We start from the raw sequence: 227,286 nt of genomic DNA, 5'->3' as shown, positions 1-227,286 counted from the left end.
TTGCACCTTGAGATTCGGTGCCCCGATCTCGCCCACGATCTGGTGCGCCTCGTCCTGCCGGCTCAGCAGGTAGCCGGGCATGTCGCGCTGGTTGATCGGCTCGATCAGCACGTCGACACCGCGACCCGCGGCCTGATCGACGGCCCAGGTGAGGTTGCCGCGGTACACCGCCAGCCGCTCCTCACGGTGGGCACCCGGCGGAACGAGGCCGGCCATCACGTGTACCCGCGCGCAATTCAGCACTTCGGCGTATCCGAGTGCGCGGGCGAACCCGTCGCGGAACTCGGCCTCGCGGCCGGGCAGCGAGGCAATACCGCGTTCCCCTGCCTCGAAATCACCGGGAGGAGCGTTGAACAAGGCCTGACGCAGGCCGCCGGCATCGAGGCGACCGCGCAGTTGCTCGGCCGGGTACTCGTACGGGAAGAGGAATTCCACCGCGGTGAACTCATCGGTCGCCGCGGCGGCAAACCGGTCGAGAAAGGCGTGTTCGGTGTACATCATGGAGAGATTGGCCGCAAAGCGTGGCACGGCAGACTCCTTCCGGCTGAGCCGATCAGCGGTTGACGACATCTTTGCGCGTGCGGTCGACGGCGTTGGCACCGGCCGACAGAACGCGGGTACATTCGCGCCCATGACGGGAACCCCAGGCAAGGTGAGCGGCAGCGCGCTCACCGGTGTCTCCGAGACGGCACTGCTGACCCTGCAGGTGCGTGCGCACGAGGCGCGGCGCCCGGACGGCCTGATCGACGATCCGATGGCAGTGCAACTGGTGGATTCGATCGATTTCGATTTCGCCAAGTTCGGCTACACCCGCCGCCAGGACATGGCGCTCCGGTCGCTGCTGTTCGACCGGACCACCGGCGACTACCTTCGTGAACATCCGCAGGCCACCGTGGTGGCGCTCGCCGAGGGGCTGCAGACCAGCTTCTACCGCTTGGACGCCGCCGGCCTGGGCCATGATTTTCGTTGGTTGTCAGTCGATTTGGAGCCCATGATCGAGCTCCGCAACAAGCTGCTGCCAAAGCCGGACCGCGTCACGCAGTGCGCCCAGTCGGCACTGGACTTCAGCTGGATGGACCACGTCGACACCAGCCACGGAGTGTTCATCACCGCCGAAGGCCTGCTGATGTACCTGCAGCCCGAGGAATCCATGTCGCTGATCCGTGCCTGCGCGCAACGCTTTCCAGGTGGCCAGATGATGTTCGACCTGCCGCCGGCGTTCTTCGCCTTCCTCACCCGCAAGGGGTTGCCGACCTCGATGCGCTACCGCGTGCCCCCGATGCCGTTCAGCTTGACGCCCACAGAGTTCGCCGACCTGGCCAACACCGTCCCCGGGGTGCGGACGGTACGCGATCTGCCGATGCCGTCCGGCCGCGGCGTGATTCTCAACGCCATACTGCAGACACAACACCTGCCGATCTTCGACCCCGTCCGCCCGGTGATGGGTCTGTTGGAATTCGGCTGACGCCTACTGCGCCCACACGTCCTCGACGTAACGATCTGAACTGACCAGATCGGCCAGCCAGCGCACCGCGGCGTCTTCGTCAGCGCCGCTGTTACGGCGGTAGATATCGCGGAATGCCCCGCGCACCGCGGGAGCCATCCGGGCACCGTCGCCACAGACGTACACGTGGGCGTCCATATCCGGGTCTCCCAGCATCGTCCAGACTTCGTCGGCGTCGGCGATGATCCGGTCCTGCACGTACCGGACCTCGTCTTCGGGCCGCCGCGAGAACGCCGGGCGCATCCGCAACACGCCGGCCTGTTCGGCCGACTCGATCTCGTCGCGGAACAGATAGTCGACATCCGGGTGACGTACCCCGAAGAAACACAATGCCGACGTGAACGGTTCGCCCGCGGCCTGCGCCGCCAGCCGGTCCCCGATGAATCCCCGGAACGGGGCGACCCCGGTTCCGGCGGCGACCAGGATGACGTTCTTCGCGGGCTCGGCGCCGGCCCGAAATGCTCGGCGCGCGCTGTCCACTCGCATCCGGATCTGTTGTCCCGGTACGGCTTCGGCGAGGTAACTCGACGACACGCCACGGAACACACCGTAGCCGGAACGGGCCGGTCCCTCGAGCACGCTGACCACCAGTTCGACCTCACGCGGCACCCGGCGGGCGGAGGAAGCGATCGAGTAGTGCCGGGGCGCCATCGGCTCGAACAGCTCCAGCAGTTGGGCCCGCGACAGTTCGGTCGCCGGGAATTCAGCCAGACATTCGGTGACGCACATGGCACGGGTCTCGTGATGCTCGGCGAGTTCGGTCAAGGCCGACCGTTCCGGCGGGCACGGATTGGCTGCCGCCAGGCGCAGCAGCTGACTGCGGCTGGCCGGCTTGCGGAGTTCGACGAAATGGGTGAGCAGCTCACGCACGCTGACTTCACGGTCGACGGCGATGGCACGGCGGGTGCTGCGCCGCGGATTGATCGAGATCCGGCGGTCGAGCCGCAATTCCAGCAATGCGGCGACCTCGTCCACGGCCTCGGGGCTGTTGTCGGGCAGGACCGTGAGGTGATCGCCGGTCTGGTATTCGAGTTCGTCGGGAAGCGCTATCCGGATCAGCCGCTTGGCATTTCCCATGTCGCGGTCGTCGACCAATGCCACGTTCTCGAGCACGGTGGCCGGCTGCACCTCGAAACGCGCATCGATCGCCGACGTCACCGGCCCGTCGATGGCACGCAGTGCGTACAGGGGCTCACCATCGGTGCCCTCGGCGGCCACCGCCGCGCCGCCGGTGGGAGCGAGGGCTTCCCACAGCGTTGCGGAGAAGTCTTCGACGGTCCCGGCGAAATCGCCCGAAGTGTCCGCCTCGCCACGCGGAATGAGCGGTGGGCCAACCAGTTCCGACAGCCGCTGATCGATATGCTTCGGAATGGTCTGGTACGTTTCGGCCCAGTTCCGGTCGCCGACCCCGAGGATCGCATACGGAATCACCGGCTGCGGTTTGGTCTCGGGATCGTCCAGCCATTCGACGAATTGCCGTGCGTCGTCCGTAGGTTGCCCGTTGTACGATGCGGCGACCACCACCAGCGCCCCCTCGCCGGGCAGTGCTCCCGCCGCTGTGTCAAGGGCGGCCACGGTGGTCTGATAACCCAGATCGGTGGCCTCGTCCGCCAGCTGCTGCGCCAGCGATCGGCAGTTGCCGAGGTTGGAGCCGTGCAGCACGGTCACTTTCGCACCGGGCGCGGCGACTGCGCGCGGCCTCGGCGTCGACGATTCCGCAACGGGACCGGCGACGTGCCGGCGGTCCTGCGGTGTCCGCCGCACCAATTGCAGGTGGAATCCGACCGGCTTGCGCAGGAGATCGCTGTGAGTGCGCAACTGGTAGTGGTCGACGTCCAGGAAGCGATACCGGTGCACCAGGGTGGCCAGCGCCATGGTCGCCTCGTGCAAGGCGAACTGACGGCCGATACAGGACCGGGCACCGGTGCCGAAAGGCTTGAACAGGTTGACCGGACGCCCGGCGGCCCGCTCGGCGCCGAACCGGTCCGGGTCGAACAACTCGACGTTGTCCCCCCACTCGGGCTGCCGGTGCAGCGCCGAGGTCATCACCGTGACGACCTCACCCTTGCGCACCGGATACCGGCCGCCGATGACGGTGTCCGCCAATGCCATCCGGTCGAATTCCCGGACCGGCGGGGACAGCCGCAACGTCTCGTCGACGATCTGACGGATGTAGGTGAGCTTGCCGATCTCGTCGAACGCGGGCACATGATCGTCGTCCGTCCCGAACAATCCATCCACCTCGAGGCAGGCCCGGTGCAGCACCGCGGGATCCTTGACGATGCTGTACAAAGCCGTCGGCATCAGGGTCGAGGTGGTGTCCTGCCCGGCGATCAGGAATGTCAGGATCTGGTTGCGGGCGCTGTCGTGATCGAGGCGCGGTGCACCGTCGGCGCCCGGTTCGAGCATCAGAGCGAGCAGATCGTCCAGATCGACCGCGCCCGCGCGATGCCCGGCGATCAACTCGTCGATGAAGGCGAACAGCTTGTCGCGTTCGACGGCGAAGACCGCCCGGTCGCCACCGCCCGGGGTGATGATCTGTGCCAGCGCAGACGCGAAGCTGGACGGGATGTCGGCCAGCCCGTCCTGGTGATAAGAGTCGAACCGCGCCCCGAATCCGGCCAGACCCACGGTGTCCATGGCCAGCTTCGCCAGATCGCCCGCGACATCAACCAACCGCGGCCCGACCGCTCCGGCGGTTTCATCCCACAGCGCGATGAGCTGACGGTTGATATCGAGCATGGCCGGGTGGTAGCTGCGCAGACCGCTGAAGCTGAAACCGGGCATCAGGACGTCATGTGCCTGCTGCCAACCATTTTCACCGGGATACGAGGTGAACAGACCGTTGCCGACCAAGGTCCGGAAGCGGTCCAGCCGGTCGGTGATGCCCTTTTCGAACCGTGTCTCGTCACAGAGTTCGTCGATCAACGCCAGCGAGCACGCATACAGCCGCCGGCTGCCGGTGAAGTCCGCGTAGAACAGGGGCCCGTACTGTTCGGCCAGCACGTCTGCCGGGAGCGCGTAGGGCCGACCGGGAACGGGCCCGGGTGGCAGTTCCGCGCCGACGGCGGAGGACACGCCGGCGATGTCCGGTGGCAGCGCCGGTGAGAACGTATCCATGGGCGTGAGCTTAGCCACGGGACGTGAGCTGTCCCTGAGAATCAGCCTCAGGGAACGAGTTGGGCTGCCGGGTCGGCAAGGGCCGTACGCCGGGATCCGAACCGCAGCGCGGAGTCTACGACGGGCCCGTTACGCAGGGTCTCGGCGTCCACGGTGTAGTTCATCGTCATCTGCCACGGTCCGTCGACGCCCTGGCGGGGAATCTCGTCGATCGCACGCTGGACGTACCCGGCACCGAATTCCAGGAGCGGTCGGGTCTGACCGCCGGTGAACTCCGGTTGCACGGCGTCAAAACCGTTGGCGTCCATGTGCTTCAACAGTCGGCAGAAATGCTCGCAGAGCAACCCGACTTTGAGCGTCCACGACGAGTTGGTGTAACCGAAGGCGAAGGCGAAGTTCGGCACGCCCGAGAGCATGATGCCCTTGTAGGCGACGGTGTCGGCGAGGTCTACCGGTTGGCCATCTATGGTCAGCGACATTCCGCCGAACAGCTGAATGTTGAGACCCGTTGCGGTGACGATGATGTCGGCATCGAGTTCCCGCCCCGATTCCAACAGGATTCCGGTCTCGGTGAACGTGGCGATGCGGTCGGTGACCACCGAGGCGCTGCCATTGCTGATGGCCTTGAACAGGTCGCCGTCGGGCACCGCGCACAGTCGCTGGTCCCACGGGTTGTAGCGGGGCGCGAAGTGCTCGTCGACGGGGTATCCGTCGGGCAACTTGCTGGCGTTGATCTTCTGGATCACCCAGCGAGCGGCGGTCGGGTACTTCTGGCACAGCGTGTAGACGGAGCGCTGCTTGATGACGTTCTTGCGCCGGGCCGCCGCATAGCCCAGGCGATCGCCCAGCAACCGCCTGGCGGTGTTGGCGAAGGCGTCCTTGGCCGGGACGGGGAGCACGTAGGTGGGTGAGCGTTGCAGCATGGTCACGTGCTCGGCGGTCGGCGCCATCGACGGCACCAGCGTCACCGCGGTGGCACCACTACCGATGACGACGACCTTCTTGCCGGTGTAGTCGAGGTCCTCGGGCCAGTGCTGGGGGTGCACGATCCGCCCGGTGAACCGGTCCTGACCTTCGAAGTGCGGGGTGTAGCCCTGGTCGTAGCGGTAGTAGCCACCACCGCAGAACAGCCAGTTCGCCGAGATCTGCACGAGTTCTGGATCCGCGCCGTCGCTGTCGGTCCGCTCGATGTCAACGGTCCAGGTGGCCGTCGCGGAATTCCAGGCCGCGCCGAGCACCTTGTGGTGGAACCGGATGTGGCTGCCGATGCCGTTTTCGGAGACGGTCTCGTGCAGGTAGGCCAGGATCTTGTCGGCCGTGGCGATGGCATGCTCGTCGCGCCACGGCTTGAACTCGTAGCCGAAGGTATGCAGGTCGGAGTCCGACCGGATTCCGGGGTAGCGGAACAGGTCCCAGGTGCCACCTGCGGCGCCGCGGGCCTCCAGGATCGTGTAGCTGCGCTCCGGGTGCTCGCGCTGCAGGTAGTAGGCGGCACCGATGCCGGAAATACCGGCGCCGATGATGAGTACGTCGACGTGATCGGTGTGGGTCATGTCTCAATGGTGGCGGTCAGACCACCGTCACCCAAGGTCGGAAGTGCCAATTATCGCGCTTGTGGTGGTGCACTTTGCACCACCGCTCTACCCTGGGGTGATGGTGTGGCAGCCTCCTTCACCGCGGGTGCAGGACCTGATCCGGCAATGCGCGCAGACTGTCCTCAACCCCCGCCCGGAATGGCTCGACGAATTCGACGCCGCAGTACTTGCCGCCAGTCCGACGATCGCGTCCGACCCCGAGCTCGCCGCCGCAGTCGTGCGCAGCAACCATGCCAACCTGTTCTTCTGGGGCACGGCGAATGTGCGCGATCCGGGCGCGCCGGTACCGCCGAACACCGGACCGGAGCCGCTGAGCATCGCGCGAGAGCTGGTGCGGCGCGGCGTCAGCGGGTTTCCACTCGATGCCTACCGGGTCGGCGAGGGCGTGGCGTGGCGTCGCCTCATGGAGATCGCCTTCGAGCTCACGTCCGACCCGGCCGAACTGCACGAGATGTTGGACGTGTGCTCACAGTCCATCAGCGCGTTCGTCGACGCCACGCTGGCCGGGATCGCCACCCAGATCGACCTGGAACGCGACGACCTGACCCGCGGCACCCACGCCGAGCGGCGCGAGACCGTCGCACTACTGCTCGAGGGCGCACCGATCCCCCGGCAGCGTGCAGAGGCGCGCCTGGGCCATGCGCTGACCGGGACCCATACCGCGGCGGTGATCTGGAGCGAAGACTCCGCGGGCGACCTGTCCGGGTTGGACCGGGCCGCCGAGGCGTTCGGCGGCGACTGCGGTGATCCGCGGCCGTTGAGCGTGCTGGCCAGCACCGCCACCCGCTGGGTGTGGGCGGCGGGTAGCGCCGACATCCGGGACGGCTACCAGGCGCTGATCCGCGCCGCCGGGGACCTGGACGGTGTCCGGATCGCCATCGGTCCGACAGCCGACGGTCTGGATGGGTTCCGGCGCAGCCACTTCGATGCGATCACCACACAGCAGATGATGGCCCGGCTGCACTCCACACAGCAGATCGCGCGGTTCGCCGACGTCGAGCTGGTCGCCCTGACCACCGCTGACCCCGATCGCGCCGCCGAGTTCGTCAACCGCAACCTTGGCGGCCTAGAGACCGCCGACCCTGAATTGCAGGAAACCGTACGGGTATTCGTCAACGAACAGTGCAACGCCTCGCGCGCCGCGGCGCGGCTGTATCTGCATCGCAATACGCTGCTGCGCCGACTGGCCCGCGCCGACGAACTCCTGCCGCGCCCGCTTGCCGAAAACAGCGTCGCGGTGGCTGTCGCACTCGATGTGCTCCGCTGGCACGGCAACCGGACCGGGTGATCCGGCGCCCGATCAATCGAATGCATCGGCCGAGCCGATCAATCGAATGCGGTGTCCAGATAACGCAGCGCATCGGCTTTGCCGATCCCCAACGCATGGGCGGCCTCGGCGAACGAATGCGCGGCGGCGGCCATCGCGGCATCGGCCGGATCGGCCCGTGCGACGAATGTGCCGTACCGCCCCCGGGTCTCCAACACCCCCGCCGACTCCAACTCCCGATACGCCCTGGCCACGGTGTTCACTGCAAGCCCCACCTTGCCTGCCAGTTCACGCACCGTAGGCAGCCGGGTACCCGGCGTCAGGTGCCCCTGGCGAATGCCCTCGATAATCTGGATCCTGAGTTGATCGAACAACGGTTTATCCCCGCTCGAATCAATCAGAACCCAATCCCCCAACTCGACCACATCCTCAGTATCACCCAAACCGACTACGTTGGTGATGTGCAAGTGACTGTCCTCAGTGGTGCCGGGATCTCGGCAGAAAGCGGTGTCCCCACGTTCCGTGACGTCGAGACGGGCCTGTGGGCAAAAGTAGATCCGTACGAGATTTCCAGCATCGAAGGCTGGCAGCGGCATCCGGAGAAAGTCTGGGCCTGGTATCTGTGGCGCCACTACATGATGTCCCACGTGCAGCCCAACGACGGGCATCGGGCCGTGGCCGCCTGGCAGGACTTCGCCGACGTGCACGTCATCACCCAGAACGTCGACAACCTGCACGAGCGCGCCGGAAGCACCAACGTCTATCACCTGCACGGCAATTTGTTCGAGTTCCGTTGCGATGCATGCGGTTCGAGGTTCGAGGGCAACCTGCCCGAGATGCCGGAGCCGGTCGAGACGATCGAACCCCCGGTCTGCCCGTGCGGCGGCCTGATCCGCCCGAGCGTGGTGTGGTTCGGTGAGCCGCTGCCCGACGACGCCTGGCAACGGTCAGTACTGGCGGTCGGCAACGCCGATGTGGTGATCGTGGTGGGCACCAGCTCGGTCGTCTATCCGGCCGCGGGCCTGGCCGAGGCGGCCGTGGCCGCGGGCACCGTGGTGATCGAGGTCAATCCGGAACGCACACCGCTGTCCGACAGTGCCACGGTTTCCCTGCGTGAGACCGCGGCCGGCACTCTGCCGAACCTGCTGCAGCGGTTGCCTACGCTCCTCGGTAGTCGCGACGCCGGCTAGGCAGGCCGGACTGCGCGCCCGATCGCGAACTCCGTCACCGGCAGCGGCACCCAGGCCGGCATCGCAAGTTCACGGTGCGCAACCTCAACCTGGAATCCGCTACCAGCGATGGATTGCTCGGTGTGCCGATGGGTGTGGCAATTGCCGAACAACCGCGGCCAGACGGTGGCATCTGCCACGCGCTGCATCCCGGCCCGCCAGCCACTGCCGGCGACATGCTCCAGGTACCGCAACTCCCCGCCCGGCCGGACAATCGAAAACAGCTGACGTAGAACCGCATCCGGCTGATCGATCGAGCACAGCACCAGTGAACAGACCACGGCATCGAACGGCTCTGCACTGCTGAATTTCTCGGCGGTGTCACTGGTGACGGTCACCGGCACCGGGGCCAGTGCCGCCGCGCCGCGGGCCACTTCGGCAAGATGACGTTCTGGCTCGATGGCGACCACCTCGGTGACCGTCGACGGATACAAGGCGAAGTTCGTCCCGGTGCCCGCGCCGATCTCCAACACCCGCCCACTGAGGCCGGCGAGGTTGTCACTGCGCAGTCGACGCAGCGCCGCCGGCTCCGAACTGGACAGGGTCTTCCACACCCGGGCAAAGAACGGGTTGTCCACGGTCCGGTCAGTCACGGTGCTCCTCCGTCGGCGTATTCACTGGCAAATCCCTTCAACCTTGCGATGGTCTCCAACGGCTCGAGATCAGTCCCGATCATCCCCGAGACGATCTGACCGGTACAGACCGCCCGCAGCACGCGATCGGTGAACTCCTCGGCGTCGCCCCACGGCAGATAGGGTTTGGAGATCAGCAGCGCGGCCACCCCGTGCGCTGCAGTCCACAGTTCGAGGGCCATCGTCGTGGCGTCCCCGGGCGGGTAGATCCCCTCGGTGATCAGTGCGTCGATGGCCGCCCGCATGTGCTGGAACGCCGAGCTGTTCAGCGCGGTGTCGACGTCGCTGCCGGGCCGGCCCTCACCCATCGTGGCCAATCGGTACAACTCGGGTGTGCGCCTGGCGAAGTTCACGTAGGCGTGGCCCTGAGCACGCAGCACCTCGATCATTGAGGAGCGATCGGCTCCGGCCTTTTGGGAAGCCCGCTGCATCTCCTCGTCGAGTTTCTCGAAGTACCGCGAGCACACCGCGTCCAGCAGCGTGTCCTTGTCGGCGAAGTGCAGGTAGATCGACGGCGGGGTGACCCCGACGAGCTGGGCCACCGACCGGATCGACACGGCCTTGGCATGGCCGGTCTCCAGCAGTAATTCGGTTGTGGCGTCAAGGATCTGATCACGCAGAAGCTCACCGGAACCGCGCGGGGCGCGGCGTCGTTTACAGGGTTGGATCGCCACTAGCCGACGTCCGTAACACCGGCCCCGGCAGGTTGGCGTTTTTTCCCGCCTCCGGGAGCATCACCCGGCCCGTTAGGGTCCAGCTCGCCAGGACCTGACTCACTGATCCCGATTCGCTTGTGTAACCGGGCCAACGGTGCCGGCGCCCACCAGTTCCACTGCCCCATCAGGTGCATGAATGCCGGTACCAACAGCATGCGCACCAAGGTGGCGTCGACGAGGACCGCAATGGTCAGGCCCAGGCCGAACATCCGCATGAAGGCCACCTGCGCAGCGATCAGCGCCGCGAACGAGATCGACATCAGCAGCGCGGCGGCCGTCACCACCCGGCCGGTGCGGGCCAGTCCGAGCGCAACGCTCTCGTCATTCCGTTCCCGCTGGGACATCTCGCTGTCGCTGCCGGGCTGCAACCAGTACTCGCGGATCCGCGAGACCAGGAACACCTCGTAGTCCATCGACAGCCCGAATGCGATGCAGAACAACAACACCGGCAGGTTGGCCACCAAGGTGCCCGTCGACGTGGTGCCCAGCGCACCCAGGTGACCGTCCTGGAAGATCCACACCAGCGCACCGAACGCCGCCGACAGGGACAACACGTTGAGCACCAACGCTTTCAGCGGAAGCACGACGCTGCCGGTGAGCAGGAACAGCAGGATGAAAGTGATCGCGGCGATGATGCCGAGCACCAGCGGCAACCGCGACGTAATCGCATCTGAGCTGTCCCGGTTGACCTGCGCGATGCCGGTGAACTGCACCCCGGCCGGCGCGGGCACGGCGTGCAGCGCGTCGAGTTGTGCCTCAGAGGCGTCACTGAACAACGGCACATGGCTACCGACGGTGAGATAGGCACTGCCGTCGGTCATTCCAGTTCCAGAGGTCGGCGGTCCGACCCGGCTACCGTCGACGAACGTGCCGCCGGGTGACGACACCGAGGCACCACCGGCGGCCCGTGACAGATCACTTGCGTAGCGGTCGATCTCGGCGGGCGGCAGCCCCGTCACGTCGGGAAGCACCACGGTGACGGCGGTCGAGGAGTCGACGGCGAAGTCGTTGCGCAACTCGTCGCCGACCTGACGGGCCGACGCCGAAGACGGCAGCACCCGGTCGTCGGGGAAACCCCACTTGATGCCGAGGAACGGTGCGCCCAACATCAGTAGCAGTGCGATGACGGCGAGTCCGACCGGAACCGAGCGCCGCATGACGCGCTTGGTCGTCCGGTACCAGAAGGTCTGCTCGACGGGCTTGGCCACGGGTTCGGGCCGCCCGAGGAGCCGACGGATGAACCGGCGCACGTCGTAGGCGTCCAGTCGATCACCCAGCAGCGCGATGGCCGCCGGGGCCACCACGATGGCCGCGAATGCCGCCAACGCCACCACCGCGATCCCCGCGTAGGCGAACGACTTGAGGAAGTACATCGGAAACAGCACCATCGCCACCATCGACAGCGCCACCGTCATCGCCGAGAACAGCACCGTGCGCCCGGCCGTGACCATGGTGCGTACCAATGCGCGGTCCGGATCGACACCGTCGGCAAGTTCGTCGCGGTACCGGCTGACGATCAACAGGGTGTAGTCGATGGCCAGCGCGAGCCCCATGGCGACGGTGAGGTTGAGCGCGAAGATCGAGACGTCGGTGACCATCGTGAACCCGCGCAGCACCGCCAACGATCCGAGGATCGCGAATCCGCCGACCGCCAGCGGCAGCGCGGCGGCGAGGAGTCCGCCGAACACCCACACCAGCACGAGGAAGCTCAGCGGAATCGCGATGGATTCCATCATCAGGAGGTCTTTTTCGCTCTGGCCGTTGATCTGGACGTAGATCATCGCCTCGCCACCGGCCCGCACGGTCACACCTTTGCGGTCGTGCACCAGTTGATCGGTGAGTTCCTTGGCGTGTTTCTGGGCGCCGCTCTCCCCGCCGGTGATTCCGGCCAGGATGAGCCCGGTCTTGCCGTCCTTACTGATCAATGTGGCTGCCGCGGGCGGCGGCAAGGTCCAGGCCGAGCTGACCTCGGTCACGTACGGCGATGCCTTGAGCCGGCCGGCGATCTCGGTTCCCGCAGCCAGGGCGGCCGTGCCGTTCGCCCCAGCGTTGTCATCGGTGACGCTGATGACCAACTGCATGTCGCCGCGGGCGAACTTGTCCGACAGCAGCTGGGTGGCCCGTGCCGACTCCGACGTCGGGTCCTGGAAACCGCCGGCCGACAGGTTGTTCGCCACCGGGATGCCGAAGATGCCCGCAGCCACCATGACCAACGCCGCCACCACGAGCACACGTCGCGGGGCTGCGATGGCAAGACGAGCGATTCGATGCAGCACGTGGTGTCCTTCCCCAATGGGTATCGCCGTTAAGTTAACAACGGTAAGTTTCCAGCGTCAACGTAGGCCTCGCTCTACACACGACGACCGGCACCGAAGGGTTCACCCCGACGTGCCGCGATGAATTCGGGGGCGTCTGTGCGTCTAATTAGGCATGACGATCACCACCGACGCCGATACCGCGACCACCCGTATGACCGATACCGGATTGCTCATCATGCGCATCGCCACCGGCGCAACCATGCTCCAAGCCGGCCTGATCAAGGCATTCGATTTCGGCACCGCGGTGGAATTCATGGAGTCCAGCGGGTGGCGACTCCCCGCATTCGGGGCGTTCATGGTGACCGCGGCCGAAACCCTGGGCGGCATCGGCCTGCTGCTCGGGATCCTCACCCCGCTCGCAGCCTGCGCGGTGATCGGCGCGATGGTCGACGCCTGGGCCGTGAATGTCGCGACTGACGCCTTCTGGTCCCAGCCCTTCAACGTTCCGTTCCTGGCCGCATTCGCCGCCGCAGCGCTGTTGTTCACCGGTGCCGGTGCGTTCTCGATCGATCACCGGGTATTCGGCCGCTCCAAGGTGTCGCCCAAGGCGGCGGTCGGGCTATTGGTGATCGGCGTCGCAGCCGCCGTGGTGACCTGGATCGCGCTGTACCCCAGCAACCCCATCCACGTCACAAGCCCTACTGGCTAGAAACCTACCGAAAAGTAGGATTGCCACCATTTTCCGAACCGTAACTCAAAGATTCCTTAATAGTGACCCATACGCTCAGTGTCATGTGGATCGACGACACCAGTGCAGATGTCATCAAGGTCGACTTCGAGGCTCTCTACCACGGCGATTTCCTCGTCGAGGGCGACACCTCGGAGCAGTTTGACGACTACCAAGAACTGCCCACCGCAGTATGAGAAAACGCGCGCCCTCAGGGCGCGCGTTTCCCATCTAGAGTTTGCCGTGACTTTGCCCGCTTCGGGCCGCAGTCCTCGCTTCAGGCGAGGACTGTTTCTTTCTCCGACTCGGCCTCGTCCGCGCCGATCATGTTCATCAGGCGCCCGCTGATCAGCAGCTCGGCCTCCGACACCATCCGCGAGACGAGTTCGCCGCAGGTGGGGATGTCGTTGATCAGACCCATCGAAGTTCCGACCGACCAGATGCCTGCGTCGAGATCACCGATCTCATAGACCTTCACGCCGCGTTTGCCGGCCACCAGATCCTTCACGTCCTCGAACTGGCCGCCGTCCTTGAGGATCTGCACCACCTCACGCGAGACTGTGTTGCTCGCGACCCGTGCGGTATTGCCCAGGCTGCGGAAGATCAGCTCAGTGTCCAACTCGGTGCCCGCCACGATCGCTTGCTTGACGTTCTGATGAATCGCCGATTCGGCCGTGCACATGAACCGCGAGCCCATGTTGACACCGTCGGCACCCAGCGCAAGCGCGGCCACCAGGCCACGCGCGTCGGCGAAACCACCCGAGGCGATCATCGGGATGTCGATCTTCTCCGACGCGGCCGGGATGAGCACCAGGCCCGGGATGTCGTCCTCGCCCGGGTGACCGGCGCACTCGAACCCGTCGATGCTGATGCCGTCCACACCGAGGCTCTGCGCCTTGACCCCGTGGCGCACCGAGGTGCACTTGTGCAGCACCTTGATGCCGTTGTCGTGGAACATCGGCAGGTGCGGCGCCGGATTGGAGCCGGCGGTTTCGACGATCTTGATGCCGGAGTCGACGATCACCTGGCGGTACTCGTCATACGGCGGCGGGTTGATCGTCGGCAGAATCGTCAGGTTCACCCCGAACGGCTTGTCGGTGAGCTCACGGGTCTTGGCGATCTCATTGGCCAGATCCGCAGGCGTCGGCTGGGTCAACGCGGTGAGAAACCCCAGCGCCCCCGCATTCGCCACAGCCGCAACGAGTTCGGCGCGGCCGACCCACTGCATGCCACCCTGCACGATGGGGTGCTCGATCCCGAATGTCTCGGTGAACTTCGTCTTCAATGCCATTAGGACTCTCTCCTGTGTTTTCTGCTCTTCGCGCAAGCGCTCATCTGTTCACTCGGCTCTTCGCGCAAGCGCTCATCGCGGAGCCATGCGGATAGCGCCGTCGAGGCGGATGACCTCGCCGTTGAGCATCGGGTTCTCGACGATGTGCACGGCCAGGGCGCCGTACTCATCGGGATCGCCCAACCGGGCCGGATGCGGCACCTGCTGGCCCAGCGACTTCTGTGCCTCTTCGGGCAGCGAGCCCAACAGCGGGGTCTTGAACAGACCCGGCGCGATGGTGCAAACCCGGATCAGCTCACGCGAGAGGTCGCGCGCGATGGGCAGGGTCATGCCGACCACACCACCCTTGGACGCCGAGTAGGCCGCCTGGCCGATCTGCCCGTCGAACGCCGCCACGGAGGCGGTGTTGATGATGACGCCGCGCTCTTCTCCCTTGAGTGGTTCGGTCTTGGCGATGCGCTCAGCGCTCAGCCGGATCACGTTGAACGTGCCGATCAAGTTGACCTCGACCACCTTGCGGAAGCCGTCGAGCGGGAACGCCCCGTTCTTGGACAGAGTCTTGATCGCATTGCCGATGCCGGCGCAGTTGACGTTGATGCGCACCGGGCCGAGCGATTCCGCGACGTCCAGCGCCTCGGTCACCCCCGCCTCGTCGGTGACATCGGTGGCGACGAACTTGGCCCGATCACCCAGTTCGGCCACCACCTCTTCGCCCTTGAGGTCGATCACGACCACCTGCGCGCCTGCGTCCAGCAGCCGCTTGGTGGTGGCCAGGCCCAGGCCGGAGGCACCGCCGGTGACGACGGCTACCGCATCTTTGATCTCCACTTACCGCATTCCTTTCCGGCCGGCGTCGCGCCGACCCACTGATGTGGTTGAACTAAACCCAGTCCCGCAGAACCGATTCGGTGTCGGCGCCGCGCGGGCTCGGCGGGGTCGGCACCGCCGGGGTGCTGCGCGAGAACCGCGGTGCCGGCATCGGCTGCAGGTTCCCCTCGTCATCGAAGAATGTGTCGCGCTCGGCGATGTGCGGCTCGGTGAGCACCTCGGCGAAAGACAGCACCGGCGTCGCACACGCATCGGTACCGGCGAACACCTTGGCCCAGTGGTCGCGGTCGTGCGCGGCGAATGCCTTGGTGAAGGCTTCACGCAGCTCGGGCCAGCGGGCCATGTCGTTCTGCGCCGGGAGGTCGGCGCCGTCGAGGCCCAGACCCTTGAGCAGTTCGGCGTAGAACTGCGGCTCGATCGCACCGATGGCCATGTATTTGCCGTCGGCGGTCTCATAGGTGTCGTAGTAGGGGGCGCCGGTGTCGAGCATGTTGGTGCCGCGCTCATCGGACCACAGGCCGTTGGCGCGGAAACCCCACATCATCTGCATCAGCACGGACGAGCCGTCGACCATGGCCGCGTCGATCACCTGTCCCTTGCCGGAGGTCTGCCGCTCGAACAGCGCAGAGAGGATGCCGACGAGCAGGAACATCGAGCCGCCACCGAAGTCACCGGCGAGGTTCAGCGGTGGGACCGGCCGCTCACCCTTGCGGCCGACCGCGTGCAGCAGGCCGTTGAGGGAGATGTAGTTGATGTCGTGGCCGGCCTGCAGGGCCCGCGGCCCGTCCTGACCCCACCCCGTCATCCGGGCATAGATCAGGCGGTCGTTGACCTTGGCGCAATCTTCTGGTCCCAGCCCCAGGCGTTCGGTGACGCCGGGCCGGTAGCCCTCGATCAGCACGTCGGCCTTCGAGATCAGGTTGAGCACCAGCTCGCGACCCTCGTCGCTCTTGAGATCTGCCGCCACCGAACGGCGGTTGCGCAGCATCGAGTCCCGATCACCGGCGGGCACTCCCCCGCTGCGACCGGGCCGCTCGATGCGCACGACGTCGGCGCCAAGATCGCCGAGAATCATCGCCGCATGCGGGCCCGGGCCGATACCGGCCAACTCCACAACGCGCAAACCTTGCAGTGGTCCTGCCATGCTCTTCCGCCCTTCGCGTGTTAGGCCTTGGTTGACCGGTGACATAGCTTACTTGTATAACCTTCTCGACCGGCATGGCCATAGCCGGCCCCCGCCCGGACCGGCTCTCGGCCCGTCAGACTTAAGGTGCATAGATGACCGTGACCCGCGAATACCCCGACGTCAAAGACCTGACCGTGTCCCTCGAGGGCGGTGTGCTGTCGGTAACGCTGAACCGGCCCGACAGCCTGAACTCCCTGACCCAGGACATGCTCGTGGCGATCGCCGATGCCATGGATCTCGCCGGCGCCGACCCGGAAGTGCGCGTGGTCCGCCTCGGCGGCGCGGGCCGCGGGTTCAGCTCCGGCGCGGGCATCAGCGAGGAAGACCAGAACGCCAAGAGTCACGACGCCGAAGGCGTGCTCGACGCGGCCAACCGCGCCGTCGCCTCCATCGTGGCGCTGCCGAAGCCGGTCGTGGCCGTCGTCCAGGGACCCGCCGCAGGCGTCGGGGTGTCACTGGCCCTGGCATGCGACGTCGTGCTGGCCTCAGAGGCAGCCTTCTTCCTGTTGGCGTTCACCAAGATCGGGTTGATGCCCGACGGCGGCGCCTCGGCTCTGGTCGCCGCGAACATCGGCCGGATCCGGGCCATGCGACTCGCGCTGCTGGCGGATCGCCTCACCGCTGCCGACGCCTACGACTGGGGTTTGATCAGCGCTGTGTACCCGGCCGAGGAATTCGACGCCGCGGTGGACAAGGTCATCGCAAAGCTGCGCTCGGGTCCGGCGGTGGCGCTGCGCGAGACCAAGCAGGCTGTCAATGCGGCCACGCTCACCGAGCTCGAAGGCGCCTTCGCCCGCGAGCGCAAGGGCCAGCTGCAGCTGCTGGTGTCCGACGACTTCCGCGAGGGCACCAAGGCCTTCCAGCAGAACCGGCGCCCGGAGTTCACCCAGTCCTGACTCCGCCGAGCAGACGCAAAACTGCCCTTTCTCGCGTCGAAATGGGCAGCTTTACGTCTGCTCGCGGGCGAAAATCGTTGGACGCAACCCGCTCCGGGTAGGCACCATCGAATGTTGTGAGCATGCAACGCGACATCCAGGCGCCGGTTGATCAGACCGGCGGCTGGCGCGTGCTCGCCCCCTTCCGCATCCGCGAATACCGGCTGCTGATCGCCGCGGTCACGCTGTCGATCTTCGCCGAGGGCATGTGGTCGGTGGTGATGGCCTTGCAGGTCATCGCAATCGACAACGATCCGGCCTCACTGTCGCTGGTGGCCACCTGCCTCGGCGCCGGGCTGGTGGCGTTCGTTCTCGTCGGCGGCATCACCGCCGACCGGATCAACCAGCGCACGATCATCATCGCGGTCGAGACCGTCAATCTGGTAGCGGTCACGACCATCGCGGTGCTGGGCCTGCTCGACGTGCTCAAGATCTGGCATCTGGCCGTCGCGTCGGGCATTCTCGGCATCGCCGCGGCGTTCTTCTTCCCCGCCTACAGCGCGCTACTGCCGCGCATCCTGCCGCCCGAACAACTGTTGGCGGCCAATGGTGTTGAGGGTGTGGTGCGTCCGGTTTTCCAGCGTTCTGTCGGGCCCGCGGTGGCGGGCATGGTGATCGCCGCGACCTTCCCTTCACTGGGCGCCGTGGTGGTGGCGGTGCTGTTCGGCCTGGGCCTGGCCCTGCTGGTCGCGACCCGCCCGGCAGTGGATTCGATTGCAGCACCCGATGATCGAGATCAGCCGCACGTACTGCGTGATCTGCGTGATGGTTTCGCGTTCATGGTCCGCACCCCGTGGCTGCTGTGGACGCTGTTGTTCGCCAGCATGTTCGTGCTCGTCGTCCTCGGGCCGATCGAGGTACTGCTGCCGTTCATCGCCCAGGACCGGTTCGCCGACGGCGCCCGCGCCTACGGATTCATATTGGCGTTCTTCGGATTCGGCAGCGCGCTGGGGGCATTGACGGTGTCCTCGCGCCGGATGCCACGGCGCTACCTGACCACGATGATGCTGATGTGGGGCCTGGGATCGGTGCCGCTGGTGATCGTCGGCGTCACGTCGTCGTTCCCGTTGATGGCCGCGGCCACATTCTGCGTCGGCGTCACCGACGGCGCCGGAATGGTGATCTGGGGAACGCTACTGCAGCGCCGGGTGCCGACGGAGATGCTGGGCCGGGTCTCGAGCCTCGACTTCTTCGTGTCGCTGGCGTTCATGCCGCTGTCGTTCGCGATCGTCGGCCCGCTGTCGAAGGTGGTCTCGATGGAGTCCATCTTCCTGGTGGCCGGGCTGCTGCCTGCCGTGCTGGCCGCGGTGGCGGTGGGGGCTGCGCGGATGCCGCGCGACGAGCTGGCGCACCCGCTGCGCTAGGCGAACACCCCCGCAACGACGGCCGCGATCGCGGCGTCGACCGCACGATGCGCGTCGGCAACCGTGAGAGTTCGCGTGCTGGTGAGGAATTGGTAGTAGAGCGGGGCGGAGACCTGCCGGATGACCGCAGCGGCATCGGTTCCGGCCGGCGCTTCGCCCCGCTCCATCGCATCGGTCACACATCCGGCCCACTCCGCGATTCGCCGGTCGTAGAACAGCTGCAACGCGTCGGCGGTGTGTCGGTCGCAGGTCGCCGCCGCGACAGCGGCCTTGAACAACCTGCCTTGGCGCGCATCGTTGAGGGTGCGACGCACCAGGGTCGCGTTGGCCCGGAGATCACCGCGCAGCGATCCGGTGTCGGCCCGGCGCACCGACTGTTCGGCCATGTCGGCCAGGAGGTCTGCCACCAAGGCCGGAACCGAACCCCACCGTCGGTACACCGTCGACTTGCCGACACCGGCCCGTTCGGCCACAGCAGTCAGTTCCAGACCAGCCAACCCCTCCTCGATGAGTAGGTCGGCCGTCGCGCGCAACACCGCTTCGCGCACCGCCGCGGTGCGCCCGCCCGGTCGTTCAGCTGCCATGCGACTCATCTTAATAGGAATATTATCCCGTTAGCGCCGCGTTCCTTATCAGGAAGACAATCCCGTTAAGGAGTGGTAATGGAATATCGCAGAGTGGGCGACTCTGACCTCATGGTCTCCGAGCTGAGCTTCGGCGCAGCGACTTTCGGTGGCTCGGGCGAGTTCTTCGGCGCCTGGGGCGACACCGGGGTCGACCAGGCACGGGCGATGGTCGATCTGGCCCTGGAGGCCGGCATCAATCTGTTCGACACCGCGGACGTGTACTCCGACGGCGCCTCGGAGGAGGTGCTCGGCGCAGCTCTGCGCGGACGCCGCGACCGCGTGCTGATCTCCACGAAGGCCGCGCTGCCGACCGGCCCCGACGACTGGGGTACCTCACGGGCGCGCCTGTTGCGGGCCGTCGATTCCGCGCTGACACGTCTGCAGACCGACCGGATCGACCTGTTCCAGTTGCATGCCTACGACGCGTTCACGCCGATCGAGGAGGTACTGCAAGCACTCGACACGCTCGTCGAGCAAGGCAAGGTGCGCTACACCGGAGTGTCGAACTTCTCCGGATGGCAGCTGATGAAATCCCTGAGCCTCGCCGAAAAACACGATCGCCCAAGGTATATCGCACACCAGGTGTACTACTCACTGCTCGGACGCGATTACGAATGGGAACTCATGCCGCTGGCGATGGCCGAAGACATCGGCGCGCTGGTGTGGAGTCCTCTGGGCTGGGGCCGGCTCACCGGGAAGATCCGCCGCGGCCGCCCGCTGCCGCAGCGCAGCCGGCTGCACGCCACCGCGGACGCCGGGCCGCCGGTCGACGACGACTTCCTCTACGGTGTCGTCGACGCGCTCGATGCAATCGCCGCAGAAACCGGCAGAACCGTGCCACAGGTCGCACTCAACTGGCTGCTGCGCAGGCCGACGGTCTCGTCGGTCATCATCGGGGCCCGTGACGAGCGGCAGTTACGCGACAACCTCGGCGCGGTCGGGTGGGCACTGGATGCCGAGCAGATCGCGCGACTGGATGCCGCAAGCACCCGCGAGGCGCCGTATCCCTACTTCCCGTACTTCCGGCAAGACGGATTCGCGCGACTCAATCCGCCTCTCGGTGCAAACCGGTGAGATGCGTGTAGGCCGCCGCGTTGAGCTGGTTGTGGCCGACCTCGTCATCACTGAGTTCCCGGCGCACCTTGGCGGGCACACCAGCCACCAGCGAACGCGGCGGCACCACCATGCCCTGGGGCACCACCGCACCGGCGGCGACCAGTGACCCGGCCCCGATCACCGCTCCGTTGAGCACCACCGCGCCCATCCCGACCAGGCTGTCCTGCTCGACGGTGCAGCCGTGCAGCACCACGTTGTGCCCCACCGTCACGCCCGTGGCGATCCGGCACGGAAAACCCGGGTCGACGTGGACGGTCACCCCGTCCTGGATGTTGCTGCCCTCACCGACCTCGATTGGCTCGACCTCGGCGCGCAACGTGGCGCCGTACCAGACGCTGGTACCTGGGGCCAGCGAAACCTGGCCGATCACACTGGCATTGGGGGCAACCCAGGCATCCGGGTCGATCTGCGGGGTATGACCGGCGACGGACACGATCAGCGGCTCTGGCATGCCGGTCATGGTAGACAGCAGCCCGCCGGCTCTCACGGGTGGCATGTTTTTGATGGTGGCTGTCGTTTACCCCTCTGGCCTGGACCGCCATCCTCGGCAACAGTGGTCGGGTGACTCGAAACCTCGGCCGGGCCGCGGTCCCCCAGCGCGTCCGCATCCATTGGGCCTGGGTGGTCGCCGCGGTGAGCTTCGTGGCAATCCTGGGCGCGGCCGGGTTCCGGTCCATTCCGGGCGTGATGATGAATCCGCTGCACCACGAGTTCGGCTGGTCGCACGGCACGGTCGGGCTGGCGATGTCGGTCAACATGATGCTGTACGGGCTCACCGCGCCGTTCGCCGCCGCACTCATGGACCGCTTCGGGGTCCGGCCGGTGCTGACCGTGTCACTGCTGCTGATCGCGACGGGTTCGGCCTGCAGCATCGCCATGACGGCCACTTGGCAGTTGGTGCTGCTGTGGGGCGTCCTGGTCGGGATCGGCACCGGGTCGATTTCGATGGGATTCGTCGCGACCATCGCCACCCGCTGGTTCGAGCAGCGCCGCGGACTGGTCACCGGTGTTCTCACCGCCGCCAGCGCCACCGGACAACTGCTGTTCCTGCCGGTCGTCGCGGCCGTCACCACACAACACGGCTGGCGCTGGGCATCGTTGATCGTCGCGGCCGCCTCACTGGCCGTCGTCCCGCTCGTCGCGGTCTTCATGCGCAACCGCCCCGCCGACCTGGGTCTGGCCCCGTACGGAGCAACTGAGCTTGCCCCGTCCGCCCCGCCGGCGGGCGGCTTCAAGACCGCATTCGACGGTCTCCGCATCGGCGCGCGGACGCGCGTGTTCTGGCTGCTGGCCGGGAGCTTCGCGATCTGCGGAATGACAACCAACGGTCTGATCGGCACGCACTTCATTCCGGCGGCCAACGACCACGGCATGCCCACGACGGTCGCCGCCGGCCTCCTCGCCACCATCGGAATTCTCGACGTCGCCGGCACGGTGTTCTCCGGCTGGCTCACCGACCGCGTGGACCCCCGGCTGCTGTTGTTGGTCTACTACGTGGGCCGCGGCCTGTCACTGATGCTGCTGCCGTCACTGCTCTCGCCGCACGCCGAACCGAGCACCTGGGTCTTCGTCATCTTCTACGGCCTGGACTGGGTGGCCACCGTGCCGCCGACGATCGTGCTGTGCCGCGACTACTTCGGGGATCGTTCGCCAGTGGTGTTCGGCTGGGTCTTCGCCTCCCACCAGATCGGCGCGGCCATCGCAGCGGCTGGTGCAGGGTGGCTGCGGGATCTCAACGGCGATTACGACCTGGCCTTCCAATTGGCCGCCGGCCTGTGCTTCGTCGCCGCGGGACTTTGTCTCAGCATCAGAAAAGCCCAGGTCACAGACACTGAGACGGTCAAAGTGGACAGCTCGGCTTTGCCGTAACCGCAACGTAGCGCTTACCATCCGATGCGGCGCCGCGGGGAACGCTGAGCCGGTGGTGCTCGCGGTCGCTCGCCATAGTCGCGCGGCGAACCGCGTAACGCGGCACCGGCAGCCGACGAATAAAGGCTAGGCCTGAGCGGGAGGAAAACCCACCAAATGAAGACTCGCACCAAGACACTGGGCGTTGCTGCGGCAGTCGCCGCCATCACGGCGTCGCTACCGCTGGCCGTCACCGCCTACGCCGACCCGGCGCCGACGACGACCGCAGCTCCGGTGGTGGAGATCCCCGACCCGCAGGGCTCGGGCTGCGACAACTTCAAGAAGGCCATGCCGGATTGGAAGAGCCTCGCGGATCTGCCGGCCGGCAAGGTTCTGGCCAGCATCCCGGACATCAGCACCTTCAACGCGGCGCTGTCGGGCGGGCTGAACCCTGACGTCAACATCGTGCCGGTGCTCGACAACGGCCCGTACGTGATCTTCGCGCCGACCAATGACGCGTTCGCCGCCATGGAGCCCGGCAAGCTCGACGCGCTCAAGGCCGATCCGGCCGCGCTCACCAGCCTGGACTACTACCACGCGTTCCTCGGCCTGCTCGGCCCCGATGACGTCAAGGGCCAGCGGCCGACCCAGCAGGGCGCCGAGGTCAAGGTGAGCGGCAAGGGCGGCGACATCAAGGTCAACGACACCGCCAAGCTGGTTTGCGGCCCCATCCAGGCGCAGAACGCCCGGATCTACCTGATCGACGCCGTGCTCGATCCCAACACCCCGCCGGAGGCCCTGGTGCCGACCGTCTCGGGCACCAGCACCACGACCACGACGAAGGCCCCGGAAGCCACCCCGGCCGCCGACGCCCCGATCGGCTGATCTCTTTCTCTGCGCGACTCAGCGCGAGCAGACGCAAATGTCCCCGACACGCCGATGTGTCGGGGACATTTGCGTCTGCTCGCGAGAGAACTAGACGCCGAGCTCGCGGCCGATGATCTCCTTCATGATCTCGGTGGTGCCACCGAAGATCGTCTGGATACGTCCGTCCACGTAGGCACGTGCGACGCGGTACTCCATCATGTAGCCGTAGCCGCCGTGCAACTGCACGCAATTGTCGACGACCTTCTTGGCGACCTCGGTCGCCCACCACTTGGCCTTGGCGGCTTCGACCGCCGTCAGCTCACCGTCGACCACGCCCTGCAGGCAGCGGTCGATGTAGGTCTCGGTGACCTCCAGCTCGGTCTCCATCTCGGCGAGCAGGAACCGGTTGTGCTGGAAGCTACCGATCGGCTGACCAAATGCCTTGCGGTCCTTGGCATATTGCAGCGTCTCCTGGAAGACCGCACGGGCACCATAGATCGCCGAGATGGCGATCGAGAGCCGCTCCGACGGCAGGTTGGTCATCAGGTGGTAGAAACCGCGACCTTCCTTGCCCAGCAGGTTGGCGCCCGGCACGCGTACGTTCTCGAAGTTCAGCTCAGAGGTGTCCTGACTGTGCAGGCCCATCTTGTCGAGCTTGCGGCCACGGGTGAAGCCCTCCATGCCCCGCTCCACCACGAACAGCGTGAAGCCCTTGTGGCCGGCCTCGGGGTCGGTGCGGGCCACCACGACGCACAGGTCGCAGTTGATGCCTGACGAGATGAATGTCTTGGACCCGTTGATGATCCAGTCGTCACCGTCGCGCACCGCCGACGTGCGGATACCGGCCAGATCGCTGCCCGCACCCGGTTCGGTCATCGCGACGGCGATGATGGTCTCGCCGCTGGCGATGCCGGGCAGCCAGCGCTTCTTCTGCTCGTCGTTGGTGAGGTCCTTGAAGTACGGACCGACGACATCGTTGTGCAGGCTCAGCGCCGGGCCGTGCACGCCGGCCTTGGCGACCTCCTCGTCGATGATGGCGTTGAACCGGAAGTCATCCGAGCCGCCGCCGCCGAACTCCTCGGGCATGTTGAAGCCGATGACGCCGTACTTGCCGGCGGCCGTGTATGCCGACCGGTCGACGATGCGCTCGGTCTCCCACTTCTCGGAGTTGGGGACGAGCTCACGCTCGATGTATTCCTTGACCGTCTCGCGGAATGCTTCGTGTTCCGCGCTGTAGATCTGCCGCTTCATGGCTTACCTTGCCTTCCAAACAGGTTCACGCTTCTGAGCGAAGGCCATCGGCCCTTCCTTGGCGTCCTCGGTCTGAAGCAGAGTGGTGAATTCGCGGTTGGTGCGCTTCCATCCGTCCTTGTCACCGGTGATGACGCCCTCGTCGACGCCGTAGGCGACGCGCTTGCTGGCCTGCACGGCCAGCGGTGCGTTGCCGGTGATCCGTTCGGCCAGCTTGAGCGCGGCGTCCACAACGGTGCCGTCTGGCACGACCTGGTTGATCAGTCCCCAGCGCAGTGCGTCGGCCGACGGCATCGGCTCACCGGTGAACAGCAGTTCGTTCGCCACCTTGCGGGGCAGCTGCTCGGCGATGCGGAACACGCCACCGGCGCCGGCGATCAGGCCCCGCTTCACCTCGGGCAGACCGAATTTGGCGCTTTCCTCGGCGACAATCAGGTCACTGGCCAGGGCCAGTTCGGTGCCGCCGCCCAGCGCGGTGCCGTTGACCGCGGCGATCGTCGGCTTGTCGATGAAATGGCTGACGTAGCCGGCGAATCCATATTCTGAATGCTCGGGGTGAAAGAGGTTCTCACCCCGCGAGATCGCCTTGAGATCGGCGCCCGCGCAGAACGACTTGTCACCCGATCCGGTGAGCACGACCGCGCGGATCTCGGGATCGTTCTGGGCCTGCTCCAGTGCGTCGCCGACGGCGATGCTGACCGAGGCGTTGATCGCGTTGCGCGCCTCGGGCCGGTTGATGGTGATCAGCAGTACGTTGCCGCGCTTCTCTACGAGCGCACCGGGCTGGTTGTCGGTCACAGGAGCTCCAGGATGGTCGCGTTGGCCTGGCCGCCACCCTCGCACATGGTCTGCAGGCCGTACTGAATGTTGTTGTCCCGCATGTGGTAAAGCAGGGTGGTCAGGATACGGGCACCGGAGCCGCCGAGCGGGTGGCCCAGAGCGATGGCACCGCCGTTGGGGTTCAGACGCTCCTCGTCTGCGCCGATGTCCTTGAGCCAGGCCATCGGCACCGGGGCGAACGCCTCGTTGACCTCGAACGCGCCGATCTGATCGACAGTCAGGCCTGACTTGGCCAGCGCCTTCTGGGTGGCCGGGATCGGCGCGGTCAGCATGATGACCGGATCGGCGCCGGCGAGCACTGCGGTGTGCACCTTGGCAAGTGGCTTGAGCCCCAGGTCTTTTGCCTTGTCGGCGGACATCACCAGCAGTGCGGCCGAGCCGTCGGAGATCTGGCTGGAGTTACCGGCGTGGATCACACCGTCCTCCTTGAAAGCCGGCTTGATGGCGGCCATGGACTCGACCGTGCCGCCGCGACGGATGCCGCCGTCCTCCAGAACTGCGTTGCCGTCCTGATCTGTGATCCCCACGATCTGATCCTTGAAGGCGCCCGCGTCCTGTGCGGCAGCGGCCTTTTCGTGTGACCGCAGCGAGAACTCGTCGAGCTGGGTGCGCGACAGCCCCCACTGCTCGGCGATCATCTCGGCGCCGACACCCTGGTTGGGGGTCTTGTTGTCGTAGCGCGCCCGGAAGGCGTCGGGGTACGGGTGCCCGCCGCTTGCCAGCGACGATCCCATGGGGGTGCGCGACATCGACTCGACGCCACCGGCGACGACGACGTCGTAGTGCCCGGCGACGACGCCTGCGACGGCGAAGTGGAGGGACTGCTGGCTGGAACCGCACTGGCGGTCGACGGTCACGCCGGGAACGGTCTCGGGCCAGCCGGCGGTCAGCAGGGCGGTGCGGGCGATGTCGAGGGCCTGCTCACCGGCCTGCATGACGCAGCCCCAGATGACGTCGTCGACGAGGGCGGGGTCGATGCCGGCGCGCTGCACCAGGCCGTTGAGCACCTGGGCCGACAGCTCCGACGGATGCACACCGGACAGGGCGCCGTTGCGCTTCCCGACAGGTGACCGGACGGCCTCGACGATGACGGCTTCAGCCATGACTTCTCCTTTGAAGGGTTGGGGCGCTACCCCGGTTGGACCCGATGGGGCACTCGAGGTGAAAATATCCCAGTAGGTTTACTAGGTCAACCTACTGGTTGGTAGGGCCTGACATACCGTTTCCTCGGTGTACAGATGGTTTACTGAGTTGTACAGCTGGCCATCCGGCCGGCGCAAAGTTGTCTCACCTGGGAGTGTCTGGTGGCTCGAACCACACCGCTGGCGCCGATGATCGGCCCTGACGCGATCGCACCGCAGGCACCGGTCCGTTCCCCCAAGACCGCCGAGCTCGTCGCAGGCACGTTACGGCGCATGGTCGTCGACGGCCAGCTCAAAGAGGGCGACTTCCTGCCCAACGAAGCCGAACTCATGGAGCACTTCGGGGTCAGCAGGCCGACGCTGCGCGAGGCCGTGCGGGTGCTGGAATCCGAGCGTCTGGTCGAGGTACGACGTGGCTCCCGCACCGGAGCGCGGGTTCGTGTTCCCGGCCCCGAGATCGTCGCCCGTCCGGCCGGGCTGCTGCTCGAACTCTCCGGCGCCGACATCGCCGACCTCCTGGTGGGCCGCGCGGCGATCGAGCCGATGGCCGCCCGCCTGCTCGCCGAGAAGGGTGACGAGGCCGCATTCGCCGAACTTGAGCGCATGCTCGACGAGCACATCCCGAAAGACCATCAGTCAGACCAACTGGCCGCGACCACCGGCGACTTTCACCGCCGGGTCGTCGAGCTGTCGGGCAACGCGACACTCGGCATCATCGCCGGCATGCTGCACGAGATCACCGTGCGCCACCATGCCTTCCTGTTCAAGGAGCGCAGGCCGGTGTCCAAGTCCGACTACGACAAGCTGATGCGGTCCTACCGCAAGCTGATCCAGATCATCCGCTCCGGTGACGGTGACGCGGCCGAGGCGCACTGGCGCAAGCACCTCGACACCGCGCGCATCCTCATGCTGCGGGACATCGAGAGCGTCAAGGTGCGCGACGTCATGCGCTAGTTGTTGTCCGCCGATTCCACGGTGTAGACCGGCAGCTCGTCATCCCAGGGCTGGCGCGTCACCATGTCGGCGACCTTGACGTATCCCCGCTCGAATTCTCCGGTGGCCGCGTCGACGAGCCGGTACTGCTGGGTCTGATGCTGGATCGGCTGAGCGTCGAGCATGACGATGCGCACCTCCCCCGGCTCGAAGTGGCACCGCTTCTGCAGGGCTGCCACCAGTTGCTCGTTGCTCATGTGCCCGTCGCCGAAGTTCCAGCCGATGGCGGTCGAGACGATGCGCTCCCCGTCGGTGAGCGTGTAGTCGTCCTCGTTGTGTCCGGCCATCGCCCGGTGCGCCAGGGTAAATAGGGCCCGGCCGTGAGAGTTGAAGCCGCGGAACGCATATCCCATGTACAGATACATCTGGGCGGTCTCCGGGCTGCCGTAGTACCGCTCCATCTGCGCGGCGGGCATGCTGGCGATCGCGACGATGTGCTTCTCGATCTTCTCCGCTGCCGAGGGCTTGACGCACCACAGGGAGGTGTCCCAGTTACCCGCGTAGTAGCGCATACCCGGCAGGAACGAGACCTTGCGCGGGAACAGGTTTCCCAGCACCACCGTGCCCGCGACCACGGCGAACAACACGAGCGGCCACGGGCTGGTGAGATCCCCCAGCCCGATACCGGCGTGCCCGACGAACAGCGCCAGCACCGAGAACATCATGAAGACGTTCCACTCCAGCGGCACGCCCATCGGAATGGAGCTCAGGATGCCGAAGTGGAACACCAGCATGACAAACGCGGCAATGGCGGTCACCCAGCCACCGTGGGAGAAGAACAGCACCAACGGCACCAAACCCTCGATGGCAGTGGAGAAGTGGGCCAAAAACCGCGACGGCCGCCCCGGCCGGAGATCATCGGGGAAGTGCTCGAAGAATCTCCGCTTGATCCAGCGAGGCCGGAACACCGGATTGTTGCTCATCATCGTGGAGATGACGAACGGGAAGTGCTTGTTGAGCTTCGAGGTCGCCGCGCCCAGCCAGATCACCATGCAAACCAGCTTGGCCGCGATGATGATGTCCCCACCGCTGAAGAGAAAGCAGACCGCCAGCGAGCCGTACACCTCGCCGCGGGCGGCCAGGAAGATCACCTTGTCGCGCAGGCCGGCCACGGCCAGCAGACCGATGATCGTGGCGGTCTGCCACACCGGCAGCACGCCGATCTCGCTGCCGAGTTCCGGGATGGGCCCGGTGCCCTGCGAGAACAGGGCGATGACCAACACCACCAGCAGCGCCCCGTACAGCACGACGTCGGCGACGGTGCGGCTGTCCCCCTTGGTCAGTGGCACCCGGGTCGGCCACGGTGGCAGCCGAATCGTCTTGGGCCGCAACCAGTACAGGACCGATCCCATGGGCGGGAAGAACCGGTTGTTGAGTGGGCCGAAGCCGCAGCCGAGGCCGATGACCTCGAACAGCATCGTGTAGAACACAACCTTCTGGTAGACGATCGGCTCCGCATACCAGGCCGCGACGTTCGTGAATCCGTCGACGCCCTGAGTGCCCAAGGCGATCAGCCAGGCACCCAGGATGTACGCCAGGATCTTCACGACATAGAAGAGGTGCAACGCAATCGGAGTCCCGAAGCCGACCTCCGCCCAGTGCCGCGCCATCGGCCGGATCTTCTCCGCGCGGGTGCCCTTGCTCCACTGCTCGAAGTCGATCTCGGGAGATACCTGTTTGAGAAAACCCATGCCGGTCAGACTAGAACGTGTTCTATTCCGTCCTCACGTGAACAGACACATATGTACCCGACACGCCGGTGCACAAGGTGCATATGCGTCTGCTCGGCGGAGATCTAGTTGGTCTTCACCGGCGGGCGGAAGAAGATCACCAGCTGGCCGATGCCACCGGCCAGGCCGAGAACGATGGCGATCGCCAGGCCGCACCAGCCGTACAGAAGGTGGTAGAAGCTGCAGTTGGAGAACAGCAGGTGATCAAGGCTGTAGCGGCCGGCGCCGGTGCCGGCGATCGCCACCGCGGCCACCGCCAGGATCAAGTTGTACTCCCAGCCTTCCTTGACGATGAAGAAGCCGTTGTGCCGGTGCACGGTCCAGGCCGCCACCAGCATCAGCGCCACGAACCCGGCTGCGGGCACCGGGGTGAGCAGGCCCAAAGCCAGCCCGAGGCCGGCGGCGATCTCGGTGCTGGCCGCGACCCGGGCGTGGAACAGGCCCGGCTTCATACCGATGCTGTCGAACCATCCCGCAGTGCCGGGGATCCGCCCGCCACCGAAGAACTTGTTGTAGCCGTGTGCTGCCATGGTGAGGCCGAGAACCACGCGCAGGAGCAGGATCGCAGTGTCGTAAGCGGAGGAAGGCATGCAACAGAATGTAGGACATCTGTTAAGCCGCCGCCCAGCCCCCATCCACACTGAGGATCGCCCCGTGGATGTTGCCGGCGTCTTCACCGGCCAGGAACACGACCGCCGCAGCGACCTCCTCGGGCGTGCTCATCCGCCGCGACGGGATACGGGCGAGCACCGGTGCGACGTGATCGACAGCCTCCAGCGCCCGCTCCGTGGCGATGGGCCCCGGGGCCACGGCATTCACCCGCACCCCGCGCGGACCGTATTCGACCGCCCACGACTTGGTCAGCGAGTGCACGGCCGCCTTGGTCGACGAGTACAGCGCCGATTGATCTCCTCCGATCAACCCGGTGATCGACCCGACGTTGACGACTGCGCCGTGGCCACGCTCGGCCATCGCCGGCACCAGGGCGCCGGTCAGCAGGAAGGGTGCGATGACGTTGGTCTGATACGACTCGAGCAGTGCTTGCTCGGACACCACGCCGGTGGGTTCCGGCATCCCCCACACCCCCGCGTTGTTGACCAGGATGTCGATCTGACCGCCGGCGGCCTCGGTGGACTGTCGCGCGAGGCGCTGCACCTCGTCTGCCCCGGCCCCGAGATCGGCGGCGACAAACTCGGCCCGCCCTCCGGTTGAGCGGATCTCGGCGACGACGGCATCACCACGCTCCTTGCTGCGGCCGCTGACTATGACGAAGGCGCCCTGGGCCGCGAGAGCCTTGGCGATGGCGACGCCGAGGCCGCCGGTGGAACCCGTGACAAGTGCTGTACGGCCCTGCAGGCGCGTAGTGTTTGGACTCATGAGTCCAGGTATAGGCCGCTAAAAATGGACCTGCAAGTCCAAAAGTTGACGTCCAAGGGCGAGACCACCCGGCGCCGGATCATCGAGGGCGCCGCCGCGGTGATCCGCAGCCACGGTGTGGCCGCCACCACGCTCGACGACATCCGGGCCCACACCCAGACCTCCAAGAGTCAGCTGTTCCACTACTTCCCCGACGGCAAGGACCAATTGCTGCTCGCGGTCGCCGAACGCGAGGCCCAGATGGTGCTGGAGGATCAGCAGCCCTATCTCGGCGAGTTGACCTCATGGGCGGCCTGGCAACGCTGGCGTGACGCCGTGGTCGAGCGGTATCGACGCCAAGGGCAGAGTTGCCCGCTGAGCCTCCTGATGTCGGAGATCGGCCGTACCACTCCCGGCGCCCAGGCCGTCACCAAAGCCCTACTGCGGCAATGGCATGACGAGATCGCCGCCGGTATCCGGCATATGCAGTCGCAGGGGAAGATGGCCGCCGGTCTGGATGCTGACCAGGTGGGCGCGGCAGTCCTGGCAGGGATCCAGGGTGGCGTCAGCGTGATGTTGGCCTCCGGTGACCTCAGCTACCTGGAGTCCGCCCTGGATGTCAGCATCGCGATGCTGCGCCGCGGCTAGCCCGGAAGGCGGATCACAAGCTGGCTTCGAGCCGGTCGAGGTACCCGTCGACGTCCCCGATCGCCGACTCCGCCGCGAACACGCTGATCGAGATGGTGTCCCCCACACCCGTCACGCAGTGGGTGAGCCCCACCATCGGCGACAACCCGGGAAACGCGGCCGCCAACCGCACCGGCATGCCGCCGAAGCTGAAGTCCGCGGCACCGCAATTCACGCTCGACACCACGGTGTTTCCGGTGACGGTCGACGAACGCACGTCGGGATTGAATTGGCCGATCCCCCAACGCAACAGCGGAGCCGGGGTGGCGGCGAACGCACGCTCCGAGGCCCGCATCGCGGGGTGCCCGGCGCGCGCCCGGCGCGCCGCCAGCTCACCGGCGATAGCGTCGCGCCGCGGCGTCACCGGTAGCGACGGATGCAGGCCCACGCCGACCGTGCCGAAATGGTTGTACGCCTGGCGTGGACCGGATTTCGCCATGGTCACCTCGGCGCCAAGGGTGGCCGGATCCGTCCCGAGCTCATGGAGCTGACCGGCCAGGGCCTCGGAGATGCCGGCCAGGGCACACACTGTCACGGTGGCGCCGGACAGCTGCGCCCGATCGCGGACAACCGTCCGCATGCTGCGGATACCCGTCGGATGGTCGTTGGTCCGGAGCGGCGGACGGGGCGTCGCGGCCGGCGGCACCCGCCCGGCCTCGGTGTCAGCCACCAGCTGCCGGTACGCACGGGCCGCCTCGACGCTTCGCCACGGCAGCATCGCGGGATTTCCGTGCACCGGTGTCACCGGCGCAACCGGCCCCGGACGGCCGAACATCACCGCCGCCGGACCGCAGGTGCGGCCACCGCCGCCGAGGGCGTGGGTGATCTGCAGGACCGCAACGGTGCCGGCACCGGCCACGCCGGGTATCCCCTCGACTCCGGGGAATACGTGCACCCGCCACGGCGCCAGTTGCGCATCGAGCTGAGCGTCCACCAGCTCACTGACGGCGGCCAGGCAACCCAGCCAGGTCGGCTGATCGAGATCGTGCACCACGAACCGGGATTCGTCGACCCGGGCCGGCGTCCAGGCCGGGTAGTGCAGCCGCGAACTGTCATCGATCCGTTGCGACAGGTCCGGGCTGGTGCACGCATTGGCGACCAACTCGCCGAGTGCGCCCGGCAGGTCGGCAGGTACACCGTCGAATCCGTACAGCAGGAAGGTGTCGTTGGGCATTCTGGACGACATCCAGAACATCTGCGCATCGACCGCAGTGAGTCGGTTAGCCGGCACGTCCGACGAAGTCCAGGATGCGGGCGGCCGTGACGTCCGGCTGATCGAGCTGCAGGAAGTGGCCGCCGGATTCGACGAGGTGGGCATCGCTACCCGCTGGCAGCACCTCGCGCACCCACCGGATGTAATCCGATGTGGCACAGCCATCGTCAGTGCCATGCAGGTACAGCGACGGCAACACCGGAGGCAACAGCCAGTGCTTGTGCAGCTCGGCGTACTGCGCCGGCGGGTTGCTCATGCGGATCGTCGCCCGGTAGTAGCCCAGCGCGGCACGCCACCGGTCCGGCGCACCGATCGCGGCGTCGACATGGCGTAGGTCCTCGGCCGCGTCGTATCCCGGCGACCATGTCTTCCACAGCCGGGGCACCACCCAGGACGCGGAACGCTCAGGAAGCCAAGGCAATTGGAAGTACATCATGTACCAGCTGCGCAGCGCCTGACGCGGCAACCGGGCCAACAGCTTGCCGGCGTCGGGCACCCGGCCCAACGGCTGAAACGATGCCAACGGCGGCACCGACATGATCACGGCCTTCTTGAATGGGCTGTCCGGCAGCGCAGCCACACCCGAAGCGGCCATGGCGCCCCAGTCGTGGCCGATGATCACATCGCGTCCGGTCGGCCCGACCGCCTGCAGCAGGCGCAGCGCGTCGTCCATGAGCGCACCGACATGATAGCTCCCGTCGGCCGGGACCGACGAGGGAACGTAACCCCGCATGAACGGTGCCACCACTTTCCAGCCGGCCTCTGCCAGAACCGGCGCCACCTTGCGCCAGCCGTAGGCCGTGTCGGGAAAACCATGCAGGCACAACGCAACCGGACCATCGTCAGGGCCCCACGCCAGCGCCCGCAGTTGCACCGCGGGGGTGGCGACATCGATCCAACGCGGCTCGGTCACAGCGGCACCGGCTCATACTTGGACATCAGCCAGCTGCCACCGTCTTTGACCATCGTGGCCCGTGCCACCGACGGTGTCTTCTCCGGCATGTTGTCTCCCACCTGGACGCTCTGGTTGACGAACAGCACCACCTCGACGCTGTCCGGCTTCGCGGTGACCGTCCCGATCCGCAGCACATCGGCGACGGCAGCGATCCGCTGAGCGTGCGCGGCCGGGATCACCTCGTTGATCATCGCGGTGTAGGTACCGAGGAACTCCCCGGTCATCCGGTCTCGGGCCGCGGTGAGCTGCTGATCGACAGTTTCGGTCTCATACGACAGCATCTGGACGGTGATCTCTTTGGCCGCTTGAACCGATTCGACTCGGGCCGTGTCGCTTTCGTTTTGCACCACAGTCAGCCACCGGAACACCCCGGAGGCCACTGCCAACACCAACGCGATCGCCGCCAGCACGATCGGCACGCTGATCCGCGAGCGGCCGGGGGACGACTCGGGTTCGGCTGCCGCGACGGGCTCCTCGACGGGCTCGTCTGCGCCGGCGTCGACCGTTTCCTCGACTGCCGCCCCCTCGGGCGCGGTGTCCTCGGGCGCGGTGTCCTCGGGCTCAGGGCCCGCCTCCTCGAGGCTTACCTGTTCAGCGCTTTCCTGTTCAGTGCCTGCCGGCTCGGTGGTCTCCGCAGAATCCGCTCTCGCCTTACGCCGCCCCGCCGGCGGCATCTTGTGCCGGCCGCTCACTGGATGAACTCCACGTTGGAAACCTTCGCCTGGCCATCAATATCCTGCACCGTCAACACCATTCGCCACACCTGCGGAGCTTGCTCGGGCACACCCGCATTCGTAGACCGAACGGTCACGGACATGAGCACGTCGGCCTTGCCATCCGAGTAAGACTCCAAACCCGAGGCGGTCACCGTGCCTACAGACTTCGACTTGATCTGCTTGACCACGTCGAGGAACGACTTCGAACGTCTCTCGAAATCGTCGTAGAACCGTCCGGTCGATGAATCGAGGACCCGCTGGATGTCGTCTTCGGCGTGTTCCCAGTCGATGCTCGTCAGATTGGTCGCACCCTGCCGCGCGGTCTCCACGAACATGTCACGCCGCTGCTGTTCGTGGTGGACCTGGTAGAAGTCGTAGCCCAGCCAACCTGTCAGTGCCGCCAGCGCCACGACCAGCGCCACTCCGACAAGCCCTGTGTATGAGCGCACGAAGCCCCGCGGCTTGGTTGTCGCGTCCTCGGCGTGTTCACGCTCGTCGTCAGCAGCCTCGTCGTCAGCCTCTTCGACACCCTCGGTTTCAAGGGCGGACTGGCTCGACTTCTCGGTCTCGACCGGCTCGACGTCGACGCTGTCGTCTGCCATTCATCTGCTCCTCGGTGGCACTGCAGTGACGCGTGCGATGGCACGCGTGCGGTCCAACGTACGTGGCACCGGTCACATCGCAATAAGCGGTACCGGCAGTCCCGAATAGGCCGCGCGGGTGACTCTCCTAGGTGCTGCCGGGCTCCCTGCACGTGATGCGCGCCCCTACCGCGCGCAGCGCAAAGTCCACCACCGCGGCCTGCGTGACCTCGCACTCGCCGTCGGAGATGAGCCGGGACAGCACGTGGCTGACCACCGCGCCGATGGCGACCGCGTCCTGCTTCGGTTTGGCCAGCGGAAACGACCCGTCGTCGAGACCCCTGCGCAGGATGGCCGCCAGTGATCGTTCGCGGTCGTCGTGCCACTGCTCACGGGCCGAGCGATAGCCCTTGGCCGCACGCACCTCGTCCGAATCGAGCACCGTCATGTGCATTGACAGCCGCTCGTCCAGCAGCAGGCCGAAAAGTTGGTCGAGCCAGACCCGCAGCTGATCGGCGGGAGAGCCGTTGAATTGCGCGGCGATCCGGTCGAGCCGGCGGGCCAACGAGTCACCCTCACCCCGCATCATGGCCAGGAACAACGCATCCTTGGATTCGAAATGCCGATAGAAGGCTCGGGTGGACAATCCGGTCTTGGCCAGCATCACTGCCACCGGCACCGCTCCGCGATGGGGCTCGGAAAGGCAACTGAAGGCGGCCTCGATGATGACGTCACGCTCGCTGACGTCGCCCACCACCTCATCCGCCGCGGGGCCCGGCTCGATCTGCACGATTGACAATTCTAGAAACAGCGGGTCGCAGATGCGGCGAAAAACCTCCTGGGTAACGTGACTTCCCGGGGCCTGCCGAGAGGAATGTCCGTGAGTACCGGGAAAACCGAGCACAGCGAATCGCGCGTCGTCACGTTCCGCGGCGTCGATGACCTGAATCTGGTCGGCGACGAATGGAACCGGGACGCCGCGTCCGCTGCGGACCGACCAACCGTTCTGCTGCTACACGGCGGTGGGCAGAACCGGTTCTCCTGGAAGAACACCGGTCAGATCCTGGCCGACGACGGCCTGCACGTGATCGCCCTCGACGCGCGTGGTCACGGCGACAGCGACCGCTCACTGAGCGCGAACTATTCGGTGGAGGCGCTGAGCGCCGACGTGCAGCACGTGCTGTATCAGGTCGGCCGCCCGGTGGTGCTGATCGGGGCCAGCATGGGTGGGCTGACGAGCATCCTGGCCGCTCATGAGGCAGGCCCGGAACTGGTCACCAAGCTTCTGCTGGTCGATGTGGTGCCCCGGTTCGAGAAGAGCGGGAGCGCGCGTATCCGCGACTTCATGTTCACCAACGTGAACGGCTTCGACTCGCTGGAGGAGGCTGCCGAGGCCGTCGCGGCCTACCTGCCCTACCGCACCAAGCCGCGCAGCCCCGAGGGCCTGAAGAAGAATCTGCGCCTGCGCGACGGGCGCTGGTACTGGCACTGGGACCCAGCCTTCCTCACCAAACCCGAGGACGATCCGTTCGCCCGCGTCGACAAGCTGGAAACGGCCGCGATGAACCTGTCCATCCCGATCCTGCTGATCCGCGGCAAGCTCTCCGACGTGGTCAGCCCCGAAGGCGTGCAGGACTTTCTGAGGAAGGTGCCCGCCGCCGAATTCGTCGAGTTGTCCGATGCGGGGCACACCGCGGCCGGCGATGACAACGACGCGTTCTCCGAGGTCGTCGTGGAGTTCGTCGGGCGGTGAGCGCCGACCGCGAAACCGTAGGGTTCAACTTTCTGCGCGAGCTTGAGCTGCCCGCACCCCAGGTCGGTGAATCGTCCGCCCGCGACATCCTGGCCGCCCACTTCGGCCTGGTGGCAAGCGTGAAATCGCTGGGCAGCCAACAGGATAAGAATTTCCTGGTGCGTGACGGCGACGCGATCACCGGGGTGCTGAAGATCGCGAACCCCGCGTTCAACGAGATCGAGCTGACCGCTCAGGAATTGGCCGCGGATCTGATCGCAGCAGCCGAACCGGATTTGCGCGTGGCGCAGCCGTTGCCCAACCAGCGCGGCGAAAAGCTCACTGCGGTAACCGGTCTGGGCTTGAACCGGAACGACGACACCGCCTACGTGCGACTGCTGCGACACCTGCCCGGCGGAACCCTCATCGAGTCCGGCTACCTGCCGCCGGCCACGATCGCCGAACTGGGTGCACTGGCCGGGCGGGTCAGCCGAGCATTGGCCGCTTTCAGCCATCCCGGCCTCGACCGGATCCTTCAGTGGGACCTGCGTTACGGCGCCGAGGTGGTGTGTCGCCTGGCGGCCCACGTCGGTGACGACGCTGCGCGTTCCCGACTCGAGACCGCGGCCGATGAGGCGTGGACACGCATCGCACCACTGGCCGTCACGCTGCCCCGGCAGGCCGTGCACATGGACCTGACCGACGCCAATGTCGTGGTCTCCCGTGACATCGGCGGTGCCGTGCACCCCGACGGCATCATCGATCTCGGCGATCTGGCCGACAGTTGGGCCGTGAGCGAACTGGCCATCACACTGTCCTCGGTACTGCAACATCCCGGAGCCGACCCGGTGGCCGTGCTGCCCGGCATCCGAGCCTTCCACGCCATCCGGCCCCTGAGTGTTGCCGAGGCAGAAGCGTTGTGGCCGTTGCTGGTTCTGCGCACTGCGGTGCTGATCGTCAGCGGAGCACATCAGGTTGGTTTCGACCCGGACAACGACTACCTCACCGAGCAGTCCGACGGCGAGTGGCAGATGTTCGAGTGCGCCACCTCCGTGCCGATGGACGTGATGACGGCGCTGATCAAGGCCGACCTCGGACTGGCTGCACCGTCTGAGCCCATACAGGTTGACCGGCCGATGCTCGCCCTGCCGGGACCGGTGGTGACGCTGGATCTGGGCGCAACGTCCGATGATCTGAGCGACGCCTTCACGGCCGGCGGCTGGGTGAAACCCGACATCGAAGACCGCGCCCGCTGCTCGGATTACCGGCACTACCCGTCGAACATGCCGAGCACGATCTGATGGCCCGGCGCGACCGGGCGTTCGCCCCCGTACAGGAGCACTACTACCGCCGACCGCCGCGGATCGAACGGGGCTGGCGACACTTCCTGATGTCCACCAGCGGGCGTTGTTACCTGGACATGGTCAACAACGTCACGGTGTTGGGCCACGCGCACCCGCAAGTCGCGGCGGCAGCGACCCGGCAGCTGCGCAAGCTGAACACCAACTCGCGGTTCAACTATGCCTCCGTCGTCGAGTTCAGCGAACGACTCGCTGGGCTGCTACCGGACCCGCTGGACACGGTATTTCTGGTCAACTCCGGATCTGAGGCCAGTGACCTGGCGCTGCGGTTGGCGACCGCGGCGGCCGGGCGCCCCGATGTGGTGGCAATGCGCGAGGCGTATCACGGCTGGACGTATGGCACCGACGCCGTGTCGACCTCCACCGCGGACAACCCGAATGCGCTCACCACCCGGCCGGATTGGGTGCACACTGTCGAATCGCCCAACAGCTTCCGCGGTAAGTACCGCGGAAGCGAGGTCGGGCGATACGCGGTGGACGCGGTGGCCCAGATCGACCAGTTGATCGCCGAGGGGCGCGCACCGGCTGCATTCATCTGCGAGACGGTCTACGGCAACGCCGGCGGCATGGCCCTACCCGACGGATACCTGCCGCAGGTCTACGCGGCGGTGCGCAGGGCGGGCGGATACGCGGTCGCGGATGAAGTGCAGGTCGGCTACGGCCGTCTGGGCGAATGGTTTTGGGGCTTCGACCAGCAGGGTGTGGTCCCCGACATCGTGTCGATGGCCAAATCGGTCGGCAACGGCTACCCCCTGGGGGCGGTGGTCACCAGCCGAGCGATCGCCGACGCCTTCCGCAGCCAGGGCTACTTCTTCTCCTCCACCGGCGGCAGTCCACTGTCATGCGCGATCGGCATGACGGTGCTCGACGTGCTGAACGACGAAGACCTGCAGGGCAACGCGTCCCGCGTCGGCGCGCATCTGAAGTCGCGACTGGAGGAACTGGCCAGGCGGCATCCGATCATCGGCACCGTTCACGGTGTCGGCCTGTACCTGGGTGTCGAGATGATCCGCGATCCCGACACTCTCGAGCCAGCCACCGAGGAAACGGCCCTCATCTGTGACCGGATGCTCGAACTCGGAGTGATCATCCAGCCGACCGGCGACCACCAGAACATCCTGAAAACCAAGCCGCCATTGTGCATCGACATCGAAGCGGCCGATTTCTACGCCGACACCCTGGAGCGGGTACTTACCGAAGGCTGGTGAGCGAGGCTGTCCGACATGCCCCGAAGTTGCCGACGAGAGGTAACCGAGAGCTTGACGAACACTTTCCGCAGGTGCCACTCGACGGTGTGGGTGCTGATGAACAGCTGCTCTCCGATCGCAGCGTTGGTCAGTCCGGCTGCTGCGAGCCGCGCGATCTGTGCCTCCTGAGCCGTCAGAACATCGCCGCCGGCAACCGGCTGTCGGCCCGCCCGCTCCCCCTTCGCGATCAACTCGCGCCCGGCACGATCGGCGAAAGCCCGGGCACCAAAGGCACAGAACATGTCGTGCGCGATGGTGAGCTGCTCCTTGGCCGCCGACCGGCGCTTCCGACGGCGCAGCCATTCCCCGTAGCGCAGATGGGCCCGGGCCAGGTGGACCCTGATGCGGGTACGTCCCAACCGGTCGATCGCCTCACGGTAGTGAGCCTCGGCGTCTCCATCGCCGGCCACCAGAGCCCGTGCGCTCGCCAAAGTCCCTAGGGCCCAATCCGTGTCGCGAACCGATATACGCTCGGTGAGGCGCCCGCAGGCCTCCTGCGCAGCGTCGATGTTGCCGATGCGGGTCGCCGCCTCGATCAGTTCGACCAGATACCATCCGTACAGTCCGAGGTCCTCATACTCGGCAGCCTGCCGGGCCGCGGCGAACGCCTCCTCATAGCGGCCCAGACCATTGCAGAGCACGGCGGTCGCATATCGGGCCAGACCCAGCACCCGGCCTTCCCCAGAGGCAGATGCCGTCTCGGCACCAGCCTTGAGCGCATCGAGATGGTCCGGATCACCCTTCCACGCATCCAGCGCAAGAGAGTGATAGCGCAGCGGTGAGTAGTAGCGGGTCGACAGGGAGGTCGAATCAGCCTCCGTCAGAAGGTCTTCGGCGGCAACGAGCTCGCCGGCCAACATGTGCACGACGGCCCGGTAGGCCAGGGTCTCCGGAAGCAGTGCCAACGTGTCGGACGCCCGGACTCGTCGCACTGCCGCCGTGGAGAGCCGGTGCACCAACCCGTCATCCCATAGTTCATAGGCCGTGGACTGCTGGATGATAAGCAGCGCGGGCACCATCCACCGCGACGCCTGGGAATCGGCATCACGACGATGCGCACCCAGCTCCTCCACCGCCGCCGGCAATCCCTCCCCGGCATACGGAACACCGATGATCTGAGCCGTCATGCCCCGCAACACGGTGCCCACCGGCCCAGAACCGGTGGATAGGCTTTCGATACCGCACCGCGCGGTCTCGGCCGTCCGCGCCACGTCCGGGATATCTCCGAGCCGGCCTGCGTACATCGCCGCAGCGAGAGCTTCAAGATGCGTCTCAAGGCTCACCTCAGCGTCGAAGTGCTCGAATTCGACTGCAGCATCACTCATCCGGGATGCGATCTCACTCAACGAAGCCGCCCTGCCGTCGCCGCTGCGCCGCTTGGCGAACTCCATCTGCGCGGACAACCGCGCGGCTCGCGCCCGCTGCAGGCCGGTCATCGGTGCGAGGCCCGCCATGGCGAGCAACTCGTCGGCATCGGAAAAGGCGCCGGCATCGAGCTTGGCCCGCGCTGCGGCCAGCGCGCGGTCACAGCGAAGTTCCGGAACCGATGTCAGGACCGCGGCCCGCTCGAGAAATGTTGCGGCAACCGCCACACCGTTCCTCGCGTCCGCATGACCGGCAGCGACTTCCAGTTGCGCGGCCACCTCATCGTCGGGCCACGTCGCGGCGTTGGCGATATGCCAGATCCGGCGGTCCGGATCGATCTCGACATCGGTGACTTCGGCCAGTACACGGTGCATCTCGCGGCGTACGGACGGGGCGGCAGCGTGGTAAGCGGCCGACCGCGCGAGTGGGTGCAGAAACCGCACATCGGAGTCTATTTCGACCACTCGGGCGGCTACCGCCGGCGCCAGCACGTCGGCAGTGATCCCCAGGCTGTCCGCGACGCGACCCAACACAGCGGCATCGCCGACCGGCTCGGCCGCAGCGGCGAGGAGCAGCTGCCGAGTCGATCCGGGCAGCGCGCGGATCAACTCTACATAGTCGAGTTCGATTCTTTTGGCCCCCGAAGGGGTGTCGCCGCGGCGCAGCGCCCCGGCAAGTTCTGCGGCGGCACGATCACGCGGAAGTGAAACCAAAGCAAGCGGATTACCGTGGGTCTCGGCGATGATCCGATCGCTGACGCGCGGGTCGAGACGGGTCATCATCACCGTGCCCAGCAGGACTCGCGCGTGCTCATCCGACAACGGGCCGATCATCCGTTCGGGCAATCCGCTCAACACGTCTGCCCCGAGGTCACGAGTCGCGAACACCAACCCGGCCCGTTCGGTGGTCAATCGCCTCGCCACAGCAGCCAGAACCGCCAGCGTCACGGGGTCCAGCCAATGTGCGTCATCGACGACCCAGACCAGCGGCTCATCGCGGCAGGCAGCGGTCAGCAAATTCAAAACGGCTGAGTGCACCAATTTTTCGGTCGGCGGCGCACCGGATCCCAGTCCCAGAATCACCACCAGTGCGTCGCGTTGGGCAGTCGGCAGTTCGGCGAGGTGGCCGAGCAGCGGTCGGCACAACTGCTGTAGGCCGGCGAAGTCGAGATCCATGTCGAATGGCACTCCGGTCACCCGTACCGATCGGTAGTGCCCGACCCGCTCGAGAAGATGGTTCAGCAACTCGGTCTTCCCGACACCGACCTCCCCGCGCAGCACCAGAACCCTGCCCCCGCTCCGCACTCCCGTGACCAGATCCTCCAGAACCCGGCATTCGGTATCGCGTCCGATCAGCACGCGCGCACCGGCATCGTGAAAAGATTTCCGCCACATACACATATCGACCGCACGGCAGCCGATTCTGTGACAGCCTCTAGTTCCCCAGCTTCGACGCGATATGCCGACGGGAACGGATACCCAACTTGCCGAACACTTTTCGCAGGTGCCACTCGACGGTGTGAGCGCTGATGAACAGTTGCGCGCCGATCTCCGAATTGGTCAGTCCGTCGGCGGCGAGCCGGGCGATCTGCATCTCCTGCGCGGTGAGCGACGCGGCGTCGACCGCCCGCCGGCCCGTTGCCCTGGCCGACGTCGCTGCCCCTGCGGCGGCGAGTTCTCGGCGGGCCCGCTCAGCGAACCCGTCGGCGCCCAAGTCGCTCAGCAGGGCGTATGCCTGGCGGAGGCGTTGCCGGGCTTCGCCCCGTCGCTGTTGGCTCCGCAGCCACTCGCCGTACACCAAATAGGCTCGTGCGGTGAGCATTCGGACGTCCGCACGCTCAAGAAACTCGATCGCCTCCCGATAGCGTTGTTCGGCGACGGGACCGTCAGCCACCAGCGCGCCGACGTAGGCCGCCGTGCCGCGCACCCAGTCGGTCCCGCTCACCGCAGCCATGTTCTCGATATGTCGCACCGCCTCGGTCGCCTCGGCCGGCACCCCCGATCGTGCTGCCGCCTCGACCAATTCGACCATCGACCATGTCGACAGTCCAAGCTCCCGTGGATATGCCGATCCACGCCGAGCAGCCAGGAGCGCCTCGTCATACCGGCCGAGTCCGTTGTACAGTACCGCGGCCGCCCACTCCGTCGCCGTCAGTGCCTTGCCCTCGCCGCGCAACAACGGGTCGGAGGTGATCAGATCGATCGCTTGCATCGTGCGCGTCTCGTCGCCTCGCCACGGTTCGACGACCATGGCGCCGTAGTGCGCGAAGAAACTGCTTCCGGTGACCTCCCCCAACGTTGCGGCCTGAGCGACCAGCGCGTCGGACGCGGCCAGGTCGCCCGCATAAACGCGGTTCGACAACCGCAGCAGCAGCGCCGACGGCAGGACGGCAAGTGCGCCGGCGTCCACAGCAAGCTCGACCAACCTGGCCGACAGCGTGGACCAGGCGTCGAATTCCCAAGTGTTGTGCGCCAATCGGCACGCCAAGGGCAGCCAGCCCAACCCATCCGCTGGGGAGAACCCCCCTGTTCGATAGGCCGCGAGGGCACGGTGAACCAGCGGCGCCCCCTGCGCGTAACCCGCAACCGTGATCCGGGAAACGCCTTCCAGGAGCAGATCTGAGCAAGCCGGGTCCGCGGGCCGCCGCATCGCGAGGATCGCAGCCGCCACCTGCTCCACCCCGACCTCGTCAGGCAATCTGCCGGCGGTGAGGGCGGCGTAGAGGGCATCACGGTAGGTCTCGGTTGCCAACGCCGGGTCAAGTGGCTCAAGCTGTTTGGCCGCGCCGAGGAGTGAGGGCAGACCCGCGCTCGCGCTCCGGAACGAGAAGAGACTTCGCCCACGCACGAGTTCGGCGAGGGCATGCTCACGCTTGGTCAACGGCAGCGCCGCGAGGTCGTCGAGAAGTTCGAGAGCCTCACCGAACTCGCCTGCCTCGCTCTTGGCCTGCGCTGCGGCCAGCGACCGGGAGCCACGACGACGCGGATCAGGCGTGAGTTCGGCGGAACGGTCGAGAAATGCGGCCGCCGCGGCAGCACCACCGCGTGCGCGGGCGCGGGCAGCCGCCAGCTCGAGGCCTGCGGCCACACCTTCATCGGGCTGACGTGCCGCACTTGCCAAGTGCCACACACGTCGATCGGGGTCGTGTTCGGGGTCCGTCGCCTCAGCCAACGCCCGGTGCACCTGCCGGCGCTGCAGTGTCGTCGCCGATTTGTATACCGCCGAGCGCACCAGCGGATGCCGGAACCGGACCATCGTGCCGATGGTGAGTAGCTCGCCCGCCTGAGCTTCGGAGCCGGCGGCGACGGTGTCGATGTTCAACTCCACGGCCGCGCGGCGCAACAACGCAGCATCTCCCACCGGATCAGCCGCGGCGAGCAGCACCAGAAGCTGGGCCCCCGGTGACAACGAACGAAGGCGACGCAAGAAACCCTTCTCGATCTGGCCGGCCAGCGGTTGGTCGTCGATCCGGTCGGTCCACACGGCCACCTGCGCAGCCGTCACCTCACGTGGAAGTTCCAGGAGCGCAAGTGGATTCCCCCGAGATTCGGCCAGAATACGATCGAGCACCCGGTCGTCGACGCGGCCCGGGCAGCCCCGTGCCAGCAGAGTCCGGGCGTCGTGACCGCCCAGGCCCTCGATCCGCAGCGCAGGTAGATCCGCCAGGGCATCGCCCACTACGGGCTCGCGTACTGCGAAGAGCAGCACCACCCGCTCGGCCAGCAGCCGGCGACCGACAAACGACAAGGTCTGAGCGGAAATCCGGTCCAACCATTGCGCATCGTCGATCAAACACACCACGGGCTGCCGCGCCGCCGCTTCCGCCAACAGGCTCAGGACTGCCAGTCCGACGAGGAACCGGTCCGCGGGAGTGCCCGCGCTGAGCCCGAACGCCGTTTCGAGCGCCGACCGCTGTGGGACGGGTAGCCGGTCGAAATGTTTCCGGAAGGGCTCGCACAGCCGGTTCAACCCGCCGAAAGCCAGCTCTGCCTCCGCCTCGATCCCCGCGACGCGCACCACCTGGCATGCGGGCGCGTGGTCGCCCACGTAGTCGAGCAACGCGGTCTTGCCGATGCCGGCTTCTCCCCGCAGGACCAGTGCTGCACTGCGACCGCCCGCCACCGCCGTGACCATGTCGTCGAGGGCCGTGCGCTCCCATCGCCGGCCGACAAGCCGTCCCCGCGTTCCGTCGAGTCGCGCCATCTCCTCGACACGAGGCGTCTCGACGGTCCAGGCCAACCGGCCTGAGGTATCGGGACTCATGCGGCTCGGGAGGCGGCGTAGCCGCCGGCGAGGATGTGCTCCAGATCCCGCCGATCACCGGTGCGCGCGGCCTGCAGGAACGCGGTGGCAAGACGGCGGTGCGCGGCAATCCGGACTGCTGAGACGCGCTCACCGGTGTCGAGGCGGGTCTGGGCCCGGCGAACCAGTTGCCGCGCGTTGGCGACACTGGTCCGCAGCAACGCGGCGATGTCCACATACGCATAGTCGAACCCTCTGCGCAGCACGTAGGCGCCCAGCTCCCCTGGCGTCAACCTGGCCATCAGCAGCGCCAGCAGCTCCTCGACCAGAGCGGTCTGTTCGGTCCGCGACACGGGCTCGTCGTCGCCGGCGTCGACCAGGTAGTCCAATGGCGACGCGGTCGGTGCTTCGTAGCGGTGCCGGGCCGACTGGATGACGTTGATCGCGAGGTTCGTCGTGGTGGTGGTCAGAAATGCGGCCGGGTTCTCTACGATCGCGCGGTCCGTGCGCTGCCACCGCAGCCAGGCCTCCTGGACCAGGTCTTCGGCGCCACAGGTCTCTCCGGTAACTCCGTAGGCGATACCGAACAGCCGCGTGCGATGGGTGAGAAAGATGTCGAGAGCCAGGCCCAGTTCATCCGGTGTCGACATACCTCCACCCTGGATGCCACGGGGCCTCCGTCGCGCCACGGAACTGCGTGGTCGAGTCCGTGGGCTGTGCACCACGGGACTACGCGGGCCGGCTACGTAGCGGGGCTAGCCCGAAGGTGCCAGGGCACCCGGCAGCTCGCGGCGGGAGCTGATGCCGAGCTTCGTGTACACCTTGCGCAGGTGCCATTCCACGGTGTGTGGGCTGAGGAAGAGCTCCGCGCCGATCTTCGGGTTGGTCATTCCGGCGGCGGCCAACGCGGCGATCTGCGCCTCCTGCGGGGTCAGGCTGGTCGTCGGCCCGGCTTCCCGGCTTCGCACGTGCTCACCGGTGGCCAGCAGTTCGCGCCGCGCCCGTTCGGCGAACGCCGTGGCTCCCATGCCATCGAACATCTGGTGTGCGGTGCGGAGGTGTTCCCGCGCCAGTGCCCGCCGACGGTTCCGGCGCAACCACTCGCCGTAGAGCAGGTGGGTGCGTGCCACCTCGACGACCACGCGGTCGCGGGCAAGTTCCTCGATGGCCGTGCGGTACAGCGCGTCCGCCTCGTCATCGTCGGCGAGCAGGGCTCGGCTGCGCGCGCTGACGCCACGTGCCCAGCCGGAACCGGCCGCGCGCGTCAGTTCAACCAGACGATCGAGCGATGTCTGGGCCGCCCCGAGCTCGCCACACCGCACCGCGGCCTCGACATGCTCGACCAACGACAGCCCGGTGAAGTTGTAGCCGTCGTGCTCGATGCCCGCCCGGGCCACCGCGAGTGCCTCGTCGTACCGCGCCAGGCCGTTGTACAGCACTCCCTGGACATAGCCGGTGACCCCCAGGAGCGAGACCTCGCCGTGTTGGGCAGCACGGGCTTTGGCCTCCGCGATCGGGCCGGCAGCGGCATCCTCCTCACCGCGCCACGCGGCCAGCACCAGCGAGGCGTAGGCGTGTGGGGTTTGTCCGGTCGCGGTGGAGATCGCGTCGGCCTCGTCGATCATGCGGGCGGCCGTGGCGAAGTCGCCATGGTGGATGTAGACGCCACCCAGGTAGATCAGCGCCGGCGGCAACGCCCCGAGCGCACCGATGTCACGGGCGAGCCTCACCGCCCGGGTGGCGAAGGTGTCCCACGCGGGCAGATCCCACCCGTAGTGGATGAACGATTCCAGCGCGACCGGCACGAGCAGCAGCCATCGCATCGTCGCCTCACGGCTGTGCAGGTCCTCCTGCGCGAACGGTTCGAAGGCCCGGCGCAATGCCGGCACACCGGTCTCATAGCCGTCGGCCAGCAGGGTGGCGACGCCGTCCAACAGCAGGTCGGCGGCCTCGGAGTTCGACGGCGGAGCGCCGGAAGCCCGGGCGGCGACCGCCGCGGCCTTGGCGCCGGCGGCTCCGTGGACCCGGCCGGCGAAGACTGTCGCGCTGATCGCCTCCAGATAGGTCTCGCGGGCCAGTGGCGACCCGGCGGCCGCGAATTGCGCGGCGGCGTCGAGCAGCAATGGAGCCGCTTCGTCACTGCGACTGCGGCCGAACAGGATTCGGGCCCGCAGACGTGCCAGCCGGGCCTGGTCCAACGGGTCGAGCGGGCACAAGCTGGCCAGGGTGGCCAACTCGGTCGCGCGATCCGGGGAGGCGGCCGAGAAATGTGCTTCGGCCGCCGCGAGCGCCCGCCGCCCGCGCTGCCAGAGGTCCGGGGTCAGCTCGGTGGCGCGCTCCAGCAGGACCGCCTCGGCCGCCATCCCACCGCGCTGCCGCGCCCGGCCCGCCGCGTGGTCCAAGCCCGCCGCGACCTCCTCGTCGGGCCCATCGGCGGCCTCCGCCGCGTGCCAGGCGCAGCGGTCCGGATCGAGAACCGGGTCGGTGACGGCCGCCAGGGCCCGGTGGACTGCCCGGCGCTCCTCGGGATCGGCCTGCCGGTACACCGCCGAGCGCACCAGCGGGTGGCGGAACCGGACGGACTCGCCGAATTCGATCAGACCGGCCGCCTTGGCGGGCGCGGCATCGGGCGCGATGTCCATCGCCTCGGCCGCGCGCACCAACAGCCGGGCCTCCCCGATCGGCTCCGCCGCCGCGATCAAAAGCAGCGTTCGGGTCGGCGCCGGCAGCATCTGGATCCGGTCGGCGAAGCCCTGTTCTATGCGACTCGACACCGATTCGCGGGCCGTCGCAGTCCCCGCCTCCACGCCGTAGGCGAGCTCAGCGGCGCTGCTGCCGCGGTAGAGCTCCAGCAGCGCGAGCGGATTGCCGGAGGTCTCGGCGACCAGCCGATCGCGTACGCGCTCCTCGAGCCGCCCCTCCACCGCGGCCTCCAGCAGTTCACCGGCCGCTGCCGGCTCGAGACCTCCCAGCCGCAGTTCAGGCAGGTTCTTGAGGACCGCCTGGCCCTCTGGATCGCGCACGGAGTAGACCATCGCGACGGCCTCGGCCAACAGCCGGCGCGCCACGAACTCCAACGTCAGCACGGACACCTGATCCAGCCACTGGGCGTCGTCGACGATGACCAGTACGGGCTTTGTCTCTGAGGCCCGGGTGAGCAGGGTCAGAACCGCCAGGCCGACCAGGAACCGATCCGGCGGATCACCGGCGGCCAACCCGAAGGCGACCCGCAGCGCATCCCGCTGCGGCTCGGGCAGCGCATCGACCGTGCCGAGGAACGGTGCGCACAGTTGGTGCAGGCCGGCATAGGCGAGTTCCATGTCCGCCTCGATCCCGCGGGCGGTGGTCACGGTCATCCCCGAGGCCTGGGCCGCCACGAACTCCAACAACACCGATTTCCCGATGCCGGCCTCGCCCCGGATCACCGCTACCGCCGATTCACCCCGGCGCAGCCCGCTGAGCAGGTCGGTCAACTGCGTGCACTCGCGTTGCCTGCCAACCAGGTTGGGCAACGGGCTGGCACTCATGCGTACGGCTCCTGGCAGGGCTGGGCGGCACGGATGTGCACGGCTGGCGAGAAATCTACCGGGATTGTCACAAACCGTGACGCCGCCCGGTCGGTACTTGTAACCAGTCGTCTGCCCCAGGAGATTCCATGTCACCCCGCGAACATCAGCTCGCCACGTCTGTCCTGGTGGTGGGGGTCGGGGGTGCCGGGTTGCGAGTGGCCATCGAACTCGCCGAGGCCGGCGTGGCGGTCACGGCAGTGGGCAAGCACACACCGGATGACGATCACACCGGTCTGACCCTCAGCGGGATCAACGCGGCGCTGGACACCGGCAACGGCTGGGAACAGCACGCGGCCGACACCCTGCTGGAAAGCCGCCTGCTGGCCGATCCACGCACCGTGCAGCGGGTCGCCCAGGGCGCCGCCCAAGGCATCCACGACCTGGAGCGCTTCGGCATGCGCTTCGAGCGTCACGACGCAGGACGGGCCACCGGGACCCATCCGTACCGGCGCAAGGCCGACGCCGGCGAAGTGCAACGCGTCCTGCGTGAACACGCGGTCCGGCTCGGGATCCCGATCCTCCCGACGGTTTATGTGACTCAGATCCTGGTGAACGACGGAGCGGTCTTCGGCGCCTACGGCTTCGATCTCGTCGACGGCGCACGGTATCTCGTGCATGCCGACGCGGTGGTCCTGGCGACAGGTGGCCACACCCGGATCTGGCGCCGGACATCGGCCCGCCGGGACGAGAACACCGGCGACTCGTTCCGCCTCGCCGCCGAGGCGGGCGCCGGATTGCGAGACGCCGAACTGGTGCAGTTCCGGCCATTCGGCTTACTCGGTCCCGAAAACGCGGCAGGGACACTGATCAGCGATTCGGTGTGCGAAGAGGGCGGTTTACTACTGAACACCGTCGGCGAACGGTTCATGACCCGATACGACCCCGAACGCATGGAGCGCACCAGTCGGGACCGGGCCGCGATGGCGTCCTACGCCGAGATCACGGCGGGGCGCGGTACCCGGACCGGCGGGGTCTGGCTGGACCTGTCGCATCTGCCTGCCGAGAAGGTCATGACCCGACTGCCGCAGGTGTACCAGACTGTGTTGGAGCTCCAGGGGCGCGACGTCACCCGGGACCCGATCGAGGTGGCCCCGACCGCGCACTACTCGTTGGGCGGGGTCGCGGTCCGGCCCCAGGACCACGGCACCGAGGTCGACGGGCTGTTCGTCACCGGCGAAGCCACCACCGGATTGCACGGCGCGGGCCTGCTGGACGGAAACTCCTTGATCGCGGTGATGGTCTACGGCCGGCTGACCGGGCAAGCCGCAGCCGACTACTCGGCGCGGCTCACCGCCCAGCGTCGCTCACTGGCGGCGGTCCGTGAAGCTGAGGCGCAAGTCGACCGACTGCTGGCCGCCGATGGCGGTGAGAACATCCGCGGGTTGCAGCGTGCGGTGCGCAACCTGATGACCGAGCACGCCGGAGTGGTCCGAGACGAGACCGGCCTGCTCTCCGGATTGGCAGCGCTCGGGGAGATCGAGGCGCGCATCGCCGGCGTGGGTGTGCACACCGACATCAGCGGCTTCGCGGACCTGGCGCACGCCTTCGACCTCCGGTCCGCAGTGCTTTCCGCCCGCGCCACGCTCGAGTGTGCGCTGGAACGACGTGAGACCCGGGGCTGCCACATCCGTTCCGACTACCCCGATCTCGACCCGGCGCTGCGGGTGAACCTGGTGTGGTCACCGCACCACGGCGTGCGCCGCGAGCCGGTCGCACCGATACCCACCGACATTGCCGAGTTGATGCAGTAGGAGTCAGCGCTTCGCTTCGCCGTGCTCGGCCTCGGCCAACCGCTGGTGGAGCCGCTCCCGGATGTCCTGCGGCGTGTAGGCCTTGCGACGGCGCTGATCCCGCGCCACCATGACCCCACCCGCCACGACGCCGGCGACACCGGCCATCCCGACCCACTTCCAGATGCTCCGCATGCTCAAAGTGTGCCTAAGCTGCGGTCGTGAAAGCGAATACGGTGTCACTGACCAAGGCACTGGAGGAGACCCGCACCGGCGATATCTGGCTGTTCCGCGGTGGGTCCGGGCCGGACCGGGCAATCCAGACCCTGACCAACAGCCCGGTCAACCACGTCGGGATGACCGTGGCGATCGACGACCTGCCGCCGCTGATCTGGCACGCCGAGCTCGGCGACAAGCTGCTCGACATGTGGACCGGCACCAACCATCGCGGAGTCCAACTCAACGATGCGCGCCAGGCCGTCGAACGCTGGGAGAATTCCTACGGGCAGCGCTGCTGGTTGCGTCAGCTCACCCCGTTCGCGTCCCGCGAGCAGGAGGATCAGCTCCTCAAAGTGATCGCCCGGATGAACGGCACCGCCTTCCCCACCACGGCACGGCTGACCGGGCGCTGGCTGCGTGGACGGGTACCGGTAGTCAGCGACTTCACCCGTGGAATTCCCTTCGTACACAGCAGGGTTCGCGAGTCGGCCGAGCGCAAGAAGGCCCGCACCCGCCAGGTTGGGTTGGAGACCGCCTACTGTGCAGAGACCGTGGCCATCACCTATGAGGAGATGGGCCTGCTCTCCACCGAAAAGCGCTACAACTGGTTCGATCCCGGCTCATTCTGGAGCGGCGACGAGTTGCCGCTGACCGCCGGCTACCGGTTGGGCGATGAGATTTCGGTGATCGCCGACTGAGGCGGATCATCTGGGCGTCACACTCCGAATTTGGCACGCGCCTCGTCGGTGACGGGAGTGAACAAATTGACGAGGTTTCCGTCGGGGTCCCGGAAAAGCAGCGCCCGGTTGCCCCACGGCATCGTGGTCGGCTCGGTGACAACGTCGGACAGGTGCGCTCGCAGCCGCTCGTACTCGGTATCCACGTCGTCGACGATGAACTCGACGATGGCGCTTCGATTCGCCGCCGGCTCGGCGGACCCGACGCCAAAGAGGGGCACCGTCTTATCGCTACCGATGGCCAGTGTGCCAACGGGCGTGGGAACCTCAGCGAACAGTTCGTTGGCCCAGACGGCCTCGGCTCCGGTGACTGTCTCGTAGAAAGCGACGAGACGCTTCACATCGGCAGTGATGATGCGGATCGATACAAGCTGCATGCCGCGCACGCTAGATGAGTGCACCGACATCCCCCAGGCCACGACCTTTGTAGCCTGGGGAGATGGGCGGGGCACTGGACGACGGACCGTTCTTTCACGGCACCAAGGCTGAACTGCGGGTGGGCGATCTCCTCACCGCCGGCTTCCGTTCCAACTACCGGCCCGAGGTCGTGATGAACCACATCTATTTCACCGCGTTGCGCGACGGCGCGGGGCTCGCCGCCGAACTCGCTGCCGGCGACGGAGTCCCGCGCGTCTATCTCGTGGAACCGACCGGGGATTTCGAGAACGACCCCAACGTCACCGACAAGAAATTCCCCGGCAATCCCACTCGGTCCTATCGCAGCGCGGCGCCGCTCCGGATCGTCGGTGAGGTGACAGATTGGACTCGACTGACACCCGAAGATCTCCAGATGTGGCGAGACCGGCTCGCCGCAATCCACGCCGACCACCGCGGCGAGATCATCAACTAGTTCGGACTACCTGTCACTCGATCGCCGCCCGGACGATCTCGGCGACACGCTGCTCGGTGACGTCGTCCAGGTCATCGAAGTACCAGGCAGCGGGAATCAATAGTCCGTCCCTGCCTCCCGCGGGGTTGAGCGTGGCTTTCTCGCTCACCCCAAGGCTCATCAGCTCGTCATTGCGGAAGAACACGAGGACGGGGCTGCTCGCAGACCTGGCATAACCGGGCATGCCGTACCAGATGCGGGGCTTGAGTTCGGGTGCGGCAGCGACGATCACGTCGTGCATCCGCTGCATGACGCCCCGCGCAGGCTCATCCATCCCCGCGATCTTGTCGAGGACCTGCTTGAGGTTCTTCTCGTCCTTGTTGGCCACTGTCATGTCCTTTCGTCAACCGGTATGGCCACCGGCGCAATGGAGTTGGCGCGCCGGAAGGCACCACACCCCATTCGGACATGTCCTGATCAGCTCAGGCCTCTCCGCAATGATTCAGGCGATCTTTCACCTGGAAGCGCAGAACGTGGCAGGCATCGCCGCCACGTCATTCACGCTAACACGGGGTCGCACGTCGAACTGAGGACTCATACCATCGAGACGATGGTCATCCGAAAGTCCACACCGACGCTGATCGCCCTATCGGGCCTCCCGGGAGTAGGCAAGACCACGCTCGCGCACCGTCTCAGCGCTGAGATTGCTGCCGTACATGTACGGATAGACACGATTGAGGCTGCGTTGACACGGCCGCGGGTATCGATCACGTAGTTCGGGCGATCATCTCCGATCTCGGATGACGGCGACACCGTGAGCGAAAGTGAAGAAGATGACGAGATTTCACGAAAATCTCGCACACTTCTTCACTTTCGGCGCCCGGCTGAGCCCTACATCAGTGCGCCAGTTGCGTCGACGGACCATGCGAATCCACGTCAGCGGCAGTGGATTTCCGGCATCATGACCGGATACCGCACGAATCGCGCTTCACTGAACGTCAGATCGCGCACGTGGTTGAAGTCCGACCAGAGCGCCCGTCCGCCTTTGGTCCATTGAGTGAGACGGACACGCCGGCGGACCGCGTCGAGTTCCTCGGCAGACGCCACGCGGCGAGGGCCAGCGGTTCCGTAGAGGCGGACGCCGATGGCTTTGCGAAACAGCCCGGCCAGCAAGGAGCGAAGCCAGAAGGCCAGGCCGTTGTCGACCGCCATCAGGCAGATGCGCGGGGTCCGATCGAGGTTCTCCGCAAGGCGTTCGGTGTACTGGTCGAAGTAGAAGCCGGTGCAGTCATCGCGCAGGAACACGGTGCCGATCGGGGTGACTGTCGGGCCGCCCTCTGCGTCGACCGACGCAATGGCGCAGGGACCGGTGGAGCGTTGCACGACATCACGGACCAGTTCCCATTGGCACGTAAGGCTTTCCGTCATTTGACTATGCCCTCGTCAGCGGAGTGATCGCGGCGACCTGGTCCCTCAGCGCGCGCCGCTCAGTCCGCAATTCGTAGTGCGACTGAAGGTTCATCCAGAACTCTTCGGAAGTTCCGAAGTATCGCGCGAGACGGATCGCCGTGTCGGCAGTAATACCGCGCTTACCGTGCACGATCTCGTTGATCCGACGCGGCGGAACCCCGATGGACACGGCCAGCTTGTTCTGCGTGATCCCGAAGCCCTCGATGAAGTCCTCCATCAGGATCTCCCCTGGATGGATCGGCTCGATCAGATCACTCTCAGTGGTAGTCGACGAGTTCGACATCCTCCGCACCTCCTTCTCTCCAGACGAAGCAGATACGCCATTGCGCGTTCACCCGGATGCTGTGCTGCCCACGACGGTCGCCGACGAGTCGCTCCAAGCGATTGCCCGGAGGGATTCGAAGATCCTCAACGACCTTCGCCGCATGGATCAGCTCCAGCTTCCTCAGTGCTGCGCGTTGGAGCGTCGGGTCCACGCCCTTGACGTACCGCTCGTGCCAGATCTGCTCGGTGTCCCTGTCACCAAACGATCTGATCACCAGAGCATTATATAACGCCTTACGTTATTGACGTTAAACGTTAAACCGGAACTCCACCACGTCCCCGTCGGCCATCACGTAGTCCTTGCCTTCCATGCGGACCTTGCCGGCGGCCTTGGCCGCGGCCATCGACCCGGCCTCGACGAGATCGTCGAACGAGACCACCTCGGCCTTGATGAAGCCCTTCTCGAAGTCGGTGTGGATAACGCCGGCCGCCTTGGGTGCGGTGTCGCCCTGGTGGATGGTCCAGGCGCGTGATTCCTTCGGCCCCGCCGTCAGATAGGTCTGCAGTCGCAGGGTGTGGAAACCGGCGCGGGCCAACGCGTCCAGGCCGCGCTCGGTCTGCCCGATCGACTCCAGCAGCTCTTGGGCGGACTCGTCGTCGAGCTCGATCAGCTCCGATTCGATCTTGGCGTCCAGGAACACCGCGTCGGCCGGGGCCACCAGTGCACGTAGCTCGGCCTGCTTCGCCTCATCGGTGAGCACCGACTCGTCGGCGTTGAACACATACAGGAACGGCTTGGTCGTCATCAGGTTCAGCTCGCGGAGGCTCGACCAGTCCTTGCCGGTCGAGAACAAAGTCTTGCCGTCGTCGAACACGGCCTGGGCGCCGACCGCGGCATCGAGCACCGGCTTACGTTCCTTGTTGTTGCGGGCTTCCTTCTCCAGCCGTGGCACCGCCTTCTCCAGCGTCTGCATGTCGGCCAGGATCAGCTCGGTCTCGATCACCTCGATGTCCGAGCGCGGATCCACGCGGCCGTCGACGTGGATCACGTCGTCGTCGGCGAACACCCTGACCACCTGACAGATGGCGTCGCATTCACGGATGTTGGCGAGGAACTTGTTGCCGAGGCCGGCGCCCTCGGATGCGCCTTTGACGATGCCGGCGATATCGACGAACGTCACCGGCGCCGGCACCGTCTTCTCCGAGCCGAAGATCTCGGCGAGCTTGTCGAGCCGGGGGTCGGGCAACGGCACCACGCCCTCATTGGGCTCGATGGTCGCAAACGGGTAGTTGGCCGCCAACACGTCGTTACGCGTCAGGGCATTGAACAGAGTCGACTTTCCGACGTTGGGCAAACCGACGATTCCCAGGTTCAGGCTCACAGAGAAGAGAGTCTAGGCCGGTGTGACCGGCACGCCAGCGCGAGCTGGCAGCACGCGGCCAGAGAGAGCCGGTACGGTCAACGTGTGTCAGGACAGCGCGCACAGTCGGCAGTGCCGGCTGACCATCGCTCTGTACACCCGCGATTCGCCGGTGTGCCGTGGTGGGGAGCTGTCCTTTTGGCGATCACGGCTACCGCGATCGGCTTTGCTTTCGACGCCGGTTCGGGTGATCGAGAGCTCAGTTCGGTGTTCGCGATCTGCTATTCCCTCGGTTGCATCCTGGCTGTTCTGGCCGTTCAACAGGCCGGGCTGTTCACCGCGGTGATCCAGCCCCCGTTGATCCTGTTCGTCGCGGTACCCGGGTCGTATTTCCTGTTCCACGGGGGCGAGCTGCAGGGTGCGAAAGACCTGGCCATCAATTGTGGATATCCCCTGATCGAGCGCTTCCCGCTGATGCTGTTCCTCTCGGCCACGGTGCTGCTGATCGGCCTGGGCCGGTGGTACGTCAGCCTGACATCGCGCACGGCGGAAACCGACGACGCGTCCGGGACGGCCACGGGGGCCGAAACGGCCAAGGCGACGGCTGTTGCGGGAATTGTGTCATCTGTCACAGAGAAACTTTCCGGGCTGGTGCTCCGCAAACCGGCCACGGCGTCGATGCGCCGCGGCCGGACCGCCGAGCACGATCCCGCCGCGGAAGCCCCGCCGCGCCGTCGCCCCTCCGAACGGCCGCCACGGCGACGTCCGGCCGGCGCAGAACCCGGCACCGCCGCAGCAGCGGCGGCCGGAGCAGCTGCCGGGCGGCCCCGGGGCGAGCGCAGACCGACCAAGCGCACCGCTCCGCCTCGGCCCCGTCCGAGCCGTGCGGCCGCCGGTGATCCCGGCAGCGAACTGGACGGCGCGATTCCCGAGCGACCACGGCGGCCCAGGCCCCCGCGCTCGGCCGAGCCCGGCGCCGGCGAGCCGCGCCGGCGGGTACGCACCCAGCCCCGCGAACCGCGCAAGCAACCTCCGCCCGAGCGACGTGAGGCCGGCGCGTTCGAAACCCCACGTGAGCGCCCGCAGCGCCAGCGTCGTCGATTCGACGACTATCAGCCGTTCGAGGAATCGTTCGATCCGCCCACCGGTTCCGGCCGGTCGACGCACCATCCGGTGTCGCGGGTGCGGTACCGCGGTTCTGACGACGAGGATCACCGAGTGGAGCACCGGACGCGACCGCGGTCAGCGGCCCGGGGACGGCACTCCTGGGAGTACGACGACTGAGGCCGTACGACGATTGAAGCCGGGCCGCAGCCCGGCTTCAATCAACGCGTCAACGCGGGATCAGGCGCGCGGCGGACGGATCTCTCGCGGCAGCGCGAACACCAATGTCTCGTTGGCGGTGGTCACCGGCTGCACTGTCCCGTAGCCGTAGTCGGCAAGTCGTTCGAGCACACCGCGCACCAGCACCTCGGGCACCGATGCCCCGGAGGTGACGCCCACCGTGGTGACGCCCTCCAGCCAGCCTGGATCGATGTCCTCGGCGTAGTCGACCAGGTGGGCAGCGTCGGATCCCGCACCGAGCGCCACCTCGACCAGCCGAACCGAGTTGGATGAGTTCTTCGAGCCGACCACGATCACCAGCTCACATTCGGGTGCCATCGCCTTGACCGCGACTTGGCGGTTCTGGGTGGCGTAGCAGATGTCGTCACTCGGCGGATCCTGCAGCGTCGGGAACTTCTCGCGCAGCCGCCGCACGGTCTCCATGGTTTCGTCGACACTCAGCGTGGTCTGCGACAGCCAGATCACCTTGTTCTCGTCGCGCACGGTGACGTTGTCGACCGCGTCCGGGTTGTCGACCACCTGGACGTGGTCAGGCGCCTCGCCGGCGGTGCCGACGACCTCCTCGTGCCCGGTGTGGCCGACCAGCAGGATGTCGTAGTCGTCGCGGGCGAACCGCTTGGCCTCGTTGTGGACCTTGGTGACCAGCGGGCAGGTGGCGTCGATCGTCCTCAGATTGCGTGCGGCGGCCTCGACGTGAACCGTCGGTGCGACGCCGTGCGCCGAGAACACCACGATGGCCCCTTCGGGCACCTCGCTGGTCTCTTCGACGAAGACGGCGCCGGCCTTGGCGAGCGTTTCGACGACGTGCACGTTGTGCACGATCTCGTGGCGCACATAGACCGGGGCGCCGTGCTTCTCGAGTGCGCGTTCCACGGTCTCGACAGCGCGGTCCACACCGGCGCAGTATCCGCGTGGCTCGGCCAGCAGGACCCGTTTGCCGGAGGCTTGCGAACCGCCGCCTGACCTCACCGAGCTGGTGGCACCCGGGATACCCATGTTGATTGTCGGCGGCATGTCTCCAGCGTACGGGGCGACAACGCAACGGAGCCAGCCGTGGCTGTGGCTAGTCTGGTGCTCATGGGAACTGCACCGTACGGGGTCCGGCTGCTGGTGGGCGCGGCGGCGACCGCGATCGAGGAAACCCGCAAGCTGCCCCAAACCATCCTGACCTATCCCATGACGGTGGCCAGCCAAGCGGCAAACCTCGTCATGCACGTCCAGCAGAACCTTGCCGAGTTGGTGGTCAAGGGCGACGAAACGCTCGAGCAGCTGTTTCCGCCCAAGGACGAGCAGCCCGAGTGGGCCACCTTCGACGAGGATCTCGACTCCGACCTCAACGGCGAGACGGCCGGGGAAACTCCGTCCACCGACGGCGACCGGCGCACCGAGGGACGGTTCGCGCTGTACAGCACCGGGGAGCCCGAGTCGGCCGGTTCGACCAACGGCAAGGCCGCACGTGGCTCCGGCTCGGGAGGGACGCCAGACATCGCTGGTGACCTCGGGTACGACGCGCTGACGCTGGCTCAGCTGCGCGCCCGGCTGGCGTCGCTGCGGGTGGCCGACCTTGAGGCACTGCTGGCCTACGAGGAGAACGGCCGGGCCCGGGCACCGTTCGTCACGTTGCTCGCCAACAGGATCACGCGCGCGACCGCGAAGTGACCGAACCGGGCCAGTCGCCGGAGAACCCCTGGCCGGTCCGCGCTGTGGCGACCCGCGTCGCCAAGTGGATCGACCGGCTCGGCACCGTGTGGGTCGAGGGCCAGCTGACCGAGCTCAAGATCCGCCCTGATTCCAAAACCGTCTTCATGGTGCTGCGGGATCCGGCGGCCGATATGTCCCTGACGCTGACCTGCCCGCGCGATCTCGTGCGCAACGCCCCGGTCAAGCTGTCCGAGGGCGCCCAGGTGATCATCTGTGGCAAGCCCAATTTCTACACGGGCCGCGGCACATTCTCGTTGCGGGTCAGTGAGATTCGCGCGGTCGGCATCGGTGAGCTGCTGGCCCGGATCGAGCGGCTGCGCCGGCTGCTGGAGGCCGAAGGACTATTCGACCCGCGCCTCAAACGGCCGATCCCGTTCCTGCCCAACACCATCGGCCTGATCACCGGCCGCGCCTCGGCCGCCGAACGGGACGTGACGACGGTCGCCACCACCCGCTGGCCCGCGGTGCGCTTCGCGATCCGCAACACGATCGTTCAGGGTCCCAACGCAGTGCCGCAGCTCGTAGAAGCTCTAGGGGCGCTTGACGCCATGCCCGACGTCGACGTCATCGTCCTGGCCCGCGGCGGCGGCAGCGTCGAGGACCTGCTGCCGTTCTCCGACGAGACGCTGTGCCGGGCCATCGTCGCCTGCCGCACTCCGGTGGTCAGTGCGATCGGCCACGAACCCGACACTCCCCTGTCCGATCTCGTCGCCGACCTGCGCGCGGCCACCCCGACCGACGCGGCCAAGCGGATCGTTCCCGACGCGGTTGCCGAACAGGCTCTGATCACCGATCTGCACCGGCGCAGCGCACGCGCGCTGCGCAACTGGGTGCACCGCGAGCAGCACCACCTGGAGCAGGTACGCAGCCGCCCGGTACTCGCGCAACCCCTGGCGGCGCTCACCGCACGCGCCGACGAGATCACGCGGGCCAGGACCACCGCCCAACGTGACATCACGCGACTGATCGCCGCGGAAGCCGACACCGTCGGCCACCTGTCGGCGCGGCTGACCGCGCTCGGCCCGGCGGCCACCCTGGCCCGCGGCTATGCGGTGGTCCAGGCGGTCCCGGCGTCAGGGGCGCCAACAGTTCTGCGTACGGTGGCCGACGCACCGAACGGCACCCGATTGCGGGTCCGGGTGTCCGACGGGGTGATCTCGGCTGTCAGCGACGGCAGCGAATAGGGGGATGTGAGTATGAAGCCTATTAGTGAACTGGGCTACGAAGAGGCCCGCGACGAACTGATCGCCGTAGTGCAGCAGTTGGAGCAGGGCGGGCTGGACCTCGATGCTTCGCTAACCCTCTGGGAGCGAGGCGAGAAGCTGGCACAACGATGCGAAGAGCACTTAGCCGGAGCACGGCAGCGGGTCGAGCAGGCACTGGCTGCGCGCGAGCCCGAAGAAGATTGATCCAGCAACTATTTTTCTCGATCACGCTCGAAACTGGAACCTGTTTCAGTTAAGCTGCCCGTCATGGGTGACCCATCTCTGACCACTGAACTCGGCCGCGTCCTGGTTACCGGCGGCTCCGGCTTCGTCGGCGCCAACCTGGTGACCGAACTGCTCGACCGCGGATACACGGTGCGCTCCTTCGACCGCGCGCCGTCACCACTGGGCGACCATGCCGGCCTTGAGGTCATCGAGGGCGACATCTGCGACAAGCAGACCGTGGCCACAGCCGTCAAGGACATCGACACGATCATCCACACCGCGGCCATCATCGACCTGATGGGCGGCGCCTCGGTCACCGAGGAGTACCGGCAGCGCAGCTTCGCCGTCAACGTCGAGGGCACCAAGAACCTCGTGCACGCGGCGCAGGAAGCGGGCGTCAAGCGTTTCGTCTACACCGCATCCAACAGCGTGGTGATGGGCGGGCAGGACATCGTCAACGGCGATGAGACCATGCCGTACACCGCCCGGTTCAACGACCTGTACACCGAGACCAAGGTCGTTGCCGAGAAGTTCGTGCTCGGCGAGAACGGCAAGCACGACATGCTCACGTGCGCGATCCGGCCCAGCGGTATCTGGGGCCGCGGCGATCAGACCATGTTCCGGAAGGTGTTCGAGAATGTGCTCGCCGGGCACGTCAAGGTGCTTGTCGGCAACAAGAACATCAAGCTGGACAACTCTTACGTGCACAACCTGATCCACGGTTTCATCCTGGCCGGCCAGCATCTGGTCCCCGGTGGCACCGCACCCGGCCAGGCCTACTTCATCAACGATGGCGAGCCCGTCAACATGTTCGAGTTCGCCCGGCCGGTGCTCGCCGCGTGCGGGCGTCCGCTGCCCACCTTCCGGGTGTCAGGGCGTCTGGTGCACAAGGCGATGATGGCCTGGCAGTGGCTGCACTTCAAGTTCGGTCTTCCTGAACCGTTGATCGAACCCCTTGCGGTGGAACGGCTTTACCTCAACAACTACTTCTCGGTGGCCAAGGCCAAGCGCGATCTGGGCTACGAGCCGTTGTTCACCACCGAGCGGGCGATGGCCGAGTGCATGCCGTACTACGTCGACCTGTTCCGTCAGATGGAAAGCCAGCCGGCCAAGCAACCCGCGAGCGTGTAGCTCAGCGGTACAGATGCACCGGATGGTGCGTCGACTGTTCGATTCGTGCCGATGCGGCATGCAGTAGATCACTACCCAGATTGATGAGGGCACGAGCCGCGGCGATCTCCTCACCGATCATCGGCGCGCCGGGGTCCCTGGGATTTCGGTAGGCATCTCCGGTGGTGGAGATCGTGTCGTCGCGCAGCTGTGCCCGGGCCGAGGCGTGGGTATGGATGTCGTCCTCGGAGAACTCGATCTCGACGATCCATTTGTTGGTCAGATCCTTGTCGTACATGTCGGATACCTCCACCTACAACTGTGCGCCGCGCACACCGAGGATGCCAGCACTTTGGCGGGTCAGTGACCGACCAGGGACAGCGCATACCCCCGACGAAGCTTGCCCGACGGTGTTTTCGGGATCGCTCCCGGCGGCAGGACGACGACGGTGCGTGGCCGTGCATCGACCTCTGTGACGACATGATGGGCGACGTCATGCTGGATACGGCGGACCTCGCCATGGTCATCGAACGCGTGCGATTCCACTGCGACGGCAAAGGACTCCGTCGAACGGCCGGAATGCAGTCGCACCGCAACGGCGCAACCCGGCCGCACGCCGTCGACGCGGCCGGCCGCACGCTCGATGTCGGTCGGATGGATATTGCGTCCGGCCATGATGATGACATCCTTGACGCGGCCACAGACCACGATGTGGCCGTTCTCCGTCAGGTAGCCCAGGTCGCCGGTGTCGTACCAGCCCCGCTCGTCCTGCGCCGGCACAAATCCCGCCGCCGTGGTGTAACCGCGGGTCAGTGATTCGCCGCGGACGTGGATCACTCCGACACCGCGGGCCGGAAGCACTTTCCCGTCCTCGTCGACAATGCGGGCTTCCAGCCCACTGAGCAACGGGCCCAGTGTCGCCAGCCGGCGACGATTACCGTTCTTCGCCGGCACCGCACGTCGCAACGTCGCCAGGATGTCAGCATCCACCTCGTCGACCACCAGGCCGGAGTTGCACTCCGAGAACGAAACCGCGACCGTGGTCTCGGCCATGCCGTACGCCGGCAGAATCGCTTCTGGTCGCAAGCCGAACTGCTTGCCGACAGCGCACAGATCCTCGACGTCGGTCGGCTCGACCTGCTCGGCACCCGACAGCGCCCATCGCAACGTCGACAGGTCGAGCTCGCCGGGTTTGGCCTGTCTACGCAAGCGCTTGGCCAACAGTGCATAGGCGAAGTTCGGCGCGGCGGTCATCGTGCCCTTGTACTTGTCGATGAGCCTCGCCCACAGCAACGCGTCCTGCAGGAAATCCATCGGCGTGATCTTGACCAGCTCCGCACCGAAGTACATCGGAACTGTCAGGAACCCGGTCATCCCCATGTCGTGGAACAGCGGCAGCCAGCTGATGATCACGTCGCTTTCCAGGTTGTACTCGGCGCCGACGAACATCGCCTCAGCATTGGCATACAGATTGCGGTGGGTGATTTGGACCGCTTTGGGAGGCCCTGTGGAGCCCGATGTCAGCTGCAACAGCGCCAGGTCGTCCTCGTCGACCTGCACCGGGTCGATCGGCTCCGCACCGAGCAGATCCTCGATGGTGACAACGGTCAGCCCGCGCTCGGCCAGCGCGGGCGCGGCACCCAGAAACGGCTCGGACAGCACAACGGTGTCGGTGTCGATGGCTTTCACCACCTCGGCTGTTTCCGCAGCCCATTTCACAAGGTCGGTGCGAGGGGTGGGTTGGTGCAGCATGGTCAGGCTGGCGCCACGCATCCAAACTGCCTGGGCAGTGGGGGCGACCTCGACCGGAAGCCCGGCCAGCATGGCGATCGCGTCGCCGCGGCCTACGTCTGCCGCAGCGAGGCCGCCCGCGACCCGACGCGCCCGCTGGTGTACCTGTTCCCAGGTACGCCGCACCGGCGCATGTGGTTCACCGGTCACCATCCCCCTGGTACTTGCGTGCGCGTTCGCGTACATCGCCTCGGTGAATCTGCTCATGGATCCCCCTGAACCCATTGCGTCACAGTTCCGCGAGCGACTCGTAGCCGAATGGCGCACCTAGCCATCGGCAGTGCTCCTGCGACAACCAGAGCAACCCAGACGTCGCCCGGACAGTCGGCACGGGTCGAACCCACGATCCCGACAGAATATCCAGCCTGCACCAGGATTCGAGGCCATCTGCCGGTCAACAGATGTTCGTGTCGGCGTTGCCGGACGATATTTGCTTGGACAACAAGGCAATACGTCCGACGAAAGTGAACGCCTCGGTAAATATCCGCTGAGAAGCGTGGTGAAGTCCACCGGCGGCCCACAAAACCACATACCGTCGGTCAGAGACCGAAAAGTCGGGGATGAACAGGAGGACCGCACCATGCCCAACGGCAAGCCGAACATCCTGGTGATCTGGGGCGACGACATCGGAATCAGCAATCTCAGTTGCTACAGCGACGGATTGATGGGCTACCGCACCCCGAACATCGACCGCCTCGCCAATGAGGGCATGCGATTCACCGATTCCTACGGCGAGCAAAGCTGCACCGCGGGCCGGGCCGCATTCATCAGTGGACAGAGCGTGTACCGCACCGGAATGAGCAAAGTCGGGATACCCGGAGCCGACATCGGTTGGGCCGCCGAGGATCCGACGATCGCAGAGTTACTCAAGCCGTTGGGCTACGCCACCGGACAGTTCGGCAAAAACCACTTCGGCGACCTGAACAAGTACCTGCCGACCGTGCACGGCTTCGACGAATTCTTCGGGAATCTCTACCACCTGAACGCCGAGGAGGAACCCGAAAGCTACGACTACCCGCACGAAGACCGGTATCCCAGGCTCTACAAGTTGGCCAAGCCAAGAGGTGTGCTGAAGTGCAAGGCCACCGACGAGGTATCAACCGAAGCCGATGACCCCAAATACGGGCCGGTCGGAAAGCAGACCATCGAGGACACCGGCCCGCTGAACACCAAGCGGATGGAGACCATCGACGAGGACATCGCCAACGCGACGGTCGACTACATCAAACGCCAGCATGCGGCGGACAACCCGTTCTTCGTCTGGTGCAACTTCACCCACATGCACCTGTACACCCACACCAAGCCGGAAAGCCGTGGGCAGGCCGGGCTGTGGCAGTCGCCATACCACGACACGATGATCGATCACGACCGCAACGTCGGCACCGTCCTCGACGCCCTCGACGAACTCGGCATCGCCGACGACACCATCGTCATCTACTCCACCGACAACGGCCCGCACCGCAACACCTGGCCTGACGCCGGCACCACGCCGTTCCGCAGTGAGAAGGACACCAACTGGGAAGGCGCCTTCCGCGTTCCGGAGCTGGTCCGCTGGCCCGGAAAGATCAAGGCGGGCACGGTCTCGAACGAGATCATCCAGCACCACGACTGGCTGCCCACTTTGTTGGCCGCCGCGGGTGATCCCGATATCGCGGAAAAGCTCAAGAAGGGCCACAAGGCCGGTGCCGATGGAAACACCGAGTACAAGGTCCATATCGACGGGTTCAACCTGCTGCCCTACCTGACCGGTGAGGAGGAGACCAGCCCGCGGCGCGGCTTCTTCTACTTCTCCGACGACGGAGATCTGGTCGCCATGCGATTCGAGAACTGGAAGATCGTGTTCGCCGAGCAGCGCTGCCAGGGCACGCTGCGAATCTGGGCCGAACCGTTCACTCCGCTGCGGGTACCGAAGCTGTTCAACCTGCGTACCGATCCGTACGAGTACGCCGACATCACGTCCAACACGTACTACGAGTGGCTCCTGCGGCACGACTTCTTCGTGTTCTACGCCACCGCGATGGCCACGAAGTTCCTTGAAACATTTGAAGAATTCAGGCCCCGGCACGCTCCGGCGAGCTTCAGCGTGGATCAAGCCGTCGAGAAGCTGCACGAATTTCTCGCCAAGGACTGACGGGGCTTTTCAGACTTGAATATTCCCTGAGAGGGCGCTCAAGTCCGTCCTCGGCTCTGCCATGGACGCATAACGTCGGGGCCAGGTCGGGAGAACTGGCAGCAGGCGCCACAAACAATCCGATACGAGAGCGAGGCCTGACACATGCCGAACAACCAACCCAACATCCTCGTCATCTGGGGCGATGACATCGGAATCTGGAACCTCAGTTGCTACAGCCGCGGCATGATGGGCTACCAGACGCCGAACATCGACCGCATCGCCAACGAAGGCATGCTGTTCACCGATTCCTATGGCGAACAGAGCTGCACCGCGGGCCGGGCGTCGTTCATCACCGGTCAGAGCGTGTATCGCACCGGCATGAGCAAGGTAGGCATGCCCGGCGTGGACGTGGGACTTCAGAAGGAGGACCCGACGATCGCCGAACTGCTCAAGCCTCTGGGCTATGCCACCGGGCAATTCGGCAAGAACCACCTCGGCGATCTGAACAAGTTCCTACCCACCGCGCACGGATTCGACGAGTTCTTCGGCAACCTGTACCACCTCAACGCCGAGGAGGAACCCGAGCACGAGGACTACCCCACCGCCGAGGAAGCCCCGAAGATGCGGGCCGCATTGCTGCCCCGAGGCGTCATTCACTCCTGGGCCACCGAAGAGGACTCCGGCGAGGTCGACCCGCGGTACGGCCCTGTCGGCAAACAGCGCATCGAGGACACCGGACCGCTGACCAAGAAGCGGATGGAGACCGTCGACGACGAAACAACCTCGGCGTGTGCAGATTTCATCAAACGTCAGCATGAGGCGGACACACCGTTCTTCGTGTGGATGAACCTGACCCACATGCACTTCCGGACCCACACCAAGCCGGAGAGCCGCGGACAGGCCGGCCGCTGGCAGTCGCCGTACCACGACACCATGATCGATCACGACCGCAACGTCGGCACCCTTCTCGATCTGGTCGACGAACTGGGTATCGCCGAGGACACCATCGTCATCTACTCGACGGACAACGGCCCGCACGCGAACTCCTGGCCGGACGGTGCGACCACCCCGTTCCGCAGTGAGAAGGCCACCAACTGGGAGGGCGCCTTCCGCATTCCGGAGATGGTTCGTTGGCCAGGGAAGATCAAGCCGGGAACGATCTCCAATGAGATTGTGCAGCACCATGACTGGCTGCCCACCTTCCTGGCCGCGGCGGGTGATGCCGACATCGTCGAGAAGCTGAAGAAGGGCCATACGGCCGGGGCCGACGGAAAGACCGAGTACAAGGTTCATATCGACGGGTACAACCTGCTGCCGTACCTGACCGGCGAGGTGGACAAGAGCCCGCGGCGCGGAATGATCTATTTCTCTGACGATGGCGACGTGCTGGGCATCCGAGCGGACAATTGGAAGATCGTGTTCATGGAGCAGCGTTGTCAGGGCACGCTGCAGGTATGGTTCGAACCGTTCACCAAGTTGCGTGCGCCGAAGCTGTTCAACCTGCGCACCGACCCGTTCGAGCGTGCGGACGTGACATCGAACACGTACTGGGACTGGATGATTGACCGTCTGTTCCTCATGTTCTACGGCTCCGCGATCGTGACCCAGTTCCTGGAGACGTTCAAGGAATTTCCACCACGTCAGGAGCCGGCCTCGTTCACCATCAATCACGCCGTGGAGGAGCTCAACAAGTTTCTCGCGACCGGAGGCGGCTAGAACGTGACGGAATTGCGTTCCTGGGCCGACGGCCCCACGAAGTCGGCCATCGTCGACTTCGTGGGCCGCGTCACCGAGCGGGTTGCTCCAGAAGAGCGCGTCGCCGTGTTCGACAACGACGGCACGTTGTGGTGTGAGAAGCCGGCCTACATCCAGTTGGATTTCCTGGTCCGACGGCTGGCTGAACAGGCGGCCGCCGACCCGGCACTGGCGGCCAAGCAGCCGTACACGGCTGCGGCTGCCGGGGATCTGGCCTGGTTCGGAGATGCCGTCACCAAGCACTACAACGGTGATGATTCGGCCCTCAAGATCCTTGCCGGAGGCATACTTTCGGCGTACGCGGGCCTGACTGTGGAGGACCACGCCGACCGGATCGCGGCGTTCTTCGCCGCAGCGCAGCACCCCACGCTGAAGCGGCCGTACACCGCGTGCGGCTATCAGCCGATGGTGGAACTGCTGCGTTACCTGGAGGCCAACGGGTTCACCAACTACATCGTGTCCGGCGGCGGGCGTGATTTCATGCGTCCGGTGACGACATCGATGTACGGTGTTCCGCCGGAGCGGGTGATCGGCAGTTCGGTGGGATTGGATTTCGTCGACGGGCAACTCAAGACGACCGCCACACCGGAGTTCCTGAACGACGGACCGGTCAAGGCCGTGCGCATCTGGGGCAGGATCGGCCGGCGGCCGATCTTCGCCGCGGGCAACTCGAACGGCGATATCCAGATGCTCGAGTACACCTGCGCCGGACCCGGTCCGTCGTTGAGCATGCTGGTGCGCCACGATGACGCGGATCGCGAATTCGATTACACCGCAGGGGCGGAGAAGGTACTGGGACTCGCCACCGACCGAGGCTGGACGGTGGCGAGCATGCGTGATGAATGGGCGACGATCTTTGACTGAGTGTGCACTGACGTCATCGTCTCTGCGCCCACGGCGCAAGCGTGCGGGAAATGCTCACCCTCACCGCAGAGTCGACGTATGACCGCAGCGGATATGGTGTGGATTCCGGCGCAGACGGCGATCCTCGGCTCTGACGCGCACTACCCGGAGGAGGCGCCGGCGCGTGAAGTTGCCACGGCGGGATTCTGGATCCAGCGTCACCAGGTGACAAACGCCGAGTACACCGAATTCGTCGATGCCACGGGCTATCTCACGATCGCCGAGCGTCCGGTGAACCCTGATGACTTCCCGGGGGCCCCGCCGGAGAACCTGGTGCCCGGCTCGATGGCGTTCCGCCGCACCGCCGGCCCGGTGGATCTACGGCACATCAACCAGTGGTGGGCATGGACGCCGGGTGCGTGTTGGAACCACCCACGCGGACCCCGCTCGTCACTGAAAGGTCGTGAGCAGCATCCCGTGGTGCACATCGCCTTCGACGATGCCGCCGCCTACGCGGAGTGGGCGGGGCTGGAACTGCCCACCGAAGCGGAGTGGGAGACCGCGGCGCGGGGCGGGCTGGCGGGTGCCGCGTACACCTGGGGCGACGAACCTGAGCAGCCCGGACAGCAGTTGGCCAACTACTGGCATGGCGAATTCCCCTATCTGCCCGAAACCGGCTACGGCACAACCAAACCTGTCGGCAGCTTCGAGCCCAACGGCTACGGCTTGTTCGACATGGCGGGCAACGCATGGGAGTGGACCACCGACTGGTACGGCGAGGACAGAGCCACCACACCGTGCTGCGCTGCAGACACCTATGACCCGAACCAGCCGCAGTTCCAGATCGGGCGCAGAGTCATCAAGGGCGGCTCGTTCCTGTGTGCCGACAGCTACTGCATGCGGTACCGCCCGGCCGCACGGCGGCCGCAGATGGTGGATACCGGTATGAGTCACATCGGCTTTCGATGTGTCCGCCGCGGCGATTAGGTCTGGGCCTCATCGAACGCCGGGGCGACGAACCGCGTCAGCATCTCCTGCTCGGCAGCCTCGTCGACACCCGGCCAGACCAACAGCGAGAGCACCAGTCGCACGACCCAGGCTGCAGCCGCTGGATCATCCTCGCCCAGTCCGGTGAGTTCGGAGGCGAATGCGGCAGGAACCGGCGACTGCGCCAGATCCGCCATCCCACCTCCACTGCGGAGTGAGCCGAGCAGCAGATTGAACATCGGGTCAGCCCGAATACGTTGCAGTGCAACAGTAATTGCGGTCAACATCCGTTGCGCTCCGGTCAGTCCCCCGACCGCTCGACGCACCTCGCCAACGATCGAAGCGGCCAACCGGGCCAGCACCGCATCGCGAATCTGCGCCTTGCCACCCGCATGCCGATAGACCGTCGCACGCGAGCAGTGCACCCGTGCTGCCAGCAGATCGATGTCCAGTGCGTCGAACCCGTCGTGGGCGGCCATCTCGGCCGCCGCGGCGTAGATGCGCTCAGCAGCCTCGACACGTCGGTCTCCCCCGACCAACCAGTCTTCGCGCCCGGGAGACATAGTTGCGAACTTATCGCATCATGAGACAAAACGGCGAATAATTCTCAGCCGCCTAGCAGGTCACCGGCCCGCACTGAGACACCCTCGGAGCGCGAGCCCCAGAGGCGAGTATCAACATCTGCCAGCTTCGTTGACTCGCCGAGAATCGCCAGCCAACCTGGCCAAATGCTCCTGGCACACGAACTGTTCGAGCCCGCCTGCCTGCAGGATCCGTATCCGCTCTACGACCGGTTGCGGGCACACGCACCGGTGGCACGCGTGGGCGACTCGGCGTTCTTCGTGGTGACGTCATTCGACGCGGTCGTCGAGGCCACCGCCCGCACGCACGATTTCTCGTCGAACCTCACCGCGACCATGTGGTCCCAGCCCGACGGCACCGTCTCGGCGTTCGGCATGGGCGAGCCCGGCGGCCCCATCCACGTGCTGGCCACCGCCGACGATCCCACCCACGCTGCCCATCGCAAACTGGTGCTGCCCCGAATGGCAGCCAAGCGCATCTCCGAACTCGAGCCCTTCATCACCGCCACGGCCGCAGACCTGCTCGCCGAGGCCGGCGGGGAGTTCGAGTGGATGTCGGCCCTGGCCGACCGGCTCCCCATGTTGGTGGTCGCGCGGCTGCTGGGCGTGCCGGCCGAGGACGTGGATCGGCTGGTGACGTGGGCCTATGCCAGCACCCAACTCTTGGACGGGCTGGTCGATGCCGACCAGCTGACCGCGTCGGGCATCGCGGCGGTCGAACTCGGCGGCTACCTGACCGAACGGTTCGTCGAAGCTTCGGCAAACCCGGGCGAGAATCTGCTGGGCGACCTGGCGACCTACTGCGCGGCAGAGCGCGTGTCCCGTGACTCGGCAGTGTTCATGCTGATCCAGCTGGTGGGCGCGGGAGGCGAATCGACTGCCTCGTTGATCGGCAGCGCCGCCTGGATTCTGAGCCGGCGCCCTGAGCTCGCCGAAATGCTGCGCCAGGATCCCGCAATGATCACGCCATTCCTGGAGGAGGTGTTGCGGTTCGAGTCCCCGTTCCGGGGCCACTATCGGCATGTACTGGCCGATGCCGAACTCGCAGGCGTCTCACTGCCCGCCGACAGCCACCTACTGCTGCTGTGGGGGGCGGCAAACCGGGATGAGGCAGTGTTCGCGGACCCAGACGAGTTCCGGCTGGACCGACCGAACATCAAGAATCACTTGGCGTTCGGCAAGGGCGGGCACTTCTGCCTCGGGGCCGCACTGGCCCGGCTCGAAGCACGGATCGTGATCTTGTCACTCTTGTCGGCCGGCGGCACCATCTGCCCGGCAGGCGATGCCGAATGGCAACCCAGCCTGTTGGTGCGCCGGTTACGTCAGCTTCCGCTGAGCGTGCGGTGAACTACCCGGAACTCAGGCAGCTTGCGTGTCGAGCGCAATGCTGTCGTCGTCGACGAACACCAGGCCGCCGTCGTCGAGGTTGACTGCCCACCGGCGCGCCGGCTCGACGATTCGCTCACCAGCGACCTCGACAGCGGTCCCGGCCAAGTCGGCGAAATCCTCGACGACCGTGCCGTGCAATTCGTCGTCAGTTCCCGGATACACGACCACCGAGGAACCCACAGCAACCTCTTCGGCAATTTCGCCGGAGTCGCTGTCGTTAACCCCCGTCACGACATCTTCGGACATCCCACACCTCCCCAATTACTGACGCGTGCAACCGAGTACATCACAAACGCCTGCGATTGGCTCACTTTCGCCGATACCTACAGCCACACCTTGCATAGGTCTCGGGCAAATTTCCAAATCCGGTAACGACGACCGTTCCGGCAAATGCGTCACACTCGACGTACAGCATGATTCCGGTCACACTTATCCGCCAACCGTGCCATTGACCAATGCTTTTGAGGCAACCGCAGCAACATTCGCCCTCTCCGGCGCTGCACCAGTACGAGGGCCGTGCCGCCGTTGCTGAGCAACCCCGGGCGAACGGCCCTCGGCGAGGACTCGAACCCTGTCCGGATCGCGGTGACACACACCACACCCCCGTTCGCTAGGGTTGCAACACGTTCTAGCGAGGAGGCCTATGTCCGACGCTGTTTTGGTTACCGGCGCGTTCGGTTTGGTGGGCTCGGCGGTGGTGAAAGCACTGGCCGCCGGCGGACGCACGGTGGTCGCGACCGATCTCGACGTTCCGGCGAACCGTAAGGCGGCTGCCACGCTGCCGGCTTCCGTACAGGTGCGCTGGGCCGATCTGACCGATTCCGCCGCCGTCGACGCACTGGTGGCAGCCGTCGCCCCGGCCGCGATCATCCACCTCGCCGCGATCATCCCGCCGTTCTGCTACATGCGCCGCGGGCTGGCCCGCAAGGTGAACGTCGAGGCCACGGGGTCGCTGCTGCGGGCCGCCGAAGCCCAGCCCACGCCACCCCGGTTCGTCCAGGCCTCAAGCATCGCGGTGTACGGCGCCCGCAATCCGCACCACATCGACGACGTGCTCACCCCCGATACCCCGACCAACGCATCCGACATCTACGGCGCGCACAAGGTCGAGGCTGAAGCCCTGGTCCGGGCCTCGAAGCTGGACTGGTTGATCCTGCGCCTCGGCGGGGTGATGAGCTCGCAGTTCAGCCTCGACATGGACGTCGACCTCATCTCGTTCGAGAGTGTCCTACCCACCGACGGCCGGCTGCAGACCGTCGATGTCCGCGATGTCGCGGCCGCCTTCGTCGCGGCCACCACGGTCCCGACCGACACCGCCAACCACGAGGTGCTGCTGATCGGCGGCGATGCCGAAACGCACCGGCACATCCAGTCCGCAGTCGGTTCGCAGGCGGCCGCGGCGATGGGCATCAAGGGAGGCCTGCCCATCGGCCGGCCCGGCAACCCCGACGATGACGCCGCCTGGTTCGCCACCGACTGGATGGACACCACCCGGGCACAGGAAGCACTCGGGTTCCAGCATCACAGTTGGCCCCAACTGCTGGCCGACACCAGGGCGAACGCCGGGCTGAAGCGCTTCCCGATCGGGCTGGCCGCGCCTCTGATCCGCGCGTTCCTACGGTCGAAGTCGGCCTACAAGGACTACCCCGGGCAGTTGGCCGATCCGTGGAACGCGATCGACAAGAAGTGGGGCGACCATCGACCGGACGGAAATAAGGAATGAGCACTCAACGCGTCGCAATCGTGATCGGCGGGGCCTCGGGGATCGGATGGGCCAGCGCCCAGGCCCTGGCGGCCGACGGCTGCCGCATCGTGGTGGCCGACCGTGACGCCGACGGCGCCGCCGCCCGGGCCGCCCAGCTCGGTGCACCGCACACCAGCTGCTACGTCGACGTCACTGACGAGGACGCGGTACAGAAGCTCTTCGAGGAAGTTGCCAGCGCCGGCTCTGTTGATGTCGTGCTCAACTGCGCGGGGTTCAGTAACGTCGGCCTGATCACCGACCTGGCGGTCGAGGACTTCCGCTCCGTCGTCGACGTCTGTCTCAACGGCGGGTTCATCGTCGCCAAGCACGCCGGCCGGGTCCTGCCCGAAGGCGGTGTCCTGGTATCGATTTCGTCGCTGAACGGGCGTCAGCCCGCCGCCGGTATGAGCGCATACTGTGCGGCCAAGGCCGGGTTGTCGATGCTGACGCAGGTGGCCGCGCTGGAAATGGGGCCGCGTGGCATCCGGGTCAATGCGATCGCGCCGGGATTTGTGAAGACTCCGCTGACCGATCCCGCAGCGATGATCCCCGGTGTGGTCGAGGACTACATCGAGAACACCGCACTGGGCCGCGGGGGAACGCCCGAGGATATCGCTGCCGCCGTGGTGTTCCTGTGTTCACCGCAGGCGTCATGGCTGACCGGCGAGGTACTCGATCTCAACGGCGGCGCGCACCTCAAGCGCTACCCGGACATCCTCGGCCATGTCATGAAGCTGGCCCAGGCTTGAACACCAGCGAGAAGCCGGAGGCGGATCGCGCATGAAGCCGCGCGTCTCCGGCAAGCAGGCGATCGTCACCGGCGCCGGATCCGGTATCGGCGCGGCACTGTGCCGCGCGCTGTCGGCCGCCGGCGCCGAGGTGCTCTGCACCGATATCGACGAGGACGCCGCAGCCCGCACTGCGGCCCCGCTCGGCGCACGGTCAGCACGTCTGGACGTCACCGATGCGGCCGCTGTACAGGCGGCAGTCGACGACGTCGTCGAGCGGACGGGTCGCCTCGACCTGATGTTCAACAACGCAGGCATCGTCTGGGGTGGGGACACCGAACTGCTGACGCTGGACCAGTGGAACGCGATCATCGACGTCAACGTGCGCGGTGTCGTCCACGGTGTCGCTGCGGCGTATCCGCAGATGATCCGGCAGGGCCACGGCCACATCATCAACACCGCCTCGATGGCGGGCCTGGCCGCCGCGGGCCAGCTCACCAGCTATGTGATGACCAAGCATGCCGTCGTCGGGCTCTCGCTGGCCCTGCGCTCGGAAGCGGCCGCCCATGGTGTGGGCGTGCTGGCGGTGTGCCCGGCCGCGGTCGAGACCCCGATCCTGGACAAGGGTGCGGTCGGCGGTTTCGTGGGGCGCGACTACTTCCTTCAGGGCCAAGGGGTCAAGACCGCCTACGACGCCGACCGGTTGGCCGCCGACACCCTGCGCGCCATCGCGCGCAACAAGGCCATCGTGGTCAAACCCCGTCGCGCCCATGCCTCCTGGCTGATCGCCCGCCTGGCGCCGGGCCTGATGCAGCGGCTCTCGATGCGCTTCGTCGCCTCACAGCGGGCCGGCCAGGCCGCCGGCCGCTCGGCGCTGGGCTCCAGCGTCACGCTGGACTGACGCTCAATGCCGACCGTCACGCCGGCGTGACGATAAGGTCAGCCCAACGGCGGGAAGGGTCGGAGATGAAAGACGAGTTCACCCTCACCCAGAAGCGGGCGCTGGCGGTCTTCACCGTGCTCGCCCTGTTGCTCGGGGTGTATTTCCTGCGCAGCTTCTTCGTCCTGATCGTGATGGCCGCCGTCGGCGCCTACCTGTTCACGCCCCTCTACCAACGTTTTCAGCGCCGCTTCGGCACCGGCCTGTCTGCCACACTGACGCTCTTGGTTGCCATCCTCATGGTGATCATCCCGGTGTCCCTCATCGTGTTCATGGCCATCGTCCAGGTCACCCAGCTGGTCAACACGGTCAGCTCCTGGATCGCCGACACCGACATCAGCACGCTCGGCGACCGGGCCCTGCAACTCGTCAACTCCCTGCTGGGACGGGTGCCTTTCCTGGACATCCACCTCACCGCGGATTCGTTGCGCGACACCGTGGTCAAGCTGTCTCAGCATCTCGGCGAATGGCTGCTCGGCATCCTGCAGGGCGCGGTCGGCGGCATGGTCGGCGCCATCACGTCGTCGATCATCTTTCTTTACGTGTTCATCTCGATGCTGGTGAACAACGCTGAGATGGCCACGCTGATCCGCCGGCTGAACCCGCTCGGCGAGGAGATCACCGACCTGTACCTGGCCAAGACCGGCGCCATGGTGAAGGGAACGGTCAAGGGCCAGTTCGTGATCGCGTTCTGCCAGGGCGTGGCGGGGGCCATCTCGATCTACATCGCCGGTTTCCACAACGGGTTCTTCGTCTTCGCGATCCTGCTGACCGCGCTGTCGGTCATCCCGCTCGGCGGCGGCATCGTGACCATTCCGTTCGGTATCGGAATGATGTTCTTCGGCAACATTATCGGCGGAATCTTCGTGGTGGTGTTCCACCTTTTGGTGGTCACCAACATCGACAACCTGCTGCGTCCGTGGCTGGTGCCCAAGGCCGCCCGGCTCGACCCCGCACTGATGCTGCTGGCCGTGTTCGCCGGCATCTCGATGTTCGGCTTCTTCGGTCTGGTGATCGGGCCGGTCCTGATGATCATCATCGTCACCACCGTCAGCGTGTACCTGGCCGTCTACAAGGGCGTCGAGCTCGAGACCGACGAGCCCGACGAACCGGGCCGGCGGCCATGGCGACGGGTGTGGGAGTGGATCCAGAAACGGCTCGGAGGCAAGGACGATGCACCCCGAGACGTGCCCGAAGCCAAGACGGAAACCGACGCTGAACCGTCAGCCGCACCTCCGCCTAATTCGCGCTCAGACGCGCAGTGAGAAACGCGACCACGCGCTTACGCGCCTCATAGGCCGGATGCCCGTCGACCTCGCGTACCTGGTCGGTCAGCACCGAGTGCGCCGCCGCCGACAGACCGTCGGGGTTGCCCTTCTTCGAGTTGATCTCGATGACCTCGAATGCGTCACCGAGGCGGGCCTTGAGAGTGGCGAACCGCTCCCCCGGAGCCAGCTTGTCCTGGCTGAACCGCAGCGCCAGCGCGCACAGGCCGTCATTGGCGACGCGCTGTTCGATGACCTTGAGCTCGGCCTCCGACATGCCCGGGTCACGTTTCTGCGCCGCGGTCAAGGCCACCGGCACCGACGGCTGGCTCAGCACGGGCGCCAGCACGCTGTCGTCCACCGCGGCGGCAAGCGCGAAACCGCCCGTGAAGCACTGTCCGATGACGCCGACACCCTTACCTGGGGTGTTGGCGTTGAGATCGCGGGCCAGTGCCCGCAGGTAGTGCGCGACGGGCCGGTCGGCGTTGGTGGCGAATGCTGAAAACTCCCGTGTCACACAAGCCTTCACCATGACTCCGATGGCGCCTGGGCGTACCGCGGCCGCGCCTGGGGTGCCGAACAGTGATGGTGCGGCCACCGTGAAGCCGTTGTCCACCAGGTGATTGCCAAGCGCGAGTACGCCGGGATGCAGGCCGGGAATCTCGGGAATCAGGACGACACCGGGGCCTTCGCCCTTGCGGTACACGTCGTACGTCTGATCGGCGGCGGTGAACGGGGTGGCGGTCCATCCGGTGAGATCTGCAACTGGCGACGACAACACGGGCTCCATCCGTTAGTGCGTCACGGCCTCTTGAGCGGCAGCGGCGACTGCTTCTGCGTCGCACTCGCCAGCGTACGGTACTCATCGGTACCAGCGGCGCCCGTAATGGCGACCTGTGCCGGTCCGCTCAGCTTCGTCGTCCACACCGGTTCCGGGTCGCTGCTCTCGTAGACCACCCAGGTCACCCCGTCGACGTCCTGGGTACCCGACGCGTATGCATCCGGTTTGATCGAGGCCACCAGCGCGGCTTCGTCGGCATTGCTCTGGGTCAGGCTCAGGTACTTGCCGTCCGGGGCCAGGTAGCCGATGCGTGAGGCCACCGCACGGCCGTGCTGGCCGTTGGGCAGCGTCGCACCGCCGTCGATGCCGTGGCGACTGCCGGAGTTCGGCTGCCAGCCCTCGGGCAGCTGGGGCATCCGGATGGGGATCTTCAGCGCGTCGGCGTCGGCCTGCAGCGCGGCCGGCGCATCGAATTCCGGGGCCGGGCCACGCCCGGGTCCACCGGCCTGAAACGAGCACATGCCCAGCATCCCGGCCAGTACGATGCAGGCCACGACCAGCGGGGCCATCGACCAGAACATGTCCCGGCCGTCCTGCAGTAACCGCGACTTCGCCGGTTTCGGGACCGGGGTCGGCTGGGAGGTCGGCTCGGAGGACATGCTCGCCAGTATCCCAGCTCCCAAACCCTGACCACGTTCTGGGACAATCTGGGCCATGAGTCCCACGCGGGGAGAAGCCCCGGATCGCAACCTTGCCCTCGAACTCGTCCGAGTGACCGAGGCCGGCGCCATGGCAGCAGGCCGCTGGGTCGGCCGCGGTGACAAGGAAGGCGGCGACGGGGCCGCTGTCGACGCCATGCGGGAGCTGGTCAACTCGGTGTCGATGCGCGGAGTCGTGGTGATCGGTGAGGGCGAGAAAGACGAAGCACCGATGCTCTTCAACGGTGAAGAGGTCGGCAACGGCGACGGGCCGGAGTGCGATTTCGCCGTCGACCCGGTGGACGGCACCACGCTGATGAGCAAGGGCATGCCGAACGCCATCTCGGTTCTGGCGGTTGCCGAGCGGGGCGCGATGTTCGACCCGTCGGCGGTGTTCTACATGAACAAGATCGCCGTTGGGCCGGACTGTGCCGACGCGATCGACATCACTGCCCCGATCGGCGAGAACATCCGGCGGGTGGCCAAGGTGCGTGGAGCCTCGGTGAGCGATCTGACCGTGTGCATCCTGGACCGGCCCCGCCATGCCCAGTTGATCGAGGATGCCCGCGCCGCAGGTGCCCGTATCCGGCTGATCACCGACGGCGACGTCGCCGGCGCCATCTCGGCCTGCCGCCCCAACTCCGGCACCGACATCCTGGCCGGCATCGGCGGCACCCCCGAGGGCATCATCGCCGCAGCCGCGATCCGCTGCATGGGCGGCGCGATCCAGGCCCAGCTGGCCCCGACCGACGACGCCGAACGTCAGAAGGCCGTCGACGCCGGCTATGACCTGGACCAGGTGCTGTCGACCGACGACCTGGTCTCGGGTGAGAACGTCTTCTTCTGCGCCACCGGCGTCACCGACGGCGACCTGCTCAAGGGCGTGCAGTACTACCCCGGCGGGTGTACTACCCAGTCCATCGTGATGCGGTCCAAGTCCGGCACCGTCCGCATGATCGAGGCCTACCACCGGCTGACGAAGCTCAACGAGTATTCCGCCATCGATTTCACCGGCGACAAGACCGCCGCCTACCCGCTCCCGTAATTCGCCAGAAAGGGCAACATGAGCACCGATACCGACGGAGCTGTCGAGTACCGCATCGAGCACGACACCATGGGCGAGGTCCGGGTGCCGGTCAACGCCCTGTGGCGGGCGCAGACCCAGCGCGCCGTGGAGAACTTCCCGATCTCCTTCCGCGGGCTGGAGCGCACCCAGATCCGGGCGCTGGGCCTGCTGAAGGCCGCCTGCGCGCAGGTCAACAAGGACCTGGGTCTGCTGGCCGGCGAGAAGGCCGACGCCATCATCGCCGCGGCCGGCGAGATCGCCGACGGACTGCACGACGACCAGTTCCCGATCGACGTGTTCCAGACCGGCTCGGGCACCAGCTCGAACATGAACACCAACGAGGTGATCGCCTCGATCGCCGCACGCAACGGCGTGACCGTGCATCCGAATGACGACGTGAACATGTCGCAGAGCTCCAACGACACGTTCCCGACGGCCACCCACATTGCGGCCACCGAAGCCGCTGTGCGCCACCTGATTCCGGCGCTCGAGGTGCTGCACGAGTCACTGGCCGCCAAGGCCAAACAGTGGAAGACCGTGGTCAAGTCCGGCCGCACCCACCTGATGGACGCGGTGCCGGTGACGCTGGGCCAGGAGTTCGGCGGCTACGCCCGTCAGATCGAGGCCGGTATCGAACGAGTCAAGGCCACGCTGCCCCGCCTCGGCGAGCTGGCCATCGGTGGTACCGCGGTGGGCACCGGACTCAACGCTCCCGACGGCTTCGGCGCCAAGGTGGTCGAGGTGCTGGTCAACCAGACCGGTCTGGCCGAATTGCGCACCGCCGCAGACTCGTTCGAGGCTCAGGCGGCCCGCGACGGGCTGGTCGAGGCATCGGGTGCGCTGAAGACCATCGCCGCATCGCTGACCAAGATCGCCAACGACGTGCGCTGGATGGGTTCAGGCCCGCTGACCGGCCTCGGTGAGATCCAGTTGCCGGACCTGCAGCCGGGCAGCTCGATCATGCCGGGCAAGGTCAATCCGGTTCTGCCCGAGGCGGTTACCCAGGTCGCCGCACAGGTCATCGGCAACGATGCCGCCGTCACCGTCGGCGGTCTGTCGGGTGCGTTCGAGCTCAACGTCTACATCCCGATGATGGCCCGCAACGTGCTGGAGTCGTTCACCCTGCTGAGCAATGTGTCCCGGTTGTTCGCCGAGAAGTGCATCGACGGCCTGGTGGCCAACGAGGATCACCTGCGCACGCTGGCCGAGTCGTCGCCGTCGATCGTGACGCCGCTGAACTCGGCGATCGGCTATGAGGAGGCCGCCAAGGTCGCCAAGCAGGCGCTCAAGGAGAAGAAGACCATCCGCCAGACCGTGATCGACCGCGGCCTGATCGGCGACAAACTGTCCGAGGCCGAGCTGGACAAGCGCCTCGACGTGCTCGCCATGGCGAAGGTCAAGGACGGCGAGTAACCCCTCACCTTCTCTGCGCGAGCAGACAGAAAACTGCCCATTTTCTTCGGAAGATGGGCAGTTTTCTGTCTGCTCGCCAGACAAACGCTACTCCGGAAGCGGTGCGGCCCAACGCAACACGGTCCCGCCACCGGGCCGGTCGGTCACGATGAACGTGCCGCCCGCACTCAACGCGCGGGCCCGCAGATTCCCCAGCCCGCTCTCGGTGACCTCGGCGGCGATCCCGCAGCCGTTGTCGGACACCTCGATCGACAGGTCGTCGGCCACCTCCACGACGACAGTGAGTTCACTTGCCCCCGAATGGCGGACCGCATTGCTGATCGCCTCGCGCAGCACCGCCTCGGCGTGATCGGCCAGGGTCGCCTCGACCACCGAGAGCGGACCGACGAACCGCGTCCCGATGTGTACCGGCGCGTCGGCGAACTGGGCGATCACCTCATCGAGCCGCTGCCGCAGGCGCGTCGTACCGGCCTGGGCACCGTGCAGGTCGAAGATCGCGGACCGGATTTCCTGGATCACCGCTTGCAGATCGTCGACGGTGTCGGTGAGCCGTCGCTGCACCTCAGGCGACTGCGTCCGCGGGATGGTGCCCTGTAGCGAAAGGCCCACGGCGAAGAGCCGCTGGATCACGTGGTCGTGCAGATCCCTGGCGATCCGGTCGCGATCGGCCAGGATCTCCAGCTCCCGCACGCTGCGCTGCGAGCTGGCCAACTGCCACGCCACCGCGGCCTGGTCGGCGAACGCGGCAGCCATGTCGAGCTGTTCGGCGGTGAAGCACTGGGCTCCGTCGGCGCGCACCGCCACCAGCACACCGGCCACGGTGTCGATGGTGCGCAGCGGCAGCACCAGAGCTGGGCCACCCGAGCCGTCCAGCTCGAGGCGGTCCAGCCGGTGCGGTGTGCCGTCGCGGAACGCCGCGCCTACTGCGTCGTCGGCCGCCTGGTCCAACGGAATCGAGTCGATCGTGGTCGCGCTGCCCGCGGTCGCGGCCACGACGAGAGTGTCGACGTCCCCCGCAGCGACATCGCTGCCGGGCACGGCGACCACGATGCGTTCGGCACCGGTCAGCTTGAGCGCCTCGTCGGCCACCATCCGGAACACCGTGGCCGGATCGGTGCCGCCGAGCAACTCGGTGCCGATGTCGCGGGTGGCCGCGATCCAGGCTTGCCGGTCACGCGACAGCTGGTAGAGCCTGGCGTTCTCCACCGCCACTCCCGCAGCTGCCGCCAGGGCCCCGACGAGCACCTCGTCGTCCTCGGTGAACGGCTGTCCGTTCGTCTTCTCGGTGAGGTAGAGATTGCCGAACACCTCGTCGCGGATGCGCACCGGGACACCGAGAAAGGTCCGCATCGGCGGATGGTTCGGCGGGAACCCGACCGACGCGGGGTGCTGGTGAATGTCCTCGAGCCGGATCGGTTCGGGATCGTCGATCAGCACGCCCAGCACACCGCGCCCCTCAGGCAGATGCCCGATCAGGGCTCGGGTTTCGTCGTCGATGCCTTGATAGACGAACTCCGTCAGCTCATGGTCGTCGCCACGGACACCCAGCGCGCCATAGCGGGCGTCGACCAGCTCGATCGCGGTTCGCACGATGGTGCTCAGTGTGACCTCGAGGTCCAGGCCCGAGGTCACCGCGAGCATGGCTTCGACGAGGCCGTCGATCCGGTCGCGGCCGGTGATGATCTGCTCGACACGGTCCTGGACCTCGGTGAGCAGTTCGCGTAACCGCAACTGCGACAGAGTGTTCCGCAACGACGTGTTGGGCGACTCGTCGTCGGACCCTGCGCCGTGTCCGGTCACCTCAGCCACGCCGGCATCATCGCTGACGATCGCGACGCTCGATGGTGGAAGCGAAGACCGCGGCCTGGGTGCGGCGTTCCATGCCCAGCTTGGCCAGCAACCGCGACACGTAGTTCTTGACGGTCTTCTCGGCGAGGAACATCCGGGCCGCGATCTGCCGGTTGGTCAGCCCCTCCGCCAGCAGGTCGAGCAGCACCCGCTCCTGCTGGGTCAGCCCGGCCAGCGGGTCGGACCGCTCGGCATCGCCGCGCAGTTTCGCCATCAGTGCGGTGGCGGCGCGGTTGTCCAGTAACGACTTCCCGGCCCCCACGTCCTTGATCGCCTGGGCCAGCTCCATCCCCTTGATGTCCTTGACCACATAGCCGCTGGCGCCGGCGAGGATCGCGTCCAGCATCGCCTCGTCAGAGGTGAAAGACGTCAGCATCAGGCAACGCAGATCGGGCATGCGCGACAGCAGTTCCCGGCACAGTTCGATGCCGTTGCCGTCGGGCAACCGGACGTCGAGCACCGCGACGTCCGGCTTCAGGGCCGGCACCCGGGCCAGCGCCTGGGCCACCGAATCGGCCTCGCCGATCACGTCCAGCTCCGGGTCGGCGCTGAGCAGGTCGATCAGCCCACGGCGAACCACCTCATGGTCATCGACCAGAAAGACCCTGATCATTCCCCGAGTCTCACAACCGGGGACGCCGGCCGCAAGTGACCACCGTGCAACCCGAGGAGGCCAACGCGGTCCCCAACTCGGGCGAATCGGACTGGTCGGCACCGAGCACGAGCATCTGGGCCGCCTCCGGGTGTGCCGTCAGGTATTCCGCAGCGCTGCCGTAGCCGTCGATGCTCTGCACATCGAGGTCCGGAAAGCGTTTCAGCGCACGGGCGAGCCGGCGCTCCAGCTGCGCCGCCGACAACCGGTCACGCTCGGCGACAGCGGTCGCGTCGTACATCGCGCGATGCCGGGCTCCCCAGGTCGTCAGCACCCGCAGCGGTGCGCCACGTCCCGCGGCCTCCTCGATCGCGGTGTGCAGCGCGTCGTTGCTGGCGGCGCGGCCGTCGGCTTCGACCACGACGGCCGCACCAGCGGCGGTAGCTGTGGCGGCGGGGGCGATCATGGTGTCGGTCATGGTCATCTCCTATTCGAAGGTCAGGATGGTGTCGACGGGGCGGCGCGCCGTGGGCGGCGGTGCGTCGGTGAGCGTCGGGGCGATGCCGATCCGTACCAGCAGTTGCGGGCAGGCGTCGCGGTCGATCAGGCCGGCGATGATGTCGCGGCTGGCGTGCAACTCGGTCACGTGGCTCACCGGGCAGGTGCTCAGACCCGAGAGCGTGCACTCCAGCAGCAGCGCCGAGAGGGCCTCGCCCGCGTCGAGGGCGTCTACGCGGCTGTACCCGTCAGTGGACAGTACGACCAGCGTGGCTGAATCATCGCGGACGGTGGGCCTCCGATCGCTGTGTGCGGTGACCGGGAAAGTGCGCGCCACTGCCACCCGCTCACTTTCGGCGGCCGAGACCAGGGAGCTCTGCGGGATGCCATCTTCGGTCGCGAACGGCGTTGTCCACCAAGCCAGTTCGGCGTGGTAGGCGGAATCGTAGAGACGCAGTGACTCGGTCAGCTCCGCCGCCTCGGCCACGATGCCACGCATGTCCTCGGCCACCACGTCCAGATGTACCGGGCTGTCGGACATCCGCGCCCGCAACAACGTTTCGAAGGAATCCCAGTCCACGTACGCGGCCATCGGCAGGCGATCGGTGCGCCGGGCCAGGATCGCATCGGCCCGCCTGCGGTGGGCATCGGTGACGAAGTCCATCGGCGAGAACTGAAGCGTCGCCAGATGGTCGAGGTCGTTCGGGTTGGGAAAACGATCGACGGCAGTCTCCCAACCGGCCGCGGCCATGGCGACCCGCAGATGGTCCAGCAGCACACCGCAGCTGATGATCGCTTCACGCGAGGACCGGTCGGTCGCGGTCACCACCCGGTTGGGATCGAGATGAAGATGCAGGCAATCACCTTGGGCCACCAGCCGCCACGGTTGGGTGTTGTGCAGGGAAGGTGCCCGCGATGCCAACTGCACCACACGGGTGAGGGTCGCTGTATCGAACATCGTGTGAGGCATGCTGCAAGCCTCGTCGTGCCCGGGCCCGCCGGTTAGGGTCTTTGGTCCTCAACCCGACGCGATGTGTGTCTCAGTTGTCAGGCACCGTTGTTGGGGCCACCCGAATTCGCCCCGGGGATGTCGGTGATCGGGAAGTTCGGCATCGGCGCAGGCGACGGTGTCGCGGGCAGCGCGGGGATCTCCTCCGGCGGGATGTCCTTGAGCGCCTCTGCCGGCGGCACGGGCGGGCCGTTGTCCCGGCTGCCGTAACTGGTCCCCGGCTCACGCTCACCGAGCATGTGGCTGACGGTCACCAGGTGATAACCGTTCGCCTTGAGTACCGGGATGAACTGCTGCACCAGGTCGACGGTGGACGAGTAGGTGTCATGAAAAAGTACGACATTGTTGGGCCTGATCTGCGTCATCAGCATGTAGCGGGTCGCGGCGATGTTGGCGTCGTTGGCCCAGTCGAACGGGATGACGTCCCAGTTGATGTCGGCCAACCCCTGCTTACGGGCCTCGGCGAGCACCTGGTCGTTGATCAAGCCGCCCGCTGTGCGCACGAGCTTCGGCCGGTGTCCCGTGGCCTTCTCGATGGCGTCGCTGGCCTTGCTGAACTGCGCCGGGATCTCCTCGGGCGGGATGGTCGTCATGTTGGGGTGTTCCCAGGTGTGGCTGCCCAGCTCCATCCCGGCCTCGACCACCCGCCTGGCACCCTCGGGATTGGCGGCGACCTTGTTGCCAATCTCGAAGAATGTGGCCTTGGCGTCGTTGTCCTTGAGGATCTGCAGGAGCCGGTCGGTGTACGGGCCGGGGCCGTCGTCGAAGGTCAGTGCGATGCACTTCTCCGTCGCGCAGTCCACGTGATCGGGGTCGTCCCGGCGTATGTGCCCGGTGAGCACCCCGACCACCAGGACCACGATGGCGGCGGTCACGCCGACTACGGTCCACCGCCACGCCTGACTATTGGGTAGCCTCGCCACCCCGGCAGCCTACCGGCCTGCGATTTGTGTGCGTTTACCGGCGGTGAGCGCCGGTAAACGCACACAAATCACTCAGGGCAGGGCGCCGGGACTGAACTCCTCCAGCATTTCGGTGACCAGCGCGGCGATCGGCGAGCGTTCGCTGCGCTGCAACGTGATGTGGGCGAACAAGGGGTGGCCCTTGAGCTTCTCGATCACCGCCGCGACGCCGTCGTGGCGGCCCACCCGCAGGTTGTCCCGTTGGGCCACATCATGAGTGAGCACCACTCGCGAGCCCGCTCCCAGCCGCGAGAGCACGGTCAGCAGCACGTTGCGCTCCAACGACTGCGCCTCGTCGACGATCACGAACGAGTCGTGCAGCGAACGGCCCCGAATGTGGGTCAGCGGAAGCACTTCCAGCATTCCGCGGGAAAGCACCTCTTCCAGCACCGCCGGGCTCGCCAGCCCCTCAAGAGTGTCGAAGACAGCTTGAGCCCAGGGGCCCATCTTCTCGCTCTCACTGCCCGGCAGGTAGCCGAGGTCCTGTCCACCGACGGCATACAGCGGACGGAACACCACGACCTTGCGCTGGGTCCGGCGTTCGAGTACCGCTTCCAGACCCGCACACAGAGCGAGTGCGGATTTGCCGGTGCCGGCCTTGCCGCCGAGCGAGACGATCCCGACGGATTCGTCGAGCAGCAGATCGAGGGCTACGCGCTGTTCGGCTGACCTTCCCCGGAGGCCGAACACTTCGCGATCACCACGCACCAACTGCACCCGCTTCTCGGCGTTGACCCGGCCGAGCGCCGAAGAGCTGCCACCGAGCAACCGAATTCCGGTGTGGCAGGGCAGATCCCGAGCTTCTGCGACATCGATCTCGCCGTCGGCGAACAAGGTGTCGATTTCCTCGGCCGCCACGTCCAACTCGGCCATGCCGGTCCAGCCGGACACCACGACATCCTGTGCGTGATACTCGTCGGCAGCCAGGCCAACCGCGCCGGCTTTGACCCGCAGCGGGATGTCCTTGCTCACCAACGTAACTCGCTTACCCTCTGCAGCGAGGTTGGCTGCGCAGGCCAGTATCCGGGTGTCGTTGGTGTCGGTGCGGAAGCCCGCGGGCAGGACTGACGGGTCGATGTGATTCAACTCGACCTGCAGCGAACCGCCTTCTGCCCCAACGGGAATCGGCTGATCCAGCCTCCCGTGCTCAAGCCGCAGATCGTCGAACATCCGCAGCGCCTGCCGGGCGAACCAGCCCAGCTCGTGGTGATGCCGTTTGGCCTCCAGCTCGCTGATCACGACCAGCGGGACCACCACTTCGTGCTCGGCGAACCGGTTGCATGCCCATGGATCGGACAGCAACACGGACGTGTCGAGCACATAGGTACGGACAGGCGAATCAGTCACGTGGCGCTCCTAGAACCCGCGCGGCCCCACACGAGTTGCTCGGTGGACACTGCGGCACCAGGACCGGAGCCGGTCCTCTCGTGATCTAACCGATCGGTACCGTCCGGACAGCAGAGCATGTCGCTAGCCATCGGATTTGACGCTACTCCCGCCGCGGCGGGGTTGCTGGCTGGCGCGCCGCGTGTATGACGCCCGGCGCGTTACGTGTTGATGAACTCCTGGAGTTGGGGTTCATCGGCCAGCCCCCAGGCGGTGATCCGGTCGGAGATGACCTTCGCCAGAGCTGCCTTGTCGAAGATGCCGGACTGGGCCACCAGGGCGACCTTGTCCTGGTAGGCGTCGATGTCAGCGCCGATCACATCGAGCTCACGGGCGCGGGCGGCAACGGCCGCGACAGTCTCGTCGCGGTGGGTGCCCAGCAGGTGCGACACGAGGTTGGCGAAGAACAGCTCGTGGCGCTCCTCGTCGCGGACGATGCGGTCGACCATCGCGCCCAGCACCGGCTCGGTGACCTGCGCCCGCAGGTTGCGGGTGAACACCGCGTGCGCGCGCTCGAAGAACGCCATGAACACCAGCGTCTCGATCTGGCTGTAGCTGTCGGCGCGGTAACCCTTCATCACGTGCTCGACGCGGACGTCCTCGTTTGCCGTCGGGTCGATCTCACGGGTGACGACGAGGTAGTTGCGCAGCGCGACGGCGTGCAGGTGCTCCTCGGCCGTCCAGCGGCCCAGGAACCGGCCCCACTTGTCCTCGAGAATGAAGTGCTCGACGAGCTCGCGGTGATATCCCGAGAGGTTGTCCTTGGTGATCAGCAGGATCTCCAGGGCGTCGGTGACGGTCTTGGGCAACGTCACCTGCGAGGGATCCCAGTCCTGGCCACCGAGGAAGGCGAAGTTCTCGCCCTGGTCGAACGGCACGTAATCGTGCGCGTACCAGAGATCCTCGGTATCCAGGTGGCGACGCAGCTCGGCCTCGACAACGGGCTCAAGCTCCAAGGTCAGCGCATTAGCGACAGGTTTCTGTGCCATGAGGTAACTGTAACCCGGGTTTACAGGTTTCTGAAACTCAGCCCACTGTGATTCCGACGGCCCCGCTCAGCCCCGATCAGAGGGTCAGGCCCGGATACAGCGGGTTGGCATCGAGCAGCTCGGCCGAGGCCGCGTGCACGCGCTCGGCGGTGCCGTCGGCCAGCTTGTACTTGGCTTTTGACGTCCCTTCGGGCTGAGTGTTGGACAGCACCTCGACGATCAGCTCGGCGACGCGATCGAAGTCGTCGGCGCCGAATCCGCGGCTCGTCAGCGCCGGGGTCCCCAGCCGGATGCCGCTGGTGTACCAGGCGCCGTTGGGGTCGGCCGGGACCGAGTTGCGATTGGTGACGACGCCGGCGTCCAGCAGCGCGGACTCGGCCTGCCGGCCGGTCAGCCCGAACGAGCGCACGTCCAGCAGCACGATGTGGTTGTCGGTGCCACCGGTGACCAGACCCGCGTCACGTTTGACGAAGCCGTCGGCCAGCGCCTGCGCGTTGTCGGCGACCTGCTGGGCGTAGGACTGGAACGCCGGCTGGCGCGCCTCGGCCAGGGCGACGGCCTTGGCCGCCATGACGTGGCTCAGCGGCCCGCCCAGCACCATCGGGCAGCCCTTGTCGACGGCCGGCGCGAACTCTTCGGTGGCCAGCACCATGCCGCCACGCGGACCGCGCAGCGACTTGTGGGTGGTGGTCGTGGTGACGTGGGCGTGCGGCACCGGGTTCTCGTCACCGGTGAACACCTTGCCCGCCACCAGGCCGGCGAAGTGTGCCATGTCGACCATGAGGGTGGCGCCGACCTCGTCGGCGATCTCACGCATCTTTGCGAAGTTCACCCGACGCGGGTAGGCCGAGTAACCGGCGACCAGGATCAGCGGCTTGAATTCGCGAGCCGCGGCGGCGACGGCGTCGTAGTCGAGGAACCCCGTCTCGGGATTGGTGCCGTAACTGCGCTGGTGGAACATCTTGCCGGAGATGTTCGGCCGGAACCCGTGGGTGAGGTGTCCCCCGGCGTCGAGCGACATGCCGAGCAGTCGCTGGTTGCCCAGCTTGTTGCGCAGCGTCTCCCAGTCGGCCTCGGACAGGTCGTTGACGTGCTTGGCGCCGAAATTGGCGAGCTCGGGTGCCTCGACTCGAGTGGCCAGAATCGCCCAGAAGGCAACCAGATTGGCGTCGATACCCGAGTGCGGCTGTACGTAGGCGTACGGGGCGCCGAACAGTTCGCGGGCATGCTCGGCGGCCAGGGCCTCGACGGTGTCGACGTTCTGGCAGCCTGCGTAGAAGCGGTGCCCGACGGTGCCCTCGGCGTACTTGTCGGAGAACCAGGTGCCCATGGTGAGCAGTACCGCCGGGGAGGCGTAATTCTCGCTGGCGATCAGCTTCAGCGAATCGCGTTGATCGGCAAGCTCTTTGCGGGTGGCTGCCGCGATCCGAGGCTCGACGGATTCGATGACCTGCAACGCAGCCTGGTAAGCGGCACTTGAGGTGTCGGCGTAATCAGCGCCGGAAGCCGCGGGCAAGGTGGAGGACGGGTCTGCTGCCATGCCTTTTAGCCTAGTCGGAGCGGTTGTGGCCGTTGACCGGACCCGGGCCGGGACAACCGTCGGTGGTCAGATCACTCGGCGGTGTGGTTCCAGGCGCCGCCGGCCTTGCCATTGGCATAGCCTCCGCCCGGCCATCCCTTGCTCCAGTCGTGACCGGCCCAGGCACCTCCGGGCCAACCCGTGCTCCAGTCATGGCCGGCCCACGCACCGCCGGGCCAGGGGCTCACCAGGCCAGGCGTGGGCGGGTCCACCGTCTCGCCATTCAGAATCACGACGGGGTCGGCATTGGCCGCCACCGCGGGTCCGACGAATGCGGCCAGCGACATCGAGCCCGCTGCTACGACCACACCGGCCAGGTACTTGGCCCGGTTCGATTGCGTGCTTGTTGCAGACATGTCGACTCCCTTGCTGCCGCCTGGTTCCGTCGCACGATGCTCAGCAAACACTCTACTCTTCGGCAACAAGCCCGATCAAGCTGTCGGGCGGGTAGGAATCCTTGACCGGCCGCCGCCCGCATCAAGGTCAGTATTTGCACATTCAACAGTACTTTTCAGCAGCGGATCGACTGCCCGGCCCAAACACTCAGATGGCACGAGCACCGAAAGGCGTGAGCTAGCTCAGCAAAGCAACTGAGCCACTCGCGAGCCTAAACCCCCAGCGTCGACGGGATCAGCGGCTCATCGAGGAGCCGACCGAAGCGCTGGGTCAGCGTGACGCCGGCGGGACGGTCGTCCAACCATCGGCGCAGCAGCCGGTACCCCTCGATGTAGGTGCTCGTATAGGCCCGCCACAACGGCGACGACAGGAACCGCAGCATCTGCCTGGCCCGTACGTCGTCGACCAGAAGCCACCGTTTGAGGAACTCCACCACCTCGTCGACGTCGCGATGCTCGTCGTGCAGCATCAGCGCCGCGTCCTGGCGCACGTCGGCCAGCCCGGCCACCGCCTCCGAGATCACCTCGGCACGCTCCCCGTCGAACCGAAGTCCCACGTCGGCGTAGATGTCGGCAGCCCACGTGCCCCAACCCGGCCCGACGATGGCATGCAACGCCAGGTCGGCCAGACCCTCGGCCATCAGGCACTGCGGGGTGTTGACGAGGAAGATCGTCTGTTCGAGCTGATTGTCGCGGGCGACCAGCCCGGCTTCCTTCCTGCAGTGCTCGGTGTGATGACCGGGATAGGACTCGTGCGCCACCAGCCGGGGCAGGTTGGCCATCTGCTGTTTGAGGTCGGCGTTGACCGCGACGGTGGACTTGTAGTCACCCAGGTAGTAGTTGAACCCCGACCACGGTTTGTCGGTGACCACCTCGTAGGTGATGGTCTCGGTCTCCGGCAGCGGGTACGCGGCGCGCACCTTGTCGCGCAAGGCCGAGGAGAACGCGTGCATGCACTCCTCCAGCCGGGCCGGTGGGATCTCGTCCCCGCTGCGGTGCGCCTGAATCCGCTCGGCCAGTGGCCCGGCGCCACCGAGTGCCTCATCGAGCTTGGCGTGGGCCTGGCGGTATTTCTCCGGATCGCCCTTGCTGATCCGGACATCGAAATAGGCCTGCACCTCGTCTACGAATCCGACCTGCTCACCGGCGAACTTGCGGCCCGCGCAGTTGAGCGCCCGCAGATGCGCGGCAATGTATTCGGCGCGGTCGCGGTCGAGGTCGTCGGGGATCTGGGCCAGTAGCCGATCCGCTTGCCGAGCAAGATCGGCCGGGTCCGGCGCAGGCTCGTTCTCGACCGCACGGCGTAGTTGTGGGTCACCGGTGAAGGAGTCGACGTAACCGTCCTCGACGCGGTCGAAGCGCAGGCCGAGGAGCAGATATTCGCGAATGAGCGTGGCCGCGTCCGTCACCGTGTCGGTTCCGGAGCCCGTCTTTTTCTCGATCCCGTTAGCCATGCCCCCAACCGTAGATGTAAGACTGATCGGATGCCGCGGCCGAGCGAGCCGAGCCCCTATGTGGAGTTCGACCGAAGTCAATGGCGTGCACTGCGCATGTCGACACCGCTGAAACTCACCGAGGACGAGCTGCTGCGCCTGCGGGGTATGGGCGAGAAACTCGACATTCTCGAGGTCGAAGAGGTCTATCTGCCCCTGGCCCGGTTGATCCACCTCCAGGTGGCCGCCCGGCAGCGTTTGTTCGCCGTAACTTCGGAGTTCCTCGGTGAGCCGCAGCAGAATCCGGACCGACCCGTGCCGTTCGTCATCGGCGTCGCGGGCAGCGTGGCAGTCGGGAAATCGACCACCGCCCGTGTGCTGCAGGCCCTGCTGGCCCGCTGGGGTCACCATCCCCGCGTGGATCTGGTGACCACCGACGGGTTCCTCTACCCCAACAACGAGCTCAACCGCCGGAACCTCATGCACCGCAAGGGGTTCCCGGAGAGCTACGACCGGCGCGGGTTGATGCGGTTCGTCACCGCGGTGAAATCGGGCGCCGACGAAGTCTGTGCGCCGGTGTATTCACACCTGCTCTACGACATCGTGCCGGGCGAGAAGCAGGTGGTGCGGCATCCGGACATTCTGATCCTGGAGGGCCTCAACGTCCTGCAGACCGGACCGGCGCTGATGGTCTCGGACCTGTTCGATTTCTCGGTGTACGTCGACGCACGTATCGAGGACATCGAACAGTGGTACATCTCGCGGTTCCTGACGATGCGCTCGACGGCGTTCGCCGATCCCGCCTCGCACTTCCACCACTACTCGACCCTGACCGATGAGCAGGCGGTGTTCGCAGCCCGTGACATCTGGCATTCGATCAACCGGCCCAACCTGATCGAGAACATCCTGCCGACCCGGCCGCGCGCCACCCTGGTGCTCCGCAAGGACGCCGACCATTCGATCAACCGGTTGCGACTGCGCAAGCTGTAGCGGCTCGGGCATCGGGTCACAGACAGCGCCCAGAGCCGGGGCCCTGGGCGCTGTACGGCGAAAGATCAGGCCGGGATGCGCTTGACCCCGACGTACTGCCACTCGGCCATCGCCAACGTGTAGATACCGGTGGCGATGATGAATACGACGCCCGCAGTCGTGGGCGCCATGGTGAAAACGGCGACCAGGGCGATCACCGTGCACGTCGCGTTGGCGATCACGGTGCCGATGCCGGCGGGACGCACCCGCTCGATCCCGGCCAGGGCGAACACCGCGATGCCGTAGACGACCGAGAAGATGCCGACGCCGTATTCGACGGATGCCGGCAGCCCGGTGAGATCTGCGAACCACCCGGCCGCGGCCAGCAGTGCGATCCCGCTGATGCCGACAAGGACTGCGTCCAGCCGCATTGCCAGGCGCAGCAGCGAATCGGTTCTCTTGGTGCCTGCGGATCCGGTGGCGGTGATGGCGGTCATGATTCTCCTTCTTTCCGGTGGTGTTCTCGTGTCGTGCAATCACTTCGGGTGGTGGAGCACGGTGCGGGGATACGCGTCGTAACCTCTTCCGCCGGCACCCCCGCACCGGCTCTCCGACGGAGTCACGCCAGGCGGCGCACTCCGCGGTATTGCAGCCAGGCCAGTACTGCGGTGGCACTGACGAATCCGAGTACCAACTCGTTCCCGGTCCCGGTCAACGCCAGCCGGCCGGTCGCGATGGCGACGACCGTGACGATCGCGAAGGCCACGTTGCCGACGAGGACGCCGACGCCGACGCGCCGGACCCGCGACACCGCGGCCAGGCCGTACAGCAGGACGCCGTAGGCGACGAGTGCGCCGCCGACGAGCCACCCGGCCGTGGCCGACAGACCGGCGATGCGGGCCAGCTGATCGGCGGCCATGGACGCCAGCAGGCCAACGCCGGCGCACACGGTGGCATCAGCGCGCAGAGCGAATCTCAGCAGGGAAGCTTCCGAAGCCGAGTCGGTGGTGGAGTCGGCCAAAGGTTGGTTCAGCGTGGCGGTCATGTCGGGCTCCTCGGGACGAGGGTGTCGATTGGTGGGACACCTCCGACCCTGCCCAGCGGGCGCTGCCAGATCGACGCCAAACACTGCCAAGCACTGCCAAACCCAGGTCAGGCGGTTTCTGGAGTGGGAACTCTCTATCGGCCCGTGGAGCCGACTGCCGGCGCCAGATCGCCGCGCAGGTCCGCGGCGATCACGCGCGCCGCCGCGTTCTGCCAGTTGTGCAGTGACCGCTGCGGCACCTCGGTGACGAACCACTGCCAGGCCTGCCGTGCCACCGGGTCCAGCCCCGCAGCGGTGGCGTTCTGCGCATAGGCGCGGACCCCGACGACGTACGGGAAGTACAGCGAGTTGTAGTGGCGCCACTGCTCGGTGGTGCCGAAGTCACCGCTGTCGCGAGGCTTGAGTGCGGCGATGCGGTCGGCCAGCAACGCCTTGAGTTCGTTCGCGCGCTCCAGTGGCTGGTCGGGCGCCCCGCGTTGGGTGAGCCGGGCGTCGATGGCGGGCAACGAGGTCAGCGGGCTGGCGACCAGCTTGGACAGATCGCCGTAATGGCCGAGGGCACGACGGGTGAGTCGGGCGAAGGCGTCGTCGTCGATGCCACCCAGCGGGTGATCCGATCGCAGCGGCAGCGCAGCCTCGGTCTGGCGCAACGCTTCACGATCAGCGCGCAGGTCCGGAGACCGCGCGAATGCCAGCCGGTCGAACAGCCCGGCCAGCGGATCGGCCAGCACTTCCACGGCGACCGCGACAGCCAGGCTGGTGAACAGCAGGATCGTCATGACGGTGCGGCCGGTCCCGGCGTCGAGCACATACATGCCGATCAGAGCCTGGGCAGCGAACGGAACAGCGATCACCAGCGTGCCGATGATCGAGCGGCGCATGTCCGCACGTAACGCCTGTCCTTCGTCGAACGCATCCCAGATCGCGACCGCCACGCCGAGCAGAGCGACGTCGAATCCGGTGGAGGCCAACGCCAACCAGCTGGGCACCAACCCGAGCGGGATCACCAGGATCGCGTTGCCCAGTGCGAAGAACAGCGTCGCGACGATGATGAAGCCCACGACAGATCCCGGTTTCGCGCCGCCGACCACCGCCTTGATCATGGCGCCCAGCGAGGACACCGAGATGACCGCGAACATCACCCAGTGACCGGTCCGCAACGGCCCGTCGACGCTGCCCGCCAGCGCCGCCCCGGCGAACGCCAGCACCGCCACGGCGAAGATCGCCGCGATCTCACCCACGCGGGACCGGAACGTATCGGCAGGGCGAGCAAGTTCGACCATCACTGCGAACCAGGCGATACCCGGCACCGCGACGAGATAGATCTCGACGCGACTGAGCGTTTCCGAGCCGGTGACGAGCCGGACCGCATCGAGCGCGACCACGAGCGCGAAACTGGTCAGCCCGATCGCCGCGAGGGCCAGGACGGGCTTACGCGGATCGCGGGCGAGAAGGTAGAGCCCCAGCCACCAGCTGAGGGTGAAAACCACTGCCGACAGCGCAGCCATGCCTCAAGTCTGGCACGCCTACTTTCCGAAGCGACGATGCCGGGCGGTGTAATCGCGCAATGCGCGCAGGAAGTCGACACGACGGAACGCCGGCCAGTACGCCTCGGTGAACCACATCTCCGAATATGCGCTCTGCCACAACAGGAATCCACTGAGCCGTTGCTCACCCGAGGTGCGGATGACAAGGTCCGGATCGGGTTGGCCCGAGGTGTAGAGGTTCTCCGAGATCCCCTCTACGGTGACGGATTCGACGAGTTGTTCGGCGGTGGCACCGTTGGCAAGTTGCTTCGACAGGAGTGAGCGCACGGCGTCGACGATCTCCTGACGTCCGCCGTAGGCGACGGCGACGTTCACGTGGAACTTCCCGCCCCTGCCGTTCGTCGATTCGACGGCCTCGCGCAATCGACGGGCCGGCTCCTCCCCCAACAACTCCAGGTCACCGACGGTGCGCACAGTCCAGGTGTTCGACGGGGCGCAGATCTCCTCGACCACGTCGGTGATGATCTCCAGCAGGGCGGACAGCTCATCGGGATCGCGCTGCAGGTTCTCGGTCGAGAGCAGATAGACCGTCGTCATCTCGATGCCGGCGGCCTGGCACCAGCGCAGCATCTCGGCGATCTTGGCGGCGCCCATCCGGTAACCGATGCTGACATCGTCGTAACCTGCGTCACGCGCCCAGCGGCGGTTGCCGTCACACAGCACGGCGATATGGCGAGGTAGCTCGGATTTGGACCGCGTCAGTTCCTGACGCAACCGCATCTCGTAGAGCCGATAGGCCGGTTCCTTGAGCCGCGGGGGAATGATGTCCACGAGAGTCCAGACTACTGTGAGCGTCGGGGTACACCATGGTTCTCAATGGAGGTGACATGACCGCGCCGACTGGTAGCACCAAGCCCTACCGTTCAGCAGCCGCGCTGAACCGGCCTGCAGAAGACCTGCCCGAGGCTGTCGCCGAAGGCGTCGCCCAGTTCCTGGGTCGGCCACGGGCACGCGGCTGGATCCACGTGTACTCGGCGTTCATCGCGTTCATCGCCGGTGCCGCGCTGGTGTCGGTCTCGTGGTCGCTGGAGTCCACCCGGGCCGGGCTGGCCACGCTGCTCTACACCTTCACGATCGTGGCGATGTTCGCCGTCAGCGGCACGTATCACCGGGTGACGTGGAAGTCACCCGGCGCCCGCAAATGGATGAAGCGCCTCGACCACTCGATGATCTTCATCTTCATCGCCGGCAGTTACACCCCGTTCGCGCTACTGGCGCTGCCCGAATCCAAAGGCATGGTGCTGTTCTGGATCGTCTGGGGTGGGGCGATCGCCGGTGTGTTGCTCAAGATGTTCTGGCCGTCGGCACCACGCTGGCTGGGCGTCCCGCTCTACATCCTGCTGGGCTGGGTCGCGGCCTGGTTCATCGGGCCGATCATGCACGGAGCCGGGGTGGCCGCGGTGGTGCTGCTGATCGTCGGCGGCGCGCTCTACAGCATCGGCGGCGTGCTCTACGCGCTCAAATGGCCCAACCCGTGGCCCACCACGTTCGGCCATCACGAGTTCTTCCACGCCTGCACCGCGGTGGCAGCGATCTGCCATTACATCGCCATGTGGTTCGCCGTCTTCTGATTCTCTTCGGCAAGAGGCCCCGCACCACGACCGAAGCGATGCGGGGCCGAAGACAACGCTTTTAGAGCGTGACGGCGTCGGCCTGCGACCAGTAGGCCTTCATCGCGGTGATCTTGCCCTCGCCGTTGAACACCATCACATCGATGGGCTCGATTCGCATGCTGCTGGTGCCGAAGTCCAGCGTGAGCCGGAAGTGGAAAGCGGCCTCGTGGCCGGCCACCCGCAGCGTCACCAACTCAGCCTTGCCTTTGACGTTCTCGACGTTGGCGTAGAAGCCGCGGATGGCAGCGCGTCCGATGTGGACCTCACCGCCGCCCACCGGATCCTCGACGGTCGCGTCGTCCGCGTACAGCTCGGCGATTTCGTCAGCAGTTCCGCTGGAGACCAATTCGAGGTAGCGATTGACGGTCTGGGTGATTTGCTCGGCGTTGGGCATGGCCGCGAGGCTACACGGCACCACTTCCGCCGTCTGGTGGTTGGCCACCCAGTGAGACTGCGAGATCCCCGACCGTCGTGACCGGCAGATCGCACACCGTCCCGCGGCACACGTAGGCGGCGTCGGCGCCGGCCACCCGGTCGCGTCCCCGAAGCAACGGCGAGGAGTCTGCGGCGCCCCCGATCACCAGCGCCCCACCGGGTGCCAACCGGCGCGCGGCGCCCAACAGCGGCGACGACGGATCGCCGGCCACCGCGATCTGGATGGGCCCGCGGACCTGCGCCTCGGCCACCGCCAGCCAGTGCCCACCGGAGCGCGCCGCGCGAGCCAGGATCGGCGAGGCCGACGACAAAGTCGCCTGTGCCGCATCCACATAGCGCTGCGAGCCGATCAGGTACCCCGCCGCCAGCAGGGCCTCGGCGATCAGCGACGCGCCCGACGGTGTCGCACCGTCGATCGCGTCGGAGGGACGCACCATCAGCTGCTCGGCGTCGTCAGCCGTATCGAACCAACGGCCCGGCTGATCGGGATCGGCAAAACGTTCGAGCGCGATATCCAACAGACCAACCGCCTCGTCCAACCCGAACCCGGTGAGCTGGTGCAGCGTCAGCAATGCGGTGGCCAATGCCGCGTGATCCTCGAGAATCGCCGCACTTTCCCCGACCCTGCCGCCCAGGCTGGCTCGGCGCAGCCGGCCGTCCACCATGTGGAGGTCCAACAGACGACGTGCGCATTCTACTGCCGCAGAAAGTAATTCGGGCCGCCCGAGGGCCACGGAGGCTTCGGCCAGCGCCGTGATGGCCAGGCCGTTCCAGGCGGTCACCACCTTGTCGTCTCGAGCCGGTTGGGGCCGCAGGGCGCGTGCCGCCGACAATCTGGCGCGCACCGACTCGAAGCGCGCATCGTCGTCCGGGTCGCGGTGCAGTTGCAGCACCGAAGCGCCATGCTCAAACGTGCCGCGCTCGGTCACCCCGAAAAGTGAAGCCGCCCAAGCCCCGTCGGCCTCACCCAATACGGAGCGCAGCTCAGCCGGAGTCCACACGTAGGTCAGCCCTTCGTGCCCACCGGCGTCGGCATCCAGCGAGGAGGTGAACATGGCACCCGTACCCAGATCTGATGTGATGAACGCGGCCGTCTCCGCAGTCACCCTGCGCGCCAACGGATCCCCGGTGCGCCGCGCCAGGTGGGCATAGGCGCGCAACAGCAACGCGTTGTCGTAGAGCATCTTCTCGAAGTGCGGCACCACCCACTGCGGATCGACGCTGTAGCGGGCGAATCCCCCGGCCAGCTGGTCGTAGACACCGCCACGGGCCATCGCGGCACATGTCCGCTCGACGGCCCCCAACGCCGCGCCCGAACCCGTGCGTTCGTGGTGGCGCAGCAGCCCCTCCAACAACGCCGAGGGTGGGAACTTGGGCGCACCGCCAAAGCCGCCGTGCGCCACGTCTTCGTCGTTCAGCACGGCGGCCACCGCGTGATTGCACAGCTCGGGCCCCACCGGCGCCCCGCCGCCGGGTAGCCCGGCCGACATCGAGCGCAGTTCGTCGGCGATCTGATCGGAGGCGCGCTCGACCTCGTCTCGCCGGTCCCGCCACGTTTCGGCGACCGCGTCCAAAAGTTGCAGGAACCCGAGCTTCGGGTAGTAGGTCCCGCAGAAGAACGGCCGGCCATCCGGGGTCAGGAAGCAGGTCATCGGCCAGCCGCCCTGCCCGGTGAGGGCGACGGTGGCGTTCATGTAGACCGCGTCCAGATCCGGACGCTCCTCGCGGTCGACCTTGATGCAGACGAATCCGTCATTGAGCACCGCGGCCACGTCGACATCTTCGAACGATTCATGCGCCATCACATGGCACCAGTGGCAGGCCGCATATCCGATGGACAACAGGATGGGGACGTCCCGCGAGGCGGCCTCAGCGAGCGCCTCGGGCGACCATTGCCGCCAGTGCACCGGGTTGTCGGCGTGCTGGCGCAGGTACGGGCTGGTGGACCCGCCGAGCGCGTTACCCGCTACCGGGCTCACGGGGCGGACCTTGATGGTCATCGGGTGCGCTGTTCACCGCGCCGTCGTCGTCGGTGTTCTCCACCGTGCCTTCGTCGGCAGCCTGGTCGGGCTCGGGGTGTTCCCGGTCGAAGGACTCGGGCAGCTTGCGCAGGTGGCGGTTCATCGACCACACCAGCGCGAAGGTGCCGATCAGCAGCGCCACCGTGACCAAGAGGCCGAGCGGTGTCGCCTTACCGAACTCCGGGCCGGTATTTCGTGGCTCGTCGGCGAGCAGTGTGATCACTGCGGTCAAAGTGTCGATCATTTCTCAATCCCGGTGAACAGGTCGTCTTCCGGCAGATTCACCGGAACACGCGACCGCGCCAACTCGAACTCCTCAGTCGGCCAGAGCCGCTGCTGCCATTCGATCGGCGCATGGAAGAAATCGCCTTTCGGGTCGATCTGGGTCGCGTGTGCGCGCAGCGCATCGTCACGCTGACTGAAGTACTCCGAGCATTCAACACGGGTGGTGACCCGGTTGGCGAACGGGTCATGGTCGGGGTCCCAGTGCTCCAGCCATTTGCCGAAGGGCCCCTGCCGACCGTCCTTGGCGAACTCGTCCTGCAGCAGTTGCATGCGCTCACGCAGGAAACCGTGGTTGTAATACAGCTTCGACACGTTCCATGGCGTCCCGGCATCGGGATACAGCCGGTAGTCGCCGGCCGCCTCGTAAGCCGCCACCGAGACCTCGTGGCAGCGGATGTGGTCGGGGTGGGGGTAACCACCGTTCTCGTCATAGGTGGTCAGCACGTGCGGCTGGAACTCCCGGATCACCCGGACCAGGCGGCCGACCGGCTCGGCGAGCGGCACACACGCGAAACAGCCGTCCGGCAGCGGGGGCATCGGATCACCCTCGGGTAGGCCCGAGTCGACAAATCCCAGCCAGTGATGCTCGACGCCGAGGATCTCCGCGGCCTTGGCCATCTCGTCCCGGCGCACCTCGCTGATCCGGCCGTGGACCTCGGGGAGGTCCATCGCCGGATTGAGTATGTCTCCGCGCTCGCCACCGGTGAGCGTCACGACCATGACGCGCACACCTTCGGCCGCATAGCGCGCGGTAGTTGCCGCACCCTTGCTGGACTCGTCGTCCGGGTGGGCATGTACCGCCATCAACCGCAGTTCACTCATTTCGCTTTCATCTAACTACGGCGCCCTCTTACCTATGCCCGATACCTGGCCCACGACCCCCGACCCGCTCCCTGGGCGTCGGTGGCCAACCTGTCTCGCCCTATAGTTCCAGTTCTGATGATCGAACGCCCTGCCGCCCGATACGGATCCCGCCAATTGTCCCGACGGACCCGGCGAACGATCACGTTTGCACTGGTCGGCCTGGTGGTGGCCGCGGGGGTCATCCTGGCGGTCGTGGCCTTCCAGCGGTTGGGCACCGGAGAGGTGAAAGGCGAGCTCTCGGCCTACGAACTGGTCGACAGCCAAACCGTGTCGGTGACGATCGGGGTGACCCGGCCCGACCCTTCGAGGCCGGTGGTGTGCATCGTTCGGGCCCGCTCGATGGACGGGAGCGAAACCGGGCGACGTGAAATCTTGGTGAGCCCCTCCGATCGGCGGGTGGTGCAGGTGACCGCCGAGGTGAAATCCAGCCGACCCCCCGTGATGGGCGATGTCTACGGTTGCGGGACGGATGTGCCGTCCTACCTGGTAGCGCCCTGAATTTGACGCTGGCAACAAACCACGAACAGCCATTACGTGAAGATTCGTTGGCCGCTCGGTGGTACGATTGTGCGATACACGGTTCCTCGCTGGGGCCGTGTATTGCTGCATTAGCGCTCAGTTAGGCGCTTCCGTCCGCGGCAATACACGCGCCTGCCCCTCGGCCTGGAAACGACGGACTTCGCATGCGAAGAGGGCGTGAGAGCGCCGCACGAGCAAGATAGACAGGAGCGCGAGAACATGACCGACACACAGGTCACCTGGCTCACTCAGGATGCATTCGACCGGTTGAAGGCGGAGCTGGATCAGCTGATCGCCAACCGGCCGGTGATCGCCGCCGAGATCAACGACCGTCGAGAAGAGGGCGACCTGCGCGAGAACGGTGGCTACCACGCCGCCCGCGAGGAGCAGGGCCAGCAGGAGGCCCGCATCCGCCAGCTGCAGGAACTCCTCAACAACGCGAAGGTCGGTGAGGCACCCAAGCAGTCCGGTGTCGCGCTGCCCGGTTCGGTCGTCAAGGTCTACTACGACGACGACAAGAAGGACACCGAGACGTTCCTGATCGCCACCCGCCAGGAGGGCATCAGCGTCGGCAAGCTCGAGGTGTACTCCCCCAACTCACCGCTGGGCAGTGCACTGATCGACGCCAAGGTCGGCGAGTCGCGCACCTACACGGTGCCCAACGGCAACACCGTCAAGGTCACCCTGGTCAGCGCCGAGCCCTATCACGCCTGACGGGTCGACACGGGGGAAGCACTACAGTCGGGGAAATGGCGCAAATCGCCGAAGACCTGTTCTTGCTGTTGCTGGACAACGCAGCTGCCCAACCCGCGCTTGACCGCCATCGCAGGGAGAAAGTACTCAGCGCCGCAGTACTACTGGACCTGGCTTACGCCTGCCGGATCCGCCCTGCCATGGCAGACGAGCCGATCGAGGCCGGCCGGTTGATCGCGTTGGCCGGCGATTGGCCCGCCGATCCGGTCGGCGACCCGGCGTTCCAGCTACTGCAACGTCGGCCGCTTTCGGCGGAGTCTGCGCTGGCCAAGCTGAGCAGGCACACCCAGACCACCCTGGAACAGCATCTCGAACACATCGGGCAGATCCGGCGGGTCCGCATGCCCGGCAAGGGTTTTCCGGGCAAGACCGTCTACTGCTGGCCACTGGCCAACCGGGAAAGGGTCAGCCAGGCGCGGGAGGCCCTGTTGGCCGCACTGTTCGAAGGCCACAACCCCGTACCGGCGATCGCCGCGATCATCTGCCTGCTGCACGCGGTCGACGGCTTGGGCGCGATATTGAGCCTCAATGACCGGGGCTGGCGCTGGGTGCATGCGCGGTCCACCGAAATCGCCACGGGCATCTGGGTGGACGAGACCGCGTCGGCACTGCCCGAGATGAATCTGGCAGTGACGACGTCGGCGTTACGTCCGGCCCTGATGGCCTAGCGCCCGGCGTTACTTCCCGAGCGCTTGCTCCAGGTCGGCCAGCAGGTCGGCAGCATGCTCGATACCCACCGACAGCCGCACCAGGTTGTCCGGTACCTCCAGCTGCGAGCCCGCCGTCGACGCATGCGTCATGGCCCCCGGGTACTCGATCAACGACTCCACCCCGCCGAGCGACTCGGCGAGAATGAAAAGCTCAGTGCGCGAACACAATTCACGTGCCGCTCGAGGTCCACCGCGTAGCTGCAGGCTCACCATGCCGCCGAAACCGGACATCTGTCGCGCCGCCACATCGTGGTTGGGGTGGCTCACCAGACCGGGATAGAGCACGGTCTCGACCGCCGGGTGCCCGTCGAGGAATTCGGCTATCAGCGCGGCGTTTTCGCTGTGCTGACGCATCCGCAGCACCAGCGTCTTGAGCCCGCGCATGGTGAGGTATGCGTCGAAGGGACCCGGCACCGCTCCAGCACCGTTCTGCAGGAATGCGAATGCCGCGTCGAGTTCCTCGTTGTTGGTCAGCAGCGCGCCGCCCACCACATCCGAGTGCCCACCGATGTACTTGGTGGTGGAATGCAGCACGATGTCGGCACCCAGCAGCAGCGGCTGCTGCAGTGCAGGCGAGGCAAACGTGTTGTCCACCAACACCTTGACGCCGGCGGACGACGCGATCTGGACGATTCCCGGGATGTCGGCAACGGTCAGCAGCGGGTTGGTGGGCGTCTCCACCCAGATCAGCCGGGTTCGCGGGGTGAGTGCCGAGCGCACCGCGTCCAGGTCGCTCAACGGAACCGGGGTGTGGGTGACCCCCCACTGCGAGAACACCTTGTCGATGAGCCGGAACGTACCGCCGTAGGCGTCATCGGGAATCACCACGTGGTCGCCGGGTCGCAACACCGCGCGCAGGGCACAGTCGGTGGCGGCCATACCCGAGCTGAAGGCGCGCCCATAGGCGGCTTCCTCGACCGCGGCCAGCGCCGATTCCAGTGCCTGCCGCGTGGGATTTCCGGTACGGGCGTACTCGAATCCACCGCGCAACCCGCCGACGCCATCCTGGGCGAAGGTCGAGCTGGCGTAGATCGGCGTGTTGACGGCTCCGGTGCCCGGATCGGGACGGTAACCGGCGTGGATGGCTTTTGTGGCCAGACCGTGCCACCTGCGCTGTTCACTCATAACGTGTCGAGCCTATCGCGGCCGTTCAGTTTCGCAGCTTTCGTCCGTACTGGTCGGGAACTGATCGGGTGAACATCATGATCGCATCCACCAGAGCCCAGATCCCGACGCCGACAATCACAAAGATCCCGACGATGAGAATCGATGTGAGGATGCCGAGGATGGTCAGCCCCAGTTGGATCGCGCCGATATTGGTGGAGCCTATGTAGAAACGCCCGACACCGAAGCCACCCAGAAACAGCTGCAACAGACCGGCGGTCACAGCCGATTTGTCAGACAGCGGCTCCCCGGTCTGCGGATCGCGACCGAACGGAGCCGACGGGTCGGCTGGATACGCGCCGTAAGGCTGCGGCTGCCCGGGGTACCCGGCCGGGAAGCCCTGCGGCGGATAGCCTGCGGGCGGGCCCTGAGGCGGATAACCGCCGAATTGCGGAACTCCCTGCGGAGGCGGGAATTGCGGAGGCATGGCCTGCGGCGGCACTCCGTACATGTCTCCGGGTTGATTTGGTGTCGACATAGCGGCCCCGACTTTCTCGAATGCACCGAGCTCCGATATGGATTCGGCTTCGGCAGGCTAGCTGAAATGATGTCACGGAACACAGCGCCCACGGCGCAGGCATTTCTGCCGTACGCGCCGTGGGCGCTGAGGTCGGTTGTTCTACCTACGGGGTCAGCGGTGCCACCGGGCCACCGCTGAGCCGACGCCAGGCGTACACCTGGATGAGCAGGATCAACGGGATGCCCACGATCAGACCGAGCAAGCACGGGATCGACCCGACGATCGCGATGGCAGCCATCACCAGCACAGTGAGAAACACCGTGCCGAAGTTGGCCTTCACGAGTTCGAAGCTTGCCTTGACCGCGTCGACTGCCTTGAGATTGCGGTCCACCGCGGCGACCGTCGTAAACAGGAACAAGACGGCGATGAGCACGCTGGCGATGAAGGCCAGCGGCATGGTCACCCACCAGAGCCCGGGCACCAAGGCCGTCGGGAGCGACAGCACGAAGTTGACCGCGAACGTGATCGCACCGACGATCACCGTCGCAAGGATCACGTTCATGACGTTGCGCGGCTTGAAGAACGATCCGATCGTCACCTGTTGCCCGTTGGCGATGTCGACCAGGCCCGCGGTGTAGGCCGCGGCGATCCACCCGCTGACGATCAACATCAAGATCGACCCGATGAACATCACGATGCTGCCGGCAACCCCGAGATCGTCCGATGATGCCGAGAAACTGAAGCCGTTTCCACCCGACTCGTAGCTGCTGGTGGAACCGGGCGACACCGCCGCTGCAATGAGCGTGACGACAACCCAGACGGCTGCCGATGCCGCGCCGAACACGAGCCCCGGCACGATCAGCTCGACCGGATGCTTGAGGAACTTGTTCCACGCCCACGAGAAGGCATCACCGACGTTGTAGGGCGCGCCGCCGAATCCGGGTCCGCCCGCGGGCGGGTAGCCGGGAGCCCCATAGCCGGCAGGCGGATACCCACCGGGCGGAGGGTAACCACCGGGCGGCGGATAGCCACCGGGAGGCGGATAGCCACCGGGAGGCGGATAACCGCCGGCGCCACCGGCGGGAGGCGGCGGCGGATAGCCGCCGCCCTGCGGTGGCTGCGGCGGCGGATAGCCCCCCTGCTGGGGCGGGGGCGGATAGCTGCCAGGGGGAGGCGGCGGGTAGCTGCCACCCGGCGGCGGGGGCGGCGGTGTGAAGCCCCCGTGCTGGGGCGGAGGTGGAGGCGGATAGCCACCCTCCGGCGGCGGCGGGTAATTCCCGGGCGGGGGCGGTTGATCGGTCACGTCGAAAGCTCTCCTCATCTTCCGATAGCGCTCCGCAGGCGGACGCTACTTTCTGCCAGCACCTAGACGGACAGACTGCTCCACACGCAGATTACGCATCGTCAACCCCGTTTGACAGGACAACACGAGCGTCTTCGCCGGGCGCAGCGGGCCGGTCGTCACCGCGGGCAGCGACGGTCTACGAGTTTGCTAGCCCTAGGCCAACTCACCCTAGCTGAGAAGTCGCTGGAGACAAGGTATTCCACGCGACTCAATACGCTGGATCGCGCTAGTGTCGCCCGCCGCCATCGGACAGGAAGCCGAGCAGGTCGTGGCGGGTGAGCACACCGACCGGTTTGCCCTCTTCGACGACCATCACCGCGTCGCATTCACGCAGCGTCTTCGCCGCGGTGGAAACCAACTCCCCCGCACCGATGAGCGGCAATGGCGGGCTCATGTGCTCGGCAACGGCGTCGGCCAGCTTCGCCCGCCCTTCGAACACCGCGGACAGCAGTTCCCGCTCGGAGACACTGCCTGCCACCTCGCCCGCCATCACCGGAGGCTCGGCGCCGACCACCGGCATCTGGGAGACGCCGTATTCGCGGAGGATGCCGATCGCGTCGCGCACCGTCTCCGACGGATGGGTGTGCACCAGGTCGGGCAGCGCACCGGACTTGCCGCGCAGCACATCGCCGACGGTCGACTGTTCGATCGAACCGTCGAGCCGGTTGCGCAGGAAACCGTAGGACGACATCCATGCGTCGTTGAAAATCTTTGAGAGATAACCGCGTCCGCCGTCGGGCAACAGCACCACGACGACCGAGTCGGGACCGGCCTTGCGAGCCACCTCGAGTGCGGCCACCACCGCCATGCCACAGGACCCACCGACCAGCAGTGCCTCTTCGCGGGCCAGCCGCCGGGTCATGTCGAACGAATCGGCGTCGGACACGGCGATGATCTCGTCGGGGACCGCAGGATCGTAGGCCGACGGCCAGAAATCCTCACCGACGCCTTCCACCAGGTAGGGACGGCCCGTGCCGCCGGAGTACACGGAGCCCTCGGGGTCGGCCCCCACCACCTTCACTGGGCCTTCTGCACGCTGTCGGGATATCTCCTTGAGATACCGGCCCGCACCGGTGATGGTGCCGCCGGTGCCGACGCCCGCCACGAAATGCGTGACCGTGCCGTCGGTGTCGGCCCAGATCTCCGGACCCGTCGTCTCGTAGTGACTCTCCGGTCCCATCGGGTTGGAGTACTGGTCGGGCTTCCAGGCGCCGTCGATCTCCTCGACGAGCCGGTTGGAGACGCTGTAGTAGCTGTCCGGGTGATCCGGTGGCACCGCCGTCGGGCACACCACAACCTCGGCACCGTAGGCGCGCAACACATTCTGCTTGTCCTCGCTGACCTTGTCCGGGCAGACGAAGATGCACTTGTAGCCGCGGGTCTGGGCCACCAGCGCCAGTCCGACCCCGGTGTTACCGGATGTCGGCTCGACGATGGTGCCGCCGGGCTTGAGCTCGCCGCTGGCCTCGGCGGCGTCGATCATCTTGGCGGCAATGCGGTCCTTGGAGCTGCCACCGGGGTTCAGGTACTCGATCTTGGCCAAGACCATTCCTGAGCCTTCTGGGACAACCGAGTTCAGCTGTACCAGCGGGGTATTGCCGATGAGCTCACTGATGTGCCTGGCGATGCGCATACGTCAATGGTCTCAGGCCCGCGAATCGCTTACCAGGTGGCCTCTCGAATGTATTCGCCGATCTGGCGCAATGAGCGCTGCGCTTCAGACACCAGCGGCGACGCAAGCTGGAAGACATGCATCTGACCGGGCCAGATCCGGAGCTCGACCGGAACCCCGGCGGCGGCCAGCATGTGCGCCCCTTTGCGCGCATCGCTGAGCAGAACCTCCGAGCCGGACGCATGGATCAGCGTGCGGGGCAGGCCGGGCTCGACGTGATCGAGGGGCTCGTAGACGTGCTCGCCCTTGCGTTTGGCCGCAGCCTCCACGAGTTCGACGAGTGCGTCGAACGCCTTGGCGGGGAACATCGCGTCAGAGTGGATGTTCGGGTGGTTGGCCCTCGACTCGTTGTCGATCTCGAACAGGGGCGACATCGTCACGATGGCGGCGGGGACCTCCCCCTCGTCGAGCAGGCGCTCGGCCAAGGCCAGCGACAGGTAACCACCTGCCGAGTCGCCCGCCAGCACGATCTGGTCCGGTTCGTAACCGGTCAGCCGCAGCCACTGGTAGGCGTCGTAACAGTCCTCGATCGCGGTGCCCACCGAGTGCTTGGGGACCATGCGGTAGTCGACGACGAACACCGGGCTGTCGGCATATCCCGACAGCGCGGTCACGATGCCGGAGTGCGTGTTGGCTCCGCAGGCCAGGAACGCGCCGCCGTGCAGGTAGAGGATGACGCTGCGCTTCCCGTCGGCGGGCAGTACGCCGTCGGCGCGGACCAGCTGCGCGGTGCAGTGAGGCAGCGCGATGGTGGCTTTGATGGTTCCGGGGACCGGGCGGATCAGCCTGGCAGCGAAATTGACCAGCCCGAAAGGCCACGGCAGATGCGGTACATGGCTACCAATTGCCAGGGTCGGCTTGATTGTCAGCATGGCCGCCAGCGAAGCCAATCGGCCGGCCAGACTCGGGCCGTCCTCGACCACCTCGACGGGCGCGCCGTCACTGACCGGGAACCTACGCCCGCGGTGGGCCCTAGCTGGGCTTATACCAGCCTGATGAGACCTGGATACCTTACTCGGTGCGGTCATCGTCACCACTTCCTACGTCTTTGTAGTGCTAGGTGCGCTTCGTCACTCAGACAACCCGGGTAACTTAGCTTGACATCCGTAAACAGTTCAACAGTCAAATAAACTGAATTGATACCGGACTTGATACAGCACCGTGATCGCCACGATGAGGCGCCACGCGGATTACCCGTCTGATCGACCTAGACTGATCGCGTGGGCACACCGCGTCGGTCGACCGTCGCCCTCGCCGCTGCGGCGACGTTGGCTTCTACGGGATCGGCCTATATCGGAGCACGCAACCTGTTGAGCGGGCAGGCCAACAAGGCCCGTCAGGTCATCCCAAAATCCTGGGACATCCCGCCCCGCGCCGATGGCGTGTATCTCCCGGGCGGCGGGCCCGTCGAGAAATGGGAACGCGGGGTCCCCTTCGACCTGCACCTGATGATCTTCGGCGACTCCACGGCCACCGGATACGGCTGCCGGGTGCCCGACGAAGTGCCCGGAGTTTTGATCGCGCGCGGCGTGGCCGAGCAGTTCGGCGAACGAGTCCGCTTGAGCACCAAGGCGATCGTCGGCGCCACCTCGAAAGGGCTGTCCGGCCAGATCGATGCCATGTTCGTGGCGGGCCCACCACCGGATGCTGCCGTGATCATGATCGGCGCCAACGACATCACCAAACCCAACGGCGTCGGGCCGTCGGCCCGCCGCGTCGGCGACGCGGTGCGGCGGCTGCGGGCGGCAGGAGCCGTCGTCGTGGTCGGCACGTGCCCCGATTTCGGGGTGATCACCGCCATCCCTCAACCGTTGCGCGCGTTCGCCCGCGCGCGTGGCCTGCGGCTGGCCCGCGCCCAGGCCGGCGCCGTGCGAGCGGCCGGGGGCATACCCATACCGTTCTCCGATCTCCTGGCCAGCGACTTCCACAAGGCCCCTGACCTGCTGTTCTCCGAGGACATGTTCCATCCGTCGGCAGCCGGCTACGCGCTCGCGGCCAAGCAGTTGCTGCCCGCGCTGTGCACCGTGCTCGGCGAGTGGGACGGTGACGCGGCGCTGGAATCCGGCGCCGCCGACACCAGGACGTTGCTGACCCGGCTCGGCGGTGTCAGCAGGCTGTGGCACCGCTCAACCGGGGTGCCCGCACCCATCGTGGTGACCGCGGGCTAGTTTCAATCTGAGTTTTCTAAGCCATTCGATCAGCAGGAGCCGTCATGCCTGAAGCCGTCATCGTTGCCACCGCCCGCTCACCGATCGGCCGCGCCGTCAAGGGATCGCTGGCCACCATGCGCCCCGACGACCTGGCCGGCCAGATGGTGCGCGCCGTGCTGGACAAGGTGCCGTCGCTGGATCCGCGCGACATCGACGACCTGATGATGGGCTGCGCCCAGCCCGCCGGTGAGGCCGGCTACAACATCGCGCGCGCGGTGGCCGTCGAGCTCGGCTACGACTTCCTGCCGGGCACCACTGTCAACCGGTACTGCTCCTCGTCACTGCAGACCACCCGGATGGCCTTCCACGCCATCAAGGCCGGTGAGGGTGACGTGTTCATCTCCGCGGGTGTAGAGACGGTGTCGCGCTTCGGCGTCGGCGCCGCCGATGGCGCCCCCAATTCCAAGAACTCGCTGTTCGAAGAGGCCCAGGCGCGCACGATCACGCAGGCCGAGGGCGACATCAAGTGGCATGACCCGCGCGAGGACGGCCTGATCCCGGACGTCTACATCGCCATGGGCCAGACCGCCGAGAACGTCGCCACCTACACCGGCATCAGCCGCGAAGACCAGGACCACTGGGGCGTGCGTTCACAGAACCGTGCTGAGGAAGCCATCAAGAACGGGTTCTTCGAGCGCGAGATCGTCCCGGTGACGCTGCCCGACGGCACGGTCGTCTCCACCGATGACGGGCCGCGTGCCGGCACCTCCTACGAAAAGATCAGCCAGCTCAAGCCGGTGTTCCGGCCCAACGGCACGATCACCGCAGGTAACGCGTGTCCGCTGAACGACGGTGCCGCCGCCGTCGTCATCATGAGCGACACCAAGGCCAAGGAGCTGGGCCTTACCCCGCTGGCCCGCATCGTCTCCACCGGGGTTTCCGGTCTCTCGCCGGAGATCATGGGCCTGGGCCCGATCGAGGCAATCAAGAAGGCGCTGGCCAAGGCCGGCAAGAAGATCTCCGACATCGACCTGGTCGAGATCAACGAGGCGTTCGCCGTGCAGGTGATCGGCTCGGCTCGTGAGCTCGGCATCGACGAGGACAAGCTGAACGTGTCCGGCGGCGCGATCGCGCTGGGCCACCCGTTCGGCATGACCGGCGCCCGCATCACCGCCACGCTGCTGAACAACCTCCAGACCTACGACAAGACGTTCGGCATCGAGTCGATGTGCGTCGGTGGCGGCCAGGGTATGGCGATGGTTCTGGAGCGTCTCTCCTAGTTTGCCTGCGTTGACTCTGCGTGCAGGGCGCGAAAGTGCGAGTAACCCGCGCCCTCACCGCAGAGTCAACGGCTCGGCAACCTCATTCCACGCAAGACGTAGACGCCGGAGGATGTCCACCCGACGGTGGCCCTTGGCCACTTGGATCGTGGTCCAACCGGCTCGCCTGATGTATTCGTGGCGGACGATGTCGTAACCAAGCGCATCAGCATGCTGTACGCCGTCGTATTCGACCGCGAGCATGTGCTCCTCCCATCCCATATCCAGGTAATACCTTGCTTGGCCGTTCCGACCCGGCACCGAGATCTGTGTTTGCGGTCGCGGGTAGCCATCGTCGATGATCATGAGACGAAGCCAGGTTTCCTTGGGCGACTGGGCACCCGGGTCGTAGATATCGAGCGCAGACTCAAGCTGACGTAGCCCACGTGTGTGCCGATGACGAGCCGCCAGCGCCAAGACATCAGCAGCTTTGAATCCAGTCGCATTGCCGAGTGCGTCGAGGCGCGCCACCGCCTCCCCGAGTGGGCCGCGCCTGCCGAGATCGAATGCCGTCCGCTCGGGCGTCGTCACGTTCATCCCGTCGAGCCGTTGAAACTCCCCCGGCTGCAACAGATCGGTGCGGGTGATGACTCCCCGCGGAGGCCTCGCATTCGCCCAGATCAGCTCGACTGGAACGTCGTCGTCAACCCACTCTGCGCGATGCATCGCGGATGCCGCGAGACCCGCGACCACCGCTTCGCGATGCGACCACAACCACGCTGCCTGCGTCCGCCGCCGCAAAGTCGGAGTAATCCGCTTGTCCAGGTACACATTTGGCATCAGCGATCGGTAGTAGCGGCGCAACTCGTAGCGGTTCACCGCACCGCATGCCAAAGCCTCACTGCCGACGAAGGCATCACTTCCAATGTCCATGGCCACAGGCTGGTTTCAGTTGCCGACATTCGTCGCCCACCGCACCATCCGGGGCTTCGCGATGTGGATGAATCTTCGCTTGGGGATAACCATCTCGCGCATGCCACCCGTTTGGCTCTGCGCTCAGGGTGCAAACGTGCGAGAGACCTGCGCCCTCCTCGCAGAGTCAACCCAAAAGAAAAAGGCGCCCGCAATCGCGGACGCCTTTCTCGGGGCAGGGTTGCTAGTCGTTGTTGAAGTACGACAGCAACCGGAGGATCTCGATGTACAGCCAGACCAGCGTGACGGTCAGGCCCAGGGCGATGCCCCATGCGGCCTTCTCCGGAGCACCGGCACGGATCATCTGGTCGGCGGCATCGAAGTCGATCAGGAAGCTGAACGCCGCCAGCGCGATCACGAACAGCGAGAACGCGATGGACAAGCCGCCGCCCGAACGCAGGCCGAGGCCTTCACCGCCGCCGACACCGAACATCGCGAGCACGAAGTTCACGAGAACCAATGCCAGCACGCCGAACATCGCGGCGACGATCATCCGGGTGAACTTGGGCGTCACGCGGATGGCGCCGGTCTTGTAGACCACGAGCATGCCGATGAACACACCGATCGAGGCCACGACGGCCTGGAAGATCATGGAGGGCCCACCGCTGGACACCAGGTTGGCGAACAGGAACGACGCCGCGCCGAGGAACAGGCCCTCCAGCGCCGCATACGTCAGCACGATGGCCGGGTTGTCCTGCTTGCGCCCGAAGGTCGCGATCAGCACCATGACCAGACCGCCGAGGCCGCCGATCAGGGTGAACGGCATCATCAGGGCCGTATTTCCGGCCACGAGGAAGTAGGACACGACCGCGACGGCCGACACGACGGCCAGCGTGATGCCGGTCTTGGTGACGACGTCGTCGATGGTCAGCGGGCGGGAAACGCCCGTCTGCGGCTGCTCCAAGTACTCCTGCGCGTAGGGCTGCGCATGCACCTGCTGTGCACCGAAGCCGCTGGCTCCGGTGCCGAATTGTGCGTATCCGCCCTGCGTCTTGGGCAGGCTGCGGAATACCGGGTTGCTGGTTTCGCGCACCGTCGGATCCTCTCTGATGAGATGTGTTCGAGTACGAACTAGTAGCTCAACGATCAATGGTCCTGCTGGGTTCCCGTCGACGACTACAAACTCTCAGGAAACTTCCAGGTTTGATCTTGGGGCAAACCCTACCCGTAGCGCACCACAACTGGGGCGCCGAACTAGATTGCAACTCGTGACAGAAAACGAGGACGTCCTAGTAAGTGTCCGGAACGGCGTCGGGATCCTCACGCTGAACCGGCCCAAGGCGATCAACTCGCTCAACGACGCCATGGTCGCGGGCATCTCCGAGGCGCTGCACGCCTGGGCGAACGACGACACGATCCACACCGTGCTGCTGACCGGCGCCGGCGAACGTGGCCTCTGCGCGGGCGGTGACGTGGTCGCGCTCTATCACAGCGCCAAGGCCGACGACGGGGCAGCGCAACGGTTCTGGTACGACGAATACCTGCTCAACGCCTATATCGGCAGCTATCCGAAGCCCTACCTGGCGGTGATGGACGGCATCGTCATGGGCGGTGGCGTGGGCATCGCGTCCCACGGCAACATCCGGGTGGCGACCGATACCACCAAGATGGCGATGCCCGAGGTCGGCATCGGCTTCATCCCCGACGTCGGCGGTACCTATCTGCTGTCGCGGGCCCCGGGCCGGTTGGGACTGCACGCCGCGCTCACCGGCGCACCGTTCTCCGGGGCCGACGCGATCGCCATGGGTTTCGCCGATCACTACGTGCCCCATGACAAGCTGGCCGCCTTCACCGAGTCCGTCGTCGCCGACGGCGTCGAGAACGCCCTGGCCACCTACGCCATCGAGGCGCCGGCCAGCCCACTTCTCGAACAGCGCGGCTGGATCGACGAGTGTTATGCCGGCGACACCGTGGCCGACGTCGTCGCCGCACTGCGCGGCCATGACGAGCAGGCTGCCCGCGACGGCGCGGACTTGATCGCCACCCGCTCCCCCGTCGCCCTTTCGGTCACGCTGGAAGCGGTGCGCCGGGCCGCCGAGCTGGAGACACTGGAGGACGTGCTGCGGCAGGAGTACCGAACCTCGTGTGCCTCGGTGAAATCGCATGACTTCGTCGAGGGCATCCGCGCCCAGCTCGTCGACAAGGACCGCAACCCGCAGTGGTCCCCTACCTCGATCGCAGCGGTCACCCCCGCCGATGTCGAGGCGTACTTCGTTCCGGCCGACCCCGATCTGACCTTCCAGGAGGACAACCAATGAGTGAGTTCGAGACGATCCTGGTGACCCGTACCGACCGGGTCGCCACCATCACGCTGAACCGGCCCAAGGCGCTCAATGCGCTCAACACCCAGGTGATGACCGAAGTGACCACGGCCGCAGCCGAACTCGACCGTGACCCGAGCGTCGGCGCGATCATCGTCACCGGCAATGAGAAGGCGTTCGCCGCCGGCGCCGACATCAAGGAGATGGCCGAACTGTCGTTCGCCGACGTGTACGCGGCCGACTTCTTCGAACTGTGGTCGAAGTTCGCCGACACCCGCACGCCCACGATCGCCGCGGTTGCCGGGTATGCGCTGGGCGGTGGCTGCGAACTGGCGATGATGTGCGACATCCTGATCGCCGCGGACTCGGCGAAATTCGGCCAGCCCGAGATCAAGCTGGGTGTGCTGCCGGGCATGGGCGGCAGCCAGCGGCTGACGCGGGCGATCGGCAAGGCCAAGGCGATGGACCTGATCCTCACCGGCCGGACCATCGACGCTGTCGAGGCCGAGCGCGCCGGCCTGGTGTCACGCCTGGTGCCCGCGGACTCACTGATCGACGAGGCCCTGGCCGTGGCCGCGACCATCGCCGGGATGTCCCTGTCGGCGTCGCGGATGGCCAAGGAGGCGGTCAACCGGGCCTTCGAGTCCAGCCTGGCCGAAGGACTGCTCTACGAGCGCAGGCTGTTCCACTCGGCCTTCGCCACCGCCGACCAGAAGGAAGGCATGGCGGCGTTCTCGGAGAAGCGCGCCGCCAACTTCACCCATCGCTAAAGTCGACGGGTGACCGAGACCGCCGAATCCGAGGCCGACGCACCCGAAGTCCAGTCAGGTGGTGCAGAGAAGCCGGTGTGGTGGGCACGCCATTACACGTTCTTCGGCACCGCGGTGGGTCTGGTGTTCGTCTGGTTCTCACTCACACCGTCGCTGCTGCCCCGCGGGCCGCTGTTCCAGGGCCTGGTCAGCGGCGGCGCCGGCGCAACCGGGTACGGCCTCGGCGTTTTCGGGGTGTGGCTGGTCCGCTACATGCGTTCGGCGGAAACCAGCCCGAAAGCCCCCAAGTGGGCCTGGTTGTCCTTGCTCGTCGTGGGTGTCGTCGGACAGATCCTGATGATCATCTACTTCCACGTCTGGCAGGACGAGGTCCGCGACTTCATGGGTGTGCCCCGGCTGAAGTTCTGGGATCACCCGCTGACCGCGGTGCTGTCACTCGTGGTCCTGTTCGCGTTCGTCGAGATCGGGCAATTGGTCCGCAAGCTGGTGCGTTTCCTGGACCTCAAGCTGGATCGCTTTCTGCCACCGCGGGTTTCGGCCGTTATCACGGTGGCGCTGCTGCTTGCGCTGTCGATCGCGCTGCTGAACGGTGTGGTGGTCCGGGTGGCGATGAGCACGATCAACCGGACGTTCGCGGCCGTCAACGACGAGAGCGATCCTGACTTCGCCGCCCCGACGTCGGTCCTACGCTCGGGCGGCCCACAGTCATTGGCCGACTGGGAGTCGCTGGGCCATCAGGGTCGGGTGTTCGTCTCGGCCGGCCCTACTGTGCAACAGCTTTCGCGGTTCCACGGTAAGCCTGCGATCGAACCGATCCGCGCCTACGCGGGTCTGCATTCCGCCGATGGCATCAAGGCCACCGCGGCCCTGGCGGCCAGGGAGTTACAACGCACCGGCGGCCTGGACCGCGCCGTGATCGCGGTGGCGACCACGACGGGCACGGGCTGGATCAACGAGGCCGAGGCCTCCGCCTTGGAATACATGTACAACGGCAACACCGCGATCGTGTCGATGCAGTACTCATTCCTGCCGAGTTGGTTGTCGTTCCTGGTCGACCAGGAGAACGCGCGGCAGGCCGGGCAGGCGTTGTTCGAGGCCGTCGACACACTGGTCCGGGCGATGCCGGAGGCCAAGCGCCCCAAACTGGTGGTGTTCGGCGAGAGCCTGGGATCGTTCGGCGGCGAGGCACCGTTCCTGTCGCTGAACAATCTCGTCGCCCGCACCGACGGTGCGCTGTTCTCGGGCCCGACGTTCAAGAACACGATCTGGACGACGCTGACCCGCGACCGCGACGCCGGTTCGCCGGAGTGGTTGCCGATCTACGACAACGGCGAGAACGTGCGGTTCAGTGCGAAAGCCGAAGATCTGGACCGGCCCGATGCGCCGTGGGGCCACCCCCGCGCGGTGTATCTGCAGCACGCCTCGGACCCGATCTCGTGGTGGACGCCCGACCTGTTGTTCGCCAAGCCGGATTGGCTGCGTGAGCCACGTGGGTACGACGTATCGCCACGGATGGAATGGATCCCCATCGTGACGTTCCTGCAGGTGTCCGCGGACATGGCGGTGGCGGTCGATGTGCCCGACGGCCACGGCCACGTCTACGTCAAGAACGTCGCCGACGCATGGGCGGCGATCCTACAGCCGCCGGGCTGGACGCCGGAGATGACCGAGAAACTCCGCCCCATGCTGAGCAACAACGAAAACGCCTGAGGCGCAACCTCACACGTGACCGGCGGCGACCAGCGCGTGATAGCCGCCGACGACGTCGGTGGACCGGTGCAGACCGAGGTCGACCAGCGCCGCCGCGGCGAGGCTCGACGTGTAACCCTCCGAGCACAGGATCACCCAGTAGACGTCGTCGTCGACTGCCTGCGGTATCCGCGCATCACTGGTCGGGTCGCAGCGCCACTCCAGCACGTTGCGCTCGATGACCAGCGCACCGGGTACCGAACCCTCGGCGGCACGCTGGGCAGCGGGGCGAATGTCGACCAGGACGGCACCGGCGTCAAGGGCCTCGGGAAGGTCTTCGGCGGGGAGTCGGTGCAGCCGGGTCCGGGCCTGCTCCAGCACGGTGGCGATTCGGCTCATTTCAATCACTCCGGTGCGTCGGTGAGCTCGGTGCGGTTGCGGCGCAACGTGTTCTGCGCCGTCACCTCGTAGTAGGACATTGCGGTCAGCGGCGGCGAGTAGGCGTGCACGCTCAGCGTCGGCCCCGTCACCGTTACCGGTCCGGATGCGTGCACCACGTCATGTACCCAACCCAGTGGGAAGGCCGCCTGATCGCCTTCCGAGAGGCGCCGCCCCCGTAGAAGCTCGCCATCCCAACGGGTTTCGCGCAGTGCACCGGACACCACGGTCAAAGCGCCGAGGGAACCGCCGTGGTCGTGCAGTTCGGTCGACTTGTCGGGTACCCAGCTGATCAGCCAGACCTCGACTTCGTCGTCACCGGACAAGCGGGTGTACCAGCGGTCGTCCTTCGGCAGCTTGCGCAGCAACCTGTCGTAGCGTCCGGACAACACATCGTCGGCAGCGCGGTCGGTGGCGTGCAACAGGTCGGGCAGCCGTAGCCGGGTGGGCGCCGAGACCGCAGGAACGGGCGCGAGCGTAGACAACATCAGAGAAACTCCAAGAATGACGGCGGAACAGGGCAGACGGGCGCGTTAGCGAGCCCGACAACACTCCTGGAATCCGGTCCCTTCCGTCATGGCCGCCAGTGTTGCATAGATTGGCGGGATGCGCCGTTACACGTGGACCACCCGCCTGACCGCCGGAGCCGTCACAGCCACCGCGCTGGGCCTGCTGATCGGATGCTCGACGGAGGCCGGCAAGGAGCAGTCCGGCGAGTCCGCGGCGCCCTCCCCGCCGGCCACCACAACGGCCGAGGCGGCGACCCCCACGGCCAAGCCCGGCGAGGTCGCGGTGTCCCCCGGCGGGGTCACCACGGCGGTCGGCGCTGACGCGCAGTCCACCGAAGAGGAGTATTTCCAGGCCTGTCACGCCGCCAAGGTATGGATGGAAGGCAAGGGCGGCGACCTCAAGGCCCAGATCGAGCCGTATCTGGCGAGCCTGCAGGCACCCGATGCGGCCCCCGGGCCCGGCACGTACAACGTGGCGTGGGCCCAGCTGGAGCCGGGCCGTCAGGCAGCGGTCATCGTCGCGGCGCGGGCAGCTGCCGACGAACTCTGCGGCTAGCCGCTGCTAGTTCGAATCAGGCTGCGCCGAACCCCCGGCAGCGCCGCCCTGGGCGGACACCCAGGCGCGGCCACGTGCGACCGCGGTGTCGAGGGCTCCGAAGACGCGGTCGGACGACGGGACGATGCCGTCGTCGCCCAGCAGGTCGTCGAGCCCGCCCCGCCGCAGGACCTCCGCGGTGGCGGCGTCGACCCCAGAGATGATGAGCCGTCCGTTGTTGTCCGCCAGCTGCCCGGCCCAGCGGCGCATCGCCTTGATGGTCACAGACGACGGCACATCGGGCAGCGCGCGCAGGCTGAGCACGACGACGGCGTTGGTGGTGCCATCGGCGCGGGGCCAGGTTTCGTCGATGCGGGCCACTTCCGCGAACAACCCGACCCCGGCGTAGTGCAGCACGGTGACGTCGTTGCTGGCGCACTGCTCGGGCACCGGCGCCTGTTCCCAGCCTCCGCCCGGCGCCGGGGTCAGCGCCATCAACTGCGCGGCTTTTGCCGCCTTCGCGCAGTAGAGCACCAGTGAGGTGATGACGCCGATGAGGATCGCGGTGTGCAACGGAAGTTGTGTGGTGGCCGCGAACGTCACCAGCATCGCCACCGCCGAAAGCGGGGCGACCCGCAGGACCAGCTTGATATCGGGCAGTCGGCCGACTACCAGCTCGGCCCCGATCACGAGGATCAGCCCGCCGATCACCGGCATCGGGATGATCTCGGCAGCCGACCCGGCCACCAATACCAGCGCTGCGAGCCACAACCCGGCGAAGATGCCCGCCCACCGGGTCTGTGCGCCCGCTGAGGTCGCCACCCCGGTCCGCGACAGTGAACCGCCGGCCGGCAGCGCGCCGAACAACCCGCCCGTCACGTTCGCCGCGCCCTGGGCCAGGAAATCGCCGTTCATGTTGGTGCGGCTGCCGTCCGGGTTGGGCACCGCGGCCGAGATTCCAGCGGCCTGGGCCAGCGCGACGAGTGCCACCGCCACGCCGCCGACGATGAGTTCAGGCATGGCGGCAAAGTTCGGAACTGTCAACGGCGGAAGCGCATTCGCGATCGACGCGATGTCACCGACGGTTTCGACGTCGATGCGCGCGACGGCCACCACCGCCGTCACGACGACGAGAGCCAGCAACGTCGCGAACGATTCGAGCGGCTTGATGAAGTGGAACACCGCCCACACCGCGACGGTGCCCAGCGCCACCGCGGCGGCGGCGGGATGCCACAACGCGATGTGCGCCAGAGAGTCGACGAATTTGCCAATAGTGTTGCCGCTCTGCGGTTTGTAGCCGGTGGCGTCCCCGAGGACGCCGGCGACGATCTGCAGCGCGATGCCGGTGGAGAAGCCCGTCATCACGGCATTGGACACAAAATTCATGATCGAGCCGAACCGCAGCAGGCCGAACAGCAGCATCACCACACCGACCACGAGGGCCAGTGCGGCGATATTTGCCGGATCCGCCGGATCCAGACCGGCCTCCTTGAGCACACTGCGCGATGTCAGGGCGATGGCGCTGGTCAGCGTCGTCACCATCAGCACGGTGCGGGCGAACAGCGACCCGATGATGCCGGGCACGATGCCGGCATAGATTCCGGCGACCGGGTTGAAGCCGCCGATACTGGCGTACGCCATGCCTTCTGGGATCGAGAACAATCCCGTAACCAGCCCGGAGATGACGTCGCGAGGCTTGGGGCGACCGAGCTTTCGCGCGAATGTTGACGCTCCCACAGTTCAACCCTCCCACGAATGAGTCTGTGGTGGGCGATACTGCGAATGTGCGCGCGCCGGGAATTCTTCCGTATCAGCGCGCGTGGTTACGCGCCGACGTGGTGGCCGGGCTGGCAGCCGGGGCCGTGATCATCCCGCAGGCCATGGCATATGCGACCGTGGCCCGGATGCCGGTCCAGTTCGGCCTCTACACGTGCATGCTGCCGCTGGTCGTGTATGCGTTCATCGGAGGTTCGCGCACCGCGAGCGTCACCACGACGTCGACGATTGCCACGCTGAGCGCGTCGACCATGGTCGGCGCCGGCATCGCTGCGGGTTCGCCGGATGCGCAGTCGCACCTGATCACGCTGACGCTGTTGGTGGGCGCGTTCCTGCTGGCGGCGCGACTGCTGCGGCTCGGCACGATCATCGAGAACATCAACGAGGCCACGCTGCTCGGGCTCAAGGCGGGGGTGGGGTTGACTGTTGCCGCTGCCCAGATCCCGAAACTCCTTGGTGTGGAAGAGGATCCGCATGCCACCGGGTTCTTTCACATCATCTGGTCGGCGTTGCACCACATCGACAACGCCAATCTTCCCACCGTGATGCTGTCCATCGTCACGATCACTCTGTTGCTGCTGATCGGCAAGTTCGCGCCGCTGGTGCCGGGCCCGCTGGTTGTGGTGGTGCTCGGTATCGCGCTGGCCGTGGTCGGCGGGTTGCCCTCGATGGGCGTGCAGTTGATCCCCGAGGTGCCACGCGGAATACCCCTGCCCGCGCTGCCTGCCTTCGACCACATCGGGCACCTGATTCCGGGCGCATTGGCCATCGCCATGATGGCGTTCCTCGAAACCGTCGCGGTGGCGCGCGGTGTTCGCCGGGCCGACGAACCGCAGGTCGATGCCGATCGTGAGCTCGCCGCCAACGGTATTGCCGCACTGGTCAGTTCGTTCTTCCACTCGCTGCCTCCCGCCGGCGGGTTCTCGCAGACCGGCATGAACCTGCGCGCCGGCGCCCGTTCCCAGATGTGCGGCCTGGTCACCGCGGCACTGGCTGTGCTGGTCGCGGTGTTCCTGGCGCCCGCGCTGTCTGAGCTGCCGCAGGCGACGCTGGGTGCCATGGTGCTGGTCGCCGTGCTCGGCCTCATCGACATCGGCGCCCTGCAGCGGCTCTACCGGTTCGACAAGCTCGAATTCAGTCTGGCAGCGATCGTCGGGGTGTTCGGCCTGACCGTCGGACTGCTGCCCGCCGTCGCAGCCGGGGTCCTGCTGACCCTGTACTTCGTGCTGCGCGAAGCCAACCGTGCACACATTGTGCAGGTCAGCGCCCAGCCGCTGGTCTTGAGATTCGACCTCGGCCTGTACACCGCCAACCTGCGGGCGAACATCGACGCCGTTCTCACGAAGATCGCGGCCGCTGAACCGCGGCCGGATGTCGTGGTGCTCGACCTGTCCCGGCTGCCGTGGCTGACGTCGACGATCCTCGACGGCCTGCGCGATCTGGAATCGCAGACCGGCGTCGAGGTGCACTACACCGGTCTGCGTAGCGACCTGCACCAGATGGCGAAGCGCTGGCCGTGGTGGCAGCAGGTGGAAAGCCAGGGGCGTTACACCGACAGCCCATGATCCAGAATGGACATATGCGTGTTGCTCTGGCCCTCGGCAGTGGTGGGGCTCGCGGTTACGCGCACATCGGGGTGATCAACGAACTGTGCGATCGCGGTTACGAGGTCGTCGGGGTGTCCGGGTCGTCGATGGGTGCTCTGGTCGGCGGATTGCATGCAGCGGGCAAGCTCGACGAGTTCTCGGACTGGGCGCGGACCCTGACGCAGCGGGCGGTGTTGCGGCTGCTCGATCCGTCGATCAGCGCGGCCGGCATCCTGCGCGCCGAGAAGATCCTCGACGCGGTCCGCGACATCATCGGCGAGGCCACGATCGAGGAACTGCCCATCCCCTACACGGCGGTCGCGACGGATCTGGTCGCGGGCAAGTCGGTGTGGCTGCAGCGCGGCCCGTTGGATTCGGCGATCCGGGCGTCGATCGCGATCCCCGGCGTGATCGCGCCGCACGTGCTCGACGGCCGGTTGCTCGGCGACGGTGGCATCCTCGACCCGCTGCCGATGGCCCCGATCGCAGCGGTCAATGCGGATCTGACCATCGCGGTCAGCGTCTCGGGAAGCGAACCCAGCACATCGGCGGACCGAGCCGGCGCCGAACCGCGGCCCACCACCGAATGGCTGAATCGCATGTTGCGCAGCACCTCAGCGGTGCTCGACACCGCCTCGGTGCGCAGCGTGCTGGATCGGCCCACAGCCCGCGCGGTGCTCAGCCGATTCGGCGCTTCGATGCCGGAGACCGACGAAGACGTCGACCCGGGCAGCGCTCTGCCGGAGCTGCCCGAAACCGCTGGGGTTCCGCGTCTCGGCAGTTTCGAGGTGATGTACCGGACCATCGACATCGCACAGGCAGCGTTGGCCCGGCACACCCTGGCGGCCTATCCTCCCGACCTGCTGATCGAGGTGCCGCGCACGGTGTGCCGCAGTCTGGAATTCAACCGTGCCGCCGAAGTGATCGCGATCGGGCAGGAACTGACCGCCCGTGCGCTCGACGGCTGAATCAGCCCGCCAGGAAAGCAGCGACCTCAGCCGCCACGCGCCGCCCCTGAGCCCGGCCGGCGTGCGCCGAAGGTACCCGGCAGTCCGGGTCGAGCGGATTCTTGCCGAAGGCGGACAGGGACTCGTCGTCGGCGAAGATCCCCAGCGACCGTCCGGCAAAACCGTCGACCTCCTCGGCGGCGCCCGCGCCGAACGGGGACGGCGTCGAGCGGCCTTGCGGAACCAGCGCAACCGCAGTGTCGCAGTCGCCGGCCAGCGCCATGTTGACCGCGCTTCCGATGCCGCCGTCCATGAACCGGCGACCGCCGATCGTCACCACGGGCCACACCGCGGGCACCGCACAGCTGGCTTCGACGGCGTCGACCAGCGACACTCCCGAGTCCCGGTCGAGCGTCACCAGTTCGCCGGTGTCGATGTCGATGGCCGAGATCCGCAGCACCCGCGCCGGCCAGTCACGCGATGGCAGGCGCGCTTCGATCACTTTGCGCCGCACTGCCGGGTCGATCGTGGCGGTGTCCAGCGCCACGGCACCGATCTGCTGCAGCTTCTGCGCCTTGCTGGTGTTGGTTGTCAGCATGGCTTTGACGAAGAGGTCGGTGACCGTGTCGATGCTCGTCCCGGGGTCGAGCTCGGCCGATGCGGTGCCGACCTGACGCTCGAACAGCTCCTCCAGCGTCAGCCCGCTGCCGAGCTGCGCCGACACCGTCGACCCCGCCGACGTGCCCACCAGCACGTCGGATGCGAGTAGTGCGTCGGCAGTTTCGGGAGATTCGTCGGCGATGCCCTGCAGGATGCCGGTCTCCCAGGCAATGCCTGCGATACCGCCACCGGCGAGCACCAGTGCACGTTTGGAAGTCACGACAGTCGAGTGTGCCAGGGCCCCGGATCAGGCTGGTAAGCCGCAGCTAAGCATGCTGCGACGCTGCCGCCTGCGCGGACAGGTCGTCGCGGTGCAGGAGGCGGCGCGGCGGGGCCGGAAACGCCCGTTGACGTTCGATCCGCAGATCTGCGTCGACGTGTACGAGTTCACCGGGGGTGAGGAGCTGCCAGTCCTCACCGTCCATCGGTTCGCTGGCGAACACCACCGACGGCTGCGAGGTCAGGTTCTCGGATTCGGCGCGGATCCGCCGGCTTCTCAGGCGTAGACGCCCTTGTGCCGGGTGTCTGCGGTCGAGCAGATACAACTCGTGAGTGTCCGGGTAGCGCAGGGCCCACATGTCGGTGGCCGTGCTCAGTAGGAGGTTGACGGCGTAGATCGGCACGTTGTCGGCCAGCCAGCCGATGGCGTGCACGATGCCCGCGCCGACGTCGCCGTTGTGCGCTCGGACGGCGGCGGTGATGAGCGCGAAGACGCGTTCGGAGTCGGTCTGGCCTTTGACCAGGTGTGTCACTCCCAGTTCATGTATCCGGCCGTCCAGGTCATCCAGACCTTCGACCACGCCGTTGTGCGCGAAGATCCGGCCATCTTGGACGAAGGGATGGGTGTTCACCGGATCCAACGACCCGGTCGACGCATAGCGGACGTGCGCGATGAAGGTCGTCGCGGTGACATCGTGTGCCTCAGTGGCGAATTCGGAATCCTGCCACGCCGCCACGGGCTCCTTGTGCACCACTGCGACGCCGTCGGCCCCGAATACGCCGAGACCTGTACCGTCGGGATTGTGGCGGCTCTGCTCGGCAAGGTTGTCCGGTGCATCCAGCAACCAGAAGGTCGCCGGCACCGACTGGCGGCCGGCGTGCAGGCCGAACAATCGGCACATCGCCTCAACCCACCCGATCAAGTGCCATGATGCGGATAGTAACCGGGTAGACGAGGGGAACGCCATGACAACAGATCTTGGGCCGACCATGCGGGCCGAGCGCTTCTACGCGGACACCAAACGAGTTGTGGTAGAGGATGTTCCGATTCCCGAGCCGGGTCCGGGCGAGGTTCTGGTCAAGGTGGCGTTCTGCGGGATCTGCCATTCCGACCTGAGCTTGATCAACGGCACCTTCCCCGCGCAGGCCCCAGTGGTCACGCAGGGCCATGAGGCGTCGGGCACCATCGCCAGGCTCGGACCGGGCGTCACGGGCTGGTCCGAAGGCGACCGCGTCATCGTCGCCGCCGGGCGGCCTTGCATGGATTGCCCCAACTGCCGGCGCGGAGATATCGCCAACTGCATGCGAATCCGGTTGATGGCCTTCGCCTACGACGGGGCGTGGGCCGAATACACCCTGGCGCAGGCGGTGGGGCTGACGCGGGTTCCGGACAATGTGCCGCTGGAGCAGGCCGCAATCCTGGCCGACGCGGTGTCGACGCCGTACGGCGCGGTGGTTCGTACCGGCAAGGTCGGTATCGGCGAGTCGGTCGGCGTGTGGGGCCTGGGCGGCGTCGGCACCCACATCGCGCAGTTGGCCAGGTTGGTGGGCGCGGTGCCGGTGGTGGCGGTCGACATCAAACCCGAGGTGCTCGAGCGGTCCCTGGAACTCGGTGCCGACTATGCGTTCGACGCCGGCGACGAGCGGCTGGGTGAAAAGATCGCCGACGTCACCGGCGGCCGCGGGCTGGATGTGGCGTTCGATGCGGTGGGCCTCAAGTCGACGTTCGAGCAGGCGCTGGGCCAGCTGACGGTCGGTGGCCGGCTGGTCGCAGTCGGGATGAGCGCCCAGGAACCCACGATCGGACCGACGTCGATGTTCGGCCTGACCCAGAAGCAGGTACTCGGCCACCTGGGGTATCAGAACGTCGACATCTCCACGTTGGCGACGCTGGTCTCATTGGGCAGGCTGGACCTGTCCCGCTCGATCAGCGAGATCGTGTCACTGGAGGACATCGCATCGGGTATCGACAAGCTGGAGCGTCAGGAGGGCAACCCGATCCGGATCCTGGTGCGGCCGTAGGGTCTCCGTACGCCGACTCTGAAGATACGTGCGAGTTCTCGGCGATCGTTCGCACGCAAGCTCAGGTTCGGCGCGCTTTGCCTGTGATGAGCGGCAGATCCGGGTAGGTGACGACACCGGGTTCGGCCGCGCACACCGCGGGGACCGAGTTGACGCAGTGCGCAGCGGTGGCGACGACACCGGACTCCGGGCCCTCGTCCCCCGCCTCGGACTGGAAGCCCTTGATGATGACCGTGAAGTCCGGGTTTCCGCGGACCTCCATCTCGTAGCGTTGCCCGGCCGGACCGAAAGTCCATGCCGGGTCGAGGTTTTCTTCGCCCATCAGCCAGTTGACCGTGACACGGACGACCGGCTCGCCGTCGACGAGGGCCTCCCAGTGGAACTTACGAGCGGCGACCTGGCCGGGTTCGATCACGCCGATCGGCGAGTCGATGGGCGCGGTGGCCACGGCGATCTCCTGGGTGGCGCGGACCCGTGGATCGATCTTGAACCCCACCTGATCGACGATCATCTTGACGGCCTGGATGAAGCCGCCGTCGAGCATCTTCTGCATCGGACCGCTCAGCGCGGTGTCGGGCGTGCCGCCGAATCCCATGACGTGGCGCACCACATCGGGCGCGTCATAGGTACGCAGATCGGAAAACTCTTCGGCCCGAACGAAGTTCACCCCGGTGGCCATCGCGGAGAAAACCAGCGGGAACTTCTCGCTGATTCCGCCCGGCGCGATGCCGGTGCCGTGCAACGTGGCGTTGCCTTCCAGCGCGGCGGCCCGCATCGGCGCGGCCTGCTTCTCGCTCGGGTACAGCCAGCCGACGGGGGTGATGACGTTCTTGCCCGAGCGCAGCAGCGCGGCGACCTCGTCGGCGTTGGGGATCAGCGGCGAGTAGATCACCGCGTCGGCGTCCAGCGCCAGGATCTCTTCGGCGCTGTTGGTGGCGGTGACGCCGAGCGGTTCGGCGCCGATGAGCTCGCCGACGTCCTTGCCGTTCTTGGCGTCCGAGTGCACCCAACAGCCGACCAGTTCCAGGTCGGGATGTTCGAGCACGCCCTTTATCGCCGCGATGCCCACTCCACCGGTTGCCCACTGCACGACTTTGAGCACGACGCACCCTTTCGAACAAACTAGAACGTGTTCCAACTATCTCTACACCACGGAAACCGTGATCTGTATGTTTCTGGGCATGGCTAACAAAGTTTTCGTCGTCGGTGTGGGGATGACGAAGTTCGAGAAACCCGGACGGCGCGAGGGTTGGGACTACCCGGACATGGCGCGGGAATCGGGCACCAAGGCGTTGGAGGACGCGGGGATCTCCTATGACCAGGTGCAGCAGGGCTATGTCGGGTATTGCTCAGGTGATTCCACCTCGGGGCAGCGCGCGCTGTACGAGCTGGGCATGACGGGCATTCCGATCGTCAACGTCAACAACAACTGTTCCACCGGCTCGACCGCGCTTTACCTCGCTGCACAGGCGATTCGCGGTGGACTGGCCGATTGCACGATGGCGCTGGGCTTCGAGAAGATGCAGCCCGGTTCGCTGGGCGGCGGCGCGCAGGACCGCGAGTCTCCCCTCGGCAAGCACGTCAAGGCGCTGGCCGAGATCGACGAGTTCGCCTTCCCCGTCGCGCCGTGGATGTTCGGCGCCGCCGGCCGCGAGCACATGAAGCGATTCGGAAGCACTGCTGAACATTTTGCAAAAATCGGCTACAAGAACCACAAGCATTCGGTGAACAACCCGTACGCGCAGTTCCAGGACGAGTACACCCTCGACGACATCCTGGGCGCCAAGATGATCTCCGATCCGCTGACCAAGCTGCAGTGCTCCCCCACCTCCGACGGGTCGGGCGCGGCGATCGTGGCCAGCGAGGCGTTCGTCGACAAGCACGGGCTGGCCGCCCAGGCCGTCGAGATCGTCGGGCAGTCGATGACCACCGACTTCGCCTCGACCTTCGATGGCAGCGCCAAAAATGTGATCGGTCACGACATGAATGTGCAAGCCGCCCAGCAGGTTTACGCGCAGTCCGGCCTCGGCCCGGAAGATTTTCAGGTCATCGAGCTGCACGATTGCTTCTCGGCCAACGAACTGCTGCTGTACGAGGCCCTGGGCCTGTGTGGCGAGGGTGAGGCGCCGCGACTGATCGACAACGGCGACACCACTTACGGCGGACGCTGGGTGGTCAACCCGTCCGGCGGTCTCATCTCCAAGGGTCACCCGCTGGGTGCGACGGGCCTGGCCCAGTGCTCCGAGCTGACCTGGCAGTTGCGCGGTACCGCCGACAAGCGGCAGGTCGACGGCGTCACCGCGGCCCTGCAGCACAACATCGGGCTCGGCGGCGCAGCCGTCGTGACCGCCTACCAGCGCGCCGAGCGCTAACCACCTCGCCCGCGAAACGGCATTCCAGCAGGCCCGTTCTCGAACTTTTCCTGCTGGAATGCCGTTTCGGCGACTGAGTCGCGGGAGAAACTAGCCCGCCAGCATCGCGTCGATCAGGCGGCGTAACACCTGCCTGATCTCGCGGCGGGCCTTCTTCGGGTCCTCGGCGGTGGCGATGGCCATGGCCGCCTCGTCGAGGGCGCCGATCAGCACGTGCGCCAGCGCTCGGACCGGCTGCCGGGCGAGCTGGCCGGCCTTGATCGCCTCGCTCAAAAGCTGCTCGGTCATCCCCAGGCTGTAGCGCTGGGCGACGTCACGGAAACCGGCCCAACCGAGGACGCTCGGCGCGTCGAGCAAGATCAACTGCCGCACCTCGGGGTCACCGGACACCTCCAGCCAGGCGTCGACCGCGGCCCGGATCGCGTCGGCCGGTGACGTCGCGCCCGACGCGGCCACCGCCTCCGCCAACCGGACCATCACATCCTGCTCGACCACCTCCGCCACCGCCAGGAAAAGCGCTGCCTTGTCGGCGAATTGGTGATACATCGCGCCGCGGGTCACCCCGGCGGCCGTCGCGATCTCGGGCGTGCCGACGTCGGCGTAACCCCGTTCGCCCCACAGTCGCCGGGCGGCCGAGATCAACGCCTCGCGGGTCGCCGCGGAGCGTTCCTCCTGGGTACGTCTCTTGATTTCCATACACCCTGTTGGTAAGTTACGGACACGCTGTTTGTAAATGTGTATCGAGCCAGGAGTCATCCATGTCGATCATTGAGATTAACGCCGGAACCATCCATTACGAGGAATTCGGACCAACCGACGGCAGGCCGGTCGTCTTCGTCCACGGCTACATGATGGGCGGCCAGTTGTGGCGGCAGGTCAGCTCGCAGCTGGCCGAGCGCGGCCTGCGCTGCATCGTCCCGACCTGGCCGCTGGGCGCGCATCCCGAACCCCTGCGGCCCGGTGCCGACCACAGCATCCACGGGATGGCCGACGTCGTCGCCGACACCCTGGCAGCACTGGATCTGCAGGACGTCGTACTGGTCGGAAATGACACCGGCGGAGTGGTCACGCAGCTCGTTGCGGTGCACCATCCGGACCGCATCGGTGCGCTGGTGCTGACGAGTTGCGATGCGTTCGAACACTTTCCGCCTCCCATCCTCAAGCCGGTGATCCTGGCCGCGCGGTCCAGGGCGCTGTTCCGCGTGGGCACCCAGGCCATGCGGATCCCTGTGGTGCGCCGACGAGCTTTCGCCGGGCTGGCGCACTCGAACATCGACGCGTTCACCCGCGAGTGGGTGCGGAACACGCTGTCGAACCCCGCGATCGTCGAGGATCTCCGGCAGTTCTCCCTGTCCCTGCGCGCCGAGGTCACCACCGAAGTGGCCGCGCGGCTGCCGGAATTCGACAAGCCGACGCTCATCGCGTGGTCGGCCGATGATGTGTTCTTCGAACTCGGCGACGGCGAGCGGCTCGCCGACATCATTCCGAACGCGCGGTTCGAGGTCATCGACGGTGCGCGCACGTACTCGATGGTCGACCGGCCGGACCGCCTGGCCGACCTGCTCTCGTCGATCGCCGTGCGCGCCTAGTCTCGCGAGCGCCTAAAGGGTGACCACCTCGTAGGCGCCGTCGGCGTGCCGGGCCCGGATGGTCTTCTTGTCGTATTTGCCGACGCTGGTGCGCGGCACCTGCTCGACGAAGGTCCACCGTTCGGGCAGCCACCACCGAACTACTTTGTCCGCCAGGAATTCCCGCAGTTCGGCCGGATCCGCCGAGGCACCCTCGTGCAGCACCACGACTGCCAACGGGCGTTCCTGCCAGCGCTCGTCGGGCACCCCGACAACGGCCGCCTCCAGCACCGCCGGGTGGGCAATGAGGTGGTTCTCCAACTCCACCGAGGAGATCCACTCCCCGCCGGACTTGATGACGTCCTTGGCCCGGTCGGTCAGCGTCACGTAACCCTGCCGATCGATCGAGCCGACATCGCCGGTGCGCAGCCACCCGGTGTCGAACTTCTCGGCGTCGCGGCCCAGGTAATACGCCCCGGTGATCCACGGGCCACGGACTTCCAGTTCGCCGACCGCGGCACCGTCGCTGGGCAACGCGTCGCCCTCGTCGTCGACGACACGCACCTCCACCCCGCACATCGGCCTGCCCTGGCTGACCCGCATCTGCCACTGCCGTTCCTCGGACACCCCGGGCAGCGGCTTGGCCACCGTGGCCAGCGGCGAGGTCTCGGTCATCCCCCAGGCCTGCTGGATGTAGACGCCGTAGGTCTCCTGGAAGGTCTGCATCAGTGAGAGCGGCACTGCCGAACCACCACAGGCCACCAACCGCAGCGACGAAATATCGTGTCCCGGATTGCTTTCCAGGCAGTGCATGACGTCATTCCAGATGGTCGGCACCGCACCGGCCAGCGTCGGGCGCTGCGTTTCGATCAGGTCGATCAGCGACGCGCCGTCCATGAATCGGTCGGGCATCACCACGTTGGCGCCGGCCATCAGGGCCGCATACGGCAGCCCCCATGCATTGGCGTGGAACATCGGCACGATCGGCAATACGGTGTCACTGCAGCTGACGTCGAGCGCGTTGCCGGTGCAGGTACTCAACGCGTGCAGGTAGCTCGACCGGTGGCTGTACACCACACCTTTCGGCTTTCCGGTGGTACCGCTCGTGTAACACATTGCCGCCGCGGAGTTTTCGTCGATCTCAGGCCAGTCGAACTCGGTGGGCTGCGCGGCCAGCAGCTCGTCCCAGCGCACGACGGTCACACCTTGCAACGCGTCCACGTCACCGTCGCCCACCACGATCACGGTGTGCACGGTCTCGGCCAGCGGCAGCACGGGGGCCAGCAGCGGGACCAGAGATGCGTCGGCGATCACGACGCCGTCGGCCGCCTCGTTGGCGATGTAGGCGATCTGTTCGGGCGACAGCCGGATGTTCAGCGTGTGCAGCACCGCGCCCATCGCAGGCACCGCGAGATAGGCGGCGAGGTGTTCGGTGTTGTTCCACATGAACGTGCCGACGCGCTGGTCACCGTCGACCCCGAGCCCGCGCAGGGCATGGGCCAGTTGAGCCGCCTGCGCGCCCAGCTCCTGATAGCTGATCGTGCGGTAGTGGCCCCCGCCGCCTGCCGTGGTCACGGTCCGGTCCCCGTTGACCCCGCAGGCATGCCGCAGGATCGCGGTGATCGTCAGTGGCCAATCTTGCATGGTGCTGTTCACGGGCGCGATGCTATGCGCTCGACGTTCGGCGGCGGTGGGAACGAATCGAATTCCCAGAACGATGTATGTAGGGGAAGATGGACTGACCACGACGGAAGGACTAGTCCGATGCGCACGAAGTCGCTGTTGGCGGCAGTCGGGCTGGCTGCGTTGGGCGTAGCGGGCGCGTCGTCCGCGGTGGCCTCGGCCGAGGAAACCGCGCAGGAGACGATCAGCCGTCTGCAGTCGGAGGGCTACACCGTCACCATCGACAAGATCGGCACGGCGCCGCTGGACCAGTGCACGGTCACCAGCGTTCGTAACCCCCGACAGGTTTCCCAGTTGGTGCCCTACGTCGGGCCGGGCCTCGGCGGCGATCGCATCCTCGTGCCGTCAGTTACCAGCCAGACCGTGTCGGTGTCGCTGAACTGTCAGCGCTGACGGTCACTTCGAACAGTCCAGCGACACCGTGATGGTGCGCCGCACCACGACGGGTACGAGGTCGAATTCGGACTTGCCGTTCTTGCCGAACCGCTCGACGCGGATGAGTCTCGTCTGGGTTTGTGGGTTGCGAACACTGGTGACGATGCACTGATCCAGCGGCGCACTGCCCACCCGGTCGATGTTGACCTGAAAGCCCTGGGCTTCCAGCAGCCCTATCGTTTCGATCGCGGAGTCGGCGTATGCCGGGCCGGCCGTCGCGAGAAGTGTGCCTATAGCCGCCCCCGACGCGGCGAGCATGATGATTGATGCCCGCATGGTCGTGTCTTCTTTCTCAAAGCCCCGCACTCACCTTGTCGGTGATGCCCTCACCCTTGTTACGTGCTGGAACGGTTGCGAGTTCAATGCGAAAGGCCCCGGCCGGATTTCCCGGCCGGGGCCTTTCGCCCGGTGACTACGCGCGGGCCGGTTCGGGCATGCGGTCCGAGTGGTCGTTGACCATGGTGAGTTCGTCGAACGGATCGTCACCGCGCAGCACCGCATCGACCTTGGCTTTGTCCACGGTGTGCGTCCACGAGCCGACGAGCAGGGTCGCCACCGCATTGCCGGAGAAGTTGGTGACCGCGCGGGCCTCGGACATGAACCGGTCGATCCCGACGATCAGGCCGACCCCGTCGAGCAGATCGGGGCGGTGGGCCTGCAATCCGCCGGCCAACGTGGCCAATCCGGCGCCCGTCACACCCGCCGCCCCCTTCGACGCGACGATCATGAACACCAGTAGGCCAATCTGCTGCCCGACGGACATCGGGGCGCTCATCGCATCCGCGATGAACAACGCCGCCATGGTCAGGTAGATCGCGGTGCCGTCGAGGTTGAACGAATATCCGGTCGGCACAACGACACCGACAGTGCTGCGGTCGACGCCCAGGTGTTCCATCTTCGCAATGAGGCGTGGCAGCGCCGACTCCGACGAGGACGTCGAGAAGATCAGCAGGTACTCGCGGGCCAGGTACCGCACCAGTTTGAAGATGGATACTCCCGACACCGCGCGCAGCAGTGCGCCTAGCACACCGAACACGAACAGCACACAAGTCACATAGAAGCCCAGCATCAGGGTCAGCAGCTGGGTGACGGCGGTCCAGCCGGTCTGCCCGACGACGTTGGCGATCGCGCCGAACGCTCCGATGGGCGCCAGCCACAGGATCATGATCAACACCTTGAACACGAGCTTCTGCAGGTACTCGATGCCGCGCAGGATCGGTTCACCATTGCTGCCCATGCCCTGCAGCGCGAAGCCGACCAGCAGCGCCACGAACAAGGCCTGAAGCACACTCCCGGCCGTCAGCGAGGAGAACAACGTCTCGGGGATGATGCCCTGGACGAAGTCCATGAGTCCGCCGGCCTCATGTGCCTTTTCCGCGAGCTCGGCGCCTTTGCCTGCCGAGCTCTCCGACAGGTGCATGCCGCTGCCCGGGTGGATCAGGTTGCCGACCACCAGACCGATGGTCAGCGCGATCGTGGACATCACCAGGAAGTAGCCGAAGGCCAGGCCACCGACCTTCCCGACGGTCGCGGCCTTGCGTACCGAGCCGATCCCCAACACGATCGTGCAGAAGATGATGGGGCCGATCATCATCTTGATCAGGTTGACGAACATGGTGCCCAGCACGCCCACGCTCTTGCCGACCTCGGGTGCCACAAGCCCCACGATCACGCCGATGACGACGGCCGCGATGACTGCGATGTAGAGCCAATGGGTGCGGTCCCGCCGAGCCGGCGCTGCCGGTTCGGGGTGCGGTTCTACGGACACGTTCATCGGTGCCACCTCCAGGTCGGGATCTTCGAATGCGCTCTACAAGCACCTTCGACCATAGGGTGATCCAGGTCACGCTTTAGTTCATTACGTTCATGCAGCGAGGGATTGCTCAGATACCGGTGCAGAGCGAGACAAACGGAATGGGTGCGCAGATGCCCACCGAGAAGTAGGGCGTGATGTCGCCGTTCCACGCCGGAGGTGGGGGCGGCGGGGGCGGTGGGGGCGGCGGCAACGCGGCCGCCACGCAGGTGTTCGAAGGTGGGTCGAACACGGTGCCCACTCCGCACTCGGTGGCATTGCCGACCGCCGGGGAAACAGCCGTCACCACTGCCATTGACGCAACCGCGGCCGTGACGACGGTCATCAAGCGATGAATGATGCAGCCCATCGCAGGCCTCCCTTGGATCTGCCCTCGACCCCTGCCTACGGTCCGAGTCTACGACTCTGCGCACGCCGATATCACCCCCAAATTGACGAGGGGGAAGACGGCGGAGGATGCCCAAGCGAGCCCGCTACCAGGGGCATCTGGGTCATGATCTTGGTAGTTCTCGACGTTCACAATCCGGAGGTGCGGTGACGCGTTGGTGGCGGCAGCTGCCGGGCCGGGCCTGGCCACGCTCGCTGGCCGGGCAGGCCATCGCGCTGCAGGTCCTGGTGGTCGCGATGGTGGTGCTGGCCGGCACGGCGCTGGCCCTTGTCGATGCGCGCCGCGACGGTGAGGACGCGGCCCGACAGCAGGTGATCGGTATCGCCACCGCTCTGGCCGATTCCCCGTCGACTGCAGAGGCCATCGAATCCGGCACTGCGACAAAGGTTCTGCAGCCGGCTACTGAAGCGGTACGCACCAACACCGGCATCGCGTTCATCACCGTCATGGCCCCGGACGGCATCCGGTTCACCCATACCGATCCCAGTCAGATCGGCGAACATTACCTGGGCACGGTCGAGCCCGCGTTGCGCGGCGAGACATTCAGCGAGGTCTATACCGGGACGCTGGGACCCTCGGTGCGCGCGATCGCACCGGTGCGTGGTCGCGACGGGCGCATCGTCGGGCTGGTGTCGGCCGGGATCACCCAGCAGACCCTGGGGCAGCGCTGGCGCGCACAGTTCCCGGCGATCGCGGCGGTGACCCTTGCCGCACTGGCAATTTCACTGATCGGAGTGTGGGCGATCCGGCGCAGGCTGTTGCGCCAGACCCGCGGCCTGCGGCCCGACGAACTGCGCCTCATGTACGACCACCATGACGCGATCCTGCATTCGGTGTCAGAGGGGCTCATCGTGCTCGATCGCGACGGTGTGGCGCTGGCCAATGACGAAGCCCGCCGGCTGCTGGGCCTGGCATCCGGGCCCGTGCAGACGCAGGACCTGCCGCAGTTTCTGCGAAGCGCCGATCCCGGAGCGCGAGACGAATTACACGTCACCGCCGACCGGGTGCTGGTGGTCAACCGCGCCTGGGTCCCCAACGTCGGTTCGGAGGTCGTCACGATCCGTGATCGCACCGAACTGCAGGGCGCCCTGGGCGAACTCAGCTCGCTGCAGGTCCTCACAGACTCGTTGCGGGCACAGGCGCACGAATCGGCGAACAAATTGCACACCGTGGTCACCATGGTGGAGATGGGCCGGCCCGAGGACGCGGTTCGATTCGCCACCAGCGAGTTGGAGTTGTCGCAACGCCTGGTGGACCGGCTGTCACTGGCCGTCGGCGAACCGGCCCTCGTGGCCCTGCTCCTCGGCAAGACCGCTCAGGCGGACGAACGCGGTATCGCGCTGACGGTCACCGAGGACACCCAGTTGTCCGCCCAGGCCGTACTCTCCGGACAGGAGATGGTGACGGTGCTGGGTAATCTCATCGACAATGCGATGGATGCGTGTGACCGTGAGTATCCGTGGATCGAGGTCACAGTGAGCCAGGACGATGGCGAGTTGTTGATCCGGGTCGCCGACAGTGGGCCCGGCATGGACCCGGATACCTTCGAAAAGGCCATGCAGCGTGGATATTCCACGAAATCCGCCGACACGTCCGGTCACGGGCTGGGGCTGGCCCTGGTGGCCCAGGTGATTCGCAAGCATGGCGGGACGCTGCGCGCCGACGTCACCTACGGTTCAGTCGTGACCGCAACGGTGCCGAACAGATGATCAACGTCCTCATCGTCGAGGACGATCCGCTGATCGCCGAGGCCCACCAGACCTATCTCGGTCGTCTGGAAGGGTTTTCGGTGGCGGCGGTGGCACACACCGCCCGGGACGCGATGCGGGCGGCGGCCGAGGCCGTGACGTCTGAGCATCCCGTCGACCTGGTACTGCTGGATATCGGATTGCCCGACGCCAGCGGAATCTCCTTGGCATCCGGGCTTTCCGGGTTACGGCCCGCACCCGACATCATTGCGATCACCTCCGAGCGCGATCTGGAGATGGTGCGCGCCGCCGTGGCCCACGGCGCGTTGGCCTACCTGCTGAAACCGTTCACCTTCGCGGCATTTCGCGATCGGTTGGAACGGTACCGCCGTTATCGCTCGGCGCTGCCGTCGGGAACCGATGCCGCTAGCCAGGCCGAGGTTGACCGGGCATTGGCCGAATTACGGGTTGCCACAGATAGATCCACCGCACCCAAAGGCGCAGCGCCGCAGACCACCGAGGGAATTGCCGCCGCTGTGCGCGACGATCCCGACGGCCTGACCGCCGACGAGGCGGCCAAGCGAGTCGGAGTGTCGCGGGTGACGGCGTGGCGCTATCTCGAGCGTCTGGCCGATGAAGGCACCGTGCTCCGCAAAACGGAGTACGGCAAGGCCGGACGGCCGCGCACTCGCTATCGGTGGCGCTGAATCAGCTGAATCAGACGCCGGCCGGCGCCAGGGCGGGCAGTTGGTGCATCTCGATCGCGTCTGCCGAGACCAGCTGCGAGTACAGCGACTCGGCGACGTCGAACACGTTGACGTGGCCGGCGTAGTCGGCGATGTAGAGCCGAGTGCCGTTGTCGCGCACGGCGACCGCTGCGGGCTGTGCATGCACGTCGATGCTGCCCTGAATTTCGCTGCTCAGGGTGCACCAGACGATGACGCGGTCGTAGTCGACCAGGTACGCACGGGTGGCGTCAGTGCTCAGCACCAGCTGCGTGGGTGCCCCGCCGACCTCGACGGCGTCCACCACGGTCCCGGCGGACAGGTCCACGGTGTGCACCACACCGCGGTGCTCACGGTCAGAGGTCAACACGTAGGCAACGCCATCACCGATCGCGATGTCGCGGATCGGGGCGCCGATCCACACCGTGGCCTGCGCCTGGGCGGTTTCGGTGTTGACGACGACCAGCCGGCTGCCGCGGAAATCTGAGGTGGCGACGTACAGGCGCTTACCGGTCGAGTCGATCTGCAGGGCGTCCAGGTTGACGCCCGCACCGGTGGCGATGTCGATGGTGCCGACACGCTCGGCGGTGGTGTCGATGACCGCGATGTCGATCCGCTCGTGGCCCGCGCGGCCGGCGAAGACGCGCTTGCCGTCCGGGCTGATGGCCAGGGCGGTGACGGTGAAGGCCAGCGGGTATTCGTTGAGCACGGCACCGGTGATCGTGTCGACGGCCACGAGCGCGTCGTGCCCGGCGGTGCCCACGCTGACGTAGGCCCGGTCATCAGCAGCCACGACGGCGAAGGGGTCTCCCGCGAGGCGGACCGAACCCACCACGCCCATGGTGTGCGGGTTGATCACGGTCAGGCTCTGCGCCGCGGTGTTGGTGACCACCACGGTTTCGCGGTCGGGATCGACGGCAATGTCGCCGATCGGCCCGCGTCCGACCTCGGCCAGGCCGGCGACATCGATGTCGTCGAGCGCACCGTCGAATGCGACGCTGCGGACAGACGAGTCGTCGATGGCGCGGTCATCATGGCCGGGGCGCAGCGCTGCGACCAGCGCACGCAGGAAGTTGTTTGCCATCGTCATCGGCACCTCCGCCGGCAAGGCTTTCACCGGCTCTAGATTTCAAGTCGATCTGCGCCGGGAGTGGCGCGGTTGCATTGAGTCTAGCGACGAAACCGACAGGTCCTCTACGACTTCACAGCGAATACGCGACAGCCGTCAATAGTCTCTCAGAATGCGCTTAGGAAATTCTTCGTTATCGACTCGTTACCTTTTGGACGCTTTTGATTAAAAGCTTGTTACCAGGGACTTCGCAGCATCGCTATGACGTCGCACAATTCCCGAGCAGCATGGCCGTCAATAGCAATTCTTACCATCTCCGGCAAAAGTGAGCGGTAGATCACACCCCGACACGCCAGCAAACTTTCTGCAGCGTCAACCCAAGGTGACCGGCAGCGGTGGTCGATATGTGTTACTGGTGTGAAAGCTGAGCCACGCCGAATCGGTAGTTCGCTGCATGCCCCAACAGCCCGGCTGCGACTACAGCCGCAGTGCAGCTGCGGTGGCCGGGCCGACGATTCCGTCGACCTTCAGTCCGCGGGTGCGTCGTTGGAACTCCTTGACCGCGGCCTCGGTCTGCGGGCCGAAGACGCCGTCGACCTCGAGATCCCCCGCATACGCGGTGTAGGCGGACTTGAGCCGGCGCTGCAGCGCGGAAACCTCGGGCCCCTCCATGGGCCGGAACAACAGGACATCGGTGTATTGCCCCACCGGAACGGGCGGCCTGGGCGTGGGCGCGGGTTTCGCGACGTCACCGATCTGCGCCTGGATGTCGGCGCGCAGGATGTCCATGTCGATGGCGCCCGGATCCCACTTTCCTTGCGCGCGGCCCGCATACTCCTTGTGCCCGATGGTGCGTTCGGAGCTCTGCGCCAAGCGGCGATTGATCGCGGCACAACACCGCACCAGCGCGAAATACTGTGCATCAGGCCAGTTCTTGCGATGCGGCGCCGTGGGGCTGGTACCGCTGTTGGCGCACTCGATCCCGATCATGTGCCAATTGCCCATGTTTGTCGGCAACCACGGATACATACCGATACCGGCATGCCAGGCCACCCCGAGCGCAATCACCGTCACCGTCCCGTCGCGCGCGATGTGCAACTGCGACAACGGGCCGGGAAGGTCGGGGCGTCCATCGGCGATCGATGCGGCCGTGGCGTTGTCCGACCCGGTGTGATGCACCATCACTCCGCGGATGTCCTTGAAATCGCCGTGCCCGCGCGTACGCCAACCCGGATACTCGACGAGGTCGATACCTTCTGCCCGGAGTACGTCGGCCAGCCAGACCGGGTCACCGGACCATCGCCCTACCTGTGGCACTGAGATTCCTTTTCCTTGCGCAGCAAACCATCCGTGGCACTAGCCTACGCGCGGGAACCGACACCGGTCCGGATGCAACCAGGCGGCCAGACAGGTTATGCACCAATCCCTTTGCCGACTCATACCTCGCCTGTGGTGCGGGCCGCGAGCCGGTTCGCCGGAGTCGCAACCTGCAAACACGTTCATTGAACGGCAGCGACACTTTCCGTCCGCACCGGCGGCCGAGTGTGCGAGCATCTGCGCATGGATCCGAAGGACGACCCCGAGGCCCGCATCCGGGAGCTCGAGCGCCCACTCGCCGAAGCCGCCCATGCGTCCGAGCTCGGCACCGGCAAGACCACGGGTCCTTCCGGACCGCCCCCGACTCGGCCGTGGACCAACGCGTTCCCGCCACCGCCGCCGGGACCCCCGGCTCCGTGGCCGGGTTACGAGCCTTACCCCGCCCCGCCACAACCGCGACGCAAATCGGGCGCCGCGCCGTTCTTCATGCTGTTCGGCGCGGTGACGGTGATCCTGGTCGCCGGCGGTATCGCGGCCGTGGTGGCGTTCGGCAATACCGACGCGAGCAAGTCCGACACCGACACCGACACGGTCACCGACAGCCAGTCGACCACCATCCGACAGACAACGGTCAGCGGGATGCCAATGCCCGGATCCGTTGCACCGACGGAGGTTCCGGCAGGAGCGACGGTGATCGTCTCGGGTATCAGCGAGCACCGGACCGTCGAATGCCGGGACAATACCGTGATCGTCAGCGGCATCGAGAACGAGCTGGAGATCATCGGCCACTGCGCGGCCCTGACCGTGTCCGGCGTCGAGAATGTCATCACCGTCGAATCCGCCGACACCATCGGGGTGTCAGGATTCGACAACCGCGTCACCTACCGCAGCGGGGAACCCGAGGTAAGCAATTCGGGTCAGTCCAACGTGGTCGAGCAGGGCTGATCGGATTCAGCCGGGCGGTCGAGGCGCCGGAGGAATTCGCCGAGCAGACTCACCAGCGGCGCCGGATTGTCTTCTGGCACCCAGGCATAGGAGTCGTCGACGAATTTCAGCGTCGCGCGCGGCAGCGTCCGCGCAAGACGCGAGGCCCCTTCGGCAGGGAAATAACGCTCCTCGCGCGGCCAGACCACGAGTGCGGGTCGCTCGTAGTCGGTCAACCGCGGTGAGTACTTCGCCAGATACGCCGGCGATAGCCCATGGAGAAACCGACGAAAATCGTTTCGCACCAGACCGTCACTGCGCAGCGGCTGTAGGTAGGAGGCCATGATGTCGGCAGGAATGGGGCGTTTGGTGGCGCCGCCGTATGTGATCCGGAGGCGTTGCACGGGTTTGAACCCGATCAACGCCGACTGCAACAGCCCGGCGCCGGGCAGCGAGGCGAGCCGCGCAAGTACCTTGACCGGCCATGGGTCGGAGTCGAACGCGTTGGTGGCGATGAGTACCAGGGCCTCGACCCGTTGCGGGTACTCGGCCGCGACCACCTGGGCGATGTCGCCGCCGTAGCCGTTGCCGACCAGCACCGCCTGCTCTATTTCCAGAGCGTCGAGGAGGTCGACAACGGTCCGGGCCAGCCCAGGCAGGGTGAGGTCGGCGCCGGGGACCGCCGGAGTATGCGATCCCAGCGCCAGATCCGGGGCGATACAACGAATTCCGGCCCCGAGGCAGTCAGCCACCTGACGCCAGACCAGTCCGTTGGCCACGAGGCCGTGCAGCAGGACGACGGGGCGGCCGGCCCCGGATTCGCGCACACCGACCGAGCCGCAGGGCAGCGGAATCATCCGTCGGGAGCTCAGTGTGTTCATCTACCTGGCCTCTCGCCGCATGGACATAAATCAATACAGACTGTATGCAAACACATGCAGCTCAGAACATCAATACATACAGCTTGTTAAAATTCCTGAGTGAACGAAGACGCCCGCGACGGCCGCGAACAACGCAGCGAAACCACCCGCTCGGCACTGGTCGCCGCCGCCCGCGCGCTGTTCGTCGAACGGGGCTACGCAGCCGTCTCCACCGGTGACATCGCGCGCGTCGCGGCCGTCACTCGAAACGCCCTGTACTACCACTTCCCCACCAAGGAAGCCGTGTTCCGGGCGGTCTACGAGGACGTCGAAGGCCAACTGGCCGCGCGGGTACTCCCGGCGGCCCTGGCCCACGACAGCAGCAGAGCGCAGCTTGAGGCCGGCATCGACGAGTTCCTCGACGGCTGCCTCGACCCCACCGTGGCCCGGATCAGCGTCTTGCAGGCGCCGGCCGCCCTGGGATTCGCGCAGATGCGTGAGATCGACAATCGCAACTACCTCGGTACGTTGCGCGAGGGCATAGGCAGTGCCGTCGAGGCCGGTGAACTCCCTGGCCTCCCCGTCGAAACCCTCGCGTCGATGCTCATCGGGGCGCTGGACGAAGCAGCCCTGCTGATTGCGAGCGCCGACGATCCCGCCGCGGCCCGTCGCGATGCCGGCGCGGTGGCCCGGGCACTGGTCGCCGGTCTCTTCGTGAAATAGGCGCTACAGCACCTTCGACAGAAACTCCTGCAGCCGAGGATGTTTCGGGTTGTCGAAGACCTCAGCCGGCGAGTCGTCCTCGACGATGTTGCCGTCGGCCATGAAGATCACCCTGGATGCCACCTCGCGGGCGAAACCCATCTCGTGGGTCACCACCACCATCGTCATGCCGCCTTCGGCCAGATCCCGCAGTACCTGCAGCACGTCGCCGACCATCTCGGGGTCCAGCGCACTGGTGGCCTCGTCGAACAACATGATCGACGGGTTCATCGCCAGGGCCCGGGCGATGGCGACACGCTGCTTCTGACCACCGGACAACGTGGCCGGCTTGACCTTGGCCTTCTCGGCCAGGCCCACCTGGGTCAGCAACTCCATGGCGCGTTTCTCGGCCGCAGCCTTGTTCATCTTCTTGGTCAACAGCGGCGCCAGCGTCACGTTGTCGATCACGGTCATGTGCGGGAACAGGTTGAAATGCTGGAACACCATGCCGATGTGCTGACGGACCTTGTCCAGGTTCACCCGCCGGTCGGTGAGGTCGAACTCGTCCACCGTGACCTTGCCGGCGGTGATGTCCTCGAGCTTGTTGAGACACCGCAGGAAGGTGGATTTGCCCGATCCTGACGGCCCGATGACGCAAACCACCTCACCCTTGCTGATCGTGGTGTCGATGCCGTCGAGCACCACCAGATCGCCGAATGACTTCTTGAGGCCCTCGATGCGGATCTTGACGGTGCCCTCGGGCTCGGCGGCCGCGGCTTCCGGTACCAACTGGGTCATTTCACCATCCTCTTCTCGAGCCGATCAGAAAGTTTCGTCAACGTCATGATGACGACGAAGTAGATGATGCCGATGATCAGCCACATGGTGAACGACTGGTAGTTACGGGCGATGATCAGCCGCCCGGTCTGGGTCAGCTCGGCGATACCGATCACCGACAGGATCGAGGTGTCCTTGAGGGTGATGACGAACTGGTTGATGTACGACGGGATCATGGTCCGAATTGCCTGCGGCAGAATGACTTTACGCATCGTCGGTAGGTAACCGATACCGAGACTGCGGGCCGCCTCCATCTGCCCCTTGTCCACCGACTGGATTCCGCCTCGGACGATCTCGGTCATATAGGCACCGGCGTTGAGCGAAAGCGTGATGATGCCCGCGGTCAGTGCGGTCATCTGGAATCCCAGGGCCGTCGGTATGCCGAAATAGATGAAGAAGGCCTGCACCAGCAGCGGCGTGCCACGAAAGATGTCGACGAACGTCGTGCCGATGCCCCGCAACACAATCGACCGTGACACCCGGAAGAGGCCGAAGATGACACCGAGCACCAGCGCGATGGCGATCGACACCACGGTGAGGATCAGCGTCATCTTCAAGCCGGTCATCAGGAACGGGAAGGTGCTCTTGAGTAGTCCGGCGAAGGAGTTGTCGGAGACCGAGGCCCCCTCGCCGAGGTATTTCTCGACGATCTCGTCGTACCGGCCGGAGTCCTTGAGCTCCTTGAGGCCCGCGTTGAACTTTGTCAGCAGTTCGGCGTTTCGCCCTTTGTTGACCGCGAAGCCATAGCTGGAGCCCTTCTCCTTCGGCGTCACGGTTTTGAAGCCGTTGCCCTGCTGGATGCCATACGCGAGCACCGGATAGTCCTCGAAGACCGCAACGGAGTTTCCGGTCTTGACTTCCTCGAACATCGAGGCCGAATCCGCGAACGAGACGATCTGGAAGCCGTACTTGTCCTTGATCGACGCCGCGAATTCGGCACCTTGGGTGCCGTTCTTGACGGCGACCCGCTTGCCCTTGAGGTCGGCGTAGGACTTGATGTCCTCGTTGGCGGCCAGCACCGCCATCTGCACGCCGGATTCGAAGTACGGGTCGGAGAAGTCGAACACCTTCTTGCGCTCGTCGGTGATCGACATGCCGGCGATCACGCCGTCGGCCTGATTGGCCTGAACGGCCTGCAGCGCGGCATCGAAGCCCAGTGGCTTGATCGTGATGTGGAAGTTCTGGTTGGCCGCGATCTCGTTGATGAGGTCGATGTCGATGCCGACGAATTTCCCGTCGACATCCTGGAATTCGAACGGCGCAAAGGTGATGTCGGTAGCGACGATGTAGGTCTCACCATCGGCGGCGGCTCGGGCCGGCGCTAGCATCGCGGCCCCGAACAGCCCGACCAGCACGGCCACGACGGCGGCCAGCAGCCGGTGCGGGGACCGGATGATTCCGGCGATACCCTCGCCCGACGCGGATTCGGCTCTCATCGCCCAGTCTCCTATCCAGGTATGAAACGACGAGTCCTCACGCTATCGCCGTCACCGCGATTAGGGCGGTATTTACCGGCCACGGTTCGGCGACTCGATCATGCGAAGGGCTCCACTGGCGGGCGGCCGCCACGGAGCGCGCAGCTCAAGCCGGCACCATTCGCCGCCGCTCCGAGGCGGGTGACTGCGTCACAGGGGTCGCACGGGACATCGAATTACCCTGTGCTGGAAGATAGTTGCGCGGGGAACAGCCGGACCGTCACGCCATCGGCCGATGGCAACCCGCGTGGTGGGCTTTACAAATCACCCGCCCTGTCGATCTCGCCGCCGTGAGAACCGGTCCTGTAAAAGAACGTTCGGTCGCAGATGCACCTTACTGAGGTAGTGCACTACGCGTGAGGAATGACTGCGGTCAGTCGTACGTTTTCTGCATAACAGCGTTGGACAGTACGACGCTTGGTTCAGAGGAAGTTCGACATGAGCGTTTTCCATCAGGTTTCCGCCGTCCGACGTGAAGCCTCAGCACAGACCACGATGCGCCGGCACACGCACAAGCCGGTGCTCATCACCGAACAGCAGGTCCTGTTCAGTACTGCCGCGGCAGCAGGGACCCACGCGCACCACAACGTCATCACGATGGTGTCGCATGCGGTGTCCTCGGCGACGGAGCACTGGCGGGCCCGACGCGCCCGCACGTACTACCCGCCACCGTGCAGTTATCTCGAGAACAGCCTGATGGCTCGGGAGATGGACCGGCTCTGACCGGCAGGCCCGGTCAGCCGGCCAACGCGACGGGCGCGATGACCTCGGAGTAGCGAGATGCATCGCCGGCGATCGCCCGGCTGGGTGCCAGCTGTTGGCCTTTTGACGCGCTGCCCGCGATGACTGAACGGGATTCCCGTGCGGCTAGGCCGCGGTCGGGGTGCTTCCTGTTTCGTCGCCCCGCGCCTCCCGATTGGTGGGAGGACTTATCGGGGCTCCACAGGCGTTTAGTCTCTCCGCCCGACCGGCGGCGAGAATAACCTTGGCGGCGTTGTAGTCACGATCGTGGTCAGCTCCACATAACGGGCATATCCACTGGCGGGTCCGTAGTGAGATTTCGTCGAGGCGATGACCACACGCCGAGCACGTCTTACTCGACGCCAGCCATCGCGACACCGTGTGCACAGTGCGCCCGTAATGGCTGGCCTTCTCGCCGATGATCCGCACGAACTGTCCCCAGCCGGCATCCGAGATCGCCCGCGCCAGCCGACGGTTCTTGACCATACCCACGACGTTGAGGTCTTCGACGTGGATCACTTGGTTCTCGCGAACCAACGCCAAAGCCTGCTTGTGGTGATAGTCCCGCCGCGCCCGCGCCACCGCGCTGTGCGCGACAGCCAGCTTGCGCCGTGTCTTTCCCCTGTTGACTGATCCTTTCTGCCGACGGGACTTCTCCCGTTCCAACCGCACCAACTTGCGCTGCTTGCGTGCCAAGTGTCTCGGGTTCGCGATATCTGCCCGCTGCCCATCGGTAGTCGCGACCGTCGCCAGTCGCGTGATCCCAACGTCGACCCCAGCCTGCCTATCCACCACAGGTAATCGCGACGGTGCCACTTCGACGACGAAACTGGCATAGAAGTGGCCGTCGGGTTCTCGAATAATCGTGACCGAAGAGGGGCCGCTGGGCAGTTCCCGCGACCAGCGCACCCTGACCTCACCGACCTTGGCCAGATGCAACCGTCCACTGGGCCGGACCGAGAATCCATTGCGAGTGAGCCGAAACGACTGCCGGTGATCCTTGCGAGATTTCATCCGGGGCCGGCCAAGCCTGCGGCCCTTGCGTTTCCCGGTCGCCGAATCAAAGAAGTTGCGCCAAGCCCGCCGCGAATCGTTGACCGACTGCACCAGCGCAACACTGGGCACCTCGCACAACCAGGACCGTTCGGGTGATGTCTTGGCCGCGGTGATGACACGGCGCTGGATATCGCTGTCGGACAGTTTGATCCCAGCCCGATACGCGTCGTCGCGGACCCGCAGCGCATCGTTGAACACCACCCGACAGCACCCAAACACCCGCGCCAATACCGTCTGCTGAACCGGTGTCGGTTCGATCCGATACCGGTAGCGCATCTGCATGCCGTGACTGTACGACTGGCCTACGACAACCCAGACGCAACTTGTCCCTGGTCGTGCGAACTGCTGCTACAAGCCGCCCCTGGTGTCAGTAGCCAATTACCGGTGTCCTACACACAGTGACCCCATCGCCGATCTCCGGGTCTGCGCCGGCGGCTCTAAAAGCAGCACCGCCCACATGTGATCCGCCGCGAATACATGGGCCTATGTGTCCGCACCCACATACGGGTGACCAACGCCCGTCGGCGCCCTAGTTCGCCGTCACTACGAGCGCAAAGAGCTGCGAAGGTCAGTCGATCCGGATGACGTAGGTGCCGTCCTCGTCACGCTCGATCTGGCCGTCAAGAGCGTTGATCCACACCGGGGTGTCGCGTCGCGAACCGAGGAACGCGCTCTGCACGGAGCCCCCGGGCTGCAGGTCGACATTCCACTCGTCATCCTGGGCGACGATGGTGAGAAGCTCCTCGCCATTGGCGCGACGGATCGAGATCACCTGGCCGTTGGCGTCCAGGTCCTCCAGTTCCGCATCGTCGTCATCGAGGTACTCATCAACCTCAGCGTCATCGAAAATCTCGGCGTCCGAACCTCTGACATCGTCATGCACGCCGACGACTGTACTCAGGATCACGCGCCCCTATGAAGACTGCGAGCGTTTGAACCGCTACGGTGCATCCGACGTTTACAGGCTGTTCGCCCGGGGAACAAGGAGTCCCGCTGCGGCGTTGGCCAAAAACATTGGTCTTGGACTTAGGAGGATCATCTATGGCTACTGATTACGACGCCCCGCGTGTCAAGGAAACGGACGAGGCGAGCGAAGAGTCGCTCGAAGAACTCGCCACTCAGCGACGCGCCGCGGCCAACACTGCGGTCATCGACGAGGACGAGGTGGTCGATTCGTTCGACCTTCCCGACGCCGACATTTCCGGCGAGGAGCTGAGCGTGCGGGTCGTCCCCAAGCAGGCTGACGAGTTCACCTGTTCCAGCTGCTTCCTGGTGCAGCACCGCAACCGGCTGGCGCTGCAGAAGGGTGAGCAGCAACTCTGCGTCGAGTGCGTCTGACGCAGAGCCATGCCCGGGCCCGACGGCTCCGGCGCGCCCTAGCGACAGCAGTTCGGATCGAGCACGGTGCACAACGCGACGAGCGAGTCCCGGCGCGGGCGGTGGTAGACGTTCATCCCGCGCCGTTCGGACTCCACCATTCCCGCGCGCCGCAATTGCGACAGATGATGGCTGACGGTGGATTCCGCCAAGCCGACCGCAGCCGCCAGATCACACCCGCAGACTTCTCCGGCCTCCGCACTGAACAGCAGCGACACGAGCTTGACCCGCACCGGGTCGGCCAGCGCTTTCAGCCTCAAGGCGATCTCCAGCGCTCCATCGTCATCGATCGGGCCGGCCGCCACGGGTGAGCAGCAGACCGGTTCGGAGGTGTCGACCACCGGCAACGCTTTGGGCATGTACCCATCCTGCCAGAGGATATTGACATACGTCGAAGAGGTGGCATCATCGATGCTGCCCGGATAGTTCGACATAAGTCGCAGAGGTTGGGAGCCTGTCATGTCGCGTGCACAACTCGCCTTGAACGTCGATGATCTCGACGAAGCCATCACGTTCTACTCGAAGCTCTTCAACACGGCTCCGGCGAAGGTCAAGCCCGGCTATGCCAACTTCGCCATCGCCGCTCCCCCGCTGAAACTGGTGCTCATCGAAAACCCCGGGCACGGCGGGACACTCAATCATCTCGGTGTCGAGGTCGAGTCCAGTGAGCAGGTGCACGCGGAGATCGCCCGCCTCACGGACGAAGGCCTGTTCACCGAGGAGGAGATCGGCACCACCTGTTGCTTCGCCACCCAGGACAAGGTGTGGGTCAGCGGGCCCGCCGGCGAGAAGTGGGAGGTCTACACAGTTCTCGCCGACTCGGAATCCTTCGGCACCAATTCACCCGCACTCGATGGCGCCGAACCCGGCAGCGCCTGCTGCACATCGTGAACCAGGTTGTACCCGCGCGACTTTCGACGCTGGACCGGCTCCTGCCGCTGTGGATCGCCATGGCGATGGCCGCGGGCCTGCTGCTCGGAAGGCTCGTTCCCGGAGTCAACACCGCACTGAACCACGTTCAGATCGACGGCATCTCGCTGCCGATCGCCCTCGGCCTGCTGATCATGATGTACCCGGTCCTGGCGAAGGTGCGCTACGACCGGCTCGACCGCGTGACCGGTGATCGCAAGCTGTTGATCAGCTCGCTGATCCTCAACTGGGTGCTGGGCCCTGCCCTGATGTTCGCTCTGGCCTGGCTCTTTCTGCCTGATCTGCCCGAGTACCGAACAGGTCTCATCATCGTCGGACTGGCCCGTTGCATCGCCATGGTCATCATCTGGAACGACCTGGCCTGCGGCGACCGTGAGGCCGCCGCGGTACTGGTCGCCCTCAATTCGATCTTTCAAGTGCTCATGTTCGCCGTGCTCGGCTGGTTCTACCTGTCGGTTCTGCCCGGCTGGCTCGGCCTTGAGCAGGCTCGCATCGATACCTCGCCATGGCAGATCGCCAAGTCGGTGATCATCTTCCTGGGTGTCCCGCTCCTGGCCGGCTACCTGTCGCGCCGCATCGGCGAATCCGCGAAGGGCCGGGACTGGTACGAATCGACATTCCTGCCGCGCATTGGTCCGTGGGCCCTGTACGGCCTGCTGTTCACCATCGTGGTGCTGTTCGCGCTTCAGGGCGACCAGATCGCCGGACGTCCGTGGGATGTCGCACGCATCGCACTGCCACTGCTGGCGTATTTCGCGATCATGTGGGGCGGCGGATACGCGCTGGGAGCGATCCTGGGGCTGGGGTACGAGCGCACCACCACCCTGGCGTTCACGGCCGCAGGCAACAACTTCGAACTGGCCATCGCGGTGGCGATCGCGACGTACGGCGCGACCTCCGGCCAGGCTCTGGCAGGTGTGGTCGGCCCGCTCATCGAAGTGCCCGTACTGGTGGCGCTGGTCTACGTGTCACTGGGCTTGCGACGCCGGTTCGCCGCCGCAGGACACGACCAACCCGTGAGGAGCAGTTGATGGCCGAGCACGACCGCCCCAGCGTGTTGTTCCTGTGCACGCATAACGCGGGCCGGTCCCAGATCGCGATGGGCTACTTCGCCCACCTCGCCGGAGACCGGGCATCCGTGTTCTCGGGAGGCTCGGAGCCTGCCGAGATGGTCAACCCCGCGGCCGTGGCGGCGATGGCCGAAGTCGGTATCGACATCGCGCACCGGCAACCTCGGCGATGGACCGACGAGATCGTCGAGGCGGCCGACGTCGTCGTGACAATGGGATGCGGGGACACGTGTCCGTACTTCCCCGGCAAGCGTTACGAGAACTGGGAGTTGGCCGATCCGGCCGGCCTCGGAGTCGAAGCGGTCCGTCCGATTCGCGACGACATCGGGCGTCGGGTTCGTGTCCTGCTCGCCGACCTCGGAATCAATCCTGCCGACTGATTCTCGGGATGTGACTCAGCCCTCGCCGCGTTCGGAGTGCCGACCGGCAGGCTTCGCGGCGGCAGTGGACCCCTTCTTGCCCTGAGCCTTGCTGTCGGCGTTGACGCCGACGCGCGTCTTGCCGTCTGCGTCGTTGTTCAGATTGGCCGTCACCCGGTCACTGAGGCTCTTGACGTCGGCCCCAACCTGTTTCAGCGCGGCCTTGACAGCGGTGCGGTCAGCGACCTTCTTCTTCGAAACCGGTGAATCCTCTGTTGCGGCAGCCAGTTTGGCGGGCGCTTCCAGATCCGGCTGGACCTCGGGGACGTCGGGGACGTCGATGGTGACAGCCTTGAACGGCGCCCCGAGACTGACCGGCGCCGCGGCTGACGGAACGCGCAGTTGCGCGGTGTCGAAGGTGGGCCGCGGTGGTGGTGCGGTCGCCAGCGCGGTGGTGATCCCGAACTGAGCGGCCTCGATGCCGTCGACGATCGACCTCGCCCCGTCCCCGAGGGAGATAAGGAAGTTCTTCGTTCCGTCTACCGTGGCGTCGACGATGTTGCCCAGATCGAAGGTGAGTATGGCGGCGACCAAATTCTGCGTGCCCAGGATGAACGCGTTCACGGCGCCGCTGCCGGCATCGAGGAATCCGTTGGCGACATCGATGACAGCCCGAGGCCACGCGGCCTCCATCGCGGCCTGCACCACCAGATACTTCTGGTTGCGCCAGATCGCCGAATCCAAGAGCGGCTGACCAACTGCGATCACCGAATCCCGCACCGCCTGGGTGAAGGTGTCGAACGCCCCGACGAAGTCCAGATCGAAAACCTGCTGGATGATCTCCACCGTGACGCCGGGGATCGCCAGCACCGACTGTCCCAGACCGATCCCGGCCTGGCCCAGCCCAGCCAGGTAGACGGCCCAGTTCTCGGCCCAGTTGCGGATCGACTGCCGCACGATCGGCAACGTCAGAATGTAGGGAAGCTCGAAGTCGGTGAGCTGGAACTCAGCGGCGACCGCCGGGGCTGCCACCTGCACAGCGGGCGCCTGCCACGACGGCGTGACCGGCGACAACGCCACCGCGGTCGCGCCGACCATCGCCACTCCGGTGGCCAACCACGGGCGAACAGCAAGTTCCATGCACAAGCCCTATCCTGAGAATTACATGAGATTGACGGAACTGTAACTTGTCGCGGCAAGTCCGGCACAGCAAGTGCGAAAGGGAGTCACGGCGAACCGCGCCGGTTTGAGCTCACCCTGACCTACCGTGACATTCGTGACTGAAGCCGCCATTCGACAGCGCATCGCCGACGGCGTCAACGCGATCCGTGCGCGCGATCTCGACACTCTGACTGCCCTCTATGCGCCCGACGTCGTGTCCTTCGATCTCGGGGCACCGCTGCGGTACGCCGGTGACGACAACAAGCGACGCGCCTGGCAGGAAGTCTTCACCGCATACACCGGCCCGATCGGCTACGACGTGCACGAGTTGACCGTCACCACCGAAGGCGACCTCGCATTCGTGCACAGCCTCAACCACGTCCGCGGCACACTGGCCAGTGGCCGCGACATCGACATGTGGGTGCGGTGGACAGCGTGCCTGCGCTGCGTGGACGGCGTCTGGCTCGTCACCCATGACCACATCTCGGTGCCCGCCGACCTCGAGTACGGCAAGGCAATTCTGAATCTGACGCCGTGATCTACCCGAATCGCCCACGCCGGCGCGCATAGTTCCTATTCTCAGACCTGCAGACCCACAACGGCGTTGGGAGCGCAGATGACCGAGGGCGCGACGGCGGAAGCTCGACATACCGGGCGCAGCTACCACTTCGATCGACACACCCCGCAGTATCGCGACCAGTTCGAGCCGATCACGTCCGAGATGCTGGGTTCCTGCCCGCTGGCCTGGACCGACACCTACGGAGGGCACTGGGTGGCCGCCGGCAGCAGCGAGGTCTTCGAACTGGCCCGCTGCCCACACATCTCGAACGACAACGACATCGTCGGGGAGCGAAACGGCTACCGGGGCATCAACATTCCGCGCGGTGAGGTGAGCACGCAGTTCCGCGGGGGCATGTTGGAGATGGACGATCCCGAGCACCGCGCATACCGGACACCGCTCAACGGGTACCTCTCGCCCGCCGCGGTCGCGCGGTGGAAGCCGGTCGTCGACGAGCTCGTCAGGGCGTGCCTGGACGAGAAGATCGAAGACGGCCGTATCGATTTCGTCGACGATCTGGCGAACATCGTCCCGGCGGTGCTGACGCTCGGCCTGCTGGGTGTTCCGCTCGCCGAATGGGAGATCTACTGCGAACCCGCGCACGCATCGGTGTACACGCCTGCCGACTCCCCCGATGCCAAACGCGTCTTCGACCTGTCCGTGGCCTCAGCGGTGCACATGATGGGCCACGTTGCCGTGATCCGCGAGGATCCGCGTCCGGGTTTGATCGATGCCATGGTCCAGATGCGTATCGATGGCGAGCCCGCACCCGATTCGGAAATCCTGGGCATGCTCATGCTCCTGATCGGCGGCGGCTTCGACACCACGACGGCACTGACCGCGCACTCCCTCGAGTGGCTCTCCCAACACCCTGATGAGCGTGAGCGGTTGAGCCGGGACCGTGCTTGTTTGCTCGACCCGGCGACCGAGGAGTTCCTGCGTTTCTTCACCCCGGCACCCGGGGACGGTCGCACCATTGCCGAGGACATCGAAGTGGATGGTGTGCCACTCAAGGAGGGCGAGCGGTTATGGCTTTCCTGGGCGATGGCCAACCGCGACCCGCGTGTCTTCGAGAGCCCCAACGATCTGGTGATGGACCGAACAGGTAACCGCCACTTCAGTTTCGGCTTGGGCGTGCACCGGTGTATCGGCTCGAACGTGGCTCGCACGGTGTTCAAGTCGATGCTCACCGGGGTGCTCGACCGGATGCCGGACTACCGATGCGATCCCGACGGCGCCGTCCACTACGAGACCATCGGCGTCATCCAGGGCATGAAACATCTGCCTGCGACATTCACCCCCGGTCGTCGGACCGGCCCTGGTCTGGCTGAGACACTGGAGAAACTGCAACGGATCTGCGATCAGCAGCAGCTGGCAGCACCGATCACGGTGCACAAGGCCACCGCGGTCATCGACTGAAAGCGAACGACATGACAGCCCTGATCCCTACCCGACGCCTGATCGTCACCGCATGCTCCGCGATCGCGGTCATGGCAGCGGCCACCGCGATCGCCGCCTCGCCCACACCGTCGACCGTGCGGGCGGCGTGCCCGAACGGCGAGGACAACGACACCTACACCGGCAGTTGTGTCCCCTACCTGGTGCCGAACTCGCCGAGCAGCAACAGCCTTTGCCCGCCCGGAGTCACCGGCACGGAGTGCGGTTCGGCAGAAGTCAGGACCACTCCCACTGCGCCGGTCGCACCGACGGGCCCCGAGCAGGAACTCGAAGACGTGAGCACGCCCGACTTCTGATGGCCGGGCACTAGCCAGGCGGTGGGGAGGTACCCGATGAGATTGCCGGTGGTGTTGGCAGGTTCGATGTTGCTCGCGAGTTCGACGATGGCGCCGCCGGCCGCCGCCGTTCCGCCGAGCGGCTGCGGGATCAACCTCGCCGCACCCCAGATCGCGGCGGCGGCACAACGTCTCGCGCCCTACCCAGGGACCGACTGGAGATGGTCGACCAACCCACGCATGATCGAGGGCAATTTCAATCCGTGCGCCACATTGTCGACGGCACTCGTGACCGTCGAGGGAGCCACCGCCAGCTCCCCCGTGACCGCCCTGATGTTTCACAACGGCGGCTACCTCGGCACCGCGACGTCAAAGGCTTACGGTTTCACCTCGCTGAACACCGCCCGCACCACCGACGACACCGTCGCCCTCGACTACAAGACTCCAGGCGCATGTAACGCCTGCCCACCCTCCGCCATCACCACAGTGCGCTACCAATGGCAGGCCGATCACGTCGCCATGCTCGATATGCCGCCCCCGGGATGACGTCCCACCGGGTGCGGCGACAACAGACAAGGAGCGACGAGGCCGACCGGATCCCACGGTGATATCCAGCTCGAGAATGACTGGTTCCGTGTCACCCAGTGGACGATCAATCCCGGTGGTGCGATACCGATGCACCGGCACGATTACGAGTACGTGGTGGTCCCGCTGATCACCGGCACCATGCACGTCGTCACTGCCGATGGCATGGAGATCGTCGCGGAACTCGTAGCCGGACAGAGCTATTCACGTCCCGCGGGCTCCGAGCACACCGTCGAGAACCGCGGCGACCGCGACCCCATCGTCTTCGTCGAAGTTGAGCGACTCGCCTGACGGGCGGTCTTCCCCCGTTTCGGGGGACGACGTGCGACTGCCGCGCTCATAATCTCGTTGCCATGGCGCACAACGGAAATAACGATTGGACCCAGCCGGCAGCTCTAGCTCTCCCCCAGGAGGGCTACTTCGAACTGACCCGGGGGCGGTACGGCCCGGTTTATCCCCGCACCCCCGCCTGCTACGGATTCAACATCATCGCCAAGGTGCTCGATGGCCACGAGCAGGCGATCCGCGATTACGGCAAGCAACTCGAGGCAGCTGTGGCCGCGCAGCCCGACGTGCTGGCCCCGCTGAAGCTCCATTACTTGCGCTGGCAACTGTTCGATGTCGGCTCCGGTGTGCACTTCCAGTACCAGGGCATCTTCGACACCGACTTCGACAAGTACACCGAGGATGCCGTCAAGCTGTTCAGCTCGACCGGCATCACCACGGCGTTCACCCACCTGGTGGGCTTTCCGGAGGACTGGAAGACCAACCCCGAAGCCTTCATCATGTTCGTTCGCGACCACCAGGTGCCCAGCTTCCTGGAGTATGGCGAGTACCCGTACATCACGTCCGAGGAGGTCAAGAAGGCATTGCGGCTCAAGGCCGCGTTCTCCGACATGTTGGACCAGATGCAATGACCGACCTCGAATTCGACGATATCCAGCACATCATGCTGACCGGGACGCCCCACTTGACCGGTCGGTACGAGTTCCTGACCTTCGACACCCCCGAAGCGGGACGAGCCTGGCTGACCGAGATGGTCCCCCTGGTGCAGTCGGCCACCGATGTCCGGGAGACGGTCAATGTCTTCAAACGTTGGGTCAACCTGGCCTTCACCTGGAATGGGTTGCGCGCGTTGGGTCTGGACGACGAATCGCTGGCGAGTTTCCCCGATGAGTTCCGTGAAGGGATGGCCTCGCGGGCCGACATCCTCGGGGACACCGGTGCGGCCGCGCCACAGCACTGGGTGGGCGGGCTCGCGGGCGACGACTTGCACGCCATAGTCATCCTGTTCGCCCGGGACGAGGAGGAGCGCGTGCGGTGCGTCGGCGAGCACGACGCACTACTGGCTCGCTGTCGCGGGGTGCGGTCGCTGTCGCATCTGGATCTGGCCGCCACCGCACCGTTCGAGTACGACCACGATCACTTCGGGTACCGCGATCCGATATCGCAGCCGCAGATGAAAGGTTCCGGAGAGGTACTGATACCTGGCTCGGGCGGGGCACTGGAACCGGGAGAATTCCTCCTCGGATATCCCGACGAAGAGGGGCTGGTGGCGGACCAGCCCACGCCCGAGGTGCTTTCGCGCAACGGCAGCTACATGGCGTACCGCAGGCTCGAGGAACATGTCGGGGTCTTCCGCGACTACCTGAAGCAGACCGCCGAGGGCGACGAGGACGAGGAGCTACTGGCCGCCAAGTTCATGGGCCGCTGGCGCAGCGGCGCACCGCTGGTACTGGCACCCGAACACGACGATCCGGAACTGGGTGCGGATCCGATGCGTAACAACGATTTCGACTATGGCGAGATGGATCCGCACGGCTACGCGTGTCCGCTCGGCTCTCACGCCCGCCGCCTCAACCCACGCGATACCGAACCTAATCCGAATCGGCGCAGGCTGATCCGGCGCAGCGGCACCTACGGGCCCGCGCTGCCCGAAGGCTTGCCAGCGGGGGCCGACGACGGAATCGAACGCGGGGTTGGGATGTTCCTGATCTGCGCCAGCCTGGTGCGCCAGTTCGAGTTCGCTCAGAACGTCTGGATCAACGACACCGCGTTCAAAGATCTCGGCAACGATCACGACCCCATCTGCGGCACCCAGGACGGCACGCTCGACTTCACGATTCCGAAGCGGCCGATCCGCAAGGTGCACAAGGGGTTACCGGCGTTCACCACGCTGCGCGGCGGAGCGTACTTCTTCCTGCCCGGCATGAGCGCGCTGCGTTACCTCACAAACCTCGAGCCCACAAGAAACAAGGTGACATCATGACCACGCCCCTTTCATACGCCCGCACGTACAACCAGGCCCATATCGCCCGGCCGCACAACGGCAAACGACGGGTTTCCATCTATTGGTCGTGGAGCTACCCGTGGGAGGTCCAGCGCGATCCGGCGCTGCTGTACAACCGGTACTCCACCATGACGGAAGTTCGTCTGGCGACCTGGCCCGCCTACGCCGGACCCGAGTACGACCCGCGCGACTTCCTGCAGGGCATCGACGGAACGCTGGAATTATTCCACCGGTCGTCCCTGGCTTTCCAAGACGTGGCCGGCGAGGCCACCGGGCATCCGGTGGCGGTGTTTCAACGGGTCGATCAGGCTGGGTACCGGTTACCGATCGATGAACGCATCCTGGACGACACCGACACTCTGATGATCTTCGGCCTGGACCACCTGCTCGGCGACGAGGCCGCCACTGAAGAGGAGATCGCCGCGATCCAGCAGTGGTTGAAGCGCGAGGGCACCTGCCTGATGCTGGCACCGCACCATGACGTCGGGTTCACCGACGACAAAGAACAGCAGCAGATGGAGTACCTGCACCACGGCGATCCGCTGACACCGCGGATCCAGCGCTTCAGTGGCTATGCCCGGTCACTGCTGACCGGATTGAACATCCCGGTGCACAACACCTGGGGCCTGCGTCCAGCCACGGTCGAGGGAACCAAACAGATTGTGCCGCTTACCGGCTTCCGCGATCTGGATTCCGCCGGCCTGTTGCGCGACGTCACCACGCTGGCACTGCATCCGCACCTGCCACACTACGAGCTGACCGCGCCCGAGGGGCCGGACCTCAGAGTGCTGGGCCGGCAGTTGATCGACCAGACCCGGCCGCATCCATTCACCCTAGCCGGCAACACCGAATTCAACGCACTGGTCCACATGCCGCCGTCCGGTGACCGCGCCGGTGACATCGTGCTGGTCGATTCCACCCACTTCACGACACTGTTCGGCGCCAGTGACAGCCTGAAGTCTTTCTGGCGCAACCTTGTAACGATGGCCTGATAGGGACCGGCATGAACGATCTCCTCTTGCAGGGTTCGAATATCGCCGTTGTCTTCTTCGTCGTCTCGAGCACTCTGGCGGTCGGGCTGGGCTTGACCGTCGGACAGATTCTGGCCCCCCTCAAGAATATTCGTCTCGTTGCATTGGCCCTCGCGGCCAACTTCGTGCTGGCGCCGCTGGCCGCGTTCGGGCTGTGGCGGGTGTTCGATCTGGATGACCCGCTCGGGATCGGGCTGCTGTTGTGCGGACTCGCGGCCGGCGCACCCTTCCTGATCAAGCTCGCCGAGTTCGCGAAGGCCGACATGGCTTTCGCGGTGGGCCTGATGGTGCTGTTGATGGTGGTCACCGTGGGATATGTGCCGCTGATCCTGCCGATCTTCGTCTCGGGCGCGGCCGTCAACCCCGTCCAGATCGCGATGTCTCTCGTGGTGCTGATGCTCATCCCACTGGCCGCGGGCCTCCTGCTGCGGGCCCGCGGCCCCGGTGTGGCCGCCGGCCTCCAGCCCGTGATCGCGAAGGTGTCCACCGTCAGCATGATCCTCGTGATCACGTTCACGATCGCCGCGCATTTCAACAGCGTGCTGTCGGTATTCGGCACGTTCGGCATCCTGGCGGCTGTCATCTACACGGTGATCTGCGCCGGAATCGGTTGGCTCATGGGCGGTCCCGGGACACGGGAGGTGCTGGCGCTGGGCACCGCTCAGCGCAACGCCGCAGCGGCGTTCGTGGTCGCCGGCCAGAACTTCGACGATCCGAAGGTGGTCGTGATGATCACCGTGGTGTTGATCGCCGAGTTTCTGATGCTGTTGCCGTTCGCGAAGCGGCTCGCGCGGCGTCACTGAGCAGCCCGAGCCGGTCGGCCTCGGCAACCGCGGCGGCGCGAGACGCCACGGCGAGCTTGCGGTAGATCGACTTCGTCTGGCTCTTCACGGTCTCGCGGCTCACGGTCAACTCGTCGGCGATGCCCTGCAATGACAGGTGGGATGCCAAGTGCCGCAACAACCGCAGCTCGGCCTTCGTCAGCGACGGCCGAGCGCCGCGGGCCGCGCGGGCCGCCGACAAGGCCCGGATATCGTCCAGCCATTGCCCGATGCCGACAGCCTCAGGTTCACGCCGATGAGCGCGGTGCGCCGCGTCCAGGTGACGGTCACACAGTTCGGTGTCGTCGATCTCGACAGCTGCGCCCGCAACCAGCACATGGGCCATCAGGGCGGTACGAGCGGACAGATCTCCCAACCGGTCGACAAGCCGCTCGGTCGCGCGGACGGCCCTGCGCGCTCCGTCCACGTCTCCGCGCCGAGCCCGGACCAGTGCGTCGACCGCGTAGACCACCACCATCGGGACCATGTCGGACAAGTCGCGTGAGTCGACGATCGAGCGCGCGGCGTTGGTGTGTGAGATGGCGGCAGGCAGGTCGCCGTCACCGAGGTCCAATGCGGCGAGATGTGCCAGTGCGGCGGCCTGAAATCCGGGTAGGTCTTCGATCACCGGTAGGGCAGATTCCAGGGTGGCCCGGGCCTGCCCGGATTCCCCGAGCATGGCCAGGGCAGTACCTTTCATCGTGGTGGCCGCACCCCACCATGGATTGACCAGGTGATCGCCTGACTCACAGACGGTTTCAGCATGACGGATCACCTCCCCCACGCCGCCGACACCGATCAGGGAACCGATCAGCGCCGCAGCCACCTCGACCGAGGGTGTGCCATCGGCGAGCGGCTCGCCGGTGTCGGCCGCGGCCGCGGTCAACAACGACCGCTGGATCAACTCGGCGTCACCGGTTGTCACGCCCAGCCAGGCCCGCGCGATCGCCGCGTCGGGATAGTCGGTGAAGGTCTGCTCATCAATGAGGCTGAGCCGCCGGGCCAAGACCCCGACACGGCCGTCAAAGCCCAGCCGCACGGCGTCGACACCCACCAGTGCGGCCACCTGAGCACGATCATCGGCAGCCAGCGCCTGAGCCAGCGCGCCATCGACGTCACCGGCTTGGGCCAGCCAATCTGCCGCCCTTGCAGCCAACTCCCGGAACCGGTCCGGATCCCGATCACGCAACCGGGCGCGCAACAGGTCACCGAAGAGCTGGTGATAGCGGTACCAGATGCCTTGATTGTCAATGGAAACCAGGAACATGTTGCCGGATCGAGTGATCGCGTCGAGCATCGCAGCCGAATCGGTACGTCCGACCAGCGCATCGAGTTCGTCGGCGCAGAAGCGGTCCAGCATCGCCGATTCCATCAGGAATGTGGCGGTATCGGGGTCGAGCTGGCTGAGTACCTCCTCGACCAGGTAGTCGGCCACCAGTCGGTGCCGACCGGTTACCACCTCAGCCGGAGCGCCATCGCGCAGCGCCAACGCTGCCATGACCACACCGGCCGCCCAGCCTTCGCACTTGTCGAGTACCCGCGCGATCGTGGCCTCGTCCGTGCCTGCACCGAGGGCCGCAAATGCCGCTGCGCCTTCGGATCCGGACAGCTTCAGCTCCGGAATTCCGATCTCGACGACATAGCCCTGCAGTCGGCGTCGCGCCAGATCGACGGCAGGAGTCTGCCGGCCGACGAGCGCCAGCGTCGTCGAGTTCGGGGCTAGATCCACCACTGCGCGCAGGGAGTCGACGGCCGCGCCTGCCGACAACTCGTGAACGTCGTCCAGCACCAGGACGACAGGCCCGCAGGTCTCAAGAGCCTGGACGAACGCCGACACCAGTTGGGACTCGGCGCGGCCCGCCCCCTGCAGGTAGTGAAGCACTGTCGGGTCGATGGGCTTGATCTGATTCAGCGCCGTCGCGAGATGCAACAGCAGATGGGCCGGGTCGTTGTCGAGGTTGTCCAGCCGCACCCACGCGAACAGGCGTTCGTCGGCGTCGTCCCACTGCACGACCGCAGTGGTCTTGCCGTATCCCGCGGGGGCCGCGACCACCACCAGACCGGTGCGATCCCGCAGCACACGGGCAATTCCCGGACGCGCAACACCCGCACGCGCAGTGGCCGGCCGTCCGACGGTCGCCACCGGAATGTGCGTCGGCCAGGATCCCGCTACCACTTCCGCATCGTAGGCCCTGTGCGCTTCGGTCCCCGCCAGGGTGACGCGGACGAGACCTCAGTAACGAGACTATTAGTCTTCATGCCGCTTCAAGATCATATTGACGCGACCGTCGACAAGGTGTGCGCACTCAATGAGCAGGTCAGCATCGTATTTAGCCGGAACTAAATTTTGATACTGCACAAAGTGCGCATCCGAAGGTTCTCAAACTGGAACTTGTTCCACCCCCCTCTCTGTACGGTCCTTGACTGCTGGCTGTCCGCCAGTGCCCGCGTGGAAACCACTGCGGTGGAAGGGAAACCGATGCAGTCAAGCACTGACCATGGAGAGATCCGATCCTTGCCCAAACATAGAAAGGCCAGATCGCGCGCCACGGCGCGTCCGATCATCACCACCGGTGTGGCCGGCGCAGCAATGGCAGGTGCAGGCATCCTGCTGTTCAGCACGCCGGATACGCCGCCGACCGTCGCGCAGTCTCCGAACATCCAACTCGTCAGTTCCGATTCGGCGCTACCTCCACTTCCGAAGGCCCCCGCGTCGAATGCCCCAGCGGCGAGCGACATTTGGTGGCTGGCCAACAACCGGGCCGTGGTCGGATCGGTAACCAACGCCCCCACGCCCAACGCACTCATTTCGGCGACCGGGCAGCCCGTCATCGGTGACGGCGGGTGGCTGATCGGCAACGGCATCGACGCGGCTTCCGACTGCACCGGGGCGGCCTGCAATGGCGGTGCAGGGGGCTTGCTGTTGGGCAACGGCGGCGCCGGGGCCAACGGTGGATCGGGCGGCAACGCCGGTCTCTTCGCCGGCAACGGCGGTCGCGGCGGCGACGGCCTCGCCGGTGGTGACGGTGGTAACGGCGGCGAGGCCGGGTTGTTCTCGATGTTCGGCAAGGGTGGTGACGGCGGCAATGGCGGCGTCGGCATCGCAGGTACGCAAGGCGAGAGCGGGACGGGCGGCACAGCCGGCAAGAACGGGCCGGACGGCGATGACGGGACCACCGGCAACAAGGGCGACGACGGCGTAGACGGCGCGAAGGGAGCCGACGGTGCCAACCCGACGGGCACTCCGGGTGCCCAGGGCACCAAGGGCATTGGCGGGATCGGCACGGCCGTGGCAGGCAGCGGTGGCGACGGCGGTGACGGCGCTCCCGGTGGTAACGGCGGCAACGGAAACGGCAACATCGGAGCCGGCCATACGGGCGGCGGCGGTGGCGACGGTGGCGACGGAAATGTGCCCGGTGCCGGCGGCGGCGACGGCGGCACGGGCGGTGCCGGGGCATTCGGCGCCAACGGTGGTAACGGCGGCGATGGTGGCGACGGCGCTCAGGGCGCAGCCGGACAGACCGGGCAGAACGGCACCGACGGCCACACCGGCGGCGCGGGCACTGACGGAAAAACAGGCGGCACCGGCGGCACCGGCACTCAGGGCGGCACCGGATCCGCGGGCACCACAGGCAAGGCCGGCGGCAAGGGCGGCAACGGCGGCAGCGCCGGCTTGTTCGGCATCTTCGGCTCCGGTGGGGCTGCCGGCAATGGCGGTGACGGCGGGCAGGGTGGCGAAGGTGGCACCGGCGGCCAGGGCGGCGCGGCCGGCAACGGCGGTGCCGGTGGTGACGGAGGCCAGGGCGGCGAGGGCGGCGCGGCCGGCAACGGCGGTGTCGGTGGCAACGGCGCCGACGGCGGCAAGGGTGGCAACGGCGGCAAAGGCGGCCTCGCCAACTACGCGAACATTCCAGGAACCGTGGGCCTCGGAGGACAGGGCGGCAAGGGTGCTGCCGGAGGTTCAGGAGGATCGGGAGGTGCTGCGGGCACAGCCGGTTCCGGTGGTTCCGGCGGCGCCGCCGGGTCAGGTGGCGCCGCGGGTACAGCGGGTGCGGGAGGCTCCGGCGGTGCGGGAGGCTCGGGCGGCTCCGGCGGCGCGGCAGGCACGGCCGGCTCCGGCGGCGCGTTCGGCTCGAAGGGCAAGACCGGCACCGCAGGCCAGACCGGCGCCACCGGCAGCACCGGTGCGACCGGAGCTGCCGGCGCGAGTGGTTCGGCAGGCAGCGCGGGCACGCCCGGCAAGAAGGGTGCAATCGGCAAACCCGGAACGGCCGGCAAAGCCGGAAGCTCCGGGAAGGCCGGCGCCAACGGCAGCAACGGGGCCAACGGAACACACAGCACGCCGTAGGCGTGCCGGGTGAGATCGGGCAGACGCTCGGCTGGATACCCCGGCCGAGCGTCTTGCTCGGGCACTCATGACGACTCCGCCGTCAGAAATGCCAGCGAGTGGTCTTGATGCGCTGCTGAAATGAGTCGAGCGCCGCCAGGTCCTTCTTCATCAGCGGCTTGTTGACCTTCTCGGTGAAGAAGTCGATCAGCGGACCGGCGAAGAACGCGGTCATCACCGTCCCGATGCCGACCTGCCCGTGGAACGCCAACGCCAACGCGACGAACGCGAGGTCCTGGGCCACCCGCACCGCCCGGTACGGCAGGTGCGTGTGATCGACGATGATCGGGGCGATCGCGTCGTACGGGGCGTTGCCCAACGCTGCGGTCATGTACATCGACGCACCGGCGGCGAACAACGTGATCCCGACGAGGAACATCGCGGTCTGCAGCACGCGTCCGGGGTCGACGGGAACCAGGGGGCTCAGCAAGGCCGAGAACCATTGAATGAAGTACCCGGTCATGACCATGTTGATGATCGAGCCGATCCCGATGTACATGCGGCCGAAGAAGAAGACCGGGATCAGCAGCACGGCGTTGCTGATCAGCTGGTACGTGCCGAGGTCGAGCCCAATCGTGTTGCTGATACCGATGTTGGCCGCGGTGTAGGGATCCACGCCGACCTGCGCGACGCGCAACACGGCTGATCCGAAACCCAGGACAGCCACACCCACCAGCGCCCAGAACGACCGCCGCAAGTAGTGCTTTTCTCGGCTACCCACAATGGACGACTATGGCAGAGCCAGGCAGTTATTCACGGCCGACGCGTTGAAATCGCACACAGGGTTGCGCACCAGGACAGATCACGACCGTGGGCGCAATCTCAAGGCGTCAACGCCTGCCTAAGAGAGCTTCGTCAACGTGAATGAGAACCGTTCGCTGCGCTCGGCCGGGCCGCAGTCGCTCGCCTCCCAGGTGGCGAACCCGGTGCCCGTCAGCGCCTGAGCGTCCCAGGACAGCGTGCGTGAGGCGGTGAGCGGGGTGCCCTCGCAGGTCCCGGCGTCGGGCCACGGGCTCGCCATCGTCCAGGTCCCGCCGTCGAGGTGGGCCTGACCTCCATACGCCGCCCACGTCGCACCACCGGTGGCCGCCACGTCTGCGCATCCCGCGCCACATGGGGTGACGGTCCAGGTGCTCCACGTCGACGGACCGTCGTGGTCATAGCGGTAGGTGCCGTTGAGCTCTTCGGCGACAGCCGGGCTCGCGAAACCGACAGCCGTTCCGGCGAGAACCATCGCCGGAACCAGGCTCATGACAAGTCTCAAGATCGCTCCCTGAAGTCGCCCCGACGCGGCGCCATAAATTGACGCGCAGAGCATCTCACACGAGAGGGCCTCGGGCACAGCAGAATTGGCACTGCGGTGGCTCGGCTTGGCACGGCTGGGCAGTAATCGACTTAGCTGGCAAACCGGTCGGCAGTCAGCGGGACTCGACCTCGGATTCGACCAACCCGGCGCTGCGGGCGTTGACGACGACGTGTTCCCAGCTGGTCGCCACGGCCGCGATCACCGTGATGGCCGTCGCGAAGCCGGCCAGTGAGGCCAGTACCGTGGCCCACTCTCCGCTGGTGGCGACACTGAGCAGGAGAGCGACGAACGCTCCCGCGAGTACCAGCCCGGCGGTCAGCGCACTGCGCCCCCGTGCGGCCCGGCGCAAAGAATCGATCAGTGTCATGCATCCCACTGTGCCCGCGCTGGCTGAGCAGGGATGAAGCGTTTCCTATGGAAATGTTCAGAACAAAACTTCCCGCTGGCAAAACCGTTCAATCCCTACTCGCGCACGCGGCACCGCTAGGGTGGTCCACCATGGCCAACTTGGATCGCCGAAAAATGATGATGTTGTCAGGTCTGGGCGTGATGGCGGCAGCACTACCCGCCCCGCAAGCCCAGGCCCTCCCGACCAAGCCCCAGACACCGCCTGTTCCTGCGCCGTCGGCGCCGCAGGCCACGGTGAACTACGTGTTCGCGGACGAATTCGACGGGTCTGCCGGCTCGGCGCCGAACGCGTCGAAGTGGACCATCGCGAAGGCCCGCGAGACCATCAAGGACCCCACCTACTGGGAGCAGCCCGGCCGCATCGGCCAGTACCGCGATGACCGCAAGAACGCCTTCCTCGACGGCAAGGGGAATCTCGTCATCCGGGCCACGAAGGAAGGCGACGCCTACTACGGCGCCAAGCTGGCGAGCGTGTGGGAGGGCGGTGCCGGGCACACCTGGGAAGCCCGGATCAAGTTCAACTGCCTGACCCCGGGCGCCTGGCCGGCCTTCTGGCTGGGCACTCTCGGTGAAGGTGAGCTCGACATCGTCGAGTGGTACGGCAACGGCAAATGGCCGTCGGCCACCACCGTGCACGCCAAGTCCAACGGCGGCGAATGGGAGACGCACAACATCGCCGTCGACACCGGCTGGCACACGTGGCGCACCCAATGGGACGCCAACGGTGCCCGCTTCTGGCAGGACTACACCGAAGGTGCGAAGCCCTACTTCGAGGTCGCGGCCAGCCAGCTGCCGGACTGGCCGTTCAGCCAGCCCGGCTACACGATGTTCGTGGTGCTGAACCTCGCGGTCGCGGGCTCGGGTGGAGAAGATCCCAGTGCCGGTACCTACCCGGCCGACATGCTCGTGGACTACGTGCGCGTCTGGTAACCGCCTAGCTCACGTGCTACTTGGGCGTGACGGTCTCGGCGAACGTGCCGCCGCCCTTGTTCAGCCAGGTGATGGTCCCGTGCTGGAATTCGGAGATCCAACCACCGTTGGCCACATCCGGACCGCCGGCCGTCTCGTCCTCATCTTCGGTGGGGAATCCAAGCTGGCCTGCTGGGCCGCCGTTCGCGGTGTAGACCCGCAAGATCTCGCCCTGCACGACGTGCGCGCCGGTGGACGGCGAGGAATAGATGGTGCCGTTGGCGAAAGCCTGCACCGTGCCGTCGCCGACCTTCTCCGGTTGCGCCGTCGGTAGACCCAACTTGGCTTCACCACCGGCGTCGGTGTACGCCTTTGCGACGGGAGCGTCGAGTACCACCTCGCCGACACCCGGTGCGTTCACCGTGCTCGGTGCGCCTTCGACAGCCGACGAGACCGCGCTCGAAGCGGAGCTGGCCCCCTCTTTGGCCTTGCTCGTGCCGGCATCGACTGCCGACGACGCGGCACTCGTGGCACTGGACAAGGCGTCTTTGGTGTTGTCTTTCGCTTCCTGCGAGCACGCAACGGCCGCCGCCCCGGTGATGGCGAGAGCTGCGGCGAGCGCACCTGTGCGTTTCATCAGCTTTGGGTTCATTTTCCGAACGTAACACCGGAACAACTGCTCGTCAGCAACATACGGAAATCGTGGGATGGAATGCCCAAATCAGGGACGCGGGTCCCGCATGCTGACCGGTGGGCCGTTCAGCCCGTCTGCCATCGCACGCACATACCCGTGCAGACCTGGCCTTTTAGGGCTCAGCAGCAATGGGGCGAATTCGCATGGAATGGCGTCACGCCGACTGCGTTACGAATCAATGTTCTATGAGCAACGGTGCCGGCAAATGGCGGGTAGACGCGCGATTATCGTGGGGTAACGGCGAATGGAGGCATATGAGTTCCGAGACCCGACTCGACCGCACCGGTGCGGCGACCACTGTCACCGAACACCCAGACCGGTTCACCATCGACGTCGACGGCACCACGGTGGGGATCGCCGACTTCCACGACCGCGACGGCCGCCGCATCTTTCCGCATACCGAGGTTCAGCCGCAGTACCGTGGCCGCGGCCTGGCGACCATCCTGATCGCCGAGGCCCTGCGCTCCACCCGCGATGCCGGACTGCGGATAGTGCCGACGTGTTGGATGGTGGCCGAGTACATCGACAAGCATCCGGAGTATGCGGATATCACCGACCGCCGCTGAGATTGCAGCCGTAGAGGTCGGCTCTCAGCGGGCCTGAGGCGTCACCAGGTATTTCTCACCGGTCGCTTTTTGCAAGTAGCCGTTGAACGCGTCGGGCTTGAGCATGTCGGCCAGCGAGACCTCTTGGGTGTAGCTGCTTGCGAAGGTCGTGGTGAGTTCCGCGGCAACGCGGGCGCGCAGCCGGGCGATGGTCTCGGGGCCGGCACCGGCGAGAAACGGGGTGAGCAGCCAACCCCCGACACCCCAGGCCATCCCGAAGTTTCGAGTCAGAACGGTCGGGCCGGTGTCGAGGCTGCCGTAGATGTACACCTGCTTGTGCACCGCCGACCCGTAGCGGGAGTACTGCGCGGCGGTCGCGTTGGCCGCCTGCTCCATGCCGTTGAGGATCTGACTGGCCAGCGTGCCACCACCGGTGGCGTCGAATGCCAGCGTCGCCGACGTCGACTTGAGTGCCTCGACGAGATCCGTCTCGAATGATGGCGACGACGAATTGCAGACATGCACCGCGCCGAGGCCACGCAGGATTTCCTCCTGCTCGGTCTTGCGGACGATGTTGACCAGCGGCACTCCGTCGGCGAGGCAGATCTTGACGAGCATCTGCCCGAGATTCGACGCCGCAGCCGTGTGCACCAGGGCCGAATGTCCTTCGCGGCGCATGGTTTCCACCATGCCCAGCGCAGTCAGTGGGTTGACGAATGACGATGCGCCGTCCTTGGCCGCGGCTCCCTCGGGCAGGACGAGGCATGCCGCGGCGTTGACCACCCGGTATTGGGAGTACATCGCGCCACCGGCGGTGCCGACGGTCTTGCCGAGCAGGGCTTGCGCCGACGGTGACTCCCCCGCGGCCACTACAGTGCCCGCGCCTTCGTTGCCCACGGGAAGCGAAGATCCGACGCGGGCCGCCAGACCGGCGAGGGCTCCTTCCTTCAGCGGCGCCGTGACGACGGGCCGGTCCGGGGTACCCGCGACGGTCGCGGCCGACATGTCGGCCGCGCTCGGAATCAGCAGACCCAGGTCCGACGGGTTGATCGGCGCGGCTTCGACCCGGACCACGACCTCGTCCCGTGCCGGGGTGGGCACCGCAACCTCGTGCAGCGACAACTCGAGCGTGCCGTCCTCTGTCACCAGCGACCGCAGTTCCAGCGCAGTCTTGGGTAGTGCCTCAGTCATGTCTGAACACTACGTCCGCTGCGCCGGGCTACACGCTGCATTTACCTCCGGTGACCAACTCGCACGTGGTCTGCAGGCCGTTGAGCACCCCGGCGGGGATCGCGGAGATGAAGTCGGTCGCACTGATTGCGCGCAATGACGTCAGGTCCTTGGCCTTTTGCGTGCCGATCAGCACCGCCACGGCGTCACCTCTGTCCGTGGTGATCGTGAACGAGTCGTCGCCGTCGCCGTACTGCCCGGCACAGTCGACGCCCGTCTTGCAGGCCCCGGTAGCGGGATCGATGTTCTCGTCGAACATGTCGTTGATCCACCCCGCGGACAAATCGCGGACGGCCAACGGATTCTGCGGTTGCGGGAACCCGGCGATCGCGTAGGCGGCGACCTGGATCAGCGGGTTGCCGCCCTGCATCGGGTCCATGTGCACGCCGTCTTCGAGAACGACGCCGGTGAATTGACCTGGCCGGGCTTCGGACAGCTGGTCGTTGACATCGCTGAACACGTTGAGGAAATTCAGTGGGGCGCCGATCTCGTAGATCGGGATGTAGTCGTTCGGATCGTCATCGCTGGGATCAGCGGTCCCGTTCGTCTCCAGCTCGTCCAGCCGGTCCATCGCGTCGGGGATGATCGAGCCCATCGGCACCGCATCGTAAATCACCACGCCGGCAAGCTCATTCGGTGCGTCCAGCCCCTGTTCCCGCCGACGGCTCAACCCTTCGGCGTAATACCCGGCGACCCCCGGAGCGAACCCGCCGCCCAACGAGTGCCCGACGAGAACGAACTGCGTTGGTACATCGATATTCTCGGTGCGGCCGGCCTTCAGCTCCGCGGTGTCCATGCTGGCGTTGAGCGCCGTGCGGTCCGGATCGAGAAACAGCTGGGCGACGGCCTCGTGCAGGTTGTCGCCACCGAGCCACATGCCGTCGGCCTCGAACGGGTTCGACGTGAAGGTGGTGGTGACGACGACACTGTTTGTCGATTGGGCCAGATAAGACGCGGTGTAGCTGTACAGCGGACCGTTCGCCAGGAAGCCGTGCTGCAGGTAGATCAGCCGAGTCGGTGGCTCACCATTTTCCGAAGTCGGGAAATACCAGTTGGATTCGACTTCGTGGCCTTCGGAGATGACGAGTGTGGATGTGCTGACCTCGACGGAGTCCCGCAACGCCGGCGGCACCACCGGATCGCCGCCGACGGCCCGCTCCAGCGTGGCCAGCGTGTCGAACACGACATCACCGATCACCGATATCGGCTTGGGGTAATTCTGCGGCTCGGGGTTGAGCACCAACGCCCCGAGGCTGCGGATCACGTCGTGGATGGCCTCGAGCGGATCCTCGTGAGACGGTGTTGCGGCAGCGAGGCTGACGACCCGAGCGCCAGGTTGGTCCGGATCGACCGGCTTCAGGGCGTCGCGCAGCGTTGTCGCGACCTGGACGTCGCGCGGTTCGATCGCCCCCGTCGGGCTGCCCCCGGACAGACGCAGGCGCTCACGGTGTGCGGCAATGGCCGACCGGATGCCGATCGGCGGCCGGACCCGGACCTCGACGGCGCTCTGCTCATCCACGGTTTTCGGCGTGGCGTCCTGGACGATGTCTTTTGCGGCGCTGATGCCGTCGGCCGCGTTACGAATCTCGCGGGCGGTATCCCGAAAGTCGCTGCGCGCCTTGGCACTGACTGAATCGGCAAGTTGGCGAAGGGTGCGCGGCGCCGCCTCGGACTTGGCTGATCTCGGTTTGGTCGTGGGCTTCGTTTCGGTGGTCGGCGCGTCTGAGACCGCGGATTCAGGCCGCTGTTTGACCGTGCGCGTTTTGCGGTGCTGGGTTTTCTGGACGGACTCGTTGTGGGTGGCCGACGGCTTCGCGTCGCGCTTCGACCCGCCGTCGTCGTCGGCGTGGGCCGACCCTGCCCCGGCGAGCACAGCCGCCGACAATCCGGCCGTGAACACCCCGGCACCAACCCACGCTGCTACCCGCGTCATTATTCGCCCCCCGTTACATCGAACTCGACGTTCGTCACGCTAGCGGGGATCGGTGGCCCTTCGGGCGAAATTGGACGAGATGCCGAGACGGTCAGGCCCGGGCGGGTTCAGCGCTAGCCGAGCTCGAGAGATTCGCGCGACATCCGGAAGAAGTGTCCGGAGTTGGTGTCGGTACACGCCACACCAGCGGGTTGCGATTCGCACTTGACCGGGCCGGCCGAACGCGACTGGCCGTACGGAAGCGTGGGCATTCCGGGTTCGAAGATGGTGTCGCCGTGGCAATGCACCTCGGGTGCGCGACCCGGCTTCAGGCTGACGCGGTCGCCCCAGTCCAGATGGCAGTCCGCCGGCTTGGCCGGCGCGGTGTAGGTGTGTTCGCGGATCTCGCACACCACGCCGTCGGTGCCGTCGGAATTGCTCGGCACCAGACACCAGATGTTGCCCGACGGGGTGACGAACCTTGTGGACGCCGGGCAGGCAGAGGCGGACGCGGGGAGGGCGATGATGGCTGCCGCGGCGGCGACGAACGGGATGAGGTGAGGTCGGTTTGTGCTCATGGCATTGAGCATGCGGGGGCCGCCTTGCGGAATTCTCAATGGAATCTTGTGCTGCGATCGGCCACGGTGACGGCAGGTTCGGCGGTGAGGTCCACGGCCCAGGCGATCGCCGCACCGCGCCGCATCGCCTCGGTATCGCCGCTGGTCAGATAGGTTCGTTCGGCTACCGGACCGTTCCGGGCGGCGGGATGGCGGGCCGCGACCGCGGTGGCCAGCCGCTGGGCCGGGTCGATCAGCGCGGTGTCGGGGAGCGCGTCGGCGAACCAATCGCTCACGGCCGGGTAGTGGGTGCACGCCAGCACCAAGGTCTGGGTCCGCCTGAGCGGGGCGACGATCCGGTGCAGGTCGGCGACGAAGGCCGGTGAGCCGGTGCTGCCGGCCTCGATGTGCGCCGACAGCGGCTGGGCCACCCGTGACAGCACCTCCCGGCCGGGACGGGCCAGCCCTCGCCGGTAGCGGCCGCTGGCGATGGTGCGTCGCCCGCCGACGACGCCGATGTATCCACGGAGCCCGTCGGGAACGGACGCCAGGCCGTGATCGATGATGCCTTCCACCGGAACGGAAACCCGAGTCAGCCGTGCGACGACCGTGCTTGCCGCATTGCAGGCCAGCACCACCTCGGTGGCGCCCCTCTCGGCGAGCTCGGAGATCACCGCGGAGAGCCGGGCTGCCAGGTCCTCGCTGCGCATCCGGCCGTAGGGCGTGGCTCCGGCATCCGACCAGTACAGGACGGGCAAGCCGGGTGCGCACCGGTCCAGCTCGCGCACCAGGCCGATGCCGCCGATGCCCCAGTCGAGGATGCCGAGGCACGCCACCGGCGTCATGGGTAGGTCAGCGGGGCCGTGAGCCCCTTGGCCAGGGGTCCGGAGTCGAACGCCACCACGCGCTGTGACGGTGTCGCGGTCAACAGCCGCAGCCGGGTACCGGGGAACCGGCTGGCGAAGTACCAGCGGTACTCGTGTTCGGCACGGATCGGATTGTGCCGCAGCATCTCCCGCCAGGCGGGATGACTGGTCAATGCGGCCAGATCGACGGCGAACCGGGGCCGGGCCCGTCGGGTGCGCAGGTGTTCGAGGGCAGATCGGGCCAGGACGGTGAGCTCGCGAACCCGTATGGGATGCTCCACCATGTCGACCACCCACAGCCTGCCGCCGGGCACCAGGACCCGGCGAATCTCGGCCATCATCGGATCCCAATCCAAGTACCGGAACGACAGAAAGCAGATCACCACATCGACGTGGTCGTCGGGGATGTCGAGCTCCGGTCCGTCGACCGCCGCGAACCGCAACCGTGGGCGATCGTGGGTACGGCGGTGCGCCTGGGCGAGCATGCCCGTGGAAATGTCCACGCCGATGCCGAAGTCGACCACTCCATCGTCGTCCAGCGCCCGTAACAACGCACCAGTGCCGCAGCCGATTTCGAGTACCCGCAACCCCCGGCCGAGCTCGGCCCGCGCACGGGCAGCCCGCTCGGACACCCACCGCCATTCGCCGCCGCGCACCCTGATGTCCGCGTAGGCACGGTCGTAGAGCTCAGCTACCGGATCATAGGAGCCGCCGGTCCCCGCGAGGTCGGGCAGGCTGCGCACCGGCGGCCGCGCTGCGGCACCCAGGTACTTGCGTGCGGTGCCGAACGGCCCGTGCGATTTTCGGCCCGGCGTGTCGATCAGGTAGAGCTCGCCGCGGGTGACAGGACGGCGCCCCGCCCAGGCGAACCGGTCCTTGCGCGCCGACACCGTCGTGTAGTCGCGGTCACCGAAAGCGGTCACCCCGAACACGTTCGCGAAGAACGGTGCGAACCAGCGCGCGGTGCGGCAAGCGTGGAAGTAGGCCTGGCCGGTGCGTGTGAAAGGGATGGTCATCGAACGCCATTCGTGCGGTGAGAACTGTTCAGGCCAGGCGGTCGATCCGAACATCGGGCCGTACATTCCGGAATGGCTGATGAGGTGCAACTGGTCGATGACGCGGCCGGCCTCGGCCAATCGGGTGAGCTCGGCGACGAAGTCGGCCTTGTGCTGCAGACCCGACATGATGACCTCGGCATCGGGATGGGCGGCGGCCAGCTCACGTGCCATCGTCGCGGCCGCCACCGCGAACTCTTCGGATCCACCGCGGTAGTGCGTGGTGTGGGCCACCCAGATCACCGGCGCCGCAGTAATTTCCGGAGACACCTCGGCGAGCGGGATGCGCTGGTGCTGCCCTTGCGGGATCCACGCACCGTAGTTGCCGATCAGCTCCAACATTTCGGCCCGGTCCAGATCGAACACTCGCATGCTGGTCGCCGGTGGACTGTAGAAGTGCAGGGTCAAACCACCGTCCGGGCCGGCCATGTCGTGGATCACGTCGCTGGTGATGCTCGTGACTGCGCCGGTGAGGTGCTCCGCGCTGCTGGTGACGGTCAACCTTGGACCGTCGCAGCCGAACCGTCGCTCCTCGAACCGGCCGTCCAGGACGATGACGAAACCGCCTGCCCCGCCATGGTCGTGCGGTGCGCAGCGCTGCCCTGGTCGCCATCGGGCCAGCATGATCTCGACGTCGTCGTCGACACGTAGGATCGTCCGCGAGTAGGGCTCACCGGGGTTCGGGTCGGACGCCGTCGTAGCCAGCGCGTGCCGCGCGCCGGCTACCTGTGCCAGCAGTTCGGCCCCGGGGACCTCTCCCCTGACCGCGACACCGGCCAACGCGTCGAGCAGCGAATCCAGTCCGGCGTCGTCGTGCCGGGCGGGGCGGTGCGAGATCGTGGTCATGTCGGAACGATGACGCCGACACCTTGCGGGATTCTCAACGGATCCTTGCGGTAGCGCCGCGCGGCGTCACAATGGGATGCGGACCGCGCCGAACACCGGGAAGGCAAGCGATGAGCGACACTCGTCTCGGGTTCGGTCTGTTGGGTCCGCTGCAGGTCACCGTGGACGACGCTCCCGTCGCACTGGGTACGCCCAAACAGCGCGCGGTGTTGGCGGTCCTGCTCATCAACCGCAATCGGGCGGTCAGCACCGAATCGCTGATCGACGCCGTCTGGGACGGGGAACCGGTGCCCGCGGCCCGCGCCACCATCCACACCCATGTGTCCAATCTGCGTCGGCTGCTCGGCGGCTCTGAGCGGGAAACGCATGCAGCGCTGGTCAAAGCGGCTCCCGGCTATCGGCTCAACGTGGCCGTCGGCAGTTGTGATCTGGACCGGTTCATCACCGAGAAGTCCGCGGGGATAACCGCCGCCGCGGCCGGACGATTCGATACGGCAAGCACGCACCTGTCGGCCGCGCTGGCGCAGTGGCGTGGCGAGGTTCTCGAGGATCTCCGCGGATTCCGGTTCGCGGATACGTTTGCAGCGGCCCTGGCCGAGGACCACGTGCTGGTGCACACCAGCCGCGCCGAGGCCGAGATCGCTTGCGGCCGTGCGGTGACCGTGATCGCCGACCTCGAAGACCTCGCCGCCAGGCATCCGTACCGGGAACCGGTGTGGGCTCAACTGATTACGGCCTACTACCTCGCGGAGCGCCAGTCCGATGCGCTGGAGGCCTACCGACGCGTCAAGTCCGTGCTGGCCGAGGAACTCGGCATCGACCCCGGGCCGACGCTCACCGCACTGCACGCGCGGATCCTGCGTCAGGAGCGGCTGGACACCAGGCAGGCCGCCATGGCCACCGCCGCGCACACGGTGAGCGCCGGACGCACCGCCGCCAACCGGGGTTCGACGGCGGCCGCACTGCGTGATGCCACCGGACGCCGATATCCGTTGCAACCGACCGTCACCCGGATCGGGCGGCTTCCCGACAACGACATCGTCCTCGACGATGCCGAGATCAGCCGTCACCACGCGGTGATCATCGACACCGGAAGCAGTTTCGTGATCACCGACCTGCAGTCGGCCAACGGTGTGCAGGTGCGGCAGGAACGCATCCACCCCAGCGCGACCGTCGGCGACGGGGACCAGATCCGCATCTGCGGTCACGCGTTCACCTTCGAACTTCAAAGCGCCGCACCGTGACATCCGGCCACCGGGGCCGACTGTGGGCTCTGATAGCGGTCTTCGCGGCGATCGCGCTCGCCGCGGGGGTGATCATCGGGACCCACCTCGCCAAGCGCCCGAACACGCGGAGCTCGGCGCCCACCGCGTCGCTGGCCGCGGGATTCGCCCAGTTGCAAACGCAGCTGCCCGCCGTTGCTGGTGTGGCGATCAGCGGCGTCGGCCCCGGGCAGGAGCCGATGAGCTTGGGCGAGTGGCAGAGCGGCCCCGCCTGGTCGACGATCAAGGTGCCGTTGATCATCGCCGCGCTGCGCGCACAGGTGCCGCCGCAGATCACCGAAGCCATGACCGCGGCCATCACCCAGTCCGACAATGCCGCAGCCGAATCGATCTGGGACGGCCTGGGTACACCGGCCGAGGCCGCGCACAAGGTCGAAGCGGTTCTGCGGGAGACCGGTGACCCGACGGTCGTCCAATCGCAACGCGTGCGTCCGGAGTTCAGCGCTTCGGGGCAGACCGACTGGCCGCTGACCGACCAGGCGCGGTTCACGTCCATTGCGGTGTGCGACAAGGCAAATGACCCCGTGTTTGATCTGATGGCCCGCGTCGAGCCCGACCAGCGATGGGGTATCGGCACCCTCGAGGGCAGCCGGTTCAAAGGCGGTTGGGGCCCCTCACCGACGGGTGGCTATCTGGTTCGTCAGATCGGTGTGCTGACGACTCCGACCGGAACCGTGGCCGTGGCGTTGGCCGCACTGCCGTACTCGGGAAAGTTCGAGGACGGCACCGCTGCGCTCACCACGATGGCCAACTGGCTGCGTGAACGTCTGAGCGCCCTGCCGACGGGACACTGCCCGGCTCACCAGAGATAGACGCGGGCGTTCTTGCCGCCCGTGCAGGTGATCCAGCTGTCGCCCGGGGACTGCTGACAGTGCATCAGGAAGTTGGAGCCGTCGCACAGCGCCCCCGGCACCTTGCCGCAGTCCACCGCCCCTGGGGCCGACACCGCTCGCGGCAGCGGACTCGCGTTGCCGTATTCGGCCCAGTACGACGTCAGCACGCTGTTGGTGAAAAGGCATGAGGTTTCCGGTGTTCCGCGCCCGGCCCGACTGGCGAACCCGGTGGCGGTGGTGACCGCGAAACCGTCGTCACACGACTGGTGCAGGCTGCTCTGATCGGGGCCGGTGATCAGTGGCGGCACCGGGCCGCCTGGCTGCGCGGGGTCTCGCTGCGATGCCGAAGGCGGTGTGTCCGCGGGTTGTCCGGCGTTATTGGCAAGCATTCCGATTACGACGCCGAGGCCGCCGAGGATCAGCGCGGCCGCCACCGCAATGACCGTCGGCAGCACCCATCCCCGACCGCGCGGCGGCTGTGGCGGCTCGGCAGGTGGATCCGGATGTGGATAGCTGGCGGGGCTCACCAGAGCCGCGGCGAGGGTCGGCGCCTGGTGCGGCGCGGTCGACGGCGCCGAGCCGGCCTGCAGTGCGCGTTGCGCAGCACGGCCCAATCCTCCGGCCGAGCCGTAGCGGTCGTCGGGGTCCTTGGCCATGCCCCGGGCCACCACATCGTCCAGGGTCGTTGGCACCGTGGGATTGGTGGTGCTGGGTCGAGGGGGCGGCGCCGAGATATGGGCGGCGAGCAGGCTTTCCAGGTTGTCGCCGACGAACGGGGGCTGGCCGGTCAGCGACTCGTACAGCACGCACGCCAGCGCGTACGAATCGACTGCCGGTGTGACCGTCTGCCCGGTAAATCGTTCGGGCGCCATGTAATTCAGGGTGCCGATGCGGGATCCCTCGGTGGTCAACCGGCTGTCGCCCTCGCTCTCGGCGATGCCGAAGTCGACGAGGTAGGCAAAATCGGCCGGGGTGACGATGATGTTCTGCGGCTTGATGTCGCGGTGGATCAACCCGGCCGCGTGCGCCGCATCCAGGGCTGCCGCGATCTGGGTGACGATGGCCACCGCTCGCGCCGGCGCCAGCGGGCCGTGGGCGATCAGATCCGAGAGCGTCGCCCCCTGCACCAGTCGCATGTCGATGTAGAGGCTGCCGTCGATCTCGCCCCAGTCATGGATGGGGATGACGTGGGGTTCCTGCAGGACCGCGGCCGCATGCGATTCCCGCTGGAATCGGGTACGAAACGTGGCGTCGCTGGAGTACTGGTCGGCGAGGATCTTCAACGCCACGGTCCGGTTCTTCTCCGCGTCGAAGGCCTCGTACACCTCCCCCATCCCGCCCTTTCCGAGCAGGCGCGTGATGGCGTACTTGCCGAACGTCGTGCCGACGCGCGAATCCACTTCCGATCTCCCCTGGTCGTTCGGTATAGACGCAGTATCGCCTGTGAGGCCACGGGATGCAGATGATTGCCGACCATCCGGTCTGGTCAGGGCCTCCCGAGCGCGGGCACGGTGTCACGTGTGCCTTTCGGCCGCTGATAGCCGGGGCAGGTGATCTCGATCTTCACCTGGCGCCACCCGGGCCCTTCTTCGGCAGGCATCCGTCCACTGATCGTGTAGACGTCGTCGACCTTGATGGCCGTCATCTCACGCGAGTCCTTGGTGAAGCCATTGGCTTCGGGGATATGGAACCCCGCGGCCGTGACGACCAGGCGGTGTGCCGTCGTCAGCATCAATCGAACGCTTCGTCGGTGGTCCGTCGCCGATGGCGATGCGTAGATCAGCAGGTTGCCGTCGGGAAACCTGGTGCAGGTGACCTGCGCGGCCAGGGTGTGGACGTCACCGTCGAGCACGATCTTCACCTCGGACAGGCCGGCCCCGGACGTACAACCCACCAACAGTGTGATCGCAGCCGTCGGCGCCGCGATGCCGACGCGGGCACGCATGTGTGCAGTATGAACGCACCGCGGTGCCTGGGCGACCGGAACTAGAGTCGGCCGGCGGCGAAATCGGCTGCCTGCGCAACCTTTCCGGACTGCACATAGGACACGTGGGCACCCATGTCCCAGCCACCTTCCCAACAGATCGGGTCGGCCTCATTGCACTGGTCGATCGAGTTGGCGGCGTACTGCGGGGCGAGCGTCGGCAGCGTCATCCCGGAAGCCAGGAGGCCCGAGAAGCTGGTGCGCGGCGTACCGAACAGTGCGGTGGCCGCCACGTGATCGGCGGTCTGGGGAGACGCTGCGGTGGTGGCCTGTTCGATGACGGCCGCTCCCTGCGAGTAGCCGCCCAGCACCATCTTCGTGTTCGGACAACTGGCCGCGATCGACTCGATCAGGGACTGCGCCGCGTCGGTGCCGGCCGGGGTGCTGTTGTGGAAGTCGTTGTTGGCCGGGTAGTCCACCGCGGTTCCGTCGACGGTGCGCGGCGCCACCCGGGCCCGCAGGTCGTCGACGAACGGGCCGCCGACACTGCCGAGGCCAGGCGGTTCATTGGTGCCCCGGGCGAACACCACCTCGACGTCGGGGCACGGTGCGGCTGTGGCCGATGCCGGCAGGACGGCCGGGACGGCTGCGGCGAATGCTGCGAACGCCAGAATCAAAGCAGGCTTGCTGGTCATACCGACCGATCGTAGGGCCGTTCCCCCGATCGGCGGACCCATGATTCCGTCGATTCATGGTCTGACCAGCGGACAGACGCTGTCTCTCCCAGACGGGATGGTGTTTTCAACACACCAACACCCACCGAGGGGACATCACATGACCACCAACACCATCGGCTTCGTCCGCCGCTCCGCACTCGTCGCCGCCGCAGCGGTCGTGCCCGCACTCGGGCTCGGCCTCGCGCCGGCCGCCGGCGCACAGGTCACCGACTTCGGACCGTGCGGAAATCCTGCCGACAAGCACGTCGCGCTCTGGAACGACGTCAAGCACGCCAGCCCACAGCACAAGGACGGCGCCATCGACGTCGTGTGGCCCGCCGGCGACAAGTCCCGCGGCTATGCGGTGCGCCAAGGACACCACCCCGCCCAACTGACCGACCTGCTGGTGATCCCGACCGCCCGCGAGACCGGCATCGAATGCGCAAACCTGTTGGACGCCAATGCTCCCCATTACTTGAAGGACGCCTTCGAGCAGGTCAGCATTCTGCCGCCAGGCAACCAGGGCCAGGCACCGGACTGGGCACTGGGCATCAACTCCGCCGACAACCGCGGCCAGGAGCAGCTCCACGTCCACGTGACCCTGCTCGACCCCACAGCCCGCGCCGACATCGACCAGGCCGTCAAGAACCACAAGGTCACCAAGGACGTGAAGGGCTGGAAGGACTCCGTGATCGGTGTGCGCGGCCACAACGAGAAGGACCAGATCGAGAAGAGCCCGCGCGGCTACCGGGCCTGGAACACCGACAACATCGACCAGAACTTCTTCGCCGCGCTGAACACCGACATCGTCGCGCCACTGAAGAAGGCGGGCACCGACGTGAACATGAGCAATGAGACCCTGCTGATCACCAAGAACCACCAGGGTCCCGGGTTCATCGTGATCGCCAGCGACGAGAAGTCCGGCCTCGCCCCGTTCGGCGTCAACAACATCGAGCGGTTGCTCGACAAGGGCTGATCTGTCTGCGAGCCCAACGGCCACCCGTGTGCGGGTGGCCGTTGGATGTTTGCGCCCACCTGGTTTCCGCTGGCGGTAGCCTCACCTCACCGAACAAGCAAGGGGCAATCATGAGCCAGCCCGATGACAATCATCCGCCGGCGGTGCCAACACCCACACCACCATCGAGGCCGCTGCTACCCGATCTGAGCCCCCCGCCCGGATACATCAGCGCAACCGGTGCAAACCCCTACCCGTACTCAGCCCCGCCGCCGGTCCAGACCAACAGGTACGCCCCGCATGCGGCCTCGAAAAGCCCTGGGCTCGCCGCCCTGCTGGCCGGACTCTTCGGTTGCCTGGGCATGCTCTATGCCACCGTGCCAGGGGCCTTCATCACGTTCGGTATCAACGTGCTGCTGTTCTTCATCGGAATCTTCACCGTCGGGATCGCCTGGTTCTTCTTGGTGTTCACCTGGATCGGCGGCATGGTCTGGGCCTACGTGGCCGCACAAGAACACAACAGGAAACTGCTGCCACCGCCATACCCGCCGCAGAGCCCATATTGATCGCCGAACGCTCCGGCCCACGTGCGAGTTCTGACGAACGGGGTTATCTCGGTGCCCCCAGTCGGACTCGAACCGACACTTGGCGGATTCTAAGTAGGTACGGGCCGCTTCCGACGACCTGCGCAAACGCTTAGCTGGAAGACTGCATTCTGGCTCCGCCCCTGCAAATTTGCACATCTCCGGCAGAGGTCCGGCAGAGGTCCGGTACGGGTGCGGTAGGCCGCCTATATTTGGTCGGCATTTCGGCGTTTGCTACCCGAGAGGGCGGCGCGGCGGGGAGCCGATCCGCCAAGCTTGGTCGCGGGATTGAGTACACTTTGCCTGCCTAAGCAAGAGGGGAAGGCTTATTGTCCTGGCAAGAAATCACGAAGAATGCCTTCGAGTGGGCCAACTTGTACCTGCAGGTACCTCTCGGCGCGGTCGGTTTCGGCTTCGCCTTTTACCAGATAAGCCAGGCAAGGCAGCAGATCCAGCAAGCGAAGACCGCCGCCGAGAATGCCCAAACTGCCGCAGATGCCGCGAAGACCGCCGCCGAAGATGCACGCGGCCAGTTCAAGACTGCGTCTCTAACGACACTTCTGCCGCAGCTAAGGAACATGGAGGAAATGGTCGATAGAGCGATCCAAGACAAGGCCCGCGATCTAGCGGCTCATCTTCTCCAGGACTGGCGTTGGCACGCAAGCACCTGCCGCGAGTACCTAGACGAAGAGGTTGAGGCGGAAGCCGAGGCAATGGTTAAGATCCAGAAGTCGCTGATAGCCGCGTCAACTCTCAAGGCGAAGTTTTTCGACTTCAATGATCAAACCGATTGGGCCAGGGAAACAAAGCTTTTCCGCAAAGCGATGATCGACGTCACGACCGACCTCGGGGCACTGACGGCTCAACAGACGGTAAAGGAGCGCCCGTGAGCTTCGACGAGAATGATTACAACGAACGTCTACAGGCCTTGATCGATGGGCTTGTGGTGCGCACTCGCGATGCGCTCGCGGCGGACAAGCAACTTTGGGAGCAGCCCACACCGGGGGTTTACGAGTTGTCACTCACGAAAAGCTCGATGCGGATCTACGCGCGAGATGGTGATGACCAGCCGCCACATGTCTTCGAGCTATTCAACATTAACGGCGACCTTGTCGACACCGTCGTCGATGACCCTTTTGGTGAAACCGTAAGACTCGAACAGCTTTATAATCTTGTGTCGCAAGGGGAAAAGCAGAAGGCGAAGGATGCCGCTCTGACAGAGGCCCTGCATGAACTGGACATTCCCGAGCCTCCCCCGTTCTAATTCGCCTGCCCAAACAGACTGATCACGTTGGCCGGTAGCTCGGCGGTCTGAGCCGGCGCGGGCGGTTCGAACAAGTCTTCCGCGTACTACTCCGATGGGATCCAATCGCGATACGTGTTCAGCGATAGCGTGTAAGTCGATTGCCCCACGAGCTGGCTGACGCGCATGAAGTGCGTGCCTTCGCTCAGGTGCATAACCGCGAAGATGTGCCGTAGGTCGTGCAGCCGTACCCCGCGTACAGCAGGCGTTGCATCGGTGGCGGGTCGGTTAGCGGGCGAGTCGACCGCCTCCAAGGCGGGCTTAAAAATGGTGTCGTAGAACGCGCCCGACGCAATCGGCTGACTCCAATCCAGCGGCACCGCGTATCGCTCCCCAGCTGCGCGGTAACCGCCGCCGTTCTTCCGGCTCTGCCACAGCGGCGCAGTGAGTTTCGCCGGCCGCGGGTGCGTATTTGCCAGGTAGTCCACAAGTTTCACCGCTAGCCACGGTGGTATCGGCACATCGCGTCGGGACCGCTCGCTCTTGAGGGTGCCGGTAACCCACTCGCCGCCTTTTGCGCTTCTTGGTTCGGCGTACTCGCACCTTGCACTGGGGTGCGAAGCTGGTCCGGCATGGGGCGCAAACACGAGGTCTCCCACCTCCAGCCCAGCGTTCTCGGCGGCACGAACTCCGCTGTACGCCATGAACTCCACCATCAGTGCATATACCGGGTACGCGGGCAACGTTGTGCCGGTGGAGGTCTCGGGCGGGTTACCCGCCACAGCAGCAACCACCAACGCTACCTCCGCCGCCGACAGTGGGTTGTGCTCGAATCCGCTCGTGTCCCCGCTGGCACGACCTGCCGAGAAGTCCACCGCCTCACACGGGTCCGCCGTGATCGCCTTGTGCTGTACGGTGCATCTGAACACGCGCCGAGTCACATCCTCGTTAAATATGTTGGTACGGCACATAAACGAACGGTGGCGGCGACCGACTGGCGCAGCCTCGGCATCGGCATCGGCATCGGCACCAAGGCCGGCCACGTATGGAACGAAGCCAACGACTACCTCGTGCCCTCATCCGAGTCTCTCGGATGCGCAGTTGGACTACCTCTTGATCGATGACAAGCTGGGCGGCTCCAATACCCCTTCGTTCATCGAAGTCGAGCGCGACAGCGTTCACGGTGATCTGGTCGAGGTGACCCAGTAGTCCGAGGTGTCCGAGCGCCGAGAACCGAATTCCGACAGGTTTTGACTCCCCGAGCGAAACAAAGTGTGCCAATCACGCAGTAACCGGACGACGTGGCTGCGATCATAGCTGTGTGGCACGCGAGGCCGCGCAGGAAAATGACTGGACCAAGAAGGCCACAGTCGGCATCGCCAGCTTGGCACTCCTGTCTAGCATCTTCTCGGCAGTGGCAGCTTGGGGCTCTTTCCACGTTGCTCGCCGAGCAGGCGAAGTGTCAGGCGCTACGCCTGTAGTCGTAGATAAGCTCACATTGGCAGGGGACTGCCAAGGCCACGACTATCGTGTCGGCGCAACCGTTCACTTCCTGAACATCGGACATATCGCAACCGACGTCGAGGCGGCATACCTCAGGGTGCACAACATCAACGATCCTGCGCATATCACGGAGCTCAGCCGGGTGATTGGGACACGTCTCACGTTGCAGCCGCAGAACGGAAGAGATTTGTCCCTGTCAATGGACTGCCAGCACCTTGCCACACTTGGCATTCATGCACGCTCAGCGAGCGAGCTAGCTCCTCTCATAGGTAATAGCCAGTGGGCATTCACTGCAGGCGGCGAATTCGGTAACGGCGCAACAATTGAGTCACTTATTTCCTCCGCTAGCACAGGCTGAGTCGCTCTCTCGCTATGGCTCGCGCAGTGGGAGCGTGGCCCAGTAGCGACAGCTCCAGCCGTACCAACGCCATCGCCTCGATTACGGCTGAGTCGTCGGGATCAAGCCCTTCACTTCGGAGTACGGCCCACTCGATCTCATCCATGTGGCGTTAGACGCGCACGCTGATTCGGTTCCCCTGCAAGGCTTAGTTCGCCGCTGCCGGTTGTTCCGAGTCTGGTGTTGGCGGCTCGCGGCGTGCGATGGCGGGAAACACCCCCGCCGCCTCGTATTGATCGAGTAGCCTATCCATCTTTCGACGTGCGCCTTGTTTCTGCTCGGCAAGTTCCGGACTACCGTTACCCATGAATGCCACTAGATAATCGAACAAGCAGACGGCCATCGCGGTGGTGGTGACTGCATTGTCTCTACGGAACCGGCTGAAGCACTGGTCGAGTCCCACCTCCAAGTCGGCCCGATACTGCGGCGCAGCGAACTCCACAGGTGAGTGCACCGCCAAATCACGAAACCGGTAGATCTGCGAAACCCAGTGCCGGATTGCCTCTCTTGTCTTCTGATTCCTGACCTTCAAGTGGTAGAAGTATGTTTCAGTAACCTGCTTGTGTCGGGCGGTCCCCTTCGCCCGCCAGGCAGCTTGGTCAGGGTGCTCGGGCGAACGCGCCTTCACGGCCGCGTAAAGAGCGTCAATTGCAAACGCGGCGGCTCCGATAGCGCGCATCGTTGCGATCAACTCGCGGGTGACCAACTCGTCGAGATCTTCGTCCGTGGCTTTGCCGGCCTTGAACTGTTCGTACAGCGGTGGGATTTGGTCTGCTATCTCGTTCGCTGCTGTAGCGGCCTCGATAGCCTCTCGCAGCCAGAACGGCCACATATCAGTGCGCAGCGCAAGGGTTAACTGGCCAGCGTCCAAGTTTGGCGTCCCGTCAGGTCCGAGGGGAAATGACAGGCCGCCCAGACGGAAGTCGCAGTTAATGAACCGAACACCACGCGACTCCGCCGGGTCCTGTGTGTTCCTCACCCGACAAGCGTCCCAGTCCCCGCCGACACACCGCAGCCTTTCAGGGCGCGTCGCTTTGCGAACGCGCCTCCAAGTTGGCTAGCGGCGATCGCCGTCGCCCGCACGCCAGCATTTCGCCGGTATTTTCGTGGGCCGGTAGCCAAACTAACCACCGAAATAGGTTTCTACCAGGCCTTCTTCGGTGCCCCCAGTCGGACTCGAACCGACACTGTGCGGATTTTAAGTCCGCTGCCTCTGCCAATTGGGCTATGGGGGCGATCGGTAGCACGGTACCTGGGTGCCTGGTCACCGGCGGACATGCACCCTGTGGCACCGGGGTGGTGCGGGGCTGAGGCACTTGGTTGAATGAGGCCGCAGGGCGGGAAAGCGACGGGGGCCGCATATGCCGAGCAGTATCGCGAATTCGATTGCCGTAGTTGCCGAACGGATCGCGGCAGCACTGGGACCACGGGCGATGCGGGTGATCGCGCGGTTCAACAAGTACGTCACCAACCCGCTGCAGCGGCTGTGGGCGCCATGGCTGCCGTACATGGCCGTCATCGAGCACACCGGCCGCAAGTCGGGCAAGCCGTACCGCACTCCGGTCATGGCGTTCGTCGACAGCAAGTCGGTCTCGGTGGTGCTGAACTACGGCGAGCACTCGGATTGGGTGCGCAATGTCCGGGCCGCCGGTGCGGCCCACCTGGTGCATCGCGGCCGGCATTATCAACTGACCAATCCCCGCATCATCCCGGCCACCGACCAGAAGGCCCGGTTGGTCGCCTCCCTGACCGCTCCGTGAGTGTTGGCTTGTGTGCGAAGTTCGGCCAAGAACTCGCACATAAGCCAACGTTCGACGCGGGCACCGGGCGTAGGCTCCCCATATCCCGACTCCCGGGAGGCTGCGATGCCCGAACTGGCCATCGAACTGCGCGACGTGGTTCGCGAGTACAAGGTCGGCGGCCAGAAAGTGCGCGCCCTCGACGAGATCAGCCTTCAGCTCAACGGCGGGCAGTTCGTGTCGGTCATCGGCCCCTCCGGCGCAGGTAAGAGCACGCTGCTGCACCTGCTGGGCGCGCTGGACTCCCCCGATTCGGGCTCGATCACCTTCGACGGCGAGGAGATCGGGCGCCTGGGCGACGAGCAGCAGTCGGCGTTCCGCCATCACCGGGTGGGGTTCGTCTTCCAGTTCTTCAACCTGTTGCCCACCCTGTCGGCCTGGGAGAACGTGGCCGTCCCCAAGCTCCTGGACGGGGTCCGGCTGGGCAAGGTCAAACCGCAGGCCGTGGAACTGCTGGACCGCGTGGGCCTGGGCAACCGGACCGAACACCGGCCGTCGGAACTGTCCGGTGGCCAGATGCAACGCGTCGCGGTGGCCCGGGCCATGATGATGGACCCGCCGCTGATCCTCGCCGACGAGCCCACTGGGAACCTCGATTCGACAACGGGTGCGGCGATCTTGACCCTGCTGGGCGAGGTCGCGCACGAAGAGGGCCTCGGTCGCCTGGTGGTGATGGTGACCCACAATGCCGAGGCCGCGGCAGCCACCGACCGGGTGATCACGCTGCAGGACGGCCGGCTCGGCTCCGACGAGATGTCGGTGGTCGGCGGGTGAGACTCGCAGCTGTGCTGTCTTCGTGGATGAGCCGGCTGAGGGTATTCAGCCTGCGCGAGCTCGTCGTGCACCGGCGGCGCACCCTCGCCTCGATCGCCGTAATGGCAGTGTCGGCAATGTATCTCGTCGCGATCCTCGGCATCTTCGGGTCGATCACCGGATCGGTCAACCGACTCGCGGACGGAGTCGCCGGCGTCGCCGCCCTTGAGGTGTCGGGAGTCACCGACGCAGGATTCCCCGAATCCGTGGTGGACGACGTCGCGAAAGTACCGGGTGTGGCGACCGCGGCGCCGATGATCCGGATGTCCGCGCCGACCGCGACCGAGCCGGTGCTGTTGTTCGGCGCCGACGACCGTAGCCGCGCCTTGGAGGGCGCGCTGAAGGACGCGGTCGGGGTCCAGGTCCAGGCGCCGACAGCAGCCGAGGGCGTCCGCGTCGGCCCCGGCGTCGGTCACACCAAAGGCGAGACGTTCCAACTCGGGTCGGGGTCGGTCACCGTCGCCGAAGTCCTTGAGGGAAAGCAACTCGCCGATCTCAACGGCGGCCACTACGTACTGGCCCCCCTTCCGTTGGCGCAGAACGTCACCGGGAGACATGGACAGCTCGACTCGATCCTGATCACCACCGCACCGGATGCCGACCTCAACACCGTGCGCGAGCAGGTCACGAAAGCCGTCAACGGCCGGGCCCTGGTCGCCGCCCCGAGTTCGCGGGCGGCCCGCGCCGGCGACGGCGTCAAGCTGATGAACTACATGGCGTTGATGGGCGCGGCGGTCGCACTGGTGGTCGGCGCATTCCTGATCTACACGACGATGACGATGGCGATCGCCCAACGCCGCCCGGTCATCTCGATGCTGCGCGCGATCGGCGGCAGACGCGCCACCATCGTCCGAGACATGCTCGCCGAGGCCACGATCCTCGGGCTGATCGGCGGCACCATCGGCTCACTGCTCGGAATAGTGTTGGGCCGCCTGGCCATCGGCCGGCTGCCACCGACGATGACCCAGGGCCTCGAAGCCCGGATCGAGTACTGGCTGCCCGACTATGCGATCCCGGTCGCCATCGCCGCCACGGCACTGACGAGCGTCGCGGCGTCGGCGATGGCGGCCCGTCAGGTGTACAAGGTTTCGCCGATCGAGGCGCTGGCTCCGGTCGGGGTGTCGGCGGCGGACAACGTGCCGCGTTGGCTGCGCATCGTCACCGGCATCGCGGCGGTGGCGGTGCTGGGGGCGTCGATCCTGATCGTGTTCTACCAACCGGGTTCGATCGCGTTCGTGGCGATCGCCGCGCTGTTCACCGCCCAGATCGCGCTCGGTTTCGCGCTCGCCGGGCCCATCGTCGCCGCGACGGCCGCGGTGGCGCGCCAGTTCGGATCGGCCGGGGCGCTGGGGGCGGCGACGGTCGAGCGTGCTCCGCGGCGGGTGTGGGCCACCGTGATGACCGTGCTGATCGCCGTCGTCACGACAGTGGTGATCACCGGCACGAACAACGACATGATCCGCTCCGCACGCGACGTCTTCGCCCCGGTCGCCGACGTCGACGTGTGGGTGAGTGCCAACCCGCCCGACGAGTACTCCACCGGCCTTCTGCCCCAAAGTCTTACCCAGAATGTCACCGAGGTGCCCGGAGTCGCGAACGTCACCGAAGGTGCCCTGGGTTTCGCCGTCGTCGGCGGCACCCGCGTCATGCTCGACGGCTTCGCCCCCGGCAGCCACGACGCACTCTTCCACGCCCTCGACGACCAGACGCGCAGCGACGTGTTGGCCGGGCGCGGCGTGGTGCTCTCGCAGAACCTGGGCAAGACCCTCAACGTCCGGGTGGGCGACGACCTCCAATTGGAGACGCCGCACGGACCGAGGCGGACGAAGGTGCTGGCGCTGGTCCCCTACTTCTCGACAGTGATCGGCACTGTCGGGATGGGCCTCGATCAGATGCGCACCTGGTTCGACCGACCAGGGTCGACGACCCTGCAGGTCACCGCTGTCAAGGGAACCGATCCCGATCGCCTGCTGGCCAACATCCGTCACGTCGTCCCCGCGCCGAACTACACCTACGACGGCGCCACCGCACTGGCCGGTCTCGAAGCACCGCTGCACCAAAGCATGCTGATCGCCAACGCGGTGTGGATCATCGTGGTGTTCGTCGCCGCGGTCGCGCTGCTCAACACGTTGACCCTGTCGGTTCTGGAGCGGCGTCGCGAGATCGGGGTACTGCGGGCGATGGGATCCAGCCGCCGCTACACGCTGGCCATGGTGCTGGCAGAGGCGGCGGCCATCGGCATTGTGGGCGGCATCCTCGGATTGCTGATCGGCCTGGTCGATCAGTGGCTGTTCAGCCTCGTCAGCGGGGACATCATGAATTTCGATGTCACATTCCGGCCCAGTCCCATGGCGCTGGTGTTCACCCTTGGTGCGTTGGCGATCAGCCTGTTGGGCTCGTTGCCGCCGGCGCGGCGGGCCGCGCGGCTCAACATCATCGAGGCCGTCAGCGTCGAATAGTCGCGACCCCCTGCAGATGTGGAGTGCACGGCGGAGGAACCAGCGTCCTGCGTCGGCGGTGTAGCTCGCTGGTGTCGAACCCGGCTGCGGCGATGGCGTCGACGGTGCGGCGGTTCGGTTCGCACCCAGACGACAACCACGCCCATGGCCTCGCGATCAGATCCTGGAATCGCCCCATCAAACCTTCACCCCGGACGTGTTCGAGAACGACCAACCGGCCGTCGGGCTCCAGCACCCGCCGGATCTCGGCCAGGGTGGCGGGCACATCATCGACCGAACACAACACGAGACCGACGTGGACCGAGTCGAAGCTGTTGTCCGGGAACGGGATCGACTCGCCCGCCCCATCGACGACATCGACGTCGATACCGTGACGCCGGGCCAGCGCGCCTGCCATCCGGCGCATCGCGGCATCGGGTTCCACCGCCGCGACGGACGTCACCGCGTCCGGCAGGAACAGCAGATCGGTGCCCGGCCCGACCCCGACCATCAACAACCGCCCCGTCGCGTGGCTCATCGCCGATCGGCGGTAGCGGCGGTAGAACAGCCGGTCGAATATCGGCATGCCGAGCCGATACACGTACGGGAACAACGGGTTTCGGTGCCTCAATCCGAGCCCCCCAGATCCATTCGAAACGGCGGATACTCGTCGCTCATCAGCGACACATAGACGGCGACGCGGTAGCGCCACCGGACAAGTCCCATCAGGAGGTCGAACATCCCCGGCGAGACCGTGCCGCGGGCCAACAGTCGCACCGCGGAGATCACGCAAAGTACTTGCAGCGGCGCCTCCATCGCCCAGCACATGATGATCTGCGGAAACGCCAGCAGCCACCACTTCACCAGAACCGCCCCTCTCGAAAGGTATTCGGGGTAGGCGACCTCGAGATCGCCCGGATAGTCGGCCCGAGGCTTGAGGGTAAACGGCGGGTACCTGTCGGTGGTGTTCATCGGAAACCGGTAATTCATCACGCGCCACGACCATCGCAGCACCCCGACATTGAAATCGAACAGGGGCCGTGGATACCGACCGGTGAACAAGATGGCGATACCCGCTGCGAGCGTCACCAGCGGATAGACCAGGTAGAGGCCGATCAGGATCGGATAGTGCGGCACGGCCAGCACACACCATTTGACGAGCCACAGCCGGCGCGACGGCACATCGATGGCGCCCCGCACCCGTACGACCTCAGCGGGCATGTTCATCACTGCCCGCGGCCGATACGCCCGCCAGTCCCCTGCTGATTCCGGCGGCCAGCCGGCGGTGGCTCACCAACCGCAGGAACGTCGCCAACACCCAGGTCATCAGCCGGTCCGGGACCATCGCCGCCGGCCGCAGCACGGCCTCACCATGGGAGACCTGCAGCGAGGCCACCCGGGACACCGCGGCAACCCGACGCCGGCGGGTGTTCTCGTACCGGCGCAGCGCGGCGGACAGATCGCCGTTGACCCCGTGCTGGAAATCCGAAATCGCCTTGCACAACACCATCGTGTCCAGCAGTGCCTGGTTGGTCCCTTGCGCCAGCGTTGGCGGCATCGTGTGGGCCGCATCGCCCAACAACGTCAACGCTCCATGCCCCGGCCCGGGAACCGGATGACGGAAATGCGGGTAGGGCGAGCGCGCCAGATCATCGTCGGTCAACGTCGCGAGTACTTGATCGACCAGGTCGGACCAACCGGTGAAATTGGCGCGGATCACCTCGATCGGGCGTTCCGGCCTGACGAAGTCCGGCGACCACGGCAGGTCGAACCACCACTGCACCTCGGTGTCTCCGGCCGGCCAGAGACCGAGGTTCCCGTGCTCACCGACGATGACGAAGGCGACGTGCCGATCGGCCGCGTCCGGAAGCGCGGCCAGCCCTTGCCAGCTGCACCAGCCCGTCGGCTCCGCGTGTGGCGCGCTGACGATCTCACGCACCGTGGAGTGCAGACCGTCCGCACCGATCACGAGATCGCCTCCCGCGCAACTGCTGTCGGCGAAATCAATGCGAACCCCGCGGCTGCCGGTCACGACGCCGACAACCTGCGCGTTGCACCGAATCCGTTCAGCGGGAAAACCTTCCAGCAGACGTTCGAGCAGAACCCGGCGCGGAACCATCCGGACGGGCGCACCCATCCGCTTCACGATCGTGGTCACGTCCAACGTGCCCAACGGACGACCCGTCGATGTCATGACCCGCACGGTGGAGAGCTCCTGGCCGGCACCCGCCATCACGACACCCAGTTGCGCCAGCACGGTTTCACCGTTCGACCAGATGGTGACGGCCCCACCGCCGGCCCGGATATCGGGACGCTGCTCGAACACCGTGACGTCATGACCGTCCCGCAGCAATCCCCGGGCGATGGAGATACCACCCACCCCGGCACCGACAACGAGAATCCTCAGCGACGCTTTCGGCGCTGACTGATCGTGGTGCCGGCCCTCGGGCCGTTTCGGGCCCACGGCTCAATTTATGTCCGATGCAGGTCCGCTGTACAGGTCTGCACGCGGAAGCGGCCTACAGCCGACTGCTCAGCCCGGCGGAGACCACCACCACCGGTCGCGGGAAACTCAGCGTCGCGCACGCATCGTCGAGCGTCATCTCAATGGCCCGGCCCAGCCCGGAAAGATCGTCGGGCCCCGTACCGAAGTCGAATCCGCCGCCGATCCAGACCCGGGTGAGCACCACAGCGTGGGTGCTGCGAATGTCGGCCATCTCGGCGACCACATCACCGACCATCTCCGGAAACCCGGTGAAACAGTCTTTACCCGAGCCGATTTCGCGGTACACGCCGACGAGATCGAGGCGCGGCGCGTTCAGCACGGCGGCCACCGCGTCAGCATCGGTGACCCCGAGGATCACCCGTTGCCGACGGTGCCGGACCACGCACGAGGCCAGCAGCTGGATCTGGTCGACGCTGTTCGCCACCACTCGGCCCACCCCGAGGTTCGCACTGCAGAACACCAGTTCGTCACCACTGAACCCGTCGGCGTGCACCACCAAGCGCATCGGATGGATACCGGTCCCAATCGCCACCGTGAGGTCCCCGCTGCTGCGCACCTCGACGATCAACCCGTGATCGCGTGCCCATTTGGCCACGTTGTTGTCCCGCAATGCCCAGGCGGGCAGGGCAAGCTCTACCGGATCGAGCGAGCGGCAACATGTGGCACACCGTCGCATCGCCTCTCGCTCGGGCGATCGCTGTGCCGGCGCCAAGAACGTGGACTGCAAGCCTGTCGACAGTGTCACCACAACCTTCTCTTCACCGCGCACCGGCCCGATGCCGCATGCGCCCGCTTCGAGTCTTCCGATCCGACCGGGGGCCGGACGGATCCTTGCGGTCTCTTGATGCGAAGCAACGAAACATTCACGCTGCGTTGACGTCCCGCAGAAACTGCGCATACGGCGCCACGGACAGCACCGCCCGGGGGGTCCATCTCTTGCCTCTGCTACTGTCCGAGCGTTGCCTTGCCCGGATAGTTATGCCAACTGGCATCGGCCGTAAACGAAATTGCGCTAATGACCGCTAATGCCGGCACATCGTCTTTATTGACCCACTTTTCAGACAATTACACCTGAAGGGTAAATGCCCGTACGGCAGCCGAACACTGACGGCGAAAATACCCAGGACTGCGCGCCGGACAGCCTGTCCGGAGCTGGCAAAATTCGACGGCAATTGCGTGTTTCGTGCGCCACATCCGAGCGCTGTCGACGGCGTCTTTACCCGGCTGGCGTGGACATCCATGGCTCCCGGGAAAGAACCCGTAAAGGTCCGGCAGCCGAGCGTAAAGAAGACATAAAGATCATGGCCGGCCACCCGCAGCGGACGCACCCTTGATCAGTCGTCGAGATCCGGCGGCCCCAAAACGTGTTGGAGAACCCATGTCCGTAGTGGTGTTCATCGTGCTGACAGTGGCGATCTTTGCGCTGCTGGGCCTGGTTCAGAAGTTGGTCGAGGGACTGTGAGCTACGAAAACGTCGTCGGCCTGGGCCTGGCCATCCTGATCGCGCTGTTTCTCTTCGCGGCGCTGCTGTTTCCGGAAAGGTTCTAGTGACCACTACAACCGCGGGGATCGTCTTCCTCGTTGTCCTGATCGTCGCGGTGGCGGCAGTCCACGTACCGCTCGGCGATTACATGTACCGCGTCTATACGACCGACAAGCACTCGCGGGCTGAACGCCTGATCTACCGCCTGATCGGTGCCGATCCGAAGGCCGAACAGACCTGGGGCGCCTATGCCCGCAGCGTGCTGGCCTTCTCCGCGATCAGCATCCTGTTCCTGTTCGCGTTGCAGCTGCTGCAGGGCAAGCTGCCCCTGCATCTGGGCGATCCGGGCACGCCGATGACACCGGCGCTGGCCTGGAACACCGCCGTCAGCTTCGTGACCAACACGAACTGGCAGGCCTATTCGGGTGAATCCACCCAGGGGCACCTGGTGCAGATGGCCGGTCTGGCTGTGCAGAACTTCGTCTCCGCCGCCGTCGGCATGGCGGTGGCGATGGCCTTCGTCCGTGGCCTGGTCCGGCGTAACACCGGCGACCTCGGCAACTTCTGGGTCGACCTGGTGCGCGGCAATCTCCGTATCCTGCTGCCCATTTCGATCGCCGGAGCCCTGATCCTGGTCGGCGGCGGAGCCATCCAGAACTTCGCTGTGCACAGCGAGGTCGTCAACACCCTCGTCGGCGGAACACAGACCATCCCGGGTGGACCGGTGGCCAGCCAGGAAGTCATCAAACTTCTCGGCACCAACGGCGGCGGCTTCTTCAATGCCAACTCCGCCCACCCGTTCGAGAACCCCACCACCTGGACCAATTGGGTGGAGATCTTCCTGATCCTGATGATCCCGTTCTCGTTGCCGCGGACATTCGGCCGCATGGTCGGCAGCCCGAAACAAGGTCTGGCGATCGCCGCGGCGATGGCCGTCATCGCCACCGTCAGCGTCAGCCTGATGATGCTGTTCCAACTGCAGGCCCACGGCACTGTCCCCACCGCCGCCGGTGCCGCGATGGAAGGCGTCGAGCAGCGGTTCGGTGTGGCCAACTCAGCGGTGTTCGCGGATGCGACGACGCTGACGTCGACCGGCGCGGTGGACTCGTTCCACGATTCGTACACCAGCCTCGGCGGCATGATCACGATGTTCAACATGCAACTCGGCGAGGTGGCTCCCGGCGGCGTCGGCTCCGGCCTGTACGGCATGTTGGTGCTGGCGATCCTCACGGTGTTCATCGCTGGTCTCATGGTCGGGCGCACCCCGGAGTATCTGGGAAAGAAGATCACCCCGCGGGAGATCAAGCTCGCCGCAACATATTTCCTCATCACGCCGCTGCTCGTACTGACCGGCACCGCGGTGGCGATGGCGATGCCCGGACAACGGGCGGGCATGCTCAACACCGGACCACACGGTCTCTCGGAAGTGCTGTACGCCTTCACCTCTGCGGCCAACAACAACGGTTCCGCCTTCGCCGGCATCAGCGTCAACACCGAGTGGTACAACACCGCCCTCGGCCTGGCGATGGTGTTCGGCCGGTTCCTGCCGATCATCTTCGTGCTGGCGCTGGCCGGATCCCTGGCCAGACAAGGCAAGACACCTGATTCTGTCGGCACCCTGCCCACCCATCGACCCCAGTTCGTCGGCATGGTCGCCGGAGTCACGCTGATCCTGGTCGCCCTCACCTTCTTGCCCATGCTCGCGCTCGGGCCCCTTGCTGAAGGAATTCACTGATGTCAGTATCCACTCTCGATTCACCGTCGTCCGCTCAGCGGAAACCCAGTAGTTCCAACCAGATCAAGGGCGGCATCCTCGACCCGAAGATGCTGTGGAAATCGGCGCCCGACGCGTTGCGCAAGCTCGACCCCCGCACACTGTGGCGCAATCCCGTCATGTTCATCGTCGAGATCGGCGCCGTAGCGGCAACACTGTGCACCGTTCCGAATCCGTCGTGGTTCTCCGCGCTGATCGTCATCTGGCTGTGGCTCACGGTGATCTTCGCCAACCTGGCCGAGGCCGTCGCCGAGGGTCGCGGCAAGGCTCAGGCCGAGTCGCTGCGCAAGACCAAGACCTCCACCATGGCCCGCCGGCTGACCGGGTGGTCTGCGGGCACTCGGGGCCACGAGGCCCAGGAAGAAGAGGTGGCGGCGCCCCTTTTGTGTCAGGGCGACGTCGTCGTGGTCGAGGCCGGTCAGGTCATCCCCGGTGACGGTGATGTCGTGGAAGGCATTGCCTCGGTCGATGAATCGGCGATCACCGGTGAATCAGCCCCCGTCATCCGGGAGTCCGGTGGCGACCGATCGGCCGTCACGGGCGGCACCACCGTGCTGTCCGACCGCATCGTCGTCAAGATCACCCAGAAGCCCGGCGAGAGCTTCATCGACCGGATGATCAACCTCGTCGAGGGTGCCAACCGGCAGAAGACCCCCAACGAGATCGCCCTGAACATCCTGCTGGCCTCGCTGACGATCATCTTCGTCTTCGCCGTCGCCACCCTGCAGCCGCTGGCCATCTTCTCCAAGGCCAACAACCCCGGTGTCCCAGACAGCCTGGCGCTCAACGGGAACGGCATCTCCGGCATCGTCATGGTGTCGCTGCTGGTGTGCCTCATCCCCACCACCATCGGCGCTCTGCTCTCGGCGATCGGTATCGCCGGCATGGACCGCCTGGTGCAGCGCAATGTGCTGGCCATGTCCGGCCGCGCCGTCGAGGCCGCCGGCGATGTCAACACCCTGCTGCTCGACAAGACCGGAACCATCACCCTCGGCAACCGTCAGGCCGCCGCGTTCGTCCCACTGTCCGGTGTCACGCCCGAGCAACTTGCCGATGCGGCACAGCTGTCCAGCCTCGCCGACGAGACGCCCGAGGGCCGCTCGATCGTGGTGTTCGCCAAACAGGAGTACGGCCTGAGGGGACGCACCCCCGGCGAACTCGACAAGGCGTACTGGGTGGAATTCAGCGCCAACACCCGGATGTCCGGCGTCGACCTCTCGAACGAGCACCGGCTGCGCAAAGGCGCTGCGGGCGCCGTCGCCGAATGGGTGCGGACCGAAGGAGGCAGGGTACCAACCGAACTCGGCGACATCGTCGACGGCATCTCCGCCGCGGGCGGCACCCCGCTGGTGGTCGGCCACGTGTTCAACGGCAATGCTGAGGTGCTCGGCGTCATCCACCTCAAGGATGTCGTCAAACAGGGCATGCGGGAACGCTTCGACGAGATGCGGCGCATGGGCATCCGCACCGTGATGATCACGGGCGACAACCCGTTGACCGCCAAGGCCATCGCCGACGAGGCCGGTGTGGACGACTTCCTCGCCGAAGCCACGCCGGAAGACAAGATGGCACTGATCAAGAAGGAACAGGCCGGCGGCAAGCTCGTCGCGATGACCGGAGACGGCACCAACGACGCGCCCGCCCTCGCCCAGGCCGATGTCGGCGTCGCGATGAACAGCGGAACCTCGGCGGCCAAAGAGGCCGGCAACATGGTCGATCTCGACTCCGACCCGACCAAGCTCATCGAGATCGTCGAGATCGGCAAGCAGTTGCTGATCACCCGCGGCGCACTGACCACGTTCTCCATCGCCAACGACATCGCCAAGTACTTCGCGATCATCCCGGCGTTGTTCGTGGCCCTGTTCCCCGGCCTGGACCTGCTCAACATCATGCGGCTACACAGCCCACAATCGGCGATCCTGTCGGCGGTGATCTTCAACGCGATCATCATCGTGGTGCTGATCCCCTTGGCACTCAAGGGTGTCCGTTACACGCCCAGTAGTGCATCCAAGTTGTTGAGCCGCAACCTGTACGTGTACGGCCTGGGCGGCATCATCGCGCCGTTCATCGGCATCAAGCTGATCGACCTCGTCGTCCAACTCTTCCCGGGAATGTGACATGAAATTCTCCAACGTGCTCCGCCAACATGCAGCCGCCCTCCGGGCCCTGCTGGTACTCACCGTGATCCTGGGCCTCGGCTATCCGGTCTTCATCTGGCTGGTGGCCCAGATTCCCGGCCTGAGCGAGCGGGCCGACGGATCGCTGATCGAGGTGAACGGAAAGCCGGTGGGCAGCAGCCTGATCGGGCAGTCGTTCACCGACGCCGACGGCAATCCCCTGCCGCGGTACTTCCAGAGCCGGCCGTCGATGGCCGGCGACGGGTACGACCCGATGGCCACCAGCGCGAGCAACCTGGGTCCGGAAAGCATTGTCGACCAACCCGACAAGCCCAGCCTGCTCACCCTGGTGTGCTCACGCAGCGCAGCCGTCGGCAAGCTCGACGGTGTCGACGGGGCCCGCCCGTTCTGCACCGGAGGCGGGGTCGGGGCAGTGCTGTCGGTGATCGGGCCGCGGGATGCACGGGGAAACGTCGTCCACCCGACCAAGGTGGTCAGCGTCAACGAGCCGTGCGACACCACGAAGACGCCGTTCCTGAACGCCTATGAAGGTGTGCGCGTCGAATGCGCCAGGACCGGTGAAAACTACAGCGCGGGCCTGATCGTGCCGATCCGCGGCAGCGCTCCCGCCGACCCCGCGGTACCGGCCGACGCGGTCACCGCCAGTGGCAGCGGCCTGGACCCGAACATCTCGGTGGCCTATGCGAATCTGCAGGTGAACCGGGTGGCCAAGGCCCGCGGTCTCAACCCCGAGCTGGTGCGCGCCATGGTGGCCCGGCACACCGACGGACGCACCCTGGGCTTCTTCGGCGAACCGCGGGTCAACGTGCTCGAACTCAACATCGCCCTCGACGCGCTGTAGGCACGAGGATGATGGTCTTGTGAGTACGTCGGCGTCCAGCCCCACCAAACGCGGTGAGCTGCGCATATATCTGGGTGCAGCACCCGGTGTGGGCAAGACCTACGCGATGCTCGGGGAGGCCCACCGCCGGCTCGAGCGTGGCACCGACGTGGTTGCCGCGGTCGTCGAAACGCACGGGCGCAAGAAAACCGCCGATCTGATCGACGGCATCGAGACCATCCCGCCGCGCTACGTCGAGTACCGGGGAGGCCGCTTCCCCGAACTCGACGTCGCCGCGGTGCTGGCCCGTAATCCGCAGGTCGTGTTGGTCGACGAACTCGCCCACACCAACACCCCGGGCAGCAAGAACCCCAAGCGCTGGCAGGACGTCGAGGAACTGCTCGCCGCCGGGATCACCGTGATCTCGACGGTCAACGTGCAGCATCTGGAGAGCCTCAACGACGTGGTCACCCAGATCACCGGAATCGAGCAGCAGGAGAAGGTTCCCGACGAGATCGTCCGCGCGGCCGATCAGATCGAGCTGGTCGACATCACGCCGGAGGCACTCCGCCGCAGACTGTCCCACGGCAACGTGTACGCGCCGGAGCGTGTCGACGCCGCACTGTCGAACTACTTCCGGCGCGGAAACCTCACCGCACTAAGGGAACTGGCCCTGCTGTGGCTGGCCGACCAGGTGGACGCCGCGCTGGCCAAATACCGCGCCGACAACAAGATCACCGATACCTGGGAGGCTCGCGAACGCGTCGTGGTTGCCGTCACCGGTGGCGTCGAGTCGGAAACCCTGGTGCGCAGGGCATCCCGCATCGCCTCGAAATCCAGTGCCGAGCTGATGGTGGTGCACGTTGTCCGCGGGGACGGGCTCTCGGGTGTGTCGGCACCCCAGATGGGCAAGGTGCGGGGTCTGGCCACCAGCCTCGGGGCCACCCTGCACACTGTCGTCGGCGATGACGTCCCCACGGCCCTCATGGATTTCGCGCGCGAACGCAACGCCACCCAGCTGGTGCTCGGTACGTCGCGGCGGTCCCGCTGGGCCCGCATGTTCGACGAGGGCATCGGCGCTGCCGTGGTGCAGCAGTCCGGCAAGATCGACGTGCACATGGTGACCCATGAGCAGGCCCGTCGCGGGTTCGGCTGGTCAACGGCCACACCGCGGCAGCGCCACATCGCGTCCTGGCTTGCGGCCCTTGTGGTTCCGTCGGCGATCTGCCTGGTGATCGTCACTATGCTGGACCCGTACCTCGGTGTCAGCGGCGAGAGCGCACTGTTCTTCATCGGCGTGCTGATCGTGGCGCTGCTCGGTGGCGTCGCACCCGCGGGGCTTTCGGCGCTTTTGTCCGGGCTGCTGCTGAACTACTTCCTGGTCGACCCGCGGCACACGTTCACCATCTCCGAACCCGACAGCGCCGTCACCGTCGTGGTGCTGCTGTTGGTCGCGGTGGCGGTGGCCGCCCTCGTCGACGGCGCGGCGAGCCGGGCTCGCGAAGCCCGGAAGGCCTCGCAGGAGGCCGAACTGCTCACTTTGTTCGCCGGGTCGGTGTTGCGCGGCGCCGACCTCACCACCCTGTTGGAACGCCTGCGGGAGACCTACTCCCAACGAGCGGTGAGTCTGCTCCGAGAACAGAACGGAACCTCAGAGATCGTCGCGTGCGTCGGCACGAAACCGTGTGCCGAGGTGGACACCGCCGACACCGCGATCGAAGTCGGGGACGACGAATTCTGGCTGTTGATGGCCGGGCGCAAGCTGGCCGCGCGGGATCGCCGGGTCCTGAGCGCCGTCGCCAAACAGGCTGCCGGGCTGGTCAAACAGCGCGAGCTCACCGAGGAGGCCGGCAAGGCCGAGGCCATCGCGCAGGCCGATGAACTACGCCGGTCGCTGCTGTCGGCGGTCAGCCATGACCTGCGTACCCCGCTGGCCGCGGCCAAGGCGGCGGCGTCGAGTTTGCGCAGCGAGGACATCGACTTCTCCGCCGAGGACACCGCTGAATTGCTGGCCACCATCGAGGAATCCGTCGACGCGCTCACCGCGCTCGTCGGCAACCTGCTGGATTCGTCGCGGCTGTCGGCCGGCGTGGTCCGCCCCGAGCTGCGCCGGGTGTATCTGGAGGAGACGACGCAGCGCGCACTGCTGGGAATCAGCAAGGGGGCCACCGGTTTCACCCGCGAAGGCCTGGACCGGGTGAAGGTCGAGGTCGGCGATGCGGTCGCGATGGCCGACGCCGGGCTGCTGGAGCGGGTGCTGGCCAACCTGATCGACAATGCCCTGCGGTATGCACCCGACGGGCCCATCCGGGTCAGCGCCGGGCAGGTGGCCGACCGGGTACTGATCGCGGTGATCGACGAAGGCCCCGGAATGCCGCGTGGGGCCGAGGAACAACTCTTCGCACCGTTCCAGCGGCTCGGTGATCAGAACACCACCATCGGCGTCGGGCTCGGCCTGTCCGTGGCACGCGGATTCGTCGAAGCCATGGGCGGGACCATCTCGGCGACCGATACCCCCGGCGGCGGTCTGACCGTCGAAATCGACCTTGCCGCACCGCCGAAGGACGAATCCGTATGACATCCACCACCGCCCCCAAGATTCGCGTCCTCGTGATCGACGACGAACCTCAGATCCTGCGCGCGCTGCGCATCAATCTGTCGGTGCGCGGTTACGAGGTCGACACCGCCACCGACGGCGGGCAAGGGCTACGCGCCGCCGCCGATCACCGGCCCGACGTGATCGTGCTCGACCTCGGACTGCCCGACATGTCGGGCATCGACGTACTGGCCGGCCTGCGCGGTTGGCTCTCGGCACCGGTGATCGTGCTCTCGGCCCGCACCGACTCGTCGGACAAGGTCGAGGCACTCGACGCCGGCGCCGACGACTACGTCACCAAACCCTTCGGCATGGACGAGTTCCTGGCCAGGCTGCGCGCGGCCGTACGGCGTGGGGCAGCAGCTTCCGAAACCGATGAGCCCGTCATCGAAACCTCCTCGTTCACCGTCGATCTCGCTGCCAAGAAGGTGACGAAGAACAACACCGAGGTACATCTGACGCCCACCGAGTGGGGCATGCTGGAGATGCTGGTGCGCAACCGCGGCAAGTTGGTGGGCCGCGAAGAGCTGTTGCGTGAGGTGTGGGGGCCGGCCTACGCCAAGGAGACCCACTACCTGCGGGTGTATCTGGCGCAGCTGCGTCGCAAACTCGAGGACGACCCGTCACATCCGGTGCACCTACTGACCGAGGCGGGCATGGGCTACCGCTTCCAGGAGTGAGTTACCCCGACCAAACTTCCCGAACCCACGGGAGCGTCGGGTAATTTTGCGTCTGCTCGCGAAGGAGGGCGCCGGACGATGTTGGATCGCCTGAAGTTCATGGCCAGCTTTGTCGGTGCGTACCGGCGCTCGCGCAGCACCGGCGCCGACCACGCCGCGTCCCTCGACACGGCCGCGCGCGACACGATGCTGCGCAAGCTGGGCGGCGCGGACCAAGACGCCGCTGACAAGGAGGTTCCCGCCCCGATTGCGGCGATCTGGCTCGACCCCGAATCCCCTTGTGCCTTGGCCGACGGCGCGTGGTTCGGCGATGGACCCTTCGAGATCACGCCTCGCCACATCGACCTGATGCGACAGATGCGGTTTACGTGGGACGGCGCCGAGCGGGGCGCGCCGATGCTCGATCCGGAACGGCCGTACGGGCGCGGCGACCTTCTTGCACAGCTCGGTGACACGTTCGACTCCGATGACCAGGAGGAGCTCGCCCGGCGGCACGTGGAGATGTACTTCGTCCTCACCCGCACGTTGAAGCACGGCGCACTTGAACCTGGCCGCTACGCCCTGCGCAACATCGACGTGAGCGACGTGAGCGACGCGATGCGCGGCTACGGCGGCAATACCGGCGTGACGGATGCCGACCTCGGGCTCGACGCCGACGGTCAGGTGGCGATCAGCGACGACCATCTACGCCTGTTGCGCGGCATCGAGATCCGGTGGCCGTCTGTTTCCGAATCCGAAGACCGTCTCGCGGTCGGTGAGTATCCGGCGGCCGCCGCGGATCCGAAGCGGCCCTACGGCGACTTCACCTTCATCGAGGTGGACATGGCCCGCATTCTCGGTGTGCTTCCGCCGGCCGATGAGAGTGGCCGTTTCGAGCCCGGACCGGAGCTCGCCGGACGGCTGCAACGCCTGCACTGGCAGATGCTCGTCGCGATGCAGGTGTTCGCGGAGCAGGCTGACCTCGCACCCGGCGTCTACGGGCTGGACGGGTAGACAGAGGTCGGACCTACAGCTTTTTGCCAGGTTGCACCATCGTTGCAAGTGACGCAGATTACGGTTCCACCTATGTCCGGTTACCGCTCCCTCTTCGACGCCAGCCTCAACGATCCGGCCACGTTCTGGGCCGACGCTGCCAAGGCGGTGACCTGGACCTCCGAGCCGCGGCGGGTACTCGACGACACCAACCCGCCGTTCTACCGCTGGTTCCCCGACGCGGAACTCAACACCTGCGCCAACGCCCTCGACCGGCACGTGCCCGAGCGCGGCGATCAAACCGCGCTGATCTACGACTCCCCCGTCACCGGCACCAAAGCCACGTACTCCTACCGCGAGTTGCGCGACGCCACCGCCCAGTTCGCCGGGGCTCTGCGTGGGCTCGGAGTGAACAAGGGCGATCTCGTGGTGATCTACATGCCGATGGTGCCCGAGGCCGTCATCGCGATGCTGGCCTGCGCGCGGCTCGGCGCGGTGCACTCCGTCGTCTTCGGCGGATTCGCCGCGCACGAGCTGGCCACCCGCATCGACGACGCCCGCCCGGTGGTCGTGGTGAGCGCATCCTGCGGCATCGAGCCGACGCGCACCATCGAGTACAAGCCCATGCTTGACGCCGCACTGGACATCGCCGAGCACAAGCCTCGGGCCTGCGTGATCCTGCAGCGCGAGCAGTGCCCCTGCGAGCTGGTCGATGGGCGGGACCACGACTGGCAGCAGCTGGTGGCCGCCGCGCAGCCCGCCGATCCGGTGCCGGTGGCGGCGACCGACCCGCTGTACGTGCTGTACACGTCGGGCACCACCGGTAAGCCCAAGGGCATCGTCCGCGACAACGGGGGCCACGCGGTGGCCCTGCTGTGGAGCATGCGCCACATCTACGACGTGGCACCCGGCGACGTGTTCTGGGCGGCCTCCGACGTCGGATGGGTGGTCGGCCACTCCTACATCGTCTACGCACCACTGCTTCTGGGAGCGACAACCGTTCTCTACGAAGGCAAACCGGTCGGCACCCCCGACGCCGGGGCGTTCTGGCGAGTGGCCGCCGAGTACGGCGTCAAGGCGCTGTTCACCGCACCAACCGCGATCCGCGCGATCAAGAAGGAAGATCCCGACGCGACGCTGTTGGCGGGTTACGACCTGTCCGGCCTGAAGTACCTGTTCCAGGCCGGAGAGCGGCTCGACCCCGACACCTACCACTGGGCCGCCGACAAACTCGGCATCCCGGTAGTCGACCACTGGTGGCAGACCGAAACCGGATGGGCGATCGCGGCCGACCCGATGGGCGTCGAAGCCCTGCCGATCAAGGCCGGTTCAGCCACGGTGCCGATGCCCGGCTATGACGTGCAGATCCTGCGTTCGGACGGCATCCGGTGTGAAGCCGGTGAGGAAGGCGCCATCTGCATCAAGCTGCCGCTGCCGCCGGGCACACTGCCCACGCTGTGGGGCGACGACCATCGCTACGTCGCGTCGTATCTGTCCGCGTTCACCGGCTATTACCTCACCGGCGACGGCGGCTACCTGGACTCCGACGGCTACCTGTTCGTGATGGGACGCACCGACGACGTGATCAACGTTGCCGGGCACCGGTTGTCGACGGGGTCGATCGAGGCCGTACTGGCCGATCACCCCTCGGTGGCCGAGTGCGCGGTGATCGGTGTCGCCGACGAACTCAAAGGCCAGGTGCCGCGGGGCTTCGTAGTGCTCAAGTCCGGCGCCTCGACCCAGGGGATCACCCAGGAGCTCGTCGACCGGGTGCGGGAGAACATCGGTGCGGTGGCGGTTTTCAAGAAGGTGGATGTGGTCGCGGCATTGCCGAAGACCCGCTCGGGCAAGATCCTGCGCAAGACCATGCGCGGTATCGCCGACGGGCTCGATGAGCCGGTGCCCTCCACCATCGAGGATCCCGCGGTGCTCGACGCGCTCAAGGATGTGCTCCGCCCCTAGTTCTCCGCCGAGCAGACGCAAAACTGCCCTAAATCTCGTGATCTTGGGCAGTTTTACGTCTGCTCGCGCTAGGAAAGTTAGCGCCAGGCCCGACTTCTCAACAGCCGCAGCCCGTTGAGTGCGACCAGGATGGTCGACCCCTCATGACCGGCTACCCCCAGCGGTAACGGCAAGTGCCCGAACAGGTCCCAGACCACCAGCACGGTGATGACGGTGGCCGCGATCACCAGATTGGCGATCACCAGGCGCCGGGCCCGCCGGGCCAACGCGACCACCGCACCGATCGTCGCGAGATCGTCGCCGACGGTGACGACGTCGGCGGTGTCGACCGTGAGATCGGCACCGCTACGCCCCATAGCCATCGAGGAGTGTGCGGACGCCATCGCCGGTGCGTCGTTGATCCCGTCGCCCACCATCAGCACGCGCCGCCCGTCGGATTCCAATTCCCGGACGGCGGCAGCCTTGTCTTCGGGTAGCAGTCCGCCCCGCACATCGTCGATACCCACCTGTGCGGCCAGTTGCGCTGCCGCCGCGTGGTTGTCACCGGTGAGCAACACCGGCGAGCGTCCGGTGAGGGCACGCAGCACCCGCACCGCGCCAGGCGCCCCGGGACGCACCCGGTCCTGCAAACCCAGTACCCCGATCGCGTGAACGCCGGAGATCACGACGACAGCCGTCGCCCCGGCCGCCTCGATCTCGACCACAGCCGGGATCGCCGGGCCCGCAAACGCCGCCGGGCTGAGAACCTCGACCACGCGCCCATCGACGATCGCCCGCACCCCACGTCCTGCCCGGGCGGTGAACCCGGCGGCCTCGGGGACCACGAGGGCGCGGGATGCCGCCTCGGCGACGACGGCGCGCCCGATCGGATGCTCGCTGAATTGTTCTGCGGCAGCAGCGGTTGCGAGTACGCGCTCCGGTGTCACCTCACCGAGAGGCACCACGCGCGACACCTGGGGGGCGCCCGTGGTCAGGGTTCCGGTCTTGTCGAACACGACGACGTCGGTGTCGGCCAGCCGCTCCATGGCGACCGCGGATTTCACCAACACGCCGCGACGGCTGGCGTTGGCGATCGCACACAGCAATGGCGGCATGGTGGCGAGCACCACCGCGCATGGCGATGCGACGATCATGAAAGTCATGGCGCGCAACAGGGTTGAGCGCAGCTCGGCCCCCAGCGCCAGCGGCACCGCGAACAGTGCCAGGGTGGCGACCACGACCAGTACCGAATAACGCTGTTCGACCTTCTCGATGAACAACTGCGTCTTGGCCTTGGTCGCCGAGGCTGCGGCGACCGCCGCCACGATGCGCGCCATCACGGTGCTCGACGGATCGCGGGTGACCGTGACCTGCAGGGCCCCGGAGGCGTTGAAGGTTCCGGCGAAGACGCTGTCGCCCGCCTGTTTGGCGACCGGTAACGGTTCACCGGTGATCGAAGACTGGTCGACGTCCGACGATCCACCGATCACGGTGCCGTCAGCCGAGATCCGTTCCCCGGGCCGGATGAGGATCTGGTCGCCGGGCCGCAATGCCTCCGCGGCGACGACACGGTGGGCGCCGTCGTCGTCGACCAGGGTCGCGTCGGCCGGGGCCAGATCGAGCAGACCACGCACCGAGCGTTCGGTGCGTGCGGTCGCCACGTTCTCCAACGCGCCCGACGTCGCGAAGATGACGATCAACAGTGCGCCGTCGAAGACCTGACCGATGGCTGCCGCACCGATCGCCGCCAGGATCATCAGCAGGTCGACGTCGAGTGTGCGGTCGCGCAGCGCCTGCACACCGGATACCGCCGATTGCCAGCCGCCGGCGAGATAACACGCCAGATACAGCGCCCACCACAGCGGTTGTGGAGCATCGGCCAACTGCGCAACCACGCCGCACAGCATCAGCGCCAGGGCTGCGGCGGCCCAGCGCACCGAGTCCAGAGACCAGATCCATGTGCCGATACCGCGCGCAGCCGCGGGCGGTGCGTCAGTGTGACCCAGCGGTGACCGGTCGGTCGACAGAGCGGTCATCGACTGCACCTCCCGTTCCTGCGTAGCTGATGCAACCAACACATTTAAACATGTAGAGATTGAAATGTATCAACTACGTTTGGCCCGCATGCTTGAATGAATGCCATGGGCCACGGAGTTGAGGGGCACGCGACGCCGGCAGCGTCCCTCGACGCCGCTTCAGCGGCCAAAGTCGCCGAGACACTGCAGGCCCTGGCCTCCCCCAACCGATTGCTGATCCTGACCCGACTGCGGGAATCTCCGTGCTCGGTCACCGAACTGTCCGCGGCAGTCGGGATGGAGCAGCCCGCGGTTTCCAATCAACTCCGGTTATTGCGGGCGCTGGGCCTGGTGACCGGCGACAGGTCCGGCCGCAATATCGTGTACCGGCTCTACGACAGCCACGTCGCGCAACTGCTCGATGAGGCCATCTACCACATCGACCACCTCAGGCTCGGCGCCCGCGACACCTCCGCCTGAGTCCTAAAGTCCCAGTGGCCAAAGAGTTTCACGCGCTGTTCACCGGAGCGCACCGACCCGAAACAGACAGTGTGGCAAAAACGCGCGCCATGGGCCGAATCCTTTATTTTCGCGGTGGCCCGAACTATTGTGAAATCGTTATATGTTGATGTCCGCCCCAACTCGGGAGTTTGCTGTCGGTCATGCCGGCGGTACCCGAACAGTGAGGAGTTGAACGACGATGCGCATGGCAACCAAGGGATCCTGCACCTGTCGCTGTAATGCCTGCGACGGTGGGCACCACTGCGGAAACCCCCCGAACTGCAACGCGCGGCGCTGACGCCGTCGGTGACCTGTCGCCGGGGCAACCGGCGGCAGGTCACCACCCGCACCCGCTTCGCCACCTGATCCATCGGTCATAACTCGTCGATCGCACCCGATCGGTCGTGCGATCTCGCGCATTCTCACTGACTTCCCGCGCCCTCCGCGTCCCGCGATCGGGCTCCCCGCTGGCTTATGCTCCGGTCTGTGCTCACCGCGCTGGTCTGGGGCCTGGTCGCCGCATCCTCACTGCTGATCGGGGCAATCGCCGGCGTTGTCCGGGACTGGAATCAACGCCTCGTCGGCCTGGTCCTGGGCTTCGGCGCCGGGGCGCTCATCTCCAGCATCTCCTTCGAACTCGCCGAGGAGGGCTTCCGGGCCAGTGGCGCCTGGGCTGTCGCGCTCGGCCTGGCCCTCGGCGCCGTGGTGTTCTATCTCGCGGACAAGGCAGTAGATCGGCTGGGCCGCAAGGGAACCCAGACCGCCGGACTGCCGCTGCTCCTCGGCGCCCTGCTCGACGGCATTCCCGAACAGGCCGCGCTCGGCATCGGCATCGCGACCGGAGCCGGCGTCAGCCTCGCGCTGGTGGTGTCCATCTTCGTGTCCAACCTCCCCGAGGCCATCGGATCGGCAAGCGACATGCGAACAGCCGGTGAGCCGGCCCGCCGGATCGTGGGCGGCTGGGCTGTGATCGCCGCACTGTGTGCGCTGGCCACCGTGGGCGGCTATCAGCTGCAGGATGTCGCCGGCGCCGAATTCCAGGGCGGCATCAACGGTTTCGCTGCCGGGGCGCTGCTGGTCATGTTGGTGGGCTCGATGATCCCGGAGGCCACCGAGAAGGCCCGAGAGAACGCCGGGCTGGCGGCCGTGCTGGGATTTGCCGTCGCCGCGGGTCTGTCGCTGGCCGGGTGAACCGGCCGCGGGTTAGGTTCGGCAGGTGACTGCGCAGTGGCACCTCGGGCCCGTAAGTGTCGGGGTGCACAACCTGTTCGTCGCCCTCGGGGTGTCCGCCGCCCTGCTCGTGTTCGTCATCGAGGCCCGCCGGCGCGGCGCGGTCAACGAACAGTCCGTGGTCGCCGCAGCCGGGGCGCTCATCGGTGGGGCGATCGGCATGAGGCTGACCGGGTGGCTGCATCACCTGGATTTCAGCGCCAATCCGAGCCTCGCACAGGCTTGGCAGTTCGGCTCACGCAGCATCCTCGGCGGACTACTCGGTGCCTATCTCGGCGTGTTGATCGCCAAGCGCCTGGGTGGTTACCGCGGAAAGACCGGTGATCTGTTCGCGCCCGCGGTCGCACTCGGCATGGCGATCGGCCGCATCGGCTGCCACCTCACCGAAGCCCCCGGCCGGCCCACCACCCTGCCGTGGGGGATCCACGCCCCGGCCGACACCCCCGAATGCCCGGGATGCCTGGCCGGAGTCGCCATGCACCCGTCGTTTCTGTACGAGATCGCCTTCCAGCTCACCGCATTCGCCGTACTGCTGTGGCTGCGCCCCCGTATCGGTAGGCCCGGCGAGCTGTTCGTGCTCTACGTCGCCGGCTACGCGGTGTTTCGCTTCCTCGTCGAGTTCGTAAGGGCCAACGAGACCGTGTGGCTGGATCTGACCCGCCCGCAATGGTTCCTGCTGCCATCGATGCTGATCCTCGGATTTCGGCTGTGGTACGGCTACCGCCGCGGGTACTATCGCAACCCAGCCCGCACTCAGGAGGTGCCCGCATGACGACACCGCCCGGCCCACCTGACGGCACGCCTGACGGTCCACCTGACGGCTTCCAGCCTCCGGCGTTCGGCCCGCAAAGCTTTGAGCCACAAGGGGTCCCGCCGGCCTATCACGGCGAGCCGCCACCACCGCCGCCACCGCCGGGCTATGCCGGTTATCCGTACCCACCGGGCTATCCGTACGGTCCGCCACCACAACCCCCACGGCGCATCTCGGTCCCCATGGTGATCCTCGGCCCGTTTCTCTACGCCGCACTCAACCTGGTGATCGGGTTCGCCGCCTTCATCGGCGCGGGCGCCGCCGACAGCAGCGGCGGCAGCACCAACGCGGTCTTCGGCGGCGCCGCTCTGCTGTTGGCCTTCATCGCGTTCGGCGCTGGGACCCTGATGTTGTTGTCAAAGAACCCGACAGCCAAGGGTCTGGGCATCGGACTGATGGTCGGCTGGGCCCTGGTCTCGCTGTTCACCGCCGGATTCTGCACCGGTATCAACCCCGATCTGTATGCCCTGTGAGCACCGGAATGGGGTTGCGCGGCGACCGTCTGCACCGCTACGTCACCGCGTTCTGCCCGCACTGCCACAGCGACGCGCCCGAGCGCCCACTGACCGATGTCGAGCGACTGGCCGGCATCCTGGTCGAGCGCGACGGGCACATCTGGCTCGAACGGGGCTGCCGCACACACGGATTGGTGCGCACCCTGTATGACGAGGATCCGGAGATCCTGTCCTACCTGGAGGAGTGGACCGCCCCGACCAAGACCCACACCCCCGATGTCGCCGGGAACTTCGATCCGATTCCCTCGGCCTACCTGCGCGGCCTGCCCGAGATGCAGACCCAGCACACCTGCATCCTGCTGCAGGACATCGCCGAGACCTGCAACCTGCGCTGCCCCACCTGCTTCACCGACAGCTCGCCCGACCTTCGGCATGTGGTGCCCACGGCTGACGTGCTGGCCAACGTGGACCAGCGGTTGGCCCGCGAGAACGGCCGCCTCGACGTCCTGATGCTCAGCGGTGGCGAACCCACCCTGCACCCGAAGCTGGCCGACTTGCTCGATGAGCTGGTGGCTCGGCCGATCACCCGGATCCTGGTCAACAGCAACGGGGTCCGCATCGCCAACGACGACGCGCTGCTGGATCTGCTCACCGCGCACCGCGAACGGGTCGAGGTGTACCTGCAGTACGACGGCTTGTCCGAGCAGGCCCACCGCCACCACCGCGGCGGCGATCTCCGACGGATCAAAAGCCAAGCCCTACAACGGCTCTCCGAACGAGAGATCTTCACCACCCTGGTGATGACGACCGCACTCGGCGTCAACGACGACGAGATCGGCGACATGGTCCGGCTGGCCCTGGATACCCCATACGTCGGCGGGCTCACCATTCAGCCGCAGTTCGGTTCCGGCCGGTCGGGCGCGATCGACCCCATGAACCGGCTCACCCACACCGGGGTGCTCAAGAGGCTGGGCCCACAAACCGGCGGCGCCGTCACCTGGCGCGACCTGACGGCGCTGCCCTGCTCGCACCCGCACTGCTGTTCCGTCGGCTACCTGGTCCGTGACGACGCCGACCAGTGGCGCTCGCTGGTATCGCTCATCGGCACCGAGAGCCTCAAGGACAAGCTGGGCCTGGTCTCCAACCGGATCGCCGACACAGAGCTCCCCCGCCAACTGCGCATGGCGGTGCAGGAGTCACTGCTCGGGCTGCTCTCCGAACAGTCCTCGCTCTCACATCCTCAGATCGGAGATGTCTGGCGCGCCATCTGCGAGAGCTGCGACCTGGGAATGGGAACACTGCTGACGCTGGCGTCCTCAGCCCTGCCCGGCCGTCGCCGCAAGATCCGCAAATTGTTGGGCGAGCGCGTCGTTCGCCTGACCGTCAAACCGTTCATGGACATGTCCACGATGATCGAGGAGCGGCTGACCCAGTGCTGTGTACACGTCGGCACCCGCTCCGGTCAGTCGGACTCGGCCCAACACCAGTGCGCGCCGTTCTGCGCCGTACAGGCCTGGCCTGCACTGGGGCGCCAGCGGCTGTCGCTGTCGGTAGGACAGGCATTACCGCTCATCGAGATTCGATGACGCGGCGAACGGCCAGGTCACGGTCGCATTTGGACCCGGCCAGCAGCGTCGGACACCAGGTCGACACCGCTTTCTGCCAGGCGCCGATGGCAGAAACTGTGAACTACTGTTCCTAACCGTCCTCTTAAGCTGATAACTTCGCATGAAGTGGGTGTCCCACTGCCGGGGGGCCTGCCACCTCTTTTTGGACCAGTCAGGAGTGAACGCCTTGAAGAAGACGAATATCAGTACGGCCTTTGCCGGAGCGGCTATCGCCGCCGCGGCGATCGTCGCAAGCGCCCCGATGGCGCTCGCCGACGCCGCCGAGGACAGTGCCGTCACCACCGCTGCGCTCGGCAGCCAGGGCAAGCTGGACGGCGGCACCCAGAGCTGGACGGTCACCGACCTGAAGCCCAGCACTGACACCATCAACTACACGCCCCGCGGCACCCTGTGGGAAGTCACCGCGACCAACGAAGCCCTCGAGGGCTCGGTGACGCCGATCGTCTCAAACTTCAACATCCGCGCCGCTGACGGCCAGAACTACCGTGCGCTGTTCCAGGTGCCCAGCACGCAGGGCGTCAACCCGGCCACCCTGGCCCAGGGCCAGAAGACCAGCGGCAAGATCTACTTCGACGTGACCGGCGACCAGCCGACCTCTGTCGTCTACAACGCCGGCGGCCATGACGTCCTGGCGTGGGACAAGACCGCTGCGCCCGCCGCAGCCCCGGCCGCCGGCGCCCCCAAGCGTCCGGCCCCCGCCGCGGCTCCGGCTGCCGCCGCCGCACCGGCTGCCACACCAGCCGCCGGCGCTCCGGCTGCTGCTCCGGCCGCCGCCTCCCCGGCACCCGCGCCTGCCGCCGTCCCGGCTGCACCGGCCGGCACCGGCGCAGGTAGCCGCGCGGCGGACCTGCCTGCCGCCACCCCCAATGCGCCGGGTGCTCCGGCCGCAACCCCCGCCGCTCCGGGCGCCCCGGCGGCAACCCCGGCCGGCACCGAAGCCGTTCCGGCCGCTCCGGCACCGGGCGCCGAGTCGACCCCGGTCGCACACGGCACGCCGGTCTCCGAAGGTGCACCGGCTGCCACGGGTGCGGGCAACGCCGCCACCGCGATCTCGCCGGCCGAGGGCGTGCCCGCTGAGGGTGTGCCCGCCGCTGCTCCGGGCGCTCCCGCTGCACCGGCCGCTCCGGCTCCGGGTGCACCGGCTGCACCGGCAGCACCTGCTGCCCCCGGCTCCGAACCCGCGCTGGTTCCGGCCGGCACCCAGCCGGTCATCACGCCCGCCCCGGCCCCCGCGGTCGCTCCGGCGAGCAACCACGGGACCGTGTCCTGATCTAAGTAGTCAAGCCAACGGCCGAACGCGGGTAACCGCGTTCGGCCGTTGTTTTATGTGTGGGATCCCGCGCTGCCCGGGTGCATTCGTCGCTTTCCACACCAGGGCTGTGATCGCGTGGTTCAACGACCCCACAGTAGAAAACGATCAACCCCCGCCACAGGTGCATTCGTCACTTTCCACACCAGGGCTGTGATCGCGTGGGTTAACGACCCAGGCGTAGAAGTCGGCGCGCAAAGAAGAGCGGGTCAGGCGATCGACAGCGCGATGCCGTCGAGAATGTCATGTTCGCTGACCACCAGTTCGCCGATCCCGGCCCGCTGCCGGAGAACGGCCGCCAACTCCTCGACGATGATGGCACCGCCGCCGATCACGTCGGCACGGCCGGCATGCATCGGCCCCAGTGCCAGGCGTTCGGCTTTGGTCATTCCGATCAGCTGCTCACACACCCCGAGCAGATCGTCGAACCCGATGCGGGACAGGTGAATTGCGTCGGGATCGTATGTGCTCATGTGCTGCGCCAGCGCCGAGAGCGTGGTCATCGTCCCGGCCACACCCACCCACGTGCGCGCACCTTCGACCGGCACCGCCCGCAACGCCTCGGCCAGGCCGTCACGAGCCACCACCCGCGCCTGCTCCACCTCGTCCACGGTGGGCGGATCGGAGTGCAGGCACCGTTCGGTGAGCCGGACACACCCGATGTCGGCGGAGAAGCTCGCCTGCACGGCCGCCTCGCCCAGCACCAATTCGGTTGAGCCGCCACCCAGATCGACCACGACGAACGGGCCTGCGTCAGGGTCGAGTTCACCGACCGCACCGCGGAACGACAGCTCGGCTTCCTCGGTGCCGGTGATCACCTCGGCCACCGCCCCCGCGACCACCTTGCCCAGCAGGCGTGCGGTCATCGCGAAGAACTCGTCGCGGTTGCCGGCATCCCGCGCGGCCGAGGTGGCGACCATGCGCACCGCCGTCACCGAGTGCTCAGCCATCAGGGCCGCATAGTCGGCCAGCGCGGATTCGGTGCGCACCAACGCTTCCGGAGCGAACTCGCCGGTGGCGTCGACACCCTGACCCAGCCGCACGACCCGCATCTCGCGGTGCACGTCCCGCAGCTTTCCGTCCACGAAGTCGGCGATCAACAGCCGAATCGAGTTGGTGCCACAGTCGATTGCGCCGACCCGCCTCAAACCCATACCTCTCGGTCCAGAATTCCCGCCATCGCGGGCTCGACCGACAGTACCGCGAGCGCCTCGTCACCAAAGGGGTTGACCCCGGGGCCTTTTGCCAATGAGTGCGCCATCACCACGTGCAGGCATTTGACCCGGTCCGGCATGCCGCCCCCGGTGAAAGTGGTACCCAGCGATTCGATCGCATCCCGCTCGGCCAGATACGACTCGTGCGCCCGCCGGTATGCGGCCGCCAGCTCCTCATCCTCCTGCAGGCGCTCGGTCATCTCCCGCATCAATCCGGAGGATTCCAGCCGGCTGGCAGCCGCGGTGAGCGCCGGGTGCGTCAGGTAGTACAACGTCGGGAACGGCGTGCCATCAGGCAATCTCGGGGCAGTCTTCACCACCCCGGGCTCGCCGTTCGGGCAGCGGTAGGCGATCTCCAGAACGCCACGCGGCTCACGGCCCAGTTGCCGCTCCACGGCCTCGATGTCGGCGGGATCAACCATGGGGACCTCTGGGCTCGGCCGGCGGCGGTGGGACGGGCGGCCCACCCGGAGGAGGCGCACCCGGCGCTCCGGGCGTTCCGCCGAAGGCGGGCGAAACCCCGTGCGGTTCATCGGCAATCGTGTGCCACAGCGAGGTGTACCAGGGCTGGCCGGCGGGCACGGTCGAACCAGGCAGCACCGCCGCCCCTGGCTCACCGGAATCGATGGCCCCCTGGGGAAGCTGCACCTGATACGGGGTGTCGCCGGGCATGACGAAACCGAGCCGCTCCCTGGCCTGGGCCGCGATGTAGACCGGGTCGGCCAGTTTGACCTTCTGCTGCTCCAGGTCGGCGATCTTGGCGCGCAACTGCTCCTCGCTGGCCTTGAGTTGTTTCATCTCGGTGCGCTGGCCGAAGTAGGTGCGGACCGGCCCGGCGATGGTCAGGGTCAGCACGCACACCACCGCGGCCAGAATTGCGGCCCGGCGCGCAGTCGACCCGAACCGCTGTTCGGACTGCAGCTCGGCCTGCTGCTGAGCTTGCACCGCAATGGCTTTGGTGACCGCCTCGTCGGCCTCTGGCGCGCCCTGCGCCGGACGGGACTCAGCCGTCCGGCGCTTGGGTTGTGAAGCGCGCGGCCGATTCGACTCCCCGGCCTTGCCCGGCTTGCCGGGTCGGGAGGCCGGGGACCGTCGCTTCGGATCGGGCCGCTTCGCTTCGGACATCGACGTATCGGTGCGCAGACGCCTGCGTTACTTGGCCTCGAACCGAGGGAACGCGAGATCGCCGGCGTAACGCGCGGCGTCCCCGAGAGCCTCCTCGATGCGCAGCAGCTGGTTGTACTTGGCCACCCGCTCGCTGCGGGCCGGGGCACCGGTCTTGATCTGACCGCTACCCACCGCGACCGCGAGGTCGGCGATGGTGGTGTCTTCGGTCTCACCGCTGCGGTGGCTCATCATCGTGCGGTAGCCGCTGTTGTGGGCCAGCGCAACGGCATCCAGCGTCTCGGTGAGCGTGCCGATCTGGTTGACCTTCACCAGCAGCGCGTTGGCGGCGCCGCGCTCGATGCCGTCCTCCAGGCGTTCCGGGTTGGTGACGAACAGGTCGTCGCCGACCAGCTGCACCCGGTCGCCGATGGCCGAGGTCAGCGACACCCAGCCGTCCCAGTCATCCTCGGACAGCGGGTCCTCGATCGACACCAGCGGGTAGGCGTCGATCAGGCCGGCGTAGAACTCGGCCATCTGATCGGCGGTCCGGGTCTCCTTCTCGAAGGCGTAACCCGAACCCTCCGTGTAGAACTCGGTGGCGGCGACGTCCAGCGCCAGCGCCACATCGCTGCCGAGCTTGAACCCGGTGGCCTCGATGGCTGTCGCGATCAGGTCCAGAGCCGCCTTGGTGCCCGCGACGTCGGGGGCGAAGCCGCCCTCATCGCCGAGCCCGGTCGACAGGCCCTGCTTCTTCAGCACGGCCTTGAGCGAGTGGTAGACCTCGGTCCCCCAGCGCAGCGACTCCTTGAACGAGGGAGCGCCGATCGGGGCAACCATGAACTCCTGAACGTCCACGCCGGTGTCGGCGTGAGCGCCGCCGTTGAGGATGTTCATCATCGGCACCGGAAGGATGTGCGCGTTCGGGCCACCGAGGTAGCGGAACAGCGGCAGCGCGGCACTGTCCGCGGCAGCCTTGGCCACCGCGAGAGAGACACCGAGGATCGCGTTGGCGCCCAGCCGGGACTTGTCCGGCGTGCCGTCCAGATCCAGCAGCGCCTGATCGACGAGACGCTGATCGTCAGCGGCCAGGCCGATGATCGCCGGGGCGATCTCGTCGAGAACGGCCTCAACAGCCTTCTCGACGCCCTTGCCGCCGTAGCGGGAGCCGCCGTCGCGCAGCTCCACCGCTTCGTGCTCGCCCGTCGACGCCCCCGAGGGCACCGCTGCCCGAGCAAACGTGCCGTCCGTCAGGGCCACCTCGACCTCGACCGTCGGGTTGCCACGGGAGTCGAGGATCTCGCGGGCTCCAACCTGCTCGATGATGGGCACTGGCTTCTCCTTATTGAGTCCGGCGTGTAGGGATGAGACTAGATCGTGGTCGGCGGTACGGGGCGTTTGGGCTTGTCACACGCGTCACAAGGCGTGGCCACCGGCGTAGGCCGTCGCCCAGTCACGGACCATGCGGGCGTACTGCTCTGAGTTGTTGTAGGCCTTGAGCGCATTCATCCAGCCCCTCGGGGTGGACAGGTCCTTGCCGTACCAGCACAGCAGACCAGCGGCCGAGAGCGCCGCGTCGTCGAAGTTGTCCGGGCTCACGACCCCGTCGTTGTTGGCATCCACCCCGAAATGGCCCCAGGTCTCCGGGATGAACTGCATCGGCCCCATGGCGCGGTCCATCAGCGGATCCCCGTCCAACTTGCCCTTGTCGGTATCAGGAATGCGCAGGTTGCCGGCGGTCCCGTCCAACTGCACGCCACGGATCGGCGGGGTGACGTCGCCGTTGCGCGCAACCATCGCCCCGCGGTAGGTGCCGTGGTGGCTCTCCACCATGCCGATCCCAGCCAGGGTGGTCCAGGCCACCTTGCAGTTGGGGTTCTCCACCTGGGCAACGCGCGCGGCGTAGGCGTAGGCCTCTAGGGCGTTGACGGGCATGCCCATCGCGGGTGCCCGCTGCGCGGCCCATTCGTGCAGTTGATCGGCGGGTCTGCCCTTGGCATAGGTATCGATCGCAGGCACCCGATCGCCGGCCGGCGGCGGGACACCCTCCGGAATCGGGGTGCCCAGATGCCAGGAACAGCTGGATGCCAACAGCAGCGCTGTCGCAGCAATTACGGCGACAGCCCGCAGCCAACGCACTGGCGACACCGGACTCCCTCAACCCCGCTCGATCTGATTGGCCATCGTCGCATGCGCGACTGTGGACGTGTCGGGCGACGGGCCCGTGCCCGAGGAACGGCAGGTGAACTCGGCCGGTCTCACAGGGCCCCCTGCTAAGGTGAGCCACGCCTTGCTATGGCAAGGCAAGGCTACATTTTTCATGGTGTTTTCACCCCGGTCGAACGAGGACGCTTTGATGACTGTCATCTCGGATGTTTCGACCAGCGCGCTGGCCGCGTCCAACGTCACCTCGCAGGTATTCGGCAGTGGCCTGATCGGTTTGCGGGAAGGCCTCGAAGCCGCCATCGTGGTCTCGATCCTGGTCGCATTTCTGGTCAAATCCGAACGCCGCGACGCACTCAAATGGGTGTGGCTGGGTGTCGGCGCCGCGATCGCCATGACGGTCACCGTCTTCCTGGTCATCCAGTTCGGCGAGAACACCATCAGCGGACTGGGCGCCGAGGCCATCGCCGGCATCGCCTCACTGATCGCCGTCGTCATCGTCACCACCATGGTGCTCTGGATGAAAAAGGCGTCGGCCTCGATATCCGGCCAGCTGCGCGGCGAGATGTCGCAGGCTCTGGACACCGGCGGCCTCGCGGTGGCGCTGCTGGCCTTCCTGGCGGTGGGACGTGAAGGTGTCGAGACCGCGCTGTTCATGGTCGGCTACGCCGAAGCGGAGACACTCTGGCCGCTGACCGGCCTGATCATCGGCGTGCTGATCGCCGCGGCGATCGCCTACGGCATGTATGCGGGCGCTGTCCGGATCAACCTCGCCAAGTTCTTCTCCTACACCGGCATCTTCCTGATCGTGGTGGCCGCGGGAATCCTGGCGTACGGCATCAAGGCGCTGCAGACCGTCGGCTGGATCCCCGGGCTCAGCGCCAAGGCCTTCGACATGAGTGGCGCGTTCGACTGGTCAGCCTGGTACGGCGAGATCATCCAGGGCGTCTTCAACATCGACCCGACGCCGACCGTGCTGCAGTTCGGCGCGTGGCTCGCCTACATCGTCGTGGTGTTGGCGCTGTTCCTGAAGCCGCTGCGGACCGCGGCGTCGGCCAGTGCTTCGCCTTCCTCAGAGACTTCCTCCGAGCCGACCATCGAGCCGGCCATCGAGCCGGAAACCTCCACTGCATCCGAAAGGTCGACCAAGTGAAGATCACCCCTGCCGTCAAGACCGGTTTCGCGGCCACCGCCGCGGTGCTGGCCGGGATCTCGATGACCGCCTGCCAGGCCAAGGAGGCCGACAGCGGCAGTGCGAGCGGCGACGGGGCCAAGTCCGCACAGATCACCGTTGATGCCTCCGATACCGAGTGCAAGCTGTCCGGGACCACCGCGACGACCGGGCCCAGCACCTTCGTCGTCACCAACAGCGGCGACAAGGTCACCGAGTTCTACGTCTACGGCGAGGGCGAGCGGGTCATGGGTGAGGTGGAGAACATCTCCCCCGGGCTCAAGCGCCAGCTGATCGTTCAGCTCACCCAGCCCGGCACGTACCAGACCTCGTGCCGCCCCGGCATGGTCGGCGAGGGCATCCGCGGCAATTTCGTCGTGTCCGGTGAGGCCGTACAGGTCGACACCGAGGGCAAGTTCAAGGACGCCGCCGACAGCTACAAGCGGTACGTGAACAGCCAGGTCGACGCCCTGGTGCCGGCCACCGAGGAGTTCGTCGCCGCTGTGAAGGCCAAGGACATCGCCAAGGCCAAGGACCTCTACCCGACTGCGCGCGTCTACTGGGAGCGCATCGAGCCAGTGGCCGAGTCGTTCCCCAACGATCTCGACCCGCGAGTCGACCTGCGCGAGGCCGACCTGGAGCCCGGGCAGAAGTGGACCGGTTTCCACGCTTTGGAAAAGCAACTGTGGGTCACGGGCCTCCAACCGGATGCCAACGCGCTCGGCGACCAGTTGATCGCCGACGTCAAGGAGCTCCAGGCCGGGGTCAAGGCACCGGACTGGACCATCGACTCCACCCAGATCGCCGGTGGCGCACAGGGTCTGCTCGACGAGATCGCGATGAGCAAGATCAGCGGTGAAGAGGACATCTTCAGCCACACCGACCTGTGGGACTTCAGGGCCAACGTCGAAGGTTCGCAGACCGCGGTGGCGTCGGTGCGGCCGATCCTCGACGAGCGCGACGCCGAGCTGGGCAAGCGGGTGGACCAGCGCTTCGCCGACGTCGAGAAGTTGCTGGAGAAGTATCGTGACGGCGACGGCTTCGTCTCCTACGACAAGGTGACCGAGCCGCAACGCCAGGAACTGTCGCGCGCCATCGACGCGCTGAGCAAAGAAGTGAGCCAGGTACAAGGTGTCATCGCCAAGCAGTGATTCTCCGGAATCCACCCCGGACGCCGAGCAGTCCGCCGGATTCTCCCGGCGCAAGCTGTTCGGCGCCGCCGGGGTCACCGCGGCGGTAGTCGGTGCGGCCGGCGCAGGCGCGCTGGCCGGCCACGCCTCTGCGGCCAGTACCCCGCAGGGTGAACATCTGACCCGTCCGGTGCCGTTTCGAGGCGACCGGCAGGCAGGCATCATCACCGAGGCGCAGGACCGGATGCATTTCTGCTCCTTCGACGTCACCTCCGACAACCGCGACGACGTCATCGCGCTGCTCAAGCAGTGGACGAAGATGGCTGAACGGATGACGCGCGGCGAAGAGACCGAAGACGGCGGTGCCGTGGACGGTAATCCGTATGCGCCGCCGTCGGATACCGGTGAGGCACTGGGCCTGCCGGCCTCACAGCTCACCCTGACCATCGGGTTCGGACCGTCGTTTTTCCGCAAGGACGGCAAGGACCGCTTCGGCATCGCCGACAAGCAGCCGGCCGAGCTCAAGGACCTTCCGAAGTTCCCCAACGAGACCATGGACCCGGCCCGCAGCGGGGGCGACATCTGCGTGCAGGCGTGCGCCAATGACCCGCAGGTCGCGGTGCATGCGATCCGCAACCTGGCCCGCGTCGGCTTCGGGACGGTCGCGGTGCGGTACTCGCAGCTGGGGTTCGGCCGGACCTCATCGACCACTCGCGATCAAGCCACCCCGCGAAACCTGTTCGGCTTCAAGGACGGAACGAACAACCTCAAGTCCGATCAGACCGACCTGCTGAACAAGAACGTCTGGGTGGGCGAGGGCGACGGGCCGGCCTGGCTCACCGGCGGCAGCTACCTGATCACCCGACGCATCCGGATGCGCATCGAGAACTGGGACCGGACAACGCTTCTGGAGCAGGAGCGGGTGATCGGCCGGCAGAAGGGCAGCGGCGCCCCCAACGGGTTGCAGCAGGAATTCGACGAGCTCGATTTCGAGATCACCGACGGCAAGGGCAATCCGAAGATCGACGTGGACGCTCACGTGCGGCTGGCCTCGGCCGACCACCTGGGCGGCATCGAGATCCTGCGCCGCGGTTACAACTTCACCGACGGTTCCGACGGATTCGGCCATCTGGACGCCGGCTTGTTCTTCATCGCGTTCGTACGCAGCCCCGAGAAGCAGTTCATCCCGATGCAACGGGAGCTGGGCCGCAAGGATGCGCTCAACGAATACATCACCCACACCGGGACAGCCATCTTCGCCTGCCCGCCTGGGCTGCGTGAGGGTGACGCCTCGGGCTACTGGGGTTCGACGCTGTTCGAGTGAGCAATCGCGACGGTGGCGTCGCGTTCGACAAGCTCAGGGGCCGAGCAGGATTTGGCTGAGACGGGTGGTGGTTGCGACGCCGTCGTCGTAGCCGCCCTGCCCGTTGAGCCCGTTCATGATCGCCAGCGTGTAGCGCTGGTTGGGTCCGGCGAAGCCGACCGAGTTCACGACCCAGCCGCCCTGTTCCTGCGACCACCCGTTCTTGTTGCCGGGGCTCATCGACGGCCCCGCGCCCCACACCCCCCACTGTTGCTCCCCGCCGACCCGTTGCATCTCAGCCACCACGGCGGCCGCATCGGGCGGATTCATTTGGGTCAGCGTGTAATTCATCAACCGGTCGAGATCGTTGGTGGTCGATTTCTGGAAACCCCAGTACGGGAACATGTCACCGAATCCCGGTTGCGGCCGCAGGTCGGTCATGCCGTAACGGGGGAAGCCGGCGTTGAACGCCTTGTGATCGGCCCCGCCGTAGCGGGTCCACAACGAGTCGGCCGCGTCGTTGTCTGAGTTTCGCAGCATGTTCACCATCAGCTGCCGGTCGTCGCCCGACATCCGCAGTGCACCGGCTCGTTCCCGTGTCAGCAGGTCGACCACCATGGCCAGCTTGATGGTGGAGGCGGTCCAGATCATCTGGTTCGCACCGGGGTTGGCGTAGCGCGTGCCCGCGGCGCGATCGCGCAGCACATAGCCGACGGTGCCGGGCCGCGATGCCAGGTAGGAATCGGCTGCCGCGATCCGTGAGCGCAGGTCACATCCCGATGCCAGGCAGTCCGCAACGGCCTGCGGTGCCACCATTCCCAGACTGAGCGCCAGGACGACGGCAGCGATCCGCAGTACCCGCATCGCCACACCGTAGGGCTCGTAGGGCCGATCCGGTGACCGCACAAGGCCGGCCGTCTCGAGCCGAAACCGTGCCGTTGTCGGTTCGTTACGGGCACCCGGTCCGCGTCCCCATGCTGCCCCGCCGTCGACGTCACATCCAGGGCTTCACGATTACTTTCGGTCACAGGCGCCACAGCAGCACCCCGCTCGGGACAGGAGGCCGTGCTGCCCGCCTATGAGCGACAAAGTCGCTGAAATCGCCAACCTGGCCTCAACAGAATCACTAACCCCAACACTCTGGCCACACGACACTCTCCAGCATCGTCAGACCCGTTGGCATCAGGCTTTGGCCTGCCCACCTGTCAGCGACAGAGTCGCTCGTAAGTGGACACCCCGAAACGCGTTGCGCGTGAGTCCGATGCGAGTTATGTCGGCTCAAGGGACCTACGCAGCGATGCTGCAGAGACGTGAGTGGCCAGTGGGGCGCTATCCGCGACTTTGTCGCGCATAGGCGGGCAGCTCGGCAGTCAGTCCGACTTGGCCGACTCGCCCGGGTCGTCGCCGTCTCGTTCGGAGGCAACCTCAGGATCGTCGACGTCAGGCTCCTCGACGTCGGCGACGGCCGGTTCTGAGGCGGCGTCATCGCCGGAATCCTCGGCGCTCGCTTCGACGGAGTCGAGATCGACTGCGTAACCGTCTGCATCGTCGTATTCGTCGTATTCGTCGTCTGATTCGTCGTCGGCGGCGGCAAGGTCGTCGTCGCCAGCATCGGAGTCGTCGTCAAACTCGTCGTCCGCATCGGGCTCGGGCTCGGCAATCACGCCCGGCCAGTACTCCCGCCACTCGGCCTCGGTGATCGACCCGAGCGGTGTCACGTCGAGTTCCTCGGGAACGTCCTCGCCACGGCGGCCGGCCGCCACGTCGGACTCCGCCGAACGCACCCTGTCCATGAACTCCAAAACCGCACTGCGCAAGTCATTCTCGGCGTCGGCATCTGCCGAAACCACCACCGACGTCAGGGCCGCCGGCACCAGATCCGCAGGCAGCCCGGCCTGGGCCACCCGGGCCAGCACCTTCTGCGCCAGCGCCAAAGCCGGCTGCCCCGTCGGCACGTCATCCATCGACGAGCCGCGGGCCTTCACCTTCTGCTCCTGCGCCTTGCGTTCCTCCCACTGGGCCAACTGCTCGTCCAGTGAAATCGATTCTCCGGCAAGCACTGCCGGCACGCGGTTGCCGAGCTTGCGCACCAGCGAATCGGCGACATCGTCGATGTTGAACGGGTGGACGGGCGCATCCTCGGCGATGCGAGCGTGGAAAAGCACCTGCAGCAACACATCACCGAGCTCTTCGCGCAGCTCGTCGGCGTTGCCGCCGCGTACCGCGTCGAACAGCTCGTAGGTCTCCTCCAGCAGATAGCGGCGCAGCGAATCGTGAGTCTGCTCGCTCTCCCACGGCCCGTCGGAGCGCAGCTTGTCCATCATCGCCACGGCGTCCACGAGCCGCTCCCCAGCCTGAGCCCGCGGGGCCGCGATCAAGCGGTCCCCGGCCGCCAATCGGGCCTTGACCGCCGGATGCTCCGGGTCCGAGGTCAGCAGAACGGGAGCATCCTCACCGTCATATGCGGGCCGCGCGGCGGGCAGCGACCACGGCACCTTCACGGGCATTTCCTCGGTGTACTGGACGTCACCGGTCAGCAGGTCGATCGCTTCGACGGGAATCAGGGACGGGCGGCGGGGGTCGACCAATACGACGGTCATCGGCGATACCCCCTCACGGATTTCGATGAGACTCCTAGTCTCGGTTATACCAACGCGTTGCCGGACCGCGACACGCCTGGTGAGCACGGCCAACGCTGTGACGCGCCGGGATCGGGGCGTCCCCACACGGGATGGCCGCCCTGCCCGAAGGCAAGGCGGCCATCATGTCACAGGCCGTGGTTTACGACTCCGGCGGGAACTGGCCCTCCGGGATCACCCAGTGACCCGGGGTCTGGTCGAAAAACGGGTTGGCGACCCCGTTCACCGTCGGCAGCGTCTTGAGCTGACCAGGCGGGATTCCGAAGAACGGATTCGCAACACCGTTGATGGTCGGCGAATTCATCAGCTGACCGGGTGCAACGTTGCCATTCGTCTGCCGGAAGAAATTGTCTACCTCAGGGAACCTGACGGTGGGCACGTTCACGTCCGGAACGTTGACACTCGGCACGTTCACGTCAGGAACATTCACGCCCGGCACGTTCACATCAGGAACATTCACGCTCGGCACGTTCACATCAGGAACATTCACGCCCGGCACGTTCACATTCGGCGTACCCATGTTGGGTACCGCCGGCCCGGGCACCGGAGGCGGCGGGGGCACAGTTGGAACGGCCTGCGCGAGGCCTGTACCCAGGCCCAATGCGCCCAGTCCCAGTGCACCGGCCATCGTTGTGGTTGCTGCCAACTTCTTGTAGTTCATGGTCACTCCTTCGCCTTGCGTCACCACGACGAGTCGCCAATAGACGGCAGTCGCGTGATGTTCGGTTTGGGAAATTGCATGTCCGCCCTTTGGCCGACGATTTGCCGCCTCTTGCACAGACGACCATGCAATATCTTGACCCCCCGCATATATGTCGGACCTGCGCACCGAGGCGTTAACAGCGGTTGGACGATTCAGCCGGCGTGACTGTCCAAAAATGCGGTGTCACCAGGCGATCAGCCCGAAGAAAAAAATTACAGATTCGCGGTGATGTCGACGCTGCCCTCGGTCTGTCCGTTGATCACCAGCACCAGACCGGCCACCATTCGGACAATGTCGAGGTCGCGGATCCGGGGCGAGCCGATGCCGTCACTTTCACGCGGGATGGGCACCTGGACCACCGAGGTGGTGGCCCGGTAGTGCGCGCCCGGGTACATCCGCTTGAGCCGCAATTGCGCGGAATCGGGAAGCACCACCGGTGACAGCTTGATGGTCGACGCCGACACCGCGCCGATCTCGGTGATGCCGTACTCCCGGCACAACAGCCGCAGCCGCGCGACCGCGACCAGGCGCCGCGCCGGCTCGGGCAGGGGGCCGTAGCGGTCGACCAGTTCGTCGACGACAGCCTTCACCGCGTCCTCATCGGTGGCCGCGGCCAGCCGTCGGTAACCCTCCAACCGCAACCGGTCACTGCCGATGTACTCCGGCGGCAGGTGCGCATCGACCGGCAGATCGACCCGCACCTCTTTCGGTTCCTCTGCTGTGGCAACGGTTTTCCCGTCAGCCGCAGCCCGGTAGGCCTCCACCGCTTCGCCGACCAAACGCACATAGAGATCGAAACCCACCCCGGCCACGTGACCGGACTGCTCGGCGCCCAGTACGTTGCCCGCGCCGCGGATCTCCAGGTCCTTCATCGCCACGGCCATACCGGCACCCAGCTCATTGTTCTGGGCGATGGTGGCCAACCGGTCATAGGCGGTCTCGGTCAGCGGCGAATTGGGCGGGTAGAGCATGTAGGCGTATCCGCGTTCGCGGCTGCGGCCCACCCGGCCACGCAGCTGATGGAGCTGCGACAACCCGAAGGTGTCGGCTCGTTCGACGATCAGCGTGTTGGCGTTGGAGATGTCCAGGCCGGTCTCGACGATCGTGGTGCACACCAGGATGTCGTATTCACGGTTCCAGAAGCCCTCGACGGTCTTCTCCAGCGTCTCCTCGTTCATCTGTCCATGGGCGACGACGACCCGGGCTTCGGGCACCATCTGACGAATGCGCGCCGCGGCCTGGTCGATCGTGCGCACCCGGTTGTGGATGTAGAAGACCTGCCCGTCCCGCAGCAACTCACGGCGCAACGCCGCGGCCACCTGCTTGTCGTCCTGCGGGCCGACGTAGGTCAGCACCGGATAGCGCTCCTCGGGCGGGGTGAGAATCGTCGACATCTCGCGGATGCCGGCCAGGCTCATCTCCAGGGTGCGCGGGATCGGCGTGGCGCTCATGGTGAGCACGTCGACGTGGGTGCGCATCGACTTGATGTGTTCTTTGTGTTCGACGCCGAACCGCTGCTCCTCGTCAACGATGATGAGGCCCAGGTCTTTCCAGGTCACACCCGTCTGCAACAGCCGGTGCGTCCCGATCACCACGTCGACCGATCCGTCGGCCATCCCCTCCAGGGTGGCGCGTGACTCGGCCGGATCGGTGAACCGCGACAGCCCCTTGACCGTCACCGGGAAACCCGCCATCCGGTTGGTGAAGGTCTGCAGATGCTGGTCGGCCAGCAGCGTCGTCGGCACCAGCACCGCGACCTGCTTACCGTCCTGCACGGCCTTGAATGCCGCCCGCACCGCGATCTCGGTCTTTCCGTAACCCACGTCGCCACAGATCACCCGGTCCATCGGAACCGGCTTCTCCATATCGGATTTGACCTCGGTGATCGCGGTCATCTGGTCGATGGTCTCGGTGAAGCCGAACGCATCCTCCATCTCGTTCTGCCACGGAGTGTCGGGGCCGAACGCGTGCCCCGGTGCGGACTGTCGCTTGGCGTACAGCGCCACCAGCTCACTGGCGATCTCACGAACGGCCTTGCGCGCCTTGGTTTTCGTGTTGGCCCAGTCGCTGCCGCCGAGTTTGGACAGCGATGGTGCCTCGCCACCGACATAACGCGACAGTTGATCCAGCGAATCCATCGGCACATACAACCGATCCGAACCGCCACCGCGTTTCGAGGATGCGTACTCCAGCACCAGGTATTCGCGCCGGGCGCCGCCGACCACCCGTTCGGTCATCTCGACGAACTTGCCGATGCCGTGCTGATCGTGGACCACCAGATCCCCGGCGGTCAGCGCCAGCGGATCGACGACGTTGCGGCGTTTGGCCGCAAGCCTTTTGCCTTCCGAGGCCGTCACCCGGTTGCCGGTCAGATCCGTCTCGGTGATGATCACGAGGTTGGCCCCGGGCAGGATCACGCCGTCGTGCAGCGGTCCCTTGAGCACCCCGACCACACCGGCCTTGGGGGCCGCTCCGGATTCCAACATCGCTGCGGGCGTATCGGATTCGCCGAGCTGCTCTACCACGCGGTGGGCGGTACCGGTACCCGGGGTGACCACCGCGGCATACCCGCCGGTGGCCACGTGAGCCCGCAGCATCGCGAAAATCTCTTCGAGACTCTGCTGACTGCGGGCCGACGGAGACTGCCGCAGATCGAGCTCGGTGGCCTTACCGTCGGGCAGCTGGCTCAGCGTCCACCACGGGTGACCACCGGCGACGGCGTCCTGGTGCGCCTGCTCGAACGGGACGAATCCGGATGCGCCCAGCGCCTCGATGTCGATCGGCGCATCGCCACCGACCGCGGCCACCGACCAGGAGGCCTCCAGGAACTCCCGCCCGGTCTTGATCAGATCGGCGGCCCGGGTCCGCACCTTCTCCGGGTCGCACAGCAGCACCGGGGCACCCTCGGGCAGATGGTGCGTCAGCGTCGTGGGCTGCACCGGATGCAGCAGCGGCAGCAGCGCCTCCATCCCGTCGACCGGAATGCCCTCGGCGAGCTTGGCCAGCATGTCGGGCACGCTGCCCGGCACGCTGTTCTCGTGGGTGGGGTGCTCCTGGGCGAGCACCGCGGCACGCTCGCGCACATCGGGGGTCATCAACAGTTCGCGGCACGGCACGGCAACCACGTTCTGCACCGGGATCTCGGGGATCGAACGCTGATCGGCGATCGAGAACATCCGCATCTCGGAGATCTCGTCGCCCCAGAACTCGACGCGGACCGGATGCTCGGCAGTGGGCGGGAAGATGTCGAGGATGCCACCGCGCACGGCGAACTCCCCGCGTTTGCCGACCATGTCGACGCGGGTGTAGGCCAGGTCGACCAGGTTGGCGACGACGCTCTGGAACTCGGCCTCCGCACCGACGGTGAGGGTGACCGGCTCGGTACTCACCACATCGGGGGCCATCGGTTGCAGCAGCGAACGCGTGGTGGTGACGACCACGCGAAGCGGCGGGCCGAGCAGCTCGTCCTCCGGGTGGGCCAGCCGGCGCAACAGCAACAACCGGGCAGCCACCGTCTCCACACCCGGGGACAACCGCTCGTGCGGCAGCGTCTCCCAGGACGGGAACAGCGCGACGGCATCGCCGACCACGCCGCGCAGCTCGGCGGTCAGATCGTCGGCCTCGCGGCCGGTGGCGGCGACCACCAGCAACGGACCCTGCTGGGCCAGTCCGGCAGCCACCAGCACGCGGGCGCTGGGCGGCCCGACGAGCGAGAGATCGACGGGCCGGTCGGCGGCGCGGCGAAGCACGTCCTGCAGGGACGGATCGGTCAATGCCAGCTCGACGAGACCCGCGATCGGGGTCTGGACATGGTTGTGCCCCGGTGCGGTCATGATGAGGGCCATTCTACGGGGCGGGGAATTCGGCTCCGCCCCGATCTCCGCGGGGCGATCATGGACCGATGAAGCGTTGGGCGGCGGCGCTCGCGGTGGTGCTGACGGTGGCGCTCGCGATGATCTGGCTGACCAATCGGGAGACATCGCAGTCCACCCACGAGGCCATACCGACGCACCTGGGACCGGACGGTATCCCCGACTTCGCCGCCTACCCCGCCGTCGATCCGGCGCAGTACGTCCTGCGCGAGGGCCAGGGATTTCCGGTTCAGGGGTTCCGCACCCCCGACGGCTTCGTCTGCATGACCACCCAGCACCGCGCGATGTACGCCCTGGACTGCCGTGGGCCCTTCGTCGGTGCGCCCAACGATGCCAACCTGGCGCACCTGTTCAGCTACGGCACCACCAACGGCGCGATTCCGATGACCTTCACCCACACCGACACACCACTCAGCCCGGTCGACGGCCTCACCGAGGACGAGGCGCCGATGCTGCCCGCCGGCCAACGGTTCGACGCGGGCAACGCCACGTGCGTCCACACCGACGACATCCGGCTGGCCTGCCGGATGGCCGATCCCGTCAAGGGCAACGGGTTCATCGCCACCAGCACGGAGACGCGGTCGTTCGGCCGGAGCTAGGCCTGAGACCGTCAAGATTGAACCCGCCGGCGTCAAGGGATCGTCAAGCCCGCTGACAGCCCAGCCGCCGCGGTCCACGTTGAAGTCATGACCCTGCTGGACATCCTGCCTTCACTTCGCGGCGCCACCCGACCGCGGCTCGACCCGAACATCTGGCCGCTGACCACCGGCGTCGACGAGCAGGGCCGGATCACCGTCGGCCGGGTGGCATTGACCGACATCGCCGACGAGTACCGCACCCCGGCCTATGTGCTGGACGAGACCGATTTTCGGACCCGTGCCCGGCGCTACCGGGCCGCCCTCGGCCAAACCGAGGTGGTCTACGCCGGAAAGTCGCTGTTGACCACGGCGGTCGCACGCTGGGCTGCCGAGGAAGGCCTGGGGGTGGATGTGTGTTCGGCGGCCGAGCTGGCGACGGCTTTGGCCGGCGGCGTCGACCCGAAGCGCATCGCGCTGCACGGCAACGCGAAGTCGTGCGACGAGCTGCGTGATGCGATCGACGTCGGGGTGGGCCGGATCGTGATCGACTGCCCAATGGAGATCACCTACCTGGCAGGGCTGGTGCGCCGGCCCCAGCAGGTGCTGATCCGGGTCACCCCCGACATCGACATCCACGGGCATCGAGCGGTCACCACGGGTGTGACCGATCAGAAGTTCGGCTTCGCGCTGGCCGATCGCCGGGCCGCCCGCGCCGCCGCCCGCATTCTGGCCACCCCCAACCTCGATCTGGTTGGGCTGCATTGCCATATCGGTTCGCAGATCACTGATCCCGCCCCCTACGGCGAGGCTGTGCACCGGTTGATCGGCGCGATGGCCGACATCCGCGCTGAACACGGAGTGTTGCTGACCGAGCTCAACATCGGTGGCGGGCACGGGGTTCCGTATGTCCGTGGGGACGCAGCCCTCGACACCGGCACGTTCGCCGCCGTCGTCGACGACGCGCTGACCACAGCGTGCGCTGCGGAGCGGTTTCCACGGCCGCGTCTGGTCGTCGAACCCGGCCGGGCCATCAGCGCCCGGGCCGGAGTGACGCTGTACCGGGTACACGGGGTGAAGTCCCAGCCCGGCGGACGCACCTTCGTCGCGGTCGACGGCGGTATGAGCGACAACCCGCGGGTATCGCTCTACGGCGCGAAATACACTGTGGCCGTGGCAAATCGCCACGCGCTGGGGCCGACGATGGTGGTCACGGTGGTGGGCCGGCACTGCGAGGCGGGCGACGAGATCGTCCACGATGTCGAACTGCCCGCCGACATCCACGCCGGCGACCTGCTGGCCGTCGCCTGCACCGGGGCCTACCAACACAGCATGGCCTCGACCTACAACATGGTGGGCCGCCCACCCGTGGTGGCGGTGCGCGACGGCACGTCACGGGTGTTGGTGCGGCGGGAGACGACGGCGGACCTCCTATCGCGGGATGTGGGATGAGCGCTTGCGCGAAGACCACGCGGCTACGTTGAGCCGTCCCGCTCCACAGCGTCCTTGATCCTGGCAAGCCGGCGTTCCCAACCCGCGGCGATGCCGTCGAGCCGCCGCGCCACCTCACTGAGCCGAGCCCCCACCGCCTCGTACCTGATCTCTCTCCCGACCCGGGTGGCCGCCACCAGGCCGACATCGGTGAGCACTTTCAGATGTTTGGCGATGGCCTGGCGGCTGATCGGGAGTTCCTCGGCCAGGGACGACGCAGACGCGGGCCGACGGCCGAGGGCAACCAGAACCTGCCACCGGCTGTCGTCGGCGAGCGCAGCGAAAACCTGTACCGGCGAGGCATTTTCATGCATCGGCGGCGGCCCCCACCAGATGCTTCTGGGCGATGCCCAGCTCGACGGACCAGCCTCCACTGTGATCGTCGAACCGGGAGCGGCGATTGGCCTCGGGCTCGTCGAGCGAGGCGAACCCGCTCTCGACGACCCGCAGCACCACGCCGGACGATGCCGGGGTGATCCAGAACTCCACGAGGGTGGATGAGCTGTCGAGGTCATCGGCGTCGATGTGCCACCGGAACGCCGCATAGCGCGGCTCGTCGAGTGTCACGGTTCGCAACGCGAACCTGCCATGCGTGGGGTCGGTGACGATGGCGACGTCGCCGTCACGCTCGATGCGGTGTTCGGTGATCCGTTCTTCGTTGATGTACCAACCTGGTTCGCTCACCAGATCCCAGACGCGTTGTGCTGGTGCGTCGATGGTGATCTCGCGCTCGATGCGGTCGTAGTCGGTGGTCATGTGGGTGTTCCTTTCTGACGGGATTGTTGCAACCCAAGGGTTGCACATAACCACCCGATGCTGCAACCCATGGGTTGCAGTTGACCTACTCGTCGTGCAAGACCGGATCGGACTCCAGGTGGGTCAGGCCGTTCCACATCAGGTTGACCACATGGGCGGCCACCACTTCTTTCTTGGGCTCGCGCACGTCGAGCCACCACTGCGCGGTCATCGACACCGAACCGACCAGTGCCTGGGCATAAAGCGGCGCCAGGTCGGGGTCGAGCCCGCGTCGGGAGAAGTCCCCGGCCAGTATCGACGAGACCTGATTGACCGCATCGTTGAGCAACGTCGAATACGTGCCCGAGGTGATCGCGGCCGGCGAGTCCCGGATCAGGATCCGAAAGCCGTCGGTGCGTTCCTCGACATAGGTCAGCAGGGCCAACGCCACCCGTTCGACCCGCACCCGGGACCGGTTGTTGGTCAGCGACGAGGTGATGCCGTCCAGTAGTGCCGACATCTCCCGGTCGACGACGACGGCGTACAGGCCTTCTTTGCCGCCGAAGTGCTCGTAGACCACCGGTTTGGAGACGTTGGCGCGCTGGGCGATCTCCTCGATGGAGGTGCCCTCATATCCCCGTTCGGCAAACAGCGACTTGGCGATCTCGATGAGCTGTTGTCGTCGTTCGCTGCCGGTCATCCGGGCCCGGGGGGCCCGCACTTCCTTCTCGGGTGCTGCCACGTATATCAGGCTAGACCGTTCGACTAGAGTCTCTCCCGGACATTCCGTCGTGGTGTAATCGGCAGCACCTCTGATTTTGGTTCAGATAGTTCAGGTTCGAGTCCTGGCGACGGAGCAATCGGTGATGGCGAGCGTGCGCAAAATGCGCGCTTGCGACGGCGTGTCTCGAGCAGACGCGAACGTTCGCGGAATGGACGCGGAGAGAGGGGCACCTGTGTCGACCACCCAGGCCGCAGTCGTCGTACTGGCAGCAGGGGCCGGGACCCGAATGCGCTCGGACACCCCGAAGGTGCTGCACACGCTGGCGGGCCGCAGCATGCTCAGCCACGCGGTACACACCGTGGCCAACGCCGCCGCCCAACATCTGGTGGTCGTCCTCGGCCACGACCGTGAACGCATCGCACCCGCCGTCGGCGAACTCGCCGACAAGCTGGGCCGCACCATCGACGTCGCCATCCAAGACCAGCAGCTGGGCACCGGACACGCCGTGGCCTGCGGCCTGAGCTCACTACCCGACGAATTCGCCGGCACGGTCGTGGTGACCTCCGGAGACGTCCCACTGCTCGACGCCGCCACCCTGGCCGGTCTCATCGAAACGCACAGCGCTGCGACGGCCGCCGCCACGGTGCTCACCACCACCGTGCCCGACCCCACGGGCTACGGCCGCATCCTGCGCACCCAGGACAACGAAGTCATCGGCATCGTCGAACAGGCCGACGCCACCGAATCGCAGCGGGCCATCCGCGAGGTCAACGCCGGGGTGTACGCCTTCGACATCGCCGACCTGCGCTCAGCGCTGAGCCGCTTGAGCTCGAACAACGCACAGCAGGAGCTCTACCTCACCGACGTGATCGCGATCGTGCGCCAAGACGGCCGGACCGTGCGGGCCATGCACGTCGACGACAGCGCGCTGGTCGCCGGCGTCAACGACCGGGTGCAGCTCGCCGATCTCGGTGCCGAACTCAACCGGCGGATCGTGGCCAATCACCAGCGTGCCGGCGTCACGATCGTCGACCCGGCCACCACCTGGATCGACGTCGACGTGACCATCGGCCGCGACACCGTCGTCCGCCCCGGCACCCAACTTCTCGGCACCACCGAGATCGGCGCCGGCTGTGAGATCGGTCCGGACTCCACACTGAATGACGTCGAGGTGGGTGACGGCGCATCGGTGGTGCGCACGCACGGCCAGCTCGCCGTGATCGGTGCAGGCGCAACCGTCGGCCCGTTCACCTATCTGCGGCCAGGCACGGTCCTCGGGGCCAAGTCCAAGCTCGGCGCGTTCGTCGAGACCAAGAACTCCACCATCGGCACCGGCACCAAGGTGCCGCACCTGACCTACGTCGGCGACGCCGACATCGGCGATCACAGCAATATCGGTGCGTCCAGCGTGTTCGTCAACTACGACGGCGAGACCAAGAACCGCACCACCGTCGGCTCTCATGTGCGCACCGGGTCCGACACCATGTTCATCGCTCCGGTCACCGTCGGGGATGGCGCCTACACCGGCGCGGGCACCGTGCTGCGCGACGACGTCCCGCCCGGCGCGCTGGCCGTCTCGGACAACGCCCAACGCACCATCGAGGGCTGGGTGGAGCGCAAGCGTCCGGGCTCAGCCGCTGCTGAAGCCGCACGCAAGGCCCAAGACGAAGGGGCTTAGCCAGCGGCCGGTGGACAACCGGTAGTACCGAGGATTTCGGTCAATATCGAGCAGCAATCCTCGGTACTGATGGCTATCGGCTGCGACGCAAGCACGACTGAACCGACGTTTCGTGTTGGCAATCTGGTAACCCGGCTACGAACCACCAGAAACGCTACGTACGATTGCCCCGTATCGATCCCCAACCGCGAAGGCAGCCATAGTGGCCACGGACTGGACCGACAATCGAAAAAACCTGATGCTGTTCTCGGGGCGTGCGCACCCCGAGCTGGCGGAGCAGGTCGCCAAGGAACTCGACATCGAGGTGACCGCACAGACCGCCCGGGACTTTGCCAACGGCGAGATCTTCGTCCGGTTCGACGAGTCTGTACGCGGCTGCGACGCGTTCGTCCTGCAGAGTCATCCGGCGCCGCTCAACCAGTGGCTCATGGAACAGCTCATCATGATCGACGCACTCAAGCGGGGTAGCGCCAAGCGGATCACCGCGGTCCTGCCGTTCTACCCCTATGCGCGTCAGGACAAGAAGCACCGCGGCCGTGAGCCCATCTCGGCCCGCCTGGTCGCCGACCTGCTCAAGACCGCGGGCGCCGACCGCATCGTCTCGGTCGACCTGCACACCGACCAGATCCAGGGCTTTTTCGACGGCCCCGTGGACCACATGCGGGCGCAGTCGCTGCTGTGCGGCTACATCGGCGAGAAGTACGCCGACTCCGACGTGGTCGTGGTGTCGCCGGACTCCGGCCGTGTGCGCGTGGCCGAGAAATGGGCCGACGCGCTCGGCGGCGTCCCGCTGGCCTTCATCCACAAGACCCGTGACCCGCTGGTGCCCAACCAGGTCAAGGCCAACCGCGTCGTCGGCGAGGTCGCGGGCAAGACCTGCATCCTGACC

217 protein-coding genes, 2 tRNA genes and 3 pseudogenes (2 of these 222 only partly in view) are annotated in these 227,286 nt (G+C 66.3%); 103 read left to right on the top strand and 119 right to left on the bottom strand.

The genetic code is table 11. The features are described 5' to 3' along the window. Positions 1-528, bottom strand: the 5' portion of a protein-coding gene (otnI, locus tag ACZYZF_RS16735; RefSeq protein ID WP_463746356.1) for a 2-oxo-tetronate isomerase. It extends 258 nt beyond the left edge of the window; the window shows 528 of its 786 coding nt (coding positions 1-528); the start codon lies at positions 526-528; its stop codon lies beyond the left edge, outside the window. A gap of 103 nt (positions 529-631) precedes the next feature. Here otnI and ACZYZF_RS16730 point away from each other — a divergent pair, with 103 nt between their 5' ends. After that, positions 632-1,465, top strand: coding sequence for a class I SAM-dependent methyltransferase (locus tag ACZYZF_RS16730; protein WP_463746355.1), 834 nt, complete (start codon positions 632-634; stop codon positions 1,463-1,465). A 3-nt stretch (positions 1,466-1,468) separates the two neighbouring features. On the opposite strand, the gene ACZYZF_RS16725 is transcribed toward ACZYZF_RS16730, so the two are convergent. Together ACZYZF_RS16725 and ACZYZF_RS16720 are read right to left on the bottom strand one after the other, a co-directional pair. Then, positions 1,469-4,624: a bifunctional cytochrome P450/NADPH--P450 reductase gene (locus tag ACZYZF_RS16725; protein ID WP_463836318.1), complete on the bottom strand. Its 3,156-nt coding sequence runs from the start codon at positions 4,622-4,624 to the stop codon at positions 1,469-1,471. A 47-nt stretch (positions 4,625-4,671) separates the two neighbouring features. Beyond that, the gene (locus tag ACZYZF_RS16720) at positions 4,672-6,177 is read right to left on the bottom strand and encodes a flavin-containing monooxygenase (RefSeq protein ID WP_463746353.1); all 1,506 of its coding nucleotides are present in this window, start codon (positions 6,175-6,177) and stop codon (positions 4,672-4,674) included. Positions 6,178-6,277: 100 nt separating this feature from the next. Between ACZYZF_RS16720 and ACZYZF_RS16715 the strand changes: the two genes are divergently transcribed. Then, positions 6,278-7,507: an Rv1453 family transcriptional regulator gene (locus ACZYZF_RS16715; protein WP_463746352.1), complete on the top strand. Its 1,230-nt coding sequence runs from the start codon at positions 6,278-6,280 to the stop codon at positions 7,505-7,507. A gap of 38 nt (positions 7,508-7,545) precedes the next feature. Here the strand turns inward: ACZYZF_RS16715 and ACZYZF_RS16710 are convergent, their stop codons facing one another. Next, on the bottom strand, positions 7,546-7,911 hold the full coding sequence (locus ACZYZF_RS16710) for a GntR family transcriptional regulator (RefSeq protein WP_463746571.1): 366 nt from the start codon (positions 7,909-7,911) through the stop codon (positions 7,546-7,548). A gap of 36 nt (positions 7,912-7,947) precedes the next feature. On the opposite strand from ACZYZF_RS16710, the gene ACZYZF_RS16705 reads away from it, so the two are divergent. Continuing rightward, positions 7,948-8,676, top strand: coding sequence for an NAD-dependent deacylase (locus tag ACZYZF_RS16705; protein ID WP_463836317.1), 729 nt, complete (start codon positions 7,948-7,950; stop codon positions 8,674-8,676). Here the strand turns inward: ACZYZF_RS16705 and ACZYZF_RS16700 are convergent. From ACZYZF_RS16700 to ACZYZF_RS16690, 3 genes are read right to left on the bottom strand one after another with little or no spacing between them, the layout of a single operon-like run. Beyond that, positions 8,673-9,308, bottom strand: a complete 636-nt coding sequence (locus ACZYZF_RS16700) for a class I SAM-dependent methyltransferase (RefSeq protein WP_463746350.1) — start codon at positions 9,306-9,308, stop codon at positions 8,673-8,675. The two genes, ACZYZF_RS16705 and ACZYZF_RS16700, sit on opposite strands and share 4 nt — an antisense overlap. Further along, on the bottom strand, positions 9,305-10,021 hold the full coding sequence (locus tag ACZYZF_RS16695; protein ID WP_463746349.1) for a TetR/AcrR family transcriptional regulator: 717 nt from the start codon (positions 10,019-10,021) through the stop codon (positions 9,305-9,307). The genes ACZYZF_RS16700 and ACZYZF_RS16695 overlap by 4 nt, the downstream gene beginning before the upstream one ends. After that, positions 10,021-12,339, bottom strand: a complete 2,319-nt coding sequence (locus ACZYZF_RS16690) for an MMPL family transporter (RefSeq protein ID WP_463746348.1) — start codon at positions 12,337-12,339, stop codon at positions 10,021-10,023. Before ACZYZF_RS16690 ends, ACZYZF_RS16695 begins: the two co-directional genes overlap by 1 nt. Positions 12,340-12,493: 154 nt before the next feature. Here ACZYZF_RS16690 and ACZYZF_RS16685 point away from each other — a divergent pair, with 154 nt between their 5' ends. Both ACZYZF_RS16685 and ACZYZF_RS16680 read left to right on the top strand, forming a co-directional pair. Beyond that, positions 12,494-13,030: a DoxX family protein gene (locus ACZYZF_RS16685; protein WP_463746347.1), complete on the top strand. Its 537-nt coding sequence runs from the start codon at positions 12,494-12,496 to the stop codon at positions 13,028-13,030. A gap of 83 nt (positions 13,031-13,113) precedes the next feature. Then, positions 13,114-13,245, top strand: a complete 132-nt coding sequence (locus ACZYZF_RS16680; RefSeq protein WP_088305117.1) for a hypothetical protein — start codon at positions 13,114-13,116, stop codon at positions 13,243-13,245. 80 nt (positions 13,246-13,325) lie between these two features. Here the strand turns inward: ACZYZF_RS16680 and ACZYZF_RS16675 are convergent, their stop codons facing one another. From ACZYZF_RS16675 to ACZYZF_RS16665, 3 genes are all read right to left on the bottom strand, one after another. After that, positions 13,326-14,339 carry an NAD(P)H-dependent flavin oxidoreductase gene (locus ACZYZF_RS16675; RefSeq protein ID WP_463836316.1) on the bottom strand — a complete coding sequence of 338 codons (1,014 nt, stop codon included), beginning with the start codon at positions 14,337-14,339 and terminating at the stop codon, positions 13,326-13,328. A 72-nt stretch (positions 14,340-14,411) separates the two neighbouring features. Continuing rightward, positions 14,412-15,167, bottom strand: coding sequence for a 3-hydroxyacyl-CoA dehydrogenase (locus ACZYZF_RS16670; RefSeq protein ID WP_463746345.1), 756 nt, complete (start codon positions 15,165-15,167; stop codon positions 14,412-14,414). A 52-nt stretch (positions 15,168-15,219) separates the two neighbouring features. Next, positions 15,220-16,311, bottom strand: a complete 1,092-nt coding sequence (locus ACZYZF_RS16665) for a CaiB/BaiF CoA transferase family protein (RefSeq protein ID WP_463746344.1) — start codon at positions 16,309-16,311, stop codon at positions 15,220-15,222. 134 nt (positions 16,312-16,445) lie between these two features. On the opposite strand from ACZYZF_RS16665, the gene ACZYZF_RS16660 reads away from it, so the two are divergent. After that, positions 16,446-17,249, top strand: a complete 804-nt coding sequence (locus ACZYZF_RS16660) for an enoyl-CoA hydratase (protein ID WP_463746343.1) — start codon at positions 16,446-16,448, stop codon at positions 17,247-17,249. 122 nt (positions 17,250-17,371) lie between these two features. Then, positions 17,372-18,652 (top strand): tetracycline efflux MFS transporter Tet(V), encoded by a 1,281-nt coding sequence (gene tet(V) / locus ACZYZF_RS16655; protein ID WP_463746570.1) that lies wholly within the window; start codon positions 17,372-17,374, stop codon positions 18,650-18,652. Here the strand turns inward: tet(V) and ACZYZF_RS16650 are convergent. Then, positions 18,649-19,236, bottom strand: a complete 588-nt coding sequence (locus ACZYZF_RS16650; protein WP_463746342.1) for a TetR/AcrR family transcriptional regulator — start codon at positions 19,234-19,236, stop codon at positions 18,649-18,651. The two genes, tet(V) and ACZYZF_RS16650, sit on opposite strands and share 4 nt — an antisense overlap. Before the next feature lie 78 nt (positions 19,237-19,314). On the opposite strand from ACZYZF_RS16650, the gene ACZYZF_RS16645 reads away from it, so the two are divergent. Further along, positions 19,315-20,352: an aldo/keto reductase gene (locus ACZYZF_RS16645; RefSeq protein ID WP_463746341.1), complete on the top strand. Its 1,038-nt coding sequence runs from the start codon at positions 19,315-19,317 to the stop codon at positions 20,350-20,352. On the opposite strand, the gene ACZYZF_RS16640 is transcribed toward ACZYZF_RS16645, so the two are convergent. After that, complete coding sequence (locus tag ACZYZF_RS16640; protein ID WP_463746340.1) at positions 20,324-20,845, bottom strand: gamma carbonic anhydrase family protein; 522 nt, start codon at positions 20,843-20,845, stop codon at positions 20,324-20,326. The genes ACZYZF_RS16645 and ACZYZF_RS16640 overlap by 29 nt on opposite strands. A gap of 110 nt (positions 20,846-20,955) precedes the next feature. Here ACZYZF_RS16640 and ACZYZF_RS16635 point away from each other — a divergent pair, with 110 nt between their 5' ends. After that, positions 20,956-22,263 (top strand): MFS transporter, encoded by a 1,308-nt coding sequence (locus ACZYZF_RS16635; RefSeq protein ID WP_463746339.1) that lies wholly within the window; start codon positions 20,956-20,958, stop codon positions 22,261-22,263. A gap of 156 nt (positions 22,264-22,419) precedes the next feature. Then, positions 22,420-23,127 carry a fasciclin domain-containing protein gene (locus tag ACZYZF_RS16630; RefSeq protein ID WP_463746338.1) on the top strand — a complete coding sequence of 236 codons (708 nt, stop codon included), beginning with the start codon at positions 22,420-22,422 and terminating at the stop codon, positions 23,125-23,127. A gap of 90 nt (positions 23,128-23,217) precedes the next feature. Here ACZYZF_RS16630 and ACZYZF_RS16625 read toward each other — a convergent pair whose 3' ends face one another. From ACZYZF_RS16625 to ACZYZF_RS16615, 3 genes are read right to left on the bottom strand one after another with little or no spacing between them, the layout of a single operon-like run. Then, the gene (locus ACZYZF_RS16625) at positions 23,218-24,360 is read right to left on the bottom strand and encodes an acyl-CoA dehydrogenase family protein (RefSeq protein ID WP_463836315.1); all 1,143 of its coding nucleotides are present in this window, start codon (positions 24,358-24,360) and stop codon (positions 23,218-23,220) included. 3 nt (positions 24,361-24,363) lie between these two features. Further along, positions 24,364-25,158 carry a crotonase/enoyl-CoA hydratase family protein gene (locus ACZYZF_RS16620; RefSeq protein ID WP_463836314.1) on the bottom strand — a complete coding sequence of 265 codons (795 nt, stop codon included), beginning with the start codon at positions 25,156-25,158 and terminating at the stop codon, positions 24,364-24,366. Further along, positions 25,155-26,303, bottom strand: a complete 1,149-nt coding sequence (locus tag ACZYZF_RS16615) for a thiolase family protein (RefSeq protein ID WP_463836313.1) — start codon at positions 26,301-26,303, stop codon at positions 25,155-25,157. The genes ACZYZF_RS16620 and ACZYZF_RS16615 overlap by 4 nt, the downstream gene beginning before the upstream one ends. Positions 26,304-26,504: 201 nt before the next feature. Here ACZYZF_RS16615 and ACZYZF_RS16610 point away from each other — a divergent pair, with 201 nt between their 5' ends. Beyond that, the gene (locus ACZYZF_RS16610; protein ID WP_463746334.1) at positions 26,505-27,296 is read left to right on the top strand and encodes a FadR/GntR family transcriptional regulator; all 792 of its coding nucleotides are present in this window, start codon (positions 26,505-26,507) and stop codon (positions 27,294-27,296) included. On the opposite strand, the gene ACZYZF_RS16605 is transcribed toward ACZYZF_RS16610, so the two are convergent. The 3 genes from ACZYZF_RS16605 to ACZYZF_RS16595 form a co-directional block, all read right to left on the bottom strand. Then, positions 27,293-29,026: a DUF3556 domain-containing protein gene (locus ACZYZF_RS16605; protein ID WP_463836312.1), complete on the bottom strand. Its 1,734-nt coding sequence runs from the start codon at positions 29,024-29,026 to the stop codon at positions 27,293-27,295. The two genes, ACZYZF_RS16610 and ACZYZF_RS16605, sit on opposite strands and share 4 nt — an antisense overlap. Before the next feature lie 104 nt (positions 29,027-29,130). Further along, the gene (locus ACZYZF_RS16600) at positions 29,131-29,655 is read right to left on the bottom strand and encodes a DoxX family protein (protein WP_463746332.1); all 525 of its coding nucleotides are present in this window, start codon (positions 29,653-29,655) and stop codon (positions 29,131-29,133) included. 22 nt (positions 29,656-29,677) lie between these two features. Further along, a complete protein-coding gene (locus ACZYZF_RS16595) occupies positions 29,678-30,442 on the bottom strand; it encodes an SDR family NAD(P)-dependent oxidoreductase (RefSeq protein ID WP_463836311.1) in 765 nt (254 codons plus the stop codon). Between the two features lie 24 nt (positions 30,443-30,466). On the opposite strand from ACZYZF_RS16595, the gene ACZYZF_RS16590 reads away from it, so the two are divergent. Beyond that, positions 30,467-31,069 carry a TetR/AcrR family transcriptional regulator gene (locus ACZYZF_RS16590; RefSeq protein WP_463836310.1) on the top strand — a complete coding sequence of 201 codons (603 nt, stop codon included), beginning with the start codon at positions 30,467-30,469 and terminating at the stop codon, positions 31,067-31,069. A gap of 13 nt (positions 31,070-31,082) precedes the next feature. Here the strand turns inward: ACZYZF_RS16590 and ACZYZF_RS16585 are convergent, their stop codons facing one another. From ACZYZF_RS16585 to ACZYZF_RS16565, 5 genes are all read right to left on the bottom strand, one after another. Beyond that, positions 31,083-32,339 carry a WS/DGAT domain-containing protein gene (locus tag ACZYZF_RS16585; RefSeq protein WP_463836309.1) on the bottom strand — a complete coding sequence of 419 codons (1,257 nt, stop codon included), beginning with the start codon at positions 32,337-32,339 and terminating at the stop codon, positions 31,083-31,085. Next, positions 32,329-33,234: an alpha/beta fold hydrolase gene (locus tag ACZYZF_RS16580; protein WP_463746329.1), complete on the bottom strand. Its 906-nt coding sequence runs from the start codon at positions 33,232-33,234 to the stop codon at positions 32,329-32,331. The genes ACZYZF_RS16585 and ACZYZF_RS16580 overlap by 11 nt, the downstream gene beginning before the upstream one ends. After that, positions 33,231-33,968, bottom strand: a complete 738-nt coding sequence (locus ACZYZF_RS16575; protein WP_463836308.1) for a hypothetical protein — start codon at positions 33,966-33,968, stop codon at positions 33,231-33,233. The genes ACZYZF_RS16580 and ACZYZF_RS16575 overlap by 4 nt, the downstream gene beginning before the upstream one ends. Further along, positions 33,965-34,594: an Mce protein gene (locus ACZYZF_RS16570; protein WP_463836307.1), complete on the bottom strand. Its 630-nt coding sequence runs from the start codon at positions 34,592-34,594 to the stop codon at positions 33,965-33,967. Before ACZYZF_RS16570 ends, ACZYZF_RS16575 begins: the two co-directional genes overlap by 4 nt. 127 nt (positions 34,595-34,721) lie before the next feature. After that, positions 34,722-35,363, bottom strand: coding sequence for a TetR/AcrR family transcriptional regulator (locus ACZYZF_RS16565; RefSeq protein WP_463746326.1), 642 nt, complete (start codon positions 35,361-35,363; stop codon positions 34,722-34,724). 90 nt (positions 35,364-35,453) lie between these two features. Here ACZYZF_RS16565 and ACZYZF_RS16560 point away from each other — a divergent pair, with 90 nt between their 5' ends. Continuing rightward, complete coding sequence (locus tag ACZYZF_RS16560; protein WP_463746325.1) at positions 35,454-36,326, top strand: alpha/beta fold hydrolase; 873 nt, start codon at positions 35,454-35,456, stop codon at positions 36,324-36,326. Then, positions 36,323-38,874: pseudogene (locus ACZYZF_RS16555) on the top strand (aminotransferase family protein). Before ACZYZF_RS16560 ends, ACZYZF_RS16555 begins: the two are co-directional and overlap by 4 nt. Here the strand turns inward: ACZYZF_RS16555 and ACZYZF_RS16550 are convergent. The 4 genes from ACZYZF_RS16550 to ACZYZF_RS16535 all read right to left on the bottom strand — a co-directional run bounded on the left by ACZYZF_RS16550 (position 38,832) and on the right by ACZYZF_RS16535 (position 48,047). Beyond that, the gene (locus tag ACZYZF_RS16550; protein ID WP_463836306.1) at positions 38,832-41,672 is read right to left on the bottom strand and encodes a helix-turn-helix transcriptional regulator; all 2,841 of its coding nucleotides are present in this window, start codon (positions 41,670-41,672) and stop codon (positions 38,832-38,834) included. The pseudogene ACZYZF_RS16555 and the gene ACZYZF_RS16550 overlap by 43 nt on opposite strands. Before the next feature lie 40 nt (positions 41,673-41,712). Continuing rightward, positions 41,713-44,541 (bottom strand): LuxR C-terminal-related transcriptional regulator, encoded by a 2,829-nt coding sequence (locus ACZYZF_RS16545; RefSeq protein WP_463836305.1) that lies wholly within the window; start codon positions 44,539-44,541, stop codon positions 41,713-41,715. Continuing rightward, positions 44,538-45,170, bottom strand: a complete 633-nt coding sequence (locus ACZYZF_RS16540) for a sigma factor (protein WP_463836304.1) — start codon at positions 45,168-45,170, stop codon at positions 44,538-44,540. The genes ACZYZF_RS16545 and ACZYZF_RS16540 overlap by 4 nt, the downstream gene beginning before the upstream one ends. Positions 45,171-45,275: 105 nt before the next feature. Beyond that, positions 45,276-48,047: a helix-turn-helix transcriptional regulator gene (locus ACZYZF_RS16535; RefSeq protein WP_463836303.1), complete on the bottom strand. Its 2,772-nt coding sequence runs from the start codon at positions 48,045-48,047 to the stop codon at positions 45,276-45,278. Positions 48,048-48,175: 128 nt separating this feature from the next. Between ACZYZF_RS16535 and ACZYZF_RS16530 the strand changes: the two genes are divergently transcribed. Continuing rightward, positions 48,176-49,840: an FAD-binding protein gene (locus ACZYZF_RS16530; RefSeq protein WP_463836302.1), complete on the top strand. Its 1,665-nt coding sequence runs from the start codon at positions 48,176-48,178 to the stop codon at positions 49,838-49,840. Positions 49,841-49,843: 3 nt separating this feature from the next. On the opposite strand, the gene ACZYZF_RS16525 is transcribed toward ACZYZF_RS16530, so the two are convergent. After that, positions 49,844-50,014 (bottom strand): hypothetical protein, encoded by a 171-nt coding sequence (locus ACZYZF_RS16525; protein WP_463836301.1) that lies wholly within the window; start codon positions 50,012-50,014, stop codon positions 49,844-49,846. Positions 50,015-50,055: 41 nt separating this feature from the next. On the opposite strand from ACZYZF_RS16525, the gene ACZYZF_RS16520 reads away from it, so the two are divergent. Continuing rightward, complete coding sequence (locus ACZYZF_RS16520; protein WP_463746568.1) at positions 50,056-50,736, top strand: guanylate cyclase; 681 nt, start codon at positions 50,056-50,058, stop codon at positions 50,734-50,736. Positions 50,737-50,753: 17 nt separating this feature from the next. Here the strand turns inward: ACZYZF_RS16520 and ACZYZF_RS16515 are convergent, their stop codons facing one another. Then, entirely contained in the window at positions 50,754-51,152 is a 399-nt protein-coding gene (locus ACZYZF_RS16515; protein WP_463836300.1) for a VOC family protein, read from the bottom strand. A gap of 62 nt (positions 51,153-51,214) precedes the next feature. On the opposite strand from ACZYZF_RS16515, the gene arr reads away from it, so the two are divergent. Further along, complete coding sequence (gene arr, locus ACZYZF_RS16510) at positions 51,215-51,625, top strand: NAD(+)--rifampin ADP-ribosyltransferase (RefSeq protein WP_463746317.1); 411 nt, start codon at positions 51,215-51,217, stop codon at positions 51,623-51,625. 13 nt (positions 51,626-51,638) lie between these two features. Here arr and ACZYZF_RS16505 read toward each other — a convergent pair whose 3' ends face one another. After that, a complete protein-coding gene (locus ACZYZF_RS16505) occupies positions 51,639-51,998 on the bottom strand; it encodes a DUF1801 domain-containing protein (protein ID WP_463746316.1) in 360 nt (119 codons plus the stop codon). Between the two features lie 18 nt (positions 51,999-52,016). On the opposite strand from ACZYZF_RS16505, the gene ACZYZF_RS16500 reads away from it, so the two are divergent. Next, positions 52,017-52,379 carry a P-loop nucleotide/nucleoside kinase family protein gene (locus tag ACZYZF_RS16500; protein ID WP_463836299.1) on the top strand — a complete coding sequence of 121 codons (363 nt, stop codon included), beginning with the start codon at positions 52,017-52,019 and terminating at the stop codon, positions 52,377-52,379. Between the two features lie 161 nt (positions 52,380-52,540). Here ACZYZF_RS16500 and ACZYZF_RS16495 read toward each other — a convergent pair whose 3' ends face one another. From ACZYZF_RS16495 to ychF, 4 genes are read right to left on the bottom strand one after another with little or no spacing between them, the layout of a single operon-like run. Further along, entirely contained in the window at positions 52,541-53,032 is a 492-nt protein-coding gene (locus tag ACZYZF_RS16495) for a pyridoxamine 5'-phosphate oxidase family protein (RefSeq protein WP_463836298.1), read from the bottom strand. A 4-nt stretch (positions 53,033-53,036) separates the two neighbouring features. After that, entirely contained in the window at positions 53,037-53,357 is a 321-nt protein-coding gene (locus ACZYZF_RS16490) for a HigA family addiction module antitoxin (protein ID WP_463746314.1), read from the bottom strand. Next, positions 53,332-53,613: a type II toxin-antitoxin system RelE/ParE family toxin gene (locus tag ACZYZF_RS16485; protein ID WP_463746313.1), complete on the bottom strand. Its 282-nt coding sequence runs from the start codon at positions 53,611-53,613 to the stop codon at positions 53,332-53,334. Before ACZYZF_RS16485 ends, ACZYZF_RS16490 begins: the two co-directional genes overlap by 26 nt. Before the next feature lie 33 nt (positions 53,614-53,646). After that, complete coding sequence (ychF, locus tag ACZYZF_RS16480; RefSeq protein WP_463836297.1) at positions 53,647-54,720, bottom strand: redox-regulated ATPase YchF; 1,074 nt, start codon at positions 54,718-54,720, stop codon at positions 53,647-53,649. An 84-nt stretch (positions 54,721-54,804) separates the two neighbouring features. On the opposite strand from ychF, the gene ACZYZF_RS16475 reads away from it, so the two are divergent. Continuing rightward, the gene (locus ACZYZF_RS16475) at positions 54,805-55,983 is read left to right on the top strand and encodes a DUF6542 domain-containing protein (protein ID WP_463836296.1); all 1,179 of its coding nucleotides are present in this window, start codon (positions 54,805-54,807) and stop codon (positions 55,981-55,983) included. A 60-nt stretch (positions 55,984-56,043) separates the two neighbouring features. Here ACZYZF_RS16475 and ACZYZF_RS16470 read toward each other — a convergent pair whose 3' ends face one another. Continuing rightward, positions 56,044-57,057, bottom strand: a complete 1,014-nt coding sequence (locus ACZYZF_RS16470; RefSeq protein WP_463746310.1) for a 4-hydroxy-3-methylbut-2-enyl diphosphate reductase — start codon at positions 57,055-57,057, stop codon at positions 56,044-56,046. Positions 57,058-57,120: 63 nt separating this feature from the next. On the opposite strand from ACZYZF_RS16470, the gene ACZYZF_RS16465 reads away from it, so the two are divergent. From ACZYZF_RS16465 to ACZYZF_RS16450, 4 genes are all read left to right on the top strand, one after another. Next, entirely contained in the window at positions 57,121-57,702 is a 582-nt protein-coding gene (locus ACZYZF_RS16465; protein ID WP_463746309.1) for a lipid droplet-associated protein, read from the top strand. Beyond that, complete coding sequence (gene xseA, locus ACZYZF_RS16460; protein ID WP_463746308.1) at positions 57,699-58,928, top strand: exodeoxyribonuclease VII large subunit; 1,230 nt, start codon at positions 57,699-57,701, stop codon at positions 58,926-58,928. The genes ACZYZF_RS16465 and xseA overlap by 4 nt, the downstream gene beginning before the upstream one ends. 12 nt (positions 58,929-58,940) lie before the next feature. Beyond that, positions 58,941-59,153 carry an exodeoxyribonuclease VII small subunit gene (locus tag ACZYZF_RS16455; RefSeq protein ID WP_463836295.1) on the top strand — a complete coding sequence of 71 codons (213 nt, stop codon included), beginning with the start codon at positions 58,941-58,943 and terminating at the stop codon, positions 59,151-59,153. A 63-nt stretch (positions 59,154-59,216) separates the two neighbouring features. Then, the gene (locus ACZYZF_RS16450; RefSeq protein ID WP_463746306.1) at positions 59,217-60,305 is read left to right on the top strand and encodes a 3-beta-hydroxysteroid dehydrogenase; all 1,089 of its coding nucleotides are present in this window, start codon (positions 59,217-59,219) and stop codon (positions 60,303-60,305) included. Between the two features lies 1 nt (position 60,306). Here the strand turns inward: ACZYZF_RS16450 and ACZYZF_RS16445 are convergent, their stop codons facing one another. Further along, positions 60,307-60,582 carry a DUF1876 domain-containing protein gene (locus ACZYZF_RS16445; protein WP_463746305.1) on the bottom strand — a complete coding sequence of 92 codons (276 nt, stop codon included), beginning with the start codon at positions 60,580-60,582 and terminating at the stop codon, positions 60,307-60,309. Positions 60,583-60,644: 62 nt separating this feature from the next. Continuing rightward, positions 60,645-62,282, bottom strand: a complete 1,638-nt coding sequence (locus ACZYZF_RS16440) for a fatty acyl-AMP ligase (RefSeq protein ID WP_463836294.1) — start codon at positions 62,280-62,282, stop codon at positions 60,645-60,647. Positions 62,283-62,655: 373 nt separating this feature from the next. On the opposite strand from ACZYZF_RS16440, the gene ACZYZF_RS16435 reads away from it, so the two are divergent. The 4 genes from ACZYZF_RS16435 (at position 62,656) to ACZYZF_RS16420 (ending at position 67,773) form a co-directional block, all read left to right on the top strand. Then, positions 62,656-64,206: an arylsulfatase gene (locus tag ACZYZF_RS16435; RefSeq protein ID WP_463836293.1), complete on the top strand. Its 1,551-nt coding sequence runs from the start codon at positions 62,656-62,658 to the stop codon at positions 64,204-64,206. A 144-nt stretch (positions 64,207-64,350) separates the two neighbouring features. Then, positions 64,351-65,904: an arylsulfatase gene (locus ACZYZF_RS16430; RefSeq protein WP_463746302.1), complete on the top strand. Its 1,554-nt coding sequence runs from the start codon at positions 64,351-64,353 to the stop codon at positions 65,902-65,904. A gap of 3 nt (positions 65,905-65,907) precedes the next feature. After that, positions 65,908-66,807 carry an HAD family hydrolase gene (locus tag ACZYZF_RS16425; protein ID WP_463836292.1) on the top strand — a complete coding sequence of 300 codons (900 nt, stop codon included), beginning with the start codon at positions 65,908-65,910 and terminating at the stop codon, positions 66,805-66,807. 78 nt (positions 66,808-66,885) lie between these two features. Beyond that, on the top strand, positions 66,886-67,773 hold the full coding sequence (locus ACZYZF_RS16420) for a formylglycine-generating enzyme family protein (protein WP_463836291.1): 888 nt from the start codon (positions 66,886-66,888) through the stop codon (positions 67,771-67,773). On the opposite strand, the gene ACZYZF_RS16415 is transcribed toward ACZYZF_RS16420, so the two are convergent. Further along, positions 67,770-68,336 carry a TetR/AcrR family transcriptional regulator gene (locus tag ACZYZF_RS16415; RefSeq protein WP_463836290.1) on the bottom strand — a complete coding sequence of 189 codons (567 nt, stop codon included), beginning with the start codon at positions 68,334-68,336 and terminating at the stop codon, positions 67,770-67,772. The two genes, ACZYZF_RS16420 and ACZYZF_RS16415, sit on opposite strands and share 4 nt — an antisense overlap. Before the next feature lie 165 nt (positions 68,337-68,501). Between ACZYZF_RS16415 and ACZYZF_RS16410 the strand changes: the two genes are divergently transcribed. Next, complete coding sequence (locus tag ACZYZF_RS16410) at positions 68,502-69,701, top strand: cytochrome P450 (RefSeq protein WP_463836289.1); 1,200 nt, start codon at positions 68,502-68,504, stop codon at positions 69,699-69,701. A 12-nt stretch (positions 69,702-69,713) separates the two neighbouring features. On the opposite strand, the gene ACZYZF_RS16405 is transcribed toward ACZYZF_RS16410, so the two are convergent. Beyond that, positions 69,714-69,989, bottom strand: a complete 276-nt coding sequence (locus ACZYZF_RS16405) for a hypothetical protein (RefSeq protein WP_463746297.1) — start codon at positions 69,987-69,989, stop codon at positions 69,714-69,716. A 397-nt stretch (positions 69,990-70,386) separates the two neighbouring features. On the opposite strand from ACZYZF_RS16405, the gene ACZYZF_RS16400 reads away from it, so the two are divergent. The 4 genes from ACZYZF_RS16400 (at position 70,387) to ACZYZF_RS16385 (ending at position 74,420) form a co-directional block, all read left to right on the top strand. Next, complete coding sequence (locus ACZYZF_RS16400) at positions 70,387-71,466, top strand: NAD-dependent epimerase/dehydratase family protein (protein WP_463836288.1); 1,080 nt, start codon at positions 70,387-70,389, stop codon at positions 71,464-71,466. Further along, complete coding sequence (locus tag ACZYZF_RS16395; RefSeq protein ID WP_463746295.1) at positions 71,463-72,236, top strand: SDR family NAD(P)-dependent oxidoreductase; 774 nt, start codon at positions 71,463-71,465, stop codon at positions 72,234-72,236. Before ACZYZF_RS16400 ends, ACZYZF_RS16395 begins: the two co-directional genes overlap by 4 nt. Before the next feature lie 31 nt (positions 72,237-72,267). Beyond that, positions 72,268-73,116 carry an SDR family NAD(P)-dependent oxidoreductase gene (locus tag ACZYZF_RS16390; protein ID WP_463836287.1) on the top strand — a complete coding sequence of 283 codons (849 nt, stop codon included), beginning with the start codon at positions 72,268-72,270 and terminating at the stop codon, positions 73,114-73,116. Positions 73,117-73,181: 65 nt separating this feature from the next. Further along, on the top strand, positions 73,182-74,420 hold the full coding sequence (locus tag ACZYZF_RS16385) for an AI-2E family transporter (RefSeq protein WP_463836286.1): 1,239 nt from the start codon (positions 73,182-73,184) through the stop codon (positions 74,418-74,420). On the opposite strand, the gene ACZYZF_RS16380 is transcribed toward ACZYZF_RS16385, so the two are convergent. Beyond that, the gene (locus ACZYZF_RS16380) at positions 74,395-75,198 is read right to left on the bottom strand and encodes a dienelactone hydrolase family protein (protein WP_463746292.1); all 804 of its coding nucleotides are present in this window, start codon (positions 75,196-75,198) and stop codon (positions 74,395-74,397) included. The genes ACZYZF_RS16385 and ACZYZF_RS16380 overlap by 26 nt on opposite strands. 23 nt (positions 75,199-75,221) lie before the next feature. After that, positions 75,222-75,860, bottom strand: a complete 639-nt coding sequence (locus ACZYZF_RS16375) for a DUF4245 domain-containing protein (RefSeq protein ID WP_463746291.1) — start codon at positions 75,858-75,860, stop codon at positions 75,222-75,224. Positions 75,861-75,915: 55 nt separating this feature from the next. Here ACZYZF_RS16375 and glpX point away from each other — a divergent pair, with 55 nt between their 5' ends. Together glpX and ACZYZF_RS16365 are read left to right on the top strand one after the other, a co-directional pair. Continuing rightward, on the top strand, positions 75,916-76,944 hold the full coding sequence (glpX, locus tag ACZYZF_RS16370; RefSeq protein WP_463746290.1) for a class II fructose-bisphosphatase: 1,029 nt from the start codon (positions 75,916-75,918) through the stop codon (positions 76,942-76,944). 18 nt (positions 76,945-76,962) lie between these two features. After that, positions 76,963-78,378 (top strand): class II fumarate hydratase, encoded by a 1,416-nt coding sequence (locus ACZYZF_RS16365; protein ID WP_463836285.1) that lies wholly within the window; start codon positions 76,963-76,965, stop codon positions 78,376-78,378. An 87-nt stretch (positions 78,379-78,465) separates the two neighbouring features. Here the strand turns inward: ACZYZF_RS16365 and ACZYZF_RS16360 are convergent, their stop codons facing one another. The 10 genes from ACZYZF_RS16360 to ACZYZF_RS16315 all read right to left on the bottom strand — a co-directional run bounded on the left by ACZYZF_RS16360 (position 78,466) and on the right by ACZYZF_RS16315 (position 89,090). Continuing rightward, the gene (locus tag ACZYZF_RS16360; RefSeq protein WP_463836284.1) at positions 78,466-80,187 is read right to left on the bottom strand and encodes a sensor histidine kinase; all 1,722 of its coding nucleotides are present in this window, start codon (positions 80,185-80,187) and stop codon (positions 78,466-78,468) included. Positions 80,188-80,194: 7 nt separating this feature from the next. Continuing rightward, entirely contained in the window at positions 80,195-80,839 is a 645-nt protein-coding gene (gene dosR / locus ACZYZF_RS16355) for a hypoxia response regulator transcription factor DosR/DevR (protein WP_463746287.1), read from the bottom strand. Between the two features lie 10 nt (positions 80,840-80,849). Beyond that, the gene (locus tag ACZYZF_RS16350; protein ID WP_463836283.1) at positions 80,850-81,296 is read right to left on the bottom strand and encodes a universal stress protein; all 447 of its coding nucleotides are present in this window, start codon (positions 81,294-81,296) and stop codon (positions 80,850-80,852) included. Between the two features lie 9 nt (positions 81,297-81,305). Next, positions 81,306-82,286: an Acg family FMN-binding oxidoreductase gene (locus ACZYZF_RS16345; protein ID WP_463836282.1), complete on the bottom strand. Its 981-nt coding sequence runs from the start codon at positions 82,284-82,286 to the stop codon at positions 81,306-81,308. Positions 82,287-82,363: 77 nt separating this feature from the next. After that, positions 82,364-83,248 carry a polysaccharide deacetylase family protein gene (locus ACZYZF_RS16340; protein ID WP_463836281.1) on the bottom strand — a complete coding sequence of 295 codons (885 nt, stop codon included), beginning with the start codon at positions 83,246-83,248 and terminating at the stop codon, positions 82,364-82,366. Positions 83,249-83,320: 72 nt separating this feature from the next. After that, the gene (locus ACZYZF_RS16335; protein WP_463746283.1) at positions 83,321-84,634 is read right to left on the bottom strand and encodes a PhoH family protein; all 1,314 of its coding nucleotides are present in this window, start codon (positions 84,632-84,634) and stop codon (positions 83,321-83,323) included. A gap of 200 nt (positions 84,635-84,834) precedes the next feature. After that, positions 84,835-85,662 (bottom strand): acyl-ACP desaturase, encoded by an 828-nt coding sequence (locus ACZYZF_RS16330; RefSeq protein WP_463746282.1) that lies wholly within the window; start codon positions 85,660-85,662, stop codon positions 84,835-84,837. Positions 85,663-85,738: 76 nt separating this feature from the next. Beyond that, the gene (locus ACZYZF_RS16325) at positions 85,739-87,202 is read right to left on the bottom strand and encodes a glycine hydroxymethyltransferase (protein WP_463746281.1); all 1,464 of its coding nucleotides are present in this window, start codon (positions 87,200-87,202) and stop codon (positions 85,739-85,741) included. 71 nt (positions 87,203-87,273) lie between these two features. Then, positions 87,274-87,597, bottom strand: a complete 324-nt coding sequence (locus ACZYZF_RS16320; protein WP_463836280.1) for a hypothetical protein — start codon at positions 87,595-87,597, stop codon at positions 87,274-87,276. 251 nt (positions 87,598-87,848) lie between these two features. Then, complete coding sequence (locus tag ACZYZF_RS16315; RefSeq protein ID WP_463746279.1) at positions 87,849-89,090, bottom strand: DUF885 domain-containing protein; 1,242 nt, start codon at positions 89,088-89,090, stop codon at positions 87,849-87,851. A 30-nt stretch (positions 89,091-89,120) separates the two neighbouring features. Between ACZYZF_RS16315 and coaA the strand changes: the two genes are divergently transcribed. Beyond that, a complete protein-coding gene (coaA, locus tag ACZYZF_RS16310; protein WP_463746278.1) occupies positions 89,121-90,059 on the top strand; it encodes a type I pantothenate kinase in 939 nt (312 codons plus the stop codon). Between the two features lie 65 nt (positions 90,060-90,124). Here coaA and ACZYZF_RS16305 read toward each other — a convergent pair whose 3' ends face one another. The 4 genes from ACZYZF_RS16305 to ACZYZF_RS16290 all read right to left on the bottom strand — a co-directional run bounded on the left by ACZYZF_RS16305 (position 90,125) and on the right by ACZYZF_RS16290 (position 93,401). Further along, positions 90,125-90,535, bottom strand: a complete 411-nt coding sequence (locus ACZYZF_RS16305) for a hypothetical protein (protein ID WP_463746277.1) — start codon at positions 90,533-90,535, stop codon at positions 90,125-90,127. A 122-nt stretch (positions 90,536-90,657) separates the two neighbouring features. Further along, positions 90,658-91,083, bottom strand: coding sequence for a hypothetical protein (locus tag ACZYZF_RS16300; RefSeq protein ID WP_463746276.1), 426 nt, complete (start codon positions 91,081-91,083; stop codon positions 90,658-90,660). A 134-nt stretch (positions 91,084-91,217) separates the two neighbouring features. Next, the gene (locus ACZYZF_RS16295; RefSeq protein WP_463746275.1) at positions 91,218-92,591 is read right to left on the bottom strand and encodes a hypothetical protein; all 1,374 of its coding nucleotides are present in this window, start codon (positions 92,589-92,591) and stop codon (positions 91,218-91,220) included. Between the two features lie 18 nt (positions 92,592-92,609). After that, positions 92,610-93,401, bottom strand: a complete 792-nt coding sequence (locus ACZYZF_RS16290; protein ID WP_463746274.1) for a (2Z,6E)-farnesyl diphosphate synthase — start codon at positions 93,399-93,401, stop codon at positions 92,610-92,612. A gap of 56 nt (positions 93,402-93,457) precedes the next feature. On the opposite strand from ACZYZF_RS16290, the gene trhA reads away from it, so the two are divergent. After that, the gene (gene trhA / locus ACZYZF_RS16285; RefSeq protein ID WP_463746273.1) at positions 93,458-94,201 is read left to right on the top strand and encodes a PAQR family membrane homeostasis protein TrhA; all 744 of its coding nucleotides are present in this window, start codon (positions 93,458-93,460) and stop codon (positions 94,199-94,201) included. A gap of 61 nt (positions 94,202-94,262) precedes the next feature. On the opposite strand, the gene ACZYZF_RS16280 is transcribed toward trhA, so the two are convergent. Genes ACZYZF_RS16280 through mca form a run of 4 tightly spaced genes read right to left on the bottom strand, consistent with a single transcriptional unit; the run spans position 94,263 to position 97,806 of the window. Further along, positions 94,263-94,637, bottom strand: coding sequence for a nuclear transport factor 2 family protein (locus ACZYZF_RS16280; RefSeq protein WP_463746272.1), 375 nt, complete (start codon positions 94,635-94,637; stop codon positions 94,263-94,265). Between the two features lie 10 nt (positions 94,638-94,647). Then, entirely contained in the window at positions 94,648-96,678 is a 2,031-nt protein-coding gene (locus ACZYZF_RS16275) for a thioredoxin domain-containing protein (RefSeq protein WP_463836279.1), read from the bottom strand. Beyond that, positions 96,638-96,943: a hypothetical protein gene (locus ACZYZF_RS16270; protein WP_463746270.1), complete on the bottom strand. Its 306-nt coding sequence runs from the start codon at positions 96,941-96,943 to the stop codon at positions 96,638-96,640. The genes ACZYZF_RS16275 and ACZYZF_RS16270 overlap by 41 nt, the downstream gene beginning before the upstream one ends. Beyond that, positions 96,940-97,806: a mycothiol conjugate amidase Mca gene (mca, locus tag ACZYZF_RS16265; protein WP_463746269.1), complete on the bottom strand. Its 867-nt coding sequence runs from the start codon at positions 97,804-97,806 to the stop codon at positions 96,940-96,942. Before mca ends, ACZYZF_RS16270 begins: the two co-directional genes overlap by 4 nt. A gap of 117 nt (positions 97,807-97,923) precedes the next feature. Between mca and ACZYZF_RS16260 the strand changes: the two genes are divergently transcribed. The 3 genes from ACZYZF_RS16260 to ACZYZF_RS16250 all read left to right on the top strand — a co-directional run bounded on the left by ACZYZF_RS16260 (position 97,924) and on the right by ACZYZF_RS16250 (position 99,788). After that, positions 97,924-98,346 carry a DUF4307 domain-containing protein gene (locus ACZYZF_RS16260; protein ID WP_463836278.1) on the top strand — a complete coding sequence of 141 codons (423 nt, stop codon included), beginning with the start codon at positions 97,924-97,926 and terminating at the stop codon, positions 98,344-98,346. A 240-nt stretch (positions 98,347-98,586) separates the two neighbouring features. Further along, positions 98,587-99,081 (top strand): transcription elongation factor GreA, encoded by a 495-nt coding sequence (gene greA / locus ACZYZF_RS16255; RefSeq protein ID WP_454791596.1) that lies wholly within the window; start codon positions 98,587-98,589, stop codon positions 99,079-99,081. Between the two features lie 35 nt (positions 99,082-99,116). Next, positions 99,117-99,788: a GOLPH3/VPS74 family protein gene (locus ACZYZF_RS16250; RefSeq protein WP_463836277.1), complete on the top strand. Its 672-nt coding sequence runs from the start codon at positions 99,117-99,119 to the stop codon at positions 99,786-99,788. A gap of 9 nt (positions 99,789-99,797) precedes the next feature. On the opposite strand, the gene ACZYZF_RS16245 is transcribed toward ACZYZF_RS16250, so the two are convergent. The 5 genes from ACZYZF_RS16245 to ACZYZF_RS16225 form a co-directional block, all read right to left on the bottom strand. Continuing rightward, complete coding sequence (locus tag ACZYZF_RS16245) at positions 99,798-100,955, bottom strand: cystathionine gamma-synthase (RefSeq protein WP_463746266.1); 1,158 nt, start codon at positions 100,953-100,955, stop codon at positions 99,798-99,800. Positions 100,956-100,980: 25 nt separating this feature from the next. Then, complete coding sequence (locus tag ACZYZF_RS16240; protein WP_463746265.1) at positions 100,981-101,472, bottom strand: TM2 domain-containing protein; 492 nt, start codon at positions 101,470-101,472, stop codon at positions 100,981-100,983. Positions 101,473-101,617: 145 nt separating this feature from the next. Next, positions 101,618-102,757 (bottom strand): DUF2189 domain-containing protein, encoded by a 1,140-nt coding sequence (locus ACZYZF_RS16235; RefSeq protein WP_463836276.1) that lies wholly within the window; start codon positions 102,755-102,757, stop codon positions 101,618-101,620. Between the two features lie 268 nt (positions 102,758-103,025). After that, positions 103,026-104,432, bottom strand: coding sequence for a cystathionine beta-synthase (locus tag ACZYZF_RS16230; RefSeq protein WP_463746263.1), 1,407 nt, complete (start codon positions 104,430-104,432; stop codon positions 103,026-103,028). 29 nt (positions 104,433-104,461) lie between these two features. Beyond that, the gene (locus ACZYZF_RS16225; RefSeq protein WP_463746262.1) at positions 104,462-105,499 is read right to left on the bottom strand and encodes an alpha/beta hydrolase; all 1,038 of its coding nucleotides are present in this window, start codon (positions 105,497-105,499) and stop codon (positions 104,462-104,464) included. A gap of 192 nt (positions 105,500-105,691) precedes the next feature. On the opposite strand from ACZYZF_RS16225, the gene ACZYZF_RS16220 reads away from it, so the two are divergent. Beyond that, the gene (locus tag ACZYZF_RS16220; RefSeq protein WP_463746261.1) at positions 105,692-106,639 is read left to right on the top strand and encodes an SGNH/GDSL hydrolase family protein; all 948 of its coding nucleotides are present in this window, start codon (positions 105,692-105,694) and stop codon (positions 106,637-106,639) included. Between the two features lie 44 nt (positions 106,640-106,683). Further along, positions 106,684-107,901 (top strand): acetyl-CoA C-acetyltransferase, encoded by a 1,218-nt coding sequence (locus ACZYZF_RS16215; protein ID WP_463746260.1) that lies wholly within the window; start codon positions 106,684-106,686, stop codon positions 107,899-107,901. A 54-nt stretch (positions 107,902-107,955) separates the two neighbouring features. On the opposite strand, the gene ACZYZF_RS16210 is transcribed toward ACZYZF_RS16215, so the two are convergent. Together ACZYZF_RS16210 and ACZYZF_RS16205 are read right to left on the bottom strand one after the other, a co-directional pair. Next, positions 107,956-108,813, bottom strand: coding sequence for a DUF559 domain-containing protein (locus ACZYZF_RS16210; protein WP_463746259.1), 858 nt, complete (start codon positions 108,811-108,813; stop codon positions 107,956-107,958). 223 nt (positions 108,814-109,036) lie between these two features. Further along, on the bottom strand, positions 109,037-109,885 hold the full coding sequence (locus ACZYZF_RS16205; RefSeq protein ID WP_463746258.1) for a Bax inhibitor-1/YccA family protein: 849 nt from the start codon (positions 109,883-109,885) through the stop codon (positions 109,037-109,039). Positions 109,886-110,060: 175 nt separating this feature from the next. Here ACZYZF_RS16205 and ACZYZF_RS16200 point away from each other — a divergent pair, with 175 nt between their 5' ends. The 3 genes from ACZYZF_RS16200 to ACZYZF_RS16190 are packed head-to-tail and all read left to right on the top strand — an operon-like array spanning position 110,061 to position 113,593. Next, positions 110,061-111,110, top strand: coding sequence for an enoyl-CoA hydratase/isomerase family protein (locus ACZYZF_RS16200; RefSeq protein ID WP_463836275.1), 1,050 nt, complete (start codon positions 110,061-110,063; stop codon positions 111,108-111,110). Beyond that, on the top strand, positions 111,107-111,883 hold the full coding sequence (locus tag ACZYZF_RS16195) for an enoyl-CoA hydratase (protein ID WP_463746256.1): 777 nt from the start codon (positions 111,107-111,109) through the stop codon (positions 111,881-111,883). The genes ACZYZF_RS16200 and ACZYZF_RS16195 overlap by 4 nt, the downstream gene beginning before the upstream one ends. A 9-nt stretch (positions 111,884-111,892) precedes the next feature. Next, positions 111,893-113,593 (top strand): alpha/beta hydrolase, encoded by a 1,701-nt coding sequence (locus ACZYZF_RS16190; protein WP_463836274.1) that lies wholly within the window; start codon positions 111,893-111,895, stop codon positions 113,591-113,593. Between the two features lie 9 nt (positions 113,594-113,602). On the opposite strand, the gene ACZYZF_RS16185 is transcribed toward ACZYZF_RS16190, so the two are convergent. Both ACZYZF_RS16185 and ACZYZF_RS16180 read right to left on the bottom strand, forming a co-directional pair. Beyond that, positions 113,603-113,971 (bottom strand): rhodanese-like domain-containing protein, encoded by a 369-nt coding sequence (locus ACZYZF_RS16185; RefSeq protein ID WP_463746254.1) that lies wholly within the window; start codon positions 113,969-113,971, stop codon positions 113,603-113,605. Between the two features lie 5 nt (positions 113,972-113,976). Further along, on the bottom strand, positions 113,977-114,498 hold the full coding sequence (locus tag ACZYZF_RS16180) for a cysteine dioxygenase (protein WP_463836273.1): 522 nt from the start codon (positions 114,496-114,498) through the stop codon (positions 113,977-113,979). Between the two features lie 118 nt (positions 114,499-114,616). On the opposite strand from ACZYZF_RS16180, the gene lpqV reads away from it, so the two are divergent. After that, complete coding sequence (gene lpqV / locus ACZYZF_RS16175) at positions 114,617-115,075, top strand: lipoprotein LpqV (protein WP_463746252.1); 459 nt, start codon at positions 114,617-114,619, stop codon at positions 115,073-115,075. A gap of 6 nt (positions 115,076-115,081) precedes the next feature. On the opposite strand, the gene ACZYZF_RS16170 is transcribed toward lpqV, so the two are convergent. Then, entirely contained in the window at positions 115,082-116,791 is a 1,710-nt protein-coding gene (locus ACZYZF_RS16170; protein WP_463836272.1) for a SulP family inorganic anion transporter, read from the bottom strand. Positions 116,792-116,820: 29 nt separating this feature from the next. Between ACZYZF_RS16170 and ACZYZF_RS16165 the strand changes: the two genes are divergently transcribed. Together ACZYZF_RS16165 and ACZYZF_RS16160 are read left to right on the top strand one after the other, a co-directional pair. Beyond that, positions 116,821-118,395 carry a SulP family inorganic anion transporter gene (locus ACZYZF_RS16165; RefSeq protein WP_463836271.1) on the top strand — a complete coding sequence of 525 codons (1,575 nt, stop codon included), beginning with the start codon at positions 116,821-116,823 and terminating at the stop codon, positions 118,393-118,395. Next, the gene (locus ACZYZF_RS16160; RefSeq protein WP_463836270.1) at positions 118,392-119,384 is read left to right on the top strand and encodes a patatin-like phospholipase family protein; all 993 of its coding nucleotides are present in this window, start codon (positions 118,392-118,394) and stop codon (positions 119,382-119,384) included. Before ACZYZF_RS16165 ends, ACZYZF_RS16160 begins: the two co-directional genes overlap by 4 nt. A 1-nt stretch (position 119,385) precedes the next feature. Here the strand turns inward: ACZYZF_RS16160 and ACZYZF_RS16155 are convergent, their stop codons facing one another. Together ACZYZF_RS16155 and ACZYZF_RS16150 are read right to left on the bottom strand one after the other, a co-directional pair. Then, a complete protein-coding gene (locus ACZYZF_RS16155; RefSeq protein ID WP_463836269.1) occupies positions 119,386-120,243 on the bottom strand; it encodes a patatin-like phospholipase family protein in 858 nt (285 codons plus the stop codon). Between the two features lie 46 nt (positions 120,244-120,289). After that, a complete protein-coding gene (locus ACZYZF_RS16150; RefSeq protein ID WP_463836369.1) occupies positions 120,290-121,144 on the bottom strand; it encodes a class II glutamine amidotransferase in 855 nt (284 codons plus the stop codon). Between the two features lie 64 nt (positions 121,145-121,208). Here ACZYZF_RS16150 and ACZYZF_RS16145 point away from each other — a divergent pair, with 64 nt between their 5' ends. Next, positions 121,209-122,264 carry a zinc-binding dehydrogenase gene (locus tag ACZYZF_RS16145; RefSeq protein WP_463746246.1) on the top strand — a complete coding sequence of 352 codons (1,056 nt, stop codon included), beginning with the start codon at positions 121,209-121,211 and terminating at the stop codon, positions 122,262-122,264. Positions 122,265-122,325: 61 nt separating this feature from the next. Here ACZYZF_RS16145 and ACZYZF_RS16140 read toward each other — a convergent pair whose 3' ends face one another. Next, entirely contained in the window at positions 122,326-123,366 is a 1,041-nt protein-coding gene (locus tag ACZYZF_RS16140; protein ID WP_463836268.1) for an NAD(P)H-dependent amine dehydrogenase family protein, read from the bottom strand. 67 nt (positions 123,367-123,433) lie between these two features. Here ACZYZF_RS16140 and ACZYZF_RS16135 point away from each other — a divergent pair, with 67 nt between their 5' ends. Beyond that, positions 123,434-124,636, top strand: coding sequence for a lipid-transfer protein (locus tag ACZYZF_RS16135; RefSeq protein ID WP_463836267.1), 1,203 nt, complete (start codon positions 123,434-123,436; stop codon positions 124,634-124,636). A 90-nt stretch (positions 124,637-124,726) separates the two neighbouring features. On the opposite strand, the gene ACZYZF_RS16130 is transcribed toward ACZYZF_RS16135, so the two are convergent. Then, positions 124,727-125,332 (bottom strand): TetR/AcrR family transcriptional regulator, encoded by a 606-nt coding sequence (locus tag ACZYZF_RS16130; RefSeq protein WP_463746243.1) that lies wholly within the window; start codon positions 125,330-125,332, stop codon positions 124,727-124,729. A 62-nt stretch (positions 125,333-125,394) separates the two neighbouring features. On the opposite strand from ACZYZF_RS16130, the gene ACZYZF_RS16125 reads away from it, so the two are divergent. Then, positions 125,395-126,225 carry an alpha/beta fold hydrolase gene (locus tag ACZYZF_RS16125; protein ID WP_463836266.1) on the top strand — a complete coding sequence of 277 codons (831 nt, stop codon included), beginning with the start codon at positions 125,395-125,397 and terminating at the stop codon, positions 126,223-126,225. A 12-nt stretch (positions 126,226-126,237) separates the two neighbouring features. Here the strand turns inward: ACZYZF_RS16125 and ACZYZF_RS16120 are convergent, their stop codons facing one another. After that, complete coding sequence (locus ACZYZF_RS16120; RefSeq protein WP_463836265.1) at positions 126,238-127,860, bottom strand: fatty acid--CoA ligase; 1,623 nt, start codon at positions 127,858-127,860, stop codon at positions 126,238-126,240. Positions 127,861-127,968: 108 nt separating this feature from the next. Between ACZYZF_RS16120 and ACZYZF_RS16115 the strand changes: the two genes are divergently transcribed. Continuing rightward, positions 127,969-128,280, top strand: a complete 312-nt coding sequence (locus ACZYZF_RS16115; RefSeq protein ID WP_463746240.1) for a hypothetical protein — start codon at positions 127,969-127,971, stop codon at positions 128,278-128,280. A gap of 3 nt (positions 128,281-128,283) precedes the next feature. Here ACZYZF_RS16115 and ACZYZF_RS16110 read toward each other — a convergent pair whose 3' ends face one another. The 3 genes from ACZYZF_RS16110 to ACZYZF_RS16100 form a co-directional block, all read right to left on the bottom strand. Continuing rightward, a complete protein-coding gene (locus ACZYZF_RS16110; RefSeq protein WP_463746239.1) occupies positions 128,284-128,598 on the bottom strand; it encodes a hypothetical protein in 315 nt (104 codons plus the stop codon). A gap of 136 nt (positions 128,599-128,734) precedes the next feature. Further along, positions 128,735-130,096 carry a cation:dicarboxylate symporter family transporter gene (locus ACZYZF_RS16105; protein WP_463836264.1) on the bottom strand — a complete coding sequence of 454 codons (1,362 nt, stop codon included), beginning with the start codon at positions 130,094-130,096 and terminating at the stop codon, positions 128,735-128,737. 109 nt (positions 130,097-130,205) lie between these two features. After that, entirely contained in the window at positions 130,206-130,460 is a 255-nt protein-coding gene (locus tag ACZYZF_RS16100; protein WP_463746237.1) for a hypothetical protein, read from the bottom strand. Positions 130,461-130,669: 209 nt separating this feature from the next. Between ACZYZF_RS16100 and ACZYZF_RS16095 the strand changes: the two genes are divergently transcribed. Next, on the top strand, positions 130,670-132,232 hold the full coding sequence (locus ACZYZF_RS16095; protein WP_463836263.1) for a sensor histidine kinase: 1,563 nt from the start codon (positions 130,670-130,672) through the stop codon (positions 132,230-132,232). Continuing rightward, positions 132,229-132,918, top strand: coding sequence for a response regulator (locus ACZYZF_RS16090; RefSeq protein ID WP_463746235.1), 690 nt, complete (start codon positions 132,229-132,231; stop codon positions 132,916-132,918). The genes ACZYZF_RS16095 and ACZYZF_RS16090 overlap by 4 nt, the downstream gene beginning before the upstream one ends. Before the next feature lie 10 nt (positions 132,919-132,928). On the opposite strand, the gene ACZYZF_RS16085 is transcribed toward ACZYZF_RS16090, so the two are convergent. Next, positions 132,929-134,020, bottom strand: a complete 1,092-nt coding sequence (locus tag ACZYZF_RS16085; protein ID WP_463746567.1) for an MmpL3/TtfA transport complex stabilizer — start codon at positions 134,018-134,020, stop codon at positions 132,929-132,931. 462 nt (positions 134,021-134,482) lie between these two features. Further along, a complete protein-coding gene (locus ACZYZF_RS16080) occupies positions 134,483-135,322 on the bottom strand; it encodes a peptidoglycan recognition protein family protein (protein ID WP_463836262.1) in 840 nt (279 codons plus the stop codon). A 243-nt stretch (positions 135,323-135,565) separates the two neighbouring features. Here ACZYZF_RS16080 and ACZYZF_RS16075 point away from each other — a divergent pair, with 243 nt between their 5' ends. After that, positions 135,566-136,267 (top strand): DUF3060 domain-containing protein, encoded by a 702-nt coding sequence (locus ACZYZF_RS16075; protein ID WP_463836261.1) that lies wholly within the window; start codon positions 135,566-135,568, stop codon positions 136,265-136,267. On the opposite strand, the gene ACZYZF_RS16070 is transcribed toward ACZYZF_RS16075, so the two are convergent. After that, positions 136,240-137,127, bottom strand: a complete 888-nt coding sequence (locus ACZYZF_RS16070) for an alpha/beta fold hydrolase (RefSeq protein WP_463836260.1) — start codon at positions 137,125-137,127, stop codon at positions 136,240-136,242. The two genes, ACZYZF_RS16075 and ACZYZF_RS16070, sit on opposite strands and share 28 nt — an antisense overlap. 99 nt (positions 137,128-137,226) lie before the next feature. Here ACZYZF_RS16070 and ACZYZF_RS16065 point away from each other — a divergent pair, with 99 nt between their 5' ends. Further along, the gene (locus ACZYZF_RS16065; protein ID WP_463746231.1) at positions 137,227-137,829 is read left to right on the top strand and encodes a TetR/AcrR family transcriptional regulator; all 603 of its coding nucleotides are present in this window, start codon (positions 137,227-137,229) and stop codon (positions 137,827-137,829) included. Positions 137,830-137,832: 3 nt separating this feature from the next. On the opposite strand, the gene ACZYZF_RS16060 is transcribed toward ACZYZF_RS16065, so the two are convergent. Next, a complete protein-coding gene (locus tag ACZYZF_RS16060; RefSeq protein WP_463746230.1) occupies positions 137,833-138,606 on the bottom strand; it encodes an amino acid ABC transporter ATP-binding protein in 774 nt (257 codons plus the stop codon). Then, on the bottom strand, positions 138,603-140,081 hold the full coding sequence (locus ACZYZF_RS16055) for an amino acid ABC transporter substrate-binding protein/permease (RefSeq protein ID WP_463836259.1): 1,479 nt from the start codon (positions 140,079-140,081) through the stop codon (positions 138,603-138,605). The genes ACZYZF_RS16060 and ACZYZF_RS16055 overlap by 4 nt, the downstream gene beginning before the upstream one ends. Positions 140,082-140,558: 477 nt before the next feature. Between ACZYZF_RS16055 and ACZYZF_RS16050 the strand changes: the two genes are divergently transcribed. Further along, a complete protein-coding gene (locus ACZYZF_RS16050; protein WP_463836258.1) occupies positions 140,559-140,843 on the top strand; it encodes a hypothetical protein in 285 nt (94 codons plus the stop codon). A gap of 144 nt (positions 140,844-140,987) precedes the next feature. Here ACZYZF_RS16050 and ACZYZF_RS16045 read toward each other — a convergent pair whose 3' ends face one another. Beyond that, positions 140,988-142,199, bottom strand: coding sequence for an RNA-guided endonuclease InsQ/TnpB family protein (locus ACZYZF_RS16045; protein WP_463836257.1), 1,212 nt, complete (start codon positions 142,197-142,199; stop codon positions 140,988-140,990). Between the two features lie 286 nt (positions 142,200-142,485). Next, a complete protein-coding gene (locus ACZYZF_RS16040) occupies positions 142,486-142,800 on the bottom strand; it encodes a hypothetical protein (RefSeq protein ID WP_463836256.1) in 315 nt (104 codons plus the stop codon). 158 nt (positions 142,801-142,958) lie between these two features. Between ACZYZF_RS16040 and ACZYZF_RS16035 the strand changes: the two genes are divergently transcribed. Further along, positions 142,959-143,255 (top strand): DUF4193 domain-containing protein, encoded by a 297-nt coding sequence (locus ACZYZF_RS16035; protein ID WP_463746225.1) that lies wholly within the window; start codon positions 142,959-142,961, stop codon positions 143,253-143,255. A 38-nt stretch (positions 143,256-143,293) separates the two neighbouring features. Here ACZYZF_RS16035 and ACZYZF_RS16030 read toward each other — a convergent pair whose 3' ends face one another. Then, a complete protein-coding gene (locus tag ACZYZF_RS16030; protein ID WP_044519995.1) occupies positions 143,294-143,653 on the bottom strand; it encodes an Rv2640c family ArsR-like transcriptional regulator in 360 nt (119 codons plus the stop codon). A 100-nt stretch (positions 143,654-143,753) separates the two neighbouring features. On the opposite strand from ACZYZF_RS16030, the gene ACZYZF_RS16025 reads away from it, so the two are divergent. After that, positions 143,754-144,185 carry an ArsI/CadI family heavy metal resistance metalloenzyme gene (locus ACZYZF_RS16025; protein WP_463746224.1) on the top strand — a complete coding sequence of 144 codons (432 nt, stop codon included), beginning with the start codon at positions 143,754-143,756 and terminating at the stop codon, positions 144,183-144,185. Further along, a pseudogene (gene arsB, locus ACZYZF_RS16020) lies at positions 144,170-145,674 on the top strand (ACR3 family arsenite efflux transporter). The gene ACZYZF_RS16025 and the pseudogene arsB overlap by 16 nt, the downstream one beginning before the upstream one ends. A 15-nt stretch (positions 145,675-145,689) precedes the next feature. On the opposite strand, the gene ACZYZF_RS16015 reads toward arsB, so the two are convergent. Beyond that, on the bottom strand, positions 145,690-146,793 hold the full coding sequence (locus tag ACZYZF_RS16015; RefSeq protein WP_463836255.1) for a hypothetical protein: 1,104 nt from the start codon (positions 146,791-146,793) through the stop codon (positions 145,690-145,692). Positions 146,794-146,929: 136 nt separating this feature from the next. On the opposite strand from ACZYZF_RS16015, the gene ACZYZF_RS16010 reads away from it, so the two are divergent. The 9 genes and pseudogenes from ACZYZF_RS16010 (at position 146,930) to ACZYZF_RS15970 (ending at position 153,815) form a co-directional block, all read left to right on the top strand. Further along, positions 146,930-147,352: a YybH family protein gene (locus ACZYZF_RS16010; RefSeq protein ID WP_463746222.1), complete on the top strand. Its 423-nt coding sequence runs from the start codon at positions 146,930-146,932 to the stop codon at positions 147,350-147,352. A gap of 78 nt (positions 147,353-147,430) precedes the next feature. Beyond that, positions 147,431-148,792 carry a cytochrome P450 gene (locus tag ACZYZF_RS16005; protein WP_463836254.1) on the top strand — a complete coding sequence of 454 codons (1,362 nt, stop codon included), beginning with the start codon at positions 147,431-147,433 and terminating at the stop codon, positions 148,790-148,792. Between the two features lie 11 nt (positions 148,793-148,803). Further along, the gene (locus ACZYZF_RS16000) at positions 148,804-149,127 is read left to right on the top strand and encodes a hypothetical protein (protein ID WP_463836253.1); all 324 of its coding nucleotides are present in this window, start codon (positions 148,804-148,806) and stop codon (positions 149,125-149,127) included. Between the two features lie 36 nt (positions 149,128-149,163). Beyond that, on the top strand, positions 149,164-149,652 hold the full coding sequence (locus ACZYZF_RS15995) for an LppP/LprE family lipoprotein (RefSeq protein WP_463836252.1): 489 nt from the start codon (positions 149,164-149,166) through the stop codon (positions 149,650-149,652). A gap of 39 nt (positions 149,653-149,691) precedes the next feature. After that, positions 149,692-149,982 (top strand): annotated as a pseudogene (locus tag ACZYZF_RS15990) (cupin domain-containing protein); the annotation flags it as partial. Positions 149,983-150,044: 62 nt separating this feature from the next. Then, positions 150,045-150,608, top strand: coding sequence for a hypothetical protein (locus ACZYZF_RS15985; RefSeq protein WP_463746218.1), 564 nt, complete (start codon positions 150,045-150,047; stop codon positions 150,606-150,608). Further along, positions 150,605-151,960 carry a Dyp-type peroxidase gene (locus tag ACZYZF_RS15980; protein ID WP_463836251.1) on the top strand — a complete coding sequence of 452 codons (1,356 nt, stop codon included), beginning with the start codon at positions 150,605-150,607 and terminating at the stop codon, positions 151,958-151,960. Before ACZYZF_RS15985 ends, ACZYZF_RS15980 begins: the two co-directional genes overlap by 4 nt. Further along, positions 151,957-152,973: a hypothetical protein gene (locus ACZYZF_RS15975; protein ID WP_463836250.1), complete on the top strand. Its 1,017-nt coding sequence runs from the start codon at positions 151,957-151,959 to the stop codon at positions 152,971-152,973. The genes ACZYZF_RS15980 and ACZYZF_RS15975 overlap by 4 nt, the downstream gene beginning before the upstream one ends. An 11-nt stretch (positions 152,974-152,984) precedes the next feature. Beyond that, a complete protein-coding gene (locus ACZYZF_RS15970) occupies positions 152,985-153,815 on the top strand; it encodes a bile acid:sodium symporter family protein (protein ID WP_463836249.1) in 831 nt (276 codons plus the stop codon). Here ACZYZF_RS15970 and ACZYZF_RS15965 read toward each other — a convergent pair. Next, positions 153,745-156,009: an AAA family ATPase gene (locus ACZYZF_RS15965; RefSeq protein ID WP_463836248.1), complete on the bottom strand. Its 2,265-nt coding sequence runs from the start codon at positions 156,007-156,009 to the stop codon at positions 153,745-153,747. The two genes, ACZYZF_RS15970 and ACZYZF_RS15965, sit on opposite strands and share 71 nt — an antisense overlap. 339 nt (positions 156,010-156,348) lie before the next feature. On the opposite strand from ACZYZF_RS15965, the gene ACZYZF_RS15960 reads away from it, so the two are divergent. Then, the gene (locus tag ACZYZF_RS15960; protein ID WP_463836247.1) at positions 156,349-158,181 is read left to right on the top strand and encodes a hypothetical protein; all 1,833 of its coding nucleotides are present in this window, start codon (positions 156,349-156,351) and stop codon (positions 158,179-158,181) included. A gap of 82 nt (positions 158,182-158,263) precedes the next feature. Here the strand turns inward: ACZYZF_RS15960 and ACZYZF_RS15955 are convergent, their stop codons facing one another. The 3 genes from ACZYZF_RS15955 to ACZYZF_RS15945 form a co-directional block, all read right to left on the bottom strand. Further along, complete coding sequence (locus ACZYZF_RS15955; RefSeq protein ID WP_463746212.1) at positions 158,264-158,941, bottom strand: YczE/YyaS/YitT family protein; 678 nt, start codon at positions 158,939-158,941, stop codon at positions 158,264-158,266. Between the two features lie 120 nt (positions 158,942-159,061). Further along, complete coding sequence (locus tag ACZYZF_RS15950; RefSeq protein WP_463836246.1) at positions 159,062-159,484, bottom strand: hypothetical protein; 423 nt, start codon at positions 159,482-159,484, stop codon at positions 159,062-159,064. A 154-nt stretch (positions 159,485-159,638) separates the two neighbouring features. Then, the gene (locus ACZYZF_RS15945) at positions 159,639-159,893 is read right to left on the bottom strand and encodes a hypothetical protein (RefSeq protein ID WP_463746210.1); all 255 of its coding nucleotides are present in this window, start codon (positions 159,891-159,893) and stop codon (positions 159,639-159,641) included. A gap of 131 nt (positions 159,894-160,024) precedes the next feature. Here ACZYZF_RS15945 and ACZYZF_RS15940 point away from each other — a divergent pair, with 131 nt between their 5' ends. Further along, positions 160,025-160,864, top strand: a complete 840-nt coding sequence (locus ACZYZF_RS15940; protein ID WP_463746209.1) for a glycoside hydrolase family 16 protein — start codon at positions 160,025-160,027, stop codon at positions 160,862-160,864. Between the two features lie 16 nt (positions 160,865-160,880). On the opposite strand, the gene ACZYZF_RS15935 is transcribed toward ACZYZF_RS15940, so the two are convergent. Beyond that, on the bottom strand, positions 160,881-161,495 hold the full coding sequence (locus ACZYZF_RS15935; RefSeq protein WP_463746208.1) for an LGFP repeat-containing protein: 615 nt from the start codon (positions 161,493-161,495) through the stop codon (positions 160,881-160,883). 296 nt (positions 161,496-161,791) lie between these two features. On the opposite strand from ACZYZF_RS15935, the gene ACZYZF_RS15930 reads away from it, so the two are divergent. Continuing rightward, on the top strand, positions 161,792-162,103 hold the full coding sequence (locus tag ACZYZF_RS15930; protein WP_463836245.1) for a GNAT family N-acetyltransferase: 312 nt from the start codon (positions 161,792-161,794) through the stop codon (positions 162,101-162,103). A gap of 24 nt (positions 162,104-162,127) precedes the next feature. Here ACZYZF_RS15930 and ACZYZF_RS15925 read toward each other — a convergent pair whose 3' ends face one another. The 5 genes from ACZYZF_RS15925 to ACZYZF_RS15905 all read right to left on the bottom strand — a co-directional run bounded on the left by ACZYZF_RS15925 (position 162,128) and on the right by ACZYZF_RS15905 (position 168,548). Beyond that, positions 162,128-163,273 carry a zinc-binding dehydrogenase gene (locus ACZYZF_RS15925; RefSeq protein ID WP_463836244.1) on the bottom strand — a complete coding sequence of 382 codons (1,146 nt, stop codon included), beginning with the start codon at positions 163,271-163,273 and terminating at the stop codon, positions 162,128-162,130. Positions 163,274-163,301: 28 nt separating this feature from the next. Next, complete coding sequence (locus tag ACZYZF_RS15920) at positions 163,302-165,245, bottom strand: hypothetical protein (protein WP_463836243.1); 1,944 nt, start codon at positions 165,243-165,245, stop codon at positions 163,302-163,304. Positions 165,246-165,358: 113 nt separating this feature from the next. Next, positions 165,359-165,802 (bottom strand): DUF6636 domain-containing protein, encoded by a 444-nt coding sequence (locus ACZYZF_RS15915; RefSeq protein ID WP_463836242.1) that lies wholly within the window; start codon positions 165,800-165,802, stop codon positions 165,359-165,361. A gap of 35 nt (positions 165,803-165,837) precedes the next feature. Next, entirely contained in the window at positions 165,838-166,626 is a 789-nt protein-coding gene (locus ACZYZF_RS15910) for a glutamate racemase (RefSeq protein ID WP_463836241.1), read from the bottom strand. Beyond that, on the bottom strand, positions 166,623-168,548 hold the full coding sequence (locus tag ACZYZF_RS15905) for a methyltransferase domain-containing protein (RefSeq protein ID WP_463836240.1): 1,926 nt from the start codon (positions 168,546-168,548) through the stop codon (positions 166,623-166,625). The genes ACZYZF_RS15910 and ACZYZF_RS15905 overlap by 4 nt, the downstream gene beginning before the upstream one ends. Positions 168,549-168,658: 110 nt before the next feature. Between ACZYZF_RS15905 and ACZYZF_RS15900 the strand changes: the two genes are divergently transcribed. Beyond that, positions 168,659-169,792, top strand: coding sequence for a BTAD domain-containing putative transcriptional regulator (locus tag ACZYZF_RS15900; RefSeq protein ID WP_463836239.1), 1,134 nt, complete (start codon positions 168,659-168,661; stop codon positions 169,790-169,792). Next, the gene (locus tag ACZYZF_RS15895; protein ID WP_463836238.1) at positions 169,789-170,643 is read left to right on the top strand and encodes a serine hydrolase; all 855 of its coding nucleotides are present in this window, start codon (positions 169,789-169,791) and stop codon (positions 170,641-170,643) included. Before ACZYZF_RS15900 ends, ACZYZF_RS15895 begins: the two co-directional genes overlap by 4 nt. Here the strand turns inward: ACZYZF_RS15895 and ACZYZF_RS15890 are convergent. From ACZYZF_RS15890 to ACZYZF_RS15880, 3 genes are all read right to left on the bottom strand, one after another. Then, positions 170,631-172,064: a serine/threonine-protein kinase gene (locus ACZYZF_RS15890; RefSeq protein ID WP_463836237.1), complete on the bottom strand. Its 1,434-nt coding sequence runs from the start codon at positions 172,062-172,064 to the stop codon at positions 170,631-170,633. The two genes, ACZYZF_RS15895 and ACZYZF_RS15890, sit on opposite strands and share 13 nt — an antisense overlap. A gap of 86 nt (positions 172,065-172,150) precedes the next feature. Continuing rightward, on the bottom strand, positions 172,151-172,609 hold the full coding sequence (locus tag ACZYZF_RS15885) for a lipoprotein LpqH (protein ID WP_463836236.1): 459 nt from the start codon (positions 172,607-172,609) through the stop codon (positions 172,151-172,153). 41 nt (positions 172,610-172,650) lie between these two features. After that, positions 172,651-173,283, bottom strand: a complete 633-nt coding sequence (locus ACZYZF_RS15880; protein WP_463836235.1) for a cutinase family protein — start codon at positions 173,281-173,283, stop codon at positions 172,651-172,653. Positions 173,284-173,422: 139 nt separating this feature from the next. Here ACZYZF_RS15880 and ACZYZF_RS15875 point away from each other — a divergent pair, with 139 nt between their 5' ends. From ACZYZF_RS15875 to ACZYZF_RS15860, 4 genes are all read left to right on the top strand, one after another. Next, complete coding sequence (locus tag ACZYZF_RS15875; RefSeq protein ID WP_463836234.1) at positions 173,423-174,280, top strand: CDP-diacylglycerol diphosphatase; 858 nt, start codon at positions 173,423-173,425, stop codon at positions 174,278-174,280. 110 nt (positions 174,281-174,390) lie between these two features. Continuing rightward, positions 174,391-174,825, top strand: a complete 435-nt coding sequence (locus tag ACZYZF_RS15870) for a hypothetical protein (RefSeq protein WP_463836233.1) — start codon at positions 174,391-174,393, stop codon at positions 174,823-174,825. A 347-nt stretch (positions 174,826-175,172) separates the two neighbouring features. Further along, positions 175,173-175,733 (top strand): hypothetical protein, encoded by a 561-nt coding sequence (locus ACZYZF_RS15865; protein ID WP_463836232.1) that lies wholly within the window; start codon positions 175,173-175,175, stop codon positions 175,731-175,733. Next, on the top strand, positions 175,730-176,107 hold the full coding sequence (locus ACZYZF_RS15860; RefSeq protein ID WP_463836231.1) for a hypothetical protein: 378 nt from the start codon (positions 175,730-175,732) through the stop codon (positions 176,105-176,107). The genes ACZYZF_RS15865 and ACZYZF_RS15860 overlap by 4 nt, the downstream gene beginning before the upstream one ends. Before the next feature lie 86 nt (positions 176,108-176,193). Here the strand turns inward: ACZYZF_RS15860 and ACZYZF_RS15855 are convergent, their stop codons facing one another. Continuing rightward, positions 176,194-177,129, bottom strand: a complete 936-nt coding sequence (locus ACZYZF_RS15855; RefSeq protein WP_463836230.1) for a site-specific integrase — start codon at positions 177,127-177,129, stop codon at positions 176,194-176,196. Between the two features lie 278 nt (positions 177,130-177,407). Here ACZYZF_RS15855 and ACZYZF_RS15850 point away from each other — a divergent pair, with 278 nt between their 5' ends. Continuing rightward, a complete protein-coding gene (locus tag ACZYZF_RS15850) occupies positions 177,408-177,947 on the top strand; it encodes a hypothetical protein (RefSeq protein WP_463836229.1) in 540 nt (179 codons plus the stop codon). Positions 177,948-178,134: 187 nt separating this feature from the next. Here the strand turns inward: ACZYZF_RS15850 and ACZYZF_RS15845 are convergent, their stop codons facing one another. After that, entirely contained in the window at positions 178,135-178,857 is a 723-nt protein-coding gene (locus tag ACZYZF_RS15845; protein WP_463836228.1) for a hypothetical protein, read from the bottom strand. Positions 178,858-179,147: 290 nt separating this feature from the next. Further along, positions 179,148-179,221: transfer RNA gene (locus ACZYZF_RS15840), tRNA-Leu, on the bottom strand. A gap of 198 nt (positions 179,222-179,419) precedes the next feature. Here ACZYZF_RS15840 and ACZYZF_RS15835 point away from each other — a divergent pair. The 3 genes from ACZYZF_RS15835 (at position 179,420) to ACZYZF_RS15825 (ending at position 183,057) form a co-directional block, all read left to right on the top strand. Beyond that, positions 179,420-179,746: a nitroreductase family deazaflavin-dependent oxidoreductase gene (locus ACZYZF_RS15835; RefSeq protein WP_463746566.1), complete on the top strand. Its 327-nt coding sequence runs from the start codon at positions 179,420-179,422 to the stop codon at positions 179,744-179,746. A gap of 105 nt (positions 179,747-179,851) precedes the next feature. Beyond that, positions 179,852-180,559: an ABC transporter ATP-binding protein gene (locus ACZYZF_RS15830; protein ID WP_463836227.1), complete on the top strand. Its 708-nt coding sequence runs from the start codon at positions 179,852-179,854 to the stop codon at positions 180,557-180,559. 26 nt (positions 180,560-180,585) lie between these two features. Continuing rightward, complete coding sequence (locus ACZYZF_RS15825; protein WP_463836226.1) at positions 180,586-183,057, top strand: ABC transporter permease; 2,472 nt, start codon at positions 180,586-180,588, stop codon at positions 183,055-183,057. Here the strand turns inward: ACZYZF_RS15825 and ACZYZF_RS15820 are convergent. The 4 genes from ACZYZF_RS15820 to ACZYZF_RS15805 form a co-directional block, all read right to left on the bottom strand. Then, the gene (locus ACZYZF_RS15820; RefSeq protein ID WP_463746189.1) at positions 183,044-183,667 is read right to left on the bottom strand and encodes a class I SAM-dependent methyltransferase; all 624 of its coding nucleotides are present in this window, start codon (positions 183,665-183,667) and stop codon (positions 183,044-183,046) included. The two genes, ACZYZF_RS15825 and ACZYZF_RS15820, sit on opposite strands and share 14 nt — an antisense overlap. Continuing rightward, positions 183,664-184,236 carry a DUF4389 domain-containing protein gene (locus ACZYZF_RS15815; protein WP_463836368.1) on the bottom strand — a complete coding sequence of 191 codons (573 nt, stop codon included), beginning with the start codon at positions 184,234-184,236 and terminating at the stop codon, positions 183,664-183,666. Before ACZYZF_RS15815 ends, ACZYZF_RS15820 begins: the two co-directional genes overlap by 4 nt. A gap of 10 nt (positions 184,237-184,246) precedes the next feature. Continuing rightward, a complete protein-coding gene (locus tag ACZYZF_RS15810) occupies positions 184,247-185,443 on the bottom strand; it encodes an FAD-dependent oxidoreductase (RefSeq protein WP_463836367.1) in 1,197 nt (398 codons plus the stop codon). A gap of 112 nt (positions 185,444-185,555) precedes the next feature. Next, entirely contained in the window at positions 185,556-186,287 is a 732-nt protein-coding gene (locus ACZYZF_RS15805; RefSeq protein ID WP_463836225.1) for a type III PLP-dependent enzyme domain-containing protein, read from the bottom strand. Positions 186,288-187,000: 713 nt separating this feature from the next. On the opposite strand from ACZYZF_RS15805, the gene ACZYZF_RS15800 reads away from it, so the two are divergent. The 8 genes from ACZYZF_RS15800 to ACZYZF_RS15765 all read left to right on the top strand — a co-directional run bounded on the left by ACZYZF_RS15800 (position 187,001) and on the right by ACZYZF_RS15765 (position 197,967). Then, complete coding sequence (locus ACZYZF_RS15800; RefSeq protein ID WP_019347277.1) at positions 187,001-187,090, top strand: potassium-transporting ATPase subunit F; 90 nt, start codon at positions 187,001-187,003, stop codon at positions 187,088-187,090. Beyond that, entirely contained in the window at positions 187,090-188,760 is a 1,671-nt protein-coding gene (gene kdpA / locus ACZYZF_RS15795) for a potassium-transporting ATPase subunit KdpA (RefSeq protein ID WP_463836224.1), read from the top strand. The genes ACZYZF_RS15800 and kdpA overlap by 1 nt, the downstream gene beginning before the upstream one ends. Then, entirely contained in the window at positions 188,760-190,916 is a 2,157-nt protein-coding gene (gene kdpB, locus ACZYZF_RS15790; RefSeq protein WP_463836223.1) for a potassium-transporting ATPase subunit KdpB, read from the top strand. Before kdpA ends, kdpB begins: the two co-directional genes overlap by 1 nt. Position 190,917: 1 nt before the next feature. Then, positions 190,918-191,778 (top strand): potassium-transporting ATPase subunit C, encoded by an 861-nt coding sequence (locus ACZYZF_RS15785; protein WP_463746185.1) that lies wholly within the window; start codon positions 190,918-190,920, stop codon positions 191,776-191,778. Between the two features lie 19 nt (positions 191,779-191,797). Further along, positions 191,798-194,335, top strand: a complete 2,538-nt coding sequence (locus ACZYZF_RS15780; RefSeq protein ID WP_463746184.1) for a DUF4118 domain-containing protein — start codon at positions 191,798-191,800, stop codon at positions 194,333-194,335. Next, positions 194,332-195,033, top strand: a complete 702-nt coding sequence (locus tag ACZYZF_RS15775; RefSeq protein ID WP_463746183.1) for a response regulator — start codon at positions 194,332-194,334, stop codon at positions 195,031-195,033. The genes ACZYZF_RS15780 and ACZYZF_RS15775 overlap by 4 nt, the downstream gene beginning before the upstream one ends. A 78-nt stretch (positions 195,034-195,111) precedes the next feature. Beyond that, positions 195,112-196,026, top strand: a complete 915-nt coding sequence (locus tag ACZYZF_RS15770) for a hypothetical protein (RefSeq protein WP_463746182.1) — start codon at positions 195,112-195,114, stop codon at positions 196,024-196,026. A 72-nt stretch (positions 196,027-196,098) separates the two neighbouring features. Beyond that, complete coding sequence (locus ACZYZF_RS15765) at positions 196,099-197,967, top strand: propionyl-CoA synthetase (RefSeq protein ID WP_463746181.1); 1,869 nt, start codon at positions 196,099-196,101, stop codon at positions 197,965-197,967. Between the two features lie 77 nt (positions 197,968-198,044). Here ACZYZF_RS15765 and ACZYZF_RS15760 read toward each other — a convergent pair whose 3' ends face one another. Then, positions 198,045-199,982, bottom strand: coding sequence for a heavy metal translocating P-type ATPase (locus ACZYZF_RS15760; RefSeq protein WP_463836222.1), 1,938 nt, complete (start codon positions 199,980-199,982; stop codon positions 198,045-198,047). Positions 199,983-200,087: 105 nt separating this feature from the next. On the opposite strand from ACZYZF_RS15760, the gene ACZYZF_RS15755 reads away from it, so the two are divergent. From ACZYZF_RS15755 to ACZYZF_RS15730, 6 genes are all read left to right on the top strand, one after another. Beyond that, positions 200,088-200,441: an ArsR/SmtB family transcription factor gene (locus tag ACZYZF_RS15755; RefSeq protein ID WP_463746179.1), complete on the top strand. Its 354-nt coding sequence runs from the start codon at positions 200,088-200,090 to the stop codon at positions 200,439-200,441. A 507-nt stretch (positions 200,442-200,948) separates the two neighbouring features. Then, positions 200,949-201,653: a ZIP family metal transporter gene (locus tag ACZYZF_RS15750; protein WP_463746178.1), complete on the top strand. Its 705-nt coding sequence runs from the start codon at positions 200,949-200,951 to the stop codon at positions 201,651-201,653. A gap of 25 nt (positions 201,654-201,678) precedes the next feature. After that, positions 201,679-202,464: a prolipoprotein diacylglyceryl transferase gene (locus ACZYZF_RS15745; protein WP_463746177.1), complete on the top strand. Its 786-nt coding sequence runs from the start codon at positions 201,679-201,681 to the stop codon at positions 202,462-202,464. Next, positions 202,461-202,976, top strand: a complete 516-nt coding sequence (locus tag ACZYZF_RS15740) for a hypothetical protein (protein WP_463836221.1) — start codon at positions 202,461-202,463, stop codon at positions 202,974-202,976. Before ACZYZF_RS15745 ends, ACZYZF_RS15740 begins: the two co-directional genes overlap by 4 nt. 8 nt (positions 202,977-202,984) lie before the next feature. After that, entirely contained in the window at positions 202,985-204,544 is a 1,560-nt protein-coding gene (locus tag ACZYZF_RS15735; protein ID WP_463836366.1) for a radical SAM protein, read from the top strand. Positions 204,545-204,743: 199 nt separating this feature from the next. Then, positions 204,744-205,856 (top strand): MPT63 family protein, encoded by a 1,113-nt coding sequence (locus tag ACZYZF_RS15730; RefSeq protein WP_463836220.1) that lies wholly within the window; start codon positions 204,744-204,746, stop codon positions 205,854-205,856. 248 nt (positions 205,857-206,104) lie between these two features. Here the strand turns inward: ACZYZF_RS15730 and ACZYZF_RS15725 are convergent, their stop codons facing one another. The 5 genes from ACZYZF_RS15725 to ACZYZF_RS15705 all read right to left on the bottom strand — a co-directional run bounded on the left by ACZYZF_RS15725 (position 206,105) and on the right by ACZYZF_RS15705 (position 210,361). Further along, entirely contained in the window at positions 206,105-207,049 is a 945-nt protein-coding gene (locus tag ACZYZF_RS15725; protein ID WP_463746174.1) for a Ppx/GppA phosphatase family protein, read from the bottom strand. Then, entirely contained in the window at positions 207,040-207,531 is a 492-nt protein-coding gene (locus ACZYZF_RS15720) for a DUF501 domain-containing protein (RefSeq protein WP_463746173.1), read from the bottom strand. Before ACZYZF_RS15720 ends, ACZYZF_RS15725 begins: the two co-directional genes overlap by 10 nt. Further along, positions 207,524-208,234, bottom strand: a complete 711-nt coding sequence (locus ACZYZF_RS15715; RefSeq protein ID WP_463836219.1) for an FtsB family cell division protein — start codon at positions 208,232-208,234, stop codon at positions 207,524-207,526. Before ACZYZF_RS15715 ends, ACZYZF_RS15720 begins: the two co-directional genes overlap by 8 nt. 27 nt (positions 208,235-208,261) lie before the next feature. Next, positions 208,262-209,545, bottom strand: coding sequence for a phosphopyruvate hydratase (gene eno / locus ACZYZF_RS15710; protein WP_463746171.1), 1,284 nt, complete (start codon positions 209,543-209,545; stop codon positions 208,262-208,264). A gap of 84 nt (positions 209,546-209,629) precedes the next feature. After that, the gene (locus tag ACZYZF_RS15705) at positions 209,630-210,361 is read right to left on the bottom strand and encodes a lytic transglycosylase domain-containing protein (protein WP_463746170.1); all 732 of its coding nucleotides are present in this window, start codon (positions 210,359-210,361) and stop codon (positions 209,630-209,632) included. Positions 210,362-210,569: 208 nt separating this feature from the next. On the opposite strand from ACZYZF_RS15705, the gene efeU reads away from it, so the two are divergent. From efeU to efeB, 3 genes are read left to right on the top strand one after another with little or no spacing between them, the layout of a single operon-like run. Next, positions 210,570-211,529 carry an iron uptake transporter permease EfeU gene (gene efeU, locus ACZYZF_RS15700; RefSeq protein ID WP_463836218.1) on the top strand — a complete coding sequence of 320 codons (960 nt, stop codon included), beginning with the start codon at positions 210,570-210,572 and terminating at the stop codon, positions 211,527-211,529. After that, the gene (efeO, locus tag ACZYZF_RS15695; protein WP_463836217.1) at positions 211,526-212,698 is read left to right on the top strand and encodes an iron uptake system protein EfeO; all 1,173 of its coding nucleotides are present in this window, start codon (positions 211,526-211,528) and stop codon (positions 212,696-212,698) included. Before efeU ends, efeO begins: the two co-directional genes overlap by 4 nt. Then, positions 212,679-214,001: an iron uptake transporter deferrochelatase/peroxidase subunit gene (gene efeB, locus ACZYZF_RS15690; RefSeq protein WP_463746167.1), complete on the top strand. Its 1,323-nt coding sequence runs from the start codon at positions 212,679-212,681 to the stop codon at positions 213,999-214,001. The genes efeO and efeB overlap by 20 nt, the downstream gene beginning before the upstream one ends. Positions 214,002-214,034: 33 nt before the next feature. On the opposite strand, the gene ACZYZF_RS15685 is transcribed toward efeB, so the two are convergent. The 4 genes from ACZYZF_RS15685 to mfd all read right to left on the bottom strand — a co-directional run bounded on the left by ACZYZF_RS15685 (position 214,035) and on the right by mfd (position 221,155). Further along, a complete protein-coding gene (locus ACZYZF_RS15685) occupies positions 214,035-214,844 on the bottom strand; it encodes a serine hydrolase (RefSeq protein WP_463836216.1) in 810 nt (269 codons plus the stop codon). 506 nt (positions 214,845-215,350) lie between these two features. Next, on the bottom strand, positions 215,351-216,580 hold the full coding sequence (locus tag ACZYZF_RS15680; protein WP_463836215.1) for a nucleoside triphosphate pyrophosphohydrolase: 1,230 nt from the start codon (positions 216,578-216,580) through the stop codon (positions 215,351-215,353). Positions 216,581-216,761: 181 nt separating this feature from the next. Then, entirely contained in the window at positions 216,762-217,397 is a 636-nt protein-coding gene (locus ACZYZF_RS15675; RefSeq protein WP_463836214.1) for a hypothetical protein, read from the bottom strand. A 137-nt stretch (positions 217,398-217,534) separates the two neighbouring features. After that, entirely contained in the window at positions 217,535-221,155 is a 3,621-nt protein-coding gene (mfd, locus tag ACZYZF_RS15670; protein ID WP_463836213.1) for a transcription-repair coupling factor, read from the bottom strand. Positions 221,156-221,223: 68 nt separating this feature from the next. Here mfd and ACZYZF_RS15665 point away from each other — a divergent pair, with 68 nt between their 5' ends. Both ACZYZF_RS15665 and lysA read left to right on the top strand, forming a co-directional pair. Further along, positions 221,224-221,793 carry a hypothetical protein gene (locus ACZYZF_RS15665; protein WP_463836212.1) on the top strand — a complete coding sequence of 190 codons (570 nt, stop codon included), beginning with the start codon at positions 221,224-221,226 and terminating at the stop codon, positions 221,791-221,793. A gap of 87 nt (positions 221,794-221,880) precedes the next feature. Continuing rightward, positions 221,881-223,221 carry a diaminopimelate decarboxylase gene (lysA, locus tag ACZYZF_RS15660; RefSeq protein ID WP_463836211.1) on the top strand — a complete coding sequence of 447 codons (1,341 nt, stop codon included), beginning with the start codon at positions 221,881-221,883 and terminating at the stop codon, positions 223,219-223,221. Between the two features lie 23 nt (positions 223,222-223,244). Here lysA and ACZYZF_RS15655 read toward each other — a convergent pair whose 3' ends face one another. The 3 genes from ACZYZF_RS15655 to ACZYZF_RS15645 form a co-directional block, all read right to left on the bottom strand. After that, positions 223,245-223,574 (bottom strand): ArsR/SmtB family transcription factor, encoded by a 330-nt coding sequence (locus tag ACZYZF_RS15655; RefSeq protein ID WP_463836210.1) that lies wholly within the window; start codon positions 223,572-223,574, stop codon positions 223,245-223,247. After that, positions 223,567-224,016, bottom strand: a complete 450-nt coding sequence (locus ACZYZF_RS15650; RefSeq protein WP_463746159.1) for an SRPBCC domain-containing protein — start codon at positions 224,014-224,016, stop codon at positions 223,567-223,569. Before ACZYZF_RS15650 ends, ACZYZF_RS15655 begins: the two co-directional genes overlap by 8 nt. A gap of 85 nt (positions 224,017-224,101) precedes the next feature. After that, positions 224,102-224,695 carry a TetR/AcrR family transcriptional regulator gene (locus ACZYZF_RS15645; protein WP_463746561.1) on the bottom strand — a complete coding sequence of 198 codons (594 nt, stop codon included), beginning with the start codon at positions 224,693-224,695 and terminating at the stop codon, positions 224,102-224,104. Positions 224,696-224,780: 85 nt separating this feature from the next. On the opposite strand from ACZYZF_RS15645, the gene ACZYZF_RS15640 reads away from it, so the two are divergent. The 3 genes from ACZYZF_RS15640 to ACZYZF_RS15630 all read left to right on the top strand — a co-directional run. Continuing rightward, positions 224,781-224,852, top strand: a tRNA-Gln gene (locus tag ACZYZF_RS15640). A gap of 99 nt (positions 224,853-224,951) precedes the next feature. Then, positions 224,952-226,397, top strand: a complete 1,446-nt coding sequence (gene glmU / locus ACZYZF_RS15635; RefSeq protein WP_463836209.1) for a bifunctional UDP-N-acetylglucosamine diphosphorylase/glucosamine-1-phosphate N-acetyltransferase GlmU — start codon at positions 224,952-224,954, stop codon at positions 226,395-226,397. Between the two features lie 202 nt (positions 226,398-226,599). Then, positions 226,600-227,286 carry the 5' portion of a ribose-phosphate diphosphokinase gene (locus ACZYZF_RS15630; RefSeq protein ID WP_463836208.1) on the top strand. It continues 294 nt past the right edge of the window, so only the first 687 of its 981 coding nucleotides appear in the window; the start codon lies at positions 226,600-226,602; its stop codon lies beyond the right edge, outside the window.

It is taken from the genome of Mycobacterium sp. IDUB_24 (genome assembly GCF_055419385.1).
Note: the sequence above shows the minus strand (reverse complement) of the source record. Positions and strands in the feature narration are given on the sequence as shown.

Bases quoted from the DNA above. Each gene is read 5' to 3' on its own strand.
- ACZYZF_RS16730 (WP_463746355.1), top strand. From the start codon at position 632: ATGACGGGAACCCCAGGCAAGGTGAGCGGCAGCGCGCTCACCGGTGTC.
- ACZYZF_RS16725 (WP_463836318.1), bottom strand. From the start codon at position 4,624: ATGGATACGTTCTCACCGGCGCTGCCACCGGACATCGCCGGCGTGTCC.
- ACZYZF_RS16720 (WP_463746353.1), bottom strand. From the start codon at position 6,177: ATGACCCACACCGATCACGTCGACGTACTCATCATCGGCGCCGGTATT.
- ACZYZF_RS16715 (WP_463746352.1), top strand. From the start codon at position 6,278: ATGGTGTGGCAGCCTCCTTCACCGCGGGTGCAGGACCTGATCCGGCAA.
- ACZYZF_RS16685 (WP_463746347.1), top strand. From the start codon at position 12,494: ATGACGATCACCACCGACGCCGATACCGCGACCACCCGTATGACCGAT.
- ACZYZF_RS16680 (WP_088305117.1), top strand. From the start codon at position 13,114: ATGTGGATCGACGACACCAGTGCAGATGTCATCAAGGTCGACTTCGAG.
- ACZYZF_RS16675 (WP_463836316.1), bottom strand. From the start codon at position 14,339: ATGGCATTGAAGACGAAGTTCACCGAGACATTCGGGATCGAGCACCCC.
- ACZYZF_RS16665 (WP_463746344.1), bottom strand. From the start codon at position 16,311: ATGGCAGGACCACTGCAAGGTTTGCGCGTTGTGGAGTTGGCCGGTATC.
- ACZYZF_RS16660 (WP_463746343.1), top strand. From the start codon at position 16,446: ATGACCGTGACCCGCGAATACCCCGACGTCAAAGACCTGACCGTGTCC.
- ACZYZF_RS16650 (WP_463746342.1), bottom strand. From the start codon at position 19,236: ATGGCAGCTGAACGACCGGGCGGGCGCACCGCGGCGGTGCGCGAAGCG.
- ACZYZF_RS16645 (WP_463746341.1), top strand. From the start codon at position 19,315: ATGGAATATCGCAGAGTGGGCGACTCTGACCTCATGGTCTCCGAGCTG.
- ACZYZF_RS16640 (WP_463746340.1), bottom strand. From the start codon at position 20,845: ATGCCAGAGCCGCTGATCGTGTCCGTCGCCGGTCATACCCCGCAGATC.
- ACZYZF_RS16630 (WP_463746338.1), top strand. From the start codon at position 22,420: ATGAAGACTCGCACCAAGACACTGGGCGTTGCTGCGGCAGTCGCCGCC.
- ACZYZF_RS16625 (WP_463836315.1), bottom strand. From the start codon at position 24,360: ATGAAGCGGCAGATCTACAGCGCGGAACACGAAGCATTCCGCGAGACG.
- ACZYZF_RS16615 (WP_463836313.1), bottom strand. From the start codon at position 26,303: ATGGCTGAAGCCGTCATCGTCGAGGCCGTCCGGTCACCTGTCGGGAAG.
- ACZYZF_RS16605 (WP_463836312.1), bottom strand. From the start codon at position 29,026: ATGGGTTTTCTCAAACAGGTATCTCCCGAGATCGACTTCGAGCAGTGG.
- ACZYZF_RS16600 (WP_463746332.1), bottom strand. From the start codon at position 29,655: ATGCCTTCCTCCGCTTACGACACTGCGATCCTGCTCCTGCGCGTGGTT.
- ACZYZF_RS16595 (WP_463836311.1), bottom strand. From the start codon at position 30,442: ATGAGTCCAAACACTACGCGCCTGCAGGGCCGTACAGCACTTGTCACG.
- ACZYZF_RS16590 (WP_463836310.1), top strand. From the start codon at position 30,467: ATGGACCTGCAAGTCCAAAAGTTGACGTCCAAGGGCGAGACCACCCGG.
- ACZYZF_RS16570 (WP_463836307.1), bottom strand. From the start codon at position 34,594: ATGGCAGACGACAGCGTCGACGTCGAGCCGGTCGAGACCGAGAAGTCG.
- ACZYZF_RS16550 (WP_463836306.1), bottom strand. From the start codon at position 41,672: ATGTGGCGGAAATCTTTTCACGATGCCGGTGCGCGCGTGCTGATCGGA.
- ACZYZF_RS16545 (WP_463836305.1), bottom strand. From the start codon at position 44,541: ATGAGTCCCGATACCTCAGGCCGGTTGGCCTGGACCGTCGAGACGCCT.
- ACZYZF_RS16540 (WP_463836304.1), bottom strand. From the start codon at position 45,170: ATGTCGACACCGGATGAACTGGGCCTGGCTCTCGACATCTTTCTCACC.
- ACZYZF_RS16535 (WP_463836303.1), bottom strand. From the start codon at position 48,047: ATGAGTGCCAGCCCGTTGCCCAACCTGGTTGGCAGGCAACGCGAGTGC.
- ACZYZF_RS16530 (WP_463836302.1), top strand. From the start codon at position 48,176: ATGTCACCCCGCGAACATCAGCTCGCCACGTCTGTCCTGGTGGTGGGG.
- ACZYZF_RS16525 (WP_463836301.1), bottom strand. From the start codon at position 50,014: ATGCGGAGCATCTGGAAGTGGGTCGGGATGGCCGGTGTCGCCGGCGTC.
- ACZYZF_RS16515 (WP_463836300.1), bottom strand. From the start codon at position 51,152: ATGCAGCTTGTATCGATCCGCATCATCACTGCCGATGTGAAGCGTCTC.
- arr (WP_463746317.1), top strand. From the start codon at position 51,215: ATGGGCGGGGCACTGGACGACGGACCGTTCTTTCACGGCACCAAGGCT.
- ACZYZF_RS16505 (WP_463746316.1), bottom strand. From the start codon at position 51,998: ATGACAGTGGCCAACAAGGACGAGAAGAACCTCAAGCAGGTCCTCGAC.
- ACZYZF_RS16500 (WP_463836299.1), top strand. From the start codon at position 52,017: ATGGCCACCGGCGCAATGGAGTTGGCGCGCCGGAAGGCACCACACCCC.
- ACZYZF_RS16495 (WP_463836298.1), bottom strand. From the start codon at position 53,032: ATGACGGAAAGCCTTACGTGCCAATGGGAACTGGTCCGTGATGTCGTG.
- ACZYZF_RS16490 (WP_463746314.1), bottom strand. From the start codon at position 53,357: ATGTCGAACTCGTCGACTACCACTGAGAGTGATCTGATCGAGCCGATC.
- ACZYZF_RS16470 (WP_463746310.1), bottom strand. From the start codon at position 57,057: ATGCCGCCGACAATCAACATGGGTATCCCGGGTGCCACCAGCTCGGTG.
- ACZYZF_RS16465 (WP_463746309.1), top strand. From the start codon at position 57,121: ATGGGAACTGCACCGTACGGGGTCCGGCTGCTGGTGGGCGCGGCGGCG.
- ACZYZF_RS16455 (WP_463836295.1), top strand. From the start codon at position 58,941: ATGAAGCCTATTAGTGAACTGGGCTACGAAGAGGCCCGCGACGAACTG.
- ACZYZF_RS16450 (WP_463746306.1), top strand. From the start codon at position 59,217: ATGGGTGACCCATCTCTGACCACTGAACTCGGCCGCGTCCTGGTTACC.
- ACZYZF_RS16445 (WP_463746305.1), bottom strand. From the start codon at position 60,582: ATGTACGACAAGGATCTGACCAACAAATGGATCGTCGAGATCGAGTTC.
- ACZYZF_RS16440 (WP_463836294.1), bottom strand. From the start codon at position 62,282: ATGAGCAGATTCACCGAGGCGATGTACGCGAACGCGCACGCAAGTACC.
- ACZYZF_RS16435 (WP_463836293.1), top strand. From the start codon at position 62,656: ATGCCCAACGGCAAGCCGAACATCCTGGTGATCTGGGGCGACGACATC.
- ACZYZF_RS16430 (WP_463746302.1), top strand. From the start codon at position 64,351: ATGCCGAACAACCAACCCAACATCCTCGTCATCTGGGGCGATGACATC.
- ACZYZF_RS16420 (WP_463836291.1), top strand. From the start codon at position 66,886: ATGACCGCAGCGGATATGGTGTGGATTCCGGCGCAGACGGCGATCCTC.
- ACZYZF_RS16415 (WP_463836290.1), bottom strand. From the start codon at position 68,336: ATGTCTCCCGGGCGCGAAGACTGGTTGGTCGGGGGAGACCGACGTGTC.
- ACZYZF_RS16410 (WP_463836289.1), top strand. From the start codon at position 68,502: ATGCTCCTGGCACACGAACTGTTCGAGCCCGCCTGCCTGCAGGATCCG.
- ACZYZF_RS16405 (WP_463746297.1), bottom strand. From the start codon at position 69,989: ATGTCCGAAGATGTCGTGACGGGGGTTAACGACAGCGACTCCGGCGAA.
- ACZYZF_RS16400 (WP_463836288.1), top strand. From the start codon at position 70,387: ATGTCCGACGCTGTTTTGGTTACCGGCGCGTTCGGTTTGGTGGGCTCG.
- ACZYZF_RS16395 (WP_463746295.1), top strand. From the start codon at position 71,463: ATGAGCACTCAACGCGTCGCAATCGTGATCGGCGGGGCCTCGGGGATC.
- ACZYZF_RS16390 (WP_463836287.1), top strand. From the start codon at position 72,268: ATGAAGCCGCGCGTCTCCGGCAAGCAGGCGATCGTCACCGGCGCCGGA.
- ACZYZF_RS16385 (WP_463836286.1), top strand. From the start codon at position 73,182: ATGAAAGACGAGTTCACCCTCACCCAGAAGCGGGCGCTGGCGGTCTTC.
- ACZYZF_RS16375 (WP_463746291.1), bottom strand. From the start codon at position 75,860: ATGTCCTCCGAGCCGACCTCCCAGCCGACCCCGGTCCCGAAACCGGCG.
- glpX (WP_463746290.1), top strand. From the start codon at position 75,916: ATGAGTCCCACGCGGGGAGAAGCCCCGGATCGCAACCTTGCCCTCGAA.
- ACZYZF_RS16365 (WP_463836285.1), top strand. From the start codon at position 76,963: ATGAGCACCGATACCGACGGAGCTGTCGAGTACCGCATCGAGCACGAC.
- dosR (WP_463746287.1), bottom strand. From the start codon at position 80,839: ATGATCAGGGTCTTTCTGGTCGATGACCATGAGGTGGTTCGCCGTGGG.
- ACZYZF_RS16350 (WP_463836283.1), bottom strand. From the start codon at position 81,296: ATGACCGACACCATGATCGCCCCCGCCGCCACAGCTACCGCCGCTGGT.
- ACZYZF_RS16345 (WP_463836282.1), bottom strand. From the start codon at position 82,286: ATGCCTCACACGATGTTCGATACAGCGACCCTCACCCGTGTGGTGCAG.
- ACZYZF_RS16330 (WP_463746282.1), bottom strand. From the start codon at position 85,662: ATGGCACAGAAACCTGTCGCTAATGCGCTGACCTTGGAGCTTGAGCCC.
- ACZYZF_RS16325 (WP_463746281.1), bottom strand. From the start codon at position 87,202: ATGGCAGCAGACCCGTCCTCCACCTTGCCCGCGGCTTCCGGCGCTGAT.
- ACZYZF_RS16320 (WP_463836280.1), bottom strand. From the start codon at position 87,597: ATGTCTGCAACAAGCACGCAATCGAACCGGGCCAAGTACCTGGCCGGT.
- ACZYZF_RS16315 (WP_463746279.1), bottom strand. From the start codon at position 89,090: ATGGCTAACGGGATCGAGAAAAAGACGGGCTCCGGAACCGACACGGTG.
- coaA (WP_463746278.1), top strand. From the start codon at position 89,121: ATGCCGCGGCCGAGCGAGCCGAGCCCCTATGTGGAGTTCGACCGAAGT.
- ACZYZF_RS16305 (WP_463746277.1), bottom strand. From the start codon at position 90,535: ATGACCGCCATCACCGCCACCGGATCCGCAGGCACCAAGAGAACCGAT.
- ACZYZF_RS16300 (WP_463746276.1), bottom strand. From the start codon at position 91,083: ATGACCGCCACGCTGAACCAACCTTTGGCCGACTCCACCACCGACTCG.
- ACZYZF_RS16295 (WP_463746275.1), bottom strand. From the start codon at position 92,591: ATGGCTGCGCTGTCGGCAGTGGTTTTCACCCTCAGCTGGTGGCTGGGG.
- trhA (WP_463746273.1), top strand. From the start codon at position 93,458: ATGACCGCGCCGACTGGTAGCACCAAGCCCTACCGTTCAGCAGCCGCG.
- ACZYZF_RS16280 (WP_463746272.1), bottom strand. From the start codon at position 94,637: ATGCCCAACGCCGAGCAAATCACCCAGACCGTCAATCGCTACCTCGAA.
- ACZYZF_RS16275 (WP_463836279.1), bottom strand. From the start codon at position 96,678: ATGACCATCAAGGTCCGCCCCGTGAGCCCGGTAGCGGGTAACGCGCTC.
- ACZYZF_RS16270 (WP_463746270.1), bottom strand. From the start codon at position 96,943: ATGATCGACACTTTGACCGCAGTGATCACACTGCTCGCCGACGAGCCA.
- mca (WP_463746269.1), bottom strand. From the start codon at position 97,806: ATGAGTGAACTGCGGTTGATGGCGGTACATGCCCACCCGGACGACGAG.
- ACZYZF_RS16260 (WP_463836278.1), top strand. From the start codon at position 97,924: ATGATCGAACGCCCTGCCGCCCGATACGGATCCCGCCAATTGTCCCGA.
- greA (WP_454791596.1), top strand. From the start codon at position 98,587: ATGACCGACACACAGGTCACCTGGCTCACTCAGGATGCATTCGACCGG.
- ACZYZF_RS16250 (WP_463836277.1), top strand. From the start codon at position 99,117: ATGGCGCAAATCGCCGAAGACCTGTTCTTGCTGTTGCTGGACAACGCA.
- ACZYZF_RS16245 (WP_463746266.1), bottom strand. From the start codon at position 100,955: ATGAGTGAACAGCGCAGGTGGCACGGTCTGGCCACAAAAGCCATCCAC.
- ACZYZF_RS16240 (WP_463746265.1), bottom strand. From the start codon at position 101,472: ATGTCGACACCAAATCAACCCGGAGACATGTACGGAGTGCCGCCGCAG.
- ACZYZF_RS16230 (WP_463746263.1), bottom strand. From the start codon at position 104,432: ATGCGCATCGCCAGGCACATCAGTGAGCTCATCGGCAATACCCCGCTG.
- ACZYZF_RS16225 (WP_463746262.1), bottom strand. From the start codon at position 105,499: ATGACCGCACCGAGTAAGGTATCCAGGTCTCATCAGGCTGGTATAAGC.
- ACZYZF_RS16215 (WP_463746260.1), top strand. From the start codon at position 106,684: ATGCCTGAAGCCGTCATCGTTGCCACCGCCCGCTCACCGATCGGCCGC.
- ACZYZF_RS16210 (WP_463746259.1), bottom strand. From the start codon at position 108,813: ATGGACATTGGAAGTGATGCCTTCGTCGGCAGTGAGGCTTTGGCATGC.
- ACZYZF_RS16195 (WP_463746256.1), top strand. From the start codon at position 111,107: ATGAGTGAGTTCGAGACGATCCTGGTGACCCGTACCGACCGGGTCGCC.
- ACZYZF_RS16185 (WP_463746254.1), bottom strand. From the start codon at position 113,971: ATGAGCCGAATCGCCACCGTGCTGGAGCAGGCCCGGACCCGGCTGCAC.
- ACZYZF_RS16180 (WP_463836273.1), bottom strand. From the start codon at position 114,498: ATGTTGTCTACGCTCGCGCCCGTTCCTGCGGTCTCGGCGCCCACCCGG.
- lpqV (WP_463746252.1), top strand. From the start codon at position 114,617: ATGCGCCGTTACACGTGGACCACCCGCCTGACCGCCGGAGCCGTCACA.
- ACZYZF_RS16160 (WP_463836270.1), top strand. From the start codon at position 118,392: ATGATCCAGAATGGACATATGCGTGTTGCTCTGGCCCTCGGCAGTGGT.
- ACZYZF_RS16150 (WP_463836369.1), bottom strand. From the start codon at position 121,144: ATGTGCCGATTGTTCGGCCTGCACGCCGGCCGCCAGTCGGTGCCGGCG.
- ACZYZF_RS16145 (WP_463746246.1), top strand. From the start codon at position 121,209: ATGACAACAGATCTTGGGCCGACCATGCGGGCCGAGCGCTTCTACGCG.
- ACZYZF_RS16135 (WP_463836267.1), top strand. From the start codon at position 123,434: ATGTTTCTGGGCATGGCTAACAAAGTTTTCGTCGTCGGTGTGGGGATG.
- ACZYZF_RS16130 (WP_463746243.1), bottom strand. From the start codon at position 125,332: ATGGAAATCAAGAGACGTACCCAGGAGGAACGCTCCGCGGCGACCCGC.
- ACZYZF_RS16125 (WP_463836266.1), top strand. From the start codon at position 125,395: ATGTCGATCATTGAGATTAACGCCGGAACCATCCATTACGAGGAATTC.
- ACZYZF_RS16115 (WP_463746240.1), top strand. From the start codon at position 127,969: ATGCGCACGAAGTCGCTGTTGGCGGCAGTCGGGCTGGCTGCGTTGGGC.
- ACZYZF_RS16110 (WP_463746239.1), bottom strand. From the start codon at position 128,598: ATGCGGGCATCAATCATCATGCTCGCCGCGTCGGGGGCGGCTATAGGC.
- ACZYZF_RS16105 (WP_463836264.1), bottom strand. From the start codon at position 130,096: ATGAACGTGTCCGTAGAACCGCACCCCGAACCGGCAGCGCCGGCTCGG.
- ACZYZF_RS16100 (WP_463746237.1), bottom strand. From the start codon at position 130,460: ATGACCGTCGTCACGGCCGCGGTTGCGTCAATGGCAGTGGTGACGGCT.
- ACZYZF_RS16090 (WP_463746235.1), top strand. From the start codon at position 132,229: ATGATCAACGTCCTCATCGTCGAGGACGATCCGCTGATCGCCGAGGCC.
- ACZYZF_RS16085 (WP_463746567.1), bottom strand. From the start codon at position 134,020: ATGGCAAACAACTTCCTGCGTGCGCTGGTCGCAGCGCTGCGCCCCGGC.
- ACZYZF_RS16075 (WP_463836261.1), top strand. From the start codon at position 135,566: ATGGATCCGAAGGACGACCCCGAGGCCCGCATCCGGGAGCTCGAGCGC.
- ACZYZF_RS16070 (WP_463836260.1), bottom strand. From the start codon at position 137,127: ATGAACACACTGAGCTCCCGACGGATGATTCCGCTGCCCTGCGGCTCG.
- ACZYZF_RS16060 (WP_463746230.1), bottom strand. From the start codon at position 138,606: ATGACCCAGTTGGTACCGGAAGCCGCGGCCGCCGAGCCCGAGGGCACC.
- ACZYZF_RS16055 (WP_463836259.1), bottom strand. From the start codon at position 140,081: ATGAGAGCCGAATCCGCGTCGGGCGAGGGTATCGCCGGAATCATCCGG.
- ACZYZF_RS16050 (WP_463836258.1), top strand. From the start codon at position 140,559: ATGAGCGTTTTCCATCAGGTTTCCGCCGTCCGACGTGAAGCCTCAGCA.
- ACZYZF_RS16045 (WP_463836257.1), bottom strand. From the start codon at position 142,199: ATGCAGATGCGCTACCGGTATCGGATCGAACCGACACCGGTTCAGCAG.
- ACZYZF_RS16035 (WP_463746225.1), top strand. From the start codon at position 142,959: ATGGCTACTGATTACGACGCCCCGCGTGTCAAGGAAACGGACGAGGCG.
- ACZYZF_RS16030 (WP_044519995.1), bottom strand. From the start codon at position 143,653: ATGCCCAAAGCGTTGCCGGTGGTCGACACCTCCGAACCGGTCTGCTGC.
- ACZYZF_RS16025 (WP_463746224.1), top strand. From the start codon at position 143,754: ATGTCGCGTGCACAACTCGCCTTGAACGTCGATGATCTCGACGAAGCC.
- ACZYZF_RS16015 (WP_463836255.1), bottom strand. From the start codon at position 146,793: ATGGAACTTGCTGTTCGCCCGTGGTTGGCCACCGGAGTGGCGATGGTC.
- ACZYZF_RS16005 (WP_463836254.1), top strand. From the start codon at position 147,431: ATGACCGAGGGCGCGACGGCGGAAGCTCGACATACCGGGCGCAGCTAC.
- ACZYZF_RS16000 (WP_463836253.1), top strand. From the start codon at position 148,804: ATGACAGCCCTGATCCCTACCCGACGCCTGATCGTCACCGCATGCTCC.
- ACZYZF_RS15995 (WP_463836252.1), top strand. From the start codon at position 149,164: ATGAGATTGCCGGTGGTGTTGGCAGGTTCGATGTTGCTCGCGAGTTCG.
- ACZYZF_RS15985 (WP_463746218.1), top strand. From the start codon at position 150,045: ATGGCGCACAACGGAAATAACGATTGGACCCAGCCGGCAGCTCTAGCT.
- ACZYZF_RS15980 (WP_463836251.1), top strand. From the start codon at position 150,605: ATGACCGACCTCGAATTCGACGATATCCAGCACATCATGCTGACCGGG.
- ACZYZF_RS15975 (WP_463836250.1), top strand. From the start codon at position 151,957: ATGACCACGCCCCTTTCATACGCCCGCACGTACAACCAGGCCCATATC.
- ACZYZF_RS15970 (WP_463836249.1), top strand. From the start codon at position 152,985: ATGAACGATCTCCTCTTGCAGGGTTCGAATATCGCCGTTGTCTTCTTC.
- ACZYZF_RS15945 (WP_463746210.1), bottom strand. From the start codon at position 159,893: ATGACACTGATCGATTCTTTGCGCCGGGCCGCACGGGGGCGCAGTGCG.
- ACZYZF_RS15940 (WP_463746209.1), top strand. From the start codon at position 160,025: ATGGCCAACTTGGATCGCCGAAAAATGATGATGTTGTCAGGTCTGGGC.
- ACZYZF_RS15935 (WP_463746208.1), bottom strand. From the start codon at position 161,495: ATGAACCCAAAGCTGATGAAACGCACAGGTGCGCTCGCCGCAGCTCTC.
- ACZYZF_RS15930 (WP_463836245.1), top strand. From the start codon at position 161,792: ATGAGTTCCGAGACCCGACTCGACCGCACCGGTGCGGCGACCACTGTC.
- ACZYZF_RS15925 (WP_463836244.1), bottom strand. From the start codon at position 163,273: ATGACTGAGGCACTACCCAAGACTGCGCTGGAACTGCGGTCGCTGGTG.
- ACZYZF_RS15920 (WP_463836243.1), bottom strand. From the start codon at position 165,245: ATGACGCGGGTAGCAGCGTGGGTTGGTGCCGGGGTGTTCACGGCCGGA.
- ACZYZF_RS15915 (WP_463836242.1), bottom strand. From the start codon at position 165,802: ATGAGCACAAACCGACCTCACCTCATCCCGTTCGTCGCCGCCGCGGCA.
- ACZYZF_RS15910 (WP_463836241.1), bottom strand. From the start codon at position 166,626: ATGACGCCGGTGGCGTGCCTCGGCATCCTCGACTGGGGCATCGGCGGC.
- ACZYZF_RS15905 (WP_463836240.1), bottom strand. From the start codon at position 168,548: ATGACCACGATCTCGCACCGCCCCGCCCGGCACGACGACGCCGGACTG.
- ACZYZF_RS15900 (WP_463836239.1), top strand. From the start codon at position 168,659: ATGAGCGACACTCGTCTCGGGTTCGGTCTGTTGGGTCCGCTGCAGGTC.
- ACZYZF_RS15885 (WP_463836236.1), bottom strand. From the start codon at position 172,609: ATGCGTGCCCGCGTCGGCATCGCGGCGCCGACGGCTGCGATCACACTG.
- ACZYZF_RS15880 (WP_463836235.1), bottom strand. From the start codon at position 173,283: ATGACCAGCAAGCCTGCTTTGATTCTGGCGTTCGCAGCATTCGCCGCA.
- ACZYZF_RS15875 (WP_463836234.1), top strand. From the start codon at position 173,423: ATGACCACCAACACCATCGGCTTCGTCCGCCGCTCCGCACTCGTCGCC.
- ACZYZF_RS15870 (WP_463836233.1), top strand. From the start codon at position 174,391: ATGAGCCAGCCCGATGACAATCATCCGCCGGCGGTGCCAACACCCACA.
- ACZYZF_RS15835 (WP_463746566.1), top strand. From the start codon at position 179,420: ATGCGGGTGATCGCGCGGTTCAACAAGTACGTCACCAACCCGCTGCAG.
- ACZYZF_RS15830 (WP_463836227.1), top strand. From the start codon at position 179,852: ATGCCCGAACTGGCCATCGAACTGCGCGACGTGGTTCGCGAGTACAAG.
- ACZYZF_RS15825 (WP_463836226.1), top strand. From the start codon at position 180,586: ATGAGCCGGCTGAGGGTATTCAGCCTGCGCGAGCTCGTCGTGCACCGG.
- kdpB (WP_463836223.1), top strand. From the start codon at position 188,760: ATGTCAGTATCCACTCTCGATTCACCGTCGTCCGCTCAGCGGAAACCC.
- ACZYZF_RS15785 (WP_463746185.1), top strand. From the start codon at position 190,918: ATGAAATTCTCCAACGTGCTCCGCCAACATGCAGCCGCCCTCCGGGCC.
- ACZYZF_RS15775 (WP_463746183.1), top strand. From the start codon at position 194,332: ATGACATCCACCACCGCCCCCAAGATTCGCGTCCTCGTGATCGACGAC.
- ACZYZF_RS15770 (WP_463746182.1), top strand. From the start codon at position 195,112: ATGTTGGATCGCCTGAAGTTCATGGCCAGCTTTGTCGGTGCGTACCGG.
- ACZYZF_RS15765 (WP_463746181.1), top strand. From the start codon at position 196,099: ATGTCCGGTTACCGCTCCCTCTTCGACGCCAGCCTCAACGATCCGGCC.
- ACZYZF_RS15760 (WP_463836222.1), bottom strand. From the start codon at position 199,982: ATGACCGCTCTGTCGACCGACCGGTCACCGCTGGGTCACACTGACGCA.
- ACZYZF_RS15755 (WP_463746179.1), top strand. From the start codon at position 200,088: ATGGGCCACGGAGTTGAGGGGCACGCGACGCCGGCAGCGTCCCTCGAC.
- ACZYZF_RS15740 (WP_463836221.1), top strand. From the start codon at position 202,461: ATGACGACACCGCCCGGCCCACCTGACGGCACGCCTGACGGTCCACCT.
- ACZYZF_RS15735 (WP_463836366.1), top strand. From the start codon at position 202,985: ATGGGGTTGCGCGGCGACCGTCTGCACCGCTACGTCACCGCGTTCTGC.
- ACZYZF_RS15725 (WP_463746174.1), bottom strand. From the start codon at position 207,049: ATGGGTTTGAGGCGGGTCGGCGCAATCGACTGTGGCACCAACTCGATT.
- ACZYZF_RS15720 (WP_463746173.1), bottom strand. From the start codon at position 207,531: ATGGTTGATCCCGCCGACATCGAGGCCGTGGAGCGGCAACTGGGCCGT.
- ACZYZF_RS15715 (WP_463836219.1), bottom strand. From the start codon at position 208,234: ATGTCCGAAGCGAAGCGGCCCGATCCGAAGCGACGGTCCCCGGCCTCC.
- efeU (WP_463836218.1), top strand. From the start codon at position 210,570: ATGACTGTCATCTCGGATGTTTCGACCAGCGCGCTGGCCGCGTCCAAC.
- ACZYZF_RS15685 (WP_463836216.1), bottom strand. From the start codon at position 214,844: ATGCGGGTACTGCGGATCGCTGCCGTCGTCCTGGCGCTCAGTCTGGGA.
- ACZYZF_RS15680 (WP_463836215.1), bottom strand. From the start codon at position 216,580: ATGACCGTCGTATTGGTCGACCCCCGCCGCCCGTCCCTGATTCCCGTC.
- mfd (WP_463836213.1), bottom strand. From the start codon at position 221,155: ATGACCGCACCGGGGCACAACCATGTCCAGACCCCGATCGCGGGTCTC.
- ACZYZF_RS15665 (WP_463836212.1), top strand. From the start codon at position 221,224: ATGAAGCGTTGGGCGGCGGCGCTCGCGGTGGTGCTGACGGTGGCGCTC.
- lysA (WP_463836211.1), top strand. From the start codon at position 221,881: ATGACCCTGCTGGACATCCTGCCTTCACTTCGCGGCGCCACCCGACCG.
- ACZYZF_RS15655 (WP_463836210.1), bottom strand. From the start codon at position 223,574: ATGCATGAAAATGCCTCGCCGGTACAGGTTTTCGCTGCGCTCGCCGAC.
- ACZYZF_RS15650 (WP_463746159.1), bottom strand. From the start codon at position 224,016: ATGACCACCGACTACGACCGCATCGAGCGCGAGATCACCATCGACGCA.
- ACZYZF_RS15645 (WP_463746561.1), bottom strand. From the start codon at position 224,695: ATGACCGGCAGCGAACGACGACAACAGCTCATCGAGATCGCCAAGTCG.